We start from the raw sequence: 226,173 nt of genomic DNA, 5'->3' as shown, positions 1-226,173 counted from the left end.
CTTCGTGCTGACCCACATCCTGCTGCCGATCGGCATCTCGTTCTACGTGTTCGAGTCGATCAGCTACATCATCGATGTGTACCGCGGCGATACCCCGGCCACCCACAACCTGATCGACTTCGCCGCCTTCGTGGCGATCTTCCCGCACCTGATTGCCGGCCCGGTGCTGCGTTTCCGCGACCTGGTGGACCAGTTCAACCACCGTACCCACACGGTGGACAAGTTCGCCGAAGGCTGCACGCGCTTCATGCAGGGTTTCATCATGAAGGTGTTCATTGCCGACAGCGTGGCGCCCATCGCCGACCACTGCTTCGCCCTGGAAAATCCCACCACCGGTGACGCCTGGCTCGGCGCCTTCGCCTACACCGCGCAGCTGTATTTCGACTTCGCCGGCTACAGCAGCATGGCCATCGGCCTGGGCCTGATGATGGGCTTCCGCTTCATGGAGAACTTCAACCAGCCCTACATCAGCCAGTCGATCACCGAGTTCTGGCGGCGCTGGCACATCAGCCTGTCCACCTGGCTGCGCGACTACCTGTACATCAGCCTGGGCGGCAACCGCGGCACCACCTTCCAGACCTACCGCAACCTGTTCCTGACCATGCTGCTGGGCGGTCTGTGGCACGGCGCCAACTTCACCTACGTGATCTGGGGCGCCTGGCACGGCATGTGGCTGGCCATCGAACGCGCCCTGGGCGTGGACGCCGCGCCGCGTACCCTCAACCCGCTGAAGTGGGCCTTCACCTTCCTCCTGGTGGTGCTGGGCTGGGTGATCTTCCGCGCCGAGAACCTCGACGTGGCCTGGCGCATGTACGCCGCCATGTTCGACTTCTCCGAGTGGCGCCTGTCGGAGCTGACCGTGTCCCAGCTGACCAGCCTGCAGATCGGCACGCTGCTGCTGGCCTACGGGGTGATCGCCTGGTTCGGCATCCGCCAGTTCTACGCCAACCCGCTGGCCTCGCGTGCACCCAAGGCCGAGGCGGCGGATGCCAGCGGTGCCGCACCGCTGGCCGCCGGTACCGCCGGTGGCGCCGTGGCAGCCACGCCGGCCTACGCGGTGTTGCTGGGCCGCACCCTGATCCTGCTGCTGTTTGCCGCCTCGATCCTGAAGCTGTCGGCGCAAAGCTTTTCACCCTTCCTGTACTTCCAGTTCTGAGGAGGAGCCGACATGCGCACCATCAACATCCTCTACAGCTTCATCTTCGTAGCCCTGCTGGCGGGGCTATCGCTGGCTTCGCTGCCGAACCTGTTCAGCTTCTCCACGGCCAGCGAGACCCCCGTGCTCAACGGCAAGCTGGCCCATGCCATAGAGAAGCACTACGACAAGGGCTTCCCGGTCAAGGAGTTCGGCACCAACGCCTGGGCCGCCCTGGAGTACGGCCTGTTCGGCGAGGGCCGGCTTGGGGTCGTGGTCGGCCGCGACGGCTGGCTGTTCACCGACGAGGAATTCAAACCGTCGAAGAACCCTAAGCAGCTGGACGACAACTGGCAGCTGATCGCCGGTGTGCAGGCGGAACTGCAACGTCGCGGCATCGAGCTGCAGCTGGTGTTGCTGCCGGCCAAGGCGCGCCTGTACTCCGAGTACTTCGCCGACAAGCGTCCGGTGGCCCAGCAGCAGGAGCTCTACACCCAGTCCCTGCAGCGCATGAATAGCCTCGGCCTGCGTGGGCCGGATCTGTTCGCCGCACTGCAGAACGGCAAGCAGCAGGGCGCCGTGTTCCTGCGTACCGACACCCACTGGACCCCGCACGGCGCCGCCGTGGTCGCCCAGGCGGTGGCCGAGCACCTGCGCCAGGCCAGCACCTGGCAGGGTGGCGGTGCCAGCTACGCGACCCAGGTCACCGGCAGCGAGTCGCATAAGGGCGATCTGCTCAGCTACCTGCCGCTGGATCCTTATTTCGCCGACATGCAGCCGCCCAGCGAGAAACTGGAACAGCGCCAGACCGAGCTGCAGGGCGGCGAGGGCGGTGGCGACCTGTTCGGCGACAGCGCGCCGGAAGTTGCACTGGTCGGCACCAGCTACAGCGCCAATCCCAAGTGGAACTTCCCCGGCGCGCTGCGCCAGGCCCTCGGCGCGGACATCTACAACTATGCCGAGAACGGCCACGGCCCGCTGGTGCCGATGCTGCGCCTGCTGGCCAAGGGCGAGGAAGAAACCCGCGGCCTCAAGCTGGTGCTGTGGGAAGTTCCGGAACGCTATCTGACGATGCCGAGTGACCTCACCGAGTTCGATGCGCAGTGGCTGGCCCAACTCCGGGCCGGTCCGGACTCGGCCGAGCGCCTGGCCATGAAAGGCACCGCCAAACCGCTGGCGGCTCAATGACTACTTCAAAAAGGAAGATGACCATGCATACCTCCATTCGCAAACTGGCCCTGGGACTGGGTCTGAGCCTCACCGCCGCCATCGGCAGCGCCCAGGCCGACGAGGCTGGCCTGTACGGCCCGACCGCACCGGCCGGCTCGGCTTTCGTGCGTGCCTACAACGCCGGCTCGTCGGAACTGGACCTGAGCCTGGGCACGGTCAACATCAAGGAAGTGGAGCCGCGCGGCAGCAGCGATTTCTCCTTCCTGCCCGCCGGCAGCTACAGCGCCAGCGCCTCCGGCAAGAGCCTGCCGGTGGAACTCAAGGCCGACCAGTACTACACCCTGGTGCAGCTGCCCAGCGGCGAGCTGAAGCTGGTCGAGGACCCGGCCTTCAAGAACCGCCAGAAGGCCCTGGTGCGCATTCAGAACCTCTCCGATACCCCGGTCAGCCTGAAGACCGCCGACGGCAAGACCGAGGTGATCCCGGCCGTGGCCGGCAAGGCACGCGGCGATCGCGAGATCAATCCGGTCAAGGTGCGCCTGGCGCTGTTCGCTGGCGAGCAGAAGGTCAGCGACCTCAGCCCGCTGGTAGTCGAGCGCGGCGAGGTGGTCAGCCTGTACGTCACCGGTAGCGCCGGCAACCTGTCCCCGGTGTGGGTCAAGCGCCCCGTGAAGATCGACTGAGGCCCTGGCATGAGTGTGGTTCGGCTGACGACGATGGCATTGCGTGGTGCGCTGGCTTTGGCGACGCTGCTAGCGAGCGGCTGCTTCTGGGACAGCAAGGCGGCGCTGGTGCCGCCGGAGGGTTACTTCAAAAGTGCCGCGGCGCCGAGGGGCAAGGAGCCCAGTTGTCCGCCTGTGCCCACCCCCTATACCGGTGACCTGCACTTCCCGAGCAAGTACAGCGGCTCCGATGCGGCCCGCGACAAGCTCAACCCTGTGGCGGCCGCCAGCTATGAGCGCCTGACCGATGACGTGCGCGAGCTCGAGGGCGGCACCAATCGCCTGGTCGAGCGCTACTTCGACAGCGGCCAGCAGGCCTATGCCGAGTGCGCCGTCACCTGGCTGGACAGCTGGGCCGAAGCCGGGGCGTTGCTTAGCGAGAACTACAACCATACCGGTAAGTCGGTTCGCAAATGGGCGCTGGGAAGCATTGCCGGCGCCTACCTGCGCTTGCAGTTTTCCCGCTCTCAGCCGCTCAAGGGCTACGCCGAGCAGTCTGCGTCCATCGAGAAGTGGCTGGGCCAGCTGGCCGATCAGGTGGTGAAGGACTGGGATGCCCAGCCCATGGATCGGCGCAACAACCACCAGTACTGGGCCGCCTGGTCAGTGATGGCCACCGCAGTGGTCCTCGACCGGCGCGATCTCTTCGATTGGGCCGTTGAGCAGTATCGACATGGCATGCGGCAAGTGGATGACGACGGCTACCTGCCGTTGGAGCTGTCCCGTCAGACCCGTGCGCTGGCTTACCACAACTACAGCATGGGCCCGCTGATGATGATTGCGGCCTTCTCTCAGGCCAATAACTTGGATCTGCGCCAGGAAAACGATGGAGCCCTTCAGCGTCTGGCGCTGCGCATGCAGGCGGGCTTGCAGGATCCAGGAATATTTCAAGAGAAAACCGGTTATCCGCAGACATTGGAGGATCTGCGGAGCAATAACCGCTTCGCCTGGCTGGAACCGTACTGCGCGCTGTATTCGTGCTCGGAGAGCACGGACGCGTGGCGTCGTTCCATAGAGCCGCTGAGCACTTATCGGCTTGGCGGGGACCTCACCCAGCTATTTTCCGGGCAACTGCCTTGAGGTTAGTCCTGACGTTCACCCCACACCGGTTCGGCGCGGGATGGCTCAGATTTGAATGGATATAAATGGAGACAAACCAATGATTCCGGTAATTCTTTCTGGTGGTAGCGGTTCACGCCTTTGGCCCTTGTCCCGCAAGATGTACCCCAAGCAGTTCCTCGCCCTGACCGGCGAGCTTTCCCTGTTCCAGCAAACCCTGCAGCGCCTGAGCTTCGACGGCATGCAGAAACCGATGGTGGTGTGCAACCTCGAGCACCGTTTCATCGTCAACGAGCAGCTCGGCAAGATCGGCGTGAGCACCCAGGGCATGCTGCTCGAGCCATTCGGCCGCAATACCGCGCCGGCGGTGGCCATGGCCGCCCTGCAGCTGATCGCCGAAGGGCGTGACGAGCTGATGCTGATCCTCCCGGCTGACCACGTGATCAGCGACGAGCTGGCGCTGCGCAAGGCCCTGGAGCTGGCGCGCATCGCCGCCGAGGAAGGCGAGATGGTGCTGTTCGGCATTCCCGCCAACAGCCCGGAAACCGGCTTCGGCTACATCAAGGCGGGCCGCAGCGAGGACGGCGACGACCTGATCCCGGGTGCCTACCGGGTCATGCAGTTCGTCGAGAAACCCGACGCGGTGCGTGCCGCCGAGTTCGTGCGCAGCGGCGGCTACTACTGGAACAGCGGCATGTTCCTGTTCCGCGCCAGCCGCTACCTGGACGAGCTGCGCGCCCACGAGCCGGACATCTACGACACCTGTGTGCTGGCCCTGGAGCGCAGCAAGGTCAACGCCGGCGTGGTGACCATCGATGCCGGCACCTTCGAGTGCTGCCCGGACAACTCCATCGACTACGCGGTGATGGAGAAGACCAGCCGTGCCTGTGTGGTACCCCTGGCCGCCGGCTGGAACGACGTGGGCAGCTGGTCCTCGCTGTGGGACGTGCACGAGAAGGACAGTGACGGCAACGTGCTCAAGGGCGATGTGGTCACCCACAGCAGCCACAACAGCTTCGTGCACAGCACCTCCAAGCTGGTGACCCTGATCGGCATGGACGACGTGGTGGTGGTCGAAACCAAGGACGCGGTGATGATCGCCCACAAGAACGCCGTGCAGGACGTCAAGAAACTGGTCAACGTGCTGGACGCGCAGAACCGCCAGGAGACCCAGAGCCACTGCGCGGTATATCGCCCATGGGGCAGCTACGACTCGGTGGACAACGGCAACCGCCACCAGGTCAAGCACATCACCGTCAAGCCGGGCGCGCAGCTGTCGCTGCAGATGCACCACCACCGTGCCGAGCATTGGATCGTGGTGTCCGGCACCGCCCAGGTGACCTGCGACGACAAGGTGTTCCTGCTCACCGAGAACCAGTCCACCTACATCCCGATCGCCTCGGTGCACCGCCTGGCCAACCCCGGCAAGATCCCGCTGGAGATCATCGAGGTGCAGTCGGGCAGCTATCTCGGCGAAGACGATATCGAGCGCCTGGAAGACGTCTACGGCCGCACCCCGGTCAAGACCGAAACGGTCGGTTAGATCCGCTGGAAAACCAAAGGGGCGGCCGTTTGGCCGCCCCTTTTTCGTTTCGGTCTATCGTAGGGTGGCCTCGCCCGCGAAGCGGGCAGCCCACCAACAGCCCGCCACCAACCTCACGTCTTCAGCAGCTGGCGCAGCACGTAATGCAGAATGCCGCCGGCCTTGAAGTACTCCACCTCGTTCTGCGTGTCGATGCGGCACAGCACCTCGACTTCCTGATGGCTGCCATCCTCGCGCTGGATATCCAGGGCCAGGGTCATCTGCGGGCGTAGCTCGACGCCATCGAGGCCGCCGATGCTGACCTTCTCACGGCCGGTGAGGCCCAGGCTCTTGCGATCCTGGCCAGCCTTGAACTGCAGCGGCAGCACGCCCATGCCGACCAGGTTGGAGCGGTGGATGCGTTCGAAGCTCTCGGCGATCACCGCCTTCACCCCGAGCAGGTTGGTGCCCTTGGCCGCCCAGTCGCGGGATGAGCCGGTGCCGTACTCCTTGCCGGCGAAGATTACCAGTGGCACGCCCTCGGCCTGGTAGCGCATGGCCGCGTCGTAGATCGCCAGCTTCTCGCCGTCGGGCAGGTGCAGGGTGTTGCCGCCTTCCTCGCCGCCGAGCATCTCGTTGCGGATGCGGATATTGGCGAAGGTGCCGCGCATCATCACCTCGTGGTTGCCGCGCCGCGAGCCGTAGGAGTTGAAGTCCACCGGCGCCACGCCGTTTTCGCTCAGGTAGCGCCCGGCCGGGCTGTCCTTCTTGATGTTGCCGGCGGGAGAGATGTGGTCGGTGGTCACCGAGTCGCCGAGCAGGGCGAGGATGCGCGCGCCATGGATGTCGCCTACATGCGGCGGGTCGCCGGCGATGTCCTGGAAGAACGGCGGGTGCTGGATGTAGGTGGAATCGGCCTGCCACTCGTAGGTGGCCGCCTGCGGCACGGCGATGGCCTGCCACTGGGCGTCGCCGGCGAACACCTCTGCATACTCCTTGCGGAACATGGCGGTATCGACCTTGGCGATGGCCTCGGCGATCTCCCGCTGGCTCGGCCAGATGTCGCGCAGGTACACCGGCTGGCCATCCTTGCCGTTGCCCAGCGGTTCGCGGCTGAGATCGATGCGCACGTTGCCGGCCAGGGCGTAGGCCACCACCAGCGGCGGCGAGGCCAGCCAGTTGGCCTTGACCAGCGGGTGCACGCGGCCCTCGAAGTTGCGGTTGCCAGACAGCACCGAGGCCACCGTCAGGTCGGCCTGTTGGATCGCCTGTTCGATCGGCTCCAGCAGCGGGCCGGAGTTGCCGATGCAGGTGGTGCAGCCGTAGCCAACCAGGTCGAAGCCCAACTGGTCGAGATAGGGTGTCAGGCCGGCGGCCTTGAAGTATTCGGTGACCACCTTGGAGCCGGGCGCCAGCGAGCTCTTCACCCAGGGACGGCGGCTCAGGCCTTTCTCCACCGCCTTCTTCGCCACCAGGCCGGCGGCCATCATCACGCTGGGGTTGGAGGTGTTGGTGCAGGAGGTGATGGCGGCGATCACCACGGCGCCGGTCTTCAGCCGGTAGGTCTGGCCCTGGTCGGCATAGTCGACTTCGCCGACCTGGTCGGCATTGCCCACCGCCACGCCACCGCCACCCTCGCTGAGCAAGCGGCCTTCCTCCTTGGCCGGCGGTTTCAGCTGCACGCCGAGGAAGTCCTCGAAGGCGGCCGGCACGTCCGGCAGCGCGACCCGGTCCTGCGGGCGTTTGGGCCCGGCCAGGCTGGCCTCGACGCTGCCCAGGTCCAGCTCCAGGCTGTCGCTGAACAGCGGCTCGTGGCCGGGCTGGCGCCACAGGCCCTGGGTCTTGGCGTAGGCCTCGACCAGTTGCACCACCTCCTCGGGGCGCCCGGACAGGCGCAGGTAGCCGAGGGTGATGTCGTCCACCGGGAAGAAGCCGCAGGTGGCGCCGTATTCCGGGGCCATGTTGGCGATGGTGGCGCGGTCCGCCAGGGGCAGGTCGGCCAGGCCGTCGCCGTAGAATTCGACGAATTTGCCGACCACGCCCTTCTTGCGCAGCATCTGGGTGACGGTCAGCACCAGGTCGGTGGCGGTGATGCCCTCGCGCAGCTTGCCGCTGAGCTTGAAGCCGATCACCTCGGGGATCAGCATCGACACCGGCTGGCCGAGCATGGCCGCCTCGGCCTCGATGCCGCCCACGCCCCAGCCGAGCACGCCGAGGCCGTTGATCATGGTGGTGTGCGAGTCGGTGCCCACCAGGGTGTCGGGGAAGGCGTAGGTGGCGCCGTCCTCGTCCTTGGTCCACACGGTGCGGGCCAGGTATTCCAGATTGACCTGGTGGCAGATGCCGGTGCCTGGCGGTACCACGCTGAAGTTGGCGAAGGCGTTCTGGCCCCAGCGCAGGAAGGCGTAGCGCTCGCCGTTGCGCTGCATCTCGATGTCGACGTTCTGGCCGAAGGCGGTAGGCGAGGCGTACTTGTCGACCATCACGGAGTGGTCGATCACCAGGTCCACCGGCGACAGCGGATTGATCTTCTGTGGATTGCCACCGGCGGCGGCCATGGCCGCGCGCATAGCGGCCAGGTCGACCACCGCCGGCACGCCGGTGAAGTCCTGCATCAATACCCGCGCGGGGCGGTACTGGATCTCGTGATCGGAGCGGCGCTGAGCGAGCCAGTCGACCATGGCCTGGATATCGCGGGCGCTGACGGTGACGTTGTCCTCGAAGCGCAGCAGGTTCTCCAGCAGCACCTTGAGCGACATGGGCAGACGTTGAATATCGCCGAGGCGCTTGGCGGCCTCCGGCAGGCTGTAGTAGCGGTAGGTCTTGGCGCCTACCTGCAGGTCACGGCGGCAATTCAAACTATCCAGGGAGGGCATGGTGGGACTCCTGCTCGGTTGAACCTCTGAAACTAGACCGTCAGGTCAGCTCCTGCCACTGCACTGGACCGGTCGGGCGCGCCTGGGGTTCCCGAGTCCGCTATCATGCGCGGCCTGAGGAGAACCGCCGATGAACACTCTACTACTGCACTGCCGCCCCGGCTTCGAGGGCGAGGTCTGCGCCGAGATCAGCGACCACGCCGCGCGCCTGGAAGTGGCCGGCTACGCCAAGTCCAAGCCCAGCAGCGCCCATGCCGAATTCGTCTGCAGCGAGCCCCAGGGCGCCGAGCGCCTGATGCGCGCGCTGCGCTTCAGCAAGCTGATCTTCCCGCGCCAGTGGGCGCGCGGCAGCTACCTGCAGCTGCCGGAGACCGATCGCATCAGCGTGCTGCTGCAGGCGCTGGCCGGGTATCCGTTGTGCGGCAGCCTGTGGCTGGAGGTCTTCGATACCAACGATGGCAAGGAGCTGTCGAACTTCTGCAAGAAGTTCGAGGGCCCGTTGCGCAAGGCGCTGGAGAAGGCCGGCAAGCTGGTCGACGAGCCGAGTAAGCCGCGCCTGCTGCTGACCTTCAAGAGCGGTCGCGAGGTCTTCCTCGGCATCGCCGAGGCCAACAACCAAGCGCTCTGGCCCATGGGCATCCCGCGCCTGAAGTTCCCGCGCAAGGCGCCGAGCCGCTCGACCCTCAAGCTGGAGGAGGCCTGGCACACCTTCATCCCGCGCGAGCAGTGGGAGACTCGGCTGTCGGACGAGATGACCGGCGTCGACCTCGGCGCCGCGCCGGGCGGCTGGACCTACCAGCTGGTCAAGCGCGGCATGCTGGTCACCGCCATCGACAACGGCCCCATGGCCGAGAGCCTGATGGACACCGGCCTGGTCACCCACCTGATGGTCGACGGCTTCACCTGGAAACCCAAGCAGCCGGTGGACTGGATGGTCTGCGACATCGTCGAGAAGCCGGCGCGCACCACGGCGATGGTCGAGGAGTGGATCGGCGGAGGCCACTGCCGCGAGGCGGTGGTCAACCTCAAGCTGCCGATGAAGCAGCGCTACGCCGAGGTATGCAAGCTGCTGCAGCGCCTGGAGGAGGCCTTCGCCGCACGGCGGCTGAAGGTCTCCGTCGCCTGCAAGCAGCTCTACCACGACCGCGAGGAAGTCACCTGCCACCTGCGTCGCCTGTAACCCGGCGGCAGGCCCAGTAGCTCTGCTTGTGGCCCCTGGCCTGGTACTCCCGGCTAGGCGCTCCTGGCCAGGCGTTCGGCCTCTGCGCGGTTCAAGTCGGTGGCGACGACGAACTCGTTGCCGTTGTCGTCCAGGCGTTTCACGCACCAGTCGTGCTGTTCGTCCACCGTTCGGCCTCCCGCGCTGGGCGCGTTGCCACCTTTACGCCACAATAGCCGCCAGTTTTTCGGAGTAGCCCATGTCCCTGCAACCCGACGCCATTCTCGACGCCTGCGGCCTCAACTGCCCGGAGCCGGTGATGATGCTGCACAACAAGGTGCGCGACCTGCCGGCCGGCGGCCTGCTCAAGGTGCTGGCCACCGATCCCTCGACCAAGCGCGATATTCCCAAGTTCTGCATGTTCCTCGGCCACGAGCTGCTGGAGCAGGGCGAGGACGGCGGCACCTACCAGTACTGGATTCGCAAGAAGCTCGATTGACCCCGCTGCCGTTCCTGCGGCCAGAGTTACCGCCATGCATTACTACTTCGCCTATGGCTCCAACATGAATCCCGCGCGCATGCAGGCGCGCGGCCTGGTCGTCGAGGAGATGATGGCGGCGCGGTTGCCGGGCTACGCCTTGAGCTTCAACAAGCGCGCCCACGACAATCCCGGCCGGGCCTACGCCAACATCCGCCACCAGGCCGGCGGCGTGGTGGAAGGCGTGCTCTATCGCCTGGCCGACGAGCGCGAGATTCTCAAGCTGGATGTGTTCGAAGGCACGCCGATCTACTACAGCCGCGAACGCATGCGCATCGAGACCGAACGCGGCGCCGTCTCCGCCTGGATCTACATCGCCAACCCGGCCTGGCGCAGCGAAGGTCTGGCGCCCAGCAGCGGCTACCTGGCCCATCTGCTGGCCGGCCGCGAGCTGCTGTCCGCCGACTACTGGGCGGCGCTAGCCGCCACCGTCGCGCTCGCCGACTGAGCGTGGATGCGCCGGCGCGCGCTGCGCGCCAGGCGGATGCCGAGCAGCACGGCCGCGCAGGTCAGCCCCACCACCAGACCCTGCCACAGGCCGCTGGGCCCGGATGGCTGGCCCAGCCAGTCGGAGAGCCCCAGCGCGTAACCCACCGGCAGGCCGATGCCCCAGTAGGCGAACAGGGTGATCAGCATGGTCGCCCGGGTGTCCTGGTAACCGCGCAGGGCGCCGGCGGCGGTGACCTGCACGGCGTCTGAGAACTGGAACAGCGCCGAGTACACCAGCAGGGTGGCGGCCATGGCGATCACCGTCGGGTCCGGGCTGTAGATGGCGGCGATCTGCTCGCGCAGCAACAGGACCAGGGTCGCCGACAGGCAGGCATAGGCCAGCGCCGTGCCCATCGCCACGCCAGCGGAGAAGCGCGCATCACGCGGCGTGCCACGGCCCAGCGACTGGCCGACGCGTACCGTGGCGGCCATGGCCAGGGAGTAGGGGATCATGAAGATCATCGAGCTGAAGTTCAGGGCGATCTGGTGCCCGGCCACCACGGTGGCGCCGAGGCCGCCGATCAGCAGGGCGATCACCGAGAAGATGCTGGATTCGGCGAAGATCGCCACGCCGATCGGCACGCCGATGCTCAGCAGGCGGCGGATAACCGCCCACTGCGGCCATTCGAAATGTTTGAACAGCCGGCTCGGCTGGTAGTACGGCGCATGGTTCACCCACCACAGCATGCCCAGCAGCATGCCCCACATCACCGCGCCGCTGGCCCAGCCGCAGCCGACGCCGCCCATGGCCGGGAAGCCGAGGTGGCCGTAGATCAGGATGTAGTTGAGCGGGATGTTCAGCAGCAGCCCGCCGATGCCGATGAACATGCTCGGCCGGGTATGGCCGATGCCGTCGCTGCAGCAGCGCAGCACGTGGTACAGGGCCACCGCCGGGAAGCCGCAGGCGATGCCGCGCAGATAACCCATGGCCATGGCGCTGAGCTCGGCATCCACGCCCATCAGGTGCAGCAGCGGTTCGGCGTTCCACAGCAGGGTGGCGCAGCCCAGGCCCACCGCCAGCGCCAGCCACAGGGCCTGACGCACCAGCGGGCCGATCTCCTCCTGCTTGCCGGCGCCATAGCGCTGCGCCACCTTGGCCGTGGTGGCCAGCAGGGTGCCGTTCATCAGCAGAAACACCGGCACCCACAACGAGTTGCCCAAGGCCACCGCCGCCAGGTCGCGCGCGCTGACCCGGCCGGCCATCACCGCGTCGACGAAGCCCATCGAGGTATGCGCCAGCTGGGCGATAATGATCGGCGTGGCCAACGCCAACAGGGCACGGATTTCGGCCAGGGTGCGGGCGGAGCGGGAGAGGGCGTGCATGGATGGTCCGGCGGGATGGAGCAGGGAGGCGCGCTAGTCTAGCCCTGTCTGGAGGGTCAGGAAAGCGCGGCTTACCCGGCGCGCCGCTCTGCGCCTAGAATGAGCGCTCGTGAATGGAGTGCCCCATGCAGATAGTCGCCGACGAAAACATTCCGCTGCTCGACGAGTTCTTCGCCGCCTTCGGCCCGATCAGCCGCCATCCCGGCCGGGCCATCGACCGCGCCGCGCTGGGCGACGCCGAGGTACTGCTGGTGCGCTCGGTGACCAGGGTCGATCGCGCCTTGCTGGAAGGTAGCAAGGTGCGCTTCGTCGGCACCTGCACCATCGGCACCGACCATCTGGACCTGGACTACTTCGCCGAGGCCGGCATCGCCTGGTCCAGCGCCCCCGGCTGCAATGCCCGCGGCGTGGTGGACTACGTGCTCGGCTGCCTGCTGGCGCTGGCGGAAAGCACCGGCGCCAAGCTGCCCGAGCTGACCTACGGCGTGGTCGGTGCCGGCCAGGTCGGCGGGCGCCTGGTCGAAGTACTGCGCGGCCTGGGCTGGGACGTGCGGGTCTGCGATCCGCCGCGCCAGGCGGCCGAGGGAGGCGACTTCGTCGAACTGGAAAGCATTCTGCACGAGTGCGATGTGGTCAGCCTGCACACGCCGCTGGATGCCGGCACCCGTCACCTGATTGCCGCAGAGCAGCTGCGCGCGCTCAAGCCTGGCGCCTGGCTGATCAACGCCAGCCGCGGCCCGGTGGTGGACAACGCGGCGCTCAAGGCCCACCTGCAGGGCGGCGCCGATCTGCGCGTGGCCCTGGACGTGTGGGAAGGCGAGCCGCTGGCCGACCCGGAGCTGGCCGCGCTGTGCCAGATCGCCACGCCACATATCGCCGGCTACAGCCTGGACGGCAAGCTGCGCGGCACGGCGCAGATCTACCAGGCCTATTGCAAGGCCATGGGCCTGGAGGAGCGGGTACAGCTGAGCGATCTGCTGCCGCCGCCCTGGCTCGCCGAGCTGGGCCTGCACGAGGACGCCGACATCGACTGGGCGCTGGCCAGCCTGTGTCGCGCGGTATACGACCCGCGCCGGGACGATGCCGATTTCCGTCGCTCGCTGGTCGGCGATGTGGCACAGCGCAAGGCGGCCTTCGACGCCTTGCGCAAATACTATCCCTATCGTCGCGAGATCGACGGCCTGCAGGTGCGTCTGGAGGGCGATGCGCCGCACCTCGCGGCGCTGGTTGGCGCGCTGGGCTGCACGCTGCTCTAGGGCTGGGCCAGGTGCGCTGACAGGGCGCCCGGCCGTGGCAGAATGCGCCTCAGGATGCCTGGCGCGGCGCTTGCCAGGCCTTGTCCAGCTCGCGGCAGGCCTGCTGGATCATCTGCTCGGTGATGGGAATCTCCCGACCCTCGGCATCGATGATGGCGCCGCCCAGCGGTTGCGGCGGGTTGGTGGGTTTGGTCTGGGACTGCGGGGACTGCTGTTGCGCTTTCATGACCGTTTCCTCCGGACTATGTGGAAAGTCTAGGACGGGCAGATGAAGGCGCCGTGACAGTGGCGCGAGAGGTTTATTCGGGGCACCCAACGGTGCGCCGTGATTGGAGTGGTTATGAGTGTTTTCCATCTGGGCCTGATCATCAATCCGCTGGCCGGCCTCGGCGGACCGGCGGCGCTCAAGGGCAGCGATGGCGTGGCCGCCGAGGCCCTGGCCCGTGGCGCCGAACCGCGTGCCGCGGAGCGCACGCGCATCGCCCTGGAGTGCCTGAGACCGGTGGCCGAGCGCCTGCAGTTCGTCACCTTTCCCGGCGCCATGGGCGCCGATCTGCTGAATGAACTGGGCTACGACCACCGGGTGCTGGGCAGCCTGGGCGAGGGTCCGACCACGGCCGAAAATACCCAGGCCGCGGTGCGCGCCCTGCAGGACGCCGGTTGCGCGCTGATCCTGTTCGCCGGTGGCGACGGCACCGCACGCGATGTGTGCAGCGCGGTGCGCGAGGACCAGCCGGTACTCGGCATCCCGGCCGGGGTGAAGATCCATTCCGCGGTCTATGCCATCAGCCCACGCGCGGCCGGGCAGATGGCCCTGCGCCTGATCGAGGGCGGCCTGGTGCGCCTCTCCAGTGGCGAAGTGCGCGATATAGATGAAGCGGCCCTGCGCGAGGGCAAGGTGGGCGCGCGCCACTACGGCGAGATGTGCGTGCCAGTGGAGGGCGAGTTCATGCAGCACGTCAAACAGGGCGGCATGGAATCCGAGGAGTTGGTCTTGGTGGACCTGGCCGACTGGCTGCAGGAAAGCTGGGAAGAGGGCGTGCGATACGTGTTCGGCCCCGGCTCGACCCTGCACGGCCTGGCGCAGAACCTCGGCCTGGAGACCACGCTGCTGGGCGTGGACGTGATCGAGGACGGCGCGGTGCTCGCCCGCGACGTGACCGAGGCGCAGCTGTTCGAGTTGATCGACGGTCATCCGGCGCGCCTGCTGGTCACCGCCATCGGCGGCCAGGGCCATATCATCGGCCGCGGCAACCAGCAGATCAGCCCGCGTGTAATGCGCGCCATCGGCCTCGACCACCTGCGGGTGATCGCCACCAAGCGCAAGCTCGGCACTCTGGAGGGGCGCCCGCTGTTGGTCGACAGCGGCGACCCGGCGCTGGACGAGGCATTCCCCGACGCCGTGCGGGTGTGGGCGGGTTACAGGGAAGAACTGCTCTACCCATTGCGTTGAAACAGGAGAAGGTCATGCATCAGGGAAGCTGCCTGTGCGGCGAGATTCGCTATCGGATCGAGGGTGAACTTGCCCCCATCCAGCTGTGCCACTGCAGCCAGTGCCGGCGCGCCCAGGGTGCGCCGTTTGCCAGCAATATCCCGGTCAGCGAGGCAGCGTTCCATCTGCTCAGCGGCGCCGAACGCCTGCAGGTCTTCGAGTCTTCGCCAGGCAAGCAGCGGGTGTTCTGCTCGCGCTGCGGCTCGCCCATCTACAGTCGCACCAGCAAGCTGCCGGGCATGCTGCGCATCCGCGCTGGCAGTCTGCTGGGCGAGGTGGCGAGCCGGCCGCGCTGGCATATATACGCCGACTCCAAGGCCAACTGGTGGGAGCTGGATGACGACCTGCCACGCTACGCCGAGCGCAAGGAATGACCATGCGCCATCTCCTGCTTCTGCTGCTGTTCGCGCTGGCCCCGGCCTGGGCCGCGGGCATCGATCCGCAACGCCTGGTGCTCGATGCGCGCAGCCAGGTCGGCGTGACCCTGAGCTATGACCCGGTCTACCGCCAACTGGACTACCCCGGCGGCGACGTGCCGCCGAGCACAGGCGTATGCACCGACGTGGTGATCCGTGCCCTGCGCGAGCAGGGCCTGGACCTGCAGAAGAGCGTGCACGAGGACATGCGTGCGCACTTCGCGCTGTATCCGAAGAACTGGGGACTCAAGCGCACCGACCGCAACATCGACCACCGCCGCGTGCCCAACCTGATGACCTGGTTCAAGCACCAGGGCATGGCGCTTGAGGTGAGCGACAAACCGGCGGACTATCGCGCCGGCGATATCGTCACCTGGGACCTGGGGCGCGGCCTGACCCATATCGGCATCGTCTCCGACCGCAGCAGCCCGGCCGGCGTGCCGTTGGTGCTGCACAATATCGGCCGGGGCACGCGGGAGGAGGACATCCTGTTCGGCTTCGCCATCACCGGCCACTATCGCTTCGCCGACTGAGGCCAGCGCCGGGCGCAATGAGTTAGCATCCGTCGCAGGATTTCCGGAGGTCTCGATGGCATTACCACCCCATATCCAGGCCGGCGACCGCGTCGTGCTGTTCGACGGTGTATGCCGGCTGTGCAACGGCTGGGCGAAGTTCCTGATCCGCCATGACCAGCAGCGGCGTTTCCGCCTGTGCTCGGTGCAGTCGGCCGAGGGCCAGGCGATCCTGGCCTGGTTCGGTCTGCCTACCGACGCTTTCGAGACCATGGCCTACGTGGAAGGCGAGACGCTGTTCGTGCGCTCCGACGCCGTGCTGCGCATCGTCGCCCAGCTGCCCGGGGCGTGGAGCCTGCTGGCCGTGCTGCGCTTCCTGCCGCGCGTATTGCGCGACTGGTGTTATGACCGCATCGCGCTGAACCGCTACCGCCTGTTCGGCCGCTACGACAGTTGCCTGCTACCCACTGCGGATCACCAGCAACGCTTCCTCGACTCCGCCGAGCCGCGTTCATGAGCCTGTTCTCGGATAACCGGCGCCAGGCGCTGGGCATGGCCTGGCGCTTCGTCGCGCCGTACCGCTGGCGCCTGGTCGGCGCCCTGGCGGCGCTGATGTTCACCGCCGCCATCACCCTGTCGATGGGCCAGGGCATCCGCCTGCTGGTGGACCAGGGCCTGGCGACCCAGTCGCAGAGTGCGCTGAACCACTCCATCGCGCTGTTCTTCGTGCTGGTGCTGGCCCTGGCGATCGGTACCTTCACCCGTTTCTACCTGGTCAGCTGGATCGGCGAGCGCTTCGTCGCCGATATCCGGCGCAAGGTGTTCGATCACCTGATCGACCTGCACCCGGGCTTCTACGAGAGCAACCGCGCCTCGGAGATCCAGTCGCGGCTGACTGCCGACACCACGCTGCTGCAGACGGTGATCGGTTCGTCGCTGTCCATGGCCCTGCGCAACGGCATCATGCTGATCGGCGGGGTGATTCTGCTGTTCGTCACCAATGCCAAGCTCAGCGCCATCGTGGTCTGTTCGCTGCCGCTGGTGGTGGCGCCGATCCTGATCTTCGGCCGCCGCGTGCGCGCGCTGTCCCGGCAGACCCAGGACCGGGTCGCCGACGTGGGCAGCTATATCGGCGAGACCCTCGGCCAGATCAAGACGGTACAGGCTTACAACCACCAGGCCCAGGATCGCCAGCGCTTCGCCGGCACGGTGGAGGCCGCGTTCGCAACCGCCGGCAGGCGCATCCGTCAGCGTGCCTGGCTGATCACCGTGGTCATCGTGCTGGTGCTAGGCGCCGTGGGCGCCATGCTCTGGGTCGGCGGCATGGACGTGATCGCCGGGCGCATCAGCGGCGGCGACCTGGCGGCCTTCGTGTTCTACAGTCTGATCGTCGGCATGTCCTTCGGCGCCATCAGCGAGGTGATCGGCGAGCTGCAGAGCGCCGCCGGCGCCGCCGAACGCATCGCCGAGCTGCTGCGCACGCGCAACGCCATTACCGCGCCGAGCGAAGGGCTGCTGCAATTGCCGCAACGGGTCAGTGGCGAGGTCGAGCTGCGTGGCGTGCGCTTCTTCTATCCTGCCCGGCCGGAACAGCCGGCCATCGATGGCATCGACCTGGCGGTACGCGCCGGTGAGACCCTGGCCCTGGTCGGCCCGTCGGGCGCGGGCAAGTCGACCCTGTTCGACCTGCTGCTGCGTTTCTTCGATCCGCAGGAGGGCGAGGTGCTGGTCGAGGGTGTGCCGATCCAGCGCCTCGATCCGGCCGACCTGCGCCGCTGCTTCGCCCTGGTGTCGCAGAACCCGGCGCTGTTCTTCGGCTCAGTGGAGGACAACCTGCGCTACGGGCGCCCGGATGCCAGCGCCGCCGAGGTCGAGGCCGCGGCGCGCGCAGCTCACGCCCACGAGTTCATCGAGCGTCTGCCGCAGGGTTACCAGACCCATCTGGGCGAGGCCGGTCTAGGGCTTTCCGGCGGCCAGCGTCAGCGCCTGGCGATTGCCCGCGCGCTGCTCACCGATGCCCCGATCCTACTGCTTGACGAGGCCACCAGCGCGCTGGATGCCGAGAGCGAACACCTGATCCAGCAGGCGCTGCCGGGACTGATGCGTGGGCGCACCACGCTGGTCATCGCCCATCGCCTGGCCACGGTGCAGAACGCCGACCGCATCGCAGTGGTCGACCGCGGCCGGCTGCAGGCCATCGGCACCCACGCCGAGCTGGTGGCGAGCAATCCACTGTATGCACGGCTGGCGCAGCTGCAGTTCAATACCGAGCGTCGTTAGGGAGAGGGTGGTGCACAAGGAATTCGGCGTGGTGGTGCTGGGCGGCTATGGCAATTTCGGCCAGGTTATCGTGCGCAAGCTGGCGGCTATCGCCGGCATGCGCGTGTGGGTGGCCGGGCGCGACCTGGCCAAGGCCGAGGCGCTGGCGGCGCAGACCGGCAGCCAGGCGCTGCAGCTGGACATGAACGCCGCCGACCTGGCCGAGCGCCTGCGCGCCCTGGACGCGCAGCTGCTGATTTCCACCGCCGGGCCTTTCCAGCGCCAGGACTACCAGGTGGCTCGCGCCGCCATCGAGGCCGGCCTGCACTACGCGGACCTGGCCGATGCCCGCGCCTTCGTCTGCGACATTGGCGAGCTGGATGCGGCGGCGCAGGCGGCCGGCGTGCTGGTCTGTGGCGGCGCCAGCTCGGTGCCGGCCCTGGCGGGCGGGGTGATCGACAGCCTGCTGCCGCGCTTCTCGCGTCTGGATGAGATCTGGCACGGCATCAGCTCTTCGGAGAAGACGCCGGGCGCCTCGACCCTGGCCGCGGTGCTGGACTACTGCGGCAAGCCCTTCCAGCAATGGCGCGACGGCGCCTGGCGCGAGGTGTTCGGCTGGCAGGACCTGGCACGTCACGACTTCCCCGCGCCGCTAGGCGCGCGCTGGGTGGCCAACTGCGATATCCCCGACCTGCAACTGTTCCCGGCCCGCTATCCGGGCGTGCGCAGCGTGCGTTTCTCGGCTGGCGTCGGCTTGCGCCTGACCCAGTTCGGCACCTGGGCGCTGGCCTGGCTGGTGCGCGCCGGCCTGTTGCGCAGCGCGGTGCCGCTGACCCATTTCCTGCATCGCCGTGCGGTGTCGGTGGAGCCTTTCGGAGACGGCCGCAGTGGCATGTTCGTGCGCCTGAGCGGTCTCGACCAGAATGGTCAGCCGCTGACGCTGTGCTGGGAGCTGCTGGCCGAGAACAACGACGGCCCGAATATCCCCTGCATGGCCGCCGTGGCTTTGGCCCGCAAGCTGGCCGCCGGCACGTTGGAGGTCCGTGGCGCCATGCCGTGCCTGGGTCTGCTGACGCTGGAGGAGTACCTGGCGGAGCTGGACGGGCTGGCGATCAGCAGCGGCCTGCGTCAGCTCTGATCAGGCGTGCGCGCGCGGCTTGATGGTCGCCGCCGCGCCCGTCGAGGCGAGGATGATGGCGCCGATCGCCAGCCACTGCACCGGGCTCAGGTTCTCGCTGAGGAAGATCAGGCCGGAGAGGGCGGCGATGGCCGGCTCCAGGCTCATCAGCACGCTGAAGGTGCGCGCCGGCATGCGGGTGAGGGCGAACATCTCCAGGCTGTAGGGCAGGGCCGAGGACATCACGGCCACGGCCAGGGCTACCGGCAGCAGGTCCAGCGAGAACAGGCCGCCGCCGACCTGCCAGAGCCCCACCGGGAACACCAGCAGCGCGGCAACCATGGTGCCGAAGGCCACCGTCTGCGCGCCGTGGGCGGCACCGGCCCTCTGCCCGAACAGGATGTACAGCGCCCAGCACACGCCGGCGCCCAGGGCCAGGGCCATGCCCAGCAGGTCGAGATGGTCGGCGGCAGAGGTGTCGGGCAACAGCAGCCAGAGGCCGAGCACGGCCAGGGCGATCCACACGAAGTCCAGCAGGCGGCGTGACGAGAACAGCGCCAGGGCCAGCGGGCCGGTGAATTCCAGGGCCACGGCGATGCCCAGCGGAATGCTCTTCAGCGACATGTAGAACAGCAGGTTCATCGCCCCCAGCGACAGGCCGTAGCCGAGCAGCGAGCGCCAGGCTGCGAAGTTGGGGCGGGTGCGCCAGGGACGCATGACGATGCACAGGATCAGCGCGGCCAGGCTCAGGCGCAGGGCGGTGGTGCCCTCGGGGCCGATCAGCGGAAACAGGCTCTTGGCCAGGGAGGCACCGCTCTGGATGGAGGTCATGGCGACCACCAGCAGGGCGATGGGCAGAAGCAGGGTGGAGCGGGGCATGGCGCTGTCCGGGGAGGTGCGATAAACGGGGCGGCAATAAAAAACCGGCCACGTGGGCCGGTTCTTTCAACCTAGCCTAGATCAGCGGTATTCGCAGAGGTAGGCGGTGTCCACGGCGACCTTCAGCTGGAACTTGCTGTTGCCCGGCACGGTGAACTTGCTGCCGGCTTCGAAGGTTTCCCAGTTGTCGCTGCCCGGCAGCTTGACGGTCAGGGCGCCGGCGACCACGTGCATCACTTCCAGCTGGGCGGTGCCGAACTCGTACTCGCCCGGAGCCATGACGCCGATGGTGGCCGGGCCTTCGCTCATGGCGAAGCCGATGGATTTAACGGTGCCGTCGAAGTATTCGTTGACCTTGAACATGGCGGGCTCCTCGGAAGGGTCAAAAAAGGCCCGCCAGTATGCCCAACCAGCCCGTCTCAGTCAGCCCTCAGGGGGCAAATATCAGCGGCAGCAGCCGGGCGGTGTTGCGCGCATCCTCCAGGGCCCGGTGCTGGCGGCCCTGGAACTGCAGTCCGGTCAGCTGCAGCGCGCCCTGCAGGCCCACGGCGCGCTTGAGCTGGCGGCTGTCGGCGAAGCTCTGCTTGAGGTTGTGATGCGGGATGTCCTGCAGACAGCTGCACAGTCCGTGACGCTGCCACTCCAGGCGCAGCTGGCGCTGATCGTAGTCGCCCCAGCTGCCCCAGCCCGCCAGATGTGGCAGGTGGGGCTCCAGCCAGCGCTCGAACTGTGGCCAGACCTGGCCCAGCGGCGACGCGCCGTCGACCTGAGCCTGGCTGATATGGGTCAGCTCGCGGCAGAAGGTGGTCAGAACGGGGCGGCGCAAGGGGCGGACGAAGCGCTGGAAGTGCTCCAGCTCATGGCCGTCGGGGGCTACCAGGCTGGCGCCGATCTCGATGATTTCCATGTCTTCCAGTGGCCAGCCACCTTCTTCGGTAGTGGCTTCCAGGTCGATGATCAACCAGTGCCGCATAGGCTCCCTCCTTGGTTGTGTGGGCCAGTATGGTTGGCCGCGGCGCGCCGGGCAAAGCGCTTGCACAGTTTTGCCATGCAGCTGTGTTGGCCGGCCGCCCCTCGATCCGGGCTATGCTTGGACACCAGTTAGCGAGGAGGTAGTGCATGGCAAAGGTGGCATTTATCGGTCTGGGCGTGATGGGTTTTCCCATGGCCGGGCATCTGGCGTGCGAAGGGCACGAAGTCTGCGTGTACAACCGCTCGCCGGCCAAGGTGCAGCTGTGGGAGGACGAGTTCGCCGGCGAATCGGCGCCGACCCCGCGCGAGGCGGCCCAGGGCGCCGAGTTCGTGATGACCTGCGTCGGCAACGATGACGATCTGCGCAGCGTGCTGCTCGGCCCGGACGGCGCCTTCGCCGGCATGGCGGCCGGTAGCGTGCTGGTCGACCATACCACCGCTTCGGCCAACGTCGCCCGCGAGCTGGCGGCCGTGGCCGCCGAGCAGGGCCTGGGCTTTCTCGATGCTCCGGTGTCCGGCGGCCAGGCCGGCGCCGAGAACGGCATGCTGACGGTGATGGTCGGCGGCGAGGAGGCTTTTTATAAGCGCGCCGAGCCGGTGATCGACGCCTACGCCAAGATGATCAAGCTGATGGGCCCGGTGGGCAGCGGCCAGCTAACCAAAATGGTCAACCAGATTTGCATCGGCGGCCTGGTCCAGGGGCTGTCCGAGGCCTTGCATTTCGCCCAGTGCGCCGGCCTCGACGGCCATGCGGCGATGGAGGTGATCAGCAAGGGCGCAGCCCAATCGTGGCAACTGGAGAACCGCCACCAGACCATGCTGGCCGGCAAGTTCGACTTTGGCTTCGCCGTGGACTGGATGCGCAAGGACCTGTCGATCCTGCTGGAAGAGGCCCGCCGCAACGGCGCTCAGCTGCCGGTAACGGCGCTGGTCGATCAGTTCTATTCCGATGTGCAAGCCATGGGCGGCGGCCGTTGGGATACGTCCAGCCTGATTGCCCGCCTCAAGCAGCGCCCCTGAGGCGCATCGCCCGCCCGGCCCCGGGCGGGCTTGCTGGTGTCATTGCCCATGCCGGGTCGCTGCCGGCCTCAGGCGCGGAAGATAAAGTACACCGCGCCGAGCAGGCACAGGCCCGCCCACAGGTAGTCAAGCTTCAGCGGCTGCTGCATCACGTAGACGCTGAAGGGGACGAACACCGCCAGGGTGATGACCTCTTGCATGATCTTTAGCTGGCCCACCGACATCTCGGTGTAGCCGATGCGGTTGGCCGGCACCATGATCAGGTACTCGAACAGGGCGATGCCCCAGCTGACCAGCGCCGCGACCAGCCAGGGCTTGCTGTTCATGGCCTTCAGGTGGCCGTACCAGGCGAAGGTCATGAAGATGTTGGACAGGGTGAGCAAGGCTGCGGTTTGCATCCAGACCGGCATGGCGATGTTCTCGTGAGGGGAAAGCCGCAAGCCTAAATAGCTGCGGGCTGCTGGCCAAGTCCCGGTTACCGAGGCGCGGGGATGGAAGGCACGGCGCCCAGGCGTTAAGATCGCCGCCGCTCTGCGCATGAGAGGTCTTCATGGAATGTCGTGCCGGCTGCGGTGCCTGCTGCATCGCACCTTCCATCAGTTCGCCGATTCCCGGTCTGCCTCAGGGCAAGGCCGCGGGCGAGCGCTGCCTGCACCTCACCGCCGAGTTCCTCTGCGCCATCTTCGGCAGCCCCGAGCGCCCGGATGTCTGCTTGGCCTTTTCCGCCGCGGACTACGTGTGTGGCGACAGCCGCGAAGAGGCGATCCGCCTGATTGGCTGGCTGGAACAAGCCACCGCCTGAGCGAGTCGAACCCAGGCCCGGCGGCGCTGCCGACGGGTCAATATCCCAAGGAGCAATGATGATTGCATTGAGTCGAGCGGCCGCCATCTGTGGTCTGAGCCTGCTGGCAAGTGGTCTGGCCCATGCCGAGGACTGGCAGCTGGCCAAGGACGAGGACGGCATCAAGATCTACCTGAGCGAGGTGCCGGGCTCGAAGTACAAGGCCTATCGCGGCGTGACCACCATCGCCAGCGATGTGGCGACCCTGCGCAAGCTGCAGGAAGACGTGAAGGGCTCCTGCGCCTGGATTCACGCCTGCGCCGAGCAGAGTCTGCTCAAGCACGAGGGCGCCGAGAGCTGGGTCTATACCCGCTTCGAGATGCCGTGGCCGGTGGAGGCGCGTGATTCGGTGCTGCATGTGGTGTCGGAGCAGGGCGCCGATGGCAGCCTGACCCGCAAGATGGACGGCCAGCCCAAGTTCATCCCGCTCGACCAGGACCACACCCGGGTCACCAGCCTGCAGGGCTACTGGAGCCTGGTACCCAAGGACGGCAAGGTCGAGGTGATCTACCAGGTGCACACCGAGCCGGGTGGCAGCGTGCCGTCCTGGCTGGCCAACAGTTTCGTGGTGGATGCGCCGTTCAATACCCTGAAGGGGTTGCGTAACCTGGCCGAGAAGCGCTGAGAACCTATCCCGAGTCTCTTGATCGTCGGCCATGCTGCGTTGAAATTGGGTTCGAGCTGCTCATTTACACCTCGTAAACTCCGCGCCCTCACCTAATTTCGCCTTGCCTGGCTCTAGCTCAAAAGATTCGGGACAGTCTAAGGCCGGAAATGAAAAAAGGCTGCCAATTGGCAGCCTTTTTCTTTGCCCGCAAAACTTACTTGCGGTCTTCCAGCTTGACGTAGTCGCGCTTGTCGTAGCCGGTGTAGAGCTGGCGCGGACGGCCGATCTTGTACGGGCTGGACAGCATTTCCTTCCAGTGCGAGATCCAGCCGACGGTACGCGACAGGGCGAAGATCACGGTGAACATGCTGGTCGGGATGCCGATGGCCTTGAGGATGATGCCCGAGTAGAAGTCCACGTTCGGGTACAGGTTGCGTTCCTTGAAGTACGGATCGGTGAGGGCGATCTCTTCCAGGCGCATGGCCAGTTCCAGCTGCGGGTCGTTCTTGATGCCCAGTTCGGCCAGCACTTCGTCGCAGGTCTTCTTCATCACGGTGGCGCGCGGGTCGCGGTTCTTGTACACGCGGTGACCGAAGCCCATCAGCTTGAACGGATCGTTCTTGTCCTTGGCCTTGGCGATGAACTTGTCGATGTTCTCGACGCTGCCGATCTCGTCCAGCATGGTCAGTACGGCTTCGTTGGCGCCGCCGTGTGCCGGGCCCCACAGCGCGGCGATGCCGGCGGCGATACAGGCGAACGGGTTGGCGCCGGAGGAGCCGGCCAGACGTACGGTGGAAGTGGAGGCGTTCTGCTCATGGTCGGCGTGCAGGACGAAGATGCGGTCCATCGCCTTGGCCAGTACCGGGCTGATCGGTTTGATCTCGCACGGGGTGTTGAACATCATGTGCAGGAAGTTTTCCGCGTAGTTCAGGTCGTTACGCGGGTACATCATGGGCTGGCCCATGGAGTACTTGTACGCCATGGCGGCGATGGTCGGCATCTTGGCGATCAGGCGCATGGCCGAAACTTCGCGGTGCTGGGCGTTATTGATGTCCAGCGAGTCGTGGTAGAAGGCAGAGAGGGCACCGACCACGCCGCACATGATGGCCATCGGGTGGGCATCGCGGCGGAAGCCGTTGAAGAAGCTCTTCAGCTGCTCGTGAACCATGGTGTGGTTCTTGATGGTGCTGACGAACTTGGCCTTCTGCTCGGCAGTCGGCAGTTCGCCGTTGAGCAGCAGGTAGCAGGTTTCCAGGTAGTCCGATTTCTCGGCCAACTGCTCGATGGGGTAGCCACGGTGCAGCAGAACACCGGCGTCGCCGTCGATGTAGGTGATTTTCGACTCGCAAGAGGCGGTCGACATAAAGCCAGGATCAAAAGTGAAGCGACCCGTGGCGGTAAGGCCCCGTACGTCAACTACATCGGGACCTACGGTGCCGGTCAATACGGGCAGCTCTACGGGGGCATTGCCCTCGATGATCAACTGCGCTTTTTTGTCAGCCATGTTCGGCCTCCTGTTTATGCTTGAAATCATCAGAAGCCCCCCACGCAGGGCCCGGGACACTATAGAGACATAAATCTGAAAGTCAATTTACTGGAACCCAGACAGCAGAGGGGTTTCAGCCCTTTTTTGGGGCAAGGGGAACGGCCTAATACGTCATTTATTAATGGCGTGCAATCCGCTTTTTGGGGTGGGCCATTACGTTGTCATTAGTTACCTAACTGTCTATACTCTGCGCCCGGCCGTCAGGGGCTTTAAGGCCTACAATTAGACGGCTGGCACTCCCTTGGTGAGGGGTACCTGACCAGTGCACTTCCCGACAACTTGCCCTGCTTGTTAGGGGCCTCTAGTGTGAAAAAAGCCGTGAATAGCCAACGACCTGTAAACCTAGATCTCAGGACAATCAAACTCCCGATCACAGCTTATACGTCCATTCTGCACCGTGTTTCCGGTGTCATCCTCTTCCTCGGTATCATCGTGATGCTCTATGCGCTCGATAAAACCCTGGCATCCGAGGAAGGCTTTGCAGAAGTACAGGCGTGCCTGACCAGTCCGCTGGCCAAGCTGATCATCTGGGGCCTGCTGTCCGCCCTGCTGTATCACCTGGTGGCCGGTGTACGCCACCTGATCATGGACATGGGTGTCGGTGAGTCGCTGGAAGGCGGCAAGCTGGGCTCGAAGATTGTCATCGCCGTTTCGGTGGTGGTCATTGTTCTGGCGGGGGTCTGGGTATGGTAACCAACGTAACCAACTTCTCGCGTTCGGGCCTCTACGACTGGATGGCCCAGCGCGTATCTGCGGTCGTTCTCGCGGCTTATTTCCTGTTCCTGATCGGCTACCTGGTAGCTCATCCGGGCCTCGGCTACGCCGAGTGGCATGCTCTGTTCTCCCACACTGCGATGCGCATCTTCAGCCTGCTGGCTCTGGTTGCTCTCATCGTGCACGCTTGGGTCGGTATGTGGACCATCACCACCGACTACCTGACGCCCATGGCCATCGGCCGCTGGGCGACCGGCGTGCGTTTCCTCGTCCAGGCGGTTTGCGGCGTGCTCCAGTTCGTCGTGTTCGTCTGGGGTGTGCAGATCCTGTGGGGTTTCTGATCCATGTCTAGCATTCGTACTCTTTCCTATGACGCCATCATCGTTGGTGGCGGCGGTGCCGGCATGCGTGCCGCACTGCAGCTGGCCCAGGGTGGTCACAAGACTGCCGTGGTGACCAAGGTCTTCCCGACCCGTTCGCACACCGTATCCGCCCAGGGCGGCATCACCTGCGCCATCGCTTCGGCCGACCCGAACGACGATTGGCGCTGGCACATGTACGACACCGTCAAGGGCTCCGACTACATCGGTGACCAGGACGCGATCGAATACATGTGTTCCGTCGGTCCGGAGGCCGTGTTCGAGCTCGAGCACATGGGCCTGCCGTTCTCCCGTACCGAACAGGGCCGCATCTATCAGCGTCCGTTCGGTGGCCAGTCCAAGGGGCCGGACAATCCGTCCGTCCAGGCTGCCCGTACCTGCGCCGCGGCTGACCGTACCGGTCACGCCCTGCTGCACACCCTGTACCAGGCCAACCTGAAGGCCGGCACCTCGTTCCTCAACGAGTGGTACGCCGTCGACCTGGTGAAGAACCAGGACGGCGCCATCGTCGGCATCATCGCCATCTGCATCGAGACCGGCGAAACCGTCTACATCCGCTCCAAGGCCGTGGTTCTGGCCACTGGCGGTGCTGGCCGTATCTACGCCTCCACCACCAACGCCTTGATCAATACCGGCGACGGCGTGGGCATGGCCCTGCGTGCTGGCGTGCCGGTACAGGACATCGAGATGTGGCAGTTCCACCCGACCGGCATCGCCGGCGCCGGTGTACTGGTCACCGAAGGCTGCCGCGGTGAGGGTGGTTACCTGATCAACGCCCACGGCGAGCGCTTCATGGAGCGTTACGCTCCGAACGCCAAAGACCTGGCCGGCCGCGACGTGGTCGCCCGTTCCATGGTCAAGGAAGTGATCGCCGGCAACGGCTGTGGCCCGGACAAGGACCACGTGCTGCTGAAACTCGACCACCTCGGCGAAGAAGTGTTGCACAGCCGCCTGCCGGGCATCTGCGAGCTGTCCAAGACCTTCGCTCACGTCGATCCGGTCCTCGCTCCGGTTCCGGTGATCCCGACCTGCCACTACATGATGGGCGGCGTTGCCACCAACATTCATGGCCAGGCCATCACCCAGGACATCAATGGCAACGACAAGATCATCGAAGGCCTGTTCGCCGTAGGTGAAGTTGCCTGCGTATCGGTACACGGTGCCAACCGTCTGGGCGGCAACTCGCTGCTCGACCTGGTGGTATTCGGTCGCGCCGCTGGTCTGCACCTGGAAAAAGCGCTGAAGGAAGGCGTGGAAGTCCGTGGCGCCAGCGAAACCGACATCGAGGCATCCCTGAAGCGTCTGTCCGGCGTCAACGAGCGCAGCAGCGGCGAAGACGTGGCTCCGCTGCGTAAAGAGCTGCAGCAGTGCATGCAGAACTACTTCGGTGTATTCCGTACCGGCGAATACATGAAGAAGGGCATCACTCAGTTGGCCGATCTGCGCGAGCGCATCGCCAACGTCAAGATTGCCGACAAGAGCCAGGCCTTCAACACCGCGCGTATCGAAGCGCTGGAGCTGCAGAACCTGCTGGAAGTGGCCGAAGCCACTGCCATCGCCGCCGACACCCGTACCGAGTCCCGTGGCGCCCACGCCCGCGAAGACTACGAGGATCGTGACGACACCAACTGGCTGTGCCATTCCCTGTACTTCCCAGGTGAGAAACGTGTTGCCAAGCGCGCTGTGAACTTCGCGCCGAAGACCGTTCCTGCATTTGAACCCAAAGTACGTACTTATTAAGGGTGGCCACCATGTCTCTTGGTAACACTTTGCAAGTCAGCGTTTATCGCTACAACCCGGAAAAAGACGCCGCGCCGTTCATGCAGGACTTCACCGTGCAGATCGACGGCAAGGACCTGATGGTTCTCGACGTACTGGCCCTGATCAAGGAACAGGACGAAGGCTTCTCCTACCGTCGCTCCTGCCGTGAAGGCGTGTGCGGTTCCGACGGCATGAACATCACCGGCAAGAACGGCCTGGCCTGCATCACCCCAATCTCCACCGTGGTGAAGGGCAACAAGCTGGTCATCCGTCCGCTGCCGGGTCTGCCGGTCATTCGTGACCTGGTCGTCGACATGAGCATCTTCTACAAGCAGTACGAGAAGGTGCAGCCGTTCCTGCAGAACGATACGCCGGCTCCGGCCATCGAGCGTCTGCAGAGCCCGGAAGAGCGCGAGAAGCTGGACGGTCTGTACGAGTGCATCCTGTGCGCGTGCTGCTCCACCAGCTGCCCGTCCTTCTGGTGGAACCCGGACAAGTTCCTCGGTCCCGCCGCGCTGCTGCAGGCCTATCGCTTCCTGGCCGACAGCCGCGACACCAAGACCGCCGAGCGTCTGGCGTCCCTGGATGACCCGTTCAGCGTGTTCCGCTGCCGCGGCATCATGAACTGCGTGAACGTGTGCCCCAAGGGTCTGAACCCGACCAAGGCCATCGGTCACGTACGTAACATGCTGCTGCAGAGCGGTACCTGATTCAGCGTTTCACGTTACACCTGCGTCGGCGGAACGATTCGCCGGCGCAGTAAAGCCAGAGCCCCAGCTCACAAAGCCAGGGCTCTTATTTGAAAGAAAAATGACGACCAGCAGGGGCATCCGGGCTGGTACCCGGACTATCTGCGGGATCCGTAGTGGCTTACCAGGTCGCTGCTTCAGGACTATGAATGGCCCAGCTACGGCTTCTACGCCGGTGGTGTCCCCTTACCGAGGGTGACCAAGCATGCAAGAAAGCGTGATGCAGCGCATGTGGGACAGCGCCCACCTATCCGGTGGCAACGCGGCCTACGTGGAAGAGCTCTATGAGCTCTACCTGCACGATCCCAACGCTGTGCCCGAAGAGTGGCGCACCTACTTCCAGAAACTGCCGGCCGACGGGAATACCGTCACCGACGTTTCGCACTCCACTGTCCGCGATCATTTCGTGCTGCTGGCCAAGAACCAGCGCCGTGCTCAGCCGGTTTCCGCCGGGAGCGTGAGCAGCGAGCACGAGAAGAAGCAGGTGGAAGTTCTGCGTCTGATCCAGGCATATCGCATGCGCGGCCATCAGGCCTCCACGCTCGACCCGCTGGGTCTGTGGCAGCGTCCTGCGCCAGCCGATTTGGCAGTCCATCACTATGGGCTGACCAACGCCGACCTCGACACCACCTTCCGTACCGGTGAGCTTTACATCGGCAAGGAGGAGGCGACTCTACGGGAAATCCACGAGTCGCTGCAGCAGACATATTGCCGCACCATCGGCGCCGAGTTCACCCACATCGTCGATTCCGAGCAGCGCAAGTGGTTCCAGCAGCGTCTGGAAAGCGTGCGCGGCCGTCCGGCCTACTCGGTCGAGGTGCAGAGCCATCTGCTCGAGCGCCTGACCGCCGCCGAAGGCCTGGAAAAGTACCTGGGCACCAAGTACCCGGGCACCAAGCGCTTCGGTCTGGAAGGCGGCGAGAGCCTGATTCCGCTGCTGGACGAGATCATCCAGCGCTGCGGCTCCTACGGCACCAAGGAAATAGTCATCGGCATGGCCCACCGCGGCCGCCTCAATGTACTGGTCAACACCTTCGGCAAGAACCCGCGCGACCTGTTCGACGAGTTCGAAGGCAAGCAGGTCGAAGGCCTGTCGTCCGGTGACGTGAAGTACCACCAGGGCTTCTCCTCCAACGTCATGACCTCGGGTGGCGAAGTGCACTTGGCGCTGGCGTTCAACCCTTCGCACCTGGAGATCGTCTCTCCGGTGGTCGAGGGTTCGGTGCGTGCCCGTCAGGACCGCCGCCAGGACTCGACCGGTGACAAGGTGCTGCCGATTTCCATCCACGGTGACGCGGCGTTCGCCGGTCAGGGCGTGGTCATGGAAACCTTCCAGATGTCGCAGACCCGTGCCTACAAGACCGGCGGCACCATCCACATCGTGATCAACAACCAGGTCGGCTTCACCACCAGCCGTGCCGACGACTCGCGCTCCACCGAGTACGCCACCGACGTGGCGAAGATGATCCAGGCGCCGATCCTGCACGTGAACGGCGACGATCCGGAAGCGGTACTGTTCGTCACCCAGCTGGCCGTCGACTACCGCATGCAGTTCAAACGTGACGTGGTCATCGACCTGGTCTGCTACCGCCGTCGTGGCCACAACGAGGCCGACGAGCCGAGCGGCACCCAGCCGCTGATGTACCAGCAGATCGCCAAGCAGCGCACCACCCGCGAGCTGTACGCCGAGCGTCTGGTGCAGGCCGGCCGTGTCGCCGAAGACGCGGTCAATGCTCGCATCGAGGAATACCGCAGCGCGCTGGACAACGGTCAGCACGTGGTCAAGAGCCTGGTCAAGGAGCCGAACAAGGAGCTGTTCGTCGACTGGCGTCCGTACCTGGGCCATGCCTGGACCGCGCGTCACGACACCCGTTGCGACCTGAAGACCCTGCAGGATCTGGCCGGCAAACTGCTGGAGATCCCGGAAGGCTTCGTCCTCCAGCGTCAGGTCGCCAAGGTGATGGAAGACCGCGCCAAGATGACCGCCGGCGCCATGCCGATCAACTGGGGCTACGCCGAGAACCTGGCTTACGCCAGTCTGCTGTTCGAAGGCCACCCGGTACGCATGACCGGCCAGGACGTCGGCCGCGGCACCTTCTCGCACCGCCACGCGGCGCTGCACAACCAGAAGGACGCGACCACCTACCTGCCGCTGCAGAACCTCTACGAGGGTCAGCCGCGCTTCCAGCTGTACGACTCCTTCCTCTCGGAAGAAGCGGTACTGGCCTTCGAATACGGCTACTCCACCACCATGCCCAACGCGCTGGTGATCTGGGAAGCGCAGTTCGGCGACTTCGCCAACGGTGCCCAGGTGGTGTTCGACCAGTTCATCTCCAGCGGCGAGCACAAGTGGGGCCGTCTGTGCGGCCTGACCATGCTGCTGCCGCACGGCTATGAAGGGCAGGGCCCAGAGCATAGCTCCGCGCGTCTGGAGCGTTACCTGCAACTGTGCGCCGAGCACAACATGCAGGTCTGCGTGCCGACCACCCCGGCGCAGGTCTACCACATGCTGCGTCGCCAGGTGATCCGCCCGCTGCGCAAGCCGCTGGTGGTACTGACGCCGAAGTCGCTGCTGCGCCACCCGCTGGCCATCTCGACCCTGGAAGAACTGGCCGAAGGCTCGTTCCAGACCGCCATCGGCGAGATCGATCAGATCGATCCGAAGAAGGTCGAACGTCTCGTGCTGTGCAGCGGCAAGGTGTACTACGACCTGCTGGCCAAGCGCCGTGCGGAAGGTCGCGAGGACATCGCCATCGTGCGTATCGAGCAGCTCTATCCGTTCCCGGAAGACGACCTGGCCGAGATTCTGGCGCCGTACAAGAACCTCAAGCACATCGTCTGGTGTCAGGAAGAGCCGATGAACCAGGGCGCCTGGTATTGCAGCCAGCACCACATGCGCCGTGTCGCTTCCGCGCACAAGAAGGAACTGTTCCTGCAGTACGCTGGCCGCGATGCCTCGGCTGCTCCGGCCTGTGGTTATGCTTCGATGCACGCCGAACAGCAGGAAAAACTGCTGAACGACGCCTTTACTGTTTAACGCCTTCGCGTATTGAGGCGGCGGCACGGGCCGTCGCCTCCTTGAAGAAACCGAATTTAAGGAAACACACACAATGGCTATCGAGATCAAAGCCCCAACCTTCCCGGAATCGGTTGCCGACGGCACCGTCGCCACCTGGCACAAGAAGCCGGGCGATGCGGTCAAGCGCGATGAGCTGATCGTCGACATCGAAACCGACAAGGTGGTGATGGAAGTACTCGCCGAAGCCGACGGCGTTCTCGCCGAAATCGTCAAGAACGAGGGCGACACGGTCCTCTCTGGCGAACTGCTGGGCAAACTGGGTGACGCCGGCGCTGCCGTTGCCGCTCCGGCCGCTGCTCCTGCTGCCGCGCCTGCCGCCGCTGCCGCTCCGGCTGCTGCCGCCGATGACGACTCCATCCTGTCGCCTGCTGCGCGCAAGATCGCCGAAGAGGGCGGTATCGACCCGAACAGCATCACCGGTACCGGCAAGGGTGGTCGCGTGACCAAGGAAGACGCCGTTGCCGCCGTCGCCGCCAAGAAGTCCGCTCCGGCCGCTGCCGCCAAACCGGCCGCTCCGGCTGCCGAGGCTCCGGTATTCGCCGCCGGCGACCGCGTCGAGAAGCGCGTACCGATGACCCGCCTGCGCGCCAAGGTCGCCGAGCGTCTGGTCGAAGCCCAGTCCACCATGGCCATGCTGACCACCTTCAACGAAGTGGACATGCATGAAGTCATGGCCCTGCGCAGCAAGTACAAGGACCTGTTCGAGAAGACCCACAACGGCGTGCGCCTGGGCTTCATGTCCTTCTTCGTCAAGGCCGCTGTCGAGGCGCTGAAGCGCTTCCCGGCGGTCAACGCCTCGATCGACGGCAACGACATCGTCTACCACGGCTACCAGGACATCGGCGTGGCCGTTTCCAGCGACCGTGGCCTGGTGGTTCCGGTGCTGCGCAACGCCGAGCTGATGAGCCTGGCCGAAGTCGAGAACGGCATCGCCACCTTCGGCAAGAAGGCCCGTGACGGCAAGCTGTCGATCGAAGAGATGACCGGTGGCACCTTCACCATCACCAACGGCGGTACCTTCGGTTCGATGATGTCGACCCCGATCGTCAACCCGCCGCAGGCCGCGATCCTCGGCATGCACAACATCATCCAGCGTCCGGTGGCCATCAATGGTCAGGTCGTCATCCGCCCGATGATGTACCTGGCACTGTCCTACGATCACCGCCTGATCGATGGCAAGGAAGCGGTCAGCTTCCTGGTGACCATCAAGAATCTGCTGGAAGACCCGGCTCGCCTGCTGCTGGACATCTGATCCCACGGCTGCGCAACGCGGTGGCCCCCACAAGGGGCCACCCGGTTTTATTCGAGAAGGAATGAGTTATGACCCAGAAATTCGACGTGGTAGTGATTGGCGCTGGCCCCGGGGGCTACGTGGCCGCCATCAAGGCCGCGCAACTCGGTCTGAAGACCGCCTGCATCGAGAAGTACCAGGACAAGGATGGCAAGGTCGCCCTGGGCGGCACCTGCCTAAACGTCGGCTGCATTCCGTCCAAGGCGCTGCTGGACAGCTCCTACAAGTACCATGAGGCCCACGAGGGCTTCAAAGTCCATGGCATCGAGGCCAAGGGCGTCACCATCGACGTACCGCAGATGGTCGCGCGCAAGAACACCATCATCAAGAACCTGACCGGCGGCGTCGCCGGCCTGTTCAAGTCCAACGGTGTCACCCTGCTGGAAGGCCACGGCAAGCTGCTGGCTGGCAAGAAGGTTGAAGTCACTGGCCTGGACGGCAAGACCCAGATCGTCGAAGCCGACAACGTGATTCTGGCTTCCGGCTCCCGTCCGGTCGACATCCCGCCGGCTCCGGTCGATCAGGACGTGATCGTCGATTCCACCGGCGCCCTGGAATTCCAGGCCGTGCCGAAGAAGCTGGGCGTGATCGGCGCCGGCGTCATCGGTCTGGAGCTGGGCTCGGTATGGGCCCGCCTAGGCGCCGAAGTCACCGTGCTGGAGGCCATGGACAAGTTCCTCGCTTCCGCCGACGAGCAGATCTCCAAGGAAGCCCTGAAGATCCTCGGCAAGCAGGGCCTGGACATCCGCCTGGGTGCCCGCGTCACCGGCAGCGAAGTGAAGAAGAAGCAGGTCACCGTGACCTTCACCGACGCCACCGGCGAGCAGAAACTGACCTTCGACAAGCTGATCGTCGCCGTCGGCCGTCGCCCGGTGACCACCGACCTGCTGGCCGCCGACAGTGGCGTGACGCTGGACGAGCGTGGCTTCATCTTCGTCAACGATCAGTGCGAAACCAGCGTGCCGGGCGTCTACGCCATCGGTGACGTGGTGCGTGGCGCGATGCTCGCGCACAAGGCTTCGGAAGAGGGCGTGATGGTTGCCGAGCGCATCAAGGGCCACAAGGCCCAGATGAACTACGACCTGATCCCGTCGGTCATCTACACACACCCGGAAATCGCCTGGGTCGGCAAGACCGAGCAGCAGCTCAAGGCCGAAGGTGTCGAGATCAACGTCGGCACCTTCCCGTTCGCCGCCAGTGGCCGCGCCATGGCTGCCAACGACACCGCCGGCCTGGTCAAGGTCATCGCCGATGCCAAGACCGACCGCGTGCTGGGCGTCCATGTGATCGGCCCGAGCGCGGCCGAGCTGGTCCAGCAGGGCGCCATCGGCATGGAATTCGGCACCAGTGCCGAAGACCTGGGCATGATGGTGTTCTCGCACCCGACCCTGTCCGAGGCGCTTCACGAAGCGGCCCTGGCGGTGAATGGCCACGCCATCCACATCGCCAATCGCAAGAAGCGCTGATGCGTGCCGCGCCCCGCCTAAACGCGGGGCGCTTCAGGAAAAACCACGGCGGACGGCCCGTGGCGGTTCGCAAGAACCAGTCGCAGGAATGTCCGTCGGACTGCTAACCAGTGCAGTCACAGGTGGCGCGGCGCCTCGAGCGCAGCGCCGAAATGCGCAATACCTAAACGAAGAACGGTAGATAAGCATGAATCTTCACGAGTATCAGGGTAAGCAGCTGTTCGCTGAATACGGCCTGCCGGTTTCCACTGGCTTCGCCGTTGACACCCCGGAAGAAGCGGCTGCGGCCTGCGAAAAGATCGGTGGCAGCGAGTGGGTTGTCAAAGCCCAGGTGCACGCCGGTGGCCGCGGTAAAGCGGGCGGCGTCAAGCTGGTCAAGAACAAGGAAGACGCCAAGGCGTTCGCCGCCAACTGGCTGGGCAAGCGTCTGGTGACCTACCAGACAGACGCCAACGGTCAGCCGGTCAGCAAGATCCTGGTTGAGTCCTGCACCGACATCGACAAGGAGCTGTACCTCGGCGCCGTCGTCGACCGTTCCAGCCGCCGCATCGTGTTCATGGCTTCCACCGAAGGTGGTGTGGACATCGAGAAAGTCGCTCACGAGACTCCCGAGAAGATCCTCAAGGCCACCATCGACCCGCTGGTCGGCGCTCAGCCGTACCAGGGCCGCGAGCTGGCCTTCCAGCTGGGCCTGCAAGGCGACCAGATCAAGCAGTTCACCCACATCTTCGTCAACCTGGGCAAGCTGTTCCAGGACTACGACCTGGCGCTGCTGGAAGTGAACCCGCTGGTGATCAAGAAAGACGGCAACCTGCACTGCCTGGACGCCAAGATCAACATCGACGCCAACGCCATGTATCGTCAGCCCAAGCTGCGCGCCATGCACGACCCGTCCCAGGACGACGCTCGTGAAGCCCATGCGCAGAAGTGGGAACTGAACTACGTCGCGCTGGAAGGCAACATCGGTTGCATGGTCAACGGTGCTGGCCTGGCCATGGGCACCATGGACATCGTCAATCTGCACGGCGGCAAGCCGGCCAACTTCCTCGACGTCGGCGGCGGCGCTACCAAAGAGCGCGTGACCGAGGCCTTCAAGATCATCCTGTCCGACAGCAACGTCGCTGCCGTTCTGGTGAACATCTTCGGCGGCATCGTGCGTTGCGACATGATCGCCGAAGGCATCATCGGCGCCGTGAAAGAAGTCGGCGTGAAGATCCCGGTCGTGGTTCGTCTGGAAGGTAACAATGCCGAGCTGGGCGCCAAGGTCCTGGCCGACAGCGGTCTGAACATCATCGCGGCTACCAGCCTCACCGACGCTGCCCAGCAGGTCGTCAAAGCCGCGGAGGGCAAGTAATGAGCGTCCTGATCAATAAAGACACCAAAGTCATCTGCCAGGGCTTCACCGGCTCGCAGGGTACTTTCCACTCCGAACAAGCCATCGCCTACGGCACCAAGATGGTTGGCGGCGTGACTCCGGGCAAGGGCGGCACCACTCACCTGGGCCTGCCGGTGTTCAACACCGTCAAGGAAGCCGTTGAGGCCACCGGCGCCACCGCTTCGGTGATCTACGTTCCGGCTCCGTTCTGCAAGGACTCGATCCTGGAAGCGGCCTACGGCGGCATCAAGCTGATCGTGTGCATCACCGAAGGCATCCCGACCCTCGACATGCTGGACGCCAAGGTCAAGTGTGACGAGCTGGGCGTACGCCTGATCGGCCCGAACTGCCCGGGCGTGATCACTCCCGGCGAGTGCAAGATCGGCATCATGCCGGGTCACATCCACCTGCCGGGCAAAGTAGGCATCGTGTCGCGCTCCGGCACCCTGACTTACGAAGCCGTGAAGCAGACCACCGACGCCGGCTTCGGCCAGTCCACCTGCGTGGGCATCGGTGGCGACCCGATCCCGGGCTCCAACTTCATCGACATCCTGAAGCTGTTCCAGGAAGACCCGAAGACCGAAGCGATCGTCATGATCGGTGAGATCGGCGGTTCCGCTGAAGAAGAAGCCGCTGCCTACATCAAGGCCAACGTCACCAAGCCTGTAGTGTCCTACATCGCTGGTGTGACCGCGCCGCCCGGCAAGCGTATGGGCCACGCCGGCGCCATCATCTCCGGTGGCAAAGGCACCGCGGACGAGAAGTTCGCCGCCCTGCAGGACGCCGGTGTGAAAACCGTGCGTTCCCTGGCCGACATCGGCAAGGCCCTGGCCGAGCTGACCGGTTGGGAAGTCAAGAAGGCCTGAGGCTGACTTGATCGGAAAGAGGCCACCTTCGGGTGGCCTTTTTCATTGCTGTCCAGACGGCCAGAAAATTGCCGCCAGGCGACAGATTGTTTCCGCTGTTCGACAGCTCGACCGCTGTCCGCCGCGGCCGGCGAGAAATTTCGTTAGGCTTGCAACTATCTACCCGCTCGCACCTCACAAGGGCGCGCAGCAGGAGCTTCGGCGATCGGCCCGGACCGGGCAGAAAGCCTATTCCTAATCCAAGGGAACCCTCTGCTTTCCTTCTACTGCCAGTGGTAATTCCTCCTATGACTCGCTTGAAAGGCCCGGACCTGTTGGCTCTGGGATTCATGACTTTTGCCCTGTTCGTCGGGGCCGGCAACATCATCTTCCCGCCCATCGTCGGCCTGCAGGCCGGCCCCAGCGTGTGGATCGCCGCACTGGGCTTCCTGATCACCGCAGTCGGCCTGCCGGTGATCACCGTGATCGCCCTGGCCAAGGTCGGTGGCGCCATGGACAGCCTGAGCAGCCCGATCGGCAAGACCGCCGGCACCATTCTCGCCGCCGTCTGCTACCTCGCCGTGGGCCCGCTGTTCGCCACCCCGCGTACCGCCACCGTGTCCTTCGAGGTCGGGCTGGCGCCGCTGACCGGCAACGCGCCGCTGCCACTGTTCCTCTACAGCCTGGTGTATTTCGCCTTGGTGCTGGCCGTATCGCTCTATCCGGGCCGCCTGCTCGATAGCGTCGGCCGCGTGCTGGCGCCGCTGAAGATCATCGCCCTGGCCATTCTCGGCGTGGCCGCGTTCATGCTGCCGCTGGGCGAGATCGGCGAGGCGACCCCGGCCTACCAGGCCGCGCCGTTCTCCCAGGGCTTCATCAATGGCTACCTGACCATGGATACCCTCGGCGCCCTGGTATTCGGCATCGTCATCGTCAACGCCATCCGCTCGCGCGGTGTCGAGTCGCCGCGGCTGATCACCCGCTACGCCATCATCGCCGGGCTGATCGCCGGCGTCGGCCTGGCGCTGGTCTATATCAGCCTGTTCCGCCTGGGCGCCGGCAGCCACGGCATCGCCGGTGACGCCACCAACGGTGCGGCGGTGCTGCATGCCTATGTGCAACACACCTTCGGCGACCTGGGTAGCACCTTCCTCGCGGTGCTGATCTCGCTGGCCTGCCTGGTCACCGCCGTGGGCCTGACCTGCGCCTGCGCCGAGTACTTCAGCCGCCTGCTATCGCTGTCCTACCGCACCCTGGTGTTGCTGCTGGCCGGCTTCTCGCTGCTGGTGTCCAACCTCGGCCTGTCGACCCTGATCCAGGTCTCGGTGCCGGTGCTCACCGCCATCTACCCGCCGTGCATCGTGCTGGTGGCGCTGAGCTTCTGCTGGAACCTGTGGAACTCGCCGTGCCGCGTGGTCGCGCCGGTGATGCTGGTGGCGCTGCTGTTCGGCCTGGTCGACGCGGTGCATGCGGCCGGCTTCGGCGCCCATCTGCCGATGCTGCTCAAGCACCTGCCGCTGGCCGAGCAGGGCCTCGGCTGGCTGGTGCCCTCGGTGCTGACCCTGATCGCGGCGCTGATCTTCGACCGCCTACGTGGCGAGCCGGCGACCCAGACCGCCTGATCCAGAACTCGGGGCTGCGCAATGCAGCCCCTCTGGCGCGCACGTTTTGGCGCGCTGCACCTGTTGTTTGGCGCTTCTGGCATCTTCTGCCGATTGCCGCCCGGCCGGGTGTGCCGGACAATCGCGGGGAATCCTTCTGCAGTCCGTCCGCCATGCCGCAAACCATCTTCTTCGCCCACGCCAACGGCTTCCCCTCGGCCACCTACGGCAAGCTGTTCGCCGCCCTGGCGCCGGACTACCAGGTGCAGCATCTGGAGCAGCACGGCCATGACCCGCGCTTCCCGGTGGACGACAACTGGAACAACCTGGTGGACGAGCTGATCCTGCATCTGGAGCAGGGCGCCGAACCGGTATGGGGCGTAGGCCACTCGCTCGGCGGCGTGCTGCACTACCACGCCGCACTGCGCCGTCCCGAGCTGTACCGCGGTGTGGTGATGCTCGATTCGCCGCTGCTGACCGGCGTCGATCGCCTGGTGATCCGCGCGGCCAAGCGCTTCGGCTTTATCGACAAGATCACCCCGGCCGGACGTACCGTCGGCCGCCGCGAGGCCTTCGGCGACTTCAGCGAGGCCCGCGACTACTTCGCCGGCAAGACCCTGTTCCGCCGTTTCGATCCCGACTGCCTGGACGCCTATGTGCGCCACGGCCTGCGCGAGGAGGGCCAAGGCCAAGAAAGGCGCCTGCGTCTGCGTTTCGATCCGGCCACCGAGATCAACATCTACCGCAGCGTGCCGCACACCGTACCGGGCCGTCCGCAGCAGCTCGCCGTACCGCTGGCGGTGGTGCGTGGCCGGCACAGCAAGGTGGTGCTACCGCACCATGCGCGCCAGGTCAGTCGCGTGCGTCAGGGCGAATACCTGAGCCTGCCCGGCGGCCACATGTTCCCGCTGGAACGTCCGCAGGACACCGCGCGCCTGCTGCGCGAGCTGTTTGGCCGCTGGCAGGGGCAGGGCATGGAGCGTTCGGCATGAGCCTGAGAGTCGAGGAAACCCGTTTCAGCCTGCCGCACGTGGAGCTGGCAGCGCATCTGTTCGGTCCGGAGGACGGCATTCCGGTTATCGCCCTGCATGGCTGGCTGGACAATGCCATGACCTTCGCGCGCCTGGCGCCGAAGCTGGAAGGGCTGCGCATCGTCGCCCTGGATTTCCCCGGCCACGGCCATTCCGGGCACTACGCCAGCAACTCCAGCTACAGCATGTGGGAGTACCTGGAGGATGTGCTGCTGGTGGCCGAGCAGCTCGGCTGGGAGCGCTTCAATCTGCTCGGCCATTCCATGGGCGCGATCATTTCGACTCTGCTGGCGGCAGCGCTGCCGGAGCGGGTCGAGCGCCTGGCGCTGATCGACGGCCTGGTGCCGTACACGGCAGAGGCCGACAGCGCCCCCAAGCGTTTGGGCGATGCGCTGCGTTCGCGCCTGGCGGTGCGCGACAAGCAGAAGCCGGTCTACTCGAACCTGGACAAGGCCGTCGAGGCGCGCATGCGTGGGGTGGTAGCGGTCAGCCGCGAGGCTGCAGAGTTGCTGGCCCAGCGTGGCCTGGAGCCAGTGCCGGGTGGCTACACCTGGCGCACCGATATCCGCCTGACCCTGCCGTCGGTGATGCGCCTGACCTTCGCCCATGTCGAGCAGTTCATCCGCGCCGTGCAGTGCCCGGTCAGCCTGATCCTCGCCGAGGGCGGGCAGATGAACGTCGAGCCACGCCTGAAGAGCCTGGTCGAGGGCACCTCCTTCGAGACCCACATCCTGCCCGGCGGCCATCACCTGCACCTCAACGATGAGGCCGGCGCGCAGCAGGTCGCAGACTGTTTCAATCCATTCTTCCGCCGCGCTTGACGCGGCCTCGGCAACTGCCGAGGCTGTGCAGGTCGTATCGGAGATTGCCATGATCGATCTGTACACCGCCGCCACGCCGAACGGACACAAGGTGTCCATCGCGCTGGAGGAACTGGGCCTGCCCTATCAGGTACACGCGCTGTCCTTCGACAAGAAGGAGCAGAAGGCCCCCGAGTTCCTGCGCATCAACCCCAACGGCCGCATCCCGGCCATCGTCGACGACGGCTTCGCCGTGTTCGAGTCCGGCGCCATCCTCATCTACCTGGCCGAGAAGACCGGCAAGCTGCTGCCCAGTGGCGTCAAGGGTCGTTCGCTGGCGATCCAGTGGCTGATGTTCCAGATGGGCGGAGTAGGGCCCATGCAGGGCCAGGCCAACGTGTTCTTCCGCTATTTCCCGGAGAAGCTGCAGGGCGCCATCGACCGCTACCAGCACGAGACCCGCCGCCTCTACGAGGTGCTCGACAGTCGCCTGGGCGAGGCCGAGTACCTGGCCGGCGACTACGGTATCGCCGACATCGCCACCTATCCCTGGGTGCGTGTGCACGACTGGGCCGGCGTCTCGGTGGATGGCCTGGAGCATCTGCAGCGCTGGATGGCGGCGCTCGCCGCGCGCCCGGCGGTGCAGCGCGGCCTGCTGATACCGGAGCGGGCCAAGGACGATGATCGCGTGGTGAAAACCGCGCAGAGCATGCTGACACGCTAAGGAGCCGCATGCGTTATTTCGCTTTCTGCCTGAGCCTGATCTGTACGCCGCTGCTGGCCGCCGATGTGCCCGGCAGCCAGGATCTGGACAGCCTGCCGCGTTTCCCGCGCGCCGAGATCGTCGACTATCGCGATCAACCCAACGCGGAGAAGCGTTACCCGCAGGATGGCCTGCGCCGCATCAGCGGCCAGCTGCGTGCCACCGAAGTGCTCGCCGAGGGGCGCCTGCGGGCGCTGACCTATCGCCTGCCGGAGGAGCACTCGCCGCGTGAGGCGCTGACGCTGGCGCGTGAGCATCTGCAGGGGCAGGGCGCCCAGTTGCTGTTCTGGTGCGAGGGCCGTGACTGCGGCTCCAGCAGCCTGTTCGCCAACGCCATCTTCGGCAACGCCAAACTGTACGGTCCCGAGGAGCGGCAGAGCTACCTGCTGCTGCGCCTGGCCGCGCCGCAACAGGACAGCCTGGTCGCCCTGTACGGCATCACCCGCGGCAATCGCCGTTCCTATCTGCACGTGGAGCAGCTTGACGCCGGCGCGGCGTTGCCGGCGCTGCTGCCCACCCCTGGCACCCTGTTGCGCCAGCTCAAGAGCAGTGGCGAACTGAGCCTGCCGCAGCTGGGCTCACCGGACGAGCAGTGGGGCGATCTGCTGGCCCGCACCCTGAGCCTGGACAGCACCCTGCGCGTCGGCCTGGCCGGCGCGCAAGCCGAGGCCTGGCGTGCGGAGCTGGAGCGCCGCGGGGTGCGCGGCAACCGCCTGCAGGTGGTGGCTAGCGAGGGCGCGGGCCTGCGTCTGCAACAACTACGCTGAACAATGAGGCGTGCCGGGCCGCTTTCCGCCCGGGTTCTGGGAATATCGAACCATGCTGAACAATGATCGCCTGCTGGTGCAGATCCTTCTGCTGGCGCTACTCGGCGCCTGCGTCTGGGTGCTGGCACCGTTCTTCTCTGCGCTGTTCTGGGCCGCCGTGCTGGCCTTCGCCAGCTGGCCGCTGATGCGCCTGCTGACCCGCGCCCTGGATGGCCGGGAAAACACCGCCGCGGCCATCCTCACCGCGGGCTGGATGGTGCTGGTGGCGGTGCCGCTGGTGTGGCTGGGCTTCAACCTGGCCGACCATATCCGCGACGCCACCGAGCTGTTCAAGGACTTCCAGGGCGATGGCCTGCCGGACCCGCCCAGCTGGCTAGGCGGCCTGCCGCTGGTGGGCGATCGCCTGGTCAGCCTCTGGACGCGCATCGACGAGGAGGGCGCAGCCCTGCTCGCCACCGTTCGACCCTACCTGGGCCAGGTCGGCAACTGGCTACTGGCACGCAGCGCACAGATCGGCGGCGGCATGCTGGAGCTGGCCCTGAGCCTGGTGCTGGTGTTCTTCTTCTACCGCGACGGCCCGCGCATGGCGGCCTTCGTCCACAGCCTGCTGGAGCGTCTGATCGGCGATCGCGCCGAGCACTATCTGAGCCTGGTGGCGGGCACCGTGCAACGGGTGGTCAACGGCGTGATCGGCACCGCTGCCGCCCAGGCCCTGCTGGCGCTGATCGGTTTCTATATCGCCGGTGTGCCCGGGGCCCTGGTGCTGGGCATCATCACCTTCATCCTCAGCCTGATCCCCATGGGCCCGCCGCTGGTATGGATTCCCGCCACCGCCTGGCTGGTCAGCCAGGAGCATTACGGCATGGCGGTTTTCCTCGGCATCTGGGGCATGTTCGTCATCAGCGGCGTGGACAACGTGCTCAAGCCCTATCTGATCAGCCGCGGCGGCAACCTGCCGCTGGTGGTGGTGCTGCTCGGCGTGTTCGGCGGCATCCTGGCCTTCGGCTTCATGGGCCTGTTCCTCGGCCCGACCCTGCTGGCCGTGGCCTACAGCCTGCTCGGCGACTGGGTCGGCAACACGCCGCGGGTCGCCGCCGTGGATGAGGAACGCAAGGACGGGGAGTAGTTGGCATCCTGTGCAGAATTCTGCTCACCGTCCTTGGTGAGCGGAATGCCACGGTGATAGCCTTGTGCGGCTTTTCGGCTGGCATGGCCGAAGCCGGGCACCAGCCCCGCCTCAGACCGTGATGATCGGGTCCACAGAGGCCTCGCACGGTTCAGGGAAGAAAGACCAACACAACACAACGGACAATTTGCGAGTCATCCCATGAAAAAATCTGCAGGTATCGCAGTAGGCATCATCGTGGCCGTCGGCGCCCTCGGCACGGCCGGAGCCTGGTACACCGGCAACCAGCTGCCCACTGTGCTGGACGCATCGATCAAGCAGGTCAACGCCGACATGGCCAAGACCCTGCCGGCACTCGGTCTTGACGTTTCCGTCGAGCTGCTCTCGCTGGATCGTCATTTCTTCAACAGCGACGCGCGCTACCGCGTCAAGTTCAACGGCTCGCTGGACGGCGAGACCGCGCAGCAGCTGGAGTGGGTGATCACCGACCGTATCGAGCACGGTCCTTTCCCGCTGTCGCGCCTCAAGGCGTTCAAGCTGATGCCGGTCATGGCCACCAGCAACTACGCCCTGGAAGCCAACCCAGCCCTGGAAAAATGGTTCGCCGCCAGCAAGGGCGTCTCGCCGCTGGAAGGCCAGGCCAGCCTGGGCTACGACCAGTCCGTGGAAGGCACCGTGCGCCTGAACCCGCTGCAGCTGGCCCTGGATGAAGACAGCAACCTGGACTTCAGCGGCCTGACCGTCAACTTCGATACCTCTGCCGGCGCCAAGGAAATCGACGCCAGCGGCTTGATGGAAAGCGTCAAGGTCAGCTCGAAGCTGCCGTCCAGCGGCGAGCCGATGACCATCGAGTTCAAGGGCCTGACCCTGAACAGCCAGACCGCCAAGAGCGCCAGCGATTTCTACCTGGGCCAGAACGAGGTCAAGCTGCAGGTCGTCGAGGTCAAGGTCGGCGAAGCCGCTCCGGTGCTGCTGAAGGACTTCGTACAGCGCGACGAAACCAGCGAAGTCGACGGCAAGCTGGCCGGCCGCTCCACCTACAACGTCGGCATGGTCAGCTACCAGGGCCACGATATCGGCGGCCTGGAAATGATTTCCAGCGTGAAGAACGTCGACGCCGCTGCCCTGCAGTCGATGCTCGCCCTGTACAGCGACATCATCAAGAACACCGGCCAGCTGCAACAGGCCAGCCTGGCAGACGAGGCCAACCTGCCGGAGCTGAGCGAAGCGCAGCAGGCCCAGCTGATGGTGGACGTGGATAAGCTGCTGGCCGCCAAGCCGAGCGTTGCCCTGGAGAAACTGGCGTTCAAGACCGCCAACGGCGAAAGCAGCCTGAGCCTGGCCGTGGACCTGAACAAGCCCGAGTCCTTCGAGCTGCCGCCGGATCAACTGGCCAAGCAGCTGATCGCTCAGCTGGATGCCAAGGTCAGCGTTTCCAAGGCCATGATCGGCGACGTGATCGGTCTGCAGGCCACCATCGGCGGCGAGACCGACAAGGAAGCCGTCGCCCAGCAGGCCTCGATGATGACCGAGATGGCCAGCGGCATGGCCCTGTCCACCGAACTGGCCAAGCTGGAAGGTGACAACATCGTCACCAGCCTGCACTACGCCAACGACAAGGTCGACTTCAACGGCAAGCAGATGTCCGTCGAGGAGTTCGTCGCCATGGCCTTCGCCAGCGGCGCCGGCCTGGGTGGCATGGGCGGTGCGGACCTGGGCGCGGAAGAGCCCGCGATGGAAGGTCTGCAGCTGGAAGAGGAAGTCACCGAGGAAGAGGCTCCGGCCGAATAACCTTCGCAGGCGCCGAGAGGCCCGCATTTCCATTGGAGATGCGGGCCTTTTTGTTTTCAGGTGCAAATGTTCGGCTGCTAGCGCTGGCCTGACATCACCAGAGTGTCGGCCATGTCTCGGCCGCTGCGAACTGCGATCTTTACGCATTCTTTATCGCCCGCACACCGTTGCGGAATCGCTCCTTTACGCCGCCCGGACGAAGAATTCGCCCAAGGCGGCGTAGCCCGCATTACGGAGCGATCACATGGGCATTCTCGACGGGGTGTCCCTGGGCCTGGCCCTGGGGCTGTTCATCTATCTGCTGGTGGCGCTGCTACGCGCCGAACGCGGCTAGGAGGCCCCATGCAACTTCAAGACTACGGCCTGATCCTGGCCTTCTTCGTCCTGGTGCTGGCGCCCGCGCCCTGGCTGGGGCGCTACCTGTACCGTGCCATGGAGGGCGAGCGCACCCTGCTGACCCCACTACTGCGCCCGCTGGAACGGCTCTGCTACAAGGTCGCGGGCGTCGACGCCAAGTCCGATCAGGACTGGAAGACCTATGCCCTGGCGCTGCTGGCCTTCACCCTGGCCAGCCTGGTGCTGCTATTCGCCATTCTCCTGTTGCAGGGCCTGCTGCCGCTCAACCCGCGGCAGTTGCCGGGCCTGGAGTGGACCCTGGCGTTTAACACCGCGGTGAGCTTCGTCGCCAACACCAACTGGCAGGCCTACAGCGGTGAATCGGCGCTCAGTTATTTCAGCCAGATGGTCGGCCTGACCGTGCAGTACTTCGTCAGTCCGGCGGTGGGCCTGGCCATCCTGGTGGCCTTCGCCCGCGGCATCTCGCGCAAGTCCAGCGCTGGCATTGGTAACTTCTGGGTCGACCTGACCCGCGCCACGCTCTACGGCTTGTTGCCGTTCTGCGTGATCCTGGCGCTGCTGCTGGTCTGGCAGGGCGTGCCGCAGACCTTCATGGACTACGCCCAGGCCAAGACCCTGATGGGCACGGACCAGACCATCCCGCTCGGTCCTGCGGCCAGCCAGATCGCCATCAAGCAGCTCGGTACCAACGGTGGCGGCTTCTTCGGCGTGAACTCGGCGCACCCGTTCGAGAACCCCACGGCGCTGAGCAACCTGCTGGAGCTGGCGGCGATCATCCTGATTCCGGTGGCGCTGGTGTTCAGCTTCGGCCACTACGTCAAGGACCTGCGCCAGAGCCGCGCCATCCTGGCCAGCATGCTGATCCTGTTCGTTATCGGCCTGGGCATCACCCTTTGGGCCGAGTACCAGCCGAACCCGGCGCTGGCGGCGTTGCCGATCGAGCAGGCCGGCTCGCTGGAAGGCAAGGAGAGCCGCTTCGGCGTCGCCGCCTCGGCGCTCTGGGCGGTGACCACCACGGCCGCATCCAACGGCTCGGTCAACGCCATGCACGACAGCTTCAGCGCCATCGGCGGCATGATCCCGATGTTCAACATGATGCTCGGTGAGGTGATCTTCGGCGGCGTCGGCGCCGGCCTCTACGGCATGCTGCTGTTCGTGCTGATCGCTGTGTTCCTCGCCGGCCTGATGATCGGCCGTACCCCGGAATACCTGGGCAAGAAGCTGGAGCCCCGCGAGGTGCGCCTGCTGGTGGCGACCCTGCTGGTGATGCCGGTCGGTGTGCTGGTGTTCTGTGCCCTGGCGGTGAGCCTGCCGGGTCCTGCGGCCTCGATCAGCAACCCCGGCCCGCACGGTTTCAGCCAGGCGCTGTACGCCTACACCTCGGGCACTGCCAACAATGGCTCGGCCTTCGGCGGTTTCGGCGCTAATACGGCGTTCCACAACCTGCTGATCGGTCTGGCCATGCTGCTCGGGCGTTTCGGCTACATCCTGCCGATCCTCGCCATCGCCGGCAGCCTGGCGGCGAAGAAGCGGGCGCCGCTGGGCGACAACAGCTTCCCTACCCATGGCCCGCTGTTCGTCACCCTGCTGACCCTGACCATCCTGCTGGTCGGCGGCCTGACCTTCCTGCCCGCGCTGGCCCTGGGCCCGCTGGCCGAACACCTGGCGTTCTAAGGGAGAACCATCATGAATGCCCCAACCAGCGCGCCCAGTAGTGCCGTGCAAACCTCCAAGACCAGCTTCCAGGCGTTGTGGCAACCGGCGCTGAAACAGGCCTTCGTCAAACTCGATCCACGCCAGCTCAAGCGGGCGCCGGTGATGCTGGTGGTCGAGCTGACCGCCATCCTCACCACCGTGCTGTGTTTCCTTCCTGCGCAAGGCGTTAGCACCGGCCTGGCCGTGCAGATCGCCCTGTGGCTGTGGTTCACCGTGCTTTTCGCCAACTTCGCCGAGGCCCTGGCCGAGGGCCGCGGCAAGGCCCGCGCCGACAGCCTCAAGGCCGGTAGTCAGGGCCTGACCGCGCGGCGCAAGGTCGGCGCGCAGTTCCAGGCAGTGGCCGCCAGCCAGCTGCGTCGTGGCGATATCGTCCGCGTCGAGGCCGGCGAGCTGATTCCCGGTGACGGCGAGGTGATTGAAGGTATCGCCGCGGTCAATGAGGCGGCCATCACCGGTGAGTCGGCGCCGGTGATCCGCGAGTCCGGCGGCGACCGCTCGGCGGTCACCGGCAACACCCGCGTGGTGTCGGACTGGCTGCTGGTGCAGATCACCGCCAACCCGGGCGAGTCGACCCTGGACCGCATGATCGCCCTGGTCGAGGGCGCCAAGCGGCAGAAGACGCCGAACGAAGTGGCGCTGGACATCCTGCTGATCGGCCTGACCCTGATCTTCCTGCTGGTGGTGGCCACCCTGCAGCCGTTCGCCCGCTACGCCGGCGGCGACCTGCCACTGGTGTACCTGGTGGCGCTGCTGGTGACGCTGATTCCGACCACCATCGGCGGCCTGCTCTCGGCCATCGGCATTGCCGGCATGGACCGCCTGGTGCGCCTCAACGTGATCGCCAAGTCCGGCCGCGCCGTGGAAGCGGCGGGGGACGTGCACACCCTGCTGCTGGACAAGACCGGCACCATCACCTTCGGCAATCGCCGTTGCAGCGTGCTGGTCAAGACGCCGGGCGTCAACGGTCGCGACCTGGCCGAGGCGGCGCTGCTGGCCTCGCTGGCCGACGACACGGCCGAGGGCAAGTCCATAGTCGAATACCTGCGCGGCCTCAGTCCGGTGGAGGCACCGGAGCGTGGTTCGGTACGCGGCATCGCCTTCAGCGCCGAGACGCGCCTGTCCGGCGCCGACTGGAATGGCCGCAGCTTCCGCAAGGGCGCCGTGGACGCGGTGCTGCTGTACCTGGGCATGACTCGTGAGGAGATGCCCGAGCACCTGGCGCGCGAGGTCGACAAGATCGCCCAGAGCGGCGGCACGCCGTTGCTGGTGGCCGGCGACAGTCGTCTGCTCGGCGCCATCCACCTCAAGGACGTGGTCAAGCCGGGCATCCGCGAGCGCTTCGCCGAGCTGCGCCAGCTGGGCATCCGCACCGTGATGGTGACCGGCGACAACCCGCTGACCGCCGCCGCCATCGCCGCCGAGGCCGGCGTGGATGACGTGATCGCCGAGGCCACGCCGGAGAAGAAGCTGCAGCGCATCCGCAGCGAGCAGGCCGACGGCAAGCTGGTGGCCATGTGTGGCGACGGCGCCAACGACGCCCCGGCGCTGGCCCAGGCCGATGTCGGCCTGGCGATGAACGACGGCACCCAGGCCGCCCGCGAGGCCGCCAACCTGGTGGACCTGGACTCGGACCCGACCAAGCTGCTGGATGTGGTGCAGGTGGGCAAGGAGCTGCTGGTGACCCGTGGCGCGCTGACCACCTTCTCGGTGGCCAACGACGTGGCCAAGTACTTCGCCATCCTCCCGGCGCTGTTCGCCGGCATCTACCCGCAACTCGGCATGCTCAACGTCATGCAGCTGCACAGTCCGCAGAGCGCCATCCTCTCGGCCATCGTGTTCAACGCGCTGATCATCATCGCGCTGATCCCCCTGGCCCTGCGTGGCGTGCGCGTGCAGGCGGCGGATTCGATCAGCCTGTTGCGACGCAACCTGCTGATCTATGGCCTGGGAGGCATCCTCGCGCCCTTCGTGGGCATCAAGCTGATCGACGTGCTGCTGACCAGCCTCGGCCTGGTCTGACCCCGAGCCGCCCCGGCTGCCGGGGCGGCCCCGAATTACTGGAGAAACGACATGCTCAAGCAACTCCGTCCGGCCCTGGGCATTCTCGGTCTGATGACCCTGATCACCGGCGTGGCCTATCCGCTGCTGGTCACCACCGTGGCCCAGGTGGCCTTCCCCGAGCAGGCCAACGGCAGCCTGCTGCTTGACGAGCAGGGCAAGCTGCTCGGCAGCGCGCTGCTGGCGCAGAACTTCGAAGGCGCGCAGTGGTTCCAACCGCGGCCCTCGGCCGCCGGTTTCGCCACCGTGGCCAGCGGCGCCAGCAACCTGGCGCAGAGCAACCCGGCCCTGGCCGAGCGCGCCGCCAAAGATGCCCAGCGCCTGTTGGGCGAGGGCACTGCACCGGTGCCGCTGGAGCTGGTCACCACCTCGGCCAGCGGCCTCGACCCGCATCTGTCACCGGCCGCCGCGCGCTGGCAGGTAGCACGCATCGCCGCTGCCCGGCATCTGCCAAGTGCCAGTCTTGAGCGGCTGATCGAGCAGCACACCGAGCGTTCGCTGGTGGGCCCCGACGTGGTCAACGTGCTGGCGCTGAACCTGGCGCTGGCGGACAATCGCGCCTTCGCCTTCAACGAGAGCACTCCATGAGTGATGCGCTACGCGCCGATGCATTGCTGGCCGAGATGCCCCGCGAGGGCCGCGGCCGGCTGAAGGTCTTCCTCGGCGCGGCCCCCGGCGTAGGCAAGACCTACGCCATGCTGCAGGCGGCTCAGGCGCAGGTGCGCCAGGGAGTAGACCTGCGCGTCGGCGTGGTCGAGACCCACGGCCGCTCGGAGACCGAGGCGATGCTCGCCGGTCTGCCGCAGCAACCGCTCAAACGCGTGGAATACCGCGAGCGGCCGCTGCAGGAGATGGATCTCGATGGACTGCTGGCCAGGCCGCCGCAATTGGTACTGGTGGACGAGCTGGCCCACAGCAACGCTCCCGGCAGCCGCCACGCCAAGCGCTGGCAGGACGTGCAGGAGCTGCTCGGTGCCGGCATCGACGTGTACACCACGGTCAACGTGCAGCACCTTGAGGCGCTCAACGACCAGGTGCGCGGCATCACCGGCGTGCAGGTGCGCGAGACCCTGCCGGACTGGGTGCTGCAAGAGGCCGACGAGATCCTGCTTATCGACCTGCCGCCGCGCGAACTGCTCGAGCGCCTGCGCGAGGGCAAGGTCTACGTGCCGGAACAGGCCCGTGCGGCCATCGACGCGTTCTTCTCGCAGACCAACCTCACCGCCCTGCGTGAGCTGGCCATGCACACCGCCGCCGCGCGAGTGGATGCCGACCTCAACCGCCGCTATCGCCAGCAGGGCCAGGAGGCACCGAGCGTGCGCGGCCGCCTGCTGGTCGGCATCGACGGCGATGGCCAGGCCGAGCGCCTGGTGCGCCACGCCAGCCGGGTGGCCGAACGTCGCCACCTGCCCTGGTCGGTGGTGCATGTGGACACCGGTGGCCCGCGCAACGAGGAGCGCCTGGGCAACCTGCAGGCGGCCCAGCAGCTGGCCGAGCGCCTGGGCGGCGAGGTGGTCAACCTGCGTGCCGGCGAAGTGGCCAGTACCCTGGTCGCGCATGCTCAGGAGCGCCGCGCCAGCCTGATCCTGGTCGGTCGCAGCCGCCAGCGCCTACGTCGTCGCTGGCATGTCGGCCGAGGTCTGGCCGAGCGCCTGCTGGCTGCCGGCAAGGGCCTGGAGATCAGCGTGCTGGACACCGAGGTGGAGCTGGCTCCGGCCCGGCCACGAGCCCGCGAGTCGCTGGCCTGGCGCGACTATCTGCTGGCGGCGCTGGCGACTGCCGTGGCCAGCAGCGCGGCGCTGGGCCTGGCGCACTTCATCCAGTTGCCCAACATCTCGCTGGTCTTCCTCGCCGCCGTGCTGGTGGTGGCGGTGCGCAGTTCCCTGGGCCCGGCGCTGCTCTGCGCCGGCCTGTCGTTTCTGGCCTACAACCTGCTGTTCATCGAGCCGCTGCTGTCGCTGAAGATCGCTCGCCAGCAGGACGTGCTGACCCTGCTGTTCTTCCTGCTGATGGCCGGCCTGACCGGCAACCTGGCCAGCCGCCAGCGCCGCCAGCTGCAGGCCCTGCGCCAGACCCAGGCGGAGACCACGGCGCTGCTCGAGCTGTCGCGCAAGCTCACCGTGGCCACCGACCGCCAGGCGGTGTTCTCCGCCGCCACCCAGCAGTTCGGCCTGTGGCAGGAGATCGAGATCAGCCTGCAGTCGCGTGATCGCGACGGTGTGTGGAAGGTCGAGGCCGGCGTGCAGCGCCTGCTCACCGAACAGGAGCGTGCCGCCGCCGACTGGTCCTGGCAGCAGTTGCAGCCCTCCGGACTGGGTACCGGCACCTTGCCGGGCGGGCGCTGGTGGTGGTGGCCGCTGGCCGGCGAGGAGGGGCCGCTGGCCATGCTCGGCGTGGCGCCGAAGAATGGGCGGCCGCTGAGCCCGGAGCAGCGCCGCCTGATCGCCGCCCTCGGCCAGCCGCTGGCCCAGGCCCTGGAGCGCGCCCAACTGGCGGCGGACCTGGAGGCGGCGCGTCTGCATGGGCAGACCGAGGAGCTGCGCAGTGCGCTGCTGGCCTCGGTATCCCACGACCTGCGCACGCCGTTGACAGCCATGCGCGGCTCCATCGACAGCCTGCTGGCCCTGGGCGAGCAGATTCCCCTGGCCGACCGCCGCGAGCTGCTGGAAGGCACCCGCGACGAGGCCGAACGTTTGGATCGCTATATCCAGAACCTGCTGGACATGACCCGCCTGGGACACGGCGGCCTCAAGCTGGCGCGCGACTGGGTGGCGCCAGCGGACATAGTCGCCAGCGCCGTGCAGCGCCTGCGTCCGGTGCTGGCGCCGCTACAGGTGGAGCTGCAGGTGCCGGCCGAGCTGCCGCTGCTGTATGCCCACGCGGCGCTGATCGAGCAGGCGCTGGTCAACGTGCTGGAGAACGCCGCGCGCTTCTCGCCGGCCCAGGGCCGCCTGCGGGTGAGCATCGCCAGCGACGAGGGCGAGCTACGCTTCGCCGTCAGCGACCAGGGCCCCGGTATTCCGCAGGCCGAGCGGGAGAAGATCTTCGATATGTTCTACACGGCGGCGCGTGGCGACCGCGGCGGCCAGGGCACCGGACTGGGCCTCGCGATCTGCCAGGGTATGGTCGGTGCCCACGGCGGCAAGGTGACGGTAGGCGAGGGGCTGGACGGGCGCGGCGCGACCCTGACCCTGCACCTGCCGTTACATGCGCAACCGCAGCTCGAGGAAGAATAGGGCGATGGCGAATAACGCAACGACCATCCTGGTGATCGACGACGAGGCGCAGATCCGCAAGTTCCTGCGCATCAGCCTCAGCGCCCATGGCTATCGGGTGCTGGAAGCCGGCAACGGCGGCGAGGGCCTGGCTCAGGCGGCGCTGGAGCGTCCGGACCTGGTGGTGCTCGACCTCGGCCTGCCGGACATGGATGGCCAGCAGGTTCTGGGCGAGTTGCGCGAGTGGTCGCAGGTGCCGGTGCTGGTGCTCTCGGTGCGCGCCAGCGAGGGCGAGAAGGTCAAGGCCCTGGACGGCGGCGCCAACGACTATGTGACCAAGCCCTTCGGCATCCAGGAATTCCTCGCCCGGGTGCGCGCGCTGCTGCGCCAGGGCAATGGCAGTGAACCCCAGGAGGCCTCCGCGCAGAGCGGCCCGTTGCAGGTGGACTTCGCCTATCGGCGGGTGACGCTGGAGGGCGCCGAGGTGGCGCTGACCCGCAAGGAATACGCGGTGCTGGCCATGCTCGCCCGACATCTGGGGCGGGTGGTGACCCAGCAGCAACTGCTCAGGGACATCTGGGGGCCGACCCATGTCGAGGACAGCCACTACCTGCGCGTGGTGGTCGGCCATCTGCGGCAGAAGCTCGGCGACGACCCGGCGGCGCCGCGCTTCATCGTCACCGAGGCGGGGGTCGGCTACCGCCTGCTGGAGGTGCAGTGACCCCGCGTCAGCCGTGGTCGCGTTCGTACCTGTCCAGGGTGTCGCTGGCGATCTGCCGGCCGAGCTGGATCAGCTCCGGCGCCTTGTGGAACTCGAAGAAGCGGCAGACCCGCTTGGGCACGTTGATCAGTATGTCTGGCGGATAGCCGGCGATCTTGTACTGGGCCAGCGAGGTCTGCATGGTCTCGAAGCTCTGGTTGACCAGCTCCAGCAGCGAGGCCGGGCCGACATTGCCGAGCACCCGGGAATCGCTGGCCGACTTGGGCGCGGCTTCCTCCGTGGTCTTGGGCACGCGGCTGTCGTCCAGCCAGGGGTTGGGCGCCGCGGGCTCGGCCGGCAGTTGATCTTCGTCCTCGTCGTCGCGCCGCAGGAATGGCAGCTTCGCGCTGATCGAGCCCATCAGCTGGTCGATCTTGCCCTTGATCGCCGCCGGCCGCTCGATCACCGGCAGGCTGTACTGCTTCTGGTTCAGGGCGTTGAGGTTGACCGCGACGATCAGGTCGCAGTGGCTGGAGACCACCGGCACGATCGGCAGCGGGTTGAGCAGGCCGCCGTCGACCAGCATGCGCGAGCCCTGGATGACCGGGGTGAACAGGCTGGGGATGGCCGCCGAGGCGCGCATGGCCTTGTGCAGGCAGCCTTCCTGGAACCAGATTTCCTGCTGGTTGGTGAGGTCGGTGGCGACCGCCGTGTAGGGAATCGCCAGCTGCTCGATGTCGATCTCTCCGACTATCTCGTGGATCTTGCCGAACACCTTCTCGCCGCGGATGGCGCCGAGGCGGAAGCTCACGTCCAGCAGGCGCAGCACGTCCAGGTAGTCCAGGCTCTCCGTCCATTCGCGGTATTCGCTGAGCTTGCCGGCGGCGTAGATGCCGCCGATCACCGCGCCCATCGAGCAGCCGGCGATGCAGCCGATCTCGTAGCCACGGGCTTCCAGTTCCTCGATCACGCCGATATGCGCATAACCCCGTGCGCCGCCGGAGCCCAGTACCAGGGCCACTCTCTTGCTCATTGCCGATCTCCCCACCAATGCCGCGAACATACCCGTCCAGAGCGGTTGCGCCAAGCCGGCATTTGCTCTGCTCGGCGGGCGGGGAGCGTGCGCAGGAGCAGAATTGAACGGCTAATTTTTCGCGGCCGCACTAGAATCCAGACTCCTTGTGACCGGGCACTTTGCCGTTGCGCTGACGTCCAAGCCGGTACCAGCATTCAGGAGAACATCATGCAAAAGACCATCCTCATCGCCTCGTTGCTGCTGGCCCTGACCGGTTGCGCGGCCAAGACCGCCTACCGCGACAGCTGCGCCAGTCAATCGAACGCCGCCTGGCGCGAACTGGACTTGGCCAAGGCCGAAGGTTTCGCTGGCACGGTCAGCTACTCCAAGGCACTGACCCTGCTGACCGGGGCCAAGACCTCGCAGCAGTTCGAGGGCTACGAGAGCTGCACCAAGAACGCCGAGAAGGCGCGCTTCTATATCCGCGAATCGCGCGCCGGGCGTTGATATGCAGCTGGATTTCACCGCGCTGACCCCGCTGGAAGCCTATCGCTGGCTGGCCTCCACCGTCACCCCGCGGCCGATCGCCTGGGTTTCCAGCCGTTCGCGGGAGGGCATCGACAACCTGGCTCCGTTCAGCTTCTTCCAGGTGATCAGCGACCAGCCGCCGACCCTGATGGTGAATGTCGGCAACCGCGCCGACGGCAATCTCAAGGACACCCTGCGCAATGCCCAGGACACCGGCGAGTTGGTGATCCAGCTGGTCGGCATGGCCCAGGCCGAAGCGATGAACGCCTCATCGGCCAGCCTGGCGCATGGGCACAGCGAGTTCCTGCATTTCGATATCGCCACACAGCCGTCGCTGCGGGTGGCGCCGCCGCGGGTGCTGGGCGCACCGGTGGCCTTCGAGTGCCGGGTGGCGGAGATCCAGCCCTATCCACGCCAGGCGCCGAGCTGCCACCTGATCTTCGCCGAGGTGCTGCTGGCGCATGTCGACGACGCTGTGCTCGACGCGAATGGCCGTATCGACCCCGCCAGGCTCGACCTGGTCGGCCGCCTCGCCGGCAGCGGCTATACCCGCACCCGCGACGTCTTCCATATGCAGCGCCCGGCCTGAGAATCTGTGCAAAGTCGCTGCGCTTCGGCCATGCGTCGTTAAACACAGGCTCGGACTGCTCATTTACCACTCGTAAACTCCGCGTCCTCGCCTGTGTTTGCCTAGCCTGGCTCTAGCTCGCGTGACTTTGCACAGGTTCTAAACTGCCGCACAGTTTCATGAGCAACTGTTTCGCGGTGCTTTGCCCGGTCCGTGTTGACCAGTAGCATCGACGGATCGAACAGGAGCGAATGATGCGGACGAAACTGGATGCGGTGCTGCATGAGGTGAATCAGGTGCTGCTGGGCAAGGAGCCGCAGGTGCGCCTGGCGCTGACCTGCCTGCTGGCCCGCGGGCACCTGCTGATCGAAGACCTGCCCGGCATGGGCAAGACCACGCTCAGCCAGGCCCTGGCACGGGTGCTGGGGCTGAGCTTCCAGCGTATCCAGTTCACCTCCGACCTGCTGCCCGGCGACATTCTCGGCACCTCGGTGTTCGACAAGGACAACGGGCAGTTCGTTTTCCACCCCGGGCCGATCTTTGCCGAGCTGGTGCTGGCCGACGAGATCAACCGCGCCACGCCGAAGAGCCAGAGCGCGCTGCTGGAGGCGATGGAGGAGGGGCAGGTGACCATCGAGGGCGCGACCCGGCCACTGCCGGAGCCGTTCTTCGTCATTGCCACGCAGAACCCGGTCAGCTCCGGCGGCACCTTCGCCTTGCCGGAGTCGCAGCTAGACCGCTTCCTCATGCGTCTGTCGCTGGGCTATCCGGCCAAGGCGGCAGAGAAGGCCCTGCTGCTGGGCGAGGCACGACGGGAGTTGCTGCCCAAGCTGGAACCCCTGCTCGACCACAGCGAGCTGGCGGCGATCCAGGCGCTGATTCCTCAGGTGCGCGCCAGCGATGCTCTGGTCGACTATGTGCTGCGCCTGGTCGAGGCCACCCGCAGCGAGCCGCAGTTCGCCTGGGGCCTGTCGCCACGGGCCAGTCTGGCGCTGCTGGCGGCAGCACGTGCCTGGGCCTTCCTCGCCAACCGTGAGTACGTGATTCCCGAGGATGTGCAGGCGGTGCTGCCGGCCGTGGTCGGTCACCGTCTGCGCGAGCGCGCCGACCCGGCCGGGCATGGCGGCGGCGCGCTGGTGCAATGGCTGCTGCGCGAAGTCTCGGCGGTGTGATGCTGCCGACTTCGCTCAAGGCCCGCTGGCGGCGCTGGGTGGTCCGGCGCATCCCGGCGGCGTCGCAGGTGCAGCTCAACCAGCGGCGCATCTTCATCATGCCCGACCGCGTGGGGGCCGCGTTCTCGCTCGCCTTGGTGCTGATGCTACTGGCCGGCATCAACTACGAGAACAGCCTGGCCTACGGCCTGACCTTCCTGCTGGCTGCGGTGTTCGTGGTCGCCATCCTGCATACCTACCGCAATTTCGCCGGCTTGATCCTCAAGGCTGGGGCCAGCGGCGCAGTTTTCGCCGGTGAGCAGGCGCGCTTCAAGGTGCGTCTGGAAAGCGATGGCCGCGCCCACCAGGCCGTTGGCCTTGGCTGGCCGCCGCAGCCGTTGCAGATCATGGACGTACCGGCCAATGGTCAGCGCGAATGCGAGCTGAGCCTGCCGGCCCTGCGCCGTGGTTGGCTACGCCCGGAACGCATGCGGGTGGAGAGCCACTTCCCCCTGGGGATTCTGGTGGCCTGGAGCTGGGTCGATCTGGATCAGGCGGTGCTGGTCTATCCGCGCCCACTCGAGGGTGACCTGCCGCTGGCCGTTGGCGGTGATGCCGACGAAGAGGACGAGGGGCGCAAGGCTGCGGGGCAGGGCGCTGATGACTATCAGGGCCTGCGCAGCTATCAGCCCGGCGACTCGAAGCGCCGTCTGCACTGGAAGGCCTTCTCACGGGGCCAGGGTTTGCTGGTTAAGGATTTCGCCGCACTGGCCGGGCGCGATCTGTGCCTGGATTTCCAGGCCCTCGGTGGCGATGCCGAGGAGCGACTGTCGCGCCTGTGCTACTGGGTACTGCAGCTCGACGGCCGCCAGCAGCCCTACGGGTTGCGCCTGCCGGCTGTGGAGTTGGCGCCGGACTTCGGCGAGGCCCATCGCGAGGCGTGTCTGCGCGCATTGGCGCTCTATGGTGAGCGGTCATGACGGCAGTCCAACCAATTCCGCGTATCGCCCTGACCTGGCTGCTGGTGGCTCAGGTGTTGGTGATACTGCCCCATCTGCTGCATCTGCCGCTGTGGATCATCGGCCTATGGCTGGCCTGCGCCGGCTGGCGAGTACAGGTGTTCCGCATGCGGGCGCGCTTTCCGACCGGACTGGAAAGAGGCGTGTTGGTGGTTGCGACTGGCGCCGCCGCGTTTTTCTCCCGTGGCAGTCTGATCGGGCTGGACGGTGGCGTGCTGCTGCTGGTGGCTACCTTCATTCTCAAACTGGTGGAGCTGCGTAGCCGGCGTGATGCGTTGGTGCTGATCTTCCTTGGCTTCTTTGTGGTGGTCACCGGCTATCTGTTCGATGACGGCCTGCTCTCGGCGCTCTACAGCCTGTTGCCAGTCACGGCGCTGCTGGCTGCGCTGATAGGCATGCAGCAGAGCAGCCTGGCCGATCAACCGGCCGCGACGGTCAAACTGGCGGCATCGCTGATGCTGCAGGCGGTGCCGTTGATGCTGCTGCTGTTTCTGTTCTTTCCGCGCATGGGGCCGCTGTGGAGCCTGCCTAACCCACAGAAGGCGTTGACGGGGTTGTCCGACAGCATGTCTCCGGCCGATGTGGCAGAGCTCAGTCAGTCGTCGGCTCTGGCATTTCGGGCCAGCTTCGATGGCGCTGCCCCAGAGCGTCGAGATCTATATTGGCGTGCATTGACCCTGGAGCATTTCGACGGCCGCCGCTGGTCTCAATCCTGGGGAGCACAGCAGCGAGCCCAGCCTCAGTGGGTCAGGAAGGGGAAGGCGCTCGATTACACCATCATCATGCAGCCTAGCGGGGCGCCCTGGTTGTTCACATTGGACGTTGGCCAGACCAATCTGGAAGGCGCCATGCTGATGAGCGACTTTCGCCTAGAGCGGAAACGCCCGGTTACGCAGAACTTGCTCTATCAAGTGCGATCCTGGCCTGGCGCTGTGCGTGAGCCGGTCTTGTCGCCGGTGGTGCGGCGCAGCGCGTTGCAGCTACCTGACGCAGGCGATCCACGCAGCCGTGAGTGGGGTCGCCAGCTGAGGCGTGAGCATCCTGATACTCAAGAATTGGTTGGCGCGCTGCTGCAGCACTTCAATCGCGAACCGTACAGCTACACCCTGAAGCCACCAGCTGTCGGGCGGGATAGCGTCGATGAATTTCTGTTCCGCACCCGCAGTGGCTTTTGCGCCCACTATGCCGGTGCTATGACTTTCGTGTTGCGCGCTGCCGGTATTCCTGCGCGGATAGTCACCGGCTATCAGGGAGGAGAGTTCAACGGTGATGGCAGTTACCTTTCGGTCAGGCAGTTGGATGCGCATGCCTGGGTGGAGTACTGGCAGGAGGGGCGTGGCTGGCGCAGTGTCGATCCGACTTTCCAGGTGGCGCCTGAGCGCATCGAGCTGGGAGCCGAGCAGGCATTGGCGGATGACGATGCTTTCTTGGGAGATTCCCCATTCTCTCCTTTGCACTATCGAGATGTCGCTTGGATCAACCAGATGCGATTGATGTGGGAAGACATCAACTACAACTGGCAACGCTGGGTGCTGGGGTACCGCAGCGAGCAGCAGCTCGGGCTGCTACAGCGTTGGTTCGGTTCTCTCGATTGGCAGCGTGTGGCTCTGGTGATAGTGGGTAGCGGTGGACTACTTCTGGGCCTGCTGGCGCTCTGGCTGTTCAAACCCTGGCAACGCGAGCGCGATCCGCAGCAGCGGCTCCTGCAGCGCTATGAGGCCTTGCTGTTGCGGCACGGTGTGCGTCGTGACAAGGGAGAGGGCGTGCACGCTTTTGCTGCACGGGCGGCAGGGCTGATGCCGTTGCAGGCGCGAGCGATTTCCGACTTCGCTCGCGCCTTCGAGGCTCAGCGCTACGCGGGACAGCCGCATTCGACTGATCAGCTTAAAGCTCTGCTGCGACGCCTGCGTCGCGAGCTGCCCTGGCGTATGCGGAAGGATAGCTAGGTATGGCGAAATTCCAGCGAGAGCTGCGCGAGCGAATCATCGAGCTCCAGATAAGCCTGCTTGCCTGTATCGCCCGATTGCAGGTTCAGACGGACGACGAGGCTCTGCATGACCTGCGCATCGCCCTGCGCCGCCTGCGCAGCCTGTTGCGGCCACTGCGCAGCGAGAAACTGTGCTTAGCCCTGGAACAGGCGGCTGGAGCTTTGGGCGATGCCAACGGCCCATTGCGCGATCTCGAGGTATTGGCGAGCGAACTGGAGCGGCGCGGTCAGCCACTCGCCGCCCGGCGCCGGCGAGCTCATCTGGCGCAAAGCTACGCCCGCTTGCTGGAAGGTCTGCCGCTAAGGCGGCTGCTAATCCTGCTCGACGAATGGCCCGAGGATCAGCGCCAGGCCGTGCGCAGCGGAGAGTGGCAGGCCCAAAGCAAAGCGGTGGTCAGGTACATGCACAAGCAGGGCCGGCAGCTCGCCGAGGCATTGCGCGACCCCGCGCATGACCGGCACCGTCTGCGCCTGCTGATCAAGCGCCTGCGCTACTGCAATGAGGCCTGGCCGCAACGTGCGCATCTGCACTCCGCGGTGCCCAAGGCGCTGCGTAACGCCCAGAGCGCCCTCGGCGACTGGCATGACCACTGGCAATGGCTGCAGCGCCTGCAAACCGAGCCGGACCTGGCGCCCTGTGCTGAAGTCTGGCGCGAGCGTCTACAGCAGGCCGAGGCCGACGCCGATCTGGCCCAGCAGGTGCTGCTGGAGCATTTCCCGGAAGCCCCGGCGCAGAGCTGAATGCTCGGCAATATCGCCGCTGAATTGGCCGCTCAGTCCCTCCCGCGGCGGCGCGCTTTTCTCTAAGCTTCAGTCTGTATGAAAGGAGATTGCGCATGACCTTCGCTGAACTGATCCACGCGGTGCATACCCATCCGCAGCATGTCGTTGTTCCCGGCCTGTGGGGCCAGGGGCGTGCCACCTTTGGCGGCCTGGTGGCGGCCATGGTCTACGAGGCGATGCGCCTCAAGGTGCCGGCGGGGCGCCCGGTGCGTTCGCTGTCCATCACCTTCGTCGGCCCCATGCTGATGGGCGAGCCGGTCGCGTTCGAGGTGGAGATCCTGCGCGAGGGCAAGTCGGTCAGTCAGGTGGTGGGGCGGGCGGTACAGAACGGCGCGGTGGTGGCCATGGCCCAGGGCAGCTTCGGCGCCTCGCGTGCCTCTGCCGTGCGCGTGGAAGCCGAGGCGGCGCCGGCCATGAAGGCAGTGGAAGAATGCCAGGAGCTGCCCTATCTGGCCGGTGTCACGCCGGAGTTCACCCGCTTCCTGGCCATGCGCTGGGGCGAGGGCGGCATGCCCTTCACCAACAACCCGTCGCGCCATATGGGCGGCTGGGTGCGGCTGCGCAGCGACGTGAGCCACGACAAGGTCACCGAGGCCCACCTGCTGGCGCTGGTGGATGCCTGGCCGCCGGCGGTGCTGTCGCACCTGAGCACGCCGGCCCCCGGTAGCTCGCTGACCTGGACCATCGAGTTCGTTCACCCGATCCCCAGCCTGACTACCCACGACTGGTGCCTGTACCGTGCCGAGATCGAACATGCCCTCGACGGCTACGGCCACATCGCCGCAAGGCTGTGGACGCCCGACGGCCAGCTGCTGGCCCTCAGCCGGCAGACCACCACGGTATTCGACTAAACCTCCGGCAGCCCGAAGAAGGCCCTGGCCGTGGCGGTGCTGTGCGCCGCCAGCGCCTCCAGGCTCTCGCCACGGTGCAGGGCCACCTCGCGCAGTACTTCGGTGAGGAAGGCCGGCTCGTTGTGCCCGCTCTTCGGCTTCGGCCGCAGGCTGCGGGGCAGCAGATAGGGCGCATCGCTCTCCAGCATCAGGCGGCCGGCCGGAATGTCGCGCATTAGCGGGTGCAGATGAGTGCCACGGCGCTCGTCGCAGATCCAGCCGGTGATGCCGATGTGCAGGTCCAAGTCCAGATAGCCATACAGCGCGGCCTTCTCGCCGGTGAAGCAGTGCACCACGGCGGCCGGCAACTGATCGCGGAACTGGCGCAGGATGGCGATCAGGCGCTCGCCGGCCTCGCGCTCGTGCAGGAATACCGGCATCTGCAGCTCCACGGCTAGCGCCAGCTGTTCCTCCAGGGCTTTCTCCTGCTGCGGTCGCGGCGAGAAATCACGGTTGAAGTCCAGCCCGCATTCACCTACGGCACGCACCGGCGCCTCGGCCAGCAGCGCGCGCAGCTGGCGGGCGCTGTCGGCGTTCCACTGGCTGGCATCGTGGGGATGCACGCCCGCCGTGCTGAACAGCTGCAGGCCGCTTTCGTCCAGATCCCGGCAGAAGTTCAGCGCCTGTTCGCTCTCTTCCAGGCTGGTGCCGGTCAGCACCAGTTGGCAAACGCCGGCCGCGCGGGCGCGAGCGAGTACCGCGTCACGCTCCCGAGCGAGGCTGGGGTGGGTCAGATTGACGCCGATGTCGATGAGTTGCATGGTGCTACCCTCACAAGCCGAGCGGGGCAGCATACCAGAGCCTTGCTTCCCGTAATAAAGCAAGTAATTACAGGTAGTTATGTATGCTTGTTAATGTTTATTACCAGCTCGAGCTGGCGGATTGAAAGCCGCTGTGCCAACCTCCGCGCCCCTCGCGGCGGAACCATCCGTCGCCAGGATGCTCTCAGACGACCGGGCCAAGCCGTGACCCGGTTTCACCCGGAGGTCCGATGACGCGAGCGTTGCTGTTCCTGCTCTGCTGCCTGGCAATTGTCCCGGCCCATGCTCGTCTGAGCGGCCTGGGAGGCAATCTGCCGCATGCGGGCAGCCAGCGCGACCTCGCCGAGATCCGCAAGAGTGGCGAGCTACGCGTGCTGGTCAACCAGAGCCGCAACAGTTCCGCCGAGATCAAGGGCCAGGCCATCGGCCTCGAATACCAGCGCCTGCGTGCCTTCGGTCAATACCTCAACCGAAATGCCCGCGATGGTCGTGACCTGCGTTTGAAGATCATCCCCAAGCCCAAGGATCAGCTGGTCGCCGCCCTGCAGAAGGGCGAGGGCGATCTGGTGGCTCCCGGCGAGTTGCTCGATGCCCATCCGGGCCTCGGCATCAGCGCCAGCGCGGCGATCCGCAGCGACGTGCCGCTGGTGGTGGTGGGCAATCGGCGTAACCGCCACTACAAGCAGCTGCAGGACATGTCCGGGCGCAGCCTGACGCTGCCGGTGGGCAGCGCCGTCAGCGATGCCCTGCGCGAGGTCAATCAGCAGCTGGCCCAGCACAAGAAGCCGCCGATAGTGGTGGAGTGGGCCGACTCCAGCCTGGCCGTCGAGGATGTGCTGGAGATGGTCCAGGCCGGCATCTATCCCTGGACGGCGGTGGAGCTGCCGATCGCCGAGCGTTGGCAGAAGGTCATGCCGGGGCTGCGTATCGAACGGCAACTGGTGGTGGGCGAGAAGGGCGACATGAGCTGGTTCGTGCGCCGTGAGTCACCCATGCTGCGCGCCAGCGTCGACCGCTTCCTTGCCGGCTACCGGGCGCCGAGCGACCAGGATTCGGCGTTCCAGCGCGTCTATCGGCGCTCCTACAAAGTACGCAACCCGATAGTGACCCGAGCCGACCGGCAACGCCTGGAGCGAGTTCGCAGCGTGCTGCAGAAGCACGGCGAGAAGCAGGATCTGGATTGGCTGCAGCTGGCCGCCGTGGCCTACAAGGAATCCACCCTCAACCCGGCGGCGCGGGGTGCTTCAGGTGCCACCGGACTGATGCAGATCACCCCGGCGGCGGCGCGCAGCGTGGGCGTCGGCAATATCCAGGCGCTGGACAACAACGTGCTGGCCGCCACCCGCTACATGGCGCGTATCCGCCGCGAGTTCTTCTCCAGCCGGCAGATCGCCGAAGCCGAGCGCATGGCCTTCGTTCTGGCCGCCTACAACATGGGGCCGCAGCGCGTGCAGGGCCTGCGTGCCGAAGCCCGGCGCCGCGGGTTGAACCCCAACCGCTGGTTCTTCCAGGTGGAGCGGGTGGCCATGGAGCAGATGGGCATGGGCGTGGTCAGCTACGTCAACGCGGTGAACAAGTACTACCTTGCCTATGATCGGGAGCGCTTTCTGCTGGAACCGCAGAAGCAAAAGCTCATTAGCAGTGATTGATCGAATTATCTGATTTTTATAAGCGCAAATTTGCGCTTTCATGATCGTTAAATTCGAATAATATGTGCCTCACCAACCCAAACAACTCCTCCACAAGGAACTGGCACATGAACAAGCTGATCACCACTCTGATGTCCTCCAACGCCGGCTACGGCATCACCCTGCTGCGCGTCGTCACCGGCCTGACCTTCGCCGCTCACGGCGCACAGAAGCTGTTCGGCTGGTTCGGTGGCTACGGCCTGGAAGGCGTCGCCCAGTGGATGGAAAGCATCGGCATCACCCCTGGCTACCTGATGGCCGCGCTGGCCGGTAGCGCCGAGTTCTTTGGCGGCCTGGCCCTGGTGGTCGGCCTGCTGGTTCGCCCGGCTGCGGTTTCCCTGCTGGTCTCCATGGTGGTTGCCGCGGTGACCGTGCACTGGGCCAACGGCTTCTTCATCACCAACAACGGCTTCGAGTACGCCATGATCCTCGGCCTGATCAGCGCCGTGCTGATTATCGAAGGCGCCGGCAAGCTGTCTCTGGATCGCGCCATCGCTCGCTGATTCGACCGCCAGTAAAGAGGCCCGCCATCGCGGGCCTTTTTGCGTTCAGAGCTTTTTCTCCCGGCTCTCGGCCAGTTGCTCGGCGGCTTCCAGGCGCAGGCGCTCGCGCTCGTCGAAACGCTCCGCTGCCAGGCTGGCGATGGCGCTCTGCCTGTCCGTTTCGCTGAGCCCGCTGTTGGCTTCGATGCGGGCCTTTTCCTGGCGATAGCCGTTGAGCCGCTGTTGCCATTGCTGGCGCTGCTGGTCCAGCGCTTCCAGGCGTGCGGTGGCTTCGGCGCCGACCAGCTGCAGGCGCAGCTGCTGGATCTGCGCCGGGCTGGCGCCTTCGGCCTGCAGGACGGCCGTCTGTTGGCGCAGTTCGGCCTGCAGTTGCGGCACCACCATTTCCTGCAGCTCTTCCGGCAGCCCGGCGCGCAGGCGGTCCATGGCCTCGGCTTTCTGCTGGTCGTTCAGCGACTGGTCGTGGCGGATCGCCAGGCGCTGCAGAGTGAACTGGTTGTAGGCCTCTTCCTGGGCGAAGAACGCCTGGTGCGCCTCGGCGCTGAACAGGCTGGCTCGCAGGTTCTGCACCGCCTGCTCGCGCTGGCGCATGGCGTCCAGGCTGGCCATCTGCGGCAGGTCCTTCTCCAGCTGGATCAGTTGGCGCTTGTAGTCCAGATACTGCGCCAGCAGGGCCAGAGCCTGGCCTTCCGCCGGCTCGTCGAGCTGGCTGCGCACGTAGGCCTGCAGCCGCTCGATGCTGACCTTGATGCTCTCTTCGCCATAGGCGCTGAGGAAGTAATCGAAGATGCGTCGGATATCGATGCTGATGAGCAGTTTGCCGTTGGCGTCGACGCGGAACTGGCCATCCACCTGGGTGCCGGCGAAGGAGGGCGGTAGCGGGGCGATACCGGCGGTCAGTGCCGGCGGTTGCTGTGCTGCCTGTTCCGGTTGTGGCGGCGCCAGCGGCGCAGGGGCCTCGGCCGGCGTCTGTTGCGGCGCAGGTGGTTGGCCTTGTGGGGCAAGCGGATTGAAATAGAGGGTAGCGGCGACGCCCGCCCCGATCAGCAGGGGCACGGCCAATAACAGTGGCTTGTTCACGGCGAGACTCGGCAGGAGAAAAACATCGGGGCCCGAGCGGGCCCCGATCAATGGCTCAGAGGCCGGCCAGCTTGAGGCGGTTGGCCTGCTGGCGGTACACGGTGACCGGGTCGGTCTCGAACAGGCTGGTCAGGCCAAAGGTCTGATTGACCTCGTCGAGGTGGTTCATCCGGTAGTTGTCGCGGATGACCTTGCCCAGGTGCGAGCTGCAGCGGCCGACCAGGCCATCGTTGGCCTCGTCGAAGGTCAGCGAGCTGGCGCCCATCAGAACGTCACTGACGTCCAGAATGTTGGTCAGCGGGCTGGTGCCGCTCCAGGAGTAGTAGCTGACGCCGTTGACCTTGTAGGCGCCTTCGCCACAGGAGCTGGTCGGAATGCCCTGCGGGTACTTGGCGTTGAATGCCGCCGCGCCCTGGCTGTTGAGCGACTCGAGGGCACCCAGGGCATTTTGCGGGGTGGTGCTGGGGCTGCCGGAGAGGAAGTTGATCAGCGCGCCCAGGCCGTTGACGATACCGGCGACCAAGGCCTCACCGGCCGAGCCCGGCGGAATCTGGCGCAGGAAGTCGGCGGTGTCTGAGCCCTTGTGCGGCGCGCCGACGCTGGTGACCGAGGCGATCAGGTCCGGGCGGATGGCGGCGACGTAGCGGATGGTCGGGCCACCATGGCTGTGGCCAACCAGATTGACCTTGCCCTTGCCGCTGATGGCGGCGATTTCTTCCACCTGGTCGAGCAGCTCTTCGCCACGCAGCTCGGAGGTATTCAACTGGCTAACTTCGGTGATGTAGACGCTGGCACCGTCCGAACGCAGGGACGAGGGGATGCCGTACCAGTAATCGATGCCGAGGATGCTGTCGAAACCGAGCATGCCGTGGGTGAGTACGATCGGATACTTGGTCTTGGTGTAGCCGGTGGAGCCGAACAGGCCGGCGTCGGCTTGGCCGGACAGCAGCAGGCTGCTTCCGACAAAGAGGGCGAGCAGAGTCTTCTTATTATTCATGGGGTGCTCTCGAACGGTGAGATAGGCAGTGATCCGTCCTTGCGTCAGCCACCCGCTTCCCTCCTGGATGCGGTACTGCAGCAGGAGCTGAAGGGCATGAACTGTGCCAATAACGGCGCATTTAGAACAAAGGCTCTAAACGGGCGTTTGCGGCGCAGGCCGCATGGCTCAAAGGTTGCCGCTTCGGTTAGGTATTGTTACCTAGGGAAACAGGCCCCCCCTCCCAGGGAGGGTGACCGCTGCTTGCAGCTCTGCCGTGGCTGACCGGATCAGCCCAATGGCCAAGTTGCCAGTGGCAGATAGCGACCCTGCTCGGAGCGGTACAGCGCCAGTTCCTCAGGCCGCCAGGCAAAGCACGGCGAGTCGACCTGCATTGGCAGGCAACTATCGCGCGCCAGCGTCAGATGCGGGCGGTAGGTGCGAGGATCGCTGGGCAGCCCGGCTTTGCCGAGTAGCCGAGCGAGGCCGCTGGCCAGTGCCAGCAGCTCGGCAGGCGGCTGGCAGGGTGCCAGGTGCAGCAGGCCGCCATGCCAGCAGTCGAGGCGGTCCAGCTGTAGGTCGAAGGCCAGCTCGCGCAACGGCAGCCGCGGCGGCAGTTCTTCCAACAGCGCCAGCGCGCTCTCGGGCAGATGGCCGAGAAAGGCCAGGGTCAGGTGCAGGTTGGCGCTCGGAACCGGTCTGCCTGGGATGGCCAGCTGTAGGCGCCAGGCATCGATCTGGGCGGCGATCGACGGTGGACAGGGCAGGGCGAAGAACAGTCGCAGCATGAGCTTACCTTGACAGCCTCGGACGGCATTTTTAGGATCACACCCCATAGCGCCGATTTAAGAGCAACTTGCGGGGCGCTGCCCGGTTGGGCGAATACCGCTAAAGCGCTGGCCGGTGTCGCCTCCCACCGCAGTCCGGCAGGACTATGAGGCTGAGACTGCATCCATGAGCTGCCCGCGCACCCATCTGTATTTTTCCCCTTTGCCGCGTACCGCGGTCAATCGCCATCCGCATGTGTTGCTGGTCGGCAGCCATCAACCGCGTCTGCTCAAGAGCCTGGAAGGCTGGCCCAAGCAGTGGTCCGGAGCACGCAACTTCCTTATCCGCTTCGCCGGTGCCAGCGCGCAGGATCTGGCCCGTCTGCCGGCGGATGCCTTCGATCTGGTGGTGGTCGGCGTGGAGGCGCAGCCGGTCAACGACGAGCTGATCGGCCAACTGGTGCGGGTCGCTCGCCAGGGCCTGATCAGCCTGCGCTGAGCGCCGGATAGTCGATGGCGGTGATGTAGAACTCCTGCTCCCCGCCGGGCGTCTGTACCCTCACCTCGGCGTCCAGCGCCTTGCCCACCAGGGCGCGGGCCAAGGGTGAGTCGATGCTGATCAGCCCCAGCTTGAGGTCCAGTTCGTCGGGGCCGACGATGCGGTAGCGCGACTCGTTGCCGTCCTCGTCCTCCAGCGTCACCCAGGCCCCGAAGTAGACCTTGTTCGGATCGGCCGGCTGGGTGCCGACCACCTTGAGGTTCTCCAGGCGCTTGGTGAGGAAGCGCACGCGGCTGTCGATCTCGCGCAGCATCTTCTTGCCGTAGATGTACTCCGCGTTTTCCGAACGATCGCCGAGGGCGGCCGCCTCGCTGACCGCCTGGGTCACCTGCGGCCGGCGTACGTGCCACAGTTCATGCAGCTCGGCGCGCAAGCGCGCCTCGCCTTCGGGGGTGATCAGCGGGGTTCCTGCGGTGCGGGGTGGTCGATAGCGGCTCATGATGTTCGTGAAGTCTGGAGGTCGGGCGATTCTAGCAAGCTCAGACTTCGCGCAGCACGGTCAGCGGCGAGGCGTTGAGGGCCCGTCGGGTACCCCAGACGCCGGCGCCGCCCACCAGCAAGGCGCCTATCACCGGCAACAGCAGTAACCATGGATGCGGCTGCCACTCCAGCTCAAGCGCATAGCGGTACAGCAGGAAACTGGCCAGCTCGCAGCCAACGGCGGCCAGCAGTCCGCTGCCGGCGCCGAGCAGGCCGAACTCGGCGCGGCGGGCGCGCAGCAGCAGGCGGCGTTCGGCGCCGAGAGCCCGCAGCAGGGCGCCCTGACGCAGACGCTCGTCGAGGGTGGCCTGCAGGCCGGCGAACAGCACCGTCAGGCCGGCCGCCAGGACGAACAGCAGCACGTATTCGATCGCCAGGCTGACCTGGGCCATGATGCTACGCAGCTGCTCCAGCAGCGCCTCGACCTGCAGCAGGGTGACGGCGGGAAACTCGCGCGACAGCTCGACCAGGCGCTTCTCGCTCTGCGGCGGCAGATAGAAGCTGGTCAGATAGGTAGCGGGCAGGTCCTGCAGGGTATCGGGCTCGAAGATCATGTAGAAGTTCGGCTGGAAGCTGTCCCACTCCACCTGACGCAGGCTGGTGACGCGAGCCTGTTTTTGCATGCCGCCGACGCTGAAGGTGAGTGCATCACCCAGCTTGAGTCCGAGGCTTTCCGCCAGTTCCGACTCCACCGACACGCCAGGCTGCTCGCCCTGCGGCTGGGGCTGCCACCACTGGCCGTCCAGCAGCACATTGCCTGCGGGCAGCTCGGCCGCCCAGGTCAGGCTGAGGTCGCGCTGGATGGCGCGCTCGCCCTGGCTGTCCTTGCTGACGATACCCTGCACCGGCTCGCCGTTGATCAGGGTCAGGCGCCCGGCGACTATCGGATACAGCGGCGCCGGATGCGGCGACAGCTGCGCGAGGCGGGCGGCGAAGGCCTCGCGCTCGTACGGCAGCACATTGAGGGCGAAGTGATTGGGCGCTTCGGCCGGTAGCTGATCCTGCCAGGTGTCGAGCAGTTCGCCGCGCAGCAGGGCGATCAAGCTCATGGCCAGCAGGATCAGGCCGAAGGCCAGCGATTGCCCGGCCGCCGCCAGCGGGTGGCGCAGCAGCTGGCCCAGGCCCAGGCGCCAGGGCAGGGAGGCGCGAGCCAGCAGGCGGCGCAGGGCATTCAGGCCGAATAGCAGGGCGCCACCGAGCAGCAGCGTGGCGAGCAGACCGCCGCCGAGCAGGCCCAGGGTGAGTTTCAGGTCCAGACTCAGGCGCCACATGATCAGGCCCAGGGCGAACAGCGCGGCGCCATAGACCAGCCAGGAGCTCGGCGGTACGGGGAGCAGGTCGCGGCGCAGTACGCGCAGCGGCGGTACGCGGCCGAGGGCCGCCAGGGGCGGTAGGGCGAAACCGGCCAGCGCCACCAGTCCGGTGGCTATCCCGGCCAGCGCCGGCAGCAGTCCCCCAGGCGGCACGCCCGGAGGCAGTAAGCCCTGCAACAACTTGAACAGCACCAGCTGACCGACCCAGCCGAGCAGGGCGCCCGCCAAGGCGGCGAGCAGGCCGAGCATGGCCAGTTGCAGGCCGAACAGGCTCAGGGCTTCGCGGCGCGAAAGGCCCAGGCAGCGCAGCAGGGCGCTGGCGTCGAAGCGGCGTGCGGCGAAACGGGCGGCCGAGAGCGCCACGGCGACACCGGCCAGCAGCACGGCGGCCAGGCTGGCCAGGTTCAGGTAGCGCTCGGCGCGGCCCAGGGCGCCACCGATCTGCCGATTGCCGTCGCGGGCGTCCTCAAGACGCTGGTGGGCGACCAGTCCTTTCTCGGTCTCTGCGCGATAGTTGGCCAGGACCTCCGTCTCGCCACGCCAGAGGTCGCGGTAACGCACCCGGCTGCCTGGCTGGACCACGCCGGTAGAGGCCAGGTCGTCCAGATTGATCAATACCCGTGGGGTTAGGCTATAGAAGTCGCCAGCGCGATCGGGCTCGTGGGTCAGCACGCGGGTCAGGCGCAGTTGGCGGCTGCCGACTTCGATGCTCTGTCCGACCTTGAGATCCAGCGCCGCAAACAGCCGCGCCTCTGCCCAGGCTTCGCCCGGCTGCGGGCCGCCGCCTGGCTGGTCGGCGGCATAGGGCTCGGCGGCGCTTTTCAGCTCGCCGCGTAGCGGATAGCCGCTGCCGGCGGCCTTGATGCTGGCCAGCTGAATGCCCTGCTCGCCGGCGATCACGCTGGCGAACTCGACCACCTGGGCGTGTTGCAAGCCCAGCTTGCGGCCGGCTTCGATCTGTTCGGGCGCGGCGGGGGCGCTGCCGTTCAGGACCAGGTCTGCACCGAGAAACTCGGTCGCGCGCAGCAGCATGGCGCCATTCAGGCGGGCGCCGAAGTAGCCAATGGCGGTGCTGGCGGCCACCGCCACCAGCAGGGCGAAGAACAGCACGCGCAGCTCGCCGGCGCGAGCATCGCGCAGCAGCTGGCGCCAGGCGAGGACGAACAGGCGGGCGAACATCAGGGCTCCACGCTGTCGACCAGGCGGCCGGCTTCCAGGCGGATCAGGCGACGGCAGCGGTGGGCCAGACGCTCGTCATGGGTGACCAGGACCAGGGTGGTGCCGCGCTCCTGGTTCAGCTCGAAGAGCAGGTCGCTGATGCGCTCGCCGGTATGGCTGTCGAGATTGCCGGTGGGCTCGTCGGCGAACAGGATCGCCGGTTCGGCGGCAAAGGCGCGGGCGATGGCCACGCGCTGTTGTTCGCCACCGGAGAGCTGGCGCGGGTAGTGGCCGAAGCGTTGACCCAGGCCAACCCGCTCCAGCAGCGAGGCGGCGCGCTGGCGGGCATCGCCACGGCCTTCCAGCTCCAGCGGCAACATGACGTTCTCCAGGGCGTTGAGGTTGTCCAGCAGTTGGAAGGACTGGAAGACGAAACCGACATGCTCGGCGCGCACTCGTGCCCGGCGATCCTCATCCAGCGACTGCAGGGCATTGCCAGCCAGTTCCACTTCGCCAGCGCTGGGCAGGTCGAGGCCGGCCAGTAGGCCGAGGAGGGTGGATTTGCCGGAGCCGGAGCTGCCAACGATGGCCAGGCTGTCGCCGCGGGCCAGATCGAGGGAGAGGTCGTGGAGGATGGCCAGTTCGCCTTCCGTGCTGGGAACCACTTTGCTAAGGTGCCGCGCAGTAAGAATGCTTGCGCTCATGGAGAGTCCGATGCGTGCATTGTGGATGAGCGGTGCGCTGACGCTGATGTTGTGGGCTCAGGGCGCGCTGGCCGGCACCGTACTGGTTGTCGGCGATAGTATCAGCGCCGCTTTGGGCCTGGATACACGACAGGGCTGGGTGTCCCTGCTGCAAAACCGGCTGCAGGAGGGTGGTTTCGCGCACCAGGTAGTCAATGCATCGATCAGTGGCGATACCAGCTCAGGTGGCCTGGCGCGCCTGCCGGCGCTGCTTTCACAGCATCGGCCGCAGCTGGTGATCATCGAGCTGGGCGGCAACGATGGCCTGCGTGGACAGCCGCCAGCGCAATTGCAACAGAATCTTGCTCGCATGGTGGATGCGTCCACCGCTGCGGGGGCAAAAGTGCTGCTATTGGGCATGCGTCTGCCGCCGAACTATGGCCAGCGCTATACCCAGGCCTTCGCTCAGGTGTTCAGCGATGTGGCGGCTGATAAACAGGTGCCGCTGGTGCCGTTTCTGCTCGAAGGCGTCGGCGGTGTGCCGGGCATGATGCAGGCCGATGGCATCCATCCGGCCGTAGCGGCCCAGCCGAAGTTGTTGGAGAACGTCTGGCCGACGCTGGAGCCGCTGCTCTGAGCCTTCCCCGTCTGCTGGCTTTCGGCTATCGTGGCGCCCCCGCCTCGGAGCCCTGAATGCCGCGTCCCGCCTGGTCCCTGTACGCCTACCAACTGATCGTGCCCGACGAACAGCTCGACCTGTTCGCCTGCCGCGAAGCAAAGGTGCATCTGGTGGCCAAACAGCTGGAGCTGGGCGGCTTTGCCGATCGCACTTTGTGTGGCGGCCTGTTGCCGGCGTTGCCGGTGATGCGCGATGTGGATAAGGTCGGTTTGCGCGACAAGCGCCTGTGCCCGGCCTGCCGCCAGGCGCTGGAGGCCCAGCGCCGCGGCGAACGGCTACTGTGGCCCGACGCCTGAACCCTCCCGGCCCGTTTGCTGCCGGTGTACAATCCCGAGTCTTTCCATCAGCCATTCTTGCCAAGGATTAACGGATGTTGTCGCTGTCGCGCGTTCCTGCCGTCGCCCTCGCCAGCCTGATCGTGGCCGGCCCTGCCGCCGCCCTCGAGCTGCCCCTGCCGCCCCCGGGCGAAGATATCGTCGGCCAGATCCAGGTGGTCAAGGCCAAGTACGAGGACACCTTCGCCGACATCGCCACCTCCAGTGATCTGGGCTATCTGGAGATGGTCGCGGCCAACCCGGGTGTCGATCCCTGGCTGCCGGGCGAGGGCGCCGAGATCATTCTGCCGACCCGCTACATTCTGCCGCCGGGCCCGCGCGAAGGCATCGTGATCAACCTGGCCGAGTACCGCATGTACTACTTCCCGAAAGGGAAGAACGTGGTACACACCTTCCCGCTGGGTATTGGCCGTGAGGGTTGGGGCTCGCCAATCGCGCACACCACCATTACCGCCAAGACGCCGAACCCGGGCTGGACGCCGCCGGCTTCGATCCGTGCCGAGCACGCCGCCGATGGCGATCCGCTACCGGCATACGTGCCGCCAGGACCGGATAACCCGCTGGGGCCGTTCAAGTTCACTCTCGGCACGCCGGGCTACCTCATTCATGGTTCCAACAAGAAGTTCGGCATCGGCATGCGCGTCAGCCACGGCTGCTTCCGTATGCTGAACAACAACGTGCTGGAACTGGCCAAGATGGCTCCGGTGGGAACTTCCGTACGCATCGTCAACGAGCCGTACAAGTTCGGCGTCAGCGGCGGCAAGGTCTATCTGGAGGCCCATGCGCCGCTGACTGACAGCGAAGAGCCGTCGGTGGTGGACAAGCACACTGCTGTGATCAATGCGCTGCTGAAGAATGATGCACTGGGCGGCAGCATGCGCCTGGACTGGGAGATGGTGCGTGAGGTGGTGGCGTCGGAAGACGGCATGCCGATCGAGATCGCCATACCGCAGGAAGCCGTGGCCAATCATGAGGCCGCTCCTCTGGAGCTCTAGATATCTACTTCAAAGAGCCCGCCCGCAGCGATGCCGGCGGGTTTTTTGTTGCCGCGAAAAATCGCGGGCATTAAAAAAAGCCGACCCGGTGAACCGGGTCGGCTTCTTCAAAGCCTTGGCAAGAATTACTTGCGGCTGGCTTTTTCCAGCATACGCAGAGCGCGCTCGTTGGCTTCGTCAGCGGTCTGCTGAGCCTTCTGAGCAGCGGCCAGAGCCTCGTCAGCCTTACGGTAGGCTTCGTCGGCACGAGCTTGAGCGCGGGCAGCGGCGTCTTCGGTAGCGGTCAGACGGGCTTCGGTTTCTTTGGATACGCTGCTGCAACCGGTGGCCAGAACGGCGGCCAGAGCCAGAGCAGAGAATTTCAGAACGTTGTTCATCGTGTTCCCCTTAAGGTGGACTTTCCATGAAAAGCAATTTCCCGAGCTCGAGAAATTAGCCGGGCTACATACTACCCATTACTTTTAGTAAGTAAACCGACCTGAGGCAAGTGAAGCAAAAAAAAGCCCCATCTGTTCAAGTTTTAATCTTTTCTGTTTAAAAAACATGCAGTTCGAGTGCTCGGAGGGCTGCCTGCAAGTCCAATCTGCGACACTTTCAGTTGGTACGTCGGTGCTTTCTGTCACATGGCGTCCGGGGGCGTGCAGTTGATAATATTGCGCTCGCCGTATCCGGCAGGATGCAATTCCGGACAATTCCAAGGACGTTAAGATGTCGAAACTCATCAAGTGGGGGCTGTTGGCCATAGTGGCCGTGGCGATACTGATCAAGGTCTCGCTTTGGTTGTCGGTGCGCTCGATCATGAATGATGCGATCGCCCAGACGTCTCCATTCATGAACTTGAGTTACCAGGGCATCACCTCTTCCTTCGATGGTCGTGTGGGCGTTGAAGGTATCAAGGTTCATGTACCGATGGTCAACGATGAGTTTCGCATTGCGCATGCTGAGCTCAAGTTCAAGGGTTTGATGGACCTGTTGTCATTCAAGGAACGTCTGGCCGAGGGCAAATTCCCCGAGCAGATGGCAGTGAATATCAAGGGGCTCACGCTCGATGTGCATGGGCCTTTCATGGAGATGATCCATCAGGCGCCGGAGCAGCCCGATCTGGAGACTGCGCTGACCAGCGTGGCCTGCGGCAGTAGCAGTCGCATCGGGGTCGATGAGCTACTGGAAATGGGTTATCGCACTTTCGAAACCGACGCCCAGTTCTCCTACCTGTTCCAGCCTGGGGCGCAGACCCTGAGCTTCAACCTCGCTGCGGATATGCGAGACATGGGCGATTACCGTGTCAGCTTCTCCCTGGCCAATATGTCGGAGAAGCCTGGCGATTTGCGGGTCAACCCGCCGCGGGTATCCACCGTCACCGTGGAGATCAACGACAACCAGTACCAGCGCAAGGTCAGCAGCTATTGCGCCGGCAAGATGGGTCAGTCAGATGAGGCCTATCTGCAGACTTCGCTGGAGCATCTGGACCTGTCGTTACGTGCTCAGCGCATCGCCCTGGATCCAGCGCTCCTGGAGTCGCTGAAGGCCTATTACAAGGATCCACAGACGCTGCGCGTCGAGCTCGCCCCAACCGATGGCATGACCTGGGATGGCTTGCAGTTCTTCGAGGCCAAGGATGTGGTGGCCATGCTTCGCCCAGTCGTGTTGATCAATCAACAAGTAGTGGAACCTCTAGCTTTTTCCTGGGTCGATCCCCTGGCGGCGCCAGTTCCGGTAGCTAACGAGTTGGTGCGTGCTGAGGAGAGCGATACGCCTCAATCTTCTCAATACGAGTTCGTTGATGTAGATAGGCTGTCCGCGCATGCAGGCAAACGGCTACAGTTCATTACCTACGATGGCACCTATTATCAAGGTGTGCTGCACAAGATCGAGAATGGCAAGGTGTTCCTCAGCGTGCAGATGGGCACCGGTTCGGCCGAGATGTTTCTTCGTCTGGAAAAGATCGCTAAGGTAAGGGTTCTACTGTAGAGCCCTCGTTAAGGAGATGAAATGAGCCAAGGGTTGTCCATCCACCATGACCAGGCGGGTCATCAGTTCGAGGCCGTCATCGACGGCCACCGCGCCTATCTGGCCTATATGGATCTGGGCAAACAGACGCTCGACATCTACCGTACCTTCGTACCGAACGCCCTGCGCGGGCGCGGTATCGCGGCGGCGCTGACCGAGCAGGCGCTGGAGTATGCCGAGTCCATGGGCTACACGGTGATTCCGTCTTGCTCCTATGTGGAGCGCTATCTGGAGCGTCGCCAGCGCCAGCAGCTCAAGCACTGAATCGAGCTACAAACGAAAACGCCGGGCAATGCCCGGCGTTTTCGTTTCTGCAGACGATCAGCCGCGCTGGCGCTTGGGCAGCACGTCCTTGAGTTTGGCGTGCATGCTGCGCAGGGTCTTCTCGGTGGTGTCCCAGTCGATGCAGGCGTCGGTGATGGAGACGCCGTACTTCAGATCGCCCAGATCTTTCGGGATCGACTGGCTACCCCAGCCCAGGTGGCTCTCGACCATCAGGCCGACGATCGAATTGTTGCCCTCGAGAATCTGGTTGGCCACGTTCTCCATGACCAGCGGCTGCAGGGCCGGGTCTTTGTTAGAGTTTGCGTGGCTGCAGTCGACCATGATGTTCGCGCTGATCTTGGCCTTGGCCAGTTCTTGCTCGCAGATGGCGACGCTGACCGAGTCATAGTTGGGCTTGCCATTGCCGCCGCGCAGCACCACATGGCCATAGGCGTTGCCCTTGGTGGTGACGATGGAGACGCCGCCCTCCTGGTTGATGCCGAGGAAGCGGTGCGGGCTGGAAACGGACTGCAGGGCGTTGATCGCCACGGTCAGGCCGCCGTCGGTGCCGTTCTTGAAGCCCACCGCCGAGGACAGGCCGGAGGCCATCTCGCGGTGGGTCTGGGATTCGGTGGTGCGGGCGCCGATGGCCGACCAGCTGATCAGGTCCTGCAGGTACTGTGGGGAGATCGGGTCGAGCGCCTCGGTGGCGGTCGGCAGTCCCATTTCGGCCAGGTCGCGCAGCAGCTGACGGCCGATGTGCAGGCCATCTTGGATCTTGAACGAGTCATCCAGGTAAGGGTCGTTGATCAGACCTTTCCAGCCGACCGTGGTACGCGGCTTCTCGAAGTACACGCGCATGACCAGGAACAGGCTGTCGGATACCTCGGCGGCCAGCACCTTGAGGCGTTCGGCGTATTCGTGGGCGGCCTTGATATCGTGGATGGAGCAGGGGCCAACCACCACGAACAGGCGATGATCCTTGCCGTCGAGAATGTCGCGAACGACCTGGCGGCCATTGGCAACGGTGCGCTGAGCGGCTTCGGTGAGGGGGATTTCGCGCTTGAGCTGCGCCGGGGTGATCAGGGTTTCATTGGACGAAACGTTAAGATCGTCAATCGGTAAATCAGCCATCGTGGTACTCGTCAGGTCACGGGAGCCGAGCGCCTCTTCAGGCGGAATCATGGGGCGCAGCGGGGGACAGGCACCTTAACGCGTTCCAGGCCGCCTAGACAATGGGCGGAACCGCTCGGTGTCAGTGGATTTGCGTGCTGGGGAACTCGGCGGCGTGCAGGGCTATCCATTCGCGGGCGACGGTTTCCACTTCCAGCGGCGCCCCCAGTTCCTGCTCGCGCTGATGACGGTAATGCTCTATCTGGCAGACCTGCTCGACCATACGGGCGCGGAACAACGTGTCCTCATCGATGAAGGCGATACCGACCAGATAGTTCTCCGCCTGCTTGCGGCACCAGGCCACGACCCCGGGATAGCGGGCCTGCTCGCCTAGCACCGGGATACGTAGCTCCACGGCCGTGCCCTTGCGGAAGCCCTTGCTGGAATTGCACGCCACACCGCCCAGGCTGATATTGTTCAGCCTCTGTCGCGGCAGGAAGGCATGTTTGCGCTGGACCAGTTCCACTGGCATGTCGCTTGGGTGACGCAGAAAACGACGCATTGTGACCACTCCGGATGCCATCCATTTGACATCACACGTGAACAGTATAGTGCCTAGCCTGGAGCTGACCGATCTGGATGCAGACCGTCAGTTACTGGATCTGCCGGGGAGCTCCCTGCTGATATTTACCAGCATAGGTTGTGCCAGTTGCCGCTGGGCCCGTCACGCACTGCCTGGCATGCGGCTTCCGATCGAGCGCCTGTGCTGGGTCGACGCGGGCCACAACGGCGGTTTGGTTCAGCGTTATGGCGTTTTTCACCTGCCCAGCCTGTTTCTCATTCGTGACGGCCAATTCTTTGGCAGTTTGCAATCTCAGCTGAATCCGACCGGGCTTTCTGCAGTGTTGGAGCAGGCGCTGGGTCGTCAACCCGAGGAGTTACCCTGATGCCGGATCCGCAACGCCCACGCATCGGCATCGTTGGTACCGGTGCCATTGGTGGTTTCTACGGTCTGATGCTGGCCCGCGCCGGTCATGATGTGCATTTTCTGCTGCGCAGCGAATATGCAGCGGTTGTGGAACAGGGGCTGCGGCTGAACAGCGCTGTGCATGGCCAGCTGCATCTGCAGCCGGTACAGGCCTGGAGTAGCGCAGCCGAGATGCCTGCCTGCGACTGGTTGCTGGTGGGAGCCAAGACCACCAGTAATGCCGAGTTGGCACCCGTCATCGCGCAGCTGGCCGCACCAGGCGCCAAGGTAGTCCTGCTGCAGAATGGTTTGGCCGTCGAGGAGCAGCTGCGACCTCTGCTGCCGGACTCGCTGCACCTACTAGGCGGGCTGTGCTTTATCTGCACCCATCGCGCCGCGCCAGGAGTGATCGAGCATCAATCCCTGGGCGCGGTAAACCTGGGCTATCACTCCGGCCCGGCGGGTTCGCTCGAGGCCCGGCAGGCATTGGTCGAGGAGGGTGCCGAGCTGTTTCGTTCGGCCGGCCTGGAGTCCACCGCCATGGCCGACCTGCAGCAGGCGCGCTGGCAGAAGCTGGTGTGGAACGTGCCCTACAACGGCCTCTCCGTGCTGCTCGATGCCGGCACCACTCGGCTCATGGCCAGCGCCGACAGCCGCGGGCTGATCCTAGATCTGATGCAGGAGGTGGTGCAGGGCGCCGCGGCTTGCGGGCATGTCCTGCCGGAGGGCTATGCGCAGAAGCTGCTAGCGGTGACCGAGCGCATGCCGGACTACCTGCCCAGCATGTACCATGACTTCAAACACAAGCGCCCGCTGGAGCTGCAGGCCATCTACGCCGAGCCTCTGGCGGCTGCCGCGGCAGCCGGCTGCGAACTGCCGAAAATACGCATGCTGCACCAGGCATTGCGCTTCCTCGACGCGAGCTGAGACCACTATGGGCAAGGGACTGGGTGACAAACTGGTATTGGCGATCTCCTCGCGTGCACTGTTCGACCTGCGCGAGAGCCACCGCATCTACGAGAGCGAAGGGGTTGAGGCCTATCGCCAATACCAGATCGATCATGAGGATGAAATTCTCGCCCCCGGCGATGCCTTCCCGCTGGTGGAGAAGCTGCTCAGCCTGAACGGCAACCTGGGCCAGGCGCGGGTCGAGGTGATCCTGGTGTCGCGTAACAGCGCCGATACGGGGCTGCGCATTTTCAATTCCATCACCCACCATGGCCTGGGTATCTCCCGCGCCGCGTTCGTCGGTGGCCGCAGTCCTTATCCCTATCTGGCGGCCTTTGGCAGCCACCTGTTCCTCTCTACTCATGCCGAAGATGTGCGCGGCGCGTTGGGGGCTGGTTTCGCCGCCGCCACCATCCTCTCCGGTGGTCCGCGCCGCGCGGCGAGCACCGAGCTGCGCATCGCCTTCGATGGTGACGCCGTGCTGTTCTCCGACGAGTCCGAGCGGGTCTATCAGCAGGCGGGGCTGGAGGCTTTTCAGCAGCATGAGAAGGACTCTGCCCGCGAGTTGCTTGGCGGCGGGCCGTTCAAGCCCTTCCTGGCGGCGCTGAACCGCCTGCAGCGCGAGTTTCCCGAGGAACACTGTCCGATTCGCACGGCGCTGGTCACTGCCCGCTCGGCGCCGGCCCACGAGCGGGTGATCCGCACCCTGCGCAACTGGGACATCCGTCTGGACGAATCGCTATTCCTCGGCGGCCTGGACAAGTCGGCCTTCCTCGAGGCCTTCGCCGCCGATGTGTTCTTCGATGACCAGACCGGCCATTGCGAGCGTGCCAGCCAGGTGGTCGCTACCGGCCACGTTCCGCATGGCGTGAGCAACGAACTGCAACCCTGACGCTGGCGCCAGCACTGCTAAGCTCAGAGAGGCCCTAGCAGGAAGTCAGGGAGGCCGCATGTTGCGCTCCATTCTCTATGCCACCGATCTCGGGCTCTATGCGCCCTATGTGCTGCAGCACGCCCTGTCGTTGGCCAAGGCGTTCCAGTCCGAGCTGCACGTGGTGCATGCCGTCGAGCCGCTGGGGTTGTTCGCCGAGTCGGTGCTGAACACCTATCTGGATGAAAAGACCCTGCAGGAGCTGCGCAGCAAGGGCCTGACCACGGTGATGGCGAGTATCGAGCAGCGTGTGCTGGAAGGTTTTCGCGACGAAATGGGCGAGGCCCAGCAGGACATGCAGATAGTCCGCAGCGTACGGGTGGTGCAAGGCGACCCGGCCCAGGTGATTCTCGACGAGGCGCGGAAACTCGGGGTCGATCTGCTGGTCGTAGGCAGTCACAGCCACGGCGCTGCGCATGACATCCCTTTGGGTAGGACGGCGGCGCGTCTGCTGCAGCTGTCGGAGACTCCCGTCTACCTGGTGCCCATGCTGCAGCACCGTTAGCGGTGCTTATCGCCAACCGTTAGACGAACGGCATGCATAACTCAGAAAATCGTCTAGTTTTATCTTTAAACCGTTAATATGGTTATATCGCTGCGTTGGCAAATTCGGGCAGCGTCTATCTGCTTTGAGGGATATCTATGAAGCTGCAGCAACTGCGCTACATCTGGGAAGTGGCGCATCATGATCTCAACGTCTCTGCCACCGCGCAGAGCCTCTATACCTCACAGCCCGGCATCAGCAAGCAGATTCGTCTGCTGGAAGACGAGCTGGGCGTCGAGGTCTTCGCCCGTAGCGGCAAGCACCTGACCCGCGTCACGCCAGCCGGCGAGCGCATCATCACCACCGCCGGGGAAATCCTACGCAAGGTGGAGAGCATCAAGCAGATCGCCCAGGAATTCTCCAACGAGAAGAAGGGCACTCTGTCCATTGCCACCACTCACACCCAGGCACGCTATGCGCTACCGCCGGTGATCAGCGGCTTCATCAAGCAGTACCCGGAAGTGGCTCTGCACATGCATCAGGGCTCGCCGACCCAGATCGCCGAGATGGCGGCCGACGGCACCGTGGACTTCGCCATTGCCACCGAAGGTCTGGAACTGTTCAACGACCTGGTGATGATGCCCTGCTACCGCTGGAACCGTTGCGTGATCGTGCCCCAGGGCCACCCGCTGACCAAGCTGCCGAAGCTGACCCTGGAAGCGCTGGCCGAACACCCGATCGTCACCTACGTGTTCGGTTTCACCGGCCGCTCCAAACTGGACGAGGCCTTCAGTCACAAGGGCCTGACGCCCAAGGTGGTGTTCACCGCGGCGGATGCCGACGTGATCAAGACCTACGTGCGCCTGGGCCTGGGCGTCGGCATCGTGGCGCGCATGGCGGTCGATACCAAGCTCGACAACGACCTGGTGATCCTCGACGCCAGCGAGCTGTTCGAGTCCAGCATCACCAAGATCGGTTTCCGTCGTGGCACCTTCCTGCGCGGCTTCATGTGCGACTTCATCGAGAAGTTCGCCCCGCACCTGACCCGCGACGTACTGGCCAAGGCCGTGCAGTGCCACACCAAGGCCGAGCTGGACGAGCTGTTCGACGGTGTCGAGCTGCCGGTGCACTGATTCTTGCGGGCATGAAAAAGGGCGCCTTCCGGCGCCCTTTTTCGTTCTACGGCATCAATGGCTGATGTGCAGGCCGCACTCGCGGTTATCTTCGCCCTTGGTCGGGTCGAAGTAGTCGAAGTTGTTCGGCAGGTTGTGCTTCACCAGGTACTCGTACAGCTCCTTGGAGCTCCAGTGCAGCAGCGGGGCGACCTTGATCAGGCCGTCCGGGTTGACGCTCACCGGGTCCATCTGTGCGCGTACGGCGGTGTCGCTGGCGCGCAGGGCGGTGAACCAGACTTCTGGCGCGGCTTCGCGCAGGGCGCGGGCGAAGGGCTCCAGCTTGACCTCCTCGGTGAAGGCAGCGTGACGCGGATCGTCCAGCGCCGGCACCGGGCCGTCGATGGCCTCGCGATGGGCCCGCGAGCGCAGCGGCAGGTAGGTCTTCAGGTTGAGGTTGAGCTGCTTGCTCACTTCGTCGGCGAACTTGTAGGTCGCCTCGGTGTTGTAGCCGCTGTCCATCCAGATCACCTGGGTGTCCGGCTTGACGCGGGTGACCATGTGCAGGATGACCGCCTCGAAGGGGCGGAAGTTGGTTGTGCAGATCGCCGTCTTGCCCAGGCTCAGGGCCCATTCCACGAGTTTTTCGGCGTCTTTCCCGAGTTCGGCGTTGATAGTGGCCAGATCGAACGTCATCTGAGCGGTCCTGTGGGCAGTGAATTCAAGGGCGACGATGTTACCAGTCCGAGACAGTCGCAACCACCGGCACCGCCGGTTTACCAGCGCCCGGCCATGCTGCTAGAGTGCCGGCCCTCGAACAGCCCAACGCATTTAGGAGACGCCCGTGGAAATCGCCTGCCTCGACCTCGAAGGTGTACTGGTTCCGGAAATCTGGATCGCCTTCGCCGAAAAAACCGGCATCGACGCGCTCAAGGCGACCACTCGCGACATCCCCGACTACGACGTGCTGATGAAGCAGCGTCTGCGCATCCTCGACGAGCACGGCCTCAAGCTGCGTGACATCCAGGAAGTGATCGCCACCCTCAAGCCGCTGGAAGGCGCCGTGGAGTTCGTCGACTGGCTGCGCGAGCGCTTCCAGGTGGTGATCCTGTCCGACACCTTCTACGAGTTCTCCCAGCCGCTGATGCGCCAGCTGGGCTTCCCGGCCCTTCTGTGCCACAAGCTGATCACCGACGAGACCGATCGCGTGGTGGGCTACCAGCTGCGCCAGAAGGACCCGAAGCGCCAGTCGGTGATCGCCTTCAAGAGCCTGTACTACCGCGTGATCGCCGCCGGCGACTCGTACAACGACACCACCATGCTCAGCGAGGCCCACGCCGGCATCCTGTTCCACGCGCCGGACAACGTGATCCGCGAGTTCCCGCAGTTCCCGGCCGTGCACACCTATGAAGACCTCAAGCGCGAGTTCCTCAAGGCGTCCAACCGCGAGCTGAGCCTGTAAGGTTCGTCACAATGAAAAAAAGGCCCGCAGATGCGGGCCTTTTTGTGGGCGGCTGTTGGCATCAGAGCGCTTCGAGGGTCTGCAACAGCACCTTCACCTTGGTGATGGACTCCTGGTACTCGGCCTGCCAGTCCGAGTCCGCCACTATGCCGCCGCCGCCCCAGCAGCTGACCGTGCCGTCCTTGATCAGCAGGCTGCGGATGGCGATGGAGCTGTCCAGCTCGCCACGTACGTCTAGGTAGAGCAGGGAGCCGCAGTAGAGCGCGCGGCGGGTCGGCTCCAGCTCGTCGATGATCTGCATGGCACGAATCTTCGGAGCGCCGGTGATGGAGCCGCCGGGGAAGCTGCCGGCAACCAAATCCAGCGCATCGCAGTCATCCGCCAGCTCGCCGGTCACGGCGCTGACCAGGTGGTGGACGTTGGGGTAGCTCTCCAGGGCGAACAGCTCCGGCACTCGCACCGAGCCCGTGCTGCAGCTGCGGCCTAGGTCGTTGCGCAGCAGATCGACGATCATCAGGTTCTCGGCGCGGTCCTTGGGGCTGGCCAGCAGCTCGGCGGCGTTGGCGGCGTCCTCTTCCGGCGTGGCCCCGCGGGGGCGAGTGCCCTTGATCGGCCGGGTTTCCACGCGGCCCTGGCTGACCTGCAGAAAGCGCTCCGGCGACAGACTGAGAATGGCGCCGCCATCGTCGAGCGCCTGGAAACCGGCGAAGGGAGTGGGGCAGGCCGCTCGCAATGCCCGGTAGGCGTTCCAGGCATCACCCTGGCAGGGCGCCTGGAAGCGCTGGGCGAAGTTGACCTGATAGCAGTCGCCGGCCTGGATATAGGCCTGGATGCGCTCGATGGCATCGCGGTAGTCATCCTGGCTGAGGTCGGCCTGAAAGGGTTTGCGCAGCGAGAAAGGAGTCGCTTCCTGAGTCGTGCCTGCTTCGAAAAGCTGCACCAGCCGCTTGCACTCGGCCTGCTCAAGTCTCGGGTGAAACACCAGCTGGCTGGTCTGCAGCAGGTGATCGCTGATCAGCGCCCAGCCATAGAGGCCGAAACGGGCATCCGGCAGTCGAAGGTCATCAATGGCCTGTGCGGGTAGCTGCTCCAGCCGGCGGCCGAAGTCGTAGGCCAGGTAGCCGATCAGTCCGCCGGTGAAGGGCAGTTCGTTGCCCTCCGGTGCTTCGGCTCGGCCGAGTCTCGCCAGGCCGTCACGCAGGCGCTGGAAGAAGGCCTGCCCCGGCTCGTCTGCCTGGGCGGCGAACTGCTCCAGTGGCCAGGCGCTGAGCAGATCGAAGCGCCCGCGCTGTGCCTGTGGTCGTCCCGCATCCAGCAGCACGGCACCCGGCGCGTGGCGCACCAGGGCGAAGTAGGCGGCGGGATCGGCCCGGTAGGGCAGCGGATGGACGCGGCAGGTGCTCATGCGGAGGATTCGATGGGCTGGGCTAGCGATTGTAGGATTGTGCCGGGCAATGAAAAAGCCCGGCATCGCCGGGCCTTGTCACCGAGCCGAAGCTCAGATTTCTTTCGGTTTGACGTGGCCGAACAGCTGCTGGGAGAAGCGCACGCGATCCTCCACGCTTTCCTTCACGTCGTTCTTCGCCAGCTCGGCCAGGCGGGCTTCCACCGCATGGGCGCGATGGGTCAGGCCGCAGTCGTTGGCGATCTGGATGTTCAGGCCGGGGCGGGCGTTGAGCTCGAGGATCAACGGGCCCTTGTCCACGTCCAGCACCATGTCCACGCCGATGTAGCCCAGACCGCACAGCTCGTAGCAGCCGGCGGCCAGCTTCATGAAGCCGTCCCAGTTGGGCAGCTGCACGCCGTCCACGGCGTTGGTGGTGTCGGGGTGCTTGCTGATCTTGTTGTTCAGCCAGGTGCCCTTGAGGGTCACGCCGGTGGCCAGGTCGACACCGACGCCGATGGCGCCCTGGTGCAGGTTGGCCTTGCCGTTGGACTGGCGGGTCGGCAGGCGCAGCATGGCCATCACCGGGTAGCCCATCAGCACGATGATGCGGATGTCCGGCACGCCTTCGTAGCTGATGCTCTTGAAGATCGGGTCCGGGGTGACCCGGTACTCGATCAGCGCGCGGTCGCGGTGGCCGCCCAGGGAGTACAGGCCGGTGAGGATGCTCGACAGCTGGTGCTCGATGTCCTCCTGGCTGACGATCTTGCCGGAGACGGTCTTGTAGCGACCCTCGAACTTGTCGGCGATCACCAGGATGCCGTCACCGCCGGCGCCTTGCGCCGGCTTGATCACGAAGTCGTTGCGGCCACCGATGATTTCGTCGAATTTCTCGATTTCCTTCTCGGTGGAGATGATCCCGTACATTTCCGGCACATGGATGCCGGCCTGGATCGCGCGCTCCTTGGTGATGATCTTGTCGTCTACGATCGGGTACAGGTGCCGTTTGTTGTACTTCAGCACGTAGTCCGCGTTGCGTCGGTTGATACCCATGATGCCTTTGGCTTCAAGGGCCTTCCACGTCTTCCACAGGCCGATCATGGGTTCAATCCTTCAGGAAGGCTTTGAAGCGGAACAGTTCGGTCAGGCGGTAGCCGCGGTAGCGACCCATCGCCAGCATGAAGCCCACCAGAATCAGCAGCACGGCCGGGAAGGTGAAGATGAAGTAGGTCAGCTGCGGGATGCTCATCAGCACGTGGGCCAGCGAGGCGGCGACCAGGGTGCCGACGGCGACCTTGAAGGCATGGGTGCCGCCACGCTCTTCCCAGGTGATCGACAGACGTTCGATGGTCATGGTCAGGATCACCATCGGGAACAGGGCGACCGACAGGCCGCGCTCCAGGCCCAGCTTGTGGCTGAGCAGGCTGATCACGGCGATCAGCACCACCACGAAGGTCAGCACCACCGACAGGCGCGGTAGCATCTGCAACTTGAGATGCTCGAGGTACGAGCGCAGCGACAGGCCGAGCGCGGTGATGATGGTGAACAGCACGATGCCGAAGCCCAGCTGGGTCTCGCGGAACGCCAGGGCGATCAGTACCGGGGTGAAGGTGCCGAGGGTCTGCAGGCCGCCGAGGTTGCGCAAGATCAGGATCACCAGCACGCCGATCGGGATCATGATCATGATCTGGTAGGTCTGCTGGGTCTGCAGCGGCAGGCCGTACAGCGAGTATTCGAGGAAGTCGACGTCGGTGTTCTCGTCGGTCAGCTTGGCAAGGCGGATGGCGTTCATCTCGCTGTTGTTCAGGGTGAAGCTGACCTGGGCCTTCTTGCCGCCTTCGATGTTGATCAGCGGCTCGTCGCCGGTCCACCAGACCACGCGGTCGTTCGGCAGACCCTGCTCACCGGTGTCCGGATTGAAGTACAGCCAGTCCTTGCCGTTGAAGCTGCGCAGCCACAGTTCCGGGCTCTGCTGCAGGTCGGCGGCCAGGCGGATGGTGTGCACGCGTTCCATCGGCACGTGGGCGATGGACAGCAGCAGGTCGATGACCTTGGCCTTGTTGACGGTGGATGCGTCGCCACCGAGCAGCAGCTTGACGTTGTCGTCACCCACGTTGTTGGCGCGCTTGATGGTCTCGCTGATGAAGGTCTCGACGTCCGCCGAGTGCTGGCGGATCGGGGCGAGCAGGGCTTCGGCGGCGATCTTCTCGGCGCCTTCCACGGCGATGCTGTCGCGGAAGATCGGGCCCTTGGCCTTGGCCGGCTCACCGCTGTAGCGCTTGGTCAGCACCAGGCGGTAGTAGAGGGTCTGCTTGCCATCGGCGCGGCGAGCGGACCAGGTCAGCTTACGGTTGCCGTCGGCACGATTGACGCTGACGCCGTAGTTGTTGGAGATGAAGCTCTCATTGAGGCTTACATAGTCCTGGTTCAGCGGCGGCACGAACATCTGCACCTTGACCGGCTCGCGCGGGCTGGCCTGGAACTCGACCTTGGCGTCGATGTTCCACAGGTCGTCGGTCTCGTCCTCGGTCACCGGGATGCCGAGAATGAAGATCTGGTAGGCCGTGACCAGAACGCCCACTGTCACCAGGAGGGTGATAAGGACTTTCAGATGCAGGGTAAGAGAGCGCATGTGGGTTACTCGGCAGAGTTTGCGTCAGGGGTACAGCCGGGCTTGCCGGCAGCATATTTAAGACTGGGGTCGACCATGGCATCCAGGCGCTTGAGCGCTTCGGAGCCAATCAGCAGCGGGTATTGGAAGGCGCTGCGGTCGGTCAGGTTCACTTCGATGGTGCGGCGGGCCTTGCCCATGCACACCTGCAATTCGATCACCGGGCGGGCGGTGTAGGTCTTGCCTTCCTCGGGATCGAAGTCGCCGGCGCGGCGTTTGATCTTGCTGATGCGTGCCAGCGGTCGTTCGATCGCGTGTTCGTGTGCTTCATCGATAGCCAGATAGAAGCGCACCCAGGTCTCGCCGTCACGTTTGAATCGTTCGATATCACGGGCGCTGAGGGAGGCGGTCTTGGCGCCGGTATCCAGCTTGGCGGCGACCTGCAGGTCGAGATCGGCCAGGCTGACGTATTCGTTCAGGCCATAGACGGTCTTTTCGGCGGCGAGACTCAGGCCGGGTAGCAGGCTGCAGCTGAGGAGGATGGCGAGAGACTGAAGTCGCATAAATCCTTTATCGGTCGCGTCGTCGGGGCGGCGGCAGGGCGCAAAGCCGGCTGGTGAAGTCTAGCAGGCGTACAAATGGCCTGGGCCGGCTCATGCGGGCGGCATTCTAACATGGGGTTTTTCTGCTGCGACAGCCGCTTATGAGCGTTTCTGCAGGTTGATTGCACGGTTGCGAGGCGTTTCGCCTGTCGCGCAGATTGTCGACAATCGTATTTTAAAGTGTTGACACTATCCGGCTTGAGGCATAGTTTTGCCGCAACAAAAGCCAATTGTGTTGACAATAATGCTCGACGCTCTCGAAGTCCCCAGCAGCGACCAGCACGACTCGGAAACCCTGGCCGAGCACGTGTTTCGCCGCATCCAGGCGGCCATCGTGCAGGGCGAGATCCCGCCGGGCAGCAAGATCTCCGAGCCGGAGCTGGCGCGCACCTACGGCATCAGTCGCGGTCCGTTGCGCGAGGCGATCCATCGCCTGGAAGGCCAGCGCCTGCTGGTGCGCGTACCTCATGTGGGCGCGCGGGTGGTGTCGCTGAGCCATGCCGAGCTGATCGAGCTGTACGAAATCCGCGAATCCCTCGAAGGCATGGCCTGCCGCCTGGCGGCCGAGCGCATGACCCAGGGCGAGATCGACGAGCTGCGCCGGGTGCTCGACCTGCACGAGCAGGACGCGGCCTTCAAGGCCGGCGTCGGCTACTACCAGCAGGAAGGCGACTTCGACTTCCACTACCGGATCATCCAGGGCAGCGGCAACAAGACCCTGGCGCAGATGCTCTGCGGCGAGCTGTACCAGCTGGTGCGCATGTATCGCCTGCAGTTCTCGGCCACGCCCAATCGCCCACGGCATGCCTTTGCCGAACACCACCGCATTCTCGATGCCATCGCCGAACGTGACGGCGAACTGGCCGAACTGCTGATGCGCCGTCACATCGGTGCATCCAAGCGCAATATCGAGCGCCACTACCAGGAAGCGCTCGCCAACCCGTCCAAAACACGAGGTGAGTCATGAGTGCAAGAACCCCCGGCCAGCGCTTCCGCGATGCCATCGCTGCCGAGCAGCCACTGCAGGTGATCGGCGCGATCAACGCCAACCACGCGCTGCTGGCCAAGCGTGCCGGCTTCCAGGCCATCTACCTGTCCGGTGGCGGTGTCGCCGCTGGTTCCCTGGGCCTGCCGGACCTGGGTATCAACACCCTGGACGACGTGCTCACCGACGTACGCCGCATCACCGATGTCTGCGACCTGCCGCTGCTGGTGGATATCGACACCGGCTTCGGTCCCAGCGCCTTCAACATCGAGCGCACCATCAAGAACCTGATCAAGGCCGGCGCCGCCGCCGCCCATATCGAGGACCAGGTCGGCGCCAAGCGCTGCGGTCACCGCCCGGGCAAGGAAATCGTCTCCACCGAGGAGATGGCCGACCGCGTGAAAGCCGCCGCCGATGCCAAGACCGACCCGAACTTCTTCCTGATCGCCCGCACCGACGCGATCCAGGCCGAGGGGGTGGACGCAGCCATCGAGCGCTGCCAGGCCTACGTCGAGGCCGGCGCCGACGGCATCTTCGCCGAGGCTGCCTACGACCTGCCGACCTACAAGCGCTTCGTCGACGCGCTGAACGTGCCGGTGCTGGCCAACATCACCGAGTTCGGCGCCACTCCGCTGTTCACCCGCGACGAGCTGGCCTCGGTCGGCGTGGCCATCCAGTTGTACCCGCTGTCCGCCTTCCGCGCTGCCAACAAGGCGGCGGAAAGTGTCTACACCTCGATCCGCCAGAACGGTCATCAGAAAGACGTCATCGAGCTGATGCAGACTCGCGCCGAGCTGTACGACCGCATCGGCTACCACGCCTTCGAGCAGAAGCTCGACGCGCTGTTCGCCGCCGGCAAGAAGTGACCGGCCCGCAGGCCGCACGCGGCCTGCCACAACAATAAGCAGTACTACCGGATTCAGATGAGGAGAGAGCGATGAGCGCTTCCGTAGACACCACCACGCCAGGCTTCAAGCCGAAGAAGTCCGTCGCCCTGAGCGGCACCGCCGCCGGCAACACCGCCTTGTGCACCGTCGGCCGCACCGGCAACGACCTGCACTACCGCGGCTATGACGTGCTCGATTTCGCCAACCGCTGCGAGTTCGAGGAAATCGCTCATCTGCTGGTCCACGGCAAGCTGCCCAACGTCGCCGAGCTGACCGCCTATAAAACCAAGCTCAAGGCCCTGCGCGGCATCCCGGCGGCGCTCAAGGCGTCCCTGGAGCAGCTGCCGCCGTCCGCCCACCCGATGGACGTGATGCGCACCGCCGTGTCCGTGCTGGGCTGCGTGTCGCCGGAAAAGGAAGACCACAACCATCCGGGCGCCCGCGACATCGCCGACAAGCTGATGGCCTCCCTGGGTTCGGCGCTGCTGTACTGGTACCACTTCAGCCACAACGGCAAGCGCATCGACGTGGAAACCGACGACGACTCCATCGGCGGCCACTTCCTGCACCTGCTGCATGGCGAGAAGCCGCGCGAGTCCTGGGTGCGCGCCATGCACACCTCGCTCAACCTGTACGCCGAGCACGAGTTCAACGCCTCCACCTTCACCTCGCGGGTGATCGCCGGCACCGGCTCCGACATGTACTCCTGCATCGCCGGCGCCATCGGCGCCCTGCGCGGCCCAAAACATGGCGGTGCCAACGAAGTGGCCTTCGAGATCCAGAAGCGCTACGACAACCCGGACGAGGCCGAGGCCGACATCCGCGCCCGTGTCGAGAAAAAGGAAGTGGTGATCGGCTTCGGCCACCCGGTCTACACCGTCAGCGACCCACGCAACAAGGTGATCAAGGAAGTGGCACGCGAGCTGTCGCTTGAGCAGTCCAACACCAAGATGTTCGACATCGCCGAGCGCCTGGAAAGCGTGATGTGGGAAATCAAAAAGATGTTCCCCAACCTCGATTGGTTCAGTGCCGTCAGCTACCACATGATGGGCGTGCCCACCGCCATGTTCACCCCGCTGTTCGTCATCGCCCGCACATCCGGCTGGTCCAGCCACGTCATCGAGCAACGTATCGACGGCAAGATCATCCGCCCGAGCGCCAACTACACCGGCCCGGAAGACCTGAAGTTCGTGCCGCTCAAGGACCGCAAATAATGAGTAGCGCGATGAACAGCCAATACCGCAAATCCCTGCCCGGCACCGCGCTGGACTATTTCGACACCCGCGAAGCGGTCGACGCCATCGAGCCAGGCGCCTACGCCAAGCTGCCCTACACCTCCCGCGTGCTGGCCGAGCAGCTGGTACGCCGCTGCGAGCCGGAGGCGCTGACCGATTCGCTCAAGCAGCTGATCGAACGCAAGCGCGACCTCGACTTCCCCTGGTACCCGGCGCGCGTGGTGTGCCACGACATCCTCGGCCAGACCGCGCTGGTCGACCTGGCCGGCCTGCGTGATGCCATTGCCGAGAAGGGCGGTGATCCTTCCAAGGTCAACCCGGTGGTGCCGACCCAGCTGATCGTCGACCACTCTCTGGCCGTGGAATTCGGTGGCTTCGACCCGGATGCGTTCGAGAAGAACCGTGCCGTGGAAGAGCGCCGCAACGAGGACCGCTTCCACTTTATCGAGTGGACGAAAACGGCCTTTAAAAACGTCGACGTGATCCCCGCCGGCAACGGCATCATGCACCAGATCAACCTGGAGAAAATGAGCCCGGTGATCCAGGCGCGCGGCGGCGTGGCCTTCCCGGATACCTGCGTCGGCACCGACTCGCACACCCCGCACGTGGATGCCCTGGGCGTGATCGCCATCGGCGTCGGCGGCCTGGAAGCCGAGACCGTGATGCTGGGCCTGCCGTCGATGATGCGCCTGCCCGACATCGTCGGCGTAGAGCTCACCGGCAAGCGCCAGCCGGGTATCACTGCCACCGACATCGTGCTGGCCATCACCGAGTTCCTGCGCAAGGAGCGCGTGGTCGGCGCCTATGTCGAGTTCTTCGGCGAGGGTGCGGACAGCCTGTCGATCGGCGACCGCGCGACCATCTCCAACATGTGCCCGGAATACGGCGCGACTGCGGCGATGTTCTACATCGACCAGCAGACCATCGACTACCTCAAGCTGACCGGTCGCGAGCCGGAGCAGGTGGCGCTGGTCGAGCAGTACGCCAAGCTCACCGGCCTGTGGGCCGATGCGCTGGTCACCGCCGAGTACGAGCGGGTGCTGAGCTTCGATCTGTCCACCGTGGTGCGCAACATGGCCGGCCCGAGCAACCCGCACAAGCGCCTGCCGACTTCGGCTCTGCAGGAGCGCGGCATCGCAGGCGAAGCGCAGCTGGCGGCGGCCAAGGCCGAAGAAGCGGCCGGTCAGCTGCCGGATGGCGCGGTGATCATTGCCGCCATCACCAGCTGCACCAACACCTCCAACCCGCGCAACGTGGTAGCCGCCGGCCTGCTGGCGAAGAAGGCCAACGAGCTGGGCCTGGTGCGCAAGCCCTGGGTGAAGAGCTCGTTCGCTCCTGGTTCCAAGGTCGCCAAGCTGTACCTGGAAGAAGCCGGCCTGCTGCCTGAGCTGGAGAAGCTCGGCTTCGGCATCGTCGCCTACGCCTGCACTACCTGTAACGGCATGTCCGGCGCGCTGGACCCGGTGATCCAGCAGGAAATCATCGACCGCGACCTGTACGCCACCGCAGTGCTGTCGGGCAACCGCAACTTCGACGGGCGTATCCACCCCTACGCCAAGCAGGCCTTCCTGGCATCGCCGCCGCTGGTGGTGGCCTACGCCATCGCCGGTACCGTGCGCTTCGATATCGAGCAGGACGTGCTGGGCTTTGATGCGAGCGGCAAGCCGATCACCCTGAAGGACCTGTGGCCGAGCGACGAGGAGATCGACGCCATAGTGGCCGCCTCGGTGAAGCCGGAGCAGTTCAAACAGATCTACATCCCGATGTTCGATCTGGGCACCGTCAAGGAAGCCGAGAGCCCGCTGTACGACTGGCGCCCGATGTCCACCTACATCCGCCGTCCGCCGTACTGGGAAGGCGCCCTGGCCGGCGAACGCACGCTCAAGGGCATGCTGCCGCTGGCGATCCTGCCGGACAACATCACCACCGATCACCTGTCCCCGTCGAACGCCATCCTGTTGGACTCGGCGGCTGGCGAATACCTGGCGAAGATGGGCCTGCCGGAGGAGGACTTCAACTCCTACGCCACCCACCGCGGTGACCACCTGACCGCCCAGCGCGCCACCTTCGCCAACCCGCAGCTGGTCAACGAGATGGCCGTGGTCGACGGTGCGGTGAAGAAGGGTTCGCTGGCCCGCGTCGAGCCGGAAGGCAAGGTCATGCGCATGTGGGAAGCGATCGAAACCTACATGAACCGCAAGCAGAACCTGATCATCGTCGCCGGCGCCGACTACGGCCAGGGCTCGTCCCGTGACTGGGCGGCCAAGGGCGTACGCCTGGCCGGCGTGGAGGTAATCGCCGCCGAAGGCTTCGAGCGTATCCACCGCACCAACCTGGTGGGCATGGGCGTGCTTCCGGTCGAGTTCAAGCCGGGCACCACCCGCCTGACCCTCGGCCTCGACGGCACCGAGACCTATGACATCCAGGGCGAGGTATCGCCGCGCTGCGACCTGACCCTGGTGGTCAATCGCCGCAATGGTGAGGTGATCAAGGTGCCGGTGACCTGCCGCCTGGATACCGCCGCCGAAGTCCATGTGTACAAGGCCGGCGGCGTGCTGCAGCGCTTTGCCCAGGACTTCCTTGAGTCCACCGCCGGCTGAGGTCGGCACTTACTCCCTCTCCCTTGGGGAGAGGGCTGGGGTGAGGGAGGCGGTCTCCCTCATCCGCCCTCCGGGCACCTTCTCCCATGGGGAGAAGGGCGGCCTCAGCATTTCAGGACGCGACCATGGCTCATCAACCCCAGATCAAAATCCCCGCCACCTACATGCGTGGCGGCACCAGCAAGGGCGTGTTCTTCCGCCTGCAGGACCTACCGCCAAGCTGCCAGGTCCCGGGCGCGGCCCGCGACCAGCTGTTCATGCGCGTGATCGGTAGCCCGGACCCGTACTCCGCGCATATCGACGGCATGGGCGGGGCGACGTCCTCGACCTCCAAGTGCGTGATCCTGTCGAAAAGCAGTCAGCCAGAGCATGACGTCGACTACCTCTATGGCCAGGTCTCCATCGACAAGGCCTTCGTCGACTGGAGCGGCAACTGCGGCAACCTGTCCACCGGTGCCGGTGCCTTTGCCATCCATGCCGGGCTGGTCGATCCGGCGCGCATTCCGGATAACGGAGTGTGCGTGGTGCGTATCTGGCAGGCCAATATCCAGAAAACCATCATCGCCCACGTACCGGTCAGCAACGGCCAGGTGCAGGAAACCGGCGACTTCGAGCTGGACGGTGTGACCTTCCCGGCGGCGGAGATCGTGCTGGAGTTCCTCGACCCGTCCGACGATGGCGAGGAGGGCGGCTCGATGTTCCCCACCGGCAATCTGGTCGACGAACTGGAGGTGCCGGGCGTCGGTACTTTCAAGGCGACCATGATCACTGCCGGCATTCCGACCGTGTTCGTCAATGCCGAGGACATCGGCTACCAGGGCACCGAGCTACGCGAGGCCATCAATGGTGATCCGCAGCAGCTGGCGCGCTTCGAGCAGATTCGCGTGGCCGGAGCGCTGCGTATGGGGCTGATCAAAACGGCGGAAGAGGCGGCGACCCGCCAGCACACGCCGAAGATCGCCTTTGTCAGCCAGCCCAAGAGCTACAAGGCATCGAGCGGCAAGACGGTCGAGGCTGGCGAGGTCGATCTGCTGGTGCGCGCGCTGTCCATGGGCAAGCTGCACCACGCGATGATGGGGACCTGCGCCGTGGCGATCGGCACCGCGGCTGCCATCCCCGGCACCCTGGTCAACCTGGCTGCCGGTGGTGGCGAGCGCGAGGCGGTGCGTTTCGGTCATCCGTCCGGCACCCTGCGGGTCGGCGCCGAAGCCAGGCTGGTCGACGGCGAATGGACGGTGACCAAGGCGATCATGAGCCGCAGTGCGCGCATTCTGATGGAGGGCTGGGTGCGAGTGCCGAGCGATTCCTTCTAGGAAACGCCCGCCGGAGTCAGTGGTTATTGACGCCCAACATCAGGCCGCCGGCGCCGACGAAGAAGGCGCCGGTGCTCTTGTTCAGGCGGCTGACACCCTTGCGGCTACGCACCAGGCGGCGAATCTGCATGCCGAACAGGGCGTAGGCGGTGGAGCCGACGCACAGTTCGGCCAACAGGTAAGTGGTGCCGAGGTAGAGGAACTGCTCGGCCGTCGGCTGATCCGGCTTGATGAACTGCGGGAAGATCGCCGCGAACAGCAGGATGGCCTTGGGGTTGCTAATGCCGACCAGGAACTCGTTGAGCATCAGCTTGCCGATCGGTGGTTGTACCGGCGTACGTTCGACCAGTTCGCCGTCGCTGGGCTGCAGGCCGCTGAACTCGGTGCTGCGCCAGGTCTTGATGCCCAGATAGACGAGGTAGAGGGCGCCGACCCACTTGATGATGGTGAAGGCGGTCTCCGAGGCCAGCAGCATGGCACCGAGGCCGACCGCGGAGATGAACAGGAAGATCGCGTAGGAGACCAGGCGCCCGAAGGTGGCCAGGATGGCCGCGCGGACGCCGTAGTTGATGCCGTTGTTGAGGGCGCAGAAGTTGTTGGGGCCAGGGCCGAGCGATATCAGCGCGGCGATCGGGGCAAACAGTACTGCGTCCATCAGGGTCATGACGGTCACCGAGGCGTGGGTTACTTGAGGCGGCGTTCGACGCCTTTTTCCACCAGGATCTTGGCCGAGATTTCCTCGACCGAGAAATGGGTGGAGTTGATGAAGTTGATGTTCTCGCGGCGCAGCAGGTTTTCCACCTCGCGCACCTCAAACTCGCACTGGGCGTAGCTGGCATAGCGGCTGTTGGGCTTGCGCTCATGGCGAATCGCGGTGAGCCGGTCCGGGTCGATGGTCAGGCCGAACAGCTTGTGCTTGTAGGGCTTGAGGGCCGCCGGCAGCTGCAGGCGCTCCATGTCTTCTTCGGTCAGCGGGTAGTTGGCGGCGCGGATGCCGAACTGCATGGCCATGTACAGGCAGGTAGGTGTCTTACCGCAGCGAGAAACACCGATCAGAATCAGATCGGCCTTGTCGTAGTAGTGGGTGCGGGCACCGTCGTCGTTATCCAGGGCGAAGTTGACCGCCTCGATGCGCTCCATGTAGTTGGTGTTGCTGGCGATGGAGTGGGACTTGCCGACCGAGTACGAGGAGTGCTCGCTCAGCTCGGCTTCCAGCGGCGCGAGGAAGGTGGAAAAGATGTCGATCATGAAGCCGTCGGACTGGCCCAGGACGTCACGGATTTCCTGGTTAACCACGGTGTCGAAGATGATCGGCCGGGCGCCGTCTTTCTCGGCAGCATTGTTGATTTGCTGTACCATGGCCCGCGCCTTCTCCACGCTGTCTATATAGGGGCGTGTGAGCTTGGTGAAGCTGATGGCCTCGAATTGTGCCAACAGACTTTGCCCGAGGGTTTCCGCGGTGATGCCGGTGCCGTCGGAAATGAAGAATGCGGTTCGTTTCATTGATGGCGGAGGCCTTAAGTCAGGAACGATTCTTGGCTATCATAGGCCCCCTTTGCCGGGCCCGTACTGGCCGGCATTGTGACTTATTTCCTTGAGGCAAAGCCAGGCTGCGGCGGCGCTGCACCGGCTCTGCCACGTACAGTGGAGAGTTCACCTTGGTTGAGTACGTAATTTCCCTCGATAAGCTCGGCGTCCACGATGTGGAGCATGTAGGGGGCAAAAACGCATCCCTGGGCGAAATGATCAGCAACCTGGCTGGCGCCGGCGTCTCTGTTCCGGGTGGTTTCGCCACTACCGCCCAGGCCTACCGTGACTTTCTCGAACAAAGCGGCCTGAACGACCGCATCCACGCCGCCCTCGATGCGCTGGACGTGGATGACGTCAACGCCCTGGCCAAGACTGGCGCGCAGATCCGCCAGTGGGTGATGGACGCCGAGTTCCCGGCCCAGCTGGATGCGCAGATCCGCACGGCCTTCGCCGAGATGTCCGCCGGCAACGACAACATGGCCGTCGCCGTGCGTTCCTCCGCCACCGCCGAAGACCTGCCGGATGCCTCCTTCGCCGGCCAGCAAGAAACCTTCCTCAACATCCGCGGCGTGGACAACGTGATCCGCGCGGCCAAGGAAGTCTTCGCCTCCCTGTTCAACGACCGCGCCATCGCCTACCGCGTGCACCAGGGCTTCGACCACAAGCTGGTCGCCCTGTCCGCCGGAGTGCAGCGCATGGTCCGCTCGGAAACCGGCACAGCCGGCGTGATGTTCACCCTGGACACCGAGTCCGGCTTCCGTGACGTGGTGTTCATCACCGGCGCCTACGGCCTCGGCGAGACCGTGGTGCAGGGCGCGGTGAACCCCGACGAGTTCTACGTGCACAAGCAGACCCTGGAAGCCGGCCGCCCGGCCATCCTGCGTCGCAACCTGGGCAGCAAGGCGATCAAGATGGTCTACGGCGAAGAGGCCAAGGCCGGTCGCTCGGTCAAGACTGTCGAGGTCGACCGCGCCGAGCGCGCGCGCTTCTGCATCACCGACGCCGAAGTCAGCGAGCTGGCCAAGCAGGCGCTGATCATCGAAAAACACTACGGTCGCCCGATGGACATCGAGTGGGCCAAGGATGGCGACGACGGCAAGCTGTACATCGTCCAGGCCCGTCCGGAAACCGTGAAGAGCCGTGCCAGCGCCACCGTGATGGAGCGCTACCTGCTGAAAGAGAAGGGCAAGGTCCTGGTGGAAGGCCGCGCCATCGGCCAGCGCATCGGCGCCGGTCGCGTGCGGGTGATCCACGACGTGTCCGAAATGGACAAGGTGCAACCGGGCGACGTGCTGGTCTCCGACATGACCGATCCGGACTGGGAGCCGGTGATGAAGCGCGCCAGCGCCATTGTCACCAACCGTGGCGGGCGTACCTGCCACGCGGCGATCATCGCCCGTGAACTGGGCATCCCGGCCGTGGTCGGTTGCGGCAATGCCACCCAGGTGCTGCAGGATGGCCAGGGCGTGACCGTTTCCTGCGCCGAGGGCGACACCGGCTTCATCTTCGAAGGCGAGCTGGGCTTCGACATTCGCAAGAACTCGGTCGACGCCATGCCCGACCTGCCGTTCAAGATCATGATGAACGTCGGCAACCCGGATCGCGCCTTCGACTTCGCCCAGCTGCCCAACGAGGGCGTGGGCCTGGCCCGTCTCGAGTTCATCATCAACCGCATGATCGGCGTGCACCCCAAGGCACTGCTGAACTTTGCCGGCCTGCCGACCGAGATCAAGGACAGCGTCGAGAAGCGCATCGCCGGCTACGACGACCCGGTCGGCTTCTATGTCGAGAAGCTGGTCGAGGGCATCAGCACCCTGGCCGCAGCCTTCTGGCCGAAGAAGGTCATCGTGCGCTTGTCCGACTTCAAGTCCAACGAATACGCCAACCTGATCGGCGGCAAGCTGTACGAGCCGGAAGAAGAGAACCCGATGCTCGGCTTCCGTGGCGCCTCGCGCTACATCAGCGAGAGCTTCCGCGACTGCTTCGAGCTGGAGTGCCGCGCGCTGAAGAAAGTGCGCAACGAGATGGGCCTGACCAACGTCGAGATCATGGTGCCCTTCGTGCGTACCCTGGGGGAGGCGTCGCAGGTGGTCGAGCTGCTGGCCAGCAACGGCCTGGCCCGCGGCCAGAATGGCCTGAAGGTCATCATGATGTGCGAGCTGCCGTCCAACGCCCTGCTGGCCGACGAGTTCCTCGAGTTCTTCGACGGCTTCTCCATCGGCTCCAACGACCTGACCCAGCTGACCCTGGGCCTGGACCGTGATTCCGGCATCGTCGCCCACCTGTTCGACGAGCGTAACCCGGCGGTCAAGAAGCTGCTGGCCAACGCCATCCAGGCCTGCAACAAGGCTGGCAAGTACATCGGCATTTGCGGTCAGGGTCCGTCGGACCACCCGGATCTGGCCAAGTGGCTGATGGAGCAGGGCATCGAGAGCGTGTCGCTGAACCCGGACTCGGTGCTGGATACCTGGTTCTTCCTGGCCGAAGGCCAGCAAGGCTGATTCAATCGTCATCCCAGAAGGGCGGGAGCGATCCCGCCCTTTTTTGTGTATGGCATATAGGCTCGGGGCTGCTGTCCCGGGGCGCGGCCAAAGATCGCTCCCGCCATTTCTCGTGCAAGAAGCAGTATGCAAAGCAGTAGTGAATTGTTCCCCGTCGCCCTGATCAGTGCCGAGTTGCGCGGTGATCTGAGCGAAGACGTCTATCGCCTGAAGCCCGGCAACTCGCCGGACTTCTCCGTCGAGCTGGCGCTGACCCGCCTGGGCTTGGCCGATCGGGAGCACCGCGGAGAGCCGGTGATCCTGTTGCATGGCAGCTTTTCCAATCGGCGCTTCTGGTATTCGCCGCGTGGCATCGGCCTGGGGCCGCACCTGGCGCGCGCCGGCTTCGATGTGTGGATCGCCGAGATGCGTGGCCACGGCCTGTCGCCGCGCAACCAGGCCTACAAGCACAACACGGTGGCCGACTACGCGCGCTACGACCTGCCGGCCATCGCCGCCTTCGTGCGCGAGCAGAGTGGCCGCGTGCCGCATTGGGTCGGCCATTCCCTGGGCGGCACGACCCTGGCCGCCGCGCTGGGTGGAGGCTATCTGAACGCTGAGGACGCGGCATCGGCGGCGTTGTTCGGCGCGCAGATCAGTCGCATCTACTGGCCGCTCAAGGTGCCGCCGGTGGAGTGGGGTAGCCGTCTGCTGCTCAAGGGCTTCCACCATATCTCCGGCGCGCGCTTCAAGCGTGGTCCCGAGGACGAGCCGATCGGCCTGGCGCTGGAGAGTCTGCGCTGGCACCGCCTGTTCGGCCGTTTCGGCGACTCCGAGCGCGACTGGTGGGCGGGCATGGCCGATGTGCAGGTGCCGCTGCTGGCGGTCAGTGCCGCCGGCGACCTGCAGGACCCGACCTGGGCGTGCCGCAAGCTGTACGAGCAGTTCGTTGCCGCGCCGCGCAGCTTCCTGCTGCTGGGCAAGGAGAAAGGCTTTTCCAGCGATTTCGGCCATGTCGAAATGCTGGTCAGCAAGGAGGCGCAGGCGGAGGTCTGGCCCCTGGTCGAGCAATGGCTGCGCGAACTGCGGTTGCCGGCGGAAAAGCAGCAGGATTGAGGTTACAAGCGCTCTGGCATGCGGCTAAGATGTGACGAAATCCGCCGGTTTGGTCACGATTCGCCGCCGTCGCTGCCGCGCAGCGGCCGAACAATCCAGGCGCTGCCTACTCTGAGTTTCAACTGATAGGAGCATCCCCATGCAATACGTCACCCCCGATCTCTGCGACGCCTACCCGGAGCTGGTGCAGGTGGTCGAGCCGATGTTTGCCAACTTCGGTGGCCGCGATTCCTTCGGCGGCGAGATCGTCACCGTCAAGTGCCACGAGGACAACTCGCTGGTCAAATCCCAGGCCGATCAACCGGGCAAGGGCAAGGTGCTGGTGGTCGATGGCGGCGGTTCCCTGCGCCGTGCGCTGCTGGGCGACATGATCGCCGAGAAAGCCGCGAAGAATGGCTGGGAAGGCATGGTGATCTACGGTTGCGTGCGCGACGTCGACGTGCTGGCGCAGACCGACCTGGGCGTGCAGGCGCTGGCCAGCCACCCGATGAAGACCGACAAGCGCAACATCGGCGATCTCAACGTGGCCGTGACCTTCGGCGGCGTGACCTTCAAGCCGGGCCACTATGTCTACGCGGACAACAACGGCGTGATCGTTTCCCCCGAACCGCTGAAGATGCCGGAATAAGCCTCGCGGAGCCCGCACTGGTGGGCTCCCGGTGGCGACAGTGAGCGCAGGGATGTACGAGAAAGACAATCTGCAGTGGGGGCTGGTGCACGCCTTCGTCCTTGACGGCCGGGGTGGCGCGCGCAGCCTGGAGTGGGACCAGCTGGAGGGCCTGCAGCTCGCCGAGCAGGAGAGCCTCTGGCTGCACTGGGACAGAGGCCATCCGCAAACCCGCGCCTGGCTGCGCGAGCACAGCGGCCTCAGCGAATTCAGCTGCGATCTGCTGCTGGAGGAAAACACCCGGCCGCGCCTGCTGACGCTGCCCGAGCATGAGCTGCTGCTGTTCCTGCGCGGCGTCAATCTGAATCCCGGGGCTGATCCCGAAGACATGGTCTCGGTACGCATCTTCGCCGGTGCTCGCCGGGTGATATCCCTGCGCCTGCGCCCTCTGCGCGCCACCGAAGAGCTGATCGCCCTGCTGGAACAGGGCCAGGGCCCGCGCGACAGCACCGAGCTGGTGTTGCAGCTGGCGCACTACCTCACCGACAAGGTCGACGGGCTGATCGACGGCCTGTCCGACCAGTTGGAGGGGCAGGAGGAACGCCTCGACAGCGACGAGCGCTTCATGCCTGATCACGGCGTGGTGCTGCATGTGCGCCGCCGCGCCGCCGGCCTGCGCCGCTTCCTGGCTCCCCAGCGGGACATCTATGCCCAGCTGACGCGCAACGGTTATGGCGATGGCGACCAGTGGAACGAGCTGAACAACCGGCTGACCCGCTACCTGGAAGAGCTGGAGATGATTCGCGAGCGGGTAGGGCTGGTACTGGAGTCCGAGCACCGACGCATGAGCGAGAAGATGAATCGCGCCATGTACCTGCTCGGCGTGACCACCGTGTTCTTCCTGCCCATGAGCTTTCTCACCGGCCTGCTCGGCATCAATGTCGGCGGCATCCCGGGGGCCGAGAGCAAATATGGTTTCCTACTGATCTGCGCCATTCTTGCCAGTGTCGGCGCGCTGCAGTGGTGGGTGTTCCGCCGGCTGCGCTGGCTCTAGATGTGACTTGCGCCCAGGTCGCCACGTCTAGGCAACAAATCCATGCGAGGTAGGCATGTACGATCCTTTTGAAGAGTCCCTGCGCGATCTGCTCAAGTCGCAGCCCGGTGACCACGATGATGACGCGACCCTCGGCCGTGTGCTGAAGACTGCCAACCGCCAGGTTGGGGCCGGCGATCTCTTTGGTCTCATGGGGCGAGGCCTTGAGGCCATCATGATCGCTCTCAACAACGGTTCCGCTCACGTGGCACCGGTTTCCCGCCGTACCCGCTCCGCAGACAAGGCTGACTGAATATGGAATTCGATCCCTGGACTCAAAGTCTCGTTAACGCCATGAGCTCGGTATGGGCTCCCGTCGCGGGCTTCATCCCTCGTTTCTTCGGCGCTCTGGTAGTGGTGCTGCTCGGTTTCGTGGTGGCCAAACTGCTCGATACCCTGCTGTCCAAGCTGTTGGCCAAGCTGGGCCTGGATCGCCTGATGGCAGGCACCGGCCTGAACAAGATGCTTTCCAAGGTTGGCATTCAGGTGCCGGTATCGACCCTGATCGGCAAGATCGTCTACTGGTTCGTTCTACTGATCTTCCTGGTCTCCGCCGCCGAGTCCCTGGGGCTGGACCGCGTGTCCGCCACCCTCGATGTGCTGGCGCTCTACTTGCCGAAGGTGCTGGGCGCTGCCGTGGTGATGCTCTCGGGCGTGCTGCTGGCGCAGCTGGTCAGCGGCATCGTGCGCGGCGCCGCCGAAGGAGTGGGCCTGGATTATGCCGCCGGCCTCGGTCGCATCGCCCAGGGTCTGGTGATCATCATCAGCATCTCGGTCGCCATCGGCCAGCTGGAGGTGAAGACCGACCTGCTGAACAACGTGATCGCCATCGTGCTGATTTCCGTGGGCCTGGCCGTCGCCCTGGCGCTCGGCCTGGGCAGCCGCGAAATCGCCGGACAGATCCTGGCCGGCATCTATGTGCGCGAACTCTATGAGGTCGGGCAACAAGTGAAGGTCGGCGATGTCGAAGGCCAGATCGAGGAGATCGGTACCGTGAAGACCGTGCTGCTCACCGAAGAGGGTGAGCTGGTTTCGGTGGCCAACCGTACCCTGCTCGAGCAACGCGTCAGCAGCCGCTGACGCGCCAATCCCTGCTAATGTATGCGTCCAGCGCTTCTCGCGTTGCGCTCTGGCGCTGCCTTCTGACCTGACTGTCGGCACGAGTTGTTTTGAACAAGGCCCAATCGCTTCCCACGCGGTACGACCCACGCGAGCTCTCGGACGAGGAGCTGGTGCAGCGTGCGCATGTCGAGCTGTTCCACGTCACTCGTGCTTACGAAGAGTTGATGCGGCGTTACCAGCGTACGCTGTTCAATGTCTGTGCTCGTTACCTCGGTAACGAGCGCGATGCCGATGACGTCTGCCAGGAAGTTATGCTGAAAGTTCTCTATGGACTGAAGAACTTCGAAGGTAAGTCCAAGTTCAAGACATGGCTATATAGCATCACTTATAACGAGTGCATTACCCAGTACCGCAAGGAGCGGCGCAAACGCCGCCTGCTCGACGCATTGAGTCTCGATCCACTGGAAGAGGCTTCCGAAGAGAAGGCGCCCAAGCTGGAAGAGAAGGGCGGCCTAGATCGCTGGTTGGTGCACGTCAATCCGATTGACCGGGAAATCCTGGTATTGCGTTTTGTTGCGGAACTGGAGTTCCAGGAAATCGCCGACATCATGCACATGGGACTCAGCGCCACCAAGATGCGCTACAAGCGCGCGCTTGACCGCCTGCGCGAAAAATTCGGCAATGTCAGTGAAACTTAATTAGCTGAACAGCCTCTTACGCGCAGTGTGCGCGAAATATCACCACACAGCAGTGTGTAGTTTTGTTACAATCGCCGCCATGTTGTTCTCGGTCGTTCGGGCCGGGCAACTATTAATCGTCTTTTGATGGGGATTTACGGATGAAACTGAAAAATACCTTGGGCGCCGTCATCGGTACTCTGGTTGCCGCCACTTCGCTGAATGCACTGGCTCAAGGCCAGGGCGCTGTTGAAATCGAAGGCTTCGCCAAGAAGCAGTACTTCGATGAAGCTCGCGATTTCAAGAACGATGGCAACCTGTTCGGTGGCTCCATTGGTTACTTCCTGACCGATGATGTCGAGCTGCGCCTGGGTTACGACGAAGTGCACAACGCTCGTGCCGAAGACGGCCGCAACATCAAGGGCTCCAACACCGCCCTGGATGCTCTGTACCACTTCAACACTTCGGCCGACAGCCTGCGTCCGTACGTCTCCGCCGGCTTCTCCGACCAGAGCATCGGCCAAAATGGCCGTAGCGGTCGCAACGGCTCCACCTTCGCCAACCTGGGCGGTGGTGCCAAGTACTACTTCACCGAGAACTTCTACGCCCGCGCTGGCGTTGAAGCTCAGTACAACATCGACCAGGGCGACACCGAGTGGGCCCCGAGCGTTGGTATCGGCCTGAACTTCGGTGGCGGCTCCAAGCCGGCCCCGGTTGCCGAGCCGGTTGCCGAGCCAGTTGCCGAAGTCGCTCCGACTCCGGAACCGGCCGAGACCGTTCGTGTTGAGCTGGACGTGAAGTTCGACTTCGACAAGTCCAAGGTCAAAGAAGAAAGCTACGGCGACATCAAGAACCTGGCCGACTTCATGAACCAGTACCCGCAGACCAACACCACCGTTGAAGGCCACACCGACTCCGTCGGCACCGACGCCTACAACCAGAAGCTGTCCGAGCGTCGTGCCAACGCCGTTCGTGAAGTACTGGTCAACCAGTACGGTGTAGGCTCCGAGCGCGTTGGTTCGGTTGGCTACGGCGAGTCCCGCCCGGTTGCCGACAACGCCACCGAAGCCGGTCGCGCGGTCAACCGTCGCGTAGAAGCTGAAGTAGAAGCCCAGGCCAAGTAATTGGCGCTGAGCTCTGCAAAAAACCCGGCCTAGGCCGGGTTTTTTGTTGGCTTCAAACGTATTCGCAAGCCCCGGTATTTCTTCACTCAACGGGCATTGTAAGGCCGACTCAGCCTGATTAGACTGCGCGGCAATTCAGCCCCTCGCAGTACCAAGGATTGTCATGATCAAGAAATGTCTGTTCCCGGCGGCCGGTTACGGCACTCGCTTCCTGCCAGCCACCAAGGCCATGCCCAAGGAAATGCTGCCGGTGGTCAACAAGCCGCTGATCCAGTATGGCGTCGAGGAGGCTCTGGAAGCAGGCCTGAGCGAGATCGCCATGGTCACCGGACGTGGTAAGCGCGCGCTGGAAGACCATTTCGACATCAGCTACGAGCTGGAACACCAGATTCAGGGCACCGACAAGGAAAAGTACCTGGTCGGTATCCGTCGCCTGATCGACGAGTGCAGTTTCTCCTACACCCGTCAGATCGAGATGAAGGGCCTGGGCCACGCCATCCTCAGCGGCCGCCCGCTGATCGGTGACGAGCCGTTCGCCGTGGTGCTGGCTGACGACCTGTGCTTCAACCTCGAAGGCGACGGCGTGCTGCAGCAGATGGTCAAGCTGTACAACCAGTTCCGCTGCTCCATCGTCGCCATCCAGGAAGTACCGAAGGAGGAGACCTCCAAGTACGGCGTGATCGCCGGAGAGATGATTCGTGACGACATCTTCCGCGTGAACAACATGGTCGAGAAGCCGAAGCCGGAAGACGCGCCGTCCAACCTGGCGATCATTGGCCGCTACATCCTCACCCCGGACATCTTCGACCTGATCGAGAAGACCGAGCCGGGCAAGGGCGGCGAGATCCAGATCACCGACGCCCTGATGAAGCAGGCCCAGGACGGTTGCGTGATCGCCTACAAGTTCAAGGGCAAGCGTTTCGACTGCGGCGGCGCCGAGGGTTACATCGACGCCACCAACTTTTGCTTCGAGAATCTGTACAAGACCGGCAAGGCCTACTGATAGGTCGCTGCTGTCAGCCAAAGCCACCTTCGGGTGGCTTTGTCGTTTCAGGCGGCTTGAATCAGGGGATGGGCATTGCCTCCGAGCCTGGCCCCAGTGGCTGGCCGTAGCTGAACTCGACGTAGTTGCCGGCCGGATCGCGCAGGCCGCAGTAGTAACCGACCGGATAGGGTTCGTCGCGTGGCGCCCACACCAGGCAACCGGCCTCGGCAGCTCGTCTGGCGATCTGGTCGACGACCTCGCGGCTGGCCACGGCGAAGCCGAAGTGGCTGTAGTCGTCTGCTGCCAGCTGGCGATCCGCGCCGCCGGGCATGATGACGAAGATGAACTGGTGTTCCTTGCCGGGCTCGGCCATCCAGACGATCTTCGAGCCCTTTCCGGCCCGTTCGTGGATCACCTGCATACCGCAGAACTCGCGGTAGAAATCCACGCAGGGTTGCAGCTCGGGAACGTGCAGGGCGATATGGGTCAGAGCGGGGCGCATGACGATCCTCCTGGCCGAACCGGCGCGGGTCTAGTCCTATTTGCAAGCATACACGCAGCCCCCGGGCTCTCCGGTATGCTTGTCGCCTGCAAGGAGAACTGCGATGTCCTATGAATTCGACCTGTTCGTGATCGGCGCCGGTTCCGGCGGTGTGCGCGCCGCCCGTTTCGCTGCCGGCTTCGGTGCCAGAGTGGCCGTGGCCGAGAGCCGCTACCTGGGCGGCACCTGCGTCAACGTCGGCTGCGTGCCGAAGAAGTTTCTGGTGTATGGCGCGCATTTCGCCGACGACTTCGAGCAGGCCGCCGGCTTCGGCTGGAGTTCCGGCGAGCCGCAGTTCGACTGGCCGACCCTGATCGCCAACAAGAACCGCGAGATCCAGCGCCTCAATGGCATTTACCGCAACCTGCTGGTTAACAGCGGTGTGACCCTGCTGGAAGGCCACGCCAGGCTGACCGGCCCGCATGAAGTGGAGATCAACGGCCAGCGCCACAGCGCTCGGCACATCCTGATCGCCACCGGTGGCTGGCCGCAGGTGCCCGACATCCCTGGCAAGGAGCTGGCGATCACCTCCAACGAGGCATTCTTCCTCGAACAGCTGCCCAAGCGCGTACTGGTGGTCGGCGGTGGCTACATCGCCGTCGAGTTCGCCTCGATCTTCCATGGCCTGGGCGCGCAGACCTCGCTGCTGTACCGCAAGGACCTGTTCCTGCGCGGTTTCGACGGCGCGGTGCGCAAGCACCTCAAGGAGGAGCTGGAGAAGAAGGGGCTGGACCTGCAGTTCAACACCGATATCAGCCGTATCGAGCGCCAGGCCGACGGCAGTCTGCTGGCCACCCTGAAAGACGGCCGCGAGCTGGCCACCGACTGCGTGTTCTACGCCACCGGGCGGCGACCAATGCTGGACAACCTGGGCCTGGAAAACACCGGCGTGAAGCTCGACGACAAGGGCTTTATTCAGGTTAACGAGCAGTTCGAGACCAGCGAACCCTCGATCCTCGCCCTCGGCGACGTGATTGGCCGCGTACAGCTCACCCCCGTGGCGCTGGCCGAAGGCATGGCGGTGGCGCGGCGGCTGTTCAAGCCCGAGGAATATCGCAAGCTGGACTACAGCCTGATTCCCACCGCCGTGTTCAGCCTGCCGAACATCGCCACCGTCGGCCTGACCGAGGAGCAGGCGCGCGAGCAGGGCCATGAAGTGAAGGTGTTCGAGAGCCGCTTCCGGCCGATGAAACTGACCCTCACCCAGTGCCAGGAGCGCACCCTGATGAAGCTGGTGGTCGATGCCAAGAGCGACAAGGTGCTCGGCTGTCACATGGTCGGGCCGGAGTCTGGCGAGATCGTCCAGGGCCTGGCCGTGGCGCTGAAGGCTGGGGCGACCAAGCGCATCTTCGACGAGACTCTGGGTATCCACCCGACCGCCGCCGAGGAGTTTGTTACCATGCGCGCCCCCGTGAGCAACTGAAGGCGCCATGCAGCAGATTTTCTACCTTGCCGACCTGTTCGGCGTCGCCGTCTTCGCCATCACCGGCGCGTTGATGGCGGGACGCAAGTCCATGGACCTGTTCGGCGTGCTGGTCATCGCCGTGATCACCGCGCTGGGTGGCGGCACCTTGCGTGACCTGATCCTGGACAACCATCCGGTCAGCTGGATCCGCAACGACACCTATATCCTGATCGCCTCCATCGCCGCGGTCGGCACCGTGCTCTGGGTGCGCCTGACCCAGCCGATCCACGAGCGCGGCCTGTTGATCGCCGACGCCTTCGGCCTGGCCGTGTTCACCGTGATCGGCACCGAGGTGGCGCTGCAGCACAACGTGCCGTACAGCACAGCGGTGATCATGGGCGTGATGACCGGCGTGGCCGGTGGGGTGATGCGCGATGTGATCTGCAACGAGATTCCGCTGATCTTCCAGAAGGAGATCTACGCCACCGCCTGCATCCTCGGCTCGCTGGTGTTCATCGTCATGCGCGAGTTGGAGACACCGCACTGGCTGGATACCGGCGTAGCCATGCTGACCGTGTTGCTGACTCGCCTGGCGGCGATCCGCTGGCACCTGTCGTTGCCGCGCTTCCATCTGCTGGATCGCGACTGACGCCAGGCGCCCCACGCGTCAGTGGTGGTGCTCGGCCTTGGGTGCCTCGGCCTCGATGGCGACTTCCACCTCGACCTTGCCGGCCTTCTCGAACTCCAGGGTCAGCGGGAAGCGCTCGCCGGCCACCAGCGGCTGTTTCAGGCCGAACAGCATGACATGGTTGCTGCCGGGCTCGAAGCGGGCCTCGCCATCGGCGGGCACGCCCACCGAGTCGACTTTCTGCATCTTCATCACGTCGCCCAGGTGCACATGGGTATGCAGCTCGGCCGTGGCGGCCAGCGGCGTGCTGGCGCCGAGCAGACGGTCGCCCTCGGTACCCTTGTTGTGCACCACGAAGTAGGCGGCGCCATTGGGCGCGGTGGGTGGCAGGGCGCGTGACCAGGGATGATCGATATGCAGCTCGCCGACGCTGTAGTCATGGGCGACCGCGGGGTTGCCGAGCAGGGCGAGCAGAACGAACGGGGCCAGTTTCAGGCGCATGCGCAAACCTCTGAATGATGGGGTGTACGCACCCTAGCACGAAGCCGTGCTACAGGCCCTGCGGCAAACTTGCGCAATGCGGGTAATATCTAGCCTGCGGCCTGCAGACGGGTCGCCGAGTCGAGAGGTGCAAGAGAGTGCAATCCGAAAGCCTGACCCGAGGACAGCTGCCACCACTGGAGCAGTTGATCGCTTGTCACGAGTGCGACCTGCTCATGCACCATCCGCATGTGGGGGAAGAGCAGAAGGCCTGCTGCCCCCGCTGTGGCTACGAGATGGTGGTGCACCGCTCGCAGATGCGCCGCCGTTCGCTGGCCCTGGTACTGACCGCGCTGATCCTGTTCGTGCCGGCCAACTTCCTGCCGATCATGAGCCTCAGCATTCTCGGCCAGCACGCCGTGGACACGGTGTGGAGCGGGGTGGTGGGGCTGTACCACTCGGACATGCAGGGCGTGGCCGTGGTGGTGTTCCTGAGCAGCATGCTGGTGCCGCTACTCAAGCTGCTGTGCCAGCTGTTCGTGCTGATCGCCATGCCGCGGCCGGCCCTGCGGCCCCTGGCCTGCTACTGCTATCGCATCTACCACCACATGCGCGAGTGGGGGATGCTCGAGGTCTACCTCTTCGGCATCCTGGTTTCCATCGTCAAGCTGATCGACATGGCCAAGCTGCACCTGGGGGTCGGCCTGGCCTGCTTCATCGCGCTGATGCTGGCGCAGATCTGGCTGGAGGTCACCATGTCACCGCACCAGGTATGGGATGCGCTGAGCGAAGAGGAGGAAGGCGATGCGCGCACTTGATGCCGGCATCATCGTCTGCGGGGAATGCCACAAGCTGGAATACCTGCGCGAAGACGAAGTACAGCATTGCACGCGCTGCGGTGGTCGCCTGCATGCCCGCCGACCGAACAGCATCGCCCGCACTTGGGCCCTGCTGATCACGGCGGCGATTCTCTATATTCCGGCCAACGTGCTGCCGATCATGACCGTCAATTTCCTCGGCAAGGGCGCGCCGTCGACCATCATGGGCGGGGTGCTGGAGCTGATCCATGCCGACATGTTGCCGATCGCCCTGGTGGTGTTCGTTGCCAGCATCCTGGTGCCGACCTTCAAGCTGGTGGGCATCGGCATGCTGCTGTACTCGGTGCAGCGGCACCAGCCGATGTCGGCGCAGCAGCGCATCCTCATGTACCGCTTCATCGAATGGATCGGGCGCTGGTCGATGCTGGATATCTTCGTCATCGCCATCCTGGTGACAGTGGTCAACTTCGGCAACCTGGCCAGCATCCAGGCTAATCTCGGCGCAGCGGCCTTCGCCACCGTGGTGATCCTGACCATGATTGCCGCAGTCACCTTCGACCCGCGACTGATCTGGGACAACACCTTCGATGAGGACGTGGAGGAGCAGGAGGCTACCGCTCAGGCGGACTAGCCCGGCGCGGCAAGAGGAGCGGAAGAGCGGGAGAGCGGTGGCTGGAACTCGAGAGCGTAGGCCGCTCTCGAGTTGCGCAGATTGCTACTAGTTGCGACCGCCGTGGCTGTTCTGGCCGCCTTTGCGTCCGGCCTCGGAAGCACGCTGCGGGTCGTTCTTGAAGTTGCCCCCGCTCACATGGCCACCTTTCTTGCCGGCCTCGGAAGCACGCTGTGGGTCTTCCGCGAAATTGCCTTTACCGCCGCGATGTTCAGCCATTTTTAAATCCTCGTCAGTAATTTGGTGTATGTGCCGATGGCACACTTACTCGGAGAGAACGAGGGGATAAGTGTTCAGACTTTTTTAATGACTTAAACGCATAAATGTCTCGGTAAAGGGCGCTGGAGAGGCTCTGGAAGGCATAACGGCGCGATTTATTCGCTCGATATGCGGAAGGGATATCTCTTTATCTCCAAAAGATATCTTCATTACTCCGCGATATGCCGGACAATCCGCTCTGGCTCAAGGGTTTTCGCCAGCTTTCTTATAGGCAGATGGCCATCACTTTCCCAACGCGCTGTCAGGGTTAGGGCAATTTCATTCAAGTGCGCACCGCTTTCGCGGCTGTCGGTGCACACCCACCAGGGAGAACAGCCGCCATGGGCACAGTGGAGTCTGGCCGGGACCGGTCCGGGGAATCATTTCTCGACTATTACCTCGTCGTACTGCTGATCTGCACACCGCTGTGCACCTTCCTCGCATGGCAGTCCTTGTCCCGGGCACCGGCACGGCCGCCGGCGATGGACCAGGTCATCGATCTGCAGCTTCTGCTGCGTAATCTCGATCGAACCACCCTGATCGGCTACGACCAGCAGGCATCCTATCGGCTGTCGCCCATCTTTCAATCGCCATCCCTGCCAGCCCCGAACGACCTCCGTGCCGTCCAGCAGTCTGCCCAGCCATTGGAGCTGGACGAACTGCAAAACCGTTCCGAGCGCTTTCGCTTCTGAGGTAGCGGCAAACAGCTTGAATCATCGTCGCGGCCACCAGTCGACAGAGGAACACCAGCCGACTGGAGCAGCAGCATGAGCAAGCACACACCGCGAGTTCAGGAGATCGACGACATCGAGGACCGCATGGGCTCGGTTCGCGAGCTGGACTTCGATGACCGCCACGACGAACGCGAGGGCCGGGCCGGCGATCGGCGTCCTGAGTCCGAGGTGCGCGAGGAGTATTCGGCCGAGCGCGAGTTCCACGCCGGCATGACGGGCGGCGAGACGCTGACCGACAGTGCCCACGAGGACAATGTGACAATGGACGATCTCAGCCCCGACACCCTGTTCGACGAGAGCGGGGCCAACTCGCCGGACGAGCTCGGCGATAGCCACCCGCTGGACAAGGAACTGAGCGTGGTCGGCGAGGAGGCTATCGGCGGCGGCATCGGCCTGGACGAAGCCGAGTTGGCACGTTCCGCCCCTTTGGATGGCAAACCCTGGACGGACCAGGTCACCGAGGGCGAAGACGAGGAGTAGCAGAGCGAGTCAGCCGAGGGCCTCGATCAGTTCGGCCTTGCGCATGGTCGAGCGCCCACGGATCTCCCGCTTGCGTGCCATCTCCATCAGCTCCGGTCGAGTCATCGACTCCAGCTTCGAACCGGGCCGTGGCACCCCTTCGCGAGTCTTGGCTGCGCGGCGGGCCGAGGACTTGCGTGCGACCTCCTTCTTCTCGGGGCTCTTCTTCTGGCCCGAGCCGCCTTTGCGCTCACCGCCGCCGGACTGCTTGTTTACCGTGGCCCAGGCCCTTGCCTCAGCCTCGTCCTTCGGTACGCCGCGGGACTCGTAACTCTCCTCGATATGCTCGGCCTTGCGCTTCTGCTTGTCGGTGTACTTGTCTTTGCTACCGCGTGGCATGGTGGTCATCTCCACTGGCGCCGCGTTCGTGCGGCCTCACCTCAAGAGAAGCGCGCACACCTCGATAGTTCGAAATTTCATCAAACCTTCCGTTGCGTCCCGAGTCATTTCCTAGAGACCCAACGGAGTGGCCACCATGACCATGCTTTGCCTGATTTCCGGATGCCAATGGTTCCCTGATCGATCTGCCGCCCTGCGCCTGTGTGGCAGTGAGCTGCTGCATGAGTGTTGCAGTCGCTGCGGTAGCCGGCGCTACCTGCTGCCAGGAGAGCGCCAGGCGCTGCTGAGTGTGCGCCCCGGCCAGCATCTGCCTTGGAGCTGAGCGAATACCTGATGGCGACTCTGCACGACGAGTTCGCCGATTTCGGCCAGCCAGAGCAGATGCTGCGAGCCGGCCTGCGTCTGCTGATGGCCGCGTTGCTCGGAGGCCTGCTGGGCTTCGAGCGCGAATCCAAGGGCAAGGCCGCCGGCTTGCGTACCCATATGCTGGTGACCCTGGGCGCAGCGCTGTTCGTGATGATCCTGGAGCTGGACGATGCCGAGCATGACGCCGTCAGCCGGGTGATCCAGGGCATCGCCGCCGGCATCGGCTTCCTCTGCGCTGGCACCATTCTCAAGGGCGACCACGACAGCCAGATCAAGGGCCTCACCACCTCTGCCTCGCTCTGGTTCAGCACCGCCATCGGTATCGCCGTGGGCATGGGCCGCGAGGGTACCGCGGTGCTGGCAACCTTGCTGGCGCTGATCATCCTGCACGCGCTGCCGGTTCTCGAACGCGAGGCCAAGCAGCCACCACCCTAGCGGAGAGGTATCTCATGTTCCGCGAATTCGAGCATTGCACGGCGTGGACCGATGCCATGTACAACGGGGCCAGTTTCATCGGCCTGATCGAATACCAGCCCAAGCGTTATGGCGGCGAAGTGACGGTGCTATGGGTGTTCGACCCACGCTGCGTCTGCGAACGCGAGGCGGAGGATGCGGCGGAGCGCATGTTGCGCTCGATTCTCGACATCCATCCGGAGCGCGGCGTGCTCTACGCCGACGGTATCCCACTGTAAGCAGCCTGAACTTTTGCCGCCGCAGGGCGTTCGGAACTCAAGAAGCCGTTACCGGCCCCCTTCATTCCCACTACACGTCCGCCAGGCGTCAAGGAGCCCATAGCGATGCATGCGATTCGCCAGGCCGAAGCCCGCGTCAATGCCAGTCTCGCCGCCGCCGCGCCGCGCATCGCCATCGAGTCGGTGACGCCGCAGGTGGAGGGCGGGCGCTTCGCCGCCAAGTGCCTGGTAGGGCAAGCGCTGGCCGTCGACGCGGTGATCTTCACCGACGGTCACGACCAGATCGCCGCCGCGCTGCTCTGGCGTGGTGCCGGCGAGCAGCAGTGGCAACGCGTGCCGCTGCAGGCCCTGGGCAACGACCGCTGGCGTGGCTGGCTGGTGCCGGAGGCGCCGGGCCGGGCCGAGTTCGTCATCGAGGCCTGGCAGGACATCTACTCCAGCTATCACTACGAACTGAAGAAGAAATATGCCGCCGGTGTGCCCGTCACGCTGGAAGTGCAGGAGGGCGAGGCCCTGGTGCGGCGCATCGGTGCCGAAGCACCGGCGCAGCTGGCCGAGCGCTTTGCCGGGCTGTTCGGGCGCCTGGCCGATTGCGAGACCCTGGACCAGCGCGTGGCCGTGTTGCTCGACCCGCTCACTGGCGAGCTGATGAGTCGCGCCGAGCACCGCCCGCACCTGGTGCGCAGTGGCGTGTTCCCGCTGGATGTGGACCGCAAGCTGGCCGAGTTCGCCAGCTGGTACGAGCTGTTCCCCCGTTCGGAAAGCGGCGACCCGCAACGCCACGGCACCTTCGCCGATGTGCACAAGCGCCTGCCGGACATCGCTGCCATGGGCTTCGACGTGCTGTATTTCCCGCCCATCCACCCCATTGGCCGCACCCACCGCAAAGGCCCGAACAACAGCCTCAAGGCCGGTCCGGACGATCCCGGCAGCCCCTATGCCATCGGCAGCGCCGAGGGTGGCCACGAGGCGGTGCATCCCGAGTTGGGCAGCCTGGAGGACTTCCGCGACCTGGTACAGGCGGCGCGCAACCATGGTCTGGAAGTGGCGCTGGACTTCGCCATCCAGTGCTCACCCGACCATCCCTGGCTCAAGCAGCATCCCGGCTGGTTCAGCTGGCGTCCGGACGGCACCATCCGCCACGCCGAGAACCCGCCGAAGAAATACGAGGACATCGTCAACGTCGACTTCTACGCCGAGGCCGCCGTGCCGGAGCTGTGGATGGCGCTGCTGGAAGTGGTGCAGGGCTGGGTGGAGCAGGGCGTCACCCTGTTCCGCGTGGACAATCCGCACACCAAGCCGATGCCCTTCTGGGAGTGGCTGATCGCCGAGGTGCGCCGCTCGAATCCCGAGGTGATCTTCCTCTCCGAGGCCTTCACCCGTCCGGCGATGATGGCGCGTCTGGGCAAGCTCGGCTTCGCCCAGAGCTACACCTACTTCACCTGGCGCAACAGCAAGAAGGAGCTGGAGGAGTACTTCGGCGAACTGAACCAGTCGCCCTGGCGCGAGTGCTACCGGCCGAACTTCTTCGTCAACACGCCGGACATCAACCCGTACTTCCTGCACCACAGCGGCCGCGCCGGTTTTCTCATCCGCGCCGCGCTGGCGACTATGGGCTCGGGCCTGTGGGGCATGTATTCCGGCTTCGAGCTGTGCGAGTCGGCGCCGGTGCCAGGCAAGGAAGAGTACCTGGACTCGGAGAAATACCAGCTGCGCCCGCGCGACTACCACGCGCCAGGCAACATCGTCGGCGAGATCACTCGCCTGAACCAGATCCGTCGCGACAACCGCGCCCTGCACAGCCACCTCGGCTTCCAGGCCTACAACGCCTGGAACGACAACATCCTCTTCTTCGGCAAGCGCACCGCCGAGCGCGACAACTTCATCCTGGTCGCCGTCAGTCTCGATCCGCACAACGCCCAGGAGGCCAACTTCGAGCTGCCGCTGTGGGAGTTCGGCCTGGCCGACGATGCCGCGCTGGAAGGCGAGGACCTGATGAACGGCCACCGCTGGACGTGGCACGGCAAGGTGCAGTGGATGCGTATCGAACCCTGGCATCTGCCGTTCGGCATCTGGCGTGTGCGCCCGGTGCGCTGACAGGAGTAATGCATGGCCCGTAGCAAAGCCTTTCTCGACGATCCGCAGTGGTACAAGGATGCGGTGATCTACCAGCTGCACGTGAAGTCATTCTTCGATGCCGACAACGATGGCGTCGGCGACTTCGCCGGGCTGATCGACAAGCTCGACTACATCGCCGACCTCGGCGTGAACACTCTCTGGCTGTTGCCTTTCTACCCTTCGCCACGCCGCGACGATGGCTACGACATCGCCCTGTACAAGGGCGTGCACCCGGACTACGGCACCCTGGCTGACGCCCGCCGCTTCATCGCCGAGGCGCACAAGCGCGGCCTGCGGGTGATCACCGAGCTGGTCATCAACCACACCTCGGACCAGCATCCCTGGTTCCAGCGCGCACGCCGCGCCAAGAAGGGCTCCAAGGCCCGCGACTGGTACGTCTGGTCCGACACGGACGACAAATACACCGGCACGCGAATCATCTTCCTCGACACCGAGAAGTCCAACTGGACCTGGGACCCGGTGGCCGGCCAGTACTTCTGGCACCGCTTCTATTCGCACCAGCCGGACCTCAACTTCGACAACCCGCAGGTGCTGCGCGCCGTTCTCGGGGTGATGCGCTACTGGCTGGACATGGGCGTGGACGGCCTGCGCCTGGACGCCATTCCCTACCTGATCGAGCGCGACGGCACCAACAACGAGAACCTGGCCGAGACCCACGTGGTGCTCAAGCGCATCCGCGCGGCCCTGGACGAGCGCTACAGCGATCGCATGCTGCTGGCCGAGGCCAACCAGTGGCCGGAGGACACGCGCCCGTACTTCGGTGGCGAGGAGGGCGGCGAGGGCGACGAATGCCACATGGCCTTCCACTTCCCGCTGATGCCGCGCATGTACATGGCCATCGCCCAGGAAGACCGCTACCCGATCACCGACATCCTTCGCCAGACCCCGGATATCCCGCCCAACTGCCAGTGGGCGATCTTCCTGCGCAACCACGATGAGCTGACCCTGGAGATGGTCACCGACGACGAGCGCGACTACCTGTGGAACTACTACGCCGCCGACCAGCGCGCGCGTATCAACCTGGGTATCCGTCGTCGCCTGGCTCCGCTGGTGGAGCGTGACCGCCGGCGTATCGAGCTGCTCCACAGCCTGCTGCTGTCGATGCCGGGTACTCCGGTGCTGTACTACGGCGACGAGATCGGCATGGGCGACAACATCTACCTCGGCGACCGCGACGGCGTGCGCACCCCCATGCAGTGGTCGATGGACCGCAACGGCGGCTTCTCCCGCGCCGACCCGGCCAAGCTGGTGCTGCCGCCGATCATGGACCCGCTGTACGGCTACCAGACGGTCAACGTCGAGGCCCAGGCCCGCGACGCGCACTCGCAGCTCAACTGGATGCGTCGCATGCTGGCCGTGCGCAAGCAACAGCAGGCCTTCGGCCGCGGTAGCCTGAAGATGCTCACGCCGAGCAACCGGCGCATCCTCGCCTACCTGCGCGAGCTGCGCGGCGCCGACGGTCGCGAGGAGAGCATCCTCTGCGTGGCCAACCTGTCGCGGGCGGCCCAGGCGGTGGAGCTGGAGCTGTCCGCCTACGACGGCCGGGTGCCGGTGGAGATGGTCGGCGGCGCGTCCTTCCCGCCGATCGGCGAGATGACCTATCTGCTGACCCTGCCGCCCTATGGCTTCTACTGGTTCTACCTGGCCGACGCCTCGCAGATGCCCAGCTGGCACGTGGCGCCGGTGGAGCGCATGGCCGAGCTGCCGACCCTGGTGATCAAGCGCGACCTGCAGGAGCTGACCCGCGCGCCCAGCCGAAGCGTGCTGGAGAGCGATCTGCTGGCCAGCTACCTGGGCCGGCGCCGCTGGTTCTCCGCCCAGGGCGACGGCGCCGCGAAACCCGAGCTGGCCTACGTGCAGCCTTTCGGCGACCTGCGCGCGCTGGCCGAGATCATCCAGGGCGGTGAGCGATATCAGTTGCCCCTGGCCTACGTCGACGAAGGTTCGTCCGGCAATCCGCTGGCCCAGCAGCTGGCTCTGGCGCGTCTGCGTCGTGGTCGCCAGGTGGGCCTGCTGACCGACGGCTTCAGCCTGCCCGAGTTCACCTACGAGGTGCTCGCCCACCTGCATAGCCGCCAGGTGCTGAAGGCGGGGGACGGCGAGATCCATTTCCTGCCCAGCAGCCGCTTCGCCGACTACCCGGCGGTGGCGGGCGAGGAGACGCGGCTGATCTCCGCCGAGCAGTCCAACAGCTCGGTGATCATCGGCGAGCGCATGGTGCTCAAGCTGGTGCGCCGCCTGTTCCCGGGCGTGCATCCGGAGGCGGAGATGGGCGGCTTCCTCACCGCCAACGGCTACGCCAACATCGCGCCCATGCTGGGCGAAGTGCGCCGGGTCGATGGCGCGGGCGAGCCATTCACCCTGATGATCCTGCAGGGCTACCTGAACAACCAGGGCGACGCCTGGGCCTGGACCCTCGACAACCTGCAACGGGCCATCCGCGACGAGCTCAGCGGCGGTGTGTCCAATGTGCAGAGCGAATACGACGCCCTGGCGGAGCTGCAGGCCTTCGCCGCCACCCTGGGCCGGCGCCTGGGCGAGATGCATCGGGTGCTGGCCACGCCCAGCGACGATCCCGACTTCGGCCTGCGCCCCAGCGACGAGACCGACAGCCAAGGCTGGGGCGAGTCCATCGGCGCGCAGCTGCAGCAGGCGCTGGAGGCGCTGGATCACAGCCGCGACCGCCTGAGCGAGGCCGACCAGCGTCAGGTCGATCTGCTGCTGCAACAGCGTGACGAACTGCTGCGTCTGGTCGGCGACCTGGCGCGGCTGTCCGCCGGCGGCGTGCGCATCCGTGTGCATGGCGACCTGCATCTGGGCCAGGTGCTGGTGGTGCAGGGCGATGCCTACATCATCGACTTCGAGGGTGAGCCGAGCCGGCCGCTTGAGCAGCGCCGTCAGCGGCACAGCCCGATGAAGGACGTGTCCGGCATGCTGCGCTCCTTCGACTATGCCGCCGCCATGGTCCTGCGCAACGCCCAGGGCTCCGATTCTTCCGACGAGGCTACGGCAGCCCGCCAGCGCATCGCCTCGCGTTACCGCAGCGAGGCGCGTACCGCGTTCTATGACGCCTATCGCCTGGCCGCCGCCGATCTGCCTCACGAGTGGCAGGCCCGCGAAGGCGAGGGCGCCGCACTGGCGCTGTTCAGTATCGAGAAGGCCGCCTACGAAGTTCTGTATGAGGCCGCCCACCGCCCCGACTGGCTCGACGTGCCCTTGCACGGGTTGCTCGAGCTTGTTCACCAATTGCAGGGAAACCGTTGATGACTGACCTGGAACGTCTGCGCCGCGCCGAGCATGGCGACCCCTTTGCCTTCCTCGGCCCGCAACCGGATGGCGACGGTAGCCTGGTACGGGTGTGGCTGCCCGGCGCGCTGGCGGTCGAACTGCTGGCCGCCGACAGCGGCGAACTGCTCGGCGCCATGCAGCTGGAAGACGCCGGCGGGCTGTTCAGCCTGAGGCTGGAGCGGCCGCAGCGGTATCGTCTGCGCATCCACTGGCCGGAGGCCGAGCAGGAAACCGAGGACCCCTATGCCTTCGGCGCGCTGCTCGGCGATATCGACCTGTACCTGTTCGCCGAGGGCAACCACCGCGATCTCGGCCGCTGCCTGGGCGCCCAGCTGATGCAGCAGGACGGCGTGCCGGGCGTGCGCTTCGCCGTGTGGGCGCCCAACGCCCGGCGGGTTTCGGTGGTCGGTGACTTCAACGGCTGGGACGGACGCCGCCATCCCATGCGCCTGCGCTACCCGAGTGGCGTCTGGGAGCTGTTCATCCCGCGCCTGGGCGCCGGCACCGTGTACAAGTTCGAGATCCTCGGCGCCGACGGCGTGCTGCCGCTCAAGGCCGATCCGCTGGCGCTCGAAGGCGAGCGACCGCCGGCCACCGGCTCGCGGGTCGCCGCGTCGCTGGACTTCGCCTGGACCGACCAGGACTGGCTGGCCAACCGGCAACGGCATCAGGCCCATGACCGGCCGCTGAGCATCTACGAGGTGCACGCCGGTTCCTGGCAGCATGTCGACGAACGTCCGCCGACCTGGGCCGAGTTGGCCGAGCGCCTGATTCCCTACGTGCAGGACATGGGCTTCACCCATATCGAACTGCTGCCGGTGATGGAGCACCCGTTCGGCGGTTCCTGGGGCTACCAGCCGCTATCGATGTTCGCACCGACCTCGCGCTACGGCTCACCGGCCGATTTCGCCGCCTTCGTCGATGCCTGCCACCAGGCCGGCATCGGTGTGATCCTCGACTGGGTGCCGGCGCATTTCCCCACCGACGAGCACGGCCTGGCGCGCTTCGACGGCACGGCGCTGTACGAGTACGCGCACCCGTTCGAGGGCTTCCATCAGGACTGGGACACCTTCATCTACAACCTTGGACGCACCGAGGTGCACGGCTTCATGCTGGCCTCGGCGCTGCACTGGCTGCGCATCTACCACATCGACGGCTTGCGCGTGGATGCGGTGGCCTCGATGCTCTATCGCGATTATTCGCGCAAGGACGGCGAGTGGATTCCCAACCGCCACGGTGGCCGCGAGAACCTGGAGGCCATCGAGTTCCTTCGCCACCTCAACGAGGTGGTGGCGACTGAGGCCCCGGGTGCCCTGGTGATCGCGGAGGAGTCCACCGCCTGGCCGGGAGTCAGTCGGCCGGCTGGCGAGGGCGGTCTGGGCTTCGCCTACAAGTGGAACATGGGCTGGATGCACGACAGCCTGGCCTATATCCAGCAGGATCCAGTGCACCGCAGTTTCCATCACCACCAACTGACCTTCGGCCTGATCTACGCCTTCTCCGAGCACTTCGTCCTACCGATCTCCCATGACGAAGTGGTGCACGGCAAGGGCTCGCTGCTGGGCAAGATGCCCGGCGACCGCTGGCAGCAGTTCGCCAACCTGCGCCTGTTCCTCGCCAACATGTGGACGCACCCGGGCAAGAAGCTGCTGTTCATGGGCTGCGAGTTCGGCCAGTGGCGCGAGTGGGACCATGACCAGCAGCTGGACTGGTACCTGCTGCGCTACGGCGAGCATGCCGGCGTGCAGAACCTGATGCGCGATCTCAATCGCCTGTACCGCGACTACCCGGCGTTGCACCGCCTGGATAGCCGCGCCGAAGGTTTCCAGTGGCTGATCGGCGACGACCAGCGCAACAGCGTATTCGCCTGGCTGCGCCACGCCGAGGGCGAGCCGCCGCTGCTGGTGGTTCAGAACTACACCCCCGTGCCACGCAGCGGTTATCGCGTCGGTGTGCCCATCGCCGGAAACTGGCGCGTGCTGCTCAACAGCGACGACGAGCGCTACCTGGGCTCGGCCGCCGGCAGTCGCGGCCAGGTGCACAGCATCGACCACAGCGATCACGGCCAGCCCCAGTCACTGCCCCTCGACCTGCCCCCGCTCGGAGCCCTGATCCTCGTCCCCGAGCAGGGCTAAGTCCTTGATCTGTTGGCCCTACCGCCCATCGGTTAGGTGGAACACCGATCGAAGCGGCCGAGTCGACACCATCAGGCGGCGCAGCAGCCACTGCGCCTCTGCAGTCATCCCACCAGCCGCCGGCAGTGCCGGCATAGGAAGACAATGATGAGCGATACCATCAAAGACACCATCAAGGTCCTCAACAACCTGATCGAGACCAGCAAGGACGGCGAGGCGGGCTTCCGTACCTGCGCCAAGGACGTCAAGGATCCGCAGCTGCAGTCGCTGTTCAACAACCGCTCGCGCGAATGCGCAGCCGCGGCCGGTGAACTGCAGGGCCTGGTGCTAGAACTGGGCGGCAAGCCGGAAACCGACACCAGCGTGGGTGGTGACCTGCACCGCCGCTGGGTCGACCTCAAGGCATTGATCACCGGCAAGAGCGACGAAGCCATCCTCAACGAGTGCGAGCGCGGCGAGGACGTGGCCAAGAAGCACTATGCCGAGGCCCTGGAAGAGAAGAACCTGCCGGCCAACGTGCGCGAAGTGATCCAGCGCCAATACGCCGGCGTGATCCGCAACCATGACCAGATCAAGGCCCTGCGCAGCATGGCGCGCGCCAGCTGATCCGGTTGCGTTGACCATCACTGCCCGTGGGCCCCTGGCCCACGGGCAGTTTTGTTTTCAGGGCCGCTCGAAACGCTCGTACAGATTGAGCAGCGGCTGGGTCGACAGACCGTGGAGCAGGATGCTCAGGGCCACCACGCTGAGCACCAGGTCACTGGCCTCGCTGGCGGCCAGTGGCGACAGGTCGTGGTTGAGGGCGTAGCTGAGGTAATACAGGCTGCCGATGCCGCGGATGCCGAACCAGCCGACGAACAGGCGATGGCCGAGTGGCAGCTGGTGCTCGCGGATCAGCAGGACCACCATGGCCGGGCGTACCAGGCAGAACAGCGCCAGTGCCAGCGGCAGGGCGCGCCAGTCCCAGTGGTAGACCAGCAGGGCGCCGAGCAGGGTCACCAGCAGCACTTCCAGAATGCGTTCGAGCAGCCCGCCGAAGGACAGGATATCGGCCATCAGCGCGCCAGCGGCGATCTGCGGGTGTGCCTCGGTGTCGGCGCCGAACTCCACCAGGGCGTTGGCCTGGCCTTCTTCACGTGGCTCGGGATTGCCGCTTTCCTCGGCGGGAGCCTCGGTGTGGCTGCTGGTTTCCACCTCGGCATGGCGCAGGCCCAGGCCAGCGGCGAAAGTGGCGAGAAAGCCCCAGGCACCGATGGACTCGGCGCAGGCGTAGGACAGGGCGATCAGCGCCAACGCGAGGAAGTCGTTGGCCGTCACCACCGTATCGGTATGGCGTGCGCGCAGGTAGATCACCAGGCGGCCCGTGCCGCGGCCCAGCACGTAACCGAGCAACAGCCCGGCGGGAACCGCCCACAGTATGTCGCTGAACAGCCAGCGCAGGACATCATCCAGCTGCGGTAGGGCTTGCCCTTGGGCAATCAGCAGCAGGGCGAGCATCACGAAGGGAAAGGCGGTGCCGTCATTGAGCCCGGCCTCGCCGGAGATGGCGTAGCGCAGGCGGTCGACATCGCCCGCGCGGCTGACCTGCACCAGGCTGGCCAGCACCGGGTCGGTGGGCGAGAGGATGGCCGACACCAGCAGCGCCAGGCCCCAGTCCAGGCCGAGAGCGAAGTGCCCGACCAGGGTCAGGCCGAGGATGGTGCCAACCAGCACCGGCCCAGCCAGCAGCCAGGCCGCGTGCCATTCGGGCGATCGTAGCGGCAGGCGCAGCTTGAGCCCGCCGATGAACAGCGAGACCAGCACCGCCGCCTCGGCCAGGTGTTCCAGCCAGCCACTGATATGGCCGAGATCCTGTTGCCAGAGTTCGAGGCCGAGCGGCCCGATGACCAGGCCGAAGACCAGATACAGCACCGATGAAGATACCGGTAGCAGGCGCAGGTAGGCGGACGTCAGCGCCAGGATCAACAGCAGGGTGCCCAGCACCATCAGCCACAGGCTGAAGCTCATGGCGTTCTCCGCTGGCGCGGTGCAGGGCAGGACGAAGGATGCATCGAGAGGCCGCCTCGTGGGTCACTCCATTGAGACGGTGCGGCAGGCTGCGGGGTTCAAGGCTTTCATGGTTGTCAGCCTCGACTGGGCACGTCATCGGCTGCAGCCGGAGATCCGTCCGAGCATCCCGATCTCTGCCACAGGCATTGGGACACGCGATCCCGCCCCGCGGCAATTGCCTGAACTTGTGCCGCCGCGTTCGGCTCCATCTAGCAGGGTTCTGGCTGGCGGAGTGGCGGATGGAAGCGAACGATGTGTGGTACGACAGCGCGGTGTCCTATCAACTGGATGTCGCCACCTTCCATGATTCCAATGGCGATGGCATCGGCGATTTTCCCGGCCTCACCGCGCGCATGGACTACCTGCGCCAGCTGGGCATCAACAGCCTGCTGCTGATGCCGTTCCATCCGTCATCGGAGCGCGACGACGGCTATGACGTGATCGACCACTACGGCATCGACCCGCACCTGGGCAGCTTCGGCGACTTCAGTGCCTTCATGGACGAGGCGCGGGTTCGCGGCATTCGGGTGATCCTCGATCTGGTGGTCAACCACACCTCCGACCAGCATCCCTGGTTCCAGGCCTCGCGCCACCCCGGCTCGCCGTTCCGCGACTATTACGTGTGGGTGGATGAGCCGGACGACGCGCACATCGACCAGGTGATGTTTCCCGACCGCTACGACAGTGTCTGGACCTACGACGAGCAGGCCGGCGCCTACTACTTCCACCGCTTCCACGATTTCGAGCCGTCGCTGAACCACGGCAACCCCGAGGTGCGCCAGGAGGTCATGCGCATCCTCAGCTTCTGGCTGGCCATGGGCGTGGATGGCTTCCGGGTGGATGCGGCGCCCTACCTGATCCTGCCCAAGGGCCCGGCACAACATTTCAGTGACCCGCACGAATACCTGCGCCAGCTGCGCCGCCACGCCAGCCGTTATGGCCACGGGGCGATGCTGGTGGGCGAGGCCAATGTGCCTGCGGAACAACTGGGGCAGTTCTTCGGCAATGGCGACGGGCTGAACCAGCTGTTCAACTTCATCGGTGCCGAACGCATCTTCCTGGCCCTGGCCCGCGAAGACGGCACGCCGATTCGTGAGCTTGAGGCGCTGCTGCCACCGTTGCCGCCCAGTGCCCAGTGGATGAACTTTCTCCGTCACCATGACGAGTTGAACCTGGCCTGGCTGGATGAAGCGACGCGCGAGGAGCTGCTCGACGCGATCGCCCCGCACCCACACATGCGCATCTACGGGCGTGGCACGCGCCGGCGCCTGGCACCGCTGCTGGGCGACCCGCAGCGGGTGCGCCTGGCGCTGAGCCTGCTGTTCAGCCGCAGCGGTGCGCCGCTGCTGTATTACGGCGACGAGCTGGGCATGGGCGACAACCTGGAGCTGCCGGATCGCTTTCCGGTGCGCACGCCGATGCAGTGGTCGGCGCAGACCAACGGCGGGTTCTCCAGCGCCGATCCGCAGCGCCTGATCCGGCCGATGATCGCCGACGGCGAATACGGTTTTGCGCGGATCAATGTCACCGAGCAGTGGCTGGATCCGCAGTCGCAGCTCAATTCCACCCGTGCGCTGATCGAGACGCGCCGTTCCTGCCCCGAGTTCGGCCTGGGGCGTCACGAATTCATCGAGTGCGATGGTGGCGCGGCCGTGCTGGCCGAGAGCTATTTCCTCGATCACGGCCGGGTGGTCTGTGTGCACAACCTGTCCCGCAGCGCCTGCACGGTGCGCATACGCCACCCGGAGCTGGCCGACCGCGACTGCTACGAGCTGATCTCGCGCCAGGTGGCGCGGGCCGACGCCATCGGGGCGCTGGAGCTGCAGCTGGCGCCCTACGGTTATACCTGGTGGCGGGTCGGCTCGATCTTCTCGCCGGCCGAGAACGGCGCCACGGTGGCTAGCGCAATTGCGGAAGCACCGAGCTAGCGAAAGCCTCGATGAAACGCTGCTGGTGGCGGTTGACGTTGTGCAGGTAGATGCGCTCGAAGCCCTGTTCCACATCGGCCTGCAGCCAGGCGGCGTGCTGCGCCAGATCGCTGCCGATGCGCACCTGGTCGAGCAGATCTTTGGGCCTCACCGAGCTGGCCGCCGCCTCGAACTCCTCGACGCTCTTCAGATCCTGGGTGAGCTGGCCGGGCAGCACGTTGGTGCGCCACTGCTGATGGGCCCCGGCGAGGGCCTCGGCTTCGCTCTCGGCATAGGACAGCTTGGCCTGCAGCAGCAAGGGCTTGCCGGCGCCACCGCCTTCACGGAAGGCATCGATGATGCGTTGCTGCCGCTCCGGCGTGCCGCTGACCGTGATCATGCCGTCCGCCCAGCTGCCGGCCCAGCGCGCGGTCTGTTCCGACAGCACCGCCGCGTACAGCGCCGGCGGACGTGAAGGCAGGCTGTACAGCCGCGCCCGTTCCACCTTGATCAAGCCATCGCGCGACACTTCCTCGCCGGCCCACAGGGCACGGATGATCGCCACCGCCTCGGCCAGACGGGCATTGCGTTCCGCCTTGGGCGGCCAGGGCTCGCCGGTGATCGACTCGTTGATCGCCTCGCCGCTGCCCACCGCCAGCCAGAAGCGCCCCGGATACATCTGCGCCAGGGTCGCGGTGGCCTGGGCGATCAGCGCCGGGTGGTAGCGGAAGCATGGCGTGTTGACCACGCCAAGGTCGAAGGCGGTGCCCTGCAACGCGGCGCCCAGCCAGGACCAGGCGAAGCCGCTTTCGCCCTGGCTTTCGCTCCAGGGATGGAAGTGGTCCGAACACATGCCGGCGGCGAAGCCGGCGCGCTCGGCCTGCTGCATGAGCTGCAGCAGCTCGCCGGGCGGGAACTGTTCGTGGGAGGCGTGATAACCGATCACTGGCATGGGCGTACCTCAACTTGGAGTGGTCAGGCCCGCGGCGCTCATCAGCAGGCGCAGCAGCCATGCCAGCAGCGCCAGGCTCAGCACGCTGCCGGTCCACAGCGCCACCAGCCAGGCCAGGCGGCGCCACAACGAGGGTTCAGTGGTAGCCCTGGTCATGGGTCACTTTGCCGCGGAACACGTAGTAGCTCCACGCCGTGTAGCCGAGGATGAAGGGGATGATCAGCAGCGCGCCGACCAGGGCGAAGCCCTGGCTCTGCGGCGGCGCCGCGGCGTCCCAGAAGGTGATCGCCGGCGGCACGATGTGCGGCCACAGGCTGATACCCAGGCCGGCGTAGCCGAGGAAGATCAGCACCAGAGTCAGCACGAACGGCTTGGCGTTGTCGTAGTTGGCTACAGAGCGCAGCAGCTGCTGGAAGGTCAGCAACGCCAGCAGCGGCACCGGCAGGAACCAGAACAGATTGGGCAGGCTGAACCAGCGGTCGGCGATGGCCTGGTGGGCCAGCGGCGTCCACAGGCTGACGATGCCGATCACCACCAGCAGCACCAGGGCCAGGGGGCGCGCCAGGTCGTGCATGCGCTCCTGTAGCGGGCCTTCGGTACGCATGATCAGCCAGGTGCAGCCGAGCAGGCAGTAGGCGACTATCAGGCCAAGGCCGCAGAAGATCGGGAAGGGCGCCAGCCAGTCCAGCGAACCGCCGGCGAACTGCCCGTCACGCACCGGCAGGCCCTCGATGAAGGCGCCAAGCACCACACCCTGGGAAAAGGTGGCGACCAGCGAACCGCCGATGAAGGCCTTGTCCCACACATGGCGCCAGTGCTCGGAGGCTTTGAAGCGGAACTCGAAGGCCACGCCGCGGAAGACCAGGCCGATCAGCATGAAGATCAACGGCAGATACACGGCCGAGAGGACCACCGAGTAGGCCAGCGGGAAGGCGGCGAACAGACCGGCGCCACCGAGCACCAACCAGGTTTCGTTGCCGTCCCAGATCGGCGCCACCGTGTTCATCATCACGTCGCGGTCACCGCGGTCGCGGAAGAACGGGTAGAGCATGCCGATGCCCAGGTCGAAGCCATCCATCACCACGTACATCATCACGCTGAAGGCGATGATCAGGGCCCAGATCAGCGACAGTTCGATGCCCATGGCTCAGCCCTCGTCCACTTTTTCTTCCGGCGCCGACAGCGGCCGTGCCGGGGTGCGCGGCCGGCCGGCGCCGCCGTCGTTGGTCTCGCGGCCCTCGTGTGGAATCGGGCCCTTGCGCACCAGGCGCAGCACATAAACCAGGCCGATGCCGAAGACGAAGAAGTACACCACCACGAAGGTCACCAGGCTGATGCTCATCTGCGTGGCACTGTGCAGCGACACCGCGTCACTGGTGCGCATCAGGCCGTAGATCACCCAGGGCTGGCGGCCGATCTCGGTGGTGAACCAGCCGGCGAGGATCGCGATGAGGCCGCTGGGGCCCATGGCCAGCACCAGGCGCAGGAAGGCGCGGGACTGGTACAGGCGATCACGCCAGCGCAGCCACAGGCTCCACAGGCCGGTGAGGATCATCAGCAGGCCGAGGCCGACCATGATGCGGAAGGTCCAGAACACCATGGTGGCGTTGGGCCGATCTTCTGGTGGGAAGCCCTTCAGCGCCGGGATCGGCTCGGTCAGGCTGTGCTTGAGGATCAGGCTGCCGAGCACCGGGATCTCCACGGCGAAGCGGGTCTCCTCGCGCTGCATGTCCGGCCAGCCGAACAGGATCAGCGGGGTAGGGCCCGGCTCGTCGTTACTCCAGTGACCCTCGATGGCGGCGATCTTCGCCGGCTGGTGCTGAAGGGTGTTGAGACCATGGGCATCGCCGATCAGCGCCTGCAGCGGCGCCACCAGCAGGGCCATCCACATGGCCATGGAGAGCATCTTGCGCACCCCGGGGTTATCGTTGCCGCGCAGCAGGTGCCAGGCCGCCGAGGCGCCGACGAAGAAGGCCGTGGCGAGGAAGGCGGCCACCGCCATGTGGGTCAGCCGGTAGGGGAAGGACGGGTTGAAGATCACCGCCAGCCAGTCCACCGGGATCACCCGGCCATCGATGATCTCGTAGCCCTGGGGCGTGTGCATCCAGCTGTTGGAGGCGAGGATCCAGAAGGTCGAGATCAGCGTGCCGATGGCCACCATCAGCGTGGCGAAGAAGTGCAGGCGCGGGCCGACGCGGTTCCAGCCGAACAGCATGACGCCGAGGAAGCCGGCCTCGAGGAAGAAGGCGGTGAGCACCTCGTAGGTCAGCAGCGGCCCGGTGACGCTGCCGGCGAAGGTGGAGAAACGGCTCCAGTTGGTGCCGAACTGATAGGCCATGACCAGCCCGGAGACCACGCCCATGCCGAAGTTGACGGCGAAGATCTTCAGCCAGAAGTGGTAGAGGTCGCGATAGACCTCTTTCTCGGTCTTCAGCCAGAGCGCCTCGAGCACGGTCAGATAGCTGGCCAGGCCGATGGTGATGGCCGGGAACAGGATGTGAAAGGAGATGGTGAAGGCGAACTGGATGCGCGCCAGGTCCAAGGCTTCCATGTCGATCTCGCAGTCAGGACAGCGGGTGGGCGCGGGTCAGCATGCGCGCCGTCTGCAGGTGGTGCTTGAGCACCGGCAGCTTGGCCCGGGCGAAGGCTTGCAGCTCGGCGTCGCCCTGTTCGGCGGCCTGGTTGAACAGGGCGATGCAGTTTTCGTAGTGGCGCGCCTGCAGGTCTGCATAGCGGGCGTCGAAGTTGTCGCCGCGCAGTTGCTGCAGCTGCGGCTCGCTGCGCTTCAGCAGCTCGGCGTCGGCCGGCAGGTTGACCTGGCGGGTACGGGCGAAGGTCTGCAGGTCGGCATTCTCGCGCGGGTGGTGGTCGATGACCTGCTGGGCGAAGTCCTTCACATCCGCCGACTGGCTCTGGCGCAGGGCCAGCTGAGCCGCCTCGGTCTCGGCGATGCGGGCGACCACGGCTTGCTCGACGAAAGCCTGGGTATCGACCGTGGGCGCCGCCAGCAGCGGTGTGGTGAGCAGCAGCAGCCATAGGCCGGCGCTGCGCAGGATGTTTCTGGCCATGGCGAGCCTCCGAAGCCGTTGCGGAATCTAGGTGTGTGACGAGGGCAGCGGGGCAGGGTTCAAGTTTTTCTCCCTGGCTCAGGAGTAGACCGACAGGTGATGCGGGTAATTGCCCACCCGTGCGCCCATGACCATCTCGCTGATCCAGCTGGTGAGGATCGAGGTATAGGCGCGCTGGTCGCTGTCGTTGCTCAGCGAATGATCGGCGCCATCGACGATGCGGTGGGTCAGCGAGTGCGCCTTGATGAAGGCGGCGCGGTAGCTCATCAGCGTGGTGTGCGGCACGAAGTCGTCGTGCTCCGACTCCACCAGCAGTACGTCGCCCTCGAACTCGGAGCAGGCGGACAGCGCGCGGTTGCCCTGGGGCGGCACGAAGGTGCGCCGGTAGTCGGCCAGGCGCTCGCGATCCATCTGCTGCTTGGGCGCGTCCCATTCCTCGTCCCAGTACAGCGCCGGCACGCGCAGGGCCAGCCATTTGACCGGGCGCAGGGTGGTGAGAATGGCCGACAGGTAGCCGCCGTAGCTGGTGCCGATCACCGCGATGGCCTGGGTGTCGGTGGAGGGGTGATTGGCCAGGCGGTCGTAGGCCGCCACTATGTCGGCCAGGTTCTGCTCGCGGGTCACGCTCTGCTTGCGCGACTGGGTGCGCTCGTGACCGCGCAGGTCGAAGGTCAGGCACACGCAGCCCAGACCGGCGATGCCCTTGGCCCGTGCCAGGTCGCGCTGCTGGCTGCCGCCCCAACCGTGGACGAAGAGAATCCCGGGGACCTTGGTCTTCGGCGAGACCATGGTCCCGGCTATCGTTTCGTTGTCCACGTCGATTTCCACTGCCTCGCTACGAGATGACATGAGGTTCCACCTTGACGTATTTGCTCAATCTGCCGACTTCCGGCTCCTCACCGCTGTAGAGCTGCTGAGCATCGTCCGGCGGCTCGCTCTCGCCGTAGCACTCGAAGGTCGAGGCGCGCACGCTGCGCAGCTCCGGATCGGCGGCGAAGGCCTCCAGGGCGAAGATCTCCGCCGCGCTGGCGCCACCGATGCGCCAAGACTGTTCCAGTACGCCTGAGCGGGGCTTGCCCAGGCTGTCGATGCCCTGGGCCACGTCGTAGTTGCGCCGCGAGGCGGACAGGCCGAAGGCAGCGAAGGCGGCATGTTCGTAGACATGCGCCTGGGACACCGCCAGGCGGATCGCCTCGGGCATGTCCAGGCGCATCAGTTCGGCGTAGTCGCCGCGCACTATAGTCAGGTCCGAGCCGCCGTAGACCTCCACACCGGTATTGTCGCGGGTCAGGCGCTGGCTGCCGTAGTAGCTGGCGGTGATGCCGGCGACCAGCACCTGGCCGACGCTGAAGGTCACCACGTCGCTGAGGTTCTCCTCCAGCACAAGGCCCCAGGTGGCGACTTCGGCGGCGTCCTGCTCGGCCAGCAGCTCGGCCAGGCGCTGGCGGTCGTGGATCACCTCCTGGCCGCGCCCGGCCTTGCCCAGTACCGGTTTGAGACGCACCGTACCGTGCTCCAGCAGCTGTTCGCCGGCGCGCTGGGCATCCGCCAGGTCGAATACGGTGCGCCCGCCGAGAATCGAGTTGGCCACCTGCTTGGAAAACTCGTGGGACCAGCCCTGAGGCACATGGCTAGGCTGCTCCGGCAGCGGATGGCTGATGGCCTTGGTGGCCATGAACGGCTGCGCCACCATGCCACCGAAGAAGTCTGCAACGCCTTGGATGCCCAGCTCCTGGCAATGCCCGGTGCCGATCAGCGTATCGCTGGGGATTAGATAGTAATTGCCGCTCGCGTGCTCCGTGGCATCACGGTCGCCGAGAAAAAACGTGCCGAGCAGGGCGGCGATCTTGCGCCCCAGCACCTGGTGCACGGCGTGCTCGTGCTGGCTGACGCCCGACTCGCTGGGTAACAGCAGGACTCCGTCCTTCACGCTCAGCGATCCTGCCATGCGCCACCGCCTCGCTCGCAATCCTTCCTGGCCTGGCTGCGATCTTCCAGGCCGTAGTAGTAGGTCACCACCTTGGCGTCATCCGGCACGTTGAGCTCATTGGGCGGCGGGTTGCTGCTGCTCGAGCGGTGATTGGCCAGGGTTTCCTGGGTGATGGCCGCGGTACAGCTGGCCTTGTGGTCGTCCGCGCACTCGGCGACCTTCTCCTTCTTGGTGCCTAGGGTCTCCTGGCTCTCGTTGCTGCACGACCAGTTGATCGTGCCCTCGGGCATGCCCTGGAACTCGTAGCAGCTCTCGGTCTCCACCGCCTCCACGCCCGGGCTGGCGGAGCGGCTGAGGATGTGGCAACCCTCGGCCATGGCCAGCGAGCCGAACAGGCTGCCGACCAGCAACACAGCGGTCTTGGCGATCATCTGCTACCTCCGGGTGATTCGTGGAACCTATGCTTCTGAACCGGCCAACGACACGGGAGTTCAGTCTTTCTCCCTGCAAGAAAGGTGGAACTAAGCGGGCCCGTGCAAACCCTTATCTGGAGTAATCCTGAGGAGGGAACGCCGTCATGAAGAGAGATTGGGAGCTGATCAAGGCGCTGATGCTGGAGATCGAGAGCCGCGAACAGGGCCGCTACTTCGTGCCCGAGGCCTTCGCCGGGCACGATCTGGAGTCGGTCAAATACCACCTGCACCTGCTCGACCAGGCCGGTCTGGTCGAATGTGAGCTGGACGAGCCGTGGGACGGCGTGCCGGTGCTGATCGGGCGCAACCTGACGCTGCTCGGCCACGACCTGCTGGATACCCTGCGCGACGAGGAAGTAGCGCGCCCAAGCCCTGCACCGTTGCTGGCGCACATCACTGGCGCGGCGCGAGAAACGCTGCGGCGCATCGCCTGAGGAGGTCGCCATGGCAGGGGAAGCGGAGGTTCTCGAGTTCAAGCAGAACATCCTCGCCAAGCTCAAGTACGCGGTGGGCAAGGACCCGGGCAATGCCTTCGACCACGACTGGTTCGAGGCCATCGCCTTGGCCGCTCGCGACCATGTGATCGATCGCTGGGAAGAAGCCTCGGCCCAGCTCGACCGCCGCGGGCAGAAGCGCATCTACTACCTGTCGCTGGAATTCCTCATCGGCCGCCTGCTGATCGACAATCTGAGCAACCTGGGCCTGCTTGACGTCGCGCGCCAGGCCCTGGCCGAACTCAACGTGGATCTGGAGCGCATCCGCCAGGTCGAGCCCGACGCGGCGCTCGGCAATGGCGGCCTCGGTCGCCTGGCCGCCTGTTTCATGGAGAGCCTGGCCACCCTTGGCCTGGCCGCCCACGGCTACGGCATCCGCTACGAGCACGGTCTGTTCCGCCAGGTGGTCGCCGATGGCTGGCAACTGGAGCAGACCGAGACCTGGCTGGACTTCGGCAACCCCTGGGAATTCGAACGGCCGGAAGTCAGCTACAGCATCGGCTTCGGCGGCAGCGTGCACAGCCTGGCGGAGGAGGGCGAGCTGCCGCGCCACGTCTGGCAGCCCACCGAGACCATCCGCGCCATCGCCTACGACACGCCGGTGATCGGCTGGCGCCGCACCGCGGTGAACACCCTGCGCCTGTGGCGTGCGCGCGCCGAGGAAGACCTGCAGCTGGACCGCTTCAACGCCGGTGACCATATCGGCGCGGTGGTGGATGTGGTGCGCGCCGAGAGCATCTCGCGGGTGCTGTACCCGGCCGACAGCACCGAGGCGGGCCAGGAGCTGCGCCTGCGCCAGGAGTTCTTCTTCGTCTCCGCCTCGCTGCAGGACCTGCTGCAGCGCCATGTGCGCGAGCACGGCGACGTGCGACGGTTGCCGGAGCGGGCGGCGATCCAGCTCAACGATACCCACCCGGCCATTGCGGTGGCCGAGCTGATGCGCCTGCTGGTGGATGTGCACCAGCTCAGCTGGTACGACGCCTGGCAGCTGACGGTGGCGACGCTGTCCTACACCAACCACACCCTGCTGCCCGAGGCGCTGGAGTCCTGGCCGGTATCGCTGATGGAGCGCCTGCTGCCGCGGCACATGCAGATCATCTACCTGATCAACTCCTATCACATCGACTCGCTGCGGGCCCAGGACATTCACGACTTCGCCCTGTTGCGCTCGGTGTCGCTGATCGAGGAGGACCACGGCCGGCGGGTGCGCATGGGCAACCTGGCGTTCCTCGGCGCGCACAGCGTCAACGGCGTATCCGCGTTGCACACCGAGCTGATGCGCAAGACGGTGTTCCGCGACCTGCACGGCCTGTACCCGACGCGGATCAACAACAAGACCAATGGCGTGACCTTCCGCCGCTGGCTGTTCCAGGTGAATCCGCAACTGACCGAACTGCTGGTGGATACCCTCGGCCCCGAGGTGCTGGATGCGCCGGAGTCCGTGCTGCGTGGCCTGGAAAAGCACGCCGACAAGAAACCCATGCACAAGCGCTTCGCCGCCCTGCGCCAGCAGAACAAGGCGGCCCTGGCCGCACTGGTGCACGAGCGCCTGGGCGTGACCCTGGACACCAGCGCGCTGTTCGACGTGCAGGTCAAGCGCATCCACGAGTACAAGCGCCAGCTGCTCAACCTGATCCACACCGTGGCGCTGTACCAGGCCATCCGCAACGACCCGACCACCGACTGGGTGCCGCGGGTGAAGATCTTCGCCGGCAAGGCGGCGGCCAGCTATCACCAGGCCAAGCTGACCATCAAGCTGGCCAATGACATCAGTCGCACTGTCAACGACGACCCCACGGTGCGCGGCCTGCTCAAGGTGGTGTTCATCCCCAACTACAACGTCAGCCTGGCCGAGACCATCATCCCGGCGGCGGACCTGTCCGAGCAGATCTCCACCGCCGGGCTGGAAGCCTCTGGCACCAGCAACATGAAGTTCGCCCTCAACGGCGCGCTGACCATCGGCACCCTGGACGGCGCCAACGTCGAGATGAGCGAGCAGGTCGGCAACGACAACCTGTTCATCTTCGGCATGACCGCGCAACAGGTGGAACTGCGCAAGCAGACCGGCGAGCTGAACATGGCCAGCGTCATCGCCGGCTCCGAACGCCTGAGCGCGGCGCTGGAGGCGATCCGCTCCGGCGTGTTCTCGCCGGACGACCCGACGCGCTACGTGAGCCTTGTGGATGCGCTGGTATACGACGACCGCTTCATGGTCTGCGCCGACTTCGACGACTACTGGGCCACCCAGCGCCGGGTCGACGAACTCTGGCAAGACCCGTCCCGCTGGTGGCGCGCGGCGGTGCTCAATACGGCGCGGATGGGCTGGTTCTCTTCGGACCGCACCATTCGCGAGTACGCCAAGGACATTTGGGGCGCGCCGCCGGTGGGGTGACGGGCTCCAAGCTTGTTTGAATCAAGCTGCTGCTAAGAGCTGACTCTGGCCGTGCGGATAAAGCCTGGGTAGAGATCATTGTGAAGCGTTGCCTAGCACTGATAGCGATCCTTTATCTTGGCGTTGTAATAATTGCCCTTTGATGCTGACCGCATAAAGTCTTCGTATATCTGTGCTGGAACACGACAGAAGTAGTATGTGTGACCCTGTTGAAATGTAATTTTCATTCTTTGGCTTGCGGGGTCATAGCCGATTGCAGTGATGGCTTTTGACTGTACATGAATCATTATCATGGCGTTCGCCTAGGATTAAATTGACAGAGATTTAAAGTGCTATTGCATGCCACTCTTCTGTTGATAGTAGAGCCTTTTCTTTATGATTTGCTCGGCTTCATCAATGCCGTAATCCACGCAAACCATTTTTCCTGCAATTACTCCCCAGTTCTCAGGCTTATATTCAACACTGACATTCGGGTAATAATTTCCATATTCCAGGTCGTTTGCGGATTTAACTTCCTCAAACGTTACCGGCTGGAGTGCTCTGTCCATAATAAGAATAAGCCCAAAAGGATCGCAGAAGCGAACGGGGCATAAATGTTCCCAGCCAAATCTGGGCCTCCATTTTCTCCACACCTCTGCCTCCCATCTATTGCAACGTGCTCCGCTGGAAATGTTATTTATCCGAGGTGTCTTTATTGCCCACTTCAATGTAATAAAAACTCTTCTGTAGACACCTGTCGGCATGCTTTTGTCTCTTGGAGTCGGTTGAGTCACGGTGCGTAGAATTTTCTATTTGAATATATTTTGGATCTAGTCGAATACCTTGTGGAATGCCCGCTTTACCTGCTCTAGCAAATTCTGGTCAGCATTAATTTGTCTGCCGTGACTGCCAATGACATTAAAGCCCTGTCCCTTAAATAACAGAGCGAGTTCGGTCTCTAGCGGAGCCACAATATCCCGCTTTGAGCGGTGCTCAATTAAGTTGGCCTGTTCAGGGAATATGGGCCCAAAGGCAACAAGCTCATACTGGCACTTGAGGGGATCCCAGCCTAGCTTATGCACCTGCCGAAGAAGCATGTTGGCAGTCGCGCTGGGGCGAACATCCAGATGCTGTCCCAGTCGAGAGAAGGGCGAGGCAGCGAACTGAGACGAACTGTCTCCCGTACGGCCAACGTACACCGCTTTGTCCGAGCCGGACTTTAGGAGCCACACGTAAAGCCAGAAACCACGCTCTAGCAGGCCGCCGTCAAACGAGACTCGATGAACTTTCATAGCGCTCTAACTTTTCAAGCCGTTGGGACCGCAGGTGTCCGCTGCTTCAAGCTTAGCTGCTTATCAGCGAGTCCCTTGTAATACCCCCGAGAGTTAGGGCGTGCCGGTCAAGCATCGCCGCTTGAATGAGCGTGCAAAGGGGCTGGCGCATGCCATCACTGATTAAATGGCACTACGAGTGTGCTTTAACGCCAGCCCGATACGCAGTCGCAAGCCCTCAGACAAACCCAGGCTGATGACGCTCCGCCACATAGTCCAGTGGTAGCGCGGCGGCCTTGATGAAGAAGGCGGCCAGTTCGGTTTCCACCAGGGTCTGGTTGATCGACTCCAGCGGCGCCTCCAGGCGCTGGACTTCCCGGCCGTAGCTCTTTTCATGCAGCACCAGGTTGCGCTCGGTCAGGGCGCCGATGCGATAGACGCAGGGCACGCCATCGCTGGGGCGCTTGAGGGTCAGGCGCAGCTCGGCGTGGTCGTCGTTGCGCAGTTGTGTGCGCGCCTCCAGGCCATTGGCGTGGGCGTAGTGGGCGGCTTCCTCGAAGTGGAGCGCGGCGCAATCGACCAGGGCCACCAGCAGGGCGTCGCGGAAGGTTTCTTCGTTGTTCATCTGTCGCTTCCTCGGCTGTCGGGCATTGGCCTTTCGACCGGAAGGTGCGCGGCGAGTGCCGGCTTTTTCAGCGCAGCGGCGTGGTGAAAATCGCTAGAACCTCTGCCGTATCGCCTTCTCCTAACTAGGAGGTGTCGCTTGCGGCGACGCCCTAGCCATGAGGAGAGCGATATGTCGGAGAAGAACAGCCCGAGCGAGGCGGCGGGCACCCATACCCTCGACCGCGGTAACAGCAACGCCAAGCTGGACCAGCTGGAACGCTGGCGCGAAGACGCCACTGGCGAGGCCCTGACTTCCAACACCGGGGTCAAGGTGGCCGACAACCAGAACACGCTGAAGGCTGGCGAGCGAGGCCCCTCGCTGCTGGAAGACTTCCTGATGCGCGAGAAGATCACCCACTTCGACCACGAGCGCATTCCCGAGCGGGTGGTGCACGCGCGGGGCTCGGCGGCCCACGGCTACTTCCAGGTCTACGAGCCGCTGGCCGAGCTGACCTGCGCCGACTTCCTCAATCATCCGGAGAAGAAGACCCCGGTGTTCGTGCGCTTCTCGACCGTGCAGGGCCCGCGCGGCTCGGCGGACACGGTGCGCGATGTGCGCGGCTTCGCCACCAAGTTCTATACCGACGAGGGCAATTTCGACCTGGTCGGCAACAACATGCCGGTGTTCTTCATCCAGGATGCGATCAAGTTTCCCGACTTCGTGCATGCCGTGAAGCCCGAGCCGCATAACGAGATTCCCACCGGCCAGTCGGCCCACGACACCTTCTGGGATTTCGTCTCGCTGCAGCCGGAGTCGGCGCACATGGTGCTGTGGGCCATGTCCGATCGCGGCATCCCGGTGGCCTACCGGGCCATGCAGGGCTTCGGCGTGCACACCTTCCGCCTGGTCAATGCCGCCGGCCGCAGCGTGTTCGTCAAGTTCCACTGGCGGCCGGTGTCCGGTGTCTATTCGCTGGTCTGGGACGAGGCGCAGAAGCTGGCCGGCAAGGATCCGGACTTCAACCGCCGGCAGCTGTGGGAAGACATCGAGAGCGGCGACTACCCCGAATGGGAGCTGGGCCTGCAGGTGATCCCCGAGGAGGACGAGCACAAGTTCGACTTCGACCTGCTCGACCCGACCAAGCTGGTGCCCGAGGAACTGGTGCCGGTGCGCGTGGTGGGCAAGATGGTGCTCAACCGCAACCCGGACAACTTCTTCGCCGAGACCGAGCAGGCGGCGTTTCATATCGGCCATGTGGTGCCGGGCATCGACTTCAGCAACGATCCACTGCTGCAGGGCCGGCTGTTCTCCTACACCGACACCCAGCTGCTGCGCCTGGGCGGGCCGAACTTCAACGAGATCCCGATCAACCGGCCGCTTTGCCCGTTCCACAACAACAACCGCGATGCGCCGCACCGGCAGACCATCAACAAGGGCAGGGCGGCCTACGAGCCCAACTCCATCGATGGCGGCTGGCCCAAGGAAACTCCACCGGCGGCCAGCGGTGGCGGCTTCGTCTCCTACCCGGAGCCCATGAGCGGCGTGAAGCTGCGCAAGCGCGCCGACTCGTTCGGCGATCACTTCTCCCAGGCCCGGCTGTTCTGGAACAGCATGGCGCCCCACGAGAAGGAGCACATCATCGCCGCCTACAGCTTCGAGCTGGGCAAGGTGGAGCGTCGCGAAATCCGTGAGCGCCAGGTCAACCAGATTCTCGCCAACATCGACCCGCTGCTGGCCACGCGGGTGGCGCAGAACCTCGGCCTGCCGGCGCCCGCCGGTGGCACCGTCGCGCCGCTACAGACCGCCCTGGAGAAGTCGCCGGCGCTGAGCCAGGCCAACCTGCTGTCGGGCAATATCCGCTCGCGCAAGGTGGCCATCCTGGTGGCCGACGGGGCCAACGTCGATGACATCAGCCACATCATCGGCGTGCTCAACAGCGAAGGGGCCACGGCAAAGGTGATCGGTCCCAGTTCGGCGCCAGTGAAGACCAGCGACGGCAATACCCTAGTACCCGACGCCACCCTGGAGGGGCTGCCCTCGATCGCCTTCGATGCGGTGTTCGTACCCGCCGGTGCCGAGGCCGCCAAGGCGCTGCTGGCCAACGGCGCGGCGCTGCATTACCTGCTGGAGGCCTACAAGCACCTCAAGGCGATCGCCCTGTGCGGCGAGGCGGCGGACCTGAGGGCGCAGCTGCACCTGGAAGCGGATGAAGGCTTGCTCAGCGCGGCCAAGGCGGAGGATCTGTGCGCCGACCTGGTCAATGCCATGGCCCAGCACCGGGTATGGGCGCGCGAGCCGAAGGCCAAGGCGATTCCCGCCTGATGCACGGCACTCCGGCCTGCGGGCCGGAGTGCTGTGGGTTCGCTAGCGATGGGCGAAGTGGTGTGCCGCGCGGTAGGCCGGGGTCAGCACCGGGCGCGGCAGCTTCGGCCGTGGTGTTTTGCGTCGGGCGGGCAGCGGTGCCGGTGTAGGCATGGCTGCGTGCGGCTGGTGGTAAACGGCATGGCGGCGAGCGATGCGCAATATGCCCCAGAGCATGGCCGCAGCGACCAGGAACCAGGCCGAGATCATCAGCAGAATCACGCTCTCGGGTCCCATCAGCGATCTCCTTCGATAATGCGCACGCGCTCATGCACGTGCAGCGACAGGGTCATTTCATCCAGCAGGCCGGCGGCGAAGCGGCGCAGGGGCAGGGCACGCTCAGCGGGCTGCACGAAGTCGGCGAATTGCAGATCCTCGCCCGTTAGCGCCGGTGCCTCGACCAGCGTCCAGGCGATCGGGCTGGCCAGCAGGCGCTCCTGCAGGTGGCTCACCGGCGCAGACGGGCGCTGCGGGCTCTCGTCCAGCCAGACGAAGTCGTCCACCACTAGCAGGCGCTTCACACCGGCCACTTCCAGGCCATCCAGCATGGCGAGCAGGGCGCGGAACAGCAGAGGGAAATCGTCCCGGGCAGCGCTCGGCAGCTTCTCGCCGAGCAGGCAGACCACCGCGTCCATGCCGGCCACGCTGTGGCTCACAGAAAGCGCGTCGGACAAGTCGCCGCCCTTGGTGCGCAGGCCGGGTATCGAGGGCAGGGCGTTGAACTGGTCGACGATGGCCATCGCCTCGTACTGGCGATGCAGCGCCTCGACCAGCACCGCATTGCCCAGGCTGCTGCGTGCGCCATAGAGCGCCAGCTTGTAGGCCGGGGTTTCCAGGTTCTTCATGGCTCAGGGCTGCAGGTGGTGGCCAGGGGAGGCGGCGGTTTTTTCCTTGTCGATACGGCTGGCCTGCACATCGGTGATCGCACCGGGCCGCGCCTCGCTGTGCAGTGCCTGCAGGTAGAACAGCGCCTGCTCGGGGGTCAGCGTCTCGCTGTCGGCCTGCACCGTGACCGATTGCGGCTGGTTATCGAGGATGAAACTGACCAGGAAATCGTACTTCTTCGCCATGGTTGAACTCCCGAGCTGCGTGGCCTGGCGGCCTCCTGACAGATAGACCACCGGGTGGCCAAAAGGAGTTCAGGTATTTGTTGATAAAACCTTCGGTGCTTGCCTGCGGTCGACTGGTTATCGAGTACCCAACGGTGGGCCGCAGGAGGAACAGATGACTTTCATGTGTTTGATCAGTGGCTGTAACTGGATCGATGGCTACCCCACCCTGATGGGTAAGGAGACCTTGCTGTGCCAGTGCTGTAGCCGGTGCGGCAGCTTCCGCTACTTGCCCGGAGAGAATCACTGAAACTTTGTCCGACCACGACGGGTCGGCCCATAACACTCCCAGGATGCGACTGTCATGGCTCGAGCTATCTGGAAAGGCGCTATCAGTTTCGGTCTGGTGCATATCCCGGTGGCGCTGGTCTCGGCCACCTCGTCCCAGGGCGTCGACTTCGACTGGCTGGACAAGCGCAGCATGGAGCCGGTCGGTTACAAGCGGGTGAACAAGGTCACCGGCAAGGAAGTCACCAAGGAGCACATCGTCAAGGGCGTGGCCTACGAGAAGGGCCGCTACGTGGTGCTGAGCGAGGAGGAAATCCGCGCCGCTCACCCGGAATCGACCCAGACCATCGATATCTTCGCCTTCATCGACAGTCCGCAGATCCCGCTGCAGAACATCGACACACCCTATTACCTGACTCCCGACCGCCGTGGTGAAAAGGTCTATGCGCTGCTGCGCGAGGCCCTGGCCAGCACCGACAAGGTAGCTCTGGCCCACGTGGTGCTGCACACCCGCCAGCACCTGGCGGCGCTGATGGCGCTGGAGTCGGCCCTGGTGCTGGTGAAGCTGCGCTGGCCGAGCGAGGTACGCGGCCTGGAGTCGCTGGAGCTGGGCTCCGCGGTGACCAGCCCGAAGCTGGTGAAGAGCGAGCTGGAGATGGCCAAGCGGCTGATCAAGGACATGAGCGCCGACTGGCAGCCGGAGGATTACCAGGACAGCTTCCAGGACCGGATCATGGAGCTGGTGGAGCAGAAGGCCAAGGCCGGCAAGATCGAGGAAGTCGAGCGCGTGGGCGGCGAGGAAGAGCGGCGCAGCGCCGATGTCATCGACCTCACCGAGCTGCTCAAGCGCAGCCTCGGCGGCAAGGCCGAGAGCAAGCCGAAGCCCAAGACGAAACCCAAGGCGGCCAGCACGACCCCGCGCAAGACCGCCAAGACGGCACGCAAATAAGCCAGGAAAACCGACATGGCCAGGGCGCAGAGCGAATACAACCGCAAACGCAATTTCGAGCAGACCAGCGAGCCCCGCGAGGAGTCGCGCAAGCGCACACGCAAGGCCGGCGCCCTGCGTTTCGTGATCCAGAAACACGATGCCCGGCGCCTGCACTACGACTTCCGTCTGGAGCTGGGCGGCACCCTGAAGAGCTGGGCGGTGCCCAAGGGGCCGAGTCTGGATCCGCACGACAAGCGCCTGGCGGTGCATGTGGAAGACCACCCGCTGGACTACGCCAGCTTCGAGGGCAGCATTCCCGAGGGCAATTACGGCGCCGGCGACGTGATCGTCTGGGACCACGGCATCTGGCATCCCCATGGCGACCCGTCGGTGGGCTACGCAGCCGGCAAGCTCAAGTTCACCCTGGTCGGCGAGAAACTGGCCGGTGACTGGACCCTGGTGCGTACCCACCTGCGCGGCAGCAGCGACAAGCAGCAGTGGCTGCTGATCAAGGAGCGTGACGAGACGGCGCGCTCGGCCGACGAGTACGACATAGTCGAGGCGCTGCCGCAGAGCGTGATCAGCGGCGGGCTGGTCGGCGGGCCGAGCAAGAAGGCGGTGCGCAAGGCGGCCGAAAGCAAGCCCAAGGCCAAGCCCACAGCCAAGGCGGCCAGCACCGACTTCCCGGCCAGCCTGGCGCCACAGCTGGCCACCCTGATGGAGCGGCCACCGGAGGGCGACTGGCTCTACGAGGTCAAGTTCGACGGCTACCGCATCCTTGCCCGCATCACCGAGGACCAGGTGCGCCTGTTCACCCGCAACGGCCACGACTGGACGGCGCGCTTGCCGCTGCAGGCCGAAGCCCTGGCCAAGCTTGGGCTGCGCGACACCTGGCTGGACGGCGAGGTGGTGGTGATGAACGACCAGGGCCTGCCGGACTTCCAGCTGCTGCAGAACGCCTTCGACATCGGCCGCAGCCACGACATCCTCTACTACCTGTTCGACGCGCCCTTCATCAATGGCCAGGACCTGCGCGAAACGCCGCTCGAGCAGCGCCGCGCCCAGCTCAAGCAACTGCTGGGCAACTCGCGGCGCTCGCCCTTGCGCTTCTCGGCGGCGTTCAGCGCGCGCCACGAGGACATCGTCGAGAGTGCCTGTGCCATGTCCCTGGAAGGCGTTATCGGCAAGCGCGCCGGCAGCCTCTATGTGTCACGCCGCAGCCCCGACTGGATCAAGCTCAAGTGCCGCCTGCGCCAGGAGTTCGTCATCGTCGGCCATACAAAGCCGCAGGGCAGCCGCAGCGGTTTCGGCGCACTGCTGCTGGCGGTCAACGAGGACGACGGCCTGCGCTACGCAGGGCGAGTCGGCAGCGGCTTCGGTGAGGTGGCGCTGAAGGAATTGCACCAGCGCCTGCAGCAGCTGGCGCGCAGCGACTCGCCGCTGGCGCACAAGCTCACCTCCGCCCAGACCCGCGGGGTCAGCTGGGTCGAGCCGCAGCTGGTCGGCGAGGCCGAGTTCGCCGAGTGGACCCGTGAAGGCATCGTGCGCCAGGCCACCTTCGTCGCCCTGCGCAGCGACAAGCCGGCCAGCCAGATCGTGCGCGAGCGGCCGCGCCCGCCGGAGCAGCTCGGTACCAAGGCCAAATCCACCAAGCCGGCCAAGGCTGCGAGCGGCAAGGGTGGAAAGGGCGGCAAACCGGTGGTGGCCGAGGTGCCGATCAGCAATCCCCAGCGGGTGATCGACCCGGACAGCGGCACCACCAAGCTGGACCTGGCGCTGTTCTACGAAGGGATCGCCGAGTGGCTGCTGCCGTACCTGGACAATCGCCCGGTATCGCTGGTGCGGGCGCCGGATGGCGTGGGCGGCGAGCAGTTCTTCCAGAAACACTCCGAGCGCCTGGCCATTCCCAACATCAAGCACCTGGACCCGAGCCTGGACCCCGGCCACGCCAGGCTGATGGAAATCGACAGCCTGCCGGCGCTGGTCGGCGCCGTGCAGATGGGTACCATCGAGCTGCACACCTGGGGCGCCACCAGCGACCGCATCGAGACGCCGGACCACTTCGTCCTCGACCTCGACCCGGACCCCGCGCTGCCCTGGCGCAGCATGCTCGAAGCCACTCGCCTGACCCTCAGCGTGCTCGATGAGCTGCGTCTGGACGCCTACCTGAAGACCAGCGGCGGCAAGGGCATCCACATCATCGTGCCGCTGGCCCGGCGCGCCGACTGGGACACGGTCAAGGGCTTCGCCAAGGCCGTCGCCCAGTTCATGACCCGCCAGCTGCCGGAGCGCTTCACCGCCACCTCCGGGCCGAAGAACCGGGTCGGCAAGATCTTCATCGACTACCTGCGCAACGGCCGCGGCGCCAGCACCGTGGCCGCCTACTCGGTACGCGCCCGCCCGGGGCTGCCGGTTTCGGTGCCGATCAGCCGTGACGAGCTGGACGGCCTGCGCAGCGCCCAGCAATGGACCATCGCCAACCTGCAGGAGCGTCTCGACGGCCTGCGGGAAAACCCCTGGAGCGGCTATGCCAACCGCCAACGCCTGACCCGCGCCATGTGGGAACGGCTCGGCGCCACACCGCCCGCAAGCGAATGACGAGGAAAAACCCATGAGCGAGAAACAGACCCTGCCGCCACAGCACCAGGACATCCCCCACGGCAGCGAGGCGCAGATGGACCCGCCACCGGTATACATCGACGAGCGCTACCGCGGCGCCGGCAAGCTGGAGGGCAAGGTCGCCGTCATCAGCGGTGCCGACAGCGGCATCGGCCGCGCCGTGGCCGTGCATTTCGCCGAGGAGGGTTGCGACATCGTGCTGCTGTACTTCGATCGCGATGAGGATGCCAAACACACCCAGGCGGAGATCGAACGCCGCGGCCGCCAGGTACTACCGTTGGCTGGCGACGTGGCCGACGCCGGGTTCTGCAGCCAGGTGGTGGAACAGGCCATCGGCAAGTGGGGGCACATCGACATCCTGGTCAACAACGCCGGCGAGCAGCAGCCCCAGGAAGGCCTGGAAGACATCAGCGAAGAGCAGTGGGAGCAGACCTTCCGCACCAATATCTTCGGCATGTTCCAGCTGACCAAGGCCGCCTTGCCGCACCTGAAGGACGGCTCGGCGATCATCAACACAACCTCGATCACCGCCTACAAGGGCAACCCCATGCTGCTCGACTACTCATCGACCAAGGGCGCGATCACCACCTTCACCCGCTCGCTGGCGCTGAACCTGGCCAAGCGCGGTATCCGCGTCAACGCGGTGGCACCGGGTCCGATATGGACGCCGCTGATCGCCTCGACCTTCCCGCCGGAAAAGGTCGCCACCTTCGGCTCGGACACCCCCATGCAGCGCCCCGGCCAACCGGCAGAAGTGGCACCGGCCTTCGTCTACCTGGCCAGCAACGACTCGTCCTATGTCAGTGGCCAGGTACTGCATGTGAACGGCGGTTCGGTGGTGAATGGCTAGAATCCGCGCCGCGGCCTCAGGCTGCGGCGTGCCAATACCAGAACAGGGCGATTTCCCCAGGGGCGGCGGCGCCATACAGGTGCGTATCGAAGCCGCCCAGGCGGAAGCCGAAACGTTCGTACAACTTGCAGGCCGCCACGTTGTTGTTCTGCGTCTCCAGCATCAGCCCGGGTAAGCCGCGGCCCTTGCACCAGTCCACGGCGTGGTTGAGCAGGGCGGTCGCCACGCCGGCTCGGCGCAGGTTGGTGTCGACCAGGATGTTGTCGATGCGCGCATAGCCGTTCCACGCTTCGGATAGCGCTATCGCGCCGGCTGGCCGCCCCTCCAGGCGGGCGATGAACAGCTCGCCGTCGCTCTCTTCGTCGTCATCGTCGCCATAGGATTTCCGGTAGGGCTCCACATCGACGATGTCGTAGCCGAAGCGACCCTGGATGAAATAAGGGCGCAGCTCCTGCGTCACGTCGAAGCTGGCATCCAGGCGAGCCTCGGCCAGCTCCGGGAGCGAGCCTTCGTGGATAGTGATGTCGGACATCAGCCGCTTCTCCTGCCTGCTACTGGCACTGGGCGATGGGCATGTCCGCCTTGCCGAAGGTGGCGTAAACCAGATCGATCTGGTGCGCGCGCATGACATCGCTCAGTTCGGGAGTGCAAACCACTTTCTGCCAGCGCTCCTGGCGTGCCTGGTTCTCGGGGGACAGTGTCGAGCTTTGAACATTGCCGCTCAGCTGCAATTCCGAGGGCTGCGCGGCGGCAAAGGAAAGATGGTAGAGCGACCAGCTCTCGCCGGATGCGGCCGCCTGTGCCGGATCAATGCCGTTTTTGGCGCCGAGAAACTCCAGCTTCAGGTCAGCAGATTGCGCCGCGACAGATGTTCCGACGCGGGTCAGGTCCTTGATCGCGGCTTGGTCGGCCGGACTTGCCGGCGACGACTCAGCACTGGCGGCATTTCCTGTTGCGGGTTGCTGATCGCACCCGGTCAGCACGCCAAGCGCGAGCATCGAACAGGTGAAGAGGTGTAGCGGGTTGAGCGAACGCTTAACAGTCATGATGCTTCTAGCGCCTGGTTAAGCCGAGCCGCGAGACCACTTCGGCTGGAGAGAGTGGGTGGACCGCTCACCTGCGAGGGTGGACTGCTGGCGTTTCGAAAGGCCGGAGAAGGCCTTGGTATAGGACCAGTTGATCAGCTCCTGCAGGTATTCGGCCGGAACCGTATCGACATCCACGATGGTGACCCAACGGAACCTGGCCATATAACGGGCCGGCTTGATGCCCGGCACGTCAGTCAGCTCCAGGAAGCGTTCCGGGGAGGCGCAAATACTGAAACGCCACTGCTCCGGCTCGCTGGTCTTGAAGTAGGCGAATTTCCTGCCGCCTACGTAGTAGACAAGGATGTTGCTTGGCGCGCCGTACAACTTCGATGAGGTGCCGGGGAGTGTGCTGCAATAGTCTTTGACGGCGGTGATATCCATAAAAATCCGTACAGTCTAACGTCGCTATCCCGAGTCATCCGCACTATGTGGCGGATTTCAATTCGCAGGGAATTAGCTCGGCCCTGTGTGTTGGAGTCGCATTTCTCATAAACGGGAGAATAAACTTCCCCAAGTAATTCGCGTTATTGGTTTCGATCTGCATGCAGGTCTTTGTATCTGGCTTTAGATTCGCCTGCAATTTAAAACCAGGGCTGCCTGTCGATGAAACCGTAAAGGTGCGACTTCCAGAAGGCAGCTGGAACTCAATTGTCTTGCTTATTTTCATGTAAGAGAGAAGCGTTTTGTCGTTATCGATAAGATTAAAACCGCTCTCTCCTAGCTTTGCCTCCTTGGAGATTACGATCAGCGTAGCAGTGCCAGGCTGCTCTGAGGCTTCAGTTGATGGTTCAGGTGTGCGTGTGGCTTCATTTTGACAGCCGGCCATTAAAATGACACTGAGCATTACGATTTTTTTCACAGCATTATCCATGTGCTGATTGAAGGGTCTGGCAATTTTTGACTGCCCTGATAGTGAGGCGGGCGCAGCTTGATACATTGTTATGTTTACTTATCACTCATGGCTGATAATTTTCTTATCTCAATTTCTGGCTTATCTGGTGACCCAAATCTCCATTGGGGCAGCGGCGCTATGATTAGCGCAGCCCAGCCACCGATGGTGGTTACCTTGAAGGATCCTAACGGCACTATTTTCTGCTGATCTGTGGTAATCGAGGCGCTATATGAGTCTGTACAGTTTGTCGGAATTAGCCCAAGTGTAAGCACAAACAGCATCGGCTCGAAGCACTGAAATCCCTCCGGGTATAAATTCTCTTGTTTGACTAGAATGGGCGCATCTGGATTGAGCGCTATTTTTGCTACGGAGGAATTTTCGGCCAACTCAACTTTGTAAGTCGCACAGCCGCTTATAAGTGCTAGCAAAATAAAGCTGATTATTTTATTCATGATGCACCGAACTGGCCAAAAGCGGTCATTAATAGAAGTGCAAACACAATAATCCCAATACAGCATACATATGTTTCATTTCTAGATCCGCTCAGCCACTCGTTCTTTGGGTATTTCCCGAGCGTTGCCGCTTTTACAAAAGGCCAGCCAATAACGTAGAAAAATGAGCCCAGTAGGATTTCTGTTACGAAGTAGCCAAGAAGTCGTGCAGCGAAGCTGAGAATTTCTTCCATGTGTCACCAGCATATAGCATTTGGTTAATCGAGCGATTTCAGCCGCCCCCGAATGAGCAAGGTGAAAAATCTAGAGCATTTTACTGAGCAGCAGGTGAGTGGGCGCGTGAGCTAGCGTAGTGCGCCCAGGCAGTTGGTATGAATAAAGCTATGCTTATTGCGTATGTTTTTATGGTTCTAGCCAGATGGGTGGTCGTTCCCGTACACAGGGCGCAAGAAATACTCTAGCGTTATCATCACTAATATTACCCGCCACAGTTGCGAAGGAAGGATGGCTGATCGATTGACGGCGTAAAGTATGTTTCCCAAGGTGGTGAATATATAGAGAAGCACAGCTGGCACTGTATATATCAGGCTTAAATCGGCGAGTATGCTGTTCGTTGCACACAGGGCGAGCCAGATGGCGAAAATCACCGAATAGACAAGCATCCACCACTTTATTCTTGGTGCCATGCGAAGGGGCGCGACTGATGATTGCGGTGGAGTGTATGGATTGTACATATCATGCCTAGCAAAAAATTAGGGACGTTCGCGGATTTTGCTTGCGGGCGTCCAAGTGAGCGATACGCAAGATGAGCCAATTACTACTGGCAGTATCGGCGTGCCTCTTCTTCTGTTTTTACCTCTCTTCCCTTGCAGTGATAGCCCGGAACAGCGCAGTGGAGGTATGCCTTACCTAATTGCTTGGCTTCGTACTCACTTTCAATTACCGCAGGCGCATTTCGCCCGGCGGTTGCTTTACAAGATTCTTTTCTTGAATCTACTTTCTCTATGCATTGGCTTTGACTGATGTTGAATGACTTGGTTGAGTCGTCGCACATTTTTAGCGCGGTCTCGTGCCAGAGCTCAAATAAATTTTCTTGCGGGATGGGTTGGTTCTGAATGTTGCTTATGCTGTATTGATTCGTGCTGCTCGCGCTGCCCAGATAATTGTTTTTGTATGCATAGTACGCTGCGGCAGATAGTGCGATCAGAATGATGATTTTCTTCATGTTACTTCCTTGTGCATAACGATTAAGCTAGGGCCGGCTTTAGCCGGTCCTGAGTGGGCGAAGCGTCCGACCCGACGCAGTTATTAGCGGAGCACTGCATAAATTAAAGCACCTATGGCGCCTATGGTGGAGGTAGCGAGGATTGTAACTGCAACTTTGCAGAACAATTTAGCTTTGGCTTTTGAGCTACCAGAGCTTGAACGTGTTATGTACGCGGCAGCGCCCCCTAAGGCTACAAGCACTAACGAGAGCAAAAACGAAACTACGAACCCGACCAGCACTCCGATAGGAAATGCAGGGGAGCCTTGCGGGTGCGGATTATTTACCGTTGGGGTGTACAAAAGTATTCCTTGAGGACTTTCCCAATGCATATAGCTGCCCAAAAACAACGGCAACACTGCAATGCTCAGGGCTGTAATTAGTATTGGTTTTGTCTGGCGAAGATCCATCTTGCCCTCTAACGATTAAGCTGGCGGGCAGGCAAAGCGCAGCTTTTGACTGTCCAGCGAACGGTGTGAGCAGCAGCTGAGCGCATTGTTAGGCACCAGCCCAAATACTAACGGCTTTTGAGGCATACCATAGCATATGTGCTAGCGTAACTAGCTTCGCAAAATGGCCCCATGTACTTATATTTGTATTTCTTGCGTACTTCCAGACCAAATGCCAGCAAAATATGCTGTAGCAATATAGCGGTGCAATAACTGACAGCCATATTGCTTTTTTAGGGGGCAGGCCGGTGATTTCCACGACTGAAATCATGGTGCTAATAAAGGCCTGCGAGTAATACATGTGGTTAAGAGCTACATGCCAAGCTACCACTGGCGCGACATATGTCAGCCAGAAAATCTTCCAAAGTTTCGGGCCAGTAGTTGGCGAGGCATTCGGCGTGGCGGGGTTGTCAGCGGACATTGTGTCGGTTTGGATCTGTTCCATATGTGCCTAGCGATTAAGCTAACGGGCGGCCAAAAGCGCGCTTTTGGACGTCCAGCGAACGGAGTGAGCGGCAGTTGAGCGCATTGTTAGAGGTTAACTCCGCGCTTTACCAGCACGATGCTTTCGTTTGCTGAGCTTTTGTAATGGATGAGACCACCAAAGTCTGTGTCAATGAGGGTTCCCTCCATTAAATAAGCCCAGTCGGTTTTGGGATAGTGCACGCTGTATTGGCCTGAATCAATGCAGGCAACCACGATGCCTCTGTGCTGGCCTTCGATAAGAACCTCATCCCCCAACATAGCTTCCTGCCCGTCGGTGTAGTTCATTAGATATCACAACTCGTAATCAGGATTGAATACAACAAAGTGGGGAGAGCTTTCAAAGCCCTTGTCTTGGTCGGATAAGTGCTCATGGCCCCAAGATTTTCCATATTTCTCGATCTGGCCTGCACAGTGCTCAAGAAATGCAGCGATTCTTCGTAGCTCGTTGGATGATGCAACTAACGTGATTTCTGCCAATTCGGCAGGGATGAGATTCTCAGCGTCTCGCTCTTCCTTGGCGTAACCGTGAATTTCCACTGTGACCTCTAATGATTAAGCTAAGGGGCCGGCTTTGCCGGTCCCAGCGAACAGAGTGAGCGCTTTGAGCGCATTGTTAGCCGCGCGCCTCCGAGATGAAGTATGAAATTGGCATTAAAGCAAACGACAAAAGTAATTGAAATATAGCTAGGCCTCCGTATGCAAACCCTCCCAGGGGTTCAAAAATTACTTTAATGTAAGTTATGGTTATCAGGATGTTTATGGTTAGGCATAAAAGCACAAATTTTTTGTTTTCTGCCATCAGTGCGCACATGAAAATAAATAGACTTGGCAGTGCCGAAAGGGCTATAGGTGGTATTGCGTATAATATATTTTCAATGCTTTCAATGGCTGACTTTGAATTGCTGACCAATATGCAGCCGGGTGACAAGGCTGCGGCTAAAAATAGGAGTTTCGTAGGCACTTTCATGGCGGCTAACGTTTGGTTAAGGGGCCGGCTTTAGCCGGTCCCGAGTGAGCGAAGCGAACGACTTGAACCATTTGTTAGGTGCCGCTCTTGAGTTGGTGATATTTACTGCTGAATTGGTGCCTTGAGTCGCTTTGCTTTACATGCTCGTTGATTTCGAGTAGCCAAAACTTAGAGTTCTTTTTCCAGTTACCATGTATGTAAGTGGCAAAAAATTCGTATGGATGACCAGCGACCGATAGCCCTCCAAGAGCTTTTTTGATCATGTCGAGATGGCACCAGTTATACGCCCACAAGACGTCTTCTTTTGCCTCGATGTAATGGTACGGCTTTGGAAGATCTGCATAGCTCAGACCTTCAGCTGTATAGCTGCATTTTGTACAGACCAAAGTGAAGGGCTTACTCTTCCAGGATGGGTTAAGGTCTCCGACAATTACTTGTTTTGGAGCTGCCTCTACATCCACTGCCTGAGCCATGTGTTCGCACTTAGGACACAAGACATGAATTTCTCTTGCTCGTTGCTTGTGGTCGTAGCGCGCGTGATTAGCGTTGCCGCCTGATCTAAAGCCGTAGCGCTTTTCAACGGGCTTTCTACCGCTACGAATTTCCATGGATAACCTTTGGCACCTAACGATTAAGCTAACGGGCGGCCAAAAGCGCAGCTTTTGGGCGTCCAGCGAACGGAGTGAGCGACAGTTGAGCGCATTGTTAGAGCCTTTGCCGCAGGGACTCAGAGTGAGCTTCCAACCCCATATTCTCTGCTGCCAATAGAAGTTCTAACCAAAACTCCTTTGGTGCAGAGCAAAGCTCGCCAAGCTCCTGTAGCTCCTCCAGCCCAAGCCCCAACTCGTTATGATGAAGGAAGCCCTGCGCTTGAGCCCAGCAATCCTCAGCCTCTTGGCTGGGGAGGTGCTCAAGTAGGAAGAAACGACTAGCTGCAAGGTGTCGTAGCGTCACCGCCCAAGACTTGCGGAGTTCCTCATTGGTCATACAAAAGACTCTAACGATTAAGCTAACGGGCAGACAAAAGCGCAGCTTTTGGCTGTCCAGCGAATGAAGTGAGCGGCAGTTGAGCGCATTGTTAGGCAGCCCATGTTGTACCCCAGGCGTACGCCAGAAAGAAAAGAGAAGATCCGACCACATACATAAGCCTGAATACCCACTGATGAACGCGCTCTGGTAGCGTGTTGCCATCCATTGAGCGTACGCCCCAACCTAACTCCCAAATCGTGGCCCATAAGATTACGGCGACTCCAATAAGCTGAAGCAAAGAGCTTAGCCATTGGGGGCAAACACCAAAGTAGCAATAAAGTGCGAGGCCGACTCCGCTGGAGAGCAAAGTCGAACACAGAACCCATAAGAGCGCATGGCGAAGTGACTGTCGTAACTCTGAGGTTCGATTCTGGGCAAGCTGAGCTGTGTCCTCGACATTCGGCTTGTACTGACCGTCGACGTAAGAGCGACGGATATCCTCTGCACCAAGAATATTTTGAGCGGTGTCATGCTCAGTCGATAGGCGGACGAATTTTTCTTTATGGAAGAGAAAGAAAAGTATCGCCTTCGTCTTTGAGAGGTGGCGTAACACTGCTTCTTGATGCTCGATTGTCATCTTGGGTGCCTAACGATTAAGCTAAGGGGCGGCGGAACGCCGTCCCAGCGAACGAAGCGAGCGATTTGAGCGCATTGTTAGGCGCGCGGCTCATTTTGTGTGGAGAGATAAAAGTGTGCGTGCATTCTCCAAATGCCTGCGAAGCCTTTGATTCTTTGCAGTTCTTCTTCTAGTTGAACTGTTTTTTCTGACTTATGAGAGCGGGGATTCTTGCCTTCAAGGTGAATTAATTTTAAGCATGTGCTTGGAGGTTTTTTTACTTTTTCTTTTATGTCTTTAACTATGTCTACGGAAAGCCTGGCTAGTATTTCTTTGGGCTCGTTATAGATGCATAAATCGATAAGCTCGGAAATTAAAATTTCTTTGGTTATATGCCCATTGCCAAACGCGCTCAGTATTTCTTCGGTAGATAAGCTCATGTGATTTCTCTGGGAATGTGCGCCTAACGTTGGAGTTCAGCCGCCCCGGTACGGGGTCGGCTGGGACGACTTGTTATGCGTGGAATTCTGCAATGCAGTTTTGCTGAGCATCATAGACCTCAAACCTAATGCGATAGCCGGCTTGTGTGAGTGCAGAATGCAGCTCTTGGACGAATAGGCAAACCTCTTCTGCCGTTCCAGCTACTGCCCCGTTAAATAAGTACTCTCCCTCTTCTGTTGCTCCATAGGCTTTAAAATCAGCCTGCGCAGCACTAAACACGAGACTCTGCGCCCCATCAAACTGGGATTTCTTAACGACTACATCATCCGAGCCAAGGGCAAGAGTTTGCCTAAGTACCCTTGCAGGCTCCTCAAGTGACTCTGGGCATGTTAGTAGCCCATAGACATTATTTGACTCAGGAATTTCCATTACTTCACGACGCATAACTATAAGTAGACGACACAACTGGCATAATATTTTCCGCCACTTGTGTCGCATAACGTTCCTTGTCGTCCGCTAAGTCCTTGTTCGGCCTGAAGGGCGCATCAGCAAATACGCCATAGGGAGGAAGGCAAAAGCGACAGGGGCACAAACTCCAGCTGCTCCATCAGGAGCAGCGATTCGTCTGTGACCCTATTCGATTTGCCTTGAGGCTGTCCATCCGCTGGAGCTTGCGGCGGAGGTCAGGCGCCTTCGGTTTTCAGGCGGCCGGCTTGTTCCGACTTTTGTCTGAGTTTCTTGGCCCGTTTCTCCAGCACCAGGTAGACCACCACGGCCACCAGCAGTGGCAGCAGCAGGTAGATGGCGCGGTAGCCGATCAGGGCGGCGAGGACGGCGCCCTTGGAGGCCTGGCCTTGCAGCATGGCGATGAACACCGCCTCCAGCACGCCGAGGCCGGCGGGGATGTGGGTGATTACGCCGGCGATGCTGCTGACCAGCATGATGCCGAGCACGGTGGGGTAGTCCACGCCGTCGGGCATGAGCAGGAACACCAGCAGGCTGGACAGCGACCAGTTGCACATCGACATGCCGGCCTGGGCCAGCGCCAGGCGCAGGGAGGGCAGGGTGACTTCGTGGTCGCGCCAGGTCCAGGAGCGGCGGCGGGCGAAGCGGCAGGCCAGCAGGTAGCCGGCGGCGACCAGCAGCAGGGCGACGCCAATCATCTGCAGCGCGGTGGTGCCGATCTCCCATTGCTCCGGTAGGCGCACCAGGCGCAGGGCGAACACGCCGCCGGCGAGGATCAGGTAGCCCAGCCAGTTGGTGATCAGGCTGAAGGTGAGGATGCGCGTCACCGTGGCCACGCCCAGCCCCAGGCGCGAGTAAAGGCGGTAGCGCAAGGCGATGGCGCCTACCCAGGAGCTGAGGTTGAGGTTGAAGGCGTAGCAGACGAAAGTCAGCGGCAGTATCTGCCGCGCCGGCAGGTGGTGGCCGGTGTAGATGCGGCCGAGCAGGTCGTAGCTGGCGAACAGCAGGAAGCTGACGGCGGTGATCGCCACGCAGGCGGCCAGGGTCGGTCGGTCGAAGCTGCGCAGGGCCTGGACCACCTCGCTCCACTCCAGGTTCTTCACCAGCATGAACAGCAGCACCGGCACCATGATGAAGAACAGCGCGGTGAGCAGGCGCTTGCCCCAGCGAATCCAGGGGTTGGGATTCGGCTTGCTCATGGCAGCTTGCCCTGGCTGTAGAGGGCGTCATGCGGCTCGTCGGGCTCCGGGCGCAGCGATTTCAGGCGCGGCGAGTGGCCGGGGAACTTGGAGGCGATGGCGGGGAACAGCCGGGTGAAGTGGAAGCACAGGAAGATCAGCGGCGCGCGCCACCAGTAGCCACGGATCACGCGCTCGAGGCTGATGCGCTTGCAGTGCTCGGTGATCAGGCTGTGCAGGTGTTCGTAGAGCTGCTGGTTGAAGCGGGCGTCGCGGATGAACAGGTTGGCTTCCAGGTTCAGCGCCAGGCTCAGCGGATCGAGATTGCTGGAGCCCACGGTGGCCCATTCGCGGTCGGCCAGGGCGACCTTGCCGTGCAGCGGGCGCTGGCAGTACTCGTGGATCTCCACGCCGTCGCGCAGCAGGTAGTTGTACAGCATGCGCGAGAAGCCGCGAGCCCAGGGCATGTCCGGCTGGCCCTGGAGGATCAGCGTCACCCGCACGCCGCGGCGGGCGGCGTTGCGCAGTTCGCGCAGCAGGCGATAGCCGGGGAAGAAATAGGCGTTGGCCACCACCAGGCGGTAGTTGGCCGAGCGAATGGCCAGCAGGTACTGGGCCTCGATGTCCCGGCTGTGGGCATCGTTGTCGCGCACCGTCAGGAGCATGCGGGCGTCGCCGGCGAGGCGGGTGACCGGACGCACCTGGCTGGGTGCGTCCAGGGCAGGGCGCATCACCCGCAGGCTGGCGGCATGCAGGTCGGCCACGATCGGGCCGACCACTTCCACCGCGTAATCCTGCTTGGCCATCGGGCCAAAGTCGCCGAGGTGGTCGGCGGAATAGTTGATGCCGCCGACGAAGGCGCGCTCGCCGTCGATCACCACCACCTTGCGGTGCAAGCGGCGGAACAGGTTGGTGCGCATGCCCAGCCAGCGCGGGCTGGGGTCGAACACATGGATATTGACCCCGGCGCTGGTCATGGCCGTGACGAACTCGCGGCTGAGGTCGGCAGTGCCGTAGCCGTCCACCGTCAGCTCGACGCGTACGCCACGCTGGGCGGCGTCGATCAAAACCTGCTGCAGCTCGTTGCCGACCTTGTCCTCGAAGATGATGAAGGTCTCGATCAATACCTCGCGCTGTGCCGCGCGGATGCATTCGAAGACTCGCGGGTAATACTCCTCGCCATTGATCAGAAGTTGGACCTGATTACCTTCGCGCCAGTTGTAATTCATAGGTGGATCTCCACAGCCAAGGGGGCATGGTCGGAAAGGTGGGACCAGGGACGGGTCGACAGCGCGACGGGCGCATGGCTGGTGGCGTTGCGCACATAGATGCGGTCCAGGCGCAGCAGCGGCCAGCGCGCCGGGAAGCTCTTGGCCGGCTCGCCGAATTCGCTGGTGAAGACTTCGTGCATGCCCTGTTCCGCGAGGATGGCGCTGGCGGTCTGGCGCCAGTCGTTGAAATCGCCGGCGACTATCACCGGCTCGTCCGCCGGCAGGCTTTGCAGCAGGCGGCAGAGCAGGTTGAGCTGCTGACGGCGGTGCACTTCGCGCAGGCCCAGGTGCACGCAGATGGCATGCACCTGGCGCGGGCCGGGCACGTCCAGCACGCAGTGCAGCAGGCCGCGCTGCTCGACCACACCGATGGATACGTCCAGGTTCACGTACTGGCTGATGGGGAATTTGCTCATCAGCGCGTTGCCGTGGTCGCCGTCCGGGTACACCGCGTTGCGCCCGTAGGCGAACTGCGGCCACATGCTGTCGGCGAGGAATTCGTAGTGCGGGGTCACCGGCCAGTTGCGGTGCCGGCGCGCGTGGCGCTGGTGGGTGCCGAGCACTTCCTGAAGGAATACCAGATCGGCCCCGGTGGCGCGCACCGCCTCGCGCAGCTCTGGCAGGATGAAACGCCGGTTGAGGGCAGTGAAGCCCTTGTGGGTATTGATGGTCAGCACCTTGAGCTGATGCACGGCGGGCGCTTGCTCCACCGTGAGAAGCGGACTGGGTTCGCTCATACCAGTTCTCCTTGCCGGCGCTGTGGCGAGCGCCCCAGGCCTTCCAGCAGGTGGCGCGCATCGTAGGGCGCGCGCACCTTCACGTCGTTGTCGAAGTAGCAATACAGGTCGCGCTGGCGCTTGGCCGGCTGGTGTTCGGGGTCGATCAGGCTGGCGTCATCCGGCTGCGTGCCGGCGGTCCAGGCTTCGATGCGCGCCTGCCAGCGCAGCAGCGCCTGGGGCGAGTAGCCGCTGGTGTAGAGCTTCACGTCGCCGTGCAGGCGCAGGTACATGAAGTCGGCAGTGACATCCTCCACATACGGCCACTTGCCCGCGGTATCGGCCACCACCAGGGCCACGCCGTGCTTGCGCAACAGCTCGACGAAGGCCGGGCAGAGGAAACTGTCGTTGCGAATCTCCACCGCATGGCGCAGCGCGCGATCCGGTGCGGCCTCCAGATAGCCTTCGACGTGCAGCCGCGCATCGGCGTGCCGGGCACAGGCGCGAGCCTGCTCGGTGTCCCGCGGCAGCTGGGCGAGGAAGTCGCCGAACAGCTGGGCATCGAAGCGGAAGCTGGGCGGGAACTGCCAGAGGATCGGGCCGAGCTTTTCCTTCAGCTGCAGCGGGCCGGAGGCGAAGAAGTTGGCCAGCGGCTGATCCACATCGCGCAAGCGGCGCACATGGGTGATGTAGCGCGGCGCCTTGACGCTGAAGACGAAACCCTCCGGCGTGTCGGCATACCAGTTGGCGTAGCGCTGCGGGGTCTGCAGGCCATAGAAGGAACCGTTGATCTCGATGCTGTTGACCTCCCGCGAGGCGAACTCCAGCTCCCGGCGCTGGGGCAGGCCCTTGGGGTAGAAGTCGCCACGCCAGGGTGCGTAGCGCCATCCCGATATGCCGATGCGAATATCACTCATGGAGCTCCTCAGCTTCTTCTCTCCGGTGTCAGTCGGTCCGCTACCTCAGGAACGCTTGGGCGCCGTCATGGCAGGAGGATCGCTGGCGGGAAAGGACTCTTCGATGGCCTCGTCGAGGCGGCTTTCCTCGATCCGCTCCTCGCTGCCCACGCCCAGTTGCATCTGCGGATTCAGCTCGACCTTGATCCAGCCCTCGTCGCGTCGGTCGAACGCCTTGAAGGCCTCGATGGCATCGCTCATCGGCTTGATCTGGGTGAGGATCTTGGCCGGGTCGATGCGGTGGTTGAGCACCAGTTCGATCAGCAGCGGGATGTACTTGCGGTGATGACAGTTGCCCATGTTGATGGTCAGGTTCTTGTTCATCGCCGCGCCGATCGGGAAGCTGCGTGCCTGCTGCGGGTAGACGCCGATGATCGACAGGGTGCCGGCCTTGTCCAGCGCCTCCACGGCCCACTGCAGGGCCTGGCTCGGCGCATTGCCGGGGTGCCAGTTGGCGCCGTCCGGATGGGTCTTGGGGGCTACCGTGGCCATCTCCTCGCGGAACTGGCCGACCTGCTGCGAATTGGCGTGGCAAGAGCACTCGGCGTCCACGCCGACCGCGTCGATGGCGCGGTCAACGCCGATGCCGCTGGTCAGCCGGCGCAGGGTCTGCACCGGGTCTTCCTGGTCGAAATTGATCACCTCGGCGCCTTGCTGGCGGGCCATGCGCAGGCGGTCTTCGCGGTGGTCGATAGCGAACACCCGCGCCGCACCGAGCAGCTTGGCGCTGGCGATGGCGAACTGGCCGACCGGGCCGCAGCCGAACACGGCCACCGTGTCGCCGGGCGTGATCTCGGCCATCTCCGCGCCAAAGTAGCCGGTGGGGAAAATGTCCGAGAGCAGGATCGCCTGGTCGTCGCTGATCTCGCTGGGCAGCTTGACCAGGCCGACGTGGGCGAAGGGAATGCGCGCCTTCTCCGCCTGCAGCCCGTGGAACGGGCCGGAGGGCGAGGGGCCGCCGAAGAAGGCCGTGCCGGCCTCCTTGCCGTTGGGATTGGCGTCGTCGCACTGGGCGTAATAGCCGGCGCGGCAGTAGGAACAGTTGCCGCAGGCGATGGTGGAAGGAATCACCACCCGGTCGCCGATCTGCAGGTTGCGTACATCTTCGCCCAGGGCCTCGACGATGCCGACGCCCTCGTGGCCGAGGATAGTGCCCTTGGCCATGCCGCCGACGGTGCCGCGCACGAAGTGCAGGTCGGTGCCGCAGATCGCCGAGGCGGTCAGGCGCACGATGGCATCGGTGGGCTCTTGCAGGGTGGGCTCGGGCACGTCGTCGAGACGGATATCGCCCACATCATGGAATACTACGGCTTTCATGCGGTTCTCCGTCTCGCTGCTCGCAGGCCTCAGTGGGCCTGGCTCACGCCACGCAGCAGGGTGCCGCTGGACTTGTCGCTACGGGCACTGGCGATGTTGCCGAGGGACACCACACCGATCAGGCGCTTCTCGCGGCTGAGCACCGGCAAGCGGCGTTTCTGGATGTCGGCCATGTTCTGCGCCACGTGCTGCACGTCTTCGTCCTCGAAGCAGTAACAGACGTTGCTGCTCATCACCTGGCGTACCGGGGTGTCGCTGTTCAGGCCTTCGGCCACCGCGCGCACGGCGATGTCGCGGTCGGTGAGCATGCCCACCAGGCGGTCGTTTTCCTCGACCAGCAGCGCGCCGCTGTCAATGCGCGCCATCAGTGCGGCGGCATCGCGGATGCTGTCGTCGGGGCGCACTGTCTGCACATTGCGGGTCATGATTTCGCTGATCTTCATGTCGTCCTCCTGTGTCGAAAGTGACAGCGCCGCTTTTGCGGCGCCTACAGCTTCCGACTGGAGGGGAGAGGCGCGGTTCAGGCTTTTTTCGCCGCGGATCAGTCGCTTTCCTTCTGCAGCTTGAACAGCAGCAGCGAGCGCGGCGCCACCTGGAACTGGCTGCCGAAGGCGAACTGCTCGGTGCTGCGCTGTTGCGGCTGATTGCTGTCGAGCAGGCCGATCCAGGCCGAGCCTTCGGCGACTTCCGGAAGGAGGAAGTCCACGGCCTCGTGGTAGGCGTTGAGGATCAGCAGCAGGGTGGCGTCGGCGCCGCTGCGGCGTATGCCGGTGGGCTGGGCGCGGCCATCCAGGAGCATGCCCATGCAGCGGGCCTCGCCGTCGTGCCAGTGCTCCTCGGTCATCTCCTCGCCGCCGGGCGCCAGCCAGGTCACGTCCTTGACCCCCAGCTCCTCGTTGTAATGGCCGACGAAGAAACGCCCACGGCGCAGGATCGGGTAGGCGCGGCGCAGGGCGATCAGGCGCCGGGTGAAGGCGATCAGACCCTGGCCTTCCTCATCGATGTTCCAGTCCACCCAGCTCAGTTCGTTGTCCTGGCAGTAGGCGTTGTTGTTGCCCTGCTGGGTGCGGCCGAACTCGTCGCCGGCCAGCAGCATCGGCGTGCCCTGGGCGAACAGCAGGGTGGCCAGCAGGTTGCGCATCTGCCGCAGGCGCAGCTCGCGGATCTGCTCGTCGTCGCTCGGTCCCTCGCAGCCGTGGTTCCACGAGATGTTGTGGTCGGTGCCGTCGCGGTTGTCCTCGTCATTCGCCTCATTGTGCTTGTGGTCGTAGGACACCACGTCGCGCAGGGTGAAACCGTCGTGGGCGGTGATGAAATTGACCGAGGCGAAGGGGCGGCGGCCGCGCTGGTTGAACAGGTCACCCGAGGCGGTGAGGCGGCTGGCCAGTTCGGCCAGCTGGCCCTCGTCGCCTTTCCAGAAAGCCCGCGCGTTATCGCGGAACTTGTCGTTCCATTCCGCCCAGCCAGGCGGGAAGCCGCCGACCTGGTAGCCGCCGGGGCCGCAGTCCCAGGGTTCGGCGATCAGCTTGACCTTGCTCAGCACCGGGTCCTGGCGGCAGGCGACCAGGAAGCTGTGGCGCTCGTCGAAGCCGTCGGCATAGCGGCCGAGGATGGTCGCCAGGTCGAAACGGAAGCCGTCCACCCGCATCTCGGTGGCCCAGTAACGCAGCGAGTCGGTGACCATCTGCAGCACGCAGGGGTGCGACAGGTCCAGGGTGTTGCCAGTGCCGGAATCGTTGATGTAGTAGCGCCGGTCGTCCGGCATCAGGCGGTAGTAGCTGGCGTTGTCGATGCCGCGCATGCACAGGGTCGGGCCACGCTCGTTGCCCTCGGCGGTGTGGTTGTAGACCACGTCGAGAATCAGCTCCAGGCCGGCATCGTGCAGATGCGCGACCATCTCCTTGAACTCGCTGACCTTGCCGCTGGCCAGGTACGCCGGGTGCGGGGCGAAGAAGCCGATGCTGTTGTAGCCCCAGTAGTTGTTCATGCCCTTTTCCAGCAGGTGCTGGTCGTTGACGAAGGCATGCACCGGCAGCAGCTCGATGCTGGACACCCCGAGCGAGCGGATGTGCTTGAGCAGCTCCGGGTTCATCAGCCCCGCGCAGGTGCCGCGCAGGTTCTCCGGCACCGCCGGGTGCAGCATGCTGATGCCGCGCAGGTGGGTCTCGTAGAGGATGGTGCTGTCCCACGGCACGCGGATCGGCGCCTGCTCGCCCCAGGTGAAGGCCGGGTCCATGACCTTGCTCTTGGGCACGAAGGCGGCGCTGTCGCGCTCGTCGAAGCTGAGGTCGGCATCCGGGTGGCCGATGGTGTAACCGAACAGCGCCTCGGACCACTGCAGCTTGCCCACCAGCTGCTTGGCGTAGGGGTCGATCAGCAGCTTGTTGGGGTTGAAGCGGTGCCCGGCGTCCGGCTCGTAGGGGCCGTACACCCGGTAGCCATAGACCTGACCGGGGTGGGCGTCCGGCAGGTAGCCGTGCCAGATCTCGTCGGTGTACTCGGGCAGCTCGATGCGCTCGATTTCGGTCTTGCCCTGATCGTCGAACAGGCATAGCTCCACTTTCGTGGCGTGGGCGGAAAACAGGGCGAAGTTGACGCCCAGCCCATCCCAGGTGGCGCCTAGGGGGAAGGGGTGGCCTTCGGCGATGCGCGAGCGCTGCTTACCCATGTTCACCTCTCAGGCCTTGGGAATCTTGGTGGTACTGCGCGGGGCGCGTTGCTTCTTCAGCAGTGCCGGCTGTTCGGCCTGGGCCTCCGCCTCGGCCAGCGTCACCGCCTTGGGCTTGCTGATGCGCCGCGGCTTGGGTGTCGGCAGTTGCTCACTGGCCGCTTCCGCCTCGGCCAGCTTGTAGGCCATGGCCCAGTGGCGGTCCTCCTGGCCGACGGGCTTACCCTCGGATTCCCAGATCTGATAGGCGAATTCGCGGACGCGTTGTTCATCGATGCTCATGACCATTCTCCTGGCGCGGTTTTAGGCAAATGAGGTTGACCGGGAACTCCGCCAGCACTTCGGCCAGCAGCAGATGCCCATGGTTGGTCGGTGAATGTGGCGGGAGGATGCCGGTCAGCCCCAGACCGGCGAACTCCGGCGGCAGCAAGACGCGGGTATCGCCCCAGCGTGCGGCCGGTATGTGCGGCACCTCGCTGCTGCCCAGCAGGCCGGCGGCCAGGCGCGGCACCACGGCCACCAGATGGGTGTCGCCAACGCTGCGGGCGAAGGCCAGGACGCGGCTGGCCTGTTCGCCCTCGACGTCCAGCGGGCGATAGTCACCGCGGGCGAACAGCTGCGGGCGGGCATGCCGGATGGCCAGCAGATTGGCGATCAGCCACTGCTTGATCCGGCCATCCTGCCAGTGGCCGAGCAGCTCGGCCGGCTCGGCCAGGCCGTCCAGCGAGGCGACACGGGCGGCGAAGTCCACCGGCCGGCGGTTGTCCGGATCGACCAGGCTGAAGTCCCAGTACTCGCAACCCTGGTACAGGTCCGGCACGCCCGGCGCGCTGTACTTCAGCAGGCACTGGGCCAGGCTGTTGAGGGCGCCGGCCGGCGCAATGGTGGCCACCGCGGCGACCAGTTCCAGGCGCAGCTCGCGGCCCTCCGGACGGGTCAGCAGGCGTTCGAGGAACTCCTGGCAGGCCGCCTCGTGTTCGGCGTTGGGCGCGTTCCAGCTGCTGTTCAGCTTGGCCTCGCGCAGGGCCTTCTGTTGCCAGGTGCGCATGCGCTGCAGGTAGGCCTGCAGACCCTCGGCATCGTCCGCGCCCAGGTCAAGTGGCCAGCTGCCGAGCAGGGCCTGATAGAGGATCAGTTCCTCATCGGCACTCGGCGCGCCTTCCGGCAGGTCGCCGCGCCACAGTGCGGCCAGGGTGCGCCAGCGCTGGACCTTCTCGGCATACCAGGGCGCGCGTTCGCTGAGCACGGCCAGCCGGGCGCGGCTGTCCTCTCCGCGCTTGTGGTCGTGGGTGGCGGTGGCCAGCTGGTTGTACGGCAGCTTGCTGGCCCGCTCGCGGTTGCACTGGTGGAAGTATTCCAGGGGCTGGCTGAAGTGCTCGGCGTCGAAGCCCACGTCGTAGCGCGACAGCAACACGCCGGCGCGGTAGCAGGCGGTGTCTTCCACCGCCTTGGCCGCCACCGGCGAGGTCAGCTGCTGGAAGCGGCTCAGCACCCGCGCGCGCAGCTTGCGCGGACGCCCCGGCGGCAGCTCGTGCAGCGGCTGGCCGCCGAGCCAGCGGTCGAGGTGCTCGAGCAGCGGCCAGTCGGCTTCGGCCAGGGTCAGGCGGGCGCCATCCAGTGCCTGCTGGAACACGCGCTGGTCCTGCTCGGAGCGGCCGCAGGCGTTGGCGTAGGTGCGGTACACCGGGAAATGCACGATCAGCTCGAGCAGCGCACGACGGATCGAGGCCAGGGTCAGGTCGCGGGTGGCGATGTCGTTGCGCGCCACCTGCAGCAGGCCCTGGGCGACTTCCTCCAGATCGCCGGTGAGCGAGCTGCCGAGCACCAGGCGCCGCGCCTCCAGTGCCTCCTCGGCGAACTCTTGGGGGCGGCCGCCCAGTTCGCTCCACAGCTCACGCAGCGGCTGCTCGCCGCGCGGGTCGTGCTGCAGCAGGGCGAGCTGGTTCATGAACTCGTAGCCGGTGGTGCCATCCACATTCCAGCTGTCCGGCAGGTGCTCGCCGTAGCCGAGGATCTTCTCCACGTAGATCGGGAAGTGCTGGCCGAACATCGCCTGCGGGCGCTTTGCCAGCAGCCGGTCGACACGCCGGCGCAGGCGCCGGCAATAGGCGCGCGGATTGGCCAGGCCGTCCACGTGGTCGATGCGCAGGCCGTCGACCAGGCCCTGTTCGATCAGTTGGAAGATCTTGCCGTGGGTCAGTTCGAACACTTCCGGGCGTTCCACACGCAGGCCACCCAGTTCGTTGATGTCGAAGAAGCGCCGCCAGTTGATGTCGTCGGCCGCCGTGCGCCAGCTGGCTACCCGGTAATGCTGACGTTCCAGCAGGCGGTGCAGGCGCTGCACACCGGCCTCATCGTCGCAGCGATAGCGGGCCAGCGCTCTGTGCAGGGCCTCGCCAGCAGCCTCCGGACGGCCCAGCTGGGCCAGTTCGGCGCACAGCGGCTGCGCGCCGTGCCAGGCATCGTTGTCGCCGTGAAGGGCGTCGAAACGCCTGGCCAGCTCGGCCAGCGCCGGGTCGTCGGCGCCGCGCAGGATCTCGCCATAGCTGGGCGGGGTTATCGGCAGGCGATGCTCGAAGTGCTGGGCATAGAAGCGGCCCTGTTCCGGGTCGAAGTGCAGGCCGATGCTGCCGCCGGCCAGGGCCTCGCCATAGTCGGTGCGCAGGAAGGGCACCAGCAGCTGGCCGGCCAACAGCGGGTCGTGGGAGTGCCACTGGATGTCGAAGAACTTGGCGAAGGGGCTGTCCTTGCCCCATTCCAGCAGGTCTAGCCACCACGGGTTGGCATCGCCGCCGACCGCCATGTGGTTGGGCACTATGTCGAGGATCAGGCCGATGCCGCGCCCGTGCAGGGCCTCGACCAAACGCACCAGGCCGGGCTCGCCGCCCAGCTCGGGGTTGATCCGGGTCGGGTCGACCACGTCGTAGCCGTGCATCGAGCCAGACCGCGCGGTGAGCAGCGGCGAGGCGTACACATGGCTGATACCCAGGCGCGCGAAGTAGGGCACCAGCTCTACCGCGTCATGCAGGGTGAAGCCTTGGTGGAACTGCAGGCGCAGGGTGGCGCGCAAATCAATCATCGCTGGCCTCCTGGCGCGCCTTGGCCAGCCGGGTCAGGCGGCGCTCGGTGTCCGGCTGTTCCAGCAGCTGGCGCACCGGCAGGGCCTGGCGCCGGCGCCAGTTGGGGTGCAGCTGGCCTGGGCCGGGCAGGTTGGGCTGCTGGTCGGCGCCGGTGGCGTCCTCCAGCGGCAACAGCACCAGTGACGCCGGGGTGCGGCCGATGTAATCGATGCTGGCCTGCAGGCAGGCATCGGCGTCCTCACGCGAGCCCTGCAGACGGCCGTGCTCGGCCAGCGCATCGACCAGCGCGGCGCTCTCCCGGGCGCGCCCGGCACGGTCGTCGCTCTCCTGTTCCGCGCGGCTGTGGCCGGCGCGCAGGCGCCAGTCGATGTCGTGGCCGGCCAGCCAGCCCTTGATGCTCGGCAGGTCGTGGGTGCTTGTGGTGGCCAGGGCATCGCGTGGCCAGTGGCGCGGGGCGATGAAGCGGCCGTCGTGCTGTTCGAACAGCAGCACGCGCATGCCGAGGATGTTGCGCCGCGCCAGCTCCTCGCGCAGGCCCTCGGGCACGGTGCCGAGGTCTTCGCCGATGATCAGCGCGCGATGGCGGTGGGACTCCAGCGCCAGCAGGCGCAGCAGGTCAGTCATCGGGTAGCGCAGGTAGGCGCCTTCCTGGGGCTCGCCGCCGTGGGGGATGACCCACAGGCGCTGCAGGCCCATCACGTGATCGATGCGGATGCCGCCGGCATGCGCCAGGTTGGCCTGGAGCATCTCGATGAAGGCGCGGAAACCGTGACGGCGCAGGCCGTCGGGAGAGAAGGCGGATACGCCCCAGTTCTGCCCGGCACGATTGAGGATATCCGGCGGCGCGCCGACCGTGACCTCCTGCAGCAGCTCGTCCTGGCGGCTCCAGGCCTGGCTGCCGGCGCAATCGGCGCCCACCGCCAGATCGGCGATCAGGCCGATGCCCATGCCGGCGCCGCTGGCCACCGTCTGCGCGCTCTCCAGGCCGCGCGCCACCAGCCATTGGGAGAAGGCGTGGAAGCCGACCTCATCGGAGTGCTGGCTGGCGAAGCGCTGCACCGCCGCATGGCGTGGATCGCGGAAGTGCTCCGGCCAGTTGCGCCAGTCGCCGGACTCGCCACTGCCGAGCATGTGGCCATGCAGCGCCTCGAAGCGGCAGTGCTGCAGCAGGGCGTCGCCGCCGGCGTCGCAGAAGGCGGTGAAGTTGCCGAGCAGGGCGCCGCCGTTCTCGCGGAAGTCGCGGTACAGCTCGCGCAACAGGCACTGCCGGGCCTTGGCCACGGCAGGCCAGTCGATCAGTTCCAGCTGCTCCAGGCGCGTCCATTCCTCCTGCAGGTCGCAGGCTTCGATGGCCCATTCCACCGGTTCGCTGCCCAGCAGGTTGGCCGGGTCGGCGTGCAGGACGTTGAAGAACAGCCGACTGGAGGGCGAGTAGGGGCTGTAGTGCTCGGGATCGGCAGAAAACATGGCGTGCACCGGGCTGATCGCCAGGGCATCGGCGCCATGGTTGGCGGCATGCCGGGCCAGCTCTTCCAGGGCGCGGGTGTCGCCCAGGCCGCCGTCGCCGGGGCGGCGCAGCGAATACAGCTGGGCGGTGAGGCCCCAGGCGTGGCGCTTGCCGCACAGCTCTTCGACGCTACGGCAGGCCGGCGGCGCCACGGCCAGGGTCAGGCGCACATCGCCGATCTCAAGGCGGTGATAGCCGGGCAGCTCCTGGGCGGGCAGGCAGCCGTGCTGATCTAGCCGGCCGGACTGCACCTGGCCGTCCTCGCGGGTCAGTTTGTAGGGTTCTTCCGGCGCGAAGCCGCGCAGCCGCGTGGCCTGGCCCCGTTCCAGGGTCAGCAGCGGGTCGGTGGCCGGGTCGGCGTCGCGCTGGCGCAGCTCGGCCAGGCTGCCCTGAATCTGCTGCGGGCTCTGCGCCGGATAGCCGAGGGACTCCAGCAGGCGCCGCTGTGCTTCGGGGCTGACCCGCTGCGGGCGGCCGTGGGCATCCTGCCAGTCCACGCTGAGGCCGGCGGCGTCGGCCAGTTCGGCGAGCAGGGCGTCGCTCATGGCGCCACCTCCAGCACGGCCTGGGCACTGCACGCAGGCAGCAGGCCCTGGCGATACTCGTCCTCGTTGACCCGGTGGGCGCATAGCAGCTTGCCGGCCGGCGAACGGGCACCGGTTTCCACGGCGAGGCCGCCCAGGTTGATGTCGATGCGCAGCAGCTGACCATTGCCGAGGCGCCAGCCGGCCGATAGCGCGCTGGGGGCCAGCACCGTGACGCCCAGCGAATGGGTGCCGGGCAGGGCCGGCACGATGCGGCTGTGGCGCAGGTGCAGCAGGCGCCGGTAGTAGTCCAGCCACTCGCGCTGGCGCGGCTGGCTGCTGGGCGCCAGGTCCGGCTGCGAGCGGGTGAAGGTGGCCATGTCGTTGGGGTCGGGAATGCGCTGCAGCAGCGCCGGATCGGCGAAGCGCGAGAACTCGGCGAACTCGCTGCGCCGGCCATCGCGCACTGCATTGGCCAGCTCGCCCTGGTGATCGGTGAAGAACAGGAACGGCTGGATCGAACCCCATTCCTCACCCATGAACAGCAGCGGCACCATGGGCGACAGCAGCAACAGCAGGGTGGCGGCCTTCAGCGCATCCTCGTCGGCCATGGCGGCCAGACGCTCGCCGAAGGCGCGGTTGCCGACCTGGTCGTGGTTCTGCAGGAACAGTACGAAGGACATGGGTGGCAGCTGGCCGCTGGGCTCGCCTCGCGGCTTGCCATGGCGGTTGGCCTGGCCCTGGTAGACGAAGCCCTCGGCCAGGCAGGTGGCCAGCTTGGCGGTGGCATCCTCGGCGAAGTCGGCGTAGTAGCCCTCGGTCTCGCCGGTCAGCAGCACATGCAGGGCGTTGTGGCCGTCGTCGTTCCACTGGGCAGTGTAGCTGCGCTCCAGCAGGCCGGCTGAGTTGTTCTCGTTCTCCAGGATCAGGTGCACGTGGCGGCCGCGGGGCACCGCGGCATACACCCGGTCGGCCAGGTCGGCGAGGAAGTCGTCGTCGCCGATGGCATGTACGGCGTCCAGGCGCAGGCCGTCGACGCGGTAGTCGAGCAGCCACATCAGGGCGTTCTCGCAGAAGAAGTCGCGCACCTGCGGGCGGCGGAAGTCGATGGCCGCGCCCCAGGGCGTATGGCGGTCCTCGCGGAAGAATGCGCTGGCGTAGTGGCCCAGGTAGTTGCCGTCCGGGCCGAAGTGGTTGTAGACCACGTCGACGAACACCATCAGACTCATGCCGTGGGCGCTGTCGATCAGGTGCTTGAGCTGTTCCGGCGTGCCGTAGCTGCCGTCCGGGGCGAACGGCAGCACGCCGTCGTAACCCCAGTTGCGCCTCCCGGGGAATTCCCCCAGGGGCATCAGCTCGATGGCCGTCACGCCCAGCTCGGCCAGGTGCGGCAGCAGCGCCTCGACGCCGGCGTAGCCGCCCAGCAGGCCGGCGTGCAGCTCGTAGATCACCGTCTCGTGCCAGGGCCGCCCGCGCCAGTTGGCATGGCGCCATACATAGCTGCGATGATCGACCACCCGACTGAAGCCGTGCACATCACCGAACTGCCGGCGCGAGGCCGGGTCCGGCACCCTCCGGCTACCGTCGACGATGAAGCGGTAACTGGTGTCCGCCGGGCATTCCAGCTCGCTCTCGAACCAGCCGTCCGCCGCCTCCTGCATCGGATGCAGCGCGCCGTCCTGCAGCTCCAGCACTACCTCGCGGCAGTCGGGCGCCCACAGGGCGAAGCGCGTGCGCCCTTGATCAAGCCGTGTGGCTCCGTGGCTGTACATCAAAGCGCGTCCGCGGCGAGGCGAGTGGCACCCAGCAGCTCCTGATACAGCTCGTCGTAGGGCAGCACCGACTGGCGCCAGAACAGCGGCGCGGCCATGGCGCGGCAGCGCATGGCGCTGAGCAGCTCGGGGTGGCGATAGACGTTGAACGCGCGCTGCACCGCCTCCTGGTAGCTCTCCAGGGTGGATTCGCGGAACAGGAAGCCGGTGACGCCATCCTCGATGGTGTCGGCCAGGCCACCGGTGCGCCGGGCGATCGGCAGCGAACCGAAGCGCTGGGCGTACATCTGGCTCAGGCCGCACGGCTCGAAGCGCGAGGGCATGAGCAGGAAGTCGCTGCCGGCGAAGATGCGCCGGGCGTCCGTCTCGTTGAAACCGATATGCACGCCGATGCGTCCCGGATGGCGCTGAGCCAGCTCGGTCATGGCCGCCTCCAGCTCCGGCTCGCCGCGACCGATCACCGCCAGGCGGCCGCCCAAGGCGACTATCTGTTCGGCCACGCCGCGGGTCAGGTCGATGCCTTTCTGCTGCACCAGGCGCGAGACCACGGCGAACAGCGGGCCGGAATCCGCGTCCAGGCCGAGCATCTGCTCGACATGGGTGGCATTGGCGCGCTTGCCTTGCCACTGGCGCACGCCGAAGCCCTGCACCAGGTGCGGGTCGGTGCGCGGCTCCCAGCTCTCGTCGATGCCGTTGACGATGCCGCTGAGCTGGCCGTCGGCGACCTTCGCCTGCAGCATGCCCTCCAGGCCGCAGCCGAAGGCCGGAGTGGTGATCTCCTCGGCGTAGGTGCGGCTCACCGTGGTCACGTGGCTGGCGTAGGCGATGCCGGCCTTGAGGAACGACAGCTTGCCGTAGAACTCCATGCCGTCGCTGCTGCAGGCCTCGGCGGGAATACCCAGCTCGGCGCTGCACTGCAGGTCGCACAGGCCCTGGTAGGCGAGGTTGTGGATAGTAAGCACGGTGGGGCTGGCCACCTGGCGCCAGGCCATGTAGGCCGGAGCCAGGGCGGCCGGCCAGTCGTTGGCGTGGACCAGTTCCGGGCACCAGCGGATGCACGCGGTACCGCTGGCGATCTCAGCGGCGGCCAGGCCCAGGCGGGCGAAGCGGATATGGTTGTCCGCCCAGTCACGGCCGTGGGCGTCGCCATAGGGCGTGCCGTCGCGCTCGTAGAGTTCGGGGTTGATCAGCACATAGACGATCATCCCGTCGGCCAGGTCCATGCGCCCGATCTTGCAGGGTGGCAAGGCGGCGTGGCCGCCGACCTCACCGACTATGCGGATGTTCTGGCCGCTTTCCATGACCTGGCTGTAGCCGGGAATCAGCACGCGAATATCGTGATGACTCGCCAGCGCGCGGGGCAGGGCGGCGGACACGTCTCCCAGGCCGCCGACCTTGACCAGGTCGGCGAACTCGGAGGTGACGAAAAGAACCCGCTTCTTCTGCTCATGCAGGCTCTCGACGTGCAGGTGCGGTGGAGCTGGAAGCTGTGTCATGGCCTGTGCATCAATTCTTGCGGTCACAGCGACGTTTCCCATGTCTTTACTCCGAAATCAGTGGATCGCCTGCCGCTTCGCCTGGGCCGCCACACAAGGCGCCCGTGCCAAGTCGGCTCTGCTTGGCCCGACTGGCGTCGTCTGCTAATCAACGACAACCCCATACTCTTTCCCTGACCGGAGCGCGTTCGGGAAAGTTTCGACTTTTTTGCAGGCCGCCCCCGACCGGAAAACTTGAACTTTGAGCGCCGCGCGGCCTTCCCATGGGCAACAGCCAACCCCATCGGCAGAGAGGTCCGCAGATGCAGAGCGTCGAGCAGGTAGTGCACTTCCTGGAGAAGTACCGTCTGACCCTGAGTACCGCCGAGTCCTGTACCGGCGGCCTGATGGCCTCGCTGATGGCCGAGATCTCCGGCAGCGGAGCGGTGCTGGACAGCGGTTTCGTGGTCTATTCGCCGGAGGCCAAGCAGATGTGTCTGGGGGTCAACCGCATGACCATCGATCACTTCGGCCTGACCAGCGAGGAGGTGACCCGGGAGATGGCCCTGGGCGCGCTGAAGATGAGCCGCGCCGACATCGCCCTGGCCAACACTGGGCTGGCCGAGGCGGATGGGCCGATGGACGGGGTGCAGTGCTTCGCCTGCGCCATGCGCATCAACGACCACGAGGGCGTGGTCAGCGAGACCCTGAAGTTCGAGGGCGAGCGCAACGAGGTGCGCTACGCGGCGGCGCGCTACGCGCTGCTGCAGCTGCCTTATTACTACGAGCGGCTGCGGGTGATGTGAGGCCCCGTTTTGTAGGGTGTACTCGCCGCAGGCAGTACACCATTGCGTCCTGTGGTGGGCTGCCTGCAGCGAGACCACCCTACGATGAGCCGCCTCTGCCGCGAACGACTCACACCGGCGGCTGGCGCTCCGCCTCCACCACCTGACCGCTCGGCGTCTTCTCCACCAGATCGACGCCCGATGCGCTGCCCACCGAGGCACGCAGTTGCGGCAGGCAGCCGGGGAAGTTGGCGCAGATGAAGTTCACCAGGTTCTCGCGCAGGTAGCAGCGCAGATCCCAGTTGTGCGAGGAATTGGCCGAGCTGACCAGCACGCGCAGCTGGATCGCCCGCTCGCCGGTGTCGATCAGCTGCAGCACCCGCACCCGGCCATCCCACAGATGAGTGGCCTGGTCGCACAGGCGCACGAGTTCATGACGCAGCGGCTCCAGCGGCGTGGAGTAGTCGACCCACAGCAGCACCGCGCCGGTGATGGACGAGTTGCTGCGGGTCCAGTTCTGGAACGGATGCTCGATGAACCACTGCAGCGGCACCACCAGGCGACGGTCGTCCCAGATGCGCACTACCACGTAGCTGCCGGTGATCTCCTCGATGCGCCCCCATTCGTTCTCGACTATCACCACGTCGTCCAGGCGGATCGGCTGGGTCAGGGCGATCTGCAGCCCGGCGATCAGGTTGCCCAGCACTGGCCTGGCGGCGAAGCCCACCGCCAGGCCGGCGAGCCCCGCCGAGGCCAGCAGGCTGGCGCCGAACTGGCGCGCGGCGGGGAAGGTCATGAGCATGGTCGAGGCGCCGAAGATCACCACGAACACGCTGAGCGTGCGCACCAGCACCCTGGTCTGGGTCTGGATGCGCCGCGCCTGCAGGTTGTCCACCACGTCCACTGGGTGCTTGGCCACTATGACCCTTTGGATCGCGTCCGCCGCGCGCAAGCCGAGCCAGGTGAAGGCGGCGATCATCGCCAGCAGCACCAGGCGGCGGGCGCCATCGATCAGCAGCAGCTGGTCCGGCGCCGAGCTCAGCACCACCTGCACCCCGCACAGCGGCAGCAGCATGCGCACCGGCGCGCGGGCACGCTGCAGCAGCTCGCGGGCCGCCAGCAGGTTATAGGTGAGGCGGGTGAGCAGGCGCAGCAACCAGCCGGCCACCACTTCCAGCAGCAGCGCCACCAGCAACGCGACGCCCAGGGTGCGCAGCTCGGGCCAGGGCAGCAGGTCGAGCCAGGCGTTATCCATAAGGGCGGCCAATGAACTTGAGATCGCTGGGGCTAGGTACGTGCAGCTCCTGCAGCGTGTCGCCGAGCAGGCCGCTGTCGGGGTCACGCTGCATCACCAGCAGGTTGTCGCTGCGCTGGTTGGCCACCAGCAGGAAGCGGCCATCCGGCGCGAGCGCGAACTCGCGGGGCTCCACGCCGCCGCTGTCGCGCCGCTGCCGTTCCTCCAGCGCGCCGTCGAGCGGGTCCACCGCGTAGACCACCAGCTGGTTTTCCGCGCCGCGCCGGCTGACATAGAGGAAGCGCCCATCCACCGACAGGTGCAGGGCGCCCAGGCGCCGGTCCGCCGGCGGTTGCAGCGGCGGGTCGAGGTCATACAGGGTGCGCAGCCGCAGACGCCGATCCTGATAGTCGAGCAGGGCGACCTGGTTGCTCAGCTCCAGGGTGAGGTAGGCGTGCCGCCCGCCGGCATCGAACAGCAGATGGCGCGGCCCGCTGCCCTCGGGTAGCTGCAGATGGCGCGGGTTGGCCGGCGCCAGCGGATCGCTGCGCTCGCCCTGGTAGTGATACTCGTAGACACGGTCCGCCCCCAGGTCGCAGGCGAAGACATGGAGGCCATCCGGCGCCACCACCACGCAGTGGATATGCGAGGAGGCCTGGCGCTGCGCACCGGGGCGCTCGAACGGTTCGGCGAGCAGCTGGGTTACCCGGCCCAGGCCGTCGGCACTGACCGGTAGCACGGCCAGCGAACCGCCGGGCAGCGCATCCGTGCAGTAATGGGCGACCAGCAGATGGCGCGCTTCCTCGCCTAGGCAGCCATGTACCGCCTCCACGCCTTCGCTGGGCATGCTGGCGGTGACGATGAACTGCCCCGCAGCGTCGCGGCGCAGGGCGCTGATCCGGCCGCCGCCCTGCACGTCCTCCAGGGCGAACAGCCGCTCGCCGTCGGCGGATACCACCAGCCACGAGGCCTTGCTCGCGGTGATGCGCTGCAGCGGGCGCTGTTCCAGCCGGCCGCTGGCGGCATCGAAGCCCAGGCGCAGAATGCCATCGCATTCGGCGCAGCCCACCAGCAGTTCGTGACTAGGGTTCGGCATGCGTCACTTCATCCACTGCGCACGCAGGCTGCGCGCCTCCAGGGTGCGCCCCAGGGCCTGGTTGGCCGGCAGCAGCAGGAGGCCGACGACGAACCAGATCAGCAGCCGCGGCAGCAGCTGCCAGCCGTCCACGCTGACTTCCAGCAGCGCCCACAGGCTGGCGATCAGCGTGACCAGTGCATACAGCGCCAGGGCCTCGCCACGGCGCAGGAGAAACAGCGCCCCCACCGACAACAGCAGCAGGTCACCGAAGAATTCCTGCAGCGGCGCGCTCAGGCGGATGTCGCCGGCGGCCATGACCAGTCCGGCCAGCAATAGCGTGGCGCCGAACAGGCGGATCGGCAGAATCAGGTTGAATGAGTCGAACATGCTGTTGCTCCCTTTCAGTCCACGCGGAAGTTGACGAACTGCCAGGGGTCGTCACGATCCAGCGCCTCATCGAACAGCCGCTCCCGGTCCTGCAGGGGCGTCCAGTCGCTGTACAGTCCGACCAGCTCGCCCAGGTAGGGACGGCACAGCCCGAGGATCTCCTCGTGCGGCAGCTGGTCGGGTTCGAGAATGCCGCGATCCGGGTTGGCCATGGCCCAGATCACCCCGGCCATCACCGTGGCCGTCACCTGCAGGCTGGTGGCGCTGTTGTGCGGGCACAGCCCACGGGCCTCGTCGATGCTCAGCCGCGAGCCGTACCAGTAGGCGGTGCGCGCATGGCCGAGCAGCAGTACGCCGAGCTCGTCGCGGCCGCCGGCGATGTCCTCGTCCAGCAGGCGTTGACGCGACTGGGGTTGCCAGTTGCGCGCGGCCAGCTCGTGCAGCGACAGCAGGGCATCGTCGCAGGGCTGGTAGGCGTAGTGCACGGTGGGGCGGTATTCGGGGTGCTCGCCACGGCCGACGGTGAGGTAGTCGGCGATGGAGATGGCCTCGCTGTGGGTCACCAGAAAACCCTGGGTGGGGCCGGATGGCGTCCAGGTGCGCACGCGGGTGGCGGCGCCCGGGCGCTGCAGGTAGATCGCCGCCTGGCAGCCGAACGCGTGGCGCCGGCCGTCCACCGGCAGGCTCTTCTCGTGGCTGCCCCAGCCCAGTTCGGCGGGCTGGCAGGCCTCGCTGATGAAGCCGTCCACCGACCAGGTGTTGACGAACTCGTTGTCGACCTTGCGTTGCGCGGCGTATTGCGAGTCGCGCTCGGCGATATGGATGCAGCGCACGCCCAGGCGCTGGGCCATGCTCGCCCAGCCCAGGCGGTCGAGCGGGGCGGCCTGGGGCTGGCCGAGGTCGCTGGCCAGATGCAGCAGGGCCTGCTTGACCAGGTGCGAGACCAGCCCCGGATTGGCACCGTGGGTGATCAGCGCCGTGCTGCCGCCGGCTTCACCGCGGCGGCGCGCCAGCAGGCGTTCGCGCAGGGCGTAGTTGCTGCGCTCGGAGGCCGATTGCTGGCTGTCGGTATAGGCGCCGGCCCAGGGCTCCGTGCAGGTGTCCAGGTACAGCGCGTTGTGCTCCTGGCACAGGGCGATCAGCGCCGCGCTCTCCACTTGCACCGAGAGATTGAGCAGGAAGTCGCCGGGGCCGAGCAGCGGCGCAAGCTCCGTCCGGTAGTTGTCCTCGCTGAGCCGCAGGGTGCGCAGCTCGACCCCGTACTGCTCGGCGATGGGCCGATCGGCATCGTCGGGGGTGATGATCAGCACCTGCGCCGGTTGCAGGTCGATGTGCCGCAGCAACAGCGGCAGAACGCCCCGGCCGATGCAGCCGAAGCCGATCAGCAGCAGGCGCCCGTCGAACGGATAGGGGACATTCATATGCGCGCTCCCGGCGACAGCAGCTCCATGACCTCCAGATCGGAGACCTGGCGGAAGTCGAGATAGTGGTCGCCGACTGCGCGAAACGGCTCAGGGGTGACCAGGCAGATCAGCTCGTCCACCAGTGGCCGCAGCTTTTCCACCGTCTCGCTCGGCCCCACCGGCACGGCCAGCACCACCCGGCGCGGGCGCAACTTGCGCAGGCCCTGCAAGGCCACCCGCACGGTGCTGCCGGTGGCCAGGCCGTCGTCCACCAGGATCACTTCGCGGTTCTCCAGCGGCACCGGCAGGCGAGGGCCGCAGTACAGGGAGCGGCGTCGCTCGATCTCGCGCAGCTGCTCGGTCACCTGCTGGGCGAACCAGCCGGGCGCCGGATCGAACAGACGCAGCATCTCTTCATCCACCAGCCATTGCGGTTCCACGCCATCCACCACCGCGCCCAGGGCGAATTCCGGCTGGCCGGGCGCACCGATCTTGCGCACCAGCAGAATATCCAGGGGCGCGCCGAGTTCGCGGGCGATCGGGTGGCCGACCGGAACACCGCCACGGGGCAGGGCCAGCACCACCGGCTCGTGCAAGTGCAACTCGCGCAACGCGCCGGCCAGGGCCAGACCGGCCTGGTGGCGGTCACTGAATTCCGCGGACTGCGCCATCTCAGACTCCAAAGGGAAAGGTGTCGGCTGCGGCCCCCTGAAGACCGGCGGGGTCGTCCAGCGGGGTGATCGGCGAGGTGCGGGTGAACCACAGGTAGGCGTCGAACTGCTCGCCCAGCACGCTCTCGTAGTAGTGGCTCTGGCGTTCGCTCTGCGGCCGGTAGATCACGCCGATGGCGCGTTGCAGCAGCGGCTCGTCGAGGGCGTGGCGCAGGGCGCTCTTGCCGGCGCCGCGCCAGTCGGTCAGCGCGGCGGGCAGGCCGACGCGCAGGAACAGGTGCTCCCAGCTGTCGGCACGCGCCGGCAGCACCGACTTGATCTTCAGCTCGCCACCCCAGTCGTCGGCGGCGGCCACCTCGCCGTGGTCGGTGCCCATGCCGATCAGTACCGCGTCGTCGCCCCAGCCGATGCGGCACAGCTGGCCGAGGTTGAACTCGCCCTGCCAGCCCATGGCCGTGGCGGCGGCATCGCCGACGTGCGAGTTGTGCGCCCAGACCACCGCCTTGGCCTGGCGGCCGCGGTGCTTGAGCACCTGTTTGAGGGTGTCGAACATATGGTTGTCGCGCAGGTTCCACGATGACACCGAGGCGCGGTACATCAGCCGGTAGTACTGCTCGGCGGCGCGCACCACGCGGGCGTTCTGCGCCGCGTCGAACAGTCCCTCGTCACGTTCCAGACTCTCCAGGCGTGCCCACAGCAGCTCGCCGAGCTGCTCGATCACCGCCGCCTCGCAGGAGTCGCCATCGCCCCATTCGACGCGCTGGCCGTAGGCGGCCGGGTCGTCCTGCCAGGGCGTCAGGCAGGCGTAGCGCTGGCGTGCCTCGGCGGCGCGCGCCGGGTCGTTCTGGTCCAGGTAGCGCAGCACGGCGGCCATCGAGGCGCGCAGGCTGTAGATGTCCAGGCCACGGAACTCGACGCGCTCGGCCGGCACCTGGCCGGCGTTATGGCCGCGCAGCCAACGAACGAACTCCAACGTCTCGCGGTTGCGCCACATCCAGCTGGGGAATCGGGCGAAGACGCCGTCTTCGTCGCCGCTCGCTTCGACATGCCGCACATGACGGTCGATGCGTGCGGCGTCCGGCCAGTCGCCCTCGATGGCGACGATGTTGAAACCGTGCTGCTCGATCAGGCGCCGGGTGATGGCGGCGCGGGCGCGGTAGAACTCCGCGGTGCCATGGCTGGCCTCGCCGATCAGCACCACCCGGGCGTCGCCGTAGCGCGAGAAGGGCGTGGCGAATTCGGGCGCTTCGATATCCGGCAGCGGCTCGGCGCTACGCCGCAGCAGGTCGATCAGTTCCTCGCTGGAACGCTCGGCGTGGCGGAGGGCGGAGGAGGGCATGACGCTTACCTCGTGGTGGGGCTCGCAATATTCGAGGCGCGCAAGGCGCCGCGCGTTCGATCGATTTCGCCTGAACCGTGGGGCGTGGCTGTGGACACAACAGAAACACCACCCGCAGGAGAAACATCATGTTTGGCGAATTCACACTGCTGTTCATTGCCCTGGCGGCGATCATTCTGCTGCTCGATGTCTGGGCCATCCTCAGCGTCTATCGCAGCGACAAGGGTGTGGAAAGCAAGGCGTTGTGGTCCCTCGGGATCGCCCTGTTTCCGGTAATCGGCCTGGTGGTCTGGGGCGTGCTGGGGCCGCGTGGCCTGGCCCATCCGCCGTCCTCCCCGGAGCACAGCAAGGGCTGAAGACAGCGGAGCCCGGTGATCCCGGGCTCCGCATCCATCACTGCTCGGGCAGCTGGGAGTTGATCTGCTCGGCCATCTTCAGGTGATGCTCGAGCTTGGGCAGGGTCTGCTTGGCGAACGCGGCGATCTCCGCATCCTCGGCATTGCTGGCCTTCTGGAACAGCTCGATGGTTTCCTTGTGCGCCATGACCTGGTTGTTCATGTAGGCCTTGTCGAACGAGGCCTCACCGCGCAGCTTGAGGATCAGTGCCTTGGCCTGATTGATCAGCTCGGCGTCGGTGGACACCTCCAGCTGTTTCTTGGTGGCCAGCGCACTGAGTTCCTTGTTGGCCGCGGTGTGGTCCTCGACCATGCTCTGGGCGAACTCCTTGACGTCGGCGGTGGTGCCTTTTTCCAGGGCCAGCTTGCCGGTCTCGATCTCGGCGATGCCCTTGGCCGAAGCTTCCTCGACGAAGTTGCGTGGGCTGACCTGCTCGGCGGATGCTTCGTTGGCGTGCACGACGGAACCGGCACTCAGGGCGACGGCGGCGCATAGACCCAGGGTGAGTTGTTTTAGATTGCGCATGGATGACTCTCCTGATGTGAGTTGCCTGGAGTAGAAGCGGCGAAAGTCGGCGAAGTTCAGCCAATGGGATGAATGGCGCCGCTCAGGGACGCAGCACCACCTTGCGGCAGTCGTCTTCCTTCTTGTCGAACAGGCGGTAGCCCTCGGCGGCCTGCTCCAGGTTCAGGCGGTGGCTGATGATCACCTCTGGCTTCAGCTCGCCGCGCTCCACATGCTCCAGCAGCATCGGCAGCACGGCCTGCACATGGGTCTGGCCCATCTTGAAGGTCAGGCCCTTGTCGAACGCGTCGCCGAACAGGAAACCGTGGATAAAGCCGGCATACACCCCCGGCACGCTGACCGTGCCACCACGACGCACGGCGGCGATGCACTGGCGCAGCACCTTGCCACTGCTGGCCTCGAGCTTGAGGGTGGTGAGGATGGTTTCCGTCGTGCTGCCCTTGGCCTCGAAGCCCACGGCGTCGATCACCGCGTCCACGCCGCGATGGCCCGCCGTCTGCTCGATGATGGCGGCCGCCGGGTCGTCGATCTCATCGAAGTTGATCGGAATGATTCCGTAGACCTGGCGGGCGAACTCCAGGCGATAGGGATGCTCGTCGACCATGAAGATCTGTTCGGCACCGGCCAGGCGCGCGCAGGCCGCCGACATCAGGCCGACCGGCCCGGCGCCGTAGATGGCCACGCTGCTGCCCGGGCCGATGCCGGCGTTGAGCACGGCCTGGTAGCCGGTGGGCAGGATGTCGGTGAGAAACAGCACCTGTTCGTCGACCAGGGTGTCGGGAATCTTCATCGGCCCGACGTTGGCCTTGGGCACGCGCACGTATTCGGCCTGGCCGCCGGGCAGCCCGCCGTACAAATGGCTGTAACCGAACAGCGCGGCGCCGGAAGGTATCTGCTTCTTGTTGAGGATGGCGCCGCGCCCGGGGTTGGTGGTTTCACAGGCCGCGTGCAGGTTCATGGCGCAGAAGAAGCAGGTGCCGCAGGCGATGACGAAGGGCACCACCACGCGGTCGCCCTTGCTCACCCGCGTCACTGCGCTGCCGGCTTCGACCACTTCGCCCATGAACTCGTGGCCGAAGATATCGCCATCCTTCACTTGGGGAATCTTGCCGCGATACAGGTGCAGGTCCGAGCCGCAGATGGCGGTGGCGGTTACCCGCAGGATGATGTCGTCGTCGGCCTGGATGACCGGGTCGGCCACCGTTTCGACGCGAACGTCGTGGCTGCCGTGATAGGTGAGTGCGCGCATGGGATTCTCCTCGGTGGCAAGTCCTCTATCGAGAAAGTGCCGCGCTCGGGAGTTCAGGCTGCTGGACGGGCGGTGCCGATAACTCGAACTTCAGGCGTACCCGCAGGGTCACCTTTTACGTCCGCACCAGCGGTCAACCGTCCATAGCCTGGAGAACAACATGAACGCCGTAGAGCTGCTCAAACAGGACCATCAGGTGGTCAAGCAACTGCTGGAAAAACTCGTCGCCACCACCGAGCGTGGGGTCAAGACCCGGCAGGATCTGCTGCACAAACTGCACGTCGAACTGGCGGTGCACACCGATATCGAGGAACAGATCTTCTACCCCGCCTACGAGAAGGCCGGCGGCCGCGAGGAAGGGGTGATGTCGGCCGAGGCCAAGGAGGAACACCGCACCGTGGACTCCCTGGTGCTGCCGGATCTGATCAAGACCGACCCTGCGACTATCAACTTCGCCGGCCGCGCCAAGGTGCTCAAGGAGCTGCTGGAGCACCACATCGAAGAGGAAGAAGAGGAGATGTTCCCCAAGGCCGAGGAGCTGCTCGGGGCACAGAAGCTGGAGGAGCTGGGCAAACTGATGGAGGAGCGCAAGCGCAGCCTCAAGCAGTCTCTCGGCAGCCAGGCTGCCTAGGCCGGTTCGGGCTCGCTCCGCACGGAGCGGGCCCGGGTTTCATCCAGCACCTGATCGACTACCGCAGCCAGCGCCTGGCGTTGCCCGATGCCGGTGCTGCGCACACCCTCATACAGCGCCAGCTGGCGCTGCGCACTGCTGCCATGACGCAGGATGCGCCGGGCCTGCTCGAACACTTCGCCATCGCCGAACGCCTCGACCCAGGGGCCGATCCGCTCGCGCAGCTGCGCCAGCCAGTCCAGCGCCCGCAACGCGCTGCGACCGTCCACATCGAGAAAATGCGCCGCGCCGCCCTGGCGCCGGGCGCGCCAGTAGTTCTCTTCCAGCACCAGGCGCTGCAGGCCCATGTCCACCGGATCCTTGGCCTCGATGGCCCAGGCCACCAGGCCGCGGAACAGCCCGGCAATGCACAGCACGTCCGCCACCCGCGGGCAGGCGTCGGCGATGCGCAGCTCCAGGGTGGGAAAGCGCGCCGAGGGACGGATGAACCACCACACATCGCCACGCTTGCGGATCGATTCGGAGGCCAGCAGCAGGTCGATGTAGGCCTGCAACGCCGGCTCGTCGGGCAGAGCCTCGGGAATGCCCATGCGCGGCCATTCCCCGCACAGGGCGCGGCGGTAGCTGAGCAGACCGCTACGCCGACCATTCCAGAACGGCGACGAAGCGCTGAGCGCGAGCAACAGCGGCAGCCAGGGCAGCACCCGGTTCATCACCCGCACCCGATCGACCTCCGTCGGCACGCCGACATGCACATGCAAGCCGGACAGCAGGCTGCGCTGGGCCACGTCACGGTAGTCGGCGAACAGCTGGGCATAGTGCGGCGTGTCGGTGGCCAGCTGCTGGCGCCAGTCGGCGAAGGGATGGGTGGCCGCGCCGTACAGGCCAAGGCCGAAGCTCTCGGCGATATCGGCCAGGCGCTGGCGGCCTTCCAACAGGCAGGTGCGGGCGCCGGCGAGATCGTGCAGCACCGGCGTCACCAGTTCGATCTGGCTGCGGAACATCTCCTCGGCCAGGCGCGTGTCGAAAGCCCGGCGGCAGGCCTCCAGCAAGCCGGACGGCGGCTGGGCCACCACATCGCGGCTGCGCGGATCGACCAGGAGGAATTCCTCCTCGATGCCGAAGGTGGGGGCGGAGCAGTGTTCAGGCATGGCGATCTACCGGGCTAGGTCCTTCCCAAGGGACGGCCCCCGGCTTCGCCGAGTTCAAGTAACCCGCCAATCCTGTTGGTGGAATCTTTGCGGCGCACCGGCACTCCCACTGATACCAGGCATCGTGCGAGAACCCTGCCATGACCATGAGTACCACTGCACCGCCCCCGACTTGCCCGCTGAGCGCGGTGGATTGCCACCCGGTGCGCGACACCTACGAAGCGCTGTTGCGCGGGCCGGCGGATGCCACCATCCTGGCGCGGGCCGGGGATTTTCTCGATACCCAGCTGGCCATGGCCGAACGCCTGCCCTGTGACCTGCCGAGCGATCCGCAGCGCCTGCTGGAGTGGGTGAGGGCGGGGGCCAAACGCACCACCGAGGCCTACGCCGAGTACCTGCAGGCGCGCAAGCGCGGCGAGCCGCGCCGCTACTTCAGCGGCCGCGCCCACGCCCTGTATTTTCTGCGCGGCGTGGCGCCGACCAAGCTGGTGGACGGCGCCTGGCTGTACGGCGTGCTGCCACACTGGCACGAGCTGCGCTTCCAGCCGCTGGTGCAGACCTATGTCGAGGAGCTGGGCAGCGGCCAGCCGGCGCAGAACCATGTGCTGCTGTACCGCCGTCTGCTGGCCGAGCACGGTTGCGACGAACTGAGCGGGTTGAGCGATGCCCACTATATCCAGGGCGTGCAGCAGCTGGCCCTGGGCTACCTGGCCGAGCGCTACCTGCCGGAACTGATCGGCTACAACCTGGGCTACGAACAGTTGCCGCTGCACCTGTTGATCTGCACCTACGAGCTCGGCGAGCTGGGCATCGACCCCTATTACTTCCAGCTGCACGTGACCATCGACAACGCCGCCAGCGGCCACGCCCAGCGAGCCGTGCAGGCGGTGCTCGACAACCTGCCGGTGGTCGGCGATCGCGACGAGTTCCTGCACCGCGTCAGCCTTGGCTACCGTCTCAACGAGCTGGGCCGTTGCAGCAATGCGGTGATCGACGAATTCGACCTCGAGCGTGAATTGCTGGCCATGTTCGAGCGCAAGCGCCAGGTTGCCGGGCGGGTGCACTCCGATCATTGCCGCATCGACGGCCGCACGGTCAACCAGTGGCTCGGCGCGCCGGGGCGCATGGGCGACTTTCTCGCCGCGCTGCAGGCACGAGGCTGGATCCGCCGCCATCAGGATCCGCAGGACAGCCACTTCTGGCAGCTGATCGACGGCCAGAAGGCGGCCATGTTCGGCGTGTTCAATCCCTACGAGCGACAGCTGCTGCATGACTGGATCGCCGGCGAATGGCTGGGTGAGGAGGGCGCGTCGATCACCCAGCGCCAGGAGGCACCACAGGACGCGGGCGAGGGCGACTTCGCCAGCGAGACCCGTGCCCTGCTGGCGGAGCTGGAGCAGCTGTCCACCGCGCAACGCAGCGCGCGACTGATCGAGCTGATGTCGCCAGCCTTGCATCACACACCGGCCGGCCTGTTGGCGACCCGCCTGTTCGCCGCGAGCCACCGCTGATGGGCCGGGTCAATCGCCACCTGCTGCGCCTCGGCCAGGCTCTGCACGCCCGCGCCTATCGTTTCACCACGGTGACGCCGCTGACCCACAGCCGGGTCAACGCGCGCCCGGAAAACGCCTGGGCGAGTGATCTACCCGGTGTGTTCGGCTGGAGCCGGCCGTTCCAGCGCGAGACCATCGGCGACGAGCTGTTCGGGCTGCTGGACAGCGCCAACGCCCTGCTGGAGACGCCGCACGGCGGCTGGCTCAGCACCGTGCGCTGGTCCAGCCTGGGCGACGAGCTCTACGTGCATTCGCGTTACCCGACCCAGGAGGACGATGCGGTGTTCTTCGGCCCGGACACCTATCGCTATGCCCAGGCCATCGAGCAGCATCTGCGCCAGCAGCCAGCTACAACATTGCGTCGAGTCGCCGATATCGGCTGCGGGGCAGGGCCGGGCGCACTGCTGGTGGCCCAGGCCGACAGCGCCGCGGAGGTGTTCGCCCTCGATATCAATCCGCTGGCGCTGGAGTACACCGAGGTCAACGCGCGCCTGGCCGGCATCGGCAATCTGCGCGTGCTGCGCAGCGATCTGCTCGACGCAGTCAGCGGCCAGTTCGACCTGATCCTGAGCAATCCGCCCTACATGCTCGATCCGCAGCAGCGTCCGTATCGCCACGGCGGCGGTGCGCTGGGCGCGGAACTGGCCTTTACCCTGATCGACGCAGCGCTGCCACGCCTGGCACCGGGCGGCAGCCTGTTGCTGTACACCGGCGTGGCCATGGTCACCGGGCGCGATCCGCTACTGGAGCACTGCAAGGCCTACCTGGCCGGGCAGGACTTCGTCTGGAGCTACCGCGAAATGGATCCGGACCTGTTCAGCGAGCAGCTGCTGGAGCCCGGTTACGAGGCGGTCGAGCGTATCGCCGCGGTGGTGCTGACCATCACTCGCAGCTGATCGAGCGGAGAGCGAATCGATGAATGCAGATGAAGCCCGCAGCAGAACCGAGCCGGTGCGTGAAGACATGCCACTGCAGCTCAGGGCCTGGCGCGCGGAACGGGTTGGCTGGTGTTGCCTGCTCGTAGTTGTCCTGCTGGCCCTGGCCGGGATATTCGGCAAGGGCCCGCTGAGTTCCGCCAAGGCCAGCAGCGCCGACGGGCGACTGCAGGTGGAATACCAGCGTGTCGCCCGCAACGGCGCGCATTCGGAGCTGCTGATCGAAGTACAGGGGGCAGGGGAGCGGCAGGTGGAAATCGACCTGAGCGGCGAGCTGTTCGATGGCGTCAGCATCGAGACCATCGAGCCGCAACCGCTGCGCAGCGCGACGTTCGACGGCTCCGGCCAGCGCCTGCTGGCAGCCGCGGATGGCCAGGGCAGGGTGCGCCTGCGCCTGGATATGCGCGCCGAGGGCATCGGGCGCTACGACGCCAGCATCGGCACCGGCGCGCAGCGCGTCGCGTTGCAACAACTGATCCTGCCCTGAGGCTCGCCCATGGACGCTGTACTTCGCGCCGCCGCCATCTATCTCGCTTTGGTCGTGCTGTTCAAGCTGGCCGGGCGCCGCTCGCTGGCCCAGCTGACCACCTTCGACTTCGTGCTGCTGCTGATCATCGGCGAGGCCACCCAGCAGGCCTTGCTCGGCGAGGATTTTTCGCTGACCAACGCCTTGCTGGTGATCATCACCTTGATCGTTCTCGATGTGGGGGCCTCGCTGCTCAAGCGTCATTCGCAGCGTTTCGCCGCGCTGCTCGACGGCACGCCGACCATCGTGGTGGAGAACGGTGTGCCGCTGGAAAAGCGCCTGGAAAAGTCGCGCCTGAAGCTCGACGACATCATGGAATCGGCACGCGAAAGCGGCATCGAGCGGGTAGAGCAGATCAAGTTCGCCATCATCGAACGCAACGGCAAGATATCCATCATCCCGCAGGAAGACTGAGGAAAAACCTTGAACTAGAGCGGAACCGGGCCAGTCAGCTGATCAATGCTGACACGTCAATCGGTGAGACCACGATGATCAAGAAATGCCTGTTTCCCGCCGCGGGCTACGGAACCCGCTTCCTTCCCGCCACCAAGTCCATGCCCAAGGAAATGCTGCCGGTGGTGGATACGCCGCTGATCCAGTACGGCGTCGAGGAAGCCTACCAGGCCGGTCTGACCCAGATCGCCATGGTCACGGGACGCGGCAAGCGCTCGCTGGAAGATCACTTCGACATCAGCTACGAGCTGGAGCACGAGATCAGCAATACCAGCAAGGAGAATGCCCTGCGTGGCATTCGCCGTCTGATCGATCAATGCACCTTTTCCTACACGCGCCAGGTCGAGATGAAGGGCCTCGGTCACGCGATTCTCACCGGCCGTCCGCTGATCGGCGACGAGGCCTTCGCCGTGGTGCTGGCCGATGACCTGTGCCTGAACCCCGGCGGCGATGGCGTGCTGACGCAGATGGTCAAGCTGTACAACCAGTTCCGCTGCAGCATCGTGGCCATCCAGGAAGTGCCGCCCGAAGAGGTATCGAAGTACGGTGTGATCTCCGGCGAGGCCATTCGCGACGACATCTTCCGGGTCGATCGCATGGTGGAGAAACCTCGCCCGGAAGACGCGCCATCGAACCTGGCGATCATCGGCCGCTACATCCTCACGCCCGACATCTTCAAGCTCATCGAGCAGACCGAGCCGGGCAAGGGCGGCGAGATCCAGATCACCGACGCCTTGCTCAAGCAGGCCCAGCAAGGCTGCGTGCTGGCCTACAAGTTCAAGGGCAGACGCTTCGACTGCGGCGCGGCAGAAGGCTACGTCGAGGCGACCAATTTCTGCTTCGAGCACCTGTACAAGCCCCAGCACGAGAAGCCCCAGGTCAAGGTAGTGACGGAGCCGGCCGAACTGGAAACCGGTTCGATGGCCTAGGGCCGGTTGGAGTCCTTCTTGCTCGGGCTCATCAGGTACAGGGTCAGATGAAACGTGCCGGTACCAGCGATAGCAGCCCGAGCATGCCCAATAGCGCAATCAGCGTGGATACCACTGGCCTGGTGATACAGGTCGGTGACATCGCCAGTCCCGCGGCCAGCAAGAACATCACCAGGCCAAACCACTGCAGCGCCCGTTGGAGGTGATGGTTCGAATCGTTTTCCTAATTGACGCGTGTGTTCCAGGTTTCCAAGTCAGAGTAGGTAACCAGTTACCAGCCGGGCAGGCCCTTAGCGCTGGCTGGAGTCAATCATATACTTCGTTTAACATAATATACATTATGCGAACTTATATAGCGCGGTGACTCGGCGTGGTGACCAGGCTTTTCAAGCCTCGCATAATGTGACTTACGTTAAGTTTCTCGCCCAGCCTCCATACCTCTCGTCAGCCTGGCACAGTGACAGCATTGCGCCACGGCTTCGCTAACCTATCGTCAGAAATAGATTCATCGGCCGTATGGCCAATCGGGCTCCTGCAGTCCGCGTTTGACGCCTAGTTTTCATGGACGGAAGCAAAAGCTACTTCCTCTCCGCCGCATTTGGGCCTGGACGCTCGTCTTTCCTGATTGCGCGCATCGCATTGTCCGCATCGATCCAACTTGTGCACCGAGTAGTTCCATGCCCGGTATGCGCGCCATCTTTGCATTAGGCCGGGCATCAGATTCTCTCTGAGGAGTCCAGCTCATGCCTTCCAACCTGAGTTACCCCGGCGTCTACATCGAAGAAGTACCCAGCGGCGTGCGCAGCATTACCGGCGTCGCCACCTCGATCACGGCGTTCATCGGGCGCGCACTGCGTGGGCCGATCGACGAGCCCGTTCGCGTCCAGAGTTTTGCGGAATATTCACGCTTGTTCGGCAGCCTCTGGCAACCCAGCACCATGAGCTACGCGGTGCTGCAGTTCTTCCAGCATGGCGGTAGCGATGCGCTGATCGTTCGCGTGGCCAACGCAGCCGTGACCGCGACGCTGGAACTGCCCACGGCCACCGGCTCGCTGTTGCTGGAGGCCGCCAGCCCGGGAGTCTGGGGTAGCCGGCTGCAGGCAACGGTCGATCACCTGACGCGTGATACCGCGGACACGCTGCTGTTCAACTTGCTGATCGAAGAGCTGGATCGCCCAGGAGGCACTGTCACCGTTGCCTCGGAGGTGTTTCGCAACCTGTCGGTAGACCCGCTGAGCCCGCGCTTCGTCGACACCGTACTCAACGAGCAATCGGCGCTGGTCAATGTCCAGGCCTCTGCGCCCGTCGATGAGAGCCCCACGGACGGCACGCTCACCGTCGCCAATGACGATGGCACGGCGACCACGGCGGGCAGCCTCGGCGAAGATGGCGATCCAATCGAGGACACCACCATCACCGGCGATGAGGACGATCGCACCGGAATCTTCGCGCTGGACGCGGCGGACCTGTTCAACCTGCTGTGCATCCCTCCCCTCGAACGCGACACCGACCTCGACCCCGCCACGCTGGCGGCAGCCGCGAGCTACTGCCAGACGCGCCGCGCCATGCTGATCATCGACTCTCCGGCCGCCTGGACGGCCACCCCGAGCACCGCCATTGCCGACGCCGAGGATGGCGTGAACGCGCTGCGCGCAACGATCGGCAACGACGATGCGATCAACGCGGCGGTGTACTACCCGCGCCTGCGCATGGCCGATCCGTTGTCCGAAAACCGCCTGGCCGAGTTTGCGCCCTGTGGCGCGGTGGCCGGGATCATGGCGCGCACCGATGTACAGCGCGGCGTGTGGAAAGCCCCGGCCGGTCTGGCGGCATCCTTCTCCGGCGTACAGGGCTTCAGCTACACCATGACCGATCGGCAGAACGGCGTGCTCAACCCCGTGGGCCTCAACTGCCTGCGCACCTTCCCGGTCGCCGGCCACCTGGTCTGGGGCGCGCGCACGCTGGCCGGGGCGGATCTGCTGGCGTCGGAATGGAAGTACGTGCCGATCCGCCGCCTGGCACTGTTCCTCGAGGAAAGCCTGTTCCGCGGCACCCAGTGGGTCGTATTCGAACCGAATGACGAGCCGCTGTGGGCGCAGATCCGCCTGAACATTGGTGCCTTCATGCAGGACCTGTTCCGCCAAGGTGCCTTCCAGGGCTCCAGTCCGCGCGATGCCTACTTCGTCAAATGCGACCGTGAAACCACCACGCAGAGCGACATCAACCGCGGGGTGGTGAACATCCTGGTTGGCTTCGCCCCGCTCAAACCCGCCGAGTTCGTGGTCATCAAGCTGCAGCAGATGGCCGGGCAGATCGACGTCTAGGAGAACCAGACCATGGCTCAGTTCAGCGCCAACGCACAGCGTTTCGATCCGTACAAGAACTTCAAATTCCGGGTGAAGTGGGACGGCCGCTACGTCGCCGGCATCAGCAAGGTCGGCGCCCTCAAGCGCAGCACCGAGATGGTCGAGCATCGCGAGGGTGGCGACCCCTCCACCTCGCGCAAGTCGCCCGGCCGCACCAAGTTCGAGGCCATCACCCTGGAACGTGGCGTCACCCACGACACCGAGTTCGAAAAGTGGGCCAACAAGGTGTGGAATTTCGGCGCAGGCCTGGGCGCCGAGGTGTCGCTCAAGGACTTCCGCAAGGACCTGATCATCGAGGTGTACAACGAGGCAGGCCAACTCGCCCTCGCCTACAAGGTGTTCCGATGCTGGGTGTCGGAGTTCCAGGCCCTGCCGGACCTGGACGCCAATGCCAACGCGGTGGCCATCCAGACCATCAAGCTGGAGAACGAAGGCTGGGAGCGTGACTACGACGTGACCGAGCCCACCGAACCCAGCTACACCGAGCCGGCCTGAGCAGCATGTTGCCTCTCACCTCCTCCCGGCTACTGGCCCTATGGGAACACGGCGCGACACGACACCCGCTCGACCGCGCGCTGTTGCTGTTCGCCCAGGCCGCGCCGGACATCCCCGCCGAGCAACTGGCCGACCGGCCGCTCGGCGAATGCAACGCGGCGCTCATGCGGCTGCGCTGGAACAGTTTCGGCAGCCGCATGTCGTTCTGGCTGGATTGCCCGGCCTGCGGCGAGCGCATGGAGTTCGAGCTGATGCCGGATCAGCTCCCAGCCATGCAGCCACCACCCGAGTCCGTCGAAGTGGCCGGGCAGCGCTTTCGTTGTCCGACCAGCCGCGACCTGGCTCGCGTCGCCCAGATGGTCGATATGGAACTGGCGGCTGAGCAATTGCTGCTGGGATGCGTCGGAGATTCCGCGGTCTCGGGTATTCCACGTGAGCAGATCGAAGGCGCACTGGAGAGTGCCGACCCCTGGGCCGACCTGTCATTGGCCTTCCAGTGCCCGGCTTGTGGCCGGGATGGCGAGGCCGGTTTAGACGTAGCGGGCTACCTGTGGGAGGAAGTCGATGTCAGCGCCCGCCAGCTGCTGAACGAGGTGCATCTGCTCGCCCAGGCCTATGGCTGGAACGAGGCAGAGATCCTGGCGCTGAGCCCCGCGCGGCGAAGCGCCTATCTGGTGAGGGTAGCGCCATGAACGGTCTTTTCACTCGCCTCGCGGCGCAGGCCAGCGGTAGACGCGAGGCGACATTGCACTCACCGGCTTCGCTGCCCTATCGCGGCGCACTCGAGCAGCCATCACTGGAATCCTCCCCCACTGCGTTACCAGAGACGCCAGAGGCGTACTTGGAACAGCCTTCGACGCCGCTGACAGCGAGTCACCAATCCATCCCCGATCAGCCGGCGATGCCAGTCGACAGTGAAGGAAGTGCGCGGGATGCCACCCATGTTCGTTCCTCTTCGGCCAGAGTCAGCGCGCCGGAAGCACCGGCCGACATCGTGTTGCCCGAGCCGCTTGCCCCACTCCGGCAACCCGCTTCAGGTGCACCCGATGCATGGGCCATCCCACCTGCTGAAGTCGCCCAGCCGACGCCAACCATCGAGCCTCGCGCAGATGCAGCCAAGCCCGAGCATATCCGCGCAGCCGAGCCACATGCACAGCTCGACATGACCGGCGCTGCAAGAGCGGATTCTCTGCAGACCGGCATCGCTTCGCAAAATGCGAGCGGCGCCCTGCCCCTGCCGACCAACCTGCTCTCCCCGCGTGCCGTGCCGGTCAGGCAGGCCGCTGCTCCCGCTGCGCCAAGCGCCGTGAAAGCCCCCCCACAACAAGCGGATGAAGTGCATATCCATATCGGCCGAATCGAAGTCACCGCCATCCAAGAAAGCGCGCCGAGCAAGCGCGAGACGCGCAAGGGACCAGCGCCATTGTCCCTGGATGACTACCTGGCCAAGCGCAAGGGAGACGGACGATGAGTACCGCCCTGGCCCTAGCCGGCGTCACCGCCGTGCTGCGCGACAGGCTCAACGATGGGCTGGTCAACCACAATGTCGCCGGTATTCTCGGCAGTACGGTGACCGTAAGCGTGCTGGCGCCCGACCGCGTGGTGCCGGCCGATGGCACCGAGTCGAGCCAGCTCAACCTGTTTCTCTATCAGGCGATGCCCAACGTCAGTTGGCGCAACCAGGCGCTGCCGTCGCATGACGCCGGCGGTCGCCAGCGCCTGACCAACCAGCCGCTGGCGCTGGACCTGTATTACCTGATTTCCGCCTACAGCGGCGGTGATCTGCATGCCGAAATCCTGCTCGGCTATGCCATGCAGCTGATGCATGAGTTCCCGATCATCACCCGCGAAATGATCCGCACCGCCCTCACCCCTTCGCCGGACCTCGGCGTGGTCCTGCCTCCGGCCCTGCGGGCGCTAGCCGAATGTGGCCTGGCCGATCAGTTCGAGTTGCTGCGCATTACCCCGCAAACGCTGAACACCGAGGAAAGCTCCAAGCTATGGTCCGCCACCCAGTCCAGCCTGCGGCCTACGGCGGCCTACCAGGTGTCGGTGGTGCTGATCGAGGCCACTCGCCCTGCCCTCGCCCCGCTACCCGTGCTGACCCGTGGAGAGATCGACCCGCTGTCGGGGCGTGAGCGCGGCGTGATGGTTTCCCCCAGCCTGATACCCGCCCTGCCAACACTCGAAGCCATATTGCCCAGCGGAGCCCAGCCGGTGGCCCGGCTCGGCCAGAACATCGTATTGCGTGGGCACCATCTGAACGGTAGCAATCGCGAAGTGCGTATCGGCAATCCCCGTTACGAAGTGAGCGAAGTGCTGACGGCCAGCGGTGCGGACCTGGGCTCGCAGATGGAGCTGCTGATACCGGCAGCCCGTGCAGACGACTTCCCGGTGGGCGTCTATGAAGCGAATGCACGCCTGATCCGCCCCGGCGAAAGCAACGCCAGGGAAAGCAATCGCCTGGCTTTCACCCTGGCGCCGGATATCACCAACCTGCCGCAGAACGTGGCGCGTGACGGCGACGGCGATGCCCTGGTGACCATCGATTTCACGCCCGAGCTGCGCGCCGGCCAGCGCGCCACGTTGCTGGTCGGCCAGCGTGAAGTGCCGCCACAGAGCTTTACCGCGCCCACGGCCAGCCTGGACTTCCTGATCGAGCAGGCCGAAGTCGGTCAACATCTGGTGCGCCTGCGCATCGACGGCATCGACAGCCCGATCGTCGACCACAGCACCACCCCACCGACCTTCCTCGATCTACGGCTGACCATCACATGAACGCCCCCGCCGCCCTGGATTGGTCGACCGCAAACCAGCAGTTGCTGGTGGCCGAGTTCGCCCGCTTACGAGCTTTGCTTGGGGAAGGCGATCTCGATGAGGCGCAGGCGCGCGTCGACGGGTTGCGCGCGGAGCTGGAGGCACCCGCCGCTATCGATACGCTCACGGAATTATTCGAATTGAGTGCCTTCGAGCGCGACCTCCTGTTGCTCACCGCTGGCGTGGAGATGGATACCCGACTGGCCCAGCTGTGTGCCCACGCCAACGGCCAGCCAGCGCGCCCCTGGGCAACGTTCAGTCTAGCCCTGGCCTTTTTGCCTGCGGCCCACTGGAGTGCGCTCGCACCACTGGAGCCACTGCGGCGGTGGCGCTTGCTGGAAGTCGACGAGAGCCAGGGGTTGACTGCAACGCGCCTGCGCCTGGACGAGCGTGTGCTGCACTTTCTTGGCGGACTGAACTACCTCGACGTTCGCTTGCAACCTCTGCTGCAGATGGTGCCTGCTCCCGGCCTCATGTGCCGCCCGCACCTTGCCGTCAGCACCTCAGCCATAGAGCACCTGCAGCTGTGCCGCAATCGACTCCGCCCCATACTGCTTTCCGGTGATGACTCGCTAGGCCAGCAGGATGTGGCGGCAGACATAGCGCGACGCCTGGGTGTCGTGCTGTTTCGCCTGCGCGCCGGCGATATTCCATGCTCGCCCCATGAGCAGGCTGCGCTGGCCATTCTCTGGCAACGCGAGGCGGCATTGCTGAGTGGCGCACTGCTGGTGGTCCAGCAAGATGACGACAAGTCGCTCGAGCAGTTCGTGGCGCGCCTCGATGGACTGATCATCATCGCCAGTCGCTCGCCCTCCTCGATAGACGGCGAGCCGTTTCGTGTCGAGCGGCCCGATGTTCCAGAACAGCGCCGACTTTGGCGTGAGGCACTTGGCGAGCGCGCGGCTGCTCTGGAGTCGCTACTCGATACTCTGGCCGGTCAGTACCGCCTGGGCGCACGACGCATCGCCAGCATAGCCGCGCAGCTGAACGGCAGCCCACAGATAGATCTGCCGCTCCTGCACGAGGCCTGCAGGAGCGAAGTGCCAAACATGAGCGAGCTGGCTCAGCCGATTGAGGCACGTGCCGGATGGGAGAACCTGGTTCTGCCGGAGGCGCAACTGTTGACCCTACGGCAGATCGCCGTCCACACACACCATCGCCTCACCGTGCACCACGACTGGGGCTTCGCCGACCAGGGCTCGCGCGGCCTGGGAATCGCCACCCTATTCTGGGGCGACTCAGGTACCGGCAAGACGCTGGCGGCTGAAGTGCTGGCCCATACCCTGGGGCTGGCGCTGTACCGCATCGACCTGTCGGCCGTGGTCAGCAAGTACATTGGTGAAACCGAGAAGAATCTACGCCGGGTCTTCGACAGTGCCGAGGAGCTCGGCGCCATTCTGTTGTTCGATGAAGCCGACGCGCTGTTCGGCAAGCGCAGCGAGGTCAAGGACAGCCACGATCGCTACGCCAACATCGAAGTCAGCTACCTGCTGCAGCGCATGGAGTCCTACCGCGGCCTGGCCATTCTCACCACCAACCACAAGGCCGCATTGGACAGTGCTTTCGCCCGCCGCCTGCGCTTCGTCGTGCACTTTCCGTTTCCCGATGAGACCCAGCGCAAGGCTTTGTGGAGTGGTGTTTTCCCCGCGGCAACACCGCTGGAAGGCCTCGACTACAGCAAGCTTGCGCGCCTCGCCGTTCCGGGCGGCACCATTCGCAACATTGCCCTGGCGGCCGCGTTCCTGGCCGCCGAGGCGGGCACTCCAGTGGGTATGTCGCATTTGCTGCGCGCCGCACACATCGAGGCGGCAAAACGCGACAAGGCTATTTCCGACAGCGAAACCCGGGGGTGGGTATGAGCCGTATCGTCTTGCATATCGATCGCCTGGTGCTGCGCGGTGTCAGTGCGGCAGACGCGGCGGTCTTCAGCGAAAGCCTGCGTAGCGAGCTCGCCAGCCGCCTGGCAGACCCTGCTGCAAGGGCGGCGCTGCTCGCCTGCGGTGGAAACCATAAGCTCAATGTCGGCAGCGTACAGGTGCCGCATGGACAGCCTGCATCCGCAACAGGGCAAGCTGTCGCCGGGCGCATTGTACCGAGGGCAGCGTCATGAGAAGCCAACGCTACTATCCTAGCCTCCCCTCCTCCATCCCATGCGCGCGCGGCCTGATACAGCGCCAGTGCTCCTGCGGCAAGGCCGCAAGCTCGGGAGAGCAATGCGAGGAGTGCAAGCGCAAGAAACAGCTTGGCGTGCAAGCCAAACTTGCCCTCGGTCGCCCTGACGATGCCTATGAGAGAGAAGCCGAGCGCGTCTCCGATGCAGTGAGCCAGCCAACCGCGGGGCACTCTGTCGCAAGAGTCGCCCCGCGCATCCAACGCCTTGCAAGTGACGCAGGCGAAACCTCGGCCGTACCTGCGAGCGTCGAACGGACGCTCTTGGGCAGCGGCCGACCACTCGACCCGCAGGCGCGCGCCACGCTTGAGCCGCGCTTTGGCGTGAGCTTCGCCGACGTGAAAGTGCACGACGACGGTCCGGCTGCCGACTCGGCACGCGAGATTGGCGCACATGCTTATACACGCGGCAATGACATCGTTTTCGGCGCGGGGAAGTACCGTCCGCAGGCTTCGGATGGTCTGCACCTGCTCGCTCACGAACTCACCCATGTAGTGCAGCAAACCGGTACGGTGCAGCGTGATCTGGTTGTTGAGCCTCAGGGGACCGACAAGAAAGAGCGACCGATGTCGGAGCAGGAGATCAAGGAGGCGATTCGCTTCAACAAGGCGCGTATCAAAAGCAAAAAGACGCTGAGCGAGATTCGCGATGTAGTCGGCATCGCACCTGAACCGGCGGAGTCGGACCGAGATCTGGCATTGGCGGTGGCGCGCTGGCAGTTCGCCCATGGCGTCGCACAGGACGGCCAGCTCGGCCCGGTCACGGTAATGCTGCTGGTCGAGGAGCTCCAGGGCGAGAGTGCATTGGTACCGGAGCTGGCAACCAGCGCGGAGAACCTCAAGAAGGAGTTTTCCGGCAAGACCTTCCTCGATGTCGATGCCAGCTTCTGTGGCTGCGAAGCAGCGCTGAAAGACGAAATAAAGACCGCCGACGAGTTCATCGGTCACTACAAGGCCTGTGGGGCCGATCCGGCGAACAAGACCGGGGAGCAGATCGAGTCTTGCGTGTCCGCCAAGGTCGGTGGCGTCCAGGTACTCGCGTCTACCAGCTCGACCGGGAAGATAACCGCCAATTGCCAGCGTACCGGGCCTTGCGCCCAGCTGCTTTGTAGGATCGACCTGGCGCACGAGCAGATCCACTCGGTGCATACCGGTGAGCTCAAGCAGAAACATGGTTCCGGAGCGGCTTTCAATGCTGCTTTCAACGACGCTCCGGACTGGGTCGCCGACGAGATCGACTCGCGCAACACCGACAAGTCGCTGGCCAAGTGGGCATTGAAAGTGCTCGAACGAACCTGTCCCTGAGACGCGATGATGAGCGCACCTGCCGCCACGGTAGCCCCCAAGACAGCCCCCGTCCTCGCCAAGACGGCGACGTCGCTGTTGCAGCGCAAATGTGCCTGCGGCAAAGGTGGCGCTGGTGTATCCGGGGAGTGTGAAAGCTGCCAGCGTGACAAGCTGATCGGCGTGCAGACCAAGCTCCTGGTCGGCGCCAGCGACGACCCGTTGGAACATGAGGCCGACCGTGCCGCCGAACGGGTACTGGGCATGCCCACGCCCGCGGGTGGAACATTGCCATTTACTGTCAGTACCCTGCCCCCGCCCGCCTCTTCAGCACCCGCCATGGCCGGCAGGGACGCGCAGAGCATGGACGTCCCTCTGCCGCAGGAGTCTGCGCTTGGTCATGGCGGCGCCCCACTATCGCCGGCTCTGCGGCAATTCTTCGAGACCCGCTTCGGTCGCGACCTGTCGGACGTACGGGTGCACAACGGCGGACAGGCCGACGCCTGGAACGAGCAACTCAATTCCCATGCCTTCACCTATGGCAGCCATGTCTGGCTGGGGCACGGACACAGGCCGGCGGCGAACTTTCTCCTGGCCCACGAGCTGGCGCATGTCATCCAACAGCGTCAACCGCGCTCGTTGCGCCAGTCGAGCCCGGTTGAAGATGTCCCGGAACTGTCCGGTACAGGCCCGGTGTTGCGGCGCCTGGAGCTCGGCATGCCGTTCTGGGTACCGCTTGGCAGCAAGGGCAAGAAGGGCGGCTCGGACATTCACGAAGACCTGCTGAAGATCGCCCAGGATAACAACGCTGATCTCGACATCGAGGCGCCCGCTCCCAACTCCGCACGTGGTGCTGCAGGGCTCGGCTTGCAAGGCAGTATCGATCTATACCTGGGCAAACATGGCGGTAAGCCACATGCGCGGGTCGGACTGTTCTTTGCCGGCAACCGCGGCACATTGGGTGCAGACGTGGAAACAACCACCCCGACAAAACACAAACGCGCCAATGTTAAAGGTATTGCCGCCGGTGATTTCAACCCCTTCGTCACTGCCAGTGGCGGCATCGATGGCATTGCCAAGGGCCCGAACAATGTCGAAATAGGCGAGCTCAAGCCAGCAGCCAAACCAATTCTCGAAAAGGGTGAGCAGCAGATTGAGAATTATCGCGAAGGTATGAAGGACGCTCAGCGCCTGACCAACCAATGGGCGAAGAACAGGAGCAAGACTGAGAGTTGGGACCTAAAGAGCACCGGAGCACTGTCTGACTCCGCGGTTAAATTCATTCACAACGGCACAGATCTGAAGTTCAACCCTGGCAACCTTCGCGACGATGAAAATCTAGTACTCGCGACCGTCAGCGAGTCCGACATCGGCGGCAAATATAAGGTGAAGGTCCGCTTCAATCCTGTTGAGCATGGCCTGCCACCGATCAAGGGTGGCCTGTACGCCCAGCTGCATAAGCCGGGCAAAGGGCTATGGACCTACTTCGCCAGACCCAAGGATCTTGCCGGTGCACTGAAACTGGCACGCAGTACCTTGATCAAGGCTGAGATGGCGCTGGCCAACCAGGCTCAGGACGAGGTGATCGATCCACTCTTCAAGGCGCCCAAGAAGATCACCCCTCTGCGCCGCTCACATCGGCCACAGCCCGAGGCGCCCTTGGCGGTCACGCCATCGCTGCCGCTGATCCGGCGCAAGGTAAAGACGCCGGAGCTGAAAGACGAATTCGATCACGCAAAATGGAAGAAGGACCAGGCTGCCCTGCGCGCCAAGATATCCGGTCCCACCGCGAGTGCCGACACCAAGAAGCAGATGGCCTCGCTCGAATTGTTGGAGCGAGCCTACGAGGCCGAAGAAGCGCTGGACAAGGTGGACGGCACTGGCAAGACCAAGCTGCCGCCCAAGAACGACAGCGCCAACATGGTCAAGATCGTTTCCGGCAAAGGCACCGAGCGCAAGGAGCACAAACGCAGCCTGGCCGACATGTCCAGTTGGCTGCTGGGCTGGACTGGCAAACCGGCGGAAGTGCTGGGGATATTCCGCGACAAGTTCGGCGACAGTTTCGTCTGGGTAGCGAACAAGCTGAGCAACCTGCGTGATCGCATTCGCGAGAAGTACCGCAGCACCTTCGAGAAGCACCCATCTAAGCCGAGCGGTGGCAAGGGCAAGATCATTGCCAAGGCCCTGCTCAAGGCCTTGTTGCAAGTGGCCAAAATCTTGATTCCCCGAGCCGCTCACTTGTTCATGGATGCGGTGGTCGCCGGTAGCAAGAAGAAGCTGGCCAAACTCTTCGACCTCGACCCGGTGAAGATGGCCGAAGACACCTTCGGCGAAGAGTTCACCCAGCTGAGCGACAAGCTCGGCAAGTACAAGGAGGACGCGGAAAAATACGCCACCAACGTCATCGACAGTCATACCAAGGACCTCGCCTGGATCAAGGACGTGATCGATACGAGCAAGACCATCGGGCCGATCCTGGAGGCTGCCTCGATCGCGATCCAGTGCGGCACGCCCCCGGGCTGGGGTTGCCTCAAGCTGCTGGCCCGCAAGCTCGTGGATTGCGGTATGGAAGCGGCGTTGAACGTCTGCGCAGTGCAGAAGGAGATCGCCGGGATCGTATCGGCAGTAGGTCCGCTGGCTAACCTTCCCGCCACGCTGGCGCAAAAATCGCTCGACATGGTCAAGGACGCAGCGCCAGAGGGACTCAAGGATGTGTTCAGCGAGCCCGTAAGTACTTCTGGTGCCTTCAACAAGGAGGACATCGAGTGCGAAGACACACCACCGGAAGGTGACTGCCCCGGGTTGTTCTCGGCTCCCTCAGCCGGGGCTAAGGGCGAGAAAAGCGAGCAGAGCGAGCCGGGCAAGCAAGGTGAGCAACAGGGGGACAAGACGCAGCCATCCGAGCCGGGCCAAGGTGAGAAGAAACTCGATCCGAAGGGCAGCAACAAGGGCGCCGAGGCAGAAAAGGTTGAGCCTGACGAGTGTGAGCAAGGCAAGGGATGTACCAAGGGCGACAAGACCGACCCCAACGGCAGCGCGCCCGGCTCATCTTCGGACCAGCAAGGTGAGGCTCCCGGCAAGGGCGGTCCGACCGAGCCAGACGCAGCGGCTGACGGCAAGGGCGATAAACAGCCTCAACCCAGCAAAGCCCCACAGAGCGGCGCTACTGTACCTGGCGCCGATGGAGTGCAAGGCGGCCTAGAGTCACTACCGGTGCCAGACGAGACGCACAAGGCACTCAGCAAGCTGTTCAACGAGCACGGTGCGGAAAGCATCGAGGCACTGGCCAAGCTGGCGGAGGCCGCCGGCATGCCCGACAACGCGCCGATGACCGCTGACCAGGTGAAAAAGCTGCAGGAGCTGCTGAAGAAAGGTGGATTGTCATCCAAGGCTCTGCAGGAGCTAGCCGGTGGCAAGGCCAAGCCAGGCACCCAGCGCAAGGCAGCACCGCTGGACAAGTTCCTCGGCGAAGAAGCACACAAGGCGGTCATGGAACAGACGCTGGAGAAACTCCGCCAGAAGCAATACGACATCACCTTCGACGAGATGGCCAAGCTCAAGGTGCGCCTGAAAGTGCTCGTCGCCTACAAGCCAGGCCCGTTCCGCAATGCCCCGGCGCTGATGTGGACCGATCAGCTACGTGCGGCTGGCGTCGTCGATGGCGTATTCGGCGAGTGTCACGACGGCGGCAAGGTCCATCTGAAAATCACCCGCGCGGTGATGTACGAACAAGGCACCGAGCTGGAGGTTCGAGTCACCACTCCGTTCGAGGATGCCAATGCGCAGCTCGCCAGCGGCGTCTGTCCCACGCCCCTTCCGCCACCCAGCAAAAGTGGTGGTGGTAGTGGCCAGGGTGGTGGCGGCGGTGGGCAGGGTAATAACAAGGACCAGGGCAGCGGATCAGGAAAGCACGAACAGGACCAGCAGGAGCACGGCGAAGATCAGCCCGAACAAGGGCATGGCCAAGGCCAGAGCATGGGCCCTGGCGACGAACAGGTACCTCCTGACCAGCAGGGCAAGAGCTCCGGCCAGGGTGCGGGAAGCGCGGGCGGCATTGGTGTCGACTCGCGCGCCGACCCTGACCATTCCGCCGCCCCCTCTGCACAGGGAGAAGCTGATCAGGGTGAGCAGGAAGAGGAAAAGGACGAGGAACAGCAAGACGCCGACAAGGGCAAGAAGCCTGAGGACAAGGGCAACGGCGCGGAAGCCGATGGTGCTCAACAGGGCTTCTCTCTGGATATCGGTGGGCTGGCCGGCAACTGCGGTTTCCCGCCTCAATGCACCCAGGATCCATGGCTGATCGACTTCGAGGAGCTGGGCGCCTCGGGCGACGGTTACCAGGTCATGCCGGGCAAGGACAACGATCCCGACCACACCCTGTCGATGACCAACCCACCGAACAAGGTTGCGCCTTTCTCGATTCGCAGTGCCGCGGATGGCTCTCTGGAGCTGGTGCTGGTCTGCGAGGGCAAAACCTGCGTGGTCGGCATCGTCAAGCCGTCACCAGTCAACCCCGCCATGCACGAACTGGTTTCCGGTCCGCAGTTCGATCTGCTGCGCGCGCTGTTGCGCAGATTCATCAAGGAAAAACGCAACGGGAGCAAAGGCCGTGCCGAACGTATCCACTTCTTCTGACACGCAGGAAGCGCCGCGATGAGCACATTTCCCAACTCTCCGCGTGTGGTCAAGGGCGGTCTGGTACTGGTCGACCCGGAAACTGCCAAGGTACGCAGGGTCATCTCCCTGCAGTACAACCCGGACAGCCTCAAGCGCAGCCTGCAGTCCAAGACTCTCGGCGACGGCGCCGAGCGCTCCGAGGCGTTTCGCCTCACAGGCCCGGCGGTGGAAACCATCACTCTGGAGGCCGAGCTGGATGCAATCGATCAACTGGAGCATCCCGAACAGAACAAGAACACGGTGGAGTCTGGTATCGCGCCGCAGCTGGCTGTGCTGGAGGCGTTGATCAACCCGACCGCCGCCGACCTGTTCGCCGGCAAGGCGCTGGCCAGTTCCGGCACCCTTGAAATCGCCCCCATGGAGTCCTCCTTGGCGCTCTTCGTATGGGGGGCGCAGCGCATCGTGCCGGTGCGGGTCACCGAATTTTCGATCAGCGAAGAAGCTTTCGATCCCGAGCTCAATCCGATCCGCGCCAAGGTCAACCTGGGCCTGCGCGTGCTCTCGATCGACGACCTCGGCTTCGATCACAAGGGTGGCGGGCTGTTTATGGCCTACCTGCAATCGCGCGAGAAACTGGCCGGCAAGGCCGCCACCTTCGGCTTCGACGCTCTGGGTATCGGAGGTCTGCCATGACCGATCCGCTCAAGGCCTTCCTGCAGGCCAATGCCATTACCGCGCCGGCCTTCGCCCCGGACAGCCGCTATCACGGCCTGGACATCGCCCAGTGGGTACGTGCCGATGGCGAGGTACTCAGCTATGTGCATCGACGCTTCGTGCCGCCGGCGGAAAACTTCGCCACCCTGAGCGAGCATCGGGTGGAGGTCGGCGACCGCCTGGACAACCTGGCCGCCCGCTACCTGGGCGACCCGCAGCAGTACTGGCGGCTGTGCGACGGCAACGGCGCGCTGCGCCCAGACGAGCTGACCGAAACGGTCGGCCACGTGCTGCGCATCACCCTGCCGGAAGGCGTGCCGGGAGACGACGCATGAGCAACGCCGTCCACCTCAGCCTGCTGATAGGCCCGATCATTCCGTTGCCGGTGCCGGCGATGCTGATCGACGCCCTCGAAGAGGTCACGGTCACCAGTGCCAGCGAAGGTGCCAGCGGCTTCCAGCTGCGCTTCAAGGTCAACAGCAAGTCCGAATTGAACACCCTGTTCCTGATCGCCGTGGGCAACAACGCCAGCCTCGGCGTGCCGCCGCTGCGGGTGGTGCTGATCGTCACCCTCGGCGGGCGCCCGCAGCCGCTGTTCGACGGCGTGCTGACCAACGTCGAGGTGCAGGCCGGGCAGAACCGCCAGCCCGGCAGCATCACCATCACCGGCGAGGACCTGACCAAGGTCATGGACCTGATCGACTTCTCCGGCATGCCCTACCCGGCCATGCCGATCGAGGCGCGGGTGGCGCTGATCTGCGCCAAGTATGCGGCGTTCGGCATCATCCCCCTGCCGATTCCCTCGTTCTTCACCGATGTGCCGATCCCCATCGAACGCATCCCCGCCCAGCAGGGCACGGACCTGGCCTACATCCGCCAGTTGGCCGGTGAAGTCGGCCATGTGTTCTACATCGAGCCGGGCGAAGTACCGCTGACCAACATTGCCTACTTCGGTCCCGAGATCAAAGTCGGCCCGCCACAGCCGGCGCTGAATATCGACATGGATGCGCACACCAACGTCGAGTCGCTGAACTTCAGTTTCGACCCGACCAAGGGTGTGCTGCCGATCGTGTTCATCCAGAACCAGATGACCCGTGTGCCCATCCCCATTCCGATCCCCAATATCAACCCGCTGCAGCCGCCGCTGGGCGTGCTGTCCACGCCGTTGGCCAACCTCAAGATGATGAAGGAGACGGCCAAGATGAACCCGATGCAGGCCATCAGTGCCGGCCTGGCCGAAGCCAAGAAATCCCAGGACGCGGTGACCGCCAGTGGCAGCCTCGACGTGATGCGCTACGGCCGCATCCTGCGCCCGCGCAAGCTGGTCGGCGTGCGCGGGGCCGGGGTCGCCTACGACGGCCTGTACTACGTCAGCAGCGTCACCAGCACCCTGGGGCGCGGCAAGTTCACCCAGAGTTTCAACCTCAGCCGCAACGGGTTGATCTCCATCACGCCAACGGTGCCCGCATGAGCCAGCAACGCTATTACGGCAAGTACCGCGGCATGGTGCTGAACAACATCGACCCCATGCAGCAGGGCCGCCTGCAGGTGCAGGTGCCCGACGTGGCCGGGCTGATTCCGGCCAGCTGGGCCATGCCCTGCGTGCCGATCGCCGGCATCCAGAACGGCATGGTGGCGTTGCCGATGATCGGCTCCGGGGTGTGGGTGGAGTTCGAGCAGGGCAACCCGGACCACCCGATCTGGGTCGGCTGCTTCTGGGGCAGCGCAGCGGAGATTCCCGCCCTGGCGCGGGCCACCCCGCCCGGACTGCAGGCCATCACCCTGCAGACGCCGCTGCAGAACGGCCTGACCATCTCCGACCTGCCCGGCCCCACCGGCGGAATCATGCTCAAGAGCGCCACCGGCGCGACCCTGATCGTCAACGACACCGGCATCTATATCCAGAACGGCAAGGGCGCGATGCTCACCCTGATAGGCCCGGCGGTCACCATCAACAACGGCGCGCTGACGGTGATCTAGGCCCCGCACGGGTGGCCACGCAGTTCCGTGGGATGTGGAACAAGGAGGCAGGTATGGACAGATACACAAGGCAAGGCCGGCTCCCACGGGACACACAGGCCTGCGCGCCATGGCGCGCGGAGGGTCGCTGATATGCCAGGCCCCCTCCTCCATGTCGGCGCCAGCGTGCTCTGCGCCCACGGCGGCACCGCCACGCCGACCGTGCCCAATCCGCGGGTGCTGGTCAGCGGCCAGCCAACGGTGCTGATGAGCGGCCCCTATGTGATCGCCGGTTGCCCGTTCAACGTCTCCGGCAGCCCGGTGCCCTGCGTCACCGGGCAATGGGTGGTGGCCGCCACCCGGGTGCAGTCCAACGGCCAACCGCTGGTACTGATGGACAGCCAGGCGGTCTGCGCACCCAACGGTACGCCGCTGCTGCCCGTGGCGGCGCAGATGCGCGTGATCGGGAGCTGAACATGACCCAGCGCCTGCACTTCCCCTATGCCTTCGATGGCCACGGCCGCAGCCGCGAAGCGGACGAAGCCACCTGGATCCGCGGCCTGATCGAGCAGGTGCTGTTCACCGCACCGGGCGAACGGGTGATGCGCCCGGACTTCGGCAGCGGCCTGCGCGAGCTGGTGTTCGCGCCCAACAGCCCGGAACTGGCCGCCACCGTGCAGTTCCTCGTGCAGGGTGCGCTGCAGCAATGGCTGGCCGACCTGATTCTGGTCGAGTCGGTCGAGGTCAGCGCGGTCGAGTCGCGCCTGGCGGTGCAGGTGCAGTACCGCATCCGCCGCACCAACCAGCGGCGTGACGACAGCTTCGTCCAGGGAGCGGCGTCATGATCTACCACTGCTGCGAAGAAAACCGCCGGGCGCTGGTGGATGCCCACCCCAGCCTCAACGGCATCGACTATCTGGAAGTGCTCGACCTCGACGCCCCGCCCGGCAGTCCGCGCCAGCGCACCCTGCTGGTTCGCCTGCTCAAACCGGTACCGGCCGGGCTCAGCGTGGATAACCTTCATATCAGTGGTGGCGAGCGCGTGCGCCGGGTGGGCGTCCAGTGGCTCGGCATCGCCAGCACGCCTCCGGTCCAGGCCAGCGCCGCGGAGCAGGCCCTGTTCCTGGCGCTGACCGAGCCGGACCACGTGCTGGTGGTGCGTACCGACACGGACGGCGACCACTCCACCTACCGTCTGCAACTGCGCCAGGCCGGATCACTCGACCTGCCGCTGGCGAACTTCGATCCGCGCCTGTCTGCCGTGGACTTCGCCTTCAAGGTCGAGTGCCCCAGCGACTTCGATTGCCGCCCGCAGCAGGACTGCGCAGAGCCGCCCGCCGCCGCGCCGGACATCAACTACCTGGCCCGCGACTACGCCAGCCTGCGCCGTCTGGTGATGGATCGCCTGGCCCGGCAGATGCCCGGCTGGCGCGACCGCAGCCCGGCCGACCTGGCCACCACCCTGGGCGAGCTGATCGCCTATGTCGGCGACCTGCAGCACTACCAGCTCGACGCCGTCACCACCGAGGCCTACCTGCACACCGCGCGCAAACGCAGCAGCCTGCGCCGCCATGCATTGCTGGTGGACTATCAGCTGCACGAGGGCTGCAACGCCCGCGCCTGGCTGCATCTGCAGGTCGTCGGCGGGCCCTTCCCGATGCCAGCCGGGCTGCGCTTCTACACCCGCGTGCCGGGCGTGCCGCCGCGCATCCTCGCCGACTCGCCGGAGGAGCGTCAGGCGCTGCAGAGCACGCCGCTGGTGTTCGAGCCGATGCACCAGGCCACCCTCAACGAGGCGCACAACCGGCTGTTCTTCCATACCTGGAGCGACGCCCGCTGCTGCCTGCCAAGCGGTGCCACTTCGGCCACCCTGCGCGGCCACCTGCCCGACCTGGCGGTGGGCGACGTGCTGGTGTTGCAGGAAGTCCTCGGCCCGCTCACCGGCGAGGCGGCCGACGCCGACCCCGCGCGGCGCCACGCGGTACGCCTGAGCGCGGTACGCGCCTTCGATGGCAGCGACCCGCTGCTCGATCCGCTGGACGACAGCGAGATCACCGAGATCGCCTGGCACAGCGCCGACGCGATGCCCTTTTCCCTGTGCATCTCCAGCGAGACCGACGAGGCCCACGGCAGCCTGCAGCTGGAGGATGTGAGCGTGGCCCTGGGCAACATCATCCTGGTCGACCATGGGCGAAGCGTGATCGGCGAGGAACTGGGCAACGTGCCGGCGCCATTGCTGCAATACCCGGCCAGCGGCGGCGCCTGCCAGCGCCTGGCCCCGGAGCCGCTGCCGCCGCGCTATCGCCCGTTGCTGGCGGAGGGCCCGGTGACCCACCGCGGCCGCGTGTTACGCCGGGTTAGCGAGGGTGGCCTGGTGCGCCGCGAATGGGTGCTGTTCGACCCGCAAGCCTCGGCCAGCGCCGCCCTGCACTGGCGCGCTGCCGATGCGATCCCCGATCTGCGCCTGGAGAGCGGTCCGGGCGGCAGTCCGGAGCACTGGAACGTGCAGCGCAATCTGCTGGACAGCAGGGCCGAGGACCGCCACTTCGTGCTCGAGGCCGAGAGCGACGGCAGCACCCGCCTGCGCTTCGGCGACGACCGCCATGGCCGGCGCCCGGACAGCGGCATGGCTTTCCGCGCCTACTACCGGGTCGGCAACGGCCCGGCCGGCAATGTCGGCGCGGCCAGCATCGCCCATGTGGTCAGCGCCGAGGCGCGCATCGAGGCGGTGAGCAATCCGCTGCCGGCCCGTGGTGGGATCGCCGCCGAGAACCACGCCGAGCTGCGCCGCGCGGCGCCCCAGGCGTTCCGCACCCAGGAACGGGCCGTTACCCCGGCCGACTATGCCCAGGTCACCGAACGCCTGGACGGCGTGCAGCGCGCCGCCGCCGGGCTGCGCTGGACCGGCAGCTGGCACACGGTGTTCGTCACCGTCGACCGCGACGGTGGCGACTCGGTCGATGCGGCATTCGCCGAGAACGTGGTCGAGCACCTGGACCGCTACCGCATGGCCGGCCACGACCTACGCGTCAACGAGCCGCTGCACGTGTCGCTGGAGATCGACCTGCTGGTATGCGTCAAGGCCGGCTACTTCCGCAGCGATGTGCGCCACGGCCTGCTCGACGTGCTCGGCAGCCGCCAGCGCGGCGACGGTACCCGCGGCCTGTTCCACCCGGACAACTTCAGCTTCGGCCAGACCTTCTTCCTCAGCCCGCTGTACGCCGCGGCGCGCACCGTGCCGGGCGTGGCCTCGGTACAGGTGACGCGCTTCCAGCGCCAGGGCCAGGTCGATCCCAAGCCGCTGGCCGATGGCTTCATGGCGCTCGGTCGCCTGGAGATCGTGCGCCTCGACAACGACCCCAACTTCCCCGAGCACGGCGTGCTGCGGCTCAATCTGCATGGAGGCAAGTGATGGCCAGCAAACCCGAGTGTGACTGCTGCGCCGGCGTCGACGCCGACACCCCGCGGCGCATCGACAACCCGCCGGGGTTGCCGGTGATCGACTACCGCATCGGCCGCCATGGCGACTTCATGGACAGCCTGCAGGCGCGCCTGTCCAGCGCCGAGCATCCGGCCCTCGCGGCCTTCACCAGCCGTGAGGCCAGCGACTTCACCCTGGCGCTGTCCGATGCCCTCGCCTGCTCGCTGGATGTGCTCGGCTTCTACACCGAGCGCTACGCCCAGGAGCATTACCTGCGCACCGCCACCGAGCAGCTGTCGGTACGGCAGATGGCCCGCCTGATCGGCTACCGCCCGGCGCCGGGCGTGGCCGCCTCCACCCACCTGGCCTTCACCCTGCTCAGCGCGCCGGGCATGCCCAGCGAGCCGATCGTGATTCCGCGCGGCACCAAGGTGCAGAGCGTGCCCGGGCAGGACGAACAGGCGCAGACCTTCGAGACCATCGCCCCGGCGCCGGCTCGCGCCGCCTGGAACGCCATACCGGCCCAGGCCAGCCGCGCCTGGCGACCACGCAAGGGCGACACCGAGCTGTGGCTGGCCGGAGTCACCCATCAGTTGCAGGTCGGCGACGCCATTCTCATCGTCGGCGACGAACGCCTGAGCGACCCCGGCAGCGAACGCTGGGACGTGCGCGTGCTCGCCGGGGTCGAAGCGGACAGCAACAACGGGCGCACCCGCCTGTACTGGAACCACCCGCTGGGCAGCGGTTTCCCGTCCATGAGCCCGAGCGGTGCCGGCGCCCGGGTGTTCGCGCTGCGCCAGCGTACGGCGCTGTTCGGCCACAACGCACCGGACCCGAATCTGTTCGGCTCGGACAACCCGCAGATCATCAACCAGATCGACACGACCACTAGCCCCACCAACTGGCGCTGGGCCAACTTCCAGCTCGACCCGGCAGCCGTCGACCTGGACACCGACAACGCCAAGATCGTGGCCGGCAGCTGGTTCGCCCTGGTCTCCAACAATCCCGACTACGGCAGCGCCGACCTGCCCGGCTATGTCGAGCTGTACCGCGCCGTGCGGGTGATCCACCGCACCCGCAGCGCCTTCGCCCTGTCCGGCAAGATCACCCGCATCACCCCGGACACCGACGAAAACCTCAGCGCCAGCACCTTCCCCCTGCGCCAGACCCTGGTGCTGGCCCACAGCGAGGCGCTGGAGGTGATCGCCACGCCGCTGTTTCACCCGGCGCACGGCGATGTCCTCGAACTCGACCAGCGCGTCGACGGCCTGCAACCGGGCCAGGCGCTGGCACTGTCCGGCCGGCGCCAACGCATCGTTTTGCTGGCCAGCGGCCTGGCTCTGCAGCTGGACCAGGGCGGCAGCGTGGCGCTGGAACAGGGCGACGAGCTGTTCATGCTCGGCGCCGCCGACCGCCTGTTCGGCAGCACTCCGGTGGCGCTCGGCGCCGAGGAGTTCGCCGGGCTGCTCGGCAGCGCCTCGGTCAACCTGCGCCTGCAGTTGCTAGACCGCGACGGACGCAGTGGCCGCCTGCAGGCCAAGGCTAGCCAGATCCGTCTGGCCAGCGGCCAAAAAGACGATCCGTTGGTGCGCCAGATCGCCTTGATCGCCGACGGCGAGGACGCGCTCAGCCACGACCGCGACCGTACCAGCCTCAAGCTGCAGTCGGCGCTGCAGCATGTGTTCGAACGCGCCAGCCTGCGCATCAATGCCAACGTCGCGCCGGCCAGCAATGGCGAGACGGTGGAGGCCATCCTCGGCGACGGCAATGCGGCCCAGGCCAACCAGCGCTTCCTGCTCAACCAGGCGCCGCTGACCTACCTCAGCGCCAGCACGCCGAGCGGACGCGCCTCGAGCCTGGAGGTGCGAATCAACGACGTGCTATGGAGCGAAGTCCCGACCCTGTACCACGTGGCGGCCAACGCGCGCAGCTACGAGACCAGCCAGGACGAGGCCGGCTACACCACCCTGCAGTTCGGTGACGGCAACGAGGGCGCGCGCCTGCCCAGCGGCCACAGCAATGTGCGGGTGCGCTACCGCAAGGGCCTCGGTGGCGGCGGCAACCTGGCCGCCGGCAAGCTCACCACCCTGCTGTCGCGCCCGCTGGGCGTCAGCGAAGTGGTCAACCCGGTGCCCGCCAGCGGCGGCGAGGACGCCGAGTCGCTGGCCCAGGCCCGAGCCAACGCGCCGCTGACGGTGCTGACCTTGGATCGCGCTGTGTCCATCGCCGACTACGCCAACTTCGCCCGCGCCTTTGCCGGCATCGACAAGGCCCATGCCCTATGGGTTCCCAGCGGCCCGGCGCGCGGCGTGTTCCTCAGTCTGGCCGGCGCGCTGGGAGCGCCGATTGCCGAGGGCGACGCCGTGTACGCCTCGCTGCGCGCCGCGCTGCTGGCCTACGGCGACCCTTTGGTGCCGCTGCGCATGGTTGGCTACGCCGATGCACGCTTCCGCTGCCGCCTGGCAGTCAAGGTGCTCGCCGAGTACGAGGGCGACCTGGTGCTGAGTCAGGTGGAGGCAGTTCTGCGCGAACATTTCGGTTTCGCCCAGCGCGATTTCGGCCAGAACGTCTCGGTCGATGAGCTGGCCGCGGTGGCCCACCGCGTGGCTGGCGTGCAGGCGGTGCAGGTCAGCCGCCTGTACCGCCAGGGTCAGGCGGCGGGGCTGGTGCCACGCCTGTATGCCGCATTGCCGGTGGCCTCGCTTAGCGGCCTGCCGCAGGCGGCCGAGCTGCTGACCCTGGCCGATGAGCCGCTTGAGCTGGAGGTGCTGCCATGAGCCTGGACGCACAAGCGCTGTTCGCCCTGCTGCCGGCCATCCACCGTATCCGCGATGCGGAACTGGCGGAGGCGGAAGGCTTCGAACGCGGCCCGCTGGAAGAGCTGGTGGCGCTGCTGGCGGAGCAGCTGGGCATTGCCGAGGAAGGCCTGGAGCAGCTCTACGACGACCTGTTCATCGAGACCTGCGCCGACTGGGTGGTGCCCTATATCGGCGACCTGATCGGCTACCAGGGCCTGCACCAGGTGGTGCCCAAGGTCGCCAGCCCGCGCGCCGAGGTAGCCCATACCATTGCCCTGCGTCGGCGCAAGGGCACCGCCACCGTGCTGGAGCAACTGGCCCGCGATGTCACCGGCTGGGACGCCCGCGCCGTGGAGTACTTCCAGCGTCTGTGCGCCACCCAGTACATGAACCATCCGCGCCCGCAGGCGCTGCAAGCCCCGGACCTGCGCCAGGAGCAGGCGTTGGAGTGGCTGGGCACGGCCTTCGAAACGGCCAACCGCAGCGTCGACGTGCGCCGCATCGAGTCCGGCCGCGGTCGCCACAACATTCCCAACGTCGGCCTGCACCTGTGGCGCATCCAGGCCTATTCGCGCACACAGGCGCCCTGCCTGCGTGCCGCTCCGCGGCGCTATCGGGCCAGCCCGCTGGGCCACGACCTGGCGCTGTACAACAAGCCGCGGGTGGAAGACGACATCGGCCATCTGGCCGAACCGGACAACGTGCCCTGGCCGCTGTCGCGGCGGCGCCTGGAGGCGCACCTGGCGCGCCACTACGGCGTGCGTGCGGCTGCCGGCGCGCCGCTGGACAACCCGGCGCCGAGCCTGGAACTGTGGGTCGACGGCATGCTGATCGAACGCGAGCAGATCTGCATCTGTCACCTGGGCGACGACGGTGTCGGCTGGGCCCACACACCGCCGGCCGATGGCACCTATTCCATCGATCCGGTACTGGGGCGCATCGCCCTGCCCGGCGATGCGCCGGACCCGGCCGAGGTGCAGCTGACCTGGCACGAAGGCTTCTCCGCCGATATCGGTGGTGGCGAATACGAGCGCGGGGCCGACCTGCCCTCCCCGCCGGCCGGCCGCCTGGTGGTCCGGGTGCCGGATGACCAGGCCAGCATTGCCGACGCGCTGAGCGAGATCGCCGGCGATGGCGTGGTGGAGATCACCGACAACGGCCGCTATGAGGAAGCCCTGAGCATCCAGGTGATCGCCGATGGCGCCGTGGAGATCCGGGCGCGCAACGGTCGACGCCCGGTCCTGGTGCTCAGCCAGCTGGACATCAGCGGCGCGGCGGACAGCGCCTGCCTGCTCAACGGCCTGCTGATCGCCGGCGCGCCGCTGCGGGTAGCGGCCGGCGCCGGCAATGCCCTGGCTCGCCTGGAACTGAGCCACTGCACCCTGGTGCCCGGTATCGAGCTGGACGCCAGCGGCCAGCCGCTGCAACCCACTACGCCCAGCCTGCAGCTGGAGATCGCCAGCCTGTACACCCGTATTTCCCGCAGCCTGGTCGGCGCCATTCGTGCCCATGAGCATGCCCTGGTGCAGGCCAGCGACAGCCTGATCGACGCCACCGCCCGCGACGGCGTGGCCTTCGCCGCCATCGATGGCGAGTCGCCGGGTGCGGCGCTGTCGCTGGATGCCTGCACGCTGATCGGCAAGCTGCACACCAGCGAGGTGGGGCTGATCTCCAACAGCATCCTGTTCGCCGCCCTGGCCCCCGCCGACAGCTGGGCGGTGCCGGTACGCGCCGAGCGCAAGCAGGTCGGCTGCGTGCGTTTCAGCTGGCTGCCGTTCAACTCGATCCTGCCCCGCCGCCATCGCTGCCAGCCCGACTCCAGCGGCGCCGCCCGGCACATAGCGCCGCGTTTCACCTCACTGCGTTATGGCACCCCGGCCTACGGTCAGCTCGCCACCTCCACCGCTGCGGAAATCCTCCAGGGTGCGGACGACGAGAGCGAGATAGGCGTGTTCCACCAGCTGTATGGCGCGCAACGGGTCACCAACCTGCGCATCCGCCTCGCGGAATACCTGCGAGTCGGGCTGCGCGCCGGCATCTTCCACGAATCCTGAGGGAGCATCATGAGCTTCGATCTGAGTCGAATCCGCTTCGACGTCCGCCGCGACTTCCTCGGCGTGGTCATGCAACAGGGCCGGGTCCAGCTGGACGCCGACTGGAACGAATGGGTGGCGCAGCTGGCCCGACGCATCCAGGCCGGCGCGCTAGACACCTACGGCGGCAACGTGGTGCCACGCATCACCCCGGACGGCTTCCGCATCGAGGCCGGCGGTGGCAGCTTCACCATCGGTGTCGGGCGCATCTACGTGGACGGCCTGCTGGCAGAAAACCACGGCGCCGCGCCCAACGTCTGGGAACCGCGCCTGGCCGAGCTGACCGGCAGCACCGCGCTGAACTACGCCAACCAGCCCTACTACCCCAACCCGCCAGCGCTGCCCCAGGGCGGGCCGCACCTGGTCTACGTCGACGTGTGGCAGCGTGACGTCACCGCGGTGGAAGCCCCGGATCTGATCGAGAAGGCCGTGGGCGTGGACAGCACCGGGCGCCTGCAGACGGTGTGGCAGGTCAAGGTGCTGGCCAATGTCGGCGACAGCACCTGCGCCACCGAGGATGAAGAAGTCCCTGGTTGGCAGGCACTAATTGCACCCTCGGCGGCGCGCCTGTCGACCGGTACCGGCGTGCCGAATTTCGAGCCGGATCCCTGCCAGGTGCCGCCGGCCGCCGGCTATCGCGGGCTGGAGAACCAGCTGTACCGGGTCGAGGTGCACCGGGGCGGCACGCTCGGCACGGCCACCTTCAAGTGGTCGCGGGACAACGCCACGGTGGCCTCGCGGGTCAGCCATATCAACCCGGCGCGCGATCGCATCACGGTCGAGAGCATCGGCCGCGACGACGTGCTGCGCTTCCATGATGGCGACTGGGTGGAAGTGACCGACGACTGGCGCGAACTGCACGGCCAACCCGGCGAGCTGCGCCGCGTCCGCGTGGCCGGCGGCGTGGACGAAAGCGCGCGGACCCTGCAGTTCGACCAGGCACTGCCCGCCGGCATGTTCCCGACCGATGCCCAGCAGGCCACCCAGGCCGCGCGCAACACCCGCGTGCGGCGTTGGGACCAGGCCGGCCTGGTGCGCCGCGAGAACGGCAACCAGGTGCTGGACCTCAACGCCCCCGGCGCCGCCGGTGATATCCCGATTCCCGCCGCCGGTACCCGCCTGTTCCTCGAACACGGCATTCTGGTGGACTTCAGTCTGGCTCCCGCTGGCGGCCAGTTCCGCAGCGGCGATTATTGGGTGTTCGCCGCACGCACCGTGGACGCCAGCATCGAGCAGCTGAACCAGGCGCCGCCGCTGGGCATCCACCACCACTACGCGCGCCTGGCGATGGTCAACTTCCCCGGCGACGAGACCGACTGCCGCGTGCTCTGGCCGCCGATTGCCGAGGGCGAAGGCTGCGACTGCACGGTCTGCGTCAGCGCCGAGGACCACAACAGCGGTGTCGCCACCATCCAGCAGGCGATCGATGCGATCAAGGATGTCGGCGGCACCATCTGCCTGGGCATCGGCACCTACAACCTGCGCGAAGCGCTGACCGTGGACGGAGCCAACTCGCTGCGCATCCGCGGCCAGGGCTGGGGCAGCCTGCTGGTCGCCAGCGGGCCCGGCAGCGTTCTCGACATCTCCGCCAGCAACGGCGTGGCCCTGGAGAACCTCAGCCTGATCGCCTCGGCCACCAGTGCCAATACCACGGCGGCACTACGCGCACGCAATACGGTCGACCTGCGCGCCGAGCACATCAACGTGCTCTGCCTGGCCACCGGCGAAGGCGCCAGCGCCGCCATTGGCCTGGGCGATAACATGCTCGGCGTGAGCATCGACGACTGCGCCCTGGTGGCCGAGCGCGGCCTGGTACGCCTCGGCGAGCACCTGCTCAGCGCCGAACTGCGGGTGACCCGCAACCTGTTCTTCTGCAGCCAACGCGCACTGAACCTGGACGGCATCAGCCTGCACTACGGCAACACGCGTATCGACGGCAACCTGATGATCACCGGCAGGCAAACGGCACTGGTGGCCACCGGCGCGGTGTTGCCGGGCTCGCCATTCACCATCGCCGACAACGTCATCTACACCCAGGGCGACGGCATTCGCGCCGGGGTGGACGGCCTGCGCATCCGCGACAACGAAATCAGCGGCGCGTCCGAGCGGGGTGGCGAAGGCATAGTGCTCGAAGAAGGCCTCGACCCGCAGGGCCCCAGCGATGTGCGCATCGAGGGCAACCGCCTGCGCCAGCTGCAGGGCAACGCCATCGCCATCCACCAGCACCTGGACGGCGGCAGCATCACCGGCAACCTGATCGAGGACATCGGCCTGGGCGCCCTGGTAATGGGCGAGGCAGGCGGCGCCACGAGCCTGGTGGTGAGCGGCAACCGCTGCCGCAATCTGGGCCTGGCGGCGAATGTCGAAGGCACCGCCTACGCGGCGTTCCAGCTGATCCGCATCCAGCGTGCCGATTTCTGCGACAACCTGGTCGCCGAAGTGGCGCGTGACGCGGTGCTCTCGCCGGCCATCGCCGGCCTGCGCGCCGCCGCCATCGGCCAGCTGCGGGTGTGCGACAACCGCTTCCTCGGCATCGGGCCGGACCGCAGCAGCGGCGAAGTGAGCGCCATCCAGGTCCTGCCGCCCTTCGATCGCAGCGTGGTCGAAGGCAACCATGTGGACCGGGTCGGCGACGACGAGCAGCAGAAGCCGGTCAACGCCATCTGGCGGGCGATCCTGATCGCCCCGGTCGCGATCGGCGCCAGCGGCCACTTCAGCGCCGCCTACCTGGTCGCCGCCACGCAAAACAACGTCTATCTGCTCACCGCCAACAGTGCCTATGCGGTAGCCAACCGCCGCGCCGATCTGGCGATCCAGAACAACCAGTTGCGCGCCCACCTGACCAGCGTATCGCTGAACCTGTGCGCCGCGCTGGACCACTGCCTGTTCGCCGGCAACCGTTGCGAAACCATCGGCGGAGCCAACACCAGCGGCGCGCAATCAGGCGATCTGCAGGCGCGCACCCTCAATGCCAGCAACAACCGCCTGCTCGGCCAGGGCGACCAGGACACCCTGCACCTGCATCCGGATGTCCAGGTCAAGCAGGCCATCGTCATCGGCAACACCAGCACCGGCAATATCCGCGTCATCAACGGCGCGCCGATCCCCAACGACATGGGGCTGACCAACCTCATCGGCTTCTAGGAGCGCACGACATGGCCGTCACCACCTTTCGCGGCGAAAAGAACCTCGGCGAGCTGGCCGACAAGCTGTTCCTGCGCCTCACTCCGCGCCAGCGCGAGAAGGTCGAGGGTGCGTTGCTGCAGGCCAATCCACAGCTGGAGGAAATCTCCAGCCTGCGCGCCGGCACCTTGCTCAAGGTGCCAGACCTGCCGGAGCTGCGGGCCAAGGCCAACCGCGCCGGCGGCAACCCGGACGACCAGTTGGCCGAGCACCTTAGCAACGAGCTGACAGCATTCGCTCGCCTGCTCGGGCCGCGCTTCGCCGCGGCGCAGGAAGCGGTGGCGCAGACCGCCGCGGTGCTGGCGGAACCGGAGCTGAACCGGGTGATCGCCAAGGAAAAACCGCTGCGCGACCTGGCGAAGAACATCGGCACGCTCAACGAGGCTCGCAAGCAGGGGCTGGAGGAACGCCAGCAGGCGCTGATTGCCGCCGTGAAACAGATGCAAGGGGATCTGCAGAAGCGCTGAGTCGACATTGCCTGGCGTTCAGGAATGCATTGCGTTTGCCAGGAATTATCATTTTGGCTAAAGTCGCCGGCTTCGCGCACAGCTCGGCAAGCCAAGGATTGTCCATGTTCCGACTCGATGCGGTCAGCTTCAGCCTGCCGGAGCGTACCCTCCTGCATCCGCTGTCCCTCGACATCCCGCAAGGCCAGATGGTCGGCCTGATCGGCCACAACGGCTCCGGCAAGTCCACCCTGCTGAAGATGCTGGCCCGCCAGCAACCGGCCAGCGCCGGGCGCGTGCTGCTGGACGACAAGCCATTGGCCGACTGGAAGGACCGCGACTTCGCGCGCCAGGTCGCCTATCTGCCGCAGCAGCTGCCACCCGCCGACAGCCTGACCGCCCGCGAGCTGGTCGGCTTCGGCCGCTATCCCTGGCACGGCCTGCTCGGTCGCTTCGGCAGCAAGGACCACGCCAAGGTGCGCGAGGCCATGGAGCTGACCGACACCGCGCGCTTCGCCGAGCGCATGGTCGACAGCCTCTCCGGCGGCGAGCGTCAGCGCGTGTGGCTGGCCATGCTGCTGGCGCAGAACAGCCGCTACCTGCTGCTGGACGAACCGACCTCGGCCCTCGACATCGCCCACCAGGTCGACGTGCTCGGCCTGGTGCACCGGCTCAGCCAGCAGCTCGGGCTGAGCGTGATAGTGGTTTTGCACGACATCAACATGGCCAGCCGCTACTGCGACCGTCTGATTGCCCTGCACAGCGGACGCCTGCTGCTGGACGGCAGCCCGGCCGAGCTGATGACCGACAGCAACCTGGAGGCCATCTACGGCCTGCCCATGCAGGTGCTCAGCCATCCGCGCGGCCAGCAACCCATCGCCGTGGTGGTGTGATGCGCTGGCTGCTTTGCACGCTCGCCCTGCTGGCGGCAATCGCCCAGGCCGACACCCGCCAGCCTCGCATCGCAGTGATCGACTGGGGCCTGACCGAGACCCTGCTCGGCCTGGGCGTGACGCCCATCGCCGTGGCGCAGACCGAAGGCTACCGGCGCTGGGTGCAGGCCCCCGAGCTGCCCGCCGAGGTGGTCGACCTCGGCCTGCGCATCGAGCCCAATCTGGAGCTGCTTAACCAGCTCAAGCCGGACATGATCCTGATCACCCCGCAGTTCGCCGCCAGCCGCGCGCAGCTGGAGCGGGTGGCGCCGGTGCACACGCTGGCCATCTATACCCCCGAAGCCGAGGCCTATGTCGGTGCCCAGCGGGTGACCCGCGAGCTGGCCGAGCTGCTTGGCCGGCAGAGCGAAGGCGAAGCGATGATCGCGCGCATCGACAGCACCATGGTCCGAGTCAAGGAACGCCTGGCTTCGCAGGCATTGCCGCCTTTCTATGTGATGACCTTCCTCGACCAGCGCCATGTGCGTCTGTTCGGCAAGCAGAGCATCTACCAGGGCGTGCTGGACCGGGTCGGCCTGCGCAATGCCTGGCAGGGCCCAACCAACTACTGGGGCTTCAGCCAGCAGGGCATCGACCGTCTGGCGGAGACTCCAGAGGCTGCCCTGCTCTACCTGAAACCCATGCCGCCCGGCGTACAGGACGGCCTGGCTGCCAGCGCCCTGTGGAACCAGCTGCCGGCCGTGCGTGCGGGGCGCCTGTATGACCTGCCGCCGGTATGGAGCTTCAACGGTCTGATGGCTGCCGAGCGCTTTGCCAACCTGCTGGAAGCGCGCCTGGCGCCGGAGAGCGTGCAATGAGCGATCTGCTGGCTCAGGGGCCGCTGCCCGTGCGTACCCGCCGCGGCTTCTCCAGCCACCCGGCCTGGCTGTGTGGCGTGCTGCTGATCCTGACGCTTGGCCTGGCCTTCGCCGACCTCGGCCAGCGTCTGCCGAGCGGGCAATGGCTGCAGGCCATGTTCGCCCCGCAAGACGGCGACATGGCGCAGTTGATCCTGCACTTCAGCTGGTTGCCGCGCCTGTGCATGGCCCTGCTGTGCGGCGCCGTGCTGGCCCTGGCCGGTACCCTGATGCAGCAGGTCCTACGCAATCCGCTGGCCTCGCCGACCACCCTCGGTGTGGCCAGTGGCGCCCAGCTCGGCCTGCTGGTGGCTACCCTGTGGGCGCCCTGGCTGCTGGACTTCGGCCGCGAGTGGGTGGCCCTGGCCGGTGGTGGCCTGGCCTCCCTGCTGGTGTTCGCCCTGGCCTGGCGGCGTGGTCTGGCGCCGCTGACGCTGATCCTCGCCGGCCTGGTGGTGACGCTGTATCTCAGTGCGCTCAACGTGACCCTGATGCTGGTCCAACAGCAGGATCTCAACGCAGTGTTTATCTGGGGTTCCGGCTCGCTCAGCCAGAACAGCTGGAGCGGCGTGCAGTTCCTCCTGCCGCGCCTGGCCGCCGGCCTGCTGCTCCTGCTGCCGCTGTTGCGCCCGCTGGCCCTGCTGGAGCTGGACGACAGCGGCGTGAAGAGCCTGGGCGTGCCCCTGCGATTCCTGCGCTTCGTCACCCTGACCCTGTCCGTGTACCTGGCCGCCTGCGTGGTCAGCACGGTGGGTGTGATCGGCTTTATCGGCCTGGCCGCGCCGGCCTTGGTGCGCCTGCTCGGTGCGCGCACCTTCGCCCAGCGCCTGCGCTGGGCGCCACTGCTCGGCGGTCTGCTGCTGAGCGTCACCGACCTGGGCATCCAGCGCCTGGCCGGCTCCCTGGCCGAACTGGTACCCACCGGCGCCGCCACCGCGCTGCTTGGTGCCCCGCTGCTGCTCTGGCTGCTGCCACGCCTGCGCCTGTCCGGTGGTCAGCCGCACAGTGGCGACAGCCAGCACTTCGACCGCCACCCCTTCCCCGCTCGCCGCCTGCTGCCGCTCTGCGTGGTACTCGTTTGCGCATTATTGATCGCCCTCGGCCTGGGTCGCGGCCTGGATGGCTGGCAGTGGAACCTGAGCGACGCCAGCCTGCTCGACTGGCGCTGGCCGCGGGTGATGGCCGCCGCTGCCGCCGGCTGCATGCTGGCCCTGGCCGGCTGCATGATCCAGCGCCTGACCGGCAACCCGATGTCCAGCCCCGAGGTGCTCGGCATCAGCGCCGGCGCCGCCCTGGGCCTGATCGCCCTGCTGTTCCTGCTGCCCTACTCCGGCCCCCTGGCCCAGTTGGCGCTGGGCGGCCTGGGGGCTGGCCTGACACTTCTGCTGCTGCTCGGCCTGTCGCGGCGCTCCGGTTTCGCGCCCGAGCGGGTGCTGCTGATCGGCATCAGCATCACCGCGCTGTTCGACGCCCTGCAGGTGATCCTGCTGGCCGGCGGCGACCCGCGCGGGCAGAACCTGCTGGGCTGGATGTCCGGCTCGACCTACTTCGTCGGCCCGCAGATGGCGGTCTGGGTGCTGGTCTGCAGTCTGGTGCTGCTGGTCGCCACGCTGCCTTTCGGGCGCTGGCTGGAGCTGTTGCCGCTGGGCGATGGCACGCCGCGTGCCCTGGGCGTGCCGCTGGGGCGCAGCCGTTTCGTGCTGTTGCTGCTGGCCTCGCTGCTGACGGCCGGCGCCACCCTGATCGTCGGGCCGCTGAGCTTTATCGGCCTGCTGGCGCCGCACCTGGCCCGCCTGCTCGGCCTGGCTCGCGCCGTACCGCAGATGCTCGGTGCGGCGCTGCTAGGCGCATTGGTGATGGTGGCGGCGGATTGGCTGGGGCGCACCGTGCTGTTCCCGGCGCAGCTGCCGGCGGGGCTGCTGGCGTCGCTGCTGGGTGGGGCCTACTTCATGCTGTGCCTGTATCGGCGCTGAGGGGCTTGCTGGCGGGCTGTTCGCTGCGCTCCTGAGCCCCCACCCTACACGGAGCAGCACCTCGGCCCAAATATAGGGTGTACTCGCCGAAGGCAGTACACCAGAAGGGCACTCGCTATTCCCCGACGGCATTACTCGCTGCAGGCAGCAGAGGCAGACCAGAAGTTGCTCACCAGCCAGGCGAGCAAGCCAGGCGAGCAAGCCAACGCAGCCATCAATCCAGTACTGCAGTCCCTTCCGCCGGCGGCTCTTCCAGCAACGGGCAGTTGTCGCACATCTCCATGCCCAGCTCGTTGCGAATGCAGCACAGCTTGCGCTGGCGCCAGGGCGCGCAGCCCTCGCCCTGGGGCACGTAGATCACTGGCTCGCACAGCGGATTGCGGCTGCCATCCGGGCGCAGCTTGCTTTCCAGCACTTCAAAACCCTGGGCCAGCATCGGCTTGGGGAACGGCAGGCCGCCGAGGGTCGACATGAACCACTCGAAGTAGTTGCCAGCGTTGCTCCACAGCACCCGCGCGGCAATCTTGCGATGGGCACGCAGGGCTTCGATGAAGGGCAACAGGTTGTCGTCGAGCAATCCCGCGAAGCGTTCGAAGCCATTGGCCGGCGCCACGTTCCAGCGCTCGCCGGCATGCGGCAGCTTGAAGGCCTCGGGCAGGCCGTCGGCGCCGACCACCACCTGGATCTCGTCGAAATCCAGCGGCAGGCGCCAGTTGAGGATCAGCCCTGCCGCCAGCACCGGCGGAATCAGGCGCAGGAAGTAGTACTTGGACCACAGCGACATCAGCGCCCGGCGATCGCCCTCGGCATGCTCGGGGCCGAAGCGCAGCATCTGTTCTTCCAGACGCCCGGGGCTGACGAACTCACGCCCGGACAGTGCCGGGCGTGGGTCATCCGCAAGGGTGAGAACATCGCGGTAGTGGGCAAAGGGCCCTTGGAACAGCGGGGCAATGGCCGGGATCATCGGCCCCCCGCCTGGGTCAAGCACATGCGCTGGCGACTCCTGCTGATTGGCGCTGTCGGCGGCTGTCCATCAGCGCGTCGACCACTTCCTGTGAACGTATGGCCAGTACCGACAGCAGCGTGTCGCTCAGGCCATGGCTGGCCTCGCAGCAACCCTGCAGGTAGATGCCGGCAGTCATCTGCGGCTGGCAGCACAGACGATAGTCGCGTTCGACGCCTTCGCCCAGATGCTCGGCCAATCCGCCCAGCAGGCGCTTGTAGCCGTCACGACGGTAGCCGGTGGCCAAGACTACGGCATCGTACAGACGATCTTCCACGCCTTCCGGCCCGCTCAGGGTCAGGCGAATGCCCGCATCGCCGGCCTGCACCGCCTCGATATTGCGCTGCGGCAGCAGGTTGTGCGGGGCGTGGCCGGTGACCTTCTGCAGGTACAGGCGGTGATAGATGCTCTCGATCAGGTCCAGGTTGACTACCGAGTAGTTGGTCTGGGCGTTGGCCTGGATGAACGCCTCGCGCTCCTCCGGCGACTGGCCATAGACCACGTCGGTGTAGGACGGATCGAAGATCTCGTTGATGAACGGGCTGTCGTCCGCCGGGCGCAGGGCCTGGCTGCGCATCACCAGCGAGACCTCGGCGCTCGGGTAGCGGCCGCACAGATCGCTGAAGATCTCCGCCGCGCTCTGCCCCGAACCGACCACCGCCAGGCGCTTGGGTTCGCCGCAGGCCTGGATGCGCTCCAGATAGCTGGACGAGTGCATCACCCGCGCGTCGCCCTTGAGCGGACGGAACGCCTCGGGCACCACCGGTTCGCCGCCGATGCTGACCACCAGGTTGCGGGTGATGCGCGCACGGGTACGGCCATCGGCCAGGCGCGAGATCACCTTGACCCGGGTCACGTCGCCGCCATCGAGCACCGGCTCGACACCGATGACTTCTTCGCCGTAGTGCACGCGGTCACTGAATTGGGCGGCGGCCCAGCCCAGGTAGTCGTTGTACTCCAGGCGCGACGGCGTGAAGGTACTGATATTGATGAAGGCTTCCAGCCGGCGCTTCTCGTGCAGGTAGCTGACGAAGGTGTAGCGACTGGACGGGTTGCGCAGGGTGGCCAGATCCTTGAGGAAGGAAATCTGCATGCGGCTGTCTTCCAGCAGCATGCCGCCGTGCCACTCGAAGGCAGGCTTCTTTTCCAGGAAGCAGTAGCGCAGGCCGTGCTCGCGCACCCGGCGGTCTTCATCCAGGGCCACCGCAATGGCCAGGTTGGCGGGCCCGAAGCCCAGCCCGATCACATCGTATTCCAGTGTTTCTATGCTCATGTCAGGCCCCGATCCTCTGCGGATGGTTCGTGTGAAGGCCGAGTCAGCCTCTGGAGGCACTCGCCTCGCCCAACCTCATCAGTTCACGGCCACGCTCGGGCGCGGCTCTTTTGTTCTATGGGCCCACGGACAGCAACCGTGGACCTACTGCTATGCCAGGCGGCAGCGTTCGAAGAACACCTCACGCGACTGCACCATGAGTGCCGCGCGCTTGTGCGGGAAATCGAACTCCTTCGCCTTGTGGTAACCCTGCGCCTGCATATGGCCAATCATCTTGGCGTTGTCGGCACGGGGCTCGGCGACCACCCGCTGGGTACGCGGATCGTCGAGGAACAGGTAGTGGGTCAGCGCGCTCAGCCAGCTGGCCACCTTGTGCGGGCCGCGATGGCTCTCCTCGCCCACCAGCATATGGATGCCGCGGTCGTAGTCCGCCACGTCGTAGAACGGCGCGATACGGTCTTCCTTGGCCCAGTAGGCTTCGTAGTAGGCGAACGGCTCATCGTCGAAGCAGCCGATCAGGGTCAGCACGCGCGGGTCCGCGGCCAGCTCCTCCAGGTAGCGACGATGCTTGGTCAGATCGCCCTCCTCCTGCCAGAACGCAGCCACGCGGGCGCTGTTCTGCCAGCGATTGAAGCGTTCGAGGTCGCTGTCGATGTCCAGGGTGCGCAGGGAAATCCAAGCGCCCAGGTTGGCATCGAAACGCCGATAGACCTCGCCCTGCGGCTTGGGCGCGCGCCGTGGATGACGACGGCCGCTGGCATGCATGACCATCTGCTGCGGATAGCCGGCGCTGCCGCTGTTACGCAGGAACGGCCCCGGCAATTGCCAGAACAGCGAGCGCTCGATACGCAGGCTATCGCCTTCGCTCACCAGCAGGCCGCTGTTCCGCAGCTGCGGGTCGATGCTTTCCAGCTGCAGGCGCAGCGTCTGCAGTGCCTGATCACTGGCGAAACACCAGTAAGCCAGCAGCCACAGAGCCTCGACCTGCTGTTCGACGGCCAACTCCAACGGAACCAGCAGCTCGCCCTGGCGACGGGCGCGCAGCAGCGCGCGCTCGTCCAGGTGCAGGGCCAGGCTGGTGCCGTCGTCGCGGGCGACCAGCCGCTGCCCGGAAGGCAGCAGCAGTTGTTGCAGTGGCTTAGAAGTCATAACTCACACTGGCGATGACGTTGCGACGGTTGCCGTACCAGCAGTAGTAATCACAGGCAGTGACGTACTCTTTGTCGGTCAGGTTATTGGCATTGAGTTGCAGGCGGATGTCCTGGATGCGGTAGCTGACCATGGCGTCGACCAGGGTGTAGGACGGCACTTCCAGGGTCTCGGTATTGTCGCCATAGCTGGAGCTGGTGTGACGTACGCCGGCACCGAAGCCCAGACCGTCGAGCAGGCCACCGTGGAACTGGTAGTTGGCCCACACGGAAGCCATCTCATCGGCGATGTTGGCAGGAGTCTTGCCCTCCTCGTCCTTACGAGTGCTCTCGGTGGTCTCCGGATCGAGCTTGGTGTAGCTGGCGATCAGGCTGACGTTTTCGGTGACGTTAGCCTGGGCCTCCAGCTCTATGCCGCGGCTGCGCACTTCACCCAACTGGGTCGGTACGCTGCCGGTCGGGGTGGACAGGTTCTTCTTGACGTTCTCCTGGGTCAGCTCGAACACCGCCGCGGTGAACATCGCGTCCAGCCCTTCCGGTTGGAACTTGATACCGATTTCCTTCTGGTCGCCCTCTTCCGGTTTGAACGGATCGCCAGTGACGGCGTTGAGATCGGTGACCGGTAGGAAGAACTCGGAGTAGCTGATATACGGGGTCAGGCCGTTGTCGAACACATAGGCGACGCCACCGCTCCAGGTGAAGTTCTCGTCACGTACGTCATGGCTGACATTGGTGGTCTGGTTGTCGAAGTCGGTGCGCGACTTGTCGTAGCGACCACCCAGCAGGAACACCCAGTTGTCGAACTTGAGCTGCTCCTGGAGGTAGTAACCGAACTGGTCGGCGCGGGTATCCTTGTCTTCCAGGGCGAAATCGCCGATAGGCGCGTCGTTGCCAATCGGCTGACCAAAGATCGGTGTGCTGTTGCGCGGATTGAAGATGTCCAGCGGCGGGATCACGCCGAAGTTCGGATAGCCGTTGGGGCTGCGATCATTGATCTTCAGCTGTTGGTAATCGAAGCCGAGCAGCAGGGTATTTTCCCAGCGATCACCGAACCAGTTGCCGAGCAGGCGGTTGTCCACCGACAGGTTGTCCGCTTTGCCATCGTTGTAGGTCAGGCCGCGATTGATGATGCGATCGGTGAGGTTGCCGTAGAAGAATAGCTGGCGCAGTTCCAGATCCATGTGGCCGTAGCGCAGGTTCTGCTGGAAGTCCCAGTTGTCGCTGATGCGGTGGTTCAGCTCGTAGCCCAGGGTGTACTGGTCACGCTCGAAGGTCTCGTACTCGGGATTGCCGACCGCGGTGTCGGTGTCGATATCACCGTTCGGGTTATGGCTGATCGTCCCGCTGGACGGCAGGAACTGCAGCTGGGGATCCGAGCGATCCTTCTGCATGCTGGCCAGTAGGGTCAACGAAGTATCTTCGTTGAAGTTGATGGTCATCGACGGCGCCAGCAGGATGCGCGCGGCGTCCACGTCATCGACCTGGGTACCGGTGTCGCGGCTCAGCGCCACCACGCGGTACAACAGGTTGCCCTCTTCATCCAGCTTGCCACCGACGTCAGCGTTGATCTGCTTGCGGTCGAAGCTGCCGTACTGGATGCCGATCTCGTTCTTGCTGTCGGCGGTCGGGCGTTTGCTCTGCAGGTTGATCAGGCCGCCGGGCGGGGTCTGACCATAGAGTACGGACGAAGCGCCCTTGAGCACTTCAATTCGCTCGAGCATGTAGGGATCAATCTGCCAGCTGTAGAAGGCGCTGGAGTAGATGCGCGAACCATCCATGAACAGGCCGTTGTTGGCCTGTTTGAAGCCGCGGATGATGAACCAGTCCTGCTTGTTGTCCTCGCCATAGAAGCCAGCCTGCACGCCGCCGGAATAGCGCAGAGCCTCGCTGATGGTCTGGACGTTGCGGTCCTTCATCTGCGCCTCGGTCACGACGGAAACCGAACGAGGCGTTTCACTCAGAGGAGTGTTGATCTTGGTCGCACTGCGGCTGTTCTTGGCCACATAGCCCTGGTCTTCACCGACCGGGCTGTCCAGCTCGCCGCTGATATTGGTGGTTTCCAGCTGTACGGCTTCTTCGGCATGCAGACCCATGCTGAATGCGCCCAGCGCGCAGGCCATGGCCAAGGGTAGGCGTGCCTTGGCAAAGGGTACTTTGGCCTGGTACTTCGCTTGCTGTTCCATCAACACTCCCCAGAAATCAAATTAGAAGGATTCGCATTTATATGGCTTGCCTCTACTAGACGAGCAAGGCGCAGGAAAATTTAGCCACCGGCAGAAAAATTCCTTGGCGGCTCCCACTTCAGCTTCCAAGCAAGGCCACCAGCTCCTGAAGAACCTGCGGATGACGGACGATGCCTTGGTGATCGGTGTCGATCAGGCGATGGCTGGCTGCCCTGCCCTGCACCTGTTCCAGGCCACTCTCCAGCAAGGCCGCGCGACCGCCTGGCTGGGCCGCCCACCAGCAATGCGGGCGCACCTTGACCTGGGGCAGCGCGTAGCCGGCGCACAGGCGGCGCATGTGCTGCTCCACCGCCCAGGCGAACAGCAGTTCCTCCAGGCTCTGCCGGGTCATGCCGTCCAGCGGTTGGCCGGCGAACCAACTGCCGCAGGCCTGCGGCCAGTCCAGTGGCTCGAGCTGCAGCAGTTGTTCGAACAGACCATCCCAGGCACTGGCCGGCAACTCTGGAGCCAGCAGTTGCAGATGCTCGACCAGCTTGGCTCGGGCCCGTGGATGGCGCGCATCGTCGCCAGCGATCTCGGTGCCCGGCACATAGCAGTCGAGCAGGCCGAGGAAGGCCACCTCTGCGCCCCGTGCCTCCAGCCGTGCCGCCAGTTCCAGGGCCAGGCTGCCGCCCAGCGACCAGCCGACCAGGTGATACGGACCCTGCGGCTGCTGCTGGAGCAGCGCGGCCAGGTAGGCATCGGCCATCTCGGCCAGCGAAGCATCGCGCCAGCTCGGGTCGAGGAAGCTGCGGCACTGCAGGCCGAACACTTCGCGCACGCCGTCCAGACGTGCCGCCAGCGGCTGGTAGCCGGTGACCCGGCCGGTGACCGGATGCGGGCAGAACACCGGGGCTGCGCCGGCCTCCTGGCGAGTCAGCCGTAGCAGCGGCGATGGTCCTTGCGCCACCTGGCCGCGGGCAAGTTCCAGCAGACCGAGCAGCTCCCGGCGATAGTCCGCGGCCAGCGCCTCGATGGTCTCTGCGCGATACTGGTTGGCCGCGTATTCCCAGGACAACTGCAACAGGCCGTCGAACACCTGGCCGTTGACCGCCAGAAGCGCGGCCAGCGGGTTGTTCGCCGCCACCGCCGCACCACCGCCGGACGCCGGACGGAACCAGTCCGCCGCCGCGCCAGCCTGGTACTGGCCGAGGTAGTTGAAGATCACCTCGGCGCTCGGCACGGCACTCAGTGCCGCCTGCGCCGCAGTCGAACCCAGCCAGCGCAGCACGCCATAGCCCTGGCCGCCATGTTCGACCTGCTGCAGGCGTTGCTGAACCTGTTGTAGCTGCTCGGCTGCCGCGTCGAGCTGCGGTATCTGCAACGGATACAGGCTGGTGAACCAGCCGACCGTGCGCGACAGATCCAGTTCGCCGGCCAGCGCTTCGCGACCGTGGCCTTCCAGATTGACCCGCAGCCCCGGCTGACCGCTCCAGCGGCACAGGGCGCGGGTCAGTGCGGTGAGCAGCAATGCGTCGATGCGCACACCGAGCTGCGCCGGTGCCTGCAACAGGCGTTTGGTCTCGGCGGCATTCAGGGCCAGGCGCACTTCGCGCTTGTCGCCATGGCTGGCGCTGGCGCCGTCGAGTTCGCGCGGCAGGGCCAGTGCCGGACCGCTCAGGCGGCTGCACCAGGCGTCCAGCTCGACCTGTGCCGCTGCGCTGCTCGCCCACTTCTGCAGGGCCTCGCTCCAGCCCTTGTAGGACTGGCTCTTGCCCGGCAGGCGCACGGCCTGGCCGGCCTCCAGCTGACGATAAGCAGCGAGGATGTCTTCCAGCAGGATGCGCCAGGACACCCCGTCCACTACCAGGTGATGCACGGCCAGCAGCAGGCGATCGGTCTGGCCGACCTGCTTCAGATAAAGCGCGCGCAGCAGCGGGCCTGCAGCCAGGTCGAGGCTCTGCTGGGCCTGCTGGCAGAACGCTTCGGCCTCGACAGCGCTGCTCGCCTCACGCAGCCATAGCAGTGGTTGCGCGGCATCCACGTCGGCGTAACGCTGGTGCCAGACGCTCTGCTCCTGGCTGAAGCGCAGGCGCAGGCCGTCGTGATGGGCCACCAGAGCCTGCAGTGCCTGCTCCAGCAGTTGCGGATCGAGCGGACGCAGCAGCTCCAGGTTGAGCGCCTGGTTCCAGTGCGCCGGCTCAGTCTGATTCATGGCAAAGAAATGCGCTTGGATCGGTGCCAGTGGCAGTTCGCCGGTGACCGGCTCCTGCGCCACGTCCTCGTCTGCGCCACGGGCCGCCTGGGCCAGTTCGGCCAGCCGGGGGAACTGGAACAGCTCACGCGGCGCCAGTTGCAGGCCTTGCTGGCGCACGCGGCTGACCACCTGCAACGCGACGATGGAGTCGCCGCCCAGTTCGAAGAAGTGATCTTGGCGCCCTACTCGCTCCATGCCCAGCACTTCGGCCCAGATGGCGGCGAGGATACGCTCGTTATCGGTCTGAGGCGCTTCGTAGGACTGGCTCTGCCAGGTCGGCTCCGGCAGCGCGGCACGGTCCAGCTTGCCGGCTGGAGTCAGCGGCAGCTTGGCCAGGGCGATGATCTGCGCCGGCACCATATAGTCCGGCAGCGCCTTGGCCAGCTCGCTGCGTAGTGCATTGGTCTCAGTGTTTTCGCGAGCGACGACATAACCAACCAGCTGCTTGCCGGTTGGCGTCTCACGGGCGATCACCGCCGTTTCCTGTACGCCATCCAGGGCCAGCAACTGGCTCTCGATTTCGCCCAGCTCGATGCGGAAGCCGCGGATCTTCACCTGGTGGTCGACCCGCCCCAGATAATCCAGGGTGCCGTCTTCACGCCAGCGCACTAGGTCGCCGGTGCGGTACATGCGCTCGCCGGCTGCGCCGAACGGGTCGGGCAGGAACCGCTCGGCCGTCAGTTCCGGGCGCTGGAAATAGCCACGGGCCAGGCCCACTTCGCCGCCGATATACAGCTCGCCGGCCACACCGATGGGCAGCAGGTTCAGTTCGGCATCCAGCACATACAGGCTGCGCGGACCGACCGGATTGCCGATGGGGGCGTAGGCGGCCTCGAAGGAATCACCGGGAAAGGCTTCCCAGATCAGCGGGGTCACCACCGTCTCGGTCGGGCCGTAGCCGTTGATGATGCGTTGCGGCTGCAGCACCTTCTGCAGGCGCTCGTAGGTTTCGCGGGTAAAGGCTTCGCCGCCCAGGGTCCAGGAGCGGACCGGCAGTTTCAGGCCTTGCGATTCAACCCAATCCAGCAGCTGCTGGGCATAGCTCGGCGGCAGGCAGGAAATGGTCACTCCTTCGTCGGCGATGACCTGGCAGGTCTTCTCTGCGCTCCACAGCTCCTGATCGCGAATCACCAGGCGGCTGCCGAAGGCCAGCGGCACCGTCCAGCGCTCCAGGGCACCGTCGAAGCTGATCGAGGCGAAATGCAGCTCCACATCATCCGGGGTCATGCCGTAGCGCTGGCCGATGGTCTGCACATGCATGCTCAGGCCGAGGTGATTCACCGCCACGCCTTTCGGCTGGCCGGTGGAGCCGGAGGTGTAGATCAGGTAGGCCAGATTCAGCGGATGCAGCTCGACGCTTGGCGCTGACGACTCAGATGCCGACAGATCAATCTGATCCAGATACAGCGGCTCGACACCCTCGCCCAGCGGCAAACGCTCGGCTAGATCGGACGACGTGATCAACCACTGCAGGCCCGAGTCCTCGACCATGTAGGACAGGCGCTCGCGCGGATAGTCCGGGTCGAGCGGCACGAACGTGCCACCAGACTTCAGCACCGCCAGCATGGCCACGATCATCGCGTTGCCACGCTCCAGCGACACGCCGACGCGGGACTCGGGCTGCACGCCGTGGGCCACCAGCAGATTGGCCAGGCGATTGGAACGAGCTTCCAGCTCGGCAAAGGAAATTCGTTCGAAGCCATGCACCAGAGCGATGGCCTCGGGGCGCAGGCGTGCCTGCTCGGCGATCAATTCCGGCAACAGGCGCGCTGCATCGAAGCCCTGGCGCGGGGTATTCCACTCGGCCAGCCGCGCCTGGTCGCCGGCATCCAGCAATTGCAGACGTACCAGGGGTTGATCCGGCGCAGCACTGACCTGCTCCAGCAGGCCCAGCAGATGCGCGGTCATCTGCTGCATCTGCGCATCGTCGAGGCGCTCGCGGGCCCAGGTCAGGGTCAGGCGCAGCTGGCCGGCGCTGTCCTCCAGGCTGTCCAGGGCAAGATCGAACAGCGCATGCGGTACGCCCTGGGCCAGCGGCTCCAGGCGCAGGCCGGGCAGCTGCAGGGCGCCGAGGTCGCGCTTCTGGTGGTTGAACAGCACCTGGAATAGCGGCGTCTGGCCCAAGCTGCGCTCGGGTGCCAGGGCTTCCACCAACTGGTCGAACGGCAGGTCCTGCTGATCCTGGGCGTCCAGCGCGTGGCGGCGCACTTCGGCCAGCAGTTGGCGGAAGCTCAGGCCGGTATTGAACTCGGCGCGCAGCACCTGGGTGTTGACGAAGAAGCCCACCAGTGGCGCGGTCTCGGCGCGCTGCCGGTTGGCTACAGGCACACCGACGCGGATATCGCGCTGGTTGCTGTAGCGCGCCAGCAGCAGCTGGAAGGCCGCCAGCAGCAGCATGAACAGGGTCGCGCCCTCCCTCTGGGCCAGCTGGCGCAGGCGCTCGGCCAGAGCCGGCGGCACTTCGATGGCCTGGCGCTCGGCATGCCGCTGGCCAGAAGCGTCCAGCTTGTAGGGCAAGGCCAGCACCGGCTGCTCGCTGCCCAGGCGCTCACGCCAGTAGCCGAGCTGGCGCTCGCGCTCGCCGGCCTCCAGCCAGGCGCGCTGCCACTGGGCATAATCGGCGTACTGGATCGGCAGCTCGGCCAGCTGCGGTGCCTGCCCCAGGCGCAAGGCTGCATAGGCGCGGCCCAGTTCCTCGGCGAACACGCCGATCGACCAGCCGTCGGAGACGATATGGTGACAGACGATCTGCAAGCGCCATTGCTGCTCATCCAGACGTAGCAGCTGCACGCGCAGCAGCGGCCCCTGTGCCAGGTCGAAGGCGCGCGCCGCATGGGCATCGGCCAGGGCCTGAGCGCTTTGCGTCTCGCCGCGCAGATCTCGCTCTTCCAGGGCCAGCGGCCCCGGCGGATTGATACGCTGGCACAGCTGGCCAGCGTGCTGGTAGAAGCGCGTACGCAGCGCCTCGTGGCGCTCGACAATCAACTCGAGAGCCGCCAACAGCGCGGCACGATCCAACTCACCCTCCAGGGCGAAGGCGCCGACCATGTGGTAGGCGCTGCTGTCCGGCTCCAGCTGCGCCACCAGCCACAGGCGCTGCTGGGCATGCGAGGCTGGCAGATGCTCACCGCGCGGCGCCGGTACCAGCGGCAGGCGGTCGAAACGGATGCCCTTGCTGGCCAGCAGTTCGAGGAAACGCTTCTGCTCGGGAGCGCCGAGGGCAAGGAAACGGCGCGCCAGGGCGGCCTTGTCGATGGACGCGGTCACAGGGCCTCCAGTTCGTCGAGCAGCGCGGCCATGTCGCGCAGGTCTTGGTCTTCTTCCTCGGCGGCGGCCGGAGCCTGGCCGTCGAGGGCAGCGGCCAGAGCAGCCAGGTCTTGTGCCTCGAAGAAGGCACGCAGCGGTAACTCCAGGCCCAGTCGTTGGCGCAGCAGGGCCACGGCCTGGGTGGCCAGCAGCGAGTGGCCGCCGAGCTCGAAGAAGTTGTCGTCGAGGCCGACCTGGGCCACTTCCAGCACATCCTGCCAGATGCCCGCCAGGGCGATTTCCAGCTCTGACTGTGGCGCGCGATAGCTGCGCGCCTGCCACATCGGTTCGGGCAGTGCGCGGCGTTCCAACTTGCCGTTGGGTGACAGCGGCATACGGTCGAGGCGCATCAGAATCGACGGCACCATGTGTTCGGGCAGCTCGGCCTTGAGCGCGACCTTGATGCCAGCCAGCCAGGCGGACTCATCCGCCGGCAGCGGATCGGCCACCAGATAGCCGACCAGCTGCTTGCCGATCTGGCTGTCGCGGGCTACCACAACCGCCTCGGTAACGCCCGGCTGGGCGCTGAGCTGGGCTTCGATCTCACCCAGTTCGACACGGAAGCCGCGGATCTTCACCTGATGGTCGATCCGTCCCAGGTAGTCGATGGCGCCATCGGCGCGCCAGCGCACCAGGTCGCCGGTGCGGTACATGCGCGAACCGGCTGGGCCATGCGGGTCGGGCAGGAAGCGCTCGGCAGTCAGCTCGGGGCGGCGGTGGTAGCCGCGCGCCAGACCAATGCCGGCGATGTACAGCTCACCGGGCACGCCCTGCGGCACCGGGTTGAGCTGGGCATCGAGGATATGCAGGCGCAGGTTGGCAATCGGTCGGCCGATCGGCACGGCATGCCGGCCCTCCTCCACGCACGTCCAGTG

General features: G+C 65.2%; 211 protein-coding genes and 1 pseudogene (2 of these 212 only partly in view). 127 read left to right on the top strand and 85 right to left on the bottom strand.

The features are described from left to right. The 5 genes from OH686_RS02090 to OH686_RS02070 all read left to right on the top strand — a co-directional run. On the top strand, nucleotides 1–1,156 hold the 3' portion of the coding sequence (locus OH686_RS02090; RefSeq protein WP_289535961.1) for an MBOAT family O-acyltransferase. Its footprint begins 341 nt before the window's first position; only the last 1,156 of its 1,497 coding nucleotides appear in the window; the start codon falls outside the window, past its left edge; its stop codon occupies nucleotides 1,154–1,156. Between the two features lie 12 nt (nucleotides 1,157–1,168). Then, entirely contained in the window at nucleotides 1,169–2,323 is a 1,155-nt protein-coding gene (locus tag OH686_RS02085) for an alginate O-acetyltransferase (RefSeq protein WP_289535960.1), read from the top strand. A gap of 17 nt (nucleotides 2,324–2,340) precedes the next feature. Further along, nucleotides 2,341–2,988, top strand: a complete 648-nt coding sequence (locus OH686_RS02080; RefSeq protein WP_289535959.1) for an alginate O-acetyltransferase AlgF — start codon at nucleotides 2,341–2,343, stop codon at nucleotides 2,986–2,988. Between the two features lie 9 nt (nucleotides 2,989–2,997). Next, nucleotides 2,998–4,107 carry a mannuronate-specific alginate lyase gene (locus OH686_RS02075; protein WP_289535958.1) on the top strand — a complete coding sequence of 370 codons (1,110 nt, stop codon included), beginning with the start codon at nucleotides 2,998–3,000 and terminating at the stop codon, nucleotides 4,105–4,107. 79 nt (nucleotides 4,108–4,186) lie between these two features. Next, entirely contained in the window at nucleotides 4,187–5,629 is a 1,443-nt protein-coding gene (locus tag OH686_RS02070) for a mannose-1-phosphate guanylyltransferase/mannose-6-phosphate isomerase (protein WP_289535957.1), read from the top strand. 113 nt (nucleotides 5,630–5,742) lie between these two features. Here OH686_RS02070 and acnA read toward each other — a convergent pair whose 3' ends face one another. After that, entirely contained in the window at nucleotides 5,743–8,484 is a 2,742-nt protein-coding gene (gene acnA / locus OH686_RS02065; protein WP_289535956.1) for an aconitate hydratase AcnA, read from the bottom strand. Nucleotides 8,485–8,614: 130 nt separating this feature from the next. Between acnA and rlmM the strand changes: the two genes are divergently transcribed. From rlmM to OH686_RS02045, 3 genes are all read left to right on the top strand, one after another. Then, entirely contained in the window at nucleotides 8,615–9,664 is a 1,050-nt protein-coding gene (gene rlmM / locus OH686_RS02060) for a 23S rRNA (cytidine(2498)-2'-O)-methyltransferase RlmM (protein WP_289535955.1), read from the top strand. A 238-nt stretch (nucleotides 9,665–9,902) separates the two neighbouring features. After that, the gene (gene tusA / locus OH686_RS02050) at nucleotides 9,903–10,142 is read left to right on the top strand and encodes a sulfurtransferase TusA (RefSeq protein ID WP_137972969.1); all 240 of its coding nucleotides are present in this window, start codon (nucleotides 9,903–9,905) and stop codon (nucleotides 10,140–10,142) included. 34 nt (nucleotides 10,143–10,176) lie between these two features. Then, nucleotides 10,177–10,629, top strand: a complete 453-nt coding sequence (locus tag OH686_RS02045) for a gamma-glutamylcyclotransferase family protein (protein ID WP_289535954.1) — start codon at nucleotides 10,177–10,179, stop codon at nucleotides 10,627–10,629. On the opposite strand, the gene OH686_RS02040 is transcribed toward OH686_RS02045, so the two are convergent. Continuing rightward, on the bottom strand, nucleotides 10,587–11,993 hold the full coding sequence (locus OH686_RS02040; protein ID WP_289535953.1) for an MATE family efflux transporter: 1,407 nt from the start codon (nucleotides 11,991–11,993) through the stop codon (nucleotides 10,587–10,589). The genes OH686_RS02045 and OH686_RS02040 overlap by 43 nt on opposite strands. A 125-nt stretch (nucleotides 11,994–12,118) precedes the next feature. Between OH686_RS02040 and pdxB the strand changes: the two genes are divergently transcribed. Next, the gene (pdxB, locus tag OH686_RS02035; protein WP_289535952.1) at nucleotides 12,119–13,249 is read left to right on the top strand and encodes a 4-phosphoerythronate dehydrogenase PdxB; all 1,131 of its coding nucleotides are present in this window, start codon (nucleotides 12,119–12,121) and stop codon (nucleotides 13,247–13,249) included. Nucleotides 13,250–13,298: 49 nt separating this feature from the next. Here the strand turns inward: pdxB and OH686_RS02030 are convergent, their stop codons facing one another. Next, nucleotides 13,299–13,475, bottom strand: coding sequence for a PA1571 family protein (locus OH686_RS02030; protein ID WP_289535951.1), 177 nt, complete (start codon nucleotides 13,473–13,475; stop codon nucleotides 13,299–13,301). Between the two features lie 114 nt (nucleotides 13,476–13,589). On the opposite strand from OH686_RS02030, the gene OH686_RS02025 reads away from it, so the two are divergent. The 6 genes from OH686_RS02025 to OH686_RS02000 are packed head-to-tail and all read left to right on the top strand — an operon-like array spanning nucleotide 13,590 to nucleotide 19,066. After that, complete coding sequence (locus OH686_RS02025) at nucleotides 13,590–14,702, top strand: ATP-NAD kinase family protein (protein ID WP_289535950.1); 1,113 nt, start codon at nucleotides 13,590–13,592, stop codon at nucleotides 14,700–14,702. A gap of 14 nt (nucleotides 14,703–14,716) precedes the next feature. Then, on the top strand, nucleotides 14,717–15,115 hold the full coding sequence (locus tag OH686_RS02020) for a GFA family protein (protein ID WP_289535949.1): 399 nt from the start codon (nucleotides 14,717–14,719) through the stop codon (nucleotides 15,113–15,115). Nucleotides 15,116–15,117: 2 nt separating this feature from the next. After that, on the top strand, nucleotides 15,118–15,690 hold the full coding sequence (locus OH686_RS02015) for a DUF1287 domain-containing protein (RefSeq protein ID WP_289535948.1): 573 nt from the start codon (nucleotides 15,118–15,120) through the stop codon (nucleotides 15,688–15,690). A gap of 55 nt (nucleotides 15,691–15,745) precedes the next feature. Continuing rightward, nucleotides 15,746–16,186 carry a thiol-disulfide oxidoreductase DCC family protein gene (locus tag OH686_RS02010; RefSeq protein WP_289535947.1) on the top strand — a complete coding sequence of 147 codons (441 nt, stop codon included), beginning with the start codon at nucleotides 15,746–15,748 and terminating at the stop codon, nucleotides 16,184–16,186. Further along, the gene (locus OH686_RS02005) at nucleotides 16,183–17,949 is read left to right on the top strand and encodes an ABC transporter transmembrane domain-containing protein (protein ID WP_289535946.1); all 1,767 of its coding nucleotides are present in this window, start codon (nucleotides 16,183–16,185) and stop codon (nucleotides 17,947–17,949) included. Before OH686_RS02010 ends, OH686_RS02005 begins: the two co-directional genes overlap by 4 nt. A gap of 10 nt (nucleotides 17,950–17,959) precedes the next feature. Continuing rightward, complete coding sequence (locus OH686_RS02000) at nucleotides 17,960–19,066, top strand: saccharopine dehydrogenase family protein (RefSeq protein ID WP_289535945.1); 1,107 nt, start codon at nucleotides 17,960–17,962, stop codon at nucleotides 19,064–19,066. On the opposite strand, the gene rhtA is transcribed toward OH686_RS02000, so the two are convergent. From rhtA to OH686_RS01985, 3 genes are all read right to left on the bottom strand, one after another. Continuing rightward, complete coding sequence (rhtA, locus tag OH686_RS01995; protein WP_289535944.1) at nucleotides 19,067–19,924, bottom strand: threonine/homoserine exporter RhtA; 858 nt, start codon at nucleotides 19,922–19,924, stop codon at nucleotides 19,067–19,069. A gap of 81 nt (nucleotides 19,925–20,005) precedes the next feature. Next, nucleotides 20,006–20,287, bottom strand: a complete 282-nt coding sequence (ppnP, locus tag OH686_RS01990; protein WP_137972982.1) for a pyrimidine/purine nucleoside phosphorylase — start codon at nucleotides 20,285–20,287, stop codon at nucleotides 20,006–20,008. Nucleotides 20,288–20,354: 67 nt separating this feature from the next. Further along, nucleotides 20,355–20,897 (bottom strand): 3'-5' exonuclease, encoded by a 543-nt coding sequence (locus OH686_RS01985; RefSeq protein WP_289535943.1) that lies wholly within the window; start codon nucleotides 20,895–20,897, stop codon nucleotides 20,355–20,357. A gap of 146 nt (nucleotides 20,898–21,043) precedes the next feature. On the opposite strand from OH686_RS01985, the gene OH686_RS01980 reads away from it, so the two are divergent. Beyond that, nucleotides 21,044–21,916, top strand: a complete 873-nt coding sequence (locus OH686_RS01980; RefSeq protein ID WP_137972984.1) for an NAD(P)-dependent oxidoreductase — start codon at nucleotides 21,044–21,046, stop codon at nucleotides 21,914–21,916. A 68-nt stretch (nucleotides 21,917–21,984) separates the two neighbouring features. Here the strand turns inward: OH686_RS01980 and OH686_RS01975 are convergent, their stop codons facing one another. Then, nucleotides 21,985–22,326 carry a DMT family protein gene (locus OH686_RS01975; protein ID WP_289535942.1) on the bottom strand — a complete coding sequence of 114 codons (342 nt, stop codon included), beginning with the start codon at nucleotides 22,324–22,326 and terminating at the stop codon, nucleotides 21,985–21,987. Nucleotides 22,327–22,466: 140 nt separating this feature from the next. Between OH686_RS01975 and OH686_RS01970 the strand changes: the two genes are divergently transcribed. Next, complete coding sequence (locus tag OH686_RS01970) at nucleotides 22,467–22,718, top strand: YkgJ family cysteine cluster protein (protein WP_137972986.1); 252 nt, start codon at nucleotides 22,467–22,469, stop codon at nucleotides 22,716–22,718. A gap of 58 nt (nucleotides 22,719–22,776) precedes the next feature. Continuing rightward, complete coding sequence (locus OH686_RS01965) at nucleotides 22,777–23,382, top strand: START domain-containing protein (RefSeq protein WP_289535941.1); 606 nt, start codon at nucleotides 22,777–22,779, stop codon at nucleotides 23,380–23,382. A 196-nt stretch (nucleotides 23,383–23,578) separates the two neighbouring features. On the opposite strand, the gene gltA is transcribed toward OH686_RS01965, so the two are convergent. Beyond that, nucleotides 23,579–24,868 carry a citrate synthase gene (gene gltA / locus OH686_RS01960; protein WP_289535940.1) on the bottom strand — a complete coding sequence of 430 codons (1,290 nt, stop codon included), beginning with the start codon at nucleotides 24,866–24,868 and terminating at the stop codon, nucleotides 23,579–23,581. A 348-nt stretch (nucleotides 24,869–25,216) separates the two neighbouring features. Between gltA and sdhC the strand changes: the two genes are divergently transcribed. The 22 genes from sdhC to OH686_RS01850 all read left to right on the top strand — a co-directional run bounded on the left by sdhC (nucleotide 25,217) and on the right by OH686_RS01850 (nucleotide 52,516). Beyond that, a complete protein-coding gene (gene sdhC / locus OH686_RS01955; protein WP_171016316.1) occupies nucleotides 25,217–25,603 on the top strand; it encodes a succinate dehydrogenase, cytochrome b556 subunit in 387 nt (128 codons plus the stop codon). Beyond that, nucleotides 25,597–25,965 carry a succinate dehydrogenase, hydrophobic membrane anchor protein gene (gene sdhD, locus OH686_RS01950; protein WP_137972989.1) on the top strand — a complete coding sequence of 123 codons (369 nt, stop codon included), beginning with the start codon at nucleotides 25,597–25,599 and terminating at the stop codon, nucleotides 25,963–25,965. Before sdhC ends, sdhD begins: the two co-directional genes overlap by 7 nt. Nucleotides 25,966–25,968: 3 nt before the next feature. Continuing rightward, nucleotides 25,969–27,744 (top strand): succinate dehydrogenase flavoprotein subunit, encoded by a 1,776-nt coding sequence (gene sdhA, locus OH686_RS01945; protein WP_137972990.1) that lies wholly within the window; start codon nucleotides 25,969–25,971, stop codon nucleotides 27,742–27,744. An 11-nt stretch (nucleotides 27,745–27,755) separates the two neighbouring features. After that, nucleotides 27,756–28,475, top strand: a complete 720-nt coding sequence (locus OH686_RS01940; RefSeq protein ID WP_289535939.1) for a succinate dehydrogenase iron-sulfur subunit — start codon at nucleotides 27,756–27,758, stop codon at nucleotides 28,473–28,475. A gap of 244 nt (nucleotides 28,476–28,719) precedes the next feature. Then, entirely contained in the window at nucleotides 28,720–31,551 is a 2,832-nt protein-coding gene (locus OH686_RS01935; protein ID WP_289535938.1) for a 2-oxoglutarate dehydrogenase E1 component, read from the top strand. 73 nt (nucleotides 31,552–31,624) lie between these two features. Further along, nucleotides 31,625–32,845: a 2-oxoglutarate dehydrogenase complex dihydrolipoyllysine-residue succinyltransferase gene (odhB, locus tag OH686_RS01930; protein WP_289535937.1), complete on the top strand. Its 1,221-nt coding sequence runs from the start codon at nucleotides 31,625–31,627 to the stop codon at nucleotides 32,843–32,845. A 68-nt stretch (nucleotides 32,846–32,913) separates the two neighbouring features. Next, nucleotides 32,914–34,350, top strand: a complete 1,437-nt coding sequence (gene lpdA, locus OH686_RS01925; protein WP_137972994.1) for a dihydrolipoyl dehydrogenase — start codon at nucleotides 32,914–32,916, stop codon at nucleotides 34,348–34,350. 187 nt (nucleotides 34,351–34,537) lie between these two features. Further along, a complete protein-coding gene (gene sucC, locus OH686_RS01920; protein ID WP_137972995.1) occupies nucleotides 34,538–35,704 on the top strand; it encodes an ADP-forming succinate--CoA ligase subunit beta in 1,167 nt (388 codons plus the stop codon). Next, nucleotides 35,704–36,591: a succinate--CoA ligase subunit alpha gene (gene sucD, locus OH686_RS01915; protein ID WP_192398335.1), complete on the top strand. Its 888-nt coding sequence runs from the start codon at nucleotides 35,704–35,706 to the stop codon at nucleotides 36,589–36,591. The genes sucC and sucD overlap by 1 nt, the downstream gene beginning before the upstream one ends. Nucleotides 36,592–36,878: 287 nt before the next feature. Further along, the gene (gene brnQ / locus OH686_RS01910) at nucleotides 36,879–38,192 is read left to right on the top strand and encodes a branched-chain amino acid transport system II carrier protein (protein WP_289535936.1); all 1,314 of its coding nucleotides are present in this window, start codon (nucleotides 36,879–36,881) and stop codon (nucleotides 38,190–38,192) included. A gap of 152 nt (nucleotides 38,193–38,344) precedes the next feature. Further along, nucleotides 38,345–39,163, top strand: coding sequence for an alpha/beta fold hydrolase (locus OH686_RS01905; RefSeq protein WP_289535935.1), 819 nt, complete (start codon nucleotides 38,345–38,347; stop codon nucleotides 39,161–39,163). After that, complete coding sequence (locus tag OH686_RS01900; protein WP_289535934.1) at nucleotides 39,160–40,023, top strand: alpha/beta hydrolase; 864 nt, start codon at nucleotides 39,160–39,162, stop codon at nucleotides 40,021–40,023. The genes OH686_RS01905 and OH686_RS01900 overlap by 4 nt, the downstream gene beginning before the upstream one ends. Before the next feature lie 49 nt (nucleotides 40,024–40,072). Then, nucleotides 40,073–40,726: a glutathione S-transferase family protein gene (locus OH686_RS01895; protein ID WP_289535933.1), complete on the top strand. Its 654-nt coding sequence runs from the start codon at nucleotides 40,073–40,075 to the stop codon at nucleotides 40,724–40,726. A gap of 8 nt (nucleotides 40,727–40,734) precedes the next feature. Continuing rightward, complete coding sequence (locus tag OH686_RS01890; RefSeq protein WP_289535932.1) at nucleotides 40,735–41,532, top strand: DUF4892 domain-containing protein; 798 nt, start codon at nucleotides 40,735–40,737, stop codon at nucleotides 41,530–41,532. A 52-nt stretch (nucleotides 41,533–41,584) separates the two neighbouring features. Beyond that, complete coding sequence (locus OH686_RS01885) at nucleotides 41,585–42,658, top strand: AI-2E family transporter (protein ID WP_289535931.1); 1,074 nt, start codon at nucleotides 41,585–41,587, stop codon at nucleotides 42,656–42,658. 201 nt (nucleotides 42,659–42,859) lie between these two features. Further along, nucleotides 42,860–44,449, top strand: coding sequence for a YdgA family protein (locus OH686_RS01880; RefSeq protein ID WP_289535930.1), 1,590 nt, complete (start codon nucleotides 42,860–42,862; stop codon nucleotides 44,447–44,449). Nucleotides 44,450–44,693: 244 nt separating this feature from the next. Further along, a complete protein-coding gene (kdpF, locus tag OH686_RS01875) occupies nucleotides 44,694–44,783 on the top strand; it encodes a K(+)-transporting ATPase subunit F (RefSeq protein WP_289535929.1) in 90 nt (29 codons plus the stop codon). Nucleotides 44,784–44,791: 8 nt separating this feature from the next. Beyond that, a complete protein-coding gene (gene kdpA, locus OH686_RS01870; RefSeq protein WP_289535928.1) occupies nucleotides 44,792–46,480 on the top strand; it encodes a potassium-transporting ATPase subunit KdpA in 1,689 nt (562 codons plus the stop codon). Between the two features lie 12 nt (nucleotides 46,481–46,492). After that, on the top strand, nucleotides 46,493–48,541 hold the full coding sequence (kdpB, locus tag OH686_RS01865; protein ID WP_289535927.1) for a potassium-transporting ATPase subunit KdpB: 2,049 nt from the start codon (nucleotides 46,493–46,495) through the stop codon (nucleotides 48,539–48,541). A 51-nt stretch (nucleotides 48,542–48,592) separates the two neighbouring features. Then, entirely contained in the window at nucleotides 48,593–49,168 is a 576-nt protein-coding gene (gene kdpC / locus OH686_RS01860; RefSeq protein ID WP_289535926.1) for a potassium-transporting ATPase subunit KdpC, read from the top strand. Then, on the top strand, nucleotides 49,165–51,816 hold the full coding sequence (locus OH686_RS01855) for an ATP-binding protein (RefSeq protein ID WP_289535925.1): 2,652 nt from the start codon (nucleotides 49,165–49,167) through the stop codon (nucleotides 51,814–51,816). Before kdpC ends, OH686_RS01855 begins: the two co-directional genes overlap by 4 nt. A 4-nt stretch (nucleotides 51,817–51,820) precedes the next feature. Beyond that, on the top strand, nucleotides 51,821–52,516 hold the full coding sequence (locus OH686_RS01850) for a response regulator (RefSeq protein WP_289535924.1): 696 nt from the start codon (nucleotides 51,821–51,823) through the stop codon (nucleotides 52,514–52,516). 7 nt (nucleotides 52,517–52,523) lie between these two features. On the opposite strand, the gene OH686_RS01845 is transcribed toward OH686_RS01850, so the two are convergent. Then, on the bottom strand, nucleotides 52,524–53,528 hold the full coding sequence (locus tag OH686_RS01845; RefSeq protein ID WP_289535923.1) for a patatin-like phospholipase family protein: 1,005 nt from the start codon (nucleotides 53,526–53,528) through the stop codon (nucleotides 52,524–52,526). Nucleotides 53,529–53,738: 210 nt separating this feature from the next. Between OH686_RS01845 and OH686_RS01840 the strand changes: the two genes are divergently transcribed. The 7 genes from OH686_RS01840 to OH686_RS01810 all read left to right on the top strand — a co-directional run bounded on the left by OH686_RS01840 (nucleotide 53,739) and on the right by OH686_RS01810 (nucleotide 60,397). Beyond that, on the top strand, nucleotides 53,739–54,017 hold the full coding sequence (locus OH686_RS01840) for a lipoprotein (RefSeq protein WP_137973010.1): 279 nt from the start codon (nucleotides 53,739–53,741) through the stop codon (nucleotides 54,015–54,017). Between the two features lies 1 nt (nucleotide 54,018). Beyond that, nucleotides 54,019–54,627, top strand: coding sequence for a flavin reductase family protein (locus OH686_RS01835; RefSeq protein WP_289535922.1), 609 nt, complete (start codon nucleotides 54,019–54,021; stop codon nucleotides 54,625–54,627). Nucleotides 54,628–54,860: 233 nt separating this feature from the next. Next, nucleotides 54,861–55,778, top strand: a complete 918-nt coding sequence (locus tag OH686_RS01830; protein ID WP_137973012.1) for an AAA family ATPase — start codon at nucleotides 54,861–54,863, stop codon at nucleotides 55,776–55,778. Then, nucleotides 55,748–56,737 carry a DUF58 domain-containing protein gene (locus OH686_RS01825; RefSeq protein WP_502942764.1) on the top strand — a complete coding sequence of 330 codons (990 nt, stop codon included), beginning with the start codon at nucleotides 55,748–55,750 and terminating at the stop codon, nucleotides 56,735–56,737. The genes OH686_RS01830 and OH686_RS01825 overlap by 31 nt, the downstream gene beginning before the upstream one ends. Continuing rightward, nucleotides 56,734–58,722 (top strand): transglutaminase TgpA family protein, encoded by a 1,989-nt coding sequence (locus tag OH686_RS01820; RefSeq protein ID WP_289535921.1) that lies wholly within the window; start codon nucleotides 56,734–56,736, stop codon nucleotides 58,720–58,722. The genes OH686_RS01825 and OH686_RS01820 overlap by 4 nt, the downstream gene beginning before the upstream one ends. A gap of 2 nt (nucleotides 58,723–58,724) precedes the next feature. Beyond that, a complete protein-coding gene (locus tag OH686_RS01815; protein ID WP_289535920.1) occupies nucleotides 58,725–59,504 on the top strand; it encodes a CHAD domain-containing protein in 780 nt (259 codons plus the stop codon). 95 nt (nucleotides 59,505–59,599) lie between these two features. Then, nucleotides 59,600–60,397 (top strand): acyl-CoA thioesterase, encoded by a 798-nt coding sequence (locus OH686_RS01810; RefSeq protein WP_289535919.1) that lies wholly within the window; start codon nucleotides 59,600–59,602, stop codon nucleotides 60,395–60,397. Here OH686_RS01810 and OH686_RS01805 read toward each other — a convergent pair. Further along, entirely contained in the window at nucleotides 60,394–61,197 is an 804-nt protein-coding gene (locus tag OH686_RS01805; protein WP_289535918.1) for a TatD family hydrolase, read from the bottom strand. The two genes, OH686_RS01810 and OH686_RS01805, sit on opposite strands and share 4 nt — an antisense overlap. Nucleotides 61,198–61,427: 230 nt before the next feature. On the opposite strand from OH686_RS01805, the gene OH686_RS01800 reads away from it, so the two are divergent. Both OH686_RS01800 and OH686_RS01795 read left to right on the top strand, forming a co-directional pair. Continuing rightward, nucleotides 61,428–62,846: an MltF family protein gene (locus OH686_RS01800; RefSeq protein WP_289535917.1), complete on the top strand. Its 1,419-nt coding sequence runs from the start codon at nucleotides 61,428–61,430 to the stop codon at nucleotides 62,844–62,846. A gap of 107 nt (nucleotides 62,847–62,953) precedes the next feature. Next, nucleotides 62,954–63,388, top strand: coding sequence for a DoxX family protein (locus tag OH686_RS01795; RefSeq protein WP_289535916.1), 435 nt, complete (start codon nucleotides 62,954–62,956; stop codon nucleotides 63,386–63,388). A gap of 45 nt (nucleotides 63,389–63,433) precedes the next feature. Here OH686_RS01795 and OH686_RS01790 read toward each other — a convergent pair whose 3' ends face one another. The 3 genes from OH686_RS01790 to thpR form a co-directional block, all read right to left on the bottom strand. After that, nucleotides 63,434–64,468: a lipase secretion chaperone gene (locus OH686_RS01790; protein WP_289535915.1), complete on the bottom strand. Its 1,035-nt coding sequence runs from the start codon at nucleotides 64,466–64,468 to the stop codon at nucleotides 63,434–63,436. Between the two features lie 55 nt (nucleotides 64,469–64,523). Next, entirely contained in the window at nucleotides 64,524–65,465 is a 942-nt protein-coding gene (locus OH686_RS01785) for a triacylglycerol lipase (protein ID WP_137973020.1), read from the bottom strand. 269 nt (nucleotides 65,466–65,734) lie between these two features. Then, nucleotides 65,735–66,232, bottom strand: coding sequence for an RNA 2',3'-cyclic phosphodiesterase (gene thpR, locus OH686_RS01780; RefSeq protein ID WP_289535914.1), 498 nt, complete (start codon nucleotides 66,230–66,232; stop codon nucleotides 65,735–65,737). A gap of 166 nt (nucleotides 66,233–66,398) precedes the next feature. Here thpR and OH686_RS01775 point away from each other — a divergent pair, with 166 nt between their 5' ends. Further along, complete coding sequence (locus tag OH686_RS01775; protein WP_279866581.1) at nucleotides 66,399–66,710, top strand: class I SAM-dependent methyltransferase; 312 nt, start codon at nucleotides 66,399–66,401, stop codon at nucleotides 66,708–66,710. Here OH686_RS01775 and greB read toward each other — a convergent pair. From greB to OH686_RS01760, 3 genes are read right to left on the bottom strand one after another with little or no spacing between them, the layout of a single operon-like run. Beyond that, on the bottom strand, nucleotides 66,697–67,209 hold the full coding sequence (gene greB / locus OH686_RS01770; RefSeq protein ID WP_289535913.1) for a transcription elongation factor GreB: 513 nt from the start codon (nucleotides 67,207–67,209) through the stop codon (nucleotides 66,697–66,699). The two genes, OH686_RS01775 and greB, sit on opposite strands and share 14 nt — an antisense overlap. Before the next feature lie 40 nt (nucleotides 67,210–67,249). Next, on the bottom strand, nucleotides 67,250–69,742 hold the full coding sequence (locus OH686_RS01765) for an ABC transporter permease (RefSeq protein WP_289535912.1): 2,493 nt from the start codon (nucleotides 69,740–69,742) through the stop codon (nucleotides 67,250–67,252). Beyond that, a complete protein-coding gene (locus OH686_RS01760) occupies nucleotides 69,742–70,425 on the bottom strand; it encodes an ABC transporter ATP-binding protein (RefSeq protein WP_289535911.1) in 684 nt (227 codons plus the stop codon). The genes OH686_RS01765 and OH686_RS01760 overlap by 1 nt, the downstream gene beginning before the upstream one ends. A gap of 10 nt (nucleotides 70,426–70,435) precedes the next feature. On the opposite strand from OH686_RS01760, the gene OH686_RS01755 reads away from it, so the two are divergent. The 3 genes from OH686_RS01755 (at nucleotide 70,436) to OH686_RS01745 (ending at nucleotide 72,413) form a co-directional block, all read left to right on the top strand. Further along, complete coding sequence (locus OH686_RS01755) at nucleotides 70,436–71,041, top strand: arylesterase (RefSeq protein ID WP_289535910.1); 606 nt, start codon at nucleotides 70,436–70,438, stop codon at nucleotides 71,039–71,041. A gap of 56 nt (nucleotides 71,042–71,097) precedes the next feature. Continuing rightward, complete coding sequence (locus OH686_RS01750) at nucleotides 71,098–71,379, top strand: hypothetical protein (RefSeq protein ID WP_289535909.1); 282 nt, start codon at nucleotides 71,098–71,100, stop codon at nucleotides 71,377–71,379. Nucleotides 71,380–71,453: 74 nt separating this feature from the next. After that, a complete protein-coding gene (locus OH686_RS01745; protein ID WP_289535908.1) occupies nucleotides 71,454–72,413 on the top strand; it encodes a L,D-transpeptidase family protein in 960 nt (319 codons plus the stop codon). Nucleotides 72,414–72,538: 125 nt separating this feature from the next. Here OH686_RS01745 and oprI read toward each other — a convergent pair whose 3' ends face one another. Next, complete coding sequence (gene oprI, locus OH686_RS01740) at nucleotides 72,539–72,790, bottom strand: outer membrane lipoprotei OprI (RefSeq protein ID WP_003448337.1); 252 nt, start codon at nucleotides 72,788–72,790, stop codon at nucleotides 72,539–72,541. A 331-nt stretch (nucleotides 72,791–73,121) separates the two neighbouring features. Between oprI and OH686_RS01735 the strand changes: the two genes are divergently transcribed. Both OH686_RS01735 and OH686_RS01730 read left to right on the top strand, forming a co-directional pair. Next, on the top strand, nucleotides 73,122–74,384 hold the full coding sequence (locus OH686_RS01735) for an aq_1923 C-terminal domain (RefSeq protein ID WP_289535907.1): 1,263 nt from the start codon (nucleotides 73,122–73,124) through the stop codon (nucleotides 74,382–74,384). 21 nt (nucleotides 74,385–74,405) lie between these two features. Next, nucleotides 74,406–74,687 carry a GNAT family N-acetyltransferase gene (locus OH686_RS01730; RefSeq protein WP_137973029.1) on the top strand — a complete coding sequence of 94 codons (282 nt, stop codon included), beginning with the start codon at nucleotides 74,406–74,408 and terminating at the stop codon, nucleotides 74,685–74,687. Between the two features lie 57 nt (nucleotides 74,688–74,744). On the opposite strand, the gene OH686_RS01725 is transcribed toward OH686_RS01730, so the two are convergent. Both OH686_RS01725 and OH686_RS01720 read right to left on the bottom strand, forming a co-directional pair. Next, nucleotides 74,745–75,821, bottom strand: coding sequence for a 3-deoxy-7-phosphoheptulonate synthase (locus OH686_RS01725; protein ID WP_137973030.1), 1,077 nt, complete (start codon nucleotides 75,819–75,821; stop codon nucleotides 74,745–74,747). Between the two features lie 121 nt (nucleotides 75,822–75,942). Continuing rightward, nucleotides 75,943–76,362, bottom strand: coding sequence for a PilZ domain-containing protein (locus OH686_RS01720; protein WP_137973031.1), 420 nt, complete (start codon nucleotides 76,360–76,362; stop codon nucleotides 75,943–75,945). A gap of 1 nt (nucleotide 76,363) precedes the next feature. Here OH686_RS01720 and OH686_RS01715 point away from each other — a divergent pair, with 1 nt between their 5' ends. The 5 genes from OH686_RS01715 to cysB all read left to right on the top strand — a co-directional run bounded on the left by OH686_RS01715 (nucleotide 76,364) and on the right by cysB (nucleotide 80,263). Further along, complete coding sequence (locus tag OH686_RS01715) at nucleotides 76,364–76,747, top strand: YbbN family protein (protein WP_289535906.1); 384 nt, start codon at nucleotides 76,364–76,366, stop codon at nucleotides 76,745–76,747. Continuing rightward, the gene (locus OH686_RS01710) at nucleotides 76,747–77,694 is read left to right on the top strand and encodes a putative 2-dehydropantoate 2-reductase (RefSeq protein WP_289535905.1); all 948 of its coding nucleotides are present in this window, start codon (nucleotides 76,747–76,749) and stop codon (nucleotides 77,692–77,694) included. The genes OH686_RS01715 and OH686_RS01710 overlap by 1 nt, the downstream gene beginning before the upstream one ends. Before the next feature lie 7 nt (nucleotides 77,695–77,701). Then, complete coding sequence (locus OH686_RS01705) at nucleotides 77,702–78,607, top strand: 5'-nucleotidase (protein ID WP_137973034.1); 906 nt, start codon at nucleotides 77,702–77,704, stop codon at nucleotides 78,605–78,607. A gap of 58 nt (nucleotides 78,608–78,665) precedes the next feature. Further along, a complete protein-coding gene (locus OH686_RS01700; protein ID WP_289535904.1) occupies nucleotides 78,666–79,151 on the top strand; it encodes a universal stress protein in 486 nt (161 codons plus the stop codon). A 137-nt stretch (nucleotides 79,152–79,288) separates the two neighbouring features. Beyond that, nucleotides 79,289–80,263, top strand: coding sequence for an HTH-type transcriptional regulator CysB (gene cysB / locus OH686_RS01695; protein ID WP_137973036.1), 975 nt, complete (start codon nucleotides 79,289–79,291; stop codon nucleotides 80,261–80,263). A 54-nt stretch (nucleotides 80,264–80,317) separates the two neighbouring features. On the opposite strand, the gene OH686_RS01690 is transcribed toward cysB, so the two are convergent. Next, nucleotides 80,318–80,938: a phosphoadenosine phosphosulfate reductase domain-containing protein gene (locus tag OH686_RS01690; RefSeq protein ID WP_137973037.1), complete on the bottom strand. Its 621-nt coding sequence runs from the start codon at nucleotides 80,936–80,938 to the stop codon at nucleotides 80,318–80,320. Nucleotides 80,939–81,086: 148 nt separating this feature from the next. Between OH686_RS01690 and thrH the strand changes: the two genes are divergently transcribed. Next, on the top strand, nucleotides 81,087–81,704 hold the full coding sequence (gene thrH, locus OH686_RS01685) for a bifunctional phosphoserine phosphatase/homoserine phosphotransferase ThrH (protein WP_137973038.1): 618 nt from the start codon (nucleotides 81,087–81,089) through the stop codon (nucleotides 81,702–81,704). A gap of 61 nt (nucleotides 81,705–81,765) precedes the next feature. Here the strand turns inward: thrH and pabB are convergent, their stop codons facing one another. From pabB to rloA, 4 genes are all read right to left on the bottom strand, one after another. Next, entirely contained in the window at nucleotides 81,766–83,109 is a 1,344-nt protein-coding gene (gene pabB, locus OH686_RS01680; RefSeq protein ID WP_289535903.1) for an aminodeoxychorismate synthase component I, read from the bottom strand. Nucleotides 83,110–83,202: 93 nt separating this feature from the next. Continuing rightward, nucleotides 83,203–84,186, bottom strand: coding sequence for an alpha-L-glutamate ligase-like protein (locus OH686_RS01675; protein ID WP_171016341.1), 984 nt, complete (start codon nucleotides 84,184–84,186; stop codon nucleotides 83,203–83,205). A 7-nt stretch (nucleotides 84,187–84,193) separates the two neighbouring features. Then, nucleotides 84,194–85,720 carry an osmotic stress tolerance membrane protein RloB gene (rloB, locus tag OH686_RS01670; RefSeq protein WP_289535902.1) on the bottom strand — a complete coding sequence of 509 codons (1,527 nt, stop codon included), beginning with the start codon at nucleotides 85,718–85,720 and terminating at the stop codon, nucleotides 84,194–84,196. A gap of 5 nt (nucleotides 85,721–85,725) precedes the next feature. Further along, a complete protein-coding gene (rloA, locus tag OH686_RS01665; protein ID WP_137973042.1) occupies nucleotides 85,726–86,262 on the bottom strand; it encodes a retropepsin-like aspartic peptidase RloA in 537 nt (178 codons plus the stop codon). 283 nt (nucleotides 86,263–86,545) lie between these two features. Between rloA and OH686_RS01660 the strand changes: the two genes are divergently transcribed. The 5 genes from OH686_RS01660 to prpF all read left to right on the top strand — a co-directional run bounded on the left by OH686_RS01660 (nucleotide 86,546) and on the right by prpF (nucleotide 93,321). Continuing rightward, nucleotides 86,546–87,268: a GntR family transcriptional regulator gene (locus tag OH686_RS01660; RefSeq protein WP_289535901.1), complete on the top strand. Its 723-nt coding sequence runs from the start codon at nucleotides 86,546–86,548 to the stop codon at nucleotides 87,266–87,268. Next, entirely contained in the window at nucleotides 87,265–88,152 is an 888-nt protein-coding gene (gene prpB, locus OH686_RS01655; protein ID WP_289535900.1) for a methylisocitrate lyase, read from the top strand. Before OH686_RS01660 ends, prpB begins: the two co-directional genes overlap by 4 nt. Before the next feature lie 71 nt (nucleotides 88,153–88,223). Then, a complete protein-coding gene (gene prpC, locus OH686_RS01650) occupies nucleotides 88,224–89,387 on the top strand; it encodes a bifunctional 2-methylcitrate synthase/citrate synthase (protein ID WP_289535899.1) in 1,164 nt (387 codons plus the stop codon). A gap of 11 nt (nucleotides 89,388–89,398) precedes the next feature. After that, the gene (gene acnD / locus OH686_RS01645; protein WP_289535898.1) at nucleotides 89,399–92,008 is read left to right on the top strand and encodes a Fe/S-dependent 2-methylisocitrate dehydratase AcnD; all 2,610 of its coding nucleotides are present in this window, start codon (nucleotides 89,399–89,401) and stop codon (nucleotides 92,006–92,008) included. A 125-nt stretch (nucleotides 92,009–92,133) separates the two neighbouring features. Then, the gene (gene prpF / locus OH686_RS01640; RefSeq protein ID WP_289535897.1) at nucleotides 92,134–93,321 is read left to right on the top strand and encodes a 2-methylaconitate cis-trans isomerase PrpF; all 1,188 of its coding nucleotides are present in this window, start codon (nucleotides 92,134–92,136) and stop codon (nucleotides 93,319–93,321) included. Between the two features lie 16 nt (nucleotides 93,322–93,337). On the opposite strand, the gene OH686_RS01635 is transcribed toward prpF, so the two are convergent. Then, nucleotides 93,338–93,985 carry a LysE family translocator gene (locus tag OH686_RS01635; protein ID WP_289535896.1) on the bottom strand — a complete coding sequence of 216 codons (648 nt, stop codon included), beginning with the start codon at nucleotides 93,983–93,985 and terminating at the stop codon, nucleotides 93,338–93,340. A gap of 20 nt (nucleotides 93,986–94,005) precedes the next feature. Continuing rightward, nucleotides 94,006–94,824, bottom strand: coding sequence for a posphoenolpyruvate synthetase regulatory kinase/phosphorylase PpsR (gene ppsR / locus OH686_RS01630; protein WP_137973048.1), 819 nt, complete (start codon nucleotides 94,822–94,824; stop codon nucleotides 94,006–94,008). A 155-nt stretch (nucleotides 94,825–94,979) separates the two neighbouring features. On the opposite strand from ppsR, the gene ppsA reads away from it, so the two are divergent. From ppsA to galU (OH686_RS01585), 9 genes are all read left to right on the top strand, one after another. Continuing rightward, nucleotides 94,980–97,352: a phosphoenolpyruvate synthase gene (gene ppsA / locus OH686_RS01625; protein WP_289535895.1), complete on the top strand. Its 2,373-nt coding sequence runs from the start codon at nucleotides 94,980–94,982 to the stop codon at nucleotides 97,350–97,352. Between the two features lie 126 nt (nucleotides 97,353–97,478). Further along, nucleotides 97,479–98,447: an alpha/beta fold hydrolase gene (locus tag OH686_RS01620; protein WP_289535894.1), complete on the top strand. Its 969-nt coding sequence runs from the start codon at nucleotides 97,479–97,481 to the stop codon at nucleotides 98,445–98,447. 139 nt (nucleotides 98,448–98,586) lie between these two features. Continuing rightward, nucleotides 98,587–99,075: a ribonuclease E activity regulator RraA gene (rraA, locus tag OH686_RS01615; protein WP_137973051.1), complete on the top strand. Its 489-nt coding sequence runs from the start codon at nucleotides 98,587–98,589 to the stop codon at nucleotides 99,073–99,075. Between the two features lie 52 nt (nucleotides 99,076–99,127). Next, complete coding sequence (gene cmaX / locus OH686_RS01610; RefSeq protein ID WP_137973052.1) at nucleotides 99,128–100,108, top strand: divalent cation transporter CmaX; 981 nt, start codon at nucleotides 99,128–99,130, stop codon at nucleotides 100,106–100,108. A 55-nt stretch (nucleotides 100,109–100,163) separates the two neighbouring features. Then, nucleotides 100,164–100,400 (top strand): CrfX protein, encoded by a 237-nt coding sequence (locus tag OH686_RS01605; protein WP_137973053.1) that lies wholly within the window; start codon nucleotides 100,164–100,166, stop codon nucleotides 100,398–100,400. 2 nt (nucleotides 100,401–100,402) lie between these two features. Next, a complete protein-coding gene (locus OH686_RS01600; protein ID WP_137973054.1) occupies nucleotides 100,403–101,227 on the top strand; it encodes a mechanosensitive ion channel family protein in 825 nt (274 codons plus the stop codon). 89 nt (nucleotides 101,228–101,316) lie between these two features. Then, on the top strand, nucleotides 101,317–101,907 hold the full coding sequence (gene sigX, locus OH686_RS01595) for an RNA polymerase sigma factor SigX (RefSeq protein ID WP_137973055.1): 591 nt from the start codon (nucleotides 101,317–101,319) through the stop codon (nucleotides 101,905–101,907). A 140-nt stretch (nucleotides 101,908–102,047) separates the two neighbouring features. After that, a complete protein-coding gene (locus OH686_RS01590; protein ID WP_289535893.1) occupies nucleotides 102,048–103,010 on the top strand; it encodes an OmpA family protein in 963 nt (320 codons plus the stop codon). A 163-nt stretch (nucleotides 103,011–103,173) separates the two neighbouring features. Continuing rightward, nucleotides 103,174–104,013, top strand: coding sequence for a UTP--glucose-1-phosphate uridylyltransferase GalU (galU, locus tag OH686_RS01585; protein ID WP_137973057.1), 840 nt, complete (start codon nucleotides 103,174–103,176; stop codon nucleotides 104,011–104,013). Between the two features lie 61 nt (nucleotides 104,014–104,074). Here the strand turns inward: galU (OH686_RS01585) and OH686_RS01580 are convergent, their stop codons facing one another. Further along, the gene (locus tag OH686_RS01580) at nucleotides 104,075–104,497 is read right to left on the bottom strand and encodes a VOC family protein (RefSeq protein WP_289535892.1); all 423 of its coding nucleotides are present in this window, start codon (nucleotides 104,495–104,497) and stop codon (nucleotides 104,075–104,077) included. Nucleotides 104,498–104,600: 103 nt separating this feature from the next. Between OH686_RS01580 and gorA the strand changes: the two genes are divergently transcribed. Beyond that, entirely contained in the window at nucleotides 104,601–105,959 is a 1,359-nt protein-coding gene (gorA, locus tag OH686_RS01575) for a glutathione-disulfide reductase (RefSeq protein WP_289535891.1), read from the top strand. 7 nt (nucleotides 105,960–105,966) lie between these two features. Beyond that, entirely contained in the window at nucleotides 105,967–106,590 is a 624-nt protein-coding gene (locus OH686_RS01570) for a trimeric intracellular cation channel family protein (protein ID WP_137973060.1), read from the top strand. 18 nt (nucleotides 106,591–106,608) lie between these two features. Here OH686_RS01570 and OH686_RS01565 read toward each other — a convergent pair whose 3' ends face one another. Continuing rightward, nucleotides 106,609–107,064 (bottom strand): copper chaperone PCu(A)C, encoded by a 456-nt coding sequence (locus OH686_RS01565; protein WP_289538769.1) that lies wholly within the window; start codon nucleotides 107,062–107,064, stop codon nucleotides 106,609–106,611. A 221-nt stretch (nucleotides 107,065–107,285) separates the two neighbouring features. Here OH686_RS01565 and OH686_RS01560 point away from each other — a divergent pair, with 221 nt between their 5' ends. Further along, complete coding sequence (locus OH686_RS01560; RefSeq protein ID WP_289535890.1) at nucleotides 107,286–107,867, top strand: paraquat-inducible protein A; 582 nt, start codon at nucleotides 107,286–107,288, stop codon at nucleotides 107,865–107,867. Then, the gene (locus OH686_RS01555; RefSeq protein WP_289535889.1) at nucleotides 107,854–108,498 is read left to right on the top strand and encodes a paraquat-inducible protein A; all 645 of its coding nucleotides are present in this window, start codon (nucleotides 107,854–107,856) and stop codon (nucleotides 108,496–108,498) included. Before OH686_RS01560 ends, OH686_RS01555 begins: the two co-directional genes overlap by 14 nt. 87 nt (nucleotides 108,499–108,585) lie before the next feature. Here the strand turns inward: OH686_RS01555 and OH686_RS01550 are convergent, their stop codons facing one another. After that, nucleotides 108,586–108,756 carry a con-10 family general stress protein gene (locus OH686_RS01550; protein ID WP_137973063.1) on the bottom strand — a complete coding sequence of 57 codons (171 nt, stop codon included), beginning with the start codon at nucleotides 108,754–108,756 and terminating at the stop codon, nucleotides 108,586–108,588. A 380-nt stretch (nucleotides 108,757–109,136) separates the two neighbouring features. Between OH686_RS01550 and OH686_RS01545 the strand changes: the two genes are divergently transcribed. Next, nucleotides 109,137–109,487 (top strand): hypothetical protein, encoded by a 351-nt coding sequence (locus OH686_RS01545; RefSeq protein ID WP_289535888.1) that lies wholly within the window; start codon nucleotides 109,137–109,139, stop codon nucleotides 109,485–109,487. Nucleotides 109,488–109,562: 75 nt separating this feature from the next. Beyond that, nucleotides 109,563–110,009, top strand: a complete 447-nt coding sequence (locus OH686_RS01540; protein WP_289535887.1) for a phosphotransferase system, HPr-related protein — start codon at nucleotides 109,563–109,565, stop codon at nucleotides 110,007–110,009. A gap of 9 nt (nucleotides 110,010–110,018) precedes the next feature. On the opposite strand, the gene OH686_RS01535 is transcribed toward OH686_RS01540, so the two are convergent. After that, a complete protein-coding gene (locus OH686_RS01535) occupies nucleotides 110,019–110,387 on the bottom strand; it encodes a Rho termination factor N-terminal domain-containing protein (RefSeq protein ID WP_289535886.1) in 369 nt (122 codons plus the stop codon). Nucleotides 110,388–110,523: 136 nt separating this feature from the next. Between OH686_RS01535 and OH686_RS01530 the strand changes: the two genes are divergently transcribed. From OH686_RS01530 to OH686_RS01500, 7 genes are all read left to right on the top strand, one after another. Further along, entirely contained in the window at nucleotides 110,524–110,709 is a 186-nt protein-coding gene (locus tag OH686_RS01530; protein WP_289535885.1) for a PSPA7_2676 family Cys-rich small protein, read from the top strand. Further along, nucleotides 110,700–111,188 (top strand): MgtC/SapB family protein, encoded by a 489-nt coding sequence (locus tag OH686_RS01525; protein ID WP_137973068.1) that lies wholly within the window; start codon nucleotides 110,700–110,702, stop codon nucleotides 111,186–111,188. Before OH686_RS01530 ends, OH686_RS01525 begins: the two co-directional genes overlap by 10 nt. A gap of 14 nt (nucleotides 111,189–111,202) precedes the next feature. Beyond that, the gene (locus OH686_RS01520; RefSeq protein ID WP_137973069.1) at nucleotides 111,203–111,445 is read left to right on the top strand and encodes a hypothetical protein; all 243 of its coding nucleotides are present in this window, start codon (nucleotides 111,203–111,205) and stop codon (nucleotides 111,443–111,445) included. Nucleotides 111,446–111,550: 105 nt separating this feature from the next. Then, complete coding sequence (locus tag OH686_RS01515) at nucleotides 111,551–113,542, top strand: alpha-1,4-glucan--maltose-1-phosphate maltosyltransferase (protein ID WP_289535884.1); 1,992 nt, start codon at nucleotides 111,551–111,553, stop codon at nucleotides 113,540–113,542. 12 nt (nucleotides 113,543–113,554) lie between these two features. After that, nucleotides 113,555–116,848 (top strand): maltose alpha-D-glucosyltransferase, encoded by a 3,294-nt coding sequence (gene treS / locus OH686_RS01510; protein ID WP_289535883.1) that lies wholly within the window; start codon nucleotides 113,555–113,557, stop codon nucleotides 116,846–116,848. Beyond that, the gene (gene glgB / locus OH686_RS01505) at nucleotides 116,848–119,007 is read left to right on the top strand and encodes a 1,4-alpha-glucan branching protein GlgB (RefSeq protein WP_289535882.1); all 2,160 of its coding nucleotides are present in this window, start codon (nucleotides 116,848–116,850) and stop codon (nucleotides 119,005–119,007) included. The genes treS and glgB overlap by 1 nt, the downstream gene beginning before the upstream one ends. A gap of 147 nt (nucleotides 119,008–119,154) precedes the next feature. Continuing rightward, nucleotides 119,155–119,613: a PA2169 family four-helix-bundle protein gene (locus OH686_RS01500; RefSeq protein WP_137973073.1), complete on the top strand. Its 459-nt coding sequence runs from the start codon at nucleotides 119,155–119,157 to the stop codon at nucleotides 119,611–119,613. A gap of 57 nt (nucleotides 119,614–119,670) precedes the next feature. Here OH686_RS01500 and OH686_RS01495 read toward each other — a convergent pair whose 3' ends face one another. Continuing rightward, a complete protein-coding gene (locus OH686_RS01495; protein ID WP_289535881.1) occupies nucleotides 119,671–121,014 on the bottom strand; it encodes a cation:proton antiporter in 1,344 nt (447 codons plus the stop codon). 281 nt (nucleotides 121,015–121,295) lie between these two features. Between OH686_RS01495 and OH686_RS01490 the strand changes: the two genes are divergently transcribed. Next, nucleotides 121,296–122,984 carry an alpha-amylase family glycosyl hydrolase gene (locus OH686_RS01490; RefSeq protein ID WP_289535880.1) on the top strand — a complete coding sequence of 563 codons (1,689 nt, stop codon included), beginning with the start codon at nucleotides 121,296–121,298 and terminating at the stop codon, nucleotides 122,982–122,984. Here the strand turns inward: OH686_RS01490 and OH686_RS01485 are convergent. The 8 genes and pseudogenes from OH686_RS01485 to OH686_RS01450 form a co-directional block, all read right to left on the bottom strand. Further along, nucleotides 122,956–123,915 carry a TIGR03885 family FMN-dependent LLM class oxidoreductase gene (locus OH686_RS01485; protein ID WP_289535879.1) on the bottom strand — a complete coding sequence of 320 codons (960 nt, stop codon included), beginning with the start codon at nucleotides 123,913–123,915 and terminating at the stop codon, nucleotides 122,956–122,958. The two genes, OH686_RS01490 and OH686_RS01485, sit on opposite strands and share 29 nt — an antisense overlap. Before the next feature lie 9 nt (nucleotides 123,916–123,924). Continuing rightward, nucleotides 123,925–124,071: a DUF2474 family protein gene (locus OH686_RS01480; protein WP_137973217.1), complete on the bottom strand. Its 147-nt coding sequence runs from the start codon at nucleotides 124,069–124,071 to the stop codon at nucleotides 123,925–123,927. Further along, on the bottom strand, nucleotides 124,052–125,059 hold the full coding sequence (cydB, locus tag OH686_RS01475) for a cytochrome d ubiquinol oxidase subunit II (protein ID WP_289535878.1): 1,008 nt from the start codon (nucleotides 125,057–125,059) through the stop codon (nucleotides 124,052–124,054). Before cydB ends, OH686_RS01480 begins: the two co-directional genes overlap by 20 nt. Further along, nucleotides 125,016–126,466 (bottom strand): annotated as a pseudogene (locus OH686_RS01470) (cytochrome ubiquinol oxidase subunit I); the annotation flags it as partial. The gene cydB and the pseudogene OH686_RS01470, both read right to left, overlap by 44 nt. Before the next feature lie 13 nt (nucleotides 126,467–126,479). After that, nucleotides 126,480–126,983, bottom strand: coding sequence for a DUF4142 domain-containing protein (locus OH686_RS01465; protein ID WP_289535876.1), 504 nt, complete (start codon nucleotides 126,981–126,983; stop codon nucleotides 126,480–126,482). 78 nt (nucleotides 126,984–127,061) lie between these two features. Next, the gene (locus OH686_RS01460) at nucleotides 127,062–127,832 is read right to left on the bottom strand and encodes an alpha/beta hydrolase family protein (protein ID WP_289535875.1); all 771 of its coding nucleotides are present in this window, start codon (nucleotides 127,830–127,832) and stop codon (nucleotides 127,062–127,064) included. Further along, on the bottom strand, nucleotides 127,819–128,913 hold the full coding sequence (locus OH686_RS01455) for a DUF3182 family protein (RefSeq protein WP_354005277.1): 1,095 nt from the start codon (nucleotides 128,911–128,913) through the stop codon (nucleotides 127,819–127,821). Before OH686_RS01455 ends, OH686_RS01460 begins: the two co-directional genes overlap by 14 nt. 2 nt (nucleotides 128,914–128,915) lie before the next feature. Then, nucleotides 128,916–129,344, bottom strand: a complete 429-nt coding sequence (locus OH686_RS01450) for a hypothetical protein (RefSeq protein ID WP_289535874.1) — start codon at nucleotides 129,342–129,344, stop codon at nucleotides 128,916–128,918. 146 nt (nucleotides 129,345–129,490) lie between these two features. Here OH686_RS01450 and OH686_RS01445 point away from each other — a divergent pair, with 146 nt between their 5' ends. Both OH686_RS01445 and OH686_RS01440 read left to right on the top strand, forming a co-directional pair. After that, nucleotides 129,491–129,820 (top strand): DUF2513 domain-containing protein, encoded by a 330-nt coding sequence (locus OH686_RS01445; RefSeq protein ID WP_289535873.1) that lies wholly within the window; start codon nucleotides 129,491–129,493, stop codon nucleotides 129,818–129,820. Nucleotides 129,821–129,830: 10 nt separating this feature from the next. After that, nucleotides 129,831–132,272 (top strand): glycogen/starch/alpha-glucan phosphorylase, encoded by a 2,442-nt coding sequence (locus OH686_RS01440; protein ID WP_289535872.1) that lies wholly within the window; start codon nucleotides 129,831–129,833, stop codon nucleotides 132,270–132,272. Nucleotides 132,273–132,364: 92 nt separating this feature from the next. Here OH686_RS01440 and OH686_RS01435 read toward each other — a convergent pair whose 3' ends face one another. The 3 genes from OH686_RS01435 to OH686_RS01425 all read right to left on the bottom strand — a co-directional run bounded on the left by OH686_RS01435 (nucleotide 132,365) and on the right by OH686_RS01425 (nucleotide 134,147). Continuing rightward, nucleotides 132,365–132,559 carry a KTSC domain-containing protein gene (locus OH686_RS01435; protein ID WP_289538763.1) on the bottom strand — a complete coding sequence of 65 codons (195 nt, stop codon included), beginning with the start codon at nucleotides 132,557–132,559 and terminating at the stop codon, nucleotides 132,365–132,367. A 45-nt stretch (nucleotides 132,560–132,604) separates the two neighbouring features. Continuing rightward, the gene (locus OH686_RS01430; RefSeq protein WP_289535871.1) at nucleotides 132,605–133,015 is read right to left on the bottom strand and encodes a hypothetical protein; all 411 of its coding nucleotides are present in this window, start codon (nucleotides 133,013–133,015) and stop codon (nucleotides 132,605–132,607) included. A 745-nt stretch (nucleotides 133,016–133,760) separates the two neighbouring features. Further along, nucleotides 133,761–134,147, bottom strand: a complete 387-nt coding sequence (locus OH686_RS01425; RefSeq protein WP_289535870.1) for a hypothetical protein — start codon at nucleotides 134,145–134,147, stop codon at nucleotides 133,761–133,763. A gap of 171 nt (nucleotides 134,148–134,318) precedes the next feature. Here OH686_RS01425 and katE point away from each other — a divergent pair, with 171 nt between their 5' ends. Next, complete coding sequence (katE, locus tag OH686_RS01420; protein WP_502942763.1) at nucleotides 134,319–136,451, top strand: catalase HPII; 2,133 nt, start codon at nucleotides 134,319–134,321, stop codon at nucleotides 136,449–136,451. A gap of 42 nt (nucleotides 136,452–136,493) precedes the next feature. On the opposite strand, the gene OH686_RS01415 is transcribed toward katE, so the two are convergent. Genes OH686_RS01415 through OH686_RS01405 form a run of 3 tightly spaced genes read right to left on the bottom strand, consistent with a single transcriptional unit; the run spans nucleotide 136,494 to nucleotide 137,560 of the window. Then, entirely contained in the window at nucleotides 136,494–136,727 is a 234-nt protein-coding gene (locus OH686_RS01415) for a hypothetical protein (protein ID WP_289535868.1), read from the bottom strand. Further along, nucleotides 136,727–137,335: an NAD(P)H-binding protein gene (locus OH686_RS01410; protein WP_289535867.1), complete on the bottom strand. Its 609-nt coding sequence runs from the start codon at nucleotides 137,333–137,335 to the stop codon at nucleotides 136,727–136,729. Before OH686_RS01410 ends, OH686_RS01415 begins: the two co-directional genes overlap by 1 nt. A gap of 3 nt (nucleotides 137,336–137,338) precedes the next feature. Next, nucleotides 137,339–137,560: a hypothetical protein gene (locus OH686_RS01405; RefSeq protein ID WP_192398189.1), complete on the bottom strand. Its 222-nt coding sequence runs from the start codon at nucleotides 137,558–137,560 to the stop codon at nucleotides 137,339–137,341. A 154-nt stretch (nucleotides 137,561–137,714) separates the two neighbouring features. Here OH686_RS01405 and OH686_RS01400 point away from each other — a divergent pair, with 154 nt between their 5' ends. The 4 genes from OH686_RS01400 to OH686_RS01385 are packed head-to-tail and all read left to right on the top strand — an operon-like array spanning nucleotide 137,715 to nucleotide 142,227. Further along, complete coding sequence (locus tag OH686_RS01400; RefSeq protein ID WP_137973203.1) at nucleotides 137,715–137,849, top strand: PSPA7_2676 family Cys-rich small protein; 135 nt, start codon at nucleotides 137,715–137,717, stop codon at nucleotides 137,847–137,849. 54 nt (nucleotides 137,850–137,903) lie between these two features. Further along, the gene (gene ku, locus OH686_RS01395; RefSeq protein ID WP_289535866.1) at nucleotides 137,904–138,776 is read left to right on the top strand and encodes a non-homologous end joining protein Ku; all 873 of its coding nucleotides are present in this window, start codon (nucleotides 137,904–137,906) and stop codon (nucleotides 138,774–138,776) included. A 15-nt stretch (nucleotides 138,777–138,791) separates the two neighbouring features. Then, entirely contained in the window at nucleotides 138,792–141,356 is a 2,565-nt protein-coding gene (gene ligD, locus OH686_RS01390) for a DNA ligase D (RefSeq protein WP_289535865.1), read from the top strand. A 13-nt stretch (nucleotides 141,357–141,369) separates the two neighbouring features. After that, nucleotides 141,370–142,227 (top strand): SDR family oxidoreductase, encoded by an 858-nt coding sequence (locus OH686_RS01385; RefSeq protein ID WP_289535864.1) that lies wholly within the window; start codon nucleotides 141,370–141,372, stop codon nucleotides 142,225–142,227. Between the two features lie 16 nt (nucleotides 142,228–142,243). On the opposite strand, the gene OH686_RS01380 is transcribed toward OH686_RS01385, so the two are convergent. From OH686_RS01380 to glgA, 25 genes are all read right to left on the bottom strand, one after another. After that, nucleotides 142,244–142,759 carry a GNAT family N-acetyltransferase gene (locus tag OH686_RS01380; protein ID WP_289535863.1) on the bottom strand — a complete coding sequence of 172 codons (516 nt, stop codon included), beginning with the start codon at nucleotides 142,757–142,759 and terminating at the stop codon, nucleotides 142,244–142,246. Between the two features lie 19 nt (nucleotides 142,760–142,778). Continuing rightward, nucleotides 142,779–143,273, bottom strand: coding sequence for a hypothetical protein (locus tag OH686_RS01375; RefSeq protein WP_289535862.1), 495 nt, complete (start codon nucleotides 143,271–143,273; stop codon nucleotides 142,779–142,781). An 18-nt stretch (nucleotides 143,274–143,291) separates the two neighbouring features. Beyond that, nucleotides 143,292–143,696, bottom strand: a complete 405-nt coding sequence (locus OH686_RS01370) for an MmcQ/YjbR family DNA-binding protein (protein ID WP_289535861.1) — start codon at nucleotides 143,694–143,696, stop codon at nucleotides 143,292–143,294. A gap of 43 nt (nucleotides 143,697–143,739) precedes the next feature. Beyond that, a complete protein-coding gene (locus OH686_RS01365; protein WP_289535860.1) occupies nucleotides 143,740–144,174 on the bottom strand; it encodes a hypothetical protein in 435 nt (144 codons plus the stop codon). Between the two features lie 86 nt (nucleotides 144,175–144,260). Beyond that, nucleotides 144,261–144,659 carry a hypothetical protein gene (locus OH686_RS01360; RefSeq protein WP_289535859.1) on the bottom strand — a complete coding sequence of 133 codons (399 nt, stop codon included), beginning with the start codon at nucleotides 144,657–144,659 and terminating at the stop codon, nucleotides 144,261–144,263. Then, nucleotides 144,656–144,892 (bottom strand): hypothetical protein, encoded by a 237-nt coding sequence (locus OH686_RS01355; RefSeq protein WP_289535858.1) that lies wholly within the window; start codon nucleotides 144,890–144,892, stop codon nucleotides 144,656–144,658. The genes OH686_RS01360 and OH686_RS01355 overlap by 4 nt, the downstream gene beginning before the upstream one ends. Nucleotides 144,893–145,476: 584 nt before the next feature. Beyond that, on the bottom strand, nucleotides 145,477–145,884 hold the full coding sequence (locus OH686_RS01350; protein WP_289535857.1) for a hypothetical protein: 408 nt from the start codon (nucleotides 145,882–145,884) through the stop codon (nucleotides 145,477–145,479). Nucleotides 145,885–146,903: 1,019 nt separating this feature from the next. Further along, nucleotides 146,904–147,143, bottom strand: a complete 240-nt coding sequence (locus tag OH686_RS01345) for a hypothetical protein (RefSeq protein ID WP_289535856.1) — start codon at nucleotides 147,141–147,143, stop codon at nucleotides 146,904–146,906. Nucleotides 147,144–147,149: 6 nt separating this feature from the next. Beyond that, nucleotides 147,150–147,395: an Imm32 family immunity protein gene (locus OH686_RS01340; protein ID WP_289535855.1), complete on the bottom strand. Its 246-nt coding sequence runs from the start codon at nucleotides 147,393–147,395 to the stop codon at nucleotides 147,150–147,152. A gap of 504 nt (nucleotides 147,396–147,899) precedes the next feature. Then, a complete protein-coding gene (locus OH686_RS01335) occupies nucleotides 147,900–148,433 on the bottom strand; it encodes a hypothetical protein (RefSeq protein WP_289535854.1) in 534 nt (177 codons plus the stop codon). A 470-nt stretch (nucleotides 148,434–148,903) separates the two neighbouring features. After that, nucleotides 148,904–149,431, bottom strand: coding sequence for a hypothetical protein (locus tag OH686_RS01330; RefSeq protein WP_289535853.1), 528 nt, complete (start codon nucleotides 149,429–149,431; stop codon nucleotides 148,904–148,906). Between the two features lie 77 nt (nucleotides 149,432–149,508). Further along, nucleotides 149,509–149,850 carry a hypothetical protein gene (locus OH686_RS01325; RefSeq protein WP_289535852.1) on the bottom strand — a complete coding sequence of 114 codons (342 nt, stop codon included), beginning with the start codon at nucleotides 149,848–149,850 and terminating at the stop codon, nucleotides 149,509–149,511. A gap of 73 nt (nucleotides 149,851–149,923) precedes the next feature. After that, nucleotides 149,924–150,280, bottom strand: a complete 357-nt coding sequence (locus OH686_RS01320; RefSeq protein WP_289535851.1) for a hypothetical protein — start codon at nucleotides 150,278–150,280, stop codon at nucleotides 149,924–149,926. A gap of 254 nt (nucleotides 150,281–150,534) precedes the next feature. Then, nucleotides 150,535–151,515 carry a lysylphosphatidylglycerol synthase domain-containing protein gene (locus OH686_RS01315; RefSeq protein ID WP_289535850.1) on the bottom strand — a complete coding sequence of 327 codons (981 nt, stop codon included), beginning with the start codon at nucleotides 151,513–151,515 and terminating at the stop codon, nucleotides 150,535–150,537. Then, on the bottom strand, nucleotides 151,512–152,723 hold the full coding sequence (gene clsB, locus OH686_RS01310) for a cardiolipin synthase ClsB (RefSeq protein ID WP_289535849.1): 1,212 nt from the start codon (nucleotides 152,721–152,723) through the stop codon (nucleotides 151,512–151,514). Before clsB ends, OH686_RS01315 begins: the two co-directional genes overlap by 4 nt. Further along, on the bottom strand, nucleotides 152,720–153,502 hold the full coding sequence (locus tag OH686_RS01305; protein WP_289535848.1) for an endonuclease/exonuclease/phosphatase family protein: 783 nt from the start codon (nucleotides 153,500–153,502) through the stop codon (nucleotides 152,720–152,722). Before OH686_RS01305 ends, clsB begins: the two co-directional genes overlap by 4 nt. Further along, nucleotides 153,499–154,398, bottom strand: a complete 900-nt coding sequence (locus tag OH686_RS01300; RefSeq protein ID WP_289535847.1) for a DUF72 domain-containing protein — start codon at nucleotides 154,396–154,398, stop codon at nucleotides 153,499–153,501. The genes OH686_RS01305 and OH686_RS01300 overlap by 4 nt, the downstream gene beginning before the upstream one ends. 45 nt (nucleotides 154,399–154,443) lie before the next feature. Beyond that, nucleotides 154,444–155,754, bottom strand: a complete 1,311-nt coding sequence (locus OH686_RS01295) for a zinc-dependent alcohol dehydrogenase (RefSeq protein ID WP_289535846.1) — start codon at nucleotides 155,752–155,754, stop codon at nucleotides 154,444–154,446. A 29-nt stretch (nucleotides 155,755–155,783) separates the two neighbouring features. Then, the gene (locus OH686_RS01290; RefSeq protein ID WP_289535845.1) at nucleotides 155,784–156,197 is read right to left on the bottom strand and encodes a CBS domain-containing protein; all 414 of its coding nucleotides are present in this window, start codon (nucleotides 156,195–156,197) and stop codon (nucleotides 155,784–155,786) included. Nucleotides 156,198–156,295: 98 nt separating this feature from the next. Beyond that, a complete protein-coding gene (glgX, locus tag OH686_RS01285) occupies nucleotides 156,296–158,422 on the bottom strand; it encodes a glycogen debranching protein GlgX (protein WP_289535844.1) in 2,127 nt (708 codons plus the stop codon). A 9-nt stretch (nucleotides 158,423–158,431) separates the two neighbouring features. Next, nucleotides 158,432–158,704 (bottom strand): DUF2934 domain-containing protein, encoded by a 273-nt coding sequence (locus OH686_RS01280; RefSeq protein WP_289535843.1) that lies wholly within the window; start codon nucleotides 158,702–158,704, stop codon nucleotides 158,432–158,434. Then, on the bottom strand, nucleotides 158,691–161,501 hold the full coding sequence (locus tag OH686_RS01275) for a malto-oligosyltrehalose synthase (protein ID WP_289535842.1): 2,811 nt from the start codon (nucleotides 161,499–161,501) through the stop codon (nucleotides 158,691–158,693). Before OH686_RS01275 ends, OH686_RS01280 begins: the two co-directional genes overlap by 14 nt. Further along, nucleotides 161,494–163,554, bottom strand: a complete 2,061-nt coding sequence (malQ, locus tag OH686_RS01270) for a 4-alpha-glucanotransferase (RefSeq protein WP_289535841.1) — start codon at nucleotides 163,552–163,554, stop codon at nucleotides 161,494–161,496. Before malQ ends, OH686_RS01275 begins: the two co-directional genes overlap by 8 nt. Further along, nucleotides 163,551–165,305: a malto-oligosyltrehalose trehalohydrolase gene (treZ, locus tag OH686_RS01265; protein WP_289535840.1), complete on the bottom strand. Its 1,755-nt coding sequence runs from the start codon at nucleotides 165,303–165,305 to the stop codon at nucleotides 163,551–163,553. Before treZ ends, malQ begins: the two co-directional genes overlap by 4 nt. Continuing rightward, nucleotides 165,305–166,801, bottom strand: a complete 1,497-nt coding sequence (glgA, locus tag OH686_RS01260) for a glycogen synthase GlgA (RefSeq protein WP_289535839.1) — start codon at nucleotides 166,799–166,801, stop codon at nucleotides 165,305–165,307. Before glgA ends, treZ begins: the two co-directional genes overlap by 1 nt. Nucleotides 166,802–167,103: 302 nt before the next feature. Between glgA and OH686_RS01255 the strand changes: the two genes are divergently transcribed. Then, nucleotides 167,104–167,586: a CinA family protein gene (locus OH686_RS01255; protein WP_137973176.1), complete on the top strand. Its 483-nt coding sequence runs from the start codon at nucleotides 167,104–167,106 to the stop codon at nucleotides 167,584–167,586. Between the two features lie 109 nt (nucleotides 167,587–167,695). On the opposite strand, the gene OH686_RS01250 is transcribed toward OH686_RS01255, so the two are convergent. From OH686_RS01250 to OH686_RS01225, 6 genes are read right to left on the bottom strand one after another with little or no spacing between them, the layout of a single operon-like run. Then, on the bottom strand, nucleotides 167,696–168,820 hold the full coding sequence (locus OH686_RS01250; RefSeq protein WP_289535838.1) for a mechanosensitive ion channel family protein: 1,125 nt from the start codon (nucleotides 168,818–168,820) through the stop codon (nucleotides 167,696–167,698). Continuing rightward, a complete protein-coding gene (locus OH686_RS01245; RefSeq protein WP_289535837.1) occupies nucleotides 168,813–169,895 on the bottom strand; it encodes a lactonase family protein in 1,083 nt (360 codons plus the stop codon). The genes OH686_RS01250 and OH686_RS01245 overlap by 8 nt, the downstream gene beginning before the upstream one ends. Before the next feature lie 3 nt (nucleotides 169,896–169,898). Beyond that, nucleotides 169,899–170,264, bottom strand: a complete 366-nt coding sequence (locus OH686_RS01240) for a hypothetical protein (protein ID WP_289535836.1) — start codon at nucleotides 170,262–170,264, stop codon at nucleotides 169,899–169,901. A 14-nt stretch (nucleotides 170,265–170,278) separates the two neighbouring features. Further along, a complete protein-coding gene (locus OH686_RS01235) occupies nucleotides 170,279–171,685 on the bottom strand; it encodes a homospermidine synthase (protein WP_289535835.1) in 1,407 nt (468 codons plus the stop codon). Then, nucleotides 171,682–172,338: a phosphoribosyltransferase gene (locus tag OH686_RS01230; RefSeq protein ID WP_289535834.1), complete on the bottom strand. Its 657-nt coding sequence runs from the start codon at nucleotides 172,336–172,338 to the stop codon at nucleotides 171,682–171,684. Before OH686_RS01230 ends, OH686_RS01235 begins: the two co-directional genes overlap by 4 nt. 1 nt (nucleotide 172,339) lies before the next feature. Further along, complete coding sequence (locus OH686_RS01225) at nucleotides 172,340–173,677, bottom strand: erythromycin esterase family protein (RefSeq protein ID WP_289535833.1); 1,338 nt, start codon at nucleotides 173,675–173,677, stop codon at nucleotides 172,340–172,342. 128 nt (nucleotides 173,678–173,805) lie between these two features. On the opposite strand from OH686_RS01225, the gene OH686_RS01220 reads away from it, so the two are divergent. Then, complete coding sequence (locus OH686_RS01220) at nucleotides 173,806–174,033, top strand: PLD nuclease N-terminal domain-containing protein (protein WP_289535832.1); 228 nt, start codon at nucleotides 173,806–173,808, stop codon at nucleotides 174,031–174,033. A gap of 37 nt (nucleotides 174,034–174,070) precedes the next feature. Here OH686_RS01220 and OH686_RS01215 read toward each other — a convergent pair whose 3' ends face one another. Both OH686_RS01215 and OH686_RS01210 read right to left on the bottom strand, forming a co-directional pair. Further along, on the bottom strand, nucleotides 174,071–174,598 hold the full coding sequence (locus tag OH686_RS01215; protein WP_289535831.1) for a DUF4142 domain-containing protein: 528 nt from the start codon (nucleotides 174,596–174,598) through the stop codon (nucleotides 174,071–174,073). A gap of 82 nt (nucleotides 174,599–174,680) precedes the next feature. Further along, entirely contained in the window at nucleotides 174,681–175,847 is a 1,167-nt protein-coding gene (locus tag OH686_RS01210; RefSeq protein ID WP_289535830.1) for a zinc-dependent alcohol dehydrogenase, read from the bottom strand. 160 nt (nucleotides 175,848–176,007) lie between these two features. Here OH686_RS01210 and OH686_RS01205 point away from each other — a divergent pair, with 160 nt between their 5' ends. Further along, a complete protein-coding gene (locus OH686_RS01205; protein ID WP_289535829.1) occupies nucleotides 176,008–176,478 on the top strand; it encodes a PA2171 family ribosome-binding persister protein in 471 nt (156 codons plus the stop codon). Here the strand turns inward: OH686_RS01205 and OH686_RS01200 are convergent. Beyond that, a complete protein-coding gene (locus OH686_RS01200) occupies nucleotides 176,475–177,629 on the bottom strand; it encodes a carboxylate-amine ligase (RefSeq protein ID WP_289535828.1) in 1,155 nt (384 codons plus the stop codon). The two genes, OH686_RS01205 and OH686_RS01200, sit on opposite strands and share 4 nt — an antisense overlap. A gap of 146 nt (nucleotides 177,630–177,775) precedes the next feature. Here OH686_RS01200 and OH686_RS01195 point away from each other — a divergent pair, with 146 nt between their 5' ends. The 28 genes from OH686_RS01195 to fhuB all read left to right on the top strand — a co-directional run bounded on the left by OH686_RS01195 (nucleotide 177,776) and on the right by fhuB (nucleotide 214,149). Continuing rightward, nucleotides 177,776–179,140 (top strand): iron-containing redox enzyme family protein, encoded by a 1,365-nt coding sequence (locus OH686_RS01195; RefSeq protein WP_289538761.1) that lies wholly within the window; start codon nucleotides 177,776–177,778, stop codon nucleotides 179,138–179,140. Further along, on the top strand, nucleotides 179,140–180,078 hold the full coding sequence (locus OH686_RS01190; protein ID WP_289535827.1) for a methyltransferase: 939 nt from the start codon (nucleotides 179,140–179,142) through the stop codon (nucleotides 180,076–180,078). Before OH686_RS01195 ends, OH686_RS01190 begins: the two co-directional genes overlap by 1 nt. A 19-nt stretch (nucleotides 180,079–180,097) precedes the next feature. Further along, nucleotides 180,098–180,604, top strand: coding sequence for a hypothetical protein (locus OH686_RS01185; RefSeq protein ID WP_289535826.1), 507 nt, complete (start codon nucleotides 180,098–180,100; stop codon nucleotides 180,602–180,604). Nucleotides 180,605–180,613: 9 nt separating this feature from the next. Next, entirely contained in the window at nucleotides 180,614–181,057 is a 444-nt protein-coding gene (locus OH686_RS01180) for a DUF421 domain-containing protein (RefSeq protein ID WP_137973161.1), read from the top strand. A gap of 74 nt (nucleotides 181,058–181,131) precedes the next feature. Beyond that, on the top strand, nucleotides 181,132–182,025 hold the full coding sequence (galU, locus tag OH686_RS01175; protein WP_289535825.1) for a UTP--glucose-1-phosphate uridylyltransferase GalU: 894 nt from the start codon (nucleotides 181,132–181,134) through the stop codon (nucleotides 182,023–182,025). Between the two features lie 743 nt (nucleotides 182,026–182,768). Further along, nucleotides 182,769–184,349, top strand: coding sequence for a phage tail sheath family protein (locus OH686_RS01170; protein WP_289535824.1), 1,581 nt, complete (start codon nucleotides 182,769–182,771; stop codon nucleotides 184,347–184,349). A gap of 12 nt (nucleotides 184,350–184,361) precedes the next feature. Then, nucleotides 184,362–184,886: a phage tail protein gene (locus OH686_RS01165; protein ID WP_192398232.1), complete on the top strand. Its 525-nt coding sequence runs from the start codon at nucleotides 184,362–184,364 to the stop codon at nucleotides 184,884–184,886. A gap of 5 nt (nucleotides 184,887–184,891) precedes the next feature. Further along, the gene (locus tag OH686_RS01160) at nucleotides 184,892–185,578 is read left to right on the top strand and encodes a hypothetical protein (RefSeq protein ID WP_289535823.1); all 687 of its coding nucleotides are present in this window, start codon (nucleotides 184,892–184,894) and stop codon (nucleotides 185,576–185,578) included. Further along, nucleotides 185,575–186,357 (top strand): hypothetical protein, encoded by a 783-nt coding sequence (locus OH686_RS01155; protein ID WP_289535822.1) that lies wholly within the window; start codon nucleotides 185,575–185,577, stop codon nucleotides 186,355–186,357. Before OH686_RS01160 ends, OH686_RS01155 begins: the two co-directional genes overlap by 4 nt. Continuing rightward, the gene (locus tag OH686_RS01150; RefSeq protein WP_289535821.1) at nucleotides 186,354–187,664 is read left to right on the top strand and encodes a Pvc16 family protein; all 1,311 of its coding nucleotides are present in this window, start codon (nucleotides 186,354–186,356) and stop codon (nucleotides 187,662–187,664) included. Before OH686_RS01155 ends, OH686_RS01150 begins: the two co-directional genes overlap by 4 nt. Then, nucleotides 187,661–189,562 carry an ATP-binding protein gene (locus OH686_RS01145; RefSeq protein ID WP_289535820.1) on the top strand — a complete coding sequence of 634 codons (1,902 nt, stop codon included), beginning with the start codon at nucleotides 187,661–187,663 and terminating at the stop codon, nucleotides 189,560–189,562. Before OH686_RS01150 ends, OH686_RS01145 begins: the two co-directional genes overlap by 4 nt. Further along, nucleotides 189,559–189,813 (top strand): hypothetical protein, encoded by a 255-nt coding sequence (locus OH686_RS01140; protein WP_289535819.1) that lies wholly within the window; start codon nucleotides 189,559–189,561, stop codon nucleotides 189,811–189,813. The genes OH686_RS01145 and OH686_RS01140 overlap by 4 nt, the downstream gene beginning before the upstream one ends. Further along, nucleotides 189,810–191,177 carry an eCIS core domain-containing protein gene (locus OH686_RS01135; protein WP_289535818.1) on the top strand — a complete coding sequence of 456 codons (1,368 nt, stop codon included), beginning with the start codon at nucleotides 189,810–189,812 and terminating at the stop codon, nucleotides 191,175–191,177. The genes OH686_RS01140 and OH686_RS01135 overlap by 4 nt, the downstream gene beginning before the upstream one ends. 9 nt (nucleotides 191,178–191,186) lie before the next feature. Continuing rightward, complete coding sequence (locus tag OH686_RS01130; protein WP_289535817.1) at nucleotides 191,187–195,791, top strand: eCIS core domain-containing protein; 4,605 nt, start codon at nucleotides 191,187–191,189, stop codon at nucleotides 195,789–195,791. A gap of 18 nt (nucleotides 195,792–195,809) precedes the next feature. Further along, nucleotides 195,810–196,466, top strand: a complete 657-nt coding sequence (locus OH686_RS01125; RefSeq protein WP_289535816.1) for a hypothetical protein — start codon at nucleotides 195,810–195,812, stop codon at nucleotides 196,464–196,466. Then, on the top strand, nucleotides 196,463–196,822 hold the full coding sequence (locus OH686_RS01120) for a hypothetical protein (protein WP_289535815.1): 360 nt from the start codon (nucleotides 196,463–196,465) through the stop codon (nucleotides 196,820–196,822). The genes OH686_RS01125 and OH686_RS01120 overlap by 4 nt, the downstream gene beginning before the upstream one ends. Beyond that, nucleotides 196,819–197,958 carry a hypothetical protein gene (locus OH686_RS01115; protein ID WP_289535814.1) on the top strand — a complete coding sequence of 380 codons (1,140 nt, stop codon included), beginning with the start codon at nucleotides 196,819–196,821 and terminating at the stop codon, nucleotides 197,956–197,958. Before OH686_RS01120 ends, OH686_RS01115 begins: the two co-directional genes overlap by 4 nt. Then, nucleotides 197,955–198,467 (top strand): phage baseplate assembly protein V, encoded by a 513-nt coding sequence (locus OH686_RS01110; protein ID WP_289535813.1) that lies wholly within the window; start codon nucleotides 197,955–197,957, stop codon nucleotides 198,465–198,467. Before OH686_RS01115 ends, OH686_RS01110 begins: the two co-directional genes overlap by 4 nt. Before the next feature lie 132 nt (nucleotides 198,468–198,599). Next, the gene (locus OH686_RS01105; RefSeq protein ID WP_289535812.1) at nucleotides 198,600–198,920 is read left to right on the top strand and encodes a hypothetical protein; all 321 of its coding nucleotides are present in this window, start codon (nucleotides 198,600–198,602) and stop codon (nucleotides 198,918–198,920) included. 2 nt (nucleotides 198,921–198,922) lie between these two features. After that, nucleotides 198,923–199,291: a GPW/gp25 family protein gene (locus OH686_RS01100; protein WP_289535811.1), complete on the top strand. Its 369-nt coding sequence runs from the start codon at nucleotides 198,923–198,925 to the stop codon at nucleotides 199,289–199,291. After that, a complete protein-coding gene (locus OH686_RS01095) occupies nucleotides 199,288–201,858 on the top strand; it encodes a putative baseplate assembly protein (RefSeq protein ID WP_289535810.1) in 2,571 nt (856 codons plus the stop codon). The genes OH686_RS01100 and OH686_RS01095 overlap by 4 nt, the downstream gene beginning before the upstream one ends. Beyond that, complete coding sequence (locus tag OH686_RS01090) at nucleotides 201,858–204,644, top strand: putative baseplate assembly protein (RefSeq protein WP_289535809.1); 2,787 nt, start codon at nucleotides 201,858–201,860, stop codon at nucleotides 204,642–204,644. Before OH686_RS01095 ends, OH686_RS01090 begins: the two co-directional genes overlap by 1 nt. Next, entirely contained in the window at nucleotides 204,641–206,719 is a 2,079-nt protein-coding gene (locus OH686_RS01085) for a hypothetical protein (protein WP_289535808.1), read from the top strand. The genes OH686_RS01090 and OH686_RS01085 overlap by 4 nt, the downstream gene beginning before the upstream one ends. A gap of 9 nt (nucleotides 206,720–206,728) precedes the next feature. Further along, complete coding sequence (locus tag OH686_RS01080; protein WP_289535807.1) at nucleotides 206,729–209,902, top strand: DUF6519 domain-containing protein; 3,174 nt, start codon at nucleotides 206,729–206,731, stop codon at nucleotides 209,900–209,902. An 11-nt stretch (nucleotides 209,903–209,913) separates the two neighbouring features. Beyond that, the gene (locus OH686_RS01075) at nucleotides 209,914–210,408 is read left to right on the top strand and encodes a hypothetical protein (protein WP_289535806.1); all 495 of its coding nucleotides are present in this window, start codon (nucleotides 209,914–209,916) and stop codon (nucleotides 210,406–210,408) included. 104 nt (nucleotides 210,409–210,512) lie between these two features. Further along, nucleotides 210,513–211,280 (top strand): ATP-binding cassette domain-containing protein, encoded by a 768-nt coding sequence (locus tag OH686_RS01070; RefSeq protein WP_289535805.1) that lies wholly within the window; start codon nucleotides 210,513–210,515, stop codon nucleotides 211,278–211,280. Further along, entirely contained in the window at nucleotides 211,280–212,137 is an 858-nt protein-coding gene (locus OH686_RS01065) for an ABC transporter substrate-binding protein (RefSeq protein ID WP_289535804.1), read from the top strand. Before OH686_RS01070 ends, OH686_RS01065 begins: the two co-directional genes overlap by 1 nt. Then, nucleotides 212,134–214,149, top strand: a complete 2,016-nt coding sequence (gene fhuB / locus OH686_RS01060; protein ID WP_289535803.1) for a Fe(3+)-hydroxamate ABC transporter permease FhuB — start codon at nucleotides 212,134–212,136, stop codon at nucleotides 214,147–214,149. Before OH686_RS01065 ends, fhuB begins: the two co-directional genes overlap by 4 nt. A 214-nt stretch (nucleotides 214,150–214,363) precedes the next feature. Here fhuB and fhuF read toward each other — a convergent pair whose 3' ends face one another. From fhuF to OH686_RS01030, 6 genes are all read right to left on the bottom strand, one after another. Beyond that, complete coding sequence (fhuF, locus tag OH686_RS01055; RefSeq protein WP_289535802.1) at nucleotides 214,364–215,113, bottom strand: siderophore-iron reductase FhuF; 750 nt, start codon at nucleotides 215,111–215,113, stop codon at nucleotides 214,364–214,366. Between the two features lie 16 nt (nucleotides 215,114–215,129). After that, nucleotides 215,130–216,425, bottom strand: a complete 1,296-nt coding sequence (locus tag OH686_RS01050) for a lysine N(6)-hydroxylase/L-ornithine N(5)-oxygenase family protein (RefSeq protein ID WP_289535801.1) — start codon at nucleotides 216,423–216,425, stop codon at nucleotides 215,130–215,132. Between the two features lie 150 nt (nucleotides 216,426–216,575). Then, nucleotides 216,576–217,574 carry a GNAT family N-acetyltransferase gene (locus OH686_RS01045; protein WP_289535800.1) on the bottom strand — a complete coding sequence of 333 codons (999 nt, stop codon included), beginning with the start codon at nucleotides 217,572–217,574 and terminating at the stop codon, nucleotides 216,576–216,578. Continuing rightward, a complete protein-coding gene (locus OH686_RS01040) occupies nucleotides 217,564–219,756 on the bottom strand; it encodes a TonB-dependent siderophore receptor (protein ID WP_289535799.1) in 2,193 nt (730 codons plus the stop codon). Before OH686_RS01040 ends, OH686_RS01045 begins: the two co-directional genes overlap by 11 nt. Nucleotides 219,757–219,874: 118 nt before the next feature. After that, a complete protein-coding gene (locus OH686_RS01035; RefSeq protein WP_289535798.1) occupies nucleotides 219,875–225,259 on the bottom strand; it encodes a non-ribosomal peptide synthetase in 5,385 nt (1,794 codons plus the stop codon). Then, nucleotides 225,256–226,173, bottom strand: the 3' portion of a protein-coding gene (locus tag OH686_RS01030; protein ID WP_289535797.1) for a non-ribosomal peptide synthetase. Its footprint extends 9,945 nt past the window's final position; 918 of the gene's 10,863 nt are visible here — the last part of the coding sequence; its start codon lies beyond the right edge, outside the window; its stop codon occupies nucleotides 225,256–225,258. The genes OH686_RS01035 and OH686_RS01030 overlap by 4 nt, the downstream gene beginning before the upstream one ends.

The sequence above is a fragment of the Pseudomonas sp. SO81 genome, from assembly GCF_030374125.1.
In the GTDB taxonomy this organism is placed as follows: Bacteria; Pseudomonadota; Gammaproteobacteria; order Pseudomonadales; family Pseudomonadaceae; genus Aquipseudomonas.
The sequence above is the reverse complement of the archived record's forward strand: the minus strand, read 5'-3'. Positions and strand labels throughout refer to the sequence as shown.

Coding starts and splice junctions, on each gene's coding strand:
- OH686_RS02085 (WP_289535960.1), top strand. CDS start 1,169: ATGCGCACCATCAACATCCTCTACAGCTTCATCTTCGTAGCCCTGCTG.
- OH686_RS02080 (WP_289535959.1), top strand. CDS start 2,341: ATGACCATGCATACCTCCATTCGCAAACTGGCCCTGGGACTGGGTCTG.
- OH686_RS02075 (WP_289535958.1), top strand. CDS start 2,998: ATGAGTGTGGTTCGGCTGACGACGATGGCATTGCGTGGTGCGCTGGCT.
- OH686_RS02070 (WP_289535957.1), top strand. CDS start 4,187: ATGATTCCGGTAATTCTTTCTGGTGGTAGCGGTTCACGCCTTTGGCCC.
- acnA (WP_289535956.1), bottom strand. CDS start 8,484: ATGCCCTCCCTGGATAGTTTGAATTGCCGCCGTGACCTGCAGGTAGGC.
- rlmM (WP_289535955.1), top strand. CDS start 8,615: ATGAACACTCTACTACTGCACTGCCGCCCCGGCTTCGAGGGCGAGGTC.
- tusA (WP_137972969.1), top strand. CDS start 9,903: ATGTCCCTGCAACCCGACGCCATTCTCGACGCCTGCGGCCTCAACTGC.
- OH686_RS02045 (WP_289535954.1), top strand. CDS start 10,177: ATGCATTACTACTTCGCCTATGGCTCCAACATGAATCCCGCGCGCATG.
- OH686_RS02040 (WP_289535953.1), bottom strand. CDS start 11,993: ATGCACGCCCTCTCCCGCTCCGCCCGCACCCTGGCCGAAATCCGTGCC.
- pdxB (WP_289535952.1), top strand. CDS start 12,119: ATGCAGATAGTCGCCGACGAAAACATTCCGCTGCTCGACGAGTTCTTC.
- OH686_RS02030 (WP_289535951.1), bottom strand. CDS start 13,475: ATGAAAGCGCAACAGCAGTCCCCGCAGTCCCAGACCAAACCCACCAAC.
- OH686_RS02025 (WP_289535950.1), top strand. CDS start 13,590: ATGAGTGTTTTCCATCTGGGCCTGATCATCAATCCGCTGGCCGGCCTC.
- OH686_RS02020 (WP_289535949.1), top strand. CDS start 14,717: ATGCATCAGGGAAGCTGCCTGTGCGGCGAGATTCGCTATCGGATCGAG.
- OH686_RS02015 (WP_289535948.1), top strand. CDS start 15,118: ATGCGCCATCTCCTGCTTCTGCTGCTGTTCGCGCTGGCCCCGGCCTGG.
- OH686_RS02010 (WP_289535947.1), top strand. CDS start 15,746: ATGGCATTACCACCCCATATCCAGGCCGGCGACCGCGTCGTGCTGTTC.
- OH686_RS02005 (WP_289535946.1), top strand. CDS start 16,183: ATGAGCCTGTTCTCGGATAACCGGCGCCAGGCGCTGGGCATGGCCTGG.
- rhtA (WP_289535944.1), bottom strand. CDS start 19,924: ATGCCCCGCTCCACCCTGCTTCTGCCCATCGCCCTGCTGGTGGTCGCC.
- ppnP (WP_137972982.1), bottom strand. CDS start 20,287: ATGTTCAAGGTCAACGAATACTTCGACGGCACCGTTAAATCCATCGGC.
- OH686_RS01985 (WP_289535943.1), bottom strand. CDS start 20,897: ATGCGGCACTGGTTGATCATCGACCTGGAAGCCACTACCGAAGAAGGT.
- OH686_RS01980 (WP_137972984.1), top strand. CDS start 21,044: ATGGCAAAGGTGGCATTTATCGGTCTGGGCGTGATGGGTTTTCCCATG.
- OH686_RS01975 (WP_289535942.1), bottom strand. CDS start 22,326: ATGCCGGTCTGGATGCAAACCGCAGCCTTGCTCACCCTGTCCAACATC.
- OH686_RS01970 (WP_137972986.1), top strand. CDS start 22,467: ATGGAATGTCGTGCCGGCTGCGGTGCCTGCTGCATCGCACCTTCCATC.
- OH686_RS01965 (WP_289535941.1), top strand. CDS start 22,777: ATGATTGCATTGAGTCGAGCGGCCGCCATCTGTGGTCTGAGCCTGCTG.
- gltA (WP_289535940.1), bottom strand. CDS start 24,868: ATGGCTGACAAAAAAGCGCAGTTGATCATCGAGGGCAATGCCCCCGTA.
- sdhD (WP_137972989.1), top strand. CDS start 25,597: ATGGTAACCAACGTAACCAACTTCTCGCGTTCGGGCCTCTACGACTGG.
- sdhA (WP_137972990.1), top strand. CDS start 25,969: ATGTCTAGCATTCGTACTCTTTCCTATGACGCCATCATCGTTGGTGGC.
- OH686_RS01940 (WP_289535939.1), top strand. CDS start 27,756: ATGTCTCTTGGTAACACTTTGCAAGTCAGCGTTTATCGCTACAACCCG.
- OH686_RS01935 (WP_289535938.1), top strand. CDS start 28,720: ATGCAAGAAAGCGTGATGCAGCGCATGTGGGACAGCGCCCACCTATCC.
- odhB (WP_289535937.1), top strand. CDS start 31,625: ATGGCTATCGAGATCAAAGCCCCAACCTTCCCGGAATCGGTTGCCGAC.
- lpdA (WP_137972994.1), top strand. CDS start 32,914: ATGACCCAGAAATTCGACGTGGTAGTGATTGGCGCTGGCCCCGGGGGC.
- sucC (WP_137972995.1), top strand. CDS start 34,538: ATGAATCTTCACGAGTATCAGGGTAAGCAGCTGTTCGCTGAATACGGC.
- sucD (WP_192398335.1), top strand. CDS start 35,704: ATGAGCGTCCTGATCAATAAAGACACCAAAGTCATCTGCCAGGGCTTC.
- brnQ (WP_289535936.1), top strand. CDS start 36,879: ATGACTCGCTTGAAAGGCCCGGACCTGTTGGCTCTGGGATTCATGACT.
- OH686_RS01905 (WP_289535935.1), top strand. CDS start 38,345: ATGCCGCAAACCATCTTCTTCGCCCACGCCAACGGCTTCCCCTCGGCC.
- OH686_RS01900 (WP_289535934.1), top strand. CDS start 39,160: ATGAGCCTGAGAGTCGAGGAAACCCGTTTCAGCCTGCCGCACGTGGAG.
- OH686_RS01895 (WP_289535933.1), top strand. CDS start 40,073: ATGATCGATCTGTACACCGCCGCCACGCCGAACGGACACAAGGTGTCC.
- OH686_RS01890 (WP_289535932.1), top strand. CDS start 40,735: ATGCGTTATTTCGCTTTCTGCCTGAGCCTGATCTGTACGCCGCTGCTG.
- OH686_RS01885 (WP_289535931.1), top strand. CDS start 41,585: ATGCTGAACAATGATCGCCTGCTGGTGCAGATCCTTCTGCTGGCGCTA.
- OH686_RS01880 (WP_289535930.1), top strand. CDS start 42,860: ATGAAAAAATCTGCAGGTATCGCAGTAGGCATCATCGTGGCCGTCGGC.
- kdpF (WP_289535929.1), top strand. CDS start 44,694: ATGGGCATTCTCGACGGGGTGTCCCTGGGCCTGGCCCTGGGGCTGTTC.
- kdpA (WP_289535928.1), top strand. CDS start 44,792: ATGCAACTTCAAGACTACGGCCTGATCCTGGCCTTCTTCGTCCTGGTG.
- kdpB (WP_289535927.1), top strand. CDS start 46,493: ATGAATGCCCCAACCAGCGCGCCCAGTAGTGCCGTGCAAACCTCCAAG.
- kdpC (WP_289535926.1), top strand. CDS start 48,593: ATGCTCAAGCAACTCCGTCCGGCCCTGGGCATTCTCGGTCTGATGACC.
- OH686_RS01855 (WP_289535925.1), top strand. CDS start 49,165: ATGAGTGATGCGCTACGCGCCGATGCATTGCTGGCCGAGATGCCCCGC.
- OH686_RS01850 (WP_289535924.1), top strand. CDS start 51,821: ATGGCGAATAACGCAACGACCATCCTGGTGATCGACGACGAGGCGCAG.
- OH686_RS01845 (WP_289535923.1), bottom strand. CDS start 53,528: ATGAGCAAGAGAGTGGCCCTGGTACTGGGCTCCGGCGGCGCACGGGGT.
- OH686_RS01840 (WP_137973010.1), top strand. CDS start 53,739: ATGCAAAAGACCATCCTCATCGCCTCGTTGCTGCTGGCCCTGACCGGT.
- OH686_RS01835 (WP_289535922.1), top strand. CDS start 54,019: ATGCAGCTGGATTTCACCGCGCTGACCCCGCTGGAAGCCTATCGCTGG.
- OH686_RS01830 (WP_137973012.1), top strand. CDS start 54,861: ATGCGGACGAAACTGGATGCGGTGCTGCATGAGGTGAATCAGGTGCTG.
- OH686_RS01825 (WP_502942764.1), top strand. CDS start 55,748: ATGGCTGCTGCGCGAAGTCTCGGCGGTGTGATGCTGCCGACTTCGCTC.
- OH686_RS01820 (WP_289535921.1), top strand. CDS start 56,734: ATGACGGCAGTCCAACCAATTCCGCGTATCGCCCTGACCTGGCTGCTG.
- OH686_RS01815 (WP_289535920.1), top strand. CDS start 58,725: ATGGCGAAATTCCAGCGAGAGCTGCGCGAGCGAATCATCGAGCTCCAG.
- OH686_RS01810 (WP_289535919.1), top strand. CDS start 59,600: ATGACCTTCGCTGAACTGATCCACGCGGTGCATACCCATCCGCAGCAT.
- OH686_RS01805 (WP_289535918.1), bottom strand. CDS start 61,197: ATGCAACTCATCGACATCGGCGTCAATCTGACCCACCCCAGCCTCGCT.
- OH686_RS01800 (WP_289535917.1), top strand. CDS start 61,428: ATGACGCGAGCGTTGCTGTTCCTGCTCTGCTGCCTGGCAATTGTCCCG.
- OH686_RS01795 (WP_289535916.1), top strand. CDS start 62,954: ATGAACAAGCTGATCACCACTCTGATGTCCTCCAACGCCGGCTACGGC.
- OH686_RS01785 (WP_137973020.1), bottom strand. CDS start 65,465: ATGAATAATAAGAAGACTCTGCTCGCCCTCTTTGTCGGAAGCAGCCTG.
- thpR (WP_289535914.1), bottom strand. CDS start 66,232: ATGCTGCGACTGTTCTTCGCCCTGCCCTGTCCACCGTCGATCGCCGCC.
- OH686_RS01775 (WP_279866581.1), top strand. CDS start 66,399: ATGAGCTGCCCGCGCACCCATCTGTATTTTTCCCCTTTGCCGCGTACC.
- greB (WP_289535913.1), bottom strand. CDS start 67,209: ATGAGCCGCTATCGACCACCCCGCACCGCAGGAACCCCGCTGATCACC.
- OH686_RS01765 (WP_289535912.1), bottom strand. CDS start 69,742: ATGTTCGCCCGCCTGTTCGTCCTCGCCTGGCGCCAGCTGCTGCGCGAT.
- OH686_RS01760 (WP_289535911.1), bottom strand. CDS start 70,425: ATGAGCGCAAGCATTCTTACTGCGCGGCACCTTAGCAAAGTGGTTCCC.
- OH686_RS01755 (WP_289535910.1), top strand. CDS start 70,436: ATGCGTGCATTGTGGATGAGCGGTGCGCTGACGCTGATGTTGTGGGCT.
- OH686_RS01750 (WP_289535909.1), top strand. CDS start 71,098: ATGCCGCGTCCCGCCTGGTCCCTGTACGCCTACCAACTGATCGTGCCC.
- OH686_RS01745 (WP_289535908.1), top strand. CDS start 71,454: ATGTTGTCGCTGTCGCGCGTTCCTGCCGTCGCCCTCGCCAGCCTGATC.
- oprI (WP_003448337.1), bottom strand. CDS start 72,790: ATGAACAACGTTCTGAAATTCTCTGCTCTGGCTCTGGCCGCCGTTCTG.
- OH686_RS01735 (WP_289535907.1), top strand. CDS start 73,122: ATGTCGAAACTCATCAAGTGGGGGCTGTTGGCCATAGTGGCCGTGGCG.
- OH686_RS01730 (WP_137973029.1), top strand. CDS start 74,406: ATGAGCCAAGGGTTGTCCATCCACCATGACCAGGCGGGTCATCAGTTC.
- OH686_RS01725 (WP_137973030.1), bottom strand. CDS start 75,821: ATGGCTGATTTACCGATTGACGATCTTAACGTTTCGTCCAATGAAACC.
- OH686_RS01720 (WP_137973031.1), bottom strand. CDS start 76,362: ATGCGTCGTTTTCTGCGTCACCCAAGCGACATGCCAGTGGAACTGGTC.
- OH686_RS01710 (WP_289535905.1), top strand. CDS start 76,747: ATGCCGGATCCGCAACGCCCACGCATCGGCATCGTTGGTACCGGTGCC.
- OH686_RS01705 (WP_137973034.1), top strand. CDS start 77,702: ATGGGCAAGGGACTGGGTGACAAACTGGTATTGGCGATCTCCTCGCGT.
- OH686_RS01700 (WP_289535904.1), top strand. CDS start 78,666: ATGTTGCGCTCCATTCTCTATGCCACCGATCTCGGGCTCTATGCGCCC.
- cysB (WP_137973036.1), top strand. CDS start 79,289: ATGAAGCTGCAGCAACTGCGCTACATCTGGGAAGTGGCGCATCATGAT.
- OH686_RS01690 (WP_137973037.1), bottom strand. CDS start 80,938: ATGACGTTCGATCTGGCCACTATCAACGCCGAACTCGGGAAAGACGCC.
- pabB (WP_289535903.1), bottom strand. CDS start 83,109: ATGAGCACCTGCCGCGTCCATCCGCTGCCCTACCGGGCCGATCCCGCC.
- rloB (WP_289535902.1), bottom strand. CDS start 85,720: ATGCGCTCTCTTACCCTGCATCTGAAAGTCCTTATCACCCTCCTGGTG.
- rloA (WP_137973042.1), bottom strand. CDS start 86,262: ATGCGACTTCAGTCTCTCGCCATCCTCCTCAGCTGCAGCCTGCTACCC.
- OH686_RS01660 (WP_289535901.1), top strand. CDS start 86,546: ATGCTCGACGCTCTCGAAGTCCCCAGCAGCGACCAGCACGACTCGGAA.
- prpB (WP_289535900.1), top strand. CDS start 87,265: ATGAGTGCAAGAACCCCCGGCCAGCGCTTCCGCGATGCCATCGCTGCC.
- prpC (WP_289535899.1), top strand. CDS start 88,224: ATGAGCGCTTCCGTAGACACCACCACGCCAGGCTTCAAGCCGAAGAAG.
- acnD (WP_289535898.1), top strand. CDS start 89,399: ATGAACAGCCAATACCGCAAATCCCTGCCCGGCACCGCGCTGGACTAT.
- prpF (WP_289535897.1), top strand. CDS start 92,134: ATGGCTCATCAACCCCAGATCAAAATCCCCGCCACCTACATGCGTGGC.
- OH686_RS01635 (WP_289535896.1), bottom strand. CDS start 93,985: ATGACCCTGATGGACGCAGTACTGTTTGCCCCGATCGCCGCGCTGATA.
- ppsR (WP_137973048.1), bottom strand. CDS start 94,824: ATGAAACGAACCGCATTCTTCATTTCCGACGGCACCGGCATCACCGCG.
- OH686_RS01620 (WP_289535894.1), top strand. CDS start 97,479: ATGCAAAGCAGTAGTGAATTGTTCCCCGTCGCCCTGATCAGTGCCGAG.
- rraA (WP_137973051.1), top strand. CDS start 98,587: ATGCAATACGTCACCCCCGATCTCTGCGACGCCTACCCGGAGCTGGTG.
- cmaX (WP_137973052.1), top strand. CDS start 99,128: ATGTACGAGAAAGACAATCTGCAGTGGGGGCTGGTGCACGCCTTCGTC.
- OH686_RS01605 (WP_137973053.1), top strand. CDS start 100,164: ATGTACGATCCTTTTGAAGAGTCCCTGCGCGATCTGCTCAAGTCGCAG.
- OH686_RS01600 (WP_137973054.1), top strand. CDS start 100,403: ATGGAATTCGATCCCTGGACTCAAAGTCTCGTTAACGCCATGAGCTCG.
- OH686_RS01590 (WP_289535893.1), top strand. CDS start 102,048: ATGAAACTGAAAAATACCTTGGGCGCCGTCATCGGTACTCTGGTTGCC.
- galU (WP_137973057.1), top strand. CDS start 103,174: ATGATCAAGAAATGTCTGTTCCCGGCGGCCGGTTACGGCACTCGCTTC.
- OH686_RS01580 (WP_289535892.1), bottom strand. CDS start 104,497: ATGCGCCCCGCTCTGACCCATATCGCCCTGCACGTTCCCGAGCTGCAA.
- gorA (WP_289535891.1), top strand. CDS start 104,601: ATGTCCTATGAATTCGACCTGTTCGTGATCGGCGCCGGTTCCGGCGGT.
- OH686_RS01570 (WP_137973060.1), top strand. CDS start 105,967: ATGCAGCAGATTTTCTACCTTGCCGACCTGTTCGGCGTCGCCGTCTTC.
- OH686_RS01560 (WP_289535890.1), top strand. CDS start 107,286: ATGCACCATCCGCATGTGGGGGAAGAGCAGAAGGCCTGCTGCCCCCGC.
- OH686_RS01555 (WP_289535889.1), top strand. CDS start 107,854: ATGCGCGCACTTGATGCCGGCATCATCGTCTGCGGGGAATGCCACAAG.
- OH686_RS01550 (WP_137973063.1), bottom strand. CDS start 108,756: ATGGCTGAACATCGCGGCGGTAAAGGCAATTTCGCGGAAGACCCACAG.
- OH686_RS01545 (WP_289535888.1), top strand. CDS start 109,137: ATGGGCACAGTGGAGTCTGGCCGGGACCGGTCCGGGGAATCATTTCTC.
- OH686_RS01540 (WP_289535887.1), top strand. CDS start 109,563: ATGAGCAAGCACACACCGCGAGTTCAGGAGATCGACGACATCGAGGAC.
- OH686_RS01535 (WP_289535886.1), bottom strand. CDS start 110,387: ATGCCACGCGGTAGCAAAGACAAGTACACCGACAAGCAGAAGCGCAAG.
- OH686_RS01530 (WP_289535885.1), top strand. CDS start 110,524: ATGACCATGCTTTGCCTGATTTCCGGATGCCAATGGTTCCCTGATCGA.
- OH686_RS01520 (WP_137973069.1), top strand. CDS start 111,203: ATGTTCCGCGAATTCGAGCATTGCACGGCGTGGACCGATGCCATGTAC.
- OH686_RS01515 (WP_289535884.1), top strand. CDS start 111,551: ATGCATGCGATTCGCCAGGCCGAAGCCCGCGTCAATGCCAGTCTCGCC.
- treS (WP_289535883.1), top strand. CDS start 113,555: ATGGCCCGTAGCAAAGCCTTTCTCGACGATCCGCAGTGGTACAAGGAT.
- glgB (WP_289535882.1), top strand. CDS start 116,848: ATGACTGACCTGGAACGTCTGCGCCGCGCCGAGCATGGCGACCCCTTT.
- OH686_RS01500 (WP_137973073.1), top strand. CDS start 119,155: ATGAGCGATACCATCAAAGACACCATCAAGGTCCTCAACAACCTGATC.
- OH686_RS01495 (WP_289535881.1), bottom strand. CDS start 121,014: ATGAGCTTCAGCCTGTGGCTGATGGTGCTGGGCACCCTGCTGTTGATC.
- OH686_RS01490 (WP_289535880.1), top strand. CDS start 121,296: ATGGAAGCGAACGATGTGTGGTACGACAGCGCGGTGTCCTATCAACTG.
- OH686_RS01485 (WP_289535879.1), bottom strand. CDS start 123,915: ATGCCAGTGATCGGTTATCACGCCTCCCACGAACAGTTCCCGCCCGGC.
- OH686_RS01480 (WP_137973217.1), bottom strand. CDS start 124,071: ATGACCAGGGCTACCACTGAACCCTCGTTGTGGCGCCGCCTGGCCTGG.
- cydB (WP_289535878.1), bottom strand. CDS start 125,059: ATGGGCATCGAACTGTCGCTGATCTGGGCCCTGATCATCGCCTTCAGC.
- OH686_RS01465 (WP_289535876.1), bottom strand. CDS start 126,983: ATGGCCAGAAACATCCTGCGCAGCGCCGGCCTATGGCTGCTGCTGCTC.
- OH686_RS01460 (WP_289535875.1), bottom strand. CDS start 127,832: ATGTCATCTCGTAGCGAGGCAGTGGAAATCGACGTGGACAACGAAACG.
- OH686_RS01450 (WP_289535874.1), bottom strand. CDS start 129,344: ATGATCGCCAAGACCGCTGTGTTGCTGGTCGGCAGCCTGTTCGGCTCG.
- OH686_RS01445 (WP_289535873.1), top strand. CDS start 129,491: ATGAAGAGAGATTGGGAGCTGATCAAGGCGCTGATGCTGGAGATCGAG.
- OH686_RS01440 (WP_289535872.1), top strand. CDS start 129,831: ATGGCAGGGGAAGCGGAGGTTCTCGAGTTCAAGCAGAACATCCTCGCC.
- OH686_RS01435 (WP_289538763.1), bottom strand. CDS start 132,559: ATGATTCATGTACAGTCAAAAGCCATCACTGCAATCGGCTATGACCCC.
- OH686_RS01430 (WP_289535871.1), bottom strand. CDS start 133,015: ATGCCGACAGGTGTCTACAGAAGAGTTTTTATTACATTGAAGTGGGCA.
- OH686_RS01425 (WP_289535870.1), bottom strand. CDS start 134,147: ATGAACAACGAAGAAACCTTCCGCGACGCCCTGCTGGTGGCCCTGGTC.
- katE (WP_502942763.1), top strand. CDS start 134,319: ATGTCGGAGAAGAACAGCCCGAGCGAGGCGGCGGGCACCCATACCCTC.
- OH686_RS01415 (WP_289535868.1), bottom strand. CDS start 136,727: ATGGGACCCGAGAGCGTGATTCTGCTGATGATCTCGGCCTGGTTCCTG.
- OH686_RS01410 (WP_289535867.1), bottom strand. CDS start 137,335: ATGAAGAACCTGGAAACCCCGGCCTACAAGCTGGCGCTCTATGGCGCA.
- OH686_RS01405 (WP_192398189.1), bottom strand. CDS start 137,560: ATGGCGAAGAAGTACGATTTCCTGGTCAGTTTCATCCTCGATAACCAG.
- OH686_RS01400 (WP_137973203.1), top strand. CDS start 137,715: ATGACTTTCATGTGTTTGATCAGTGGCTGTAACTGGATCGATGGCTAC.
- ku (WP_289535866.1), top strand. CDS start 137,904: ATGGCTCGAGCTATCTGGAAAGGCGCTATCAGTTTCGGTCTGGTGCAT.
- ligD (WP_289535865.1), top strand. CDS start 138,792: ATGGCCAGGGCGCAGAGCGAATACAACCGCAAACGCAATTTCGAGCAG.
- OH686_RS01385 (WP_289535864.1), top strand. CDS start 141,370: ATGAGCGAGAAACAGACCCTGCCGCCACAGCACCAGGACATCCCCCAC.
- OH686_RS01380 (WP_289535863.1), bottom strand. CDS start 142,759: ATGTCCGACATCACTATCCACGAAGGCTCGCTCCCGGAGCTGGCCGAG.
- OH686_RS01375 (WP_289535862.1), bottom strand. CDS start 143,273: ATGACTGTTAAGCGTTCGCTCAACCCGCTACACCTCTTCACCTGTTCG.
- OH686_RS01370 (WP_289535861.1), bottom strand. CDS start 143,696: ATGGATATCACCGCCGTCAAAGACTATTGCAGCACACTCCCCGGCACC.
- OH686_RS01360 (WP_289535859.1), bottom strand. CDS start 144,659: ATGAATAAAATAATCAGCTTTATTTTGCTAGCACTTATAAGCGGCTGT.
- OH686_RS01355 (WP_289535858.1), bottom strand. CDS start 144,892: ATGGAAGAAATTCTCAGCTTCGCTGCACGACTTCTTGGCTACTTCGTA.
- OH686_RS01350 (WP_289535857.1), bottom strand. CDS start 145,884: ATGAAGAAAATCATCATTCTGATCGCACTATCTGCCGCAGCGTACTAT.
- OH686_RS01345 (WP_289535856.1), bottom strand. CDS start 147,143: ATGAACTACACCGACGGGCAGGAAGCTATGTTGGGGGATGAGGTTCTT.
- OH686_RS01335 (WP_289535854.1), bottom strand. CDS start 148,433: ATGGAAATTCGTAGCGGTAGAAAGCCCGTTGAAAAGCGCTACGGCTTT.
- OH686_RS01330 (WP_289535853.1), bottom strand. CDS start 149,431: ATGACAATCGAGCATCAAGAAGCAGTGTTACGCCACCTCTCAAAGACG.
- OH686_RS01325 (WP_289535852.1), bottom strand. CDS start 149,850: ATGAGCTTATCTACCGAAGAAATACTGAGCGCGTTTGGCAATGGGCAT.
- OH686_RS01320 (WP_289535851.1), bottom strand. CDS start 150,280: ATGGAAATTCCTGAGTCAAATAATGTCTATGGGCTACTAACATGCCCA.
- OH686_RS01315 (WP_289535850.1), bottom strand. CDS start 151,515: ATGAGCAAGCCGAATCCCAACCCCTGGATTCGCTGGGGCAAGCGCCTG.
- clsB (WP_289535849.1), bottom strand. CDS start 152,723: ATGAATTACAACTGGCGCGAAGGTAATCAGGTCCAACTTCTGATCAAT.
- OH686_RS01305 (WP_289535848.1), bottom strand. CDS start 153,502: ATGAGCGAACCCAGTCCGCTTCTCACGGTGGAGCAAGCGCCCGCCGTG.
- OH686_RS01300 (WP_289535847.1), bottom strand. CDS start 154,398: ATGAGTGATATTCGCATCGGCATATCGGGATGGCGCTACGCACCCTGG.
- OH686_RS01295 (WP_289535846.1), bottom strand. CDS start 155,754: ATGAAAGCCGTAGTATTCCATGATGTGGGCGATATCCGTCTCGACGAC.
- OH686_RS01290 (WP_289535845.1), bottom strand. CDS start 156,197: ATGAAGATCAGCGAAATCATGACCCGCAATGTGCAGACAGTGCGCCCC.
- glgX (WP_289535844.1), bottom strand. CDS start 158,422: ATGGGTAAGCAGCGCTCGCGCATCGCCGAAGGCCACCCCTTCCCCCTA.
- OH686_RS01280 (WP_289535843.1), bottom strand. CDS start 158,704: ATGAGCATCGATGAACAACGCGTCCGCGAATTCGCCTATCAGATCTGG.
- OH686_RS01275 (WP_289535842.1), bottom strand. CDS start 161,501: ATGATTGATTTGCGCGCCACCCTGCGCCTGCAGTTCCACCAAGGCTTC.
- malQ (WP_289535841.1), bottom strand. CDS start 163,554: ATGAGCGACGCCCTGCTCGCCGAACTGGCCGACGCCGCCGGCCTCAGC.
- treZ (WP_289535840.1), bottom strand. CDS start 165,305: ATGTACAGCCACGGAGCCACACGGCTTGATCAAGGGCGCACGCGCTTC.
- glgA (WP_289535839.1), bottom strand. CDS start 166,801: ATGACACAGCTTCCAGCTCCACCGCACCTGCACGTCGAGAGCCTGCAT.
- OH686_RS01255 (WP_137973176.1), top strand. CDS start 167,104: ATGCAGAGCGTCGAGCAGGTAGTGCACTTCCTGGAGAAGTACCGTCTG.
- OH686_RS01250 (WP_289535838.1), bottom strand. CDS start 168,820: ATGGATAACGCCTGGCTCGACCTGCTGCCCTGGCCCGAGCTGCGCACC.
- OH686_RS01245 (WP_289535837.1), bottom strand. CDS start 169,895: ATGCCGAACCCTAGTCACGAACTGCTGGTGGGCTGCGCCGAATGCGAT.
- OH686_RS01240 (WP_289535836.1), bottom strand. CDS start 170,264: ATGTTCGACTCATTCAACCTGATTCTGCCGATCCGCCTGTTCGGCGCC.
- OH686_RS01235 (WP_289535835.1), bottom strand. CDS start 171,685: ATGAATGTCCCCTATCCGTTCGACGGGCGCCTGCTGCTGATCGGCTTC.
- OH686_RS01230 (WP_289535834.1), bottom strand. CDS start 172,338: ATGGCGCAGTCCGCGGAATTCAGTGACCGCCACCAGGCCGGTCTGGCC.
- OH686_RS01225 (WP_289535833.1), bottom strand. CDS start 173,677: ATGCCCTCCTCCGCCCTCCGCCACGCCGAGCGTTCCAGCGAGGAACTG.
- OH686_RS01220 (WP_289535832.1), top strand. CDS start 173,806: ATGTTTGGCGAATTCACACTGCTGTTCATTGCCCTGGCGGCGATCATT.
- OH686_RS01215 (WP_289535831.1), bottom strand. CDS start 174,598: ATGCGCAATCTAAAACAACTCACCCTGGGTCTATGCGCCGCCGTCGCC.
- OH686_RS01210 (WP_289535830.1), bottom strand. CDS start 175,847: ATGCGCGCACTCACCTATCACGGCAGCCACGACGTTCGCGTCGAAACG.
- OH686_RS01205 (WP_289535829.1), top strand. CDS start 176,008: ATGAACGCCGTAGAGCTGCTCAAACAGGACCATCAGGTGGTCAAGCAA.
- OH686_RS01200 (WP_289535828.1), bottom strand. CDS start 177,629: ATGCCTGAACACTGCTCCGCCCCCACCTTCGGCATCGAGGAGGAATTC.
- OH686_RS01195 (WP_289538761.1), top strand. CDS start 177,776: ATGAGTACCACTGCACCGCCCCCGACTTGCCCGCTGAGCGCGGTGGAT.
- OH686_RS01190 (WP_289535827.1), top strand. CDS start 179,140: ATGGGCCGGGTCAATCGCCACCTGCTGCGCCTCGGCCAGGCTCTGCAC.
- OH686_RS01185 (WP_289535826.1), top strand. CDS start 180,098: ATGAATGCAGATGAAGCCCGCAGCAGAACCGAGCCGGTGCGTGAAGAC.
- OH686_RS01180 (WP_137973161.1), top strand. CDS start 180,614: ATGGACGCTGTACTTCGCGCCGCCGCCATCTATCTCGCTTTGGTCGTG.
- galU (WP_289535825.1), top strand. CDS start 181,132: ATGATCAAGAAATGCCTGTTTCCCGCCGCGGGCTACGGAACCCGCTTC.
- OH686_RS01170 (WP_289535824.1), top strand. CDS start 182,769: ATGCCTTCCAACCTGAGTTACCCCGGCGTCTACATCGAAGAAGTACCC.
- OH686_RS01165 (WP_192398232.1), top strand. CDS start 184,362: ATGGCTCAGTTCAGCGCCAACGCACAGCGTTTCGATCCGTACAAGAAC.
- OH686_RS01160 (WP_289535823.1), top strand. CDS start 184,892: ATGTTGCCTCTCACCTCCTCCCGGCTACTGGCCCTATGGGAACACGGC.
- OH686_RS01155 (WP_289535822.1), top strand. CDS start 185,575: ATGAACGGTCTTTTCACTCGCCTCGCGGCGCAGGCCAGCGGTAGACGC.
- OH686_RS01150 (WP_289535821.1), top strand. CDS start 186,354: ATGAGTACCGCCCTGGCCCTAGCCGGCGTCACCGCCGTGCTGCGCGAC.
- OH686_RS01145 (WP_289535820.1), top strand. CDS start 187,661: ATGAACGCCCCCGCCGCCCTGGATTGGTCGACCGCAAACCAGCAGTTG.
- OH686_RS01140 (WP_289535819.1), top strand. CDS start 189,559: ATGAGCCGTATCGTCTTGCATATCGATCGCCTGGTGCTGCGCGGTGTC.
- OH686_RS01135 (WP_289535818.1), top strand. CDS start 189,810: ATGAGAAGCCAACGCTACTATCCTAGCCTCCCCTCCTCCATCCCATGC.
- OH686_RS01130 (WP_289535817.1), top strand. CDS start 191,187: ATGAGCGCACCTGCCGCCACGGTAGCCCCCAAGACAGCCCCCGTCCTC.
- OH686_RS01125 (WP_289535816.1), top strand. CDS start 195,810: ATGAGCACATTTCCCAACTCTCCGCGTGTGGTCAAGGGCGGTCTGGTA.
- OH686_RS01120 (WP_289535815.1), top strand. CDS start 196,463: ATGACCGATCCGCTCAAGGCCTTCCTGCAGGCCAATGCCATTACCGCG.
- OH686_RS01115 (WP_289535814.1), top strand. CDS start 196,819: ATGAGCAACGCCGTCCACCTCAGCCTGCTGATAGGCCCGATCATTCCG.
- OH686_RS01110 (WP_289535813.1), top strand. CDS start 197,955: ATGAGCCAGCAACGCTATTACGGCAAGTACCGCGGCATGGTGCTGAAC.
- OH686_RS01105 (WP_289535812.1), top strand. CDS start 198,600: ATGCCAGGCCCCCTCCTCCATGTCGGCGCCAGCGTGCTCTGCGCCCAC.
- OH686_RS01100 (WP_289535811.1), top strand. CDS start 198,923: ATGACCCAGCGCCTGCACTTCCCCTATGCCTTCGATGGCCACGGCCGC.
- OH686_RS01095 (WP_289535810.1), top strand. CDS start 199,288: ATGATCTACCACTGCTGCGAAGAAAACCGCCGGGCGCTGGTGGATGCC.
- OH686_RS01090 (WP_289535809.1), top strand. CDS start 201,858: ATGGCCAGCAAACCCGAGTGTGACTGCTGCGCCGGCGTCGACGCCGAC.
- OH686_RS01085 (WP_289535808.1), top strand. CDS start 204,641: ATGAGCCTGGACGCACAAGCGCTGTTCGCCCTGCTGCCGGCCATCCAC.
- OH686_RS01080 (WP_289535807.1), top strand. CDS start 206,729: ATGAGCTTCGATCTGAGTCGAATCCGCTTCGACGTCCGCCGCGACTTC.
- OH686_RS01075 (WP_289535806.1), top strand. CDS start 209,914: ATGGCCGTCACCACCTTTCGCGGCGAAAAGAACCTCGGCGAGCTGGCC.
- OH686_RS01070 (WP_289535805.1), top strand. CDS start 210,513: ATGTTCCGACTCGATGCGGTCAGCTTCAGCCTGCCGGAGCGTACCCTC.
- OH686_RS01065 (WP_289535804.1), top strand. CDS start 211,280: ATGCGCTGGCTGCTTTGCACGCTCGCCCTGCTGGCGGCAATCGCCCAG.
- fhuB (WP_289535803.1), top strand. CDS start 212,134: ATGAGCGATCTGCTGGCTCAGGGGCCGCTGCCCGTGCGTACCCGCCGC.
- fhuF (WP_289535802.1), bottom strand. CDS start 215,113: ATGATCCCGGCCATTGCCCCGCTGTTCCAAGGGCCCTTTGCCCACTAC.
- OH686_RS01050 (WP_289535801.1), bottom strand. CDS start 216,425: ATGAGCATAGAAACACTGGAATACGATGTGATCGGGCTGGGCTTCGGG.
- OH686_RS01045 (WP_289535800.1), bottom strand. CDS start 217,574: ATGACTTCTAAGCCACTGCAACAACTGCTGCTGCCTTCCGGGCAGCGG.
- OH686_RS01040 (WP_289535799.1), bottom strand. CDS start 219,756: ATGGAACAGCAAGCGAAGTACCAGGCCAAAGTACCCTTTGCCAAGGCA.